Here is a 230,686-nt window from a genome sequence, read left to right on the forward strand (position 1 = left end):
CCCATGATGCCCTGGGGAAAATGGCACCGATAGAATTTTCAGAATTTACCTCTGTTGGCGGTACCGCCAACAGAGGTAAAACTGTAACTTCTGACAAATAAACAGTTCTAATTAGGGGAAGCCTACACTAGGTCCTGCCCAAAACCTACACACAATCAACAGTTTCAACCATGTCAGTAGTGTTTTGGATTAAATATTATAAATTCATAGAACAAACCTATCATTTATGTTTGGATGGCTTTCTTATGGCTTTTCATAGCCGCATTTGTTGTGGGTAGTTTTGTTATTCCTTTTTAAGTTTGTCTATAGCATTTTCAAGTGATTTGTCACTTTCAAAGTATTCTGTTTTCAAAGAGTTATATTCTTTGTCATTGTTCAATGTTTGTTCTAATGTTGAAGTTAAGAAATTATAGTTTGTAAATTTAGTTGGTGTAGTCAATAATGTGTTTAACCATTCCCACATTTTCTTTTCACCTATTTCTTTTTCGATTGCCAAAAATATTATTGGCGCATAATTGTAAACATATAACTGTCTGTTATTGTATTCAGAGTAGGATTTTATTTTAGCAAAGGGTATAGCATTGAAATTTTCTAAATTTTTAATTTTTTCGTTTATCTTTTCCTCGTAAACTCCTTCTCCAATTATTTTTTTTGTCAACTGCAATGATAAAAATTCTGCAAAGCCTTCGCTCATCATATCTCCAAGCTCGGAATTGAATACTTTGAAAGTTCCAAAATAAAAATGTCCCAGTTCGTGGGCGATGAATGGTCGGTAAAAATTTTGATATTTTGGTTCTACAATACTTTTTAATCCATTTCTCCAACCAATGCTCATAATTGTTGGGTATGATACAAACATCCATCCATCTTTTTTCGATGTTGGTGTTGTTTGAATAAAACTAACCGGTTGGTCAAACGGTATTTTTAAATTTTGAGTATAAAACTTCTTGTACGAATTTATAAGTTCTCCAAATTCTTTTATTTGCTCATTATCAAGCCCTGAATTTAAAAAGAAAGTATTGTTTAATTCAGAAAACTCGTAATTCCCACAAAAAAGTGTTAGTTCTTGTGGGCTTTCACTTTTAAAATTAGAGGATTTCGCGTTGATTGGTTTATTTCCATTAATGTATAAGGTATTACAGTCAGAACAAGTTAACTCAATATCGTATTTTACTTTATCAAATGCTTTATCGTTTGCTACATCGTACAAGACTGGATACCAAGCAGACTGAAAACCGTCTGAACGAACTGAATTTTTATTAAATGCTATGTTACCTTTCCAATCTTTCCGGCTATAATTTTCAATCGTATCTTTTACGACAGGGAACTTTCCTACGTATTTAAATTGAATGGATTCTGGAAGAAATTTCCCTGTTCCATTATTATCTTTAAAATAATAGGCATTACTCTCTCCAGTCGATAAGCTGTCATTTAGAGATTTACTGAAGAAGATTAAAAAATCATTAGGTTTTTTACTTCTCATATGAAGAATATTCATTCCGGAATTTAGTCGGATGAAATAGTCTTTGATTTGAGGAATCTCACTTAATGTTAAATCACACTCAAAAGTTCCTTCGGTAATAGAAATTTCAACTTTTCCAGTTAAAGTCGGTATTTTTCCTTGTGCTGAAATATTGATTAAAGGAATAATAAGTAAAAGTATTATTAAAAAAAATTGTTTCATATTGTCATTTTTCCTGTCAAACTCTGGCTAACGTAAATTTAAACAATTGGTAATAAGCCATTTGTAAATCCAATATCTTCATTAGTCAGACCGAATTTATCCATTTCTTTTTTAATTCGCTTGACCAATCCGAGTTTTCTTTTCTGGTCCAGGAATAGATATCCTTCCGGGTTGACATAAGGAATACCCTTGACCACCATATTCCAAATAATGACTGCCAACTTTCCAGCTGTTGCACTAATGGCAGATACCCTTTCCCTTCGAAAATTGATTCTATGAAAAAAATCTCTTAATGGAATGGATTCTTTTAGATTCCCAATGATATTTTTAGCAGAGAATATGAGGTACAAGTGGGACACTTGCACCATGTATAATGAGATTTGTTGTGAAAACGCCAAACAAAGGGCTGGCAGGCTCCTGATTTATTATCATCTTATTCTTCTATTTTTTAAACTCACCCCTGATTTGTCTAAAGATAAATCTTTCCCCTCTCTTCCAGGAAGAGAAGGGTGGGTCTCTGAAAGAGAGTCGGGATGAGTTAATGCATAGTACGGCTACCTACACCATTTCCAATATGCTTGGAAAAAGAAAAACCACTTTCTTTCGGTTGCCCGATTGAAAGCGGCTTTCATTTTAAACCTAAGCCTGGTAATAGTGATAAGTGAGGTAGGCCGATCAGTCGGCACAGTCAGAATAAATTAAGCCTTCCTGTTTCCCCATGACACTTAATGAGATCACGGATAATTTTCTTTTACCAAAAAAATGTAGTGCCTAGGCTAATAACTCACATGATAAGTGATTTACGAGATACCGGATAAATTAAGACTTTTAAAAGGTAAGTCTTAATTTTCCGGCATGACGGTTCTCATTATATTTATAGCCTGAATTAGGCTTTTCTACCTTATTTCTTTACCACACGTTTGGTGATTTGCTTTTCTTCCGTTTGGATTTTGATCAGGTACACCCCACTTTCCAACCCTGCTAGTTCCAGGTAGTCTCCAGAGCTAAACTCAGGGATATCAGCCATTAACTGACCTGTTGTATTGAGGATGGTAATATGCGCTTTCTCTCCTGCAAACTGACAATACAATTTATCCGTCACCGGGTTAGGATATAATGCCAGTGAACCATTTAAACTCGCAGCAGTTTCTGAAGCCTGAAGATCTACCTCTGGACTGGTAGCTGGTTGCGCTGCAGCTCCCTGGTAGGTAATTCTGATCCAGTTGATGTTCCAGCCACCTGCCTGTGCGTAGATTCCAAAAGGATAAGTTCCGGCATTCACGTTAACAGTATGGGAAACTGTTTGCCAGTTTTGCCATCCACCAGTGTTAGGGATAGCGACTTCACCTAATATGGTTGTTCCACCGTTAATATCTGCCGATAAACGGCCTCCTCCAACTTCACTGGCTACTCTGTACTCTATTAAATAGCTTCCTGATGAAGGAAAGTTGATTCCATTATAGGCCATCCAGTCGGCAGTTTCAATGTATCCGACATTCTGACCTCCTTCGGAGCAGTTTTCCAGTTGCACGCCATTCATTGCGCTATAGCTTTCAGCTTCAATCAAATTGGCAGAATTAGCAGGCGCTATCACGATAGAGGTAACTTTATCATTAAATGCATCATCCACCAAACAATTATCATCTCCTGTTTTTACAATGGTACTTCCTGAAAAGTTAACATCCCAATACAATGTGGCCTTGTAGCCTGACTGCACGCGGATAGAGGAAATGTCATCATTTGCTATTCCCCTGGCTTGTAAATCTGACAGGTTATAGTTTCCTACCCCCAGACCTACTGCATAACCTCCATAATTACAATTCTGGTAGACGGTTACTACCGAATTTCCTCCGCCACCACCGGCAGGAACTGTTCCGGAAATCCAAAAGCTACCCAATGAACCATAGTCAGAATATCCATTAGTGGCAGGATTTCCGGCTCCGGTGCCTTCTACTCCAAGGTAGTAAGTACCGGCATCAAGGTAGGCTTCCAGGCGTGTATTCAATCCTCCTCCGTTAAAAACTCCAATCAAATTTCCAGTTGATCCTTCATAGAGATTGACCAGAACATCTAAATTACCGTGGCGAGAAACTGTATTAATATCTAATGTTACATTGCCTGTTCCGCTGGTAAACTCAAACATATCCATATCTCCATTGGTCTCTATCACACCATATTGCATGTTAATATTTCCTGATCCGTCTTTGTTGATAAAAGTGGATCCTCCGAAATTATTACCATGATCATCTGCACGGAAACCCACATAACTGGCCATAATGCTTAAATCGTTTTGGGTATTATTGGCAAAATTATATTCTCCACGACTCCATTGCGTAATAGGCTCATAATAACCTACACCCATAATAGGTGCCCAATCACCATGTCCTCTGAAATAACCTTCTTCCGGATTGGTTCTACCATCATGCCCCAGGCCAAGTGTATGGCCAATTTCATGAGAAGCTGCTTCACCACCTGACTTTCCTGAAAGAATGAATACCCAGCAGGGCCAATCCTGATAGCCGAAACCTGTTACAAAGGCTACACCACCTGCACCCGGAGCTGCATTGTTAGTAGGTGTAAAAACGCATCTTTGCCTTCTGTTTTGCGGATAAGAATTGTAAACTGCCTGACTTGTAGTGATGTTGATATTGAAGGGACGAAAATCTTCACTGATTAAATCCCAGGCTTCCTGAATGGCCGCATCAGACATTCCTGAAGGCGCTGCATTGAGAGAGTTACCATTGATCCAGCCAGTTCCGGCAGGCAAAAAGTATCCGTCAAAATCCAGCAATACCACGCCATAGGCTCCCGGTAAACTCTGTAGGTCATACACATTTTCAGCTACTTCAAAATCAGCTGCCTTTGCTTCTGTTTGAGGAACTTTAGCCTGATTTATCTGCTCAGGATATTCTATACAAATTACCTGATCTATTGGTTTTTCGCGTAAAAAAGCATTACCCAATTTATCACTGTAAAATTCATAGGCCAGTTTCTCTGACTTTAATACAATATTGCCGCGCAGTTCATCCCCTTCAGTTCTGATAAAGAAACTGTTTTCTTCTTCTCCATTTACATCCCCCACAAGGGTAAGGCTGTTTTTCACCTCTTCCTCAAAGCGAATATTCAGCTTTACTTCTTCATTATTGGGAGTTGCCATCGTAATGCCTGAAGTGAGCCCAGGCTGTTGCACGGTGCGCTGTTGAACTAACTTACTTTTAAGCGTAGCTTTAAAAGAGCTTGTGCTACCTAGTGCTTTTTGCTCCTTTGTCTGCTGGGCAAAGCCCGTCTGGAAACTCATGAGTAAGAGTATACCCATGAGTACTTTCATGTTAATGTACTTCATATTTATTTGGTTTTTGGTTACTATTCAATAGAGGAGAAAATTGAGAAACATCATTGTCTATCTTGCGCAATTAACCTTAAGTCCGATTAATTAAGAAGGGCGTCCCGGCTAAAACCAAGACAGCCCAAACTTAAAATAGAACTAAGCTTACTTTTTGATAAATCGCTGTGAAACAACTTCTTCTCCTTTCACTGCTTGTAAAGTATACAAGCCCTGTGGTAATTTGCTGATGTTCAGCTGTCCGGAGCTAAGCTTTCCTTTGAGCATTACTTTACCCGCGCTGTTAATTACCTTTACAGATGTGGCATCACCGCTAAAACCTTCGGGTAGCTTCACATTTAATATATCCTCCGCAGGATTAGGATAAACATTTATTACCATAGCCTGTGTAAGCTCAGCAGAACTAGATGAAGAATTGAGGGTTTCGGAAGAAGCTATGGTTGCAGCGTTACTTTGGCGGGTAATCTGCCACCAGTTAATGTTCCAGCCTCCTGTTTGGGCAAAAATCCCAAAATTATAGGTTCCCGCATTAATATAAACTGTATGCGAAACGGTAGTCCAGTTTTGCCAGCCCCCTGTAGCAGGAATGGAAACATTCCCAAGTACTGTTGATCCGCTGTTTACATCAAGAGAAAGCTGGCCTCCATTCACACTGGCCACTCTGTAATTCACTGTATAATAGCCTGAAGAAGGAATTGTTATACCATTGTAAGCCATCCAGTCTCCTGAATCAATGTAGCCAACATTTTGGCCTCCTCCGGCATCTGAAGTAGCTTCTATCTGCACGCCATTCATGTTGCTGTAGTTCTCTGCCTGAGTAACTAAATTGAAAGAGGGGTTAGGATTGCTGCCGCCACCCTGATATACGCGTACATAGTCTACCAGCATTTGTGCAGGCAAGGCGCCATTATCTATTGAGAAGCCAGGCCAGTTACCTCCTACGGCTAAGTTCAGCAATATAAAGAAATTGTTTTGGAACTCGCTGGTGCCGTTTACTCCATTGCTGATGTCCACTACATGGTACTGCTGTCCGTCAATAAACCAGCGGATAGCATTTTGATTCCATTCTACAGAATATACATGGTATGCGCCAACATTAGTATTAGTATAGCCTCCATAGTTGGCATAATCACCGTTATGATCTCTCCAGTGGATGGTTCCATGTACCTCAGGCGCTGTATTCACATGCTCCATGATATCAATTTCCCCACAAGCAGGCCAGCCGACAGAAGTAATATTGCTGCCTAACATCCAGAAGGCAGGCCACAATCCCTGCCCTGATGGCAATGCCATTCTGGCTTCTATTCTACCATATTTAAAGCTTTTTCTACCCTGCGTTTTCATTCTTGCCGAAGTGTAGTTTGAGCCTCCAAAGTTTTCCTGCTTTGCAGTAATTACTAAATTACCATTTTGCACTGTAGCATTCTGGCTTCTGTAATACTGAAGCTCATTATTACCCCAGCCACCATTACCTGTCTCAAATACCCAGTCAGGGCCTATTCCGTTGGTAAATTCATCCTGCCACACAAGCTGCCAGTTTTGTGCCTTCAAATTCATTTGCATTAGCAGAAGTATTCCGCTGAATGTCATCCATCGTAAAATTTTCATAATATTATATTGTTTTAGTTGAACATGGCCCTCTGCATTGCCATGAAGTTTAGCTTGAGCATAGCAGAGGGCATAAGATTATTCTTTGATAAAGCGCTTTACTGTTACTTTACCGTCAATTTCCACCTGTAAAAAGTATAGTCCTTTTTTGAGGTGCGAGATACTCAGCAAAGAGCCTGAGGAAACATTGGAGGTGGACTCCATTAACCTGCCATGCGCATTTAATAAAGTGAGGTTGGCATGCTCTGCGGTGAAGTCAATTTGCAACTGGCTTTTAGCTGGGTTGGGCGATAAGCCAATCTCAGTGATTTCCAACATTGAATTCTCAGAATTGAAAGCTGTGGCTGCAGATTGCGCACTTGCTCCGGAAGCTGAAGAAATTGTCCATGAGTCCAGATTCCAGCCTCCTGTTTGTGCGAAGATGCCAAAATTATAGGTTCCCGCTTCAATGTAAACAGTATGGGAAACGGTAGTCCAGTTGTACCATCCGCCTGTGCCTGGCACTGTACGGTAACCAAGTACATTAGCTCCTCCATTTACATCAAGGGATAATTCTCCACCACTTCCTTCACTCGCTACCCTATAGGAAACCGTGTAATTACCTGAGTTCGGAATGTTAATTGAATTGAAAGCCATCCAATCATTGGTATCAATATAGCCTACGTTCTGGCCGGCTTCCGCCCCTGCCCCATTTTCCAATTGCACACCAGACATGCTGCTATAATTTTCTGCCTGAATTGTCTGGCTAAAACCTGAACTGCTTCCTTCTCCGAACAATTCTATCTCTGCTAATTGCAGAATACTGCCACTATTGTTTGTTAGATTAAACCTAAAATAAGTAAAGGCACTATTAGCCGCCACCTGAAAAGTTTGCTTTTGTTGCCTGGAAGGGAAATCAACTCCTGAACGCACATCCAGTGCTGTCCAGTTGACACCGTCATTAGAACCCTGCAAATTCCAGTTGAGTGGATCTCTTTGAGGGGCATCATTAGCAGAAGTAATACTATAGCTACTCAAGGAATAATCATTATTAGCCTGAAATTGTACCCATGCAGAGCTGTTAAAAGTGAGGTATTTGGTTGCAGCATCATTGTCAATCAGGTTGGCAAACCCTTCTCCGGCTGGAGAATCTGTAAACTGAACTGAAAGATTTCCGCCCATGCCGGTAATGTCTTCATCGTTGTCATTTCCACCGCCATCTGTGTACGGCCCGAAACTAACTACCACTCTGTTAGGGTTGGGGGTATGCACGGAGGAAGAATATTCGAATACATCATCATAAGCAAAACCATAGGCAAGCTGATCTACGCTGATGCCTTGCTGATGCCAGAATTTTGCATAGTGGTTGCAGGGTGACTGCTGGTAATATTCAGCTGAATTCGACCAATCCTGCAAACCCACATTTGGCGTGGTAACATCTATTACATGGCGGTTCAAAGCTGCACAAATTTGTGCCTGCACTAATAGGTCAGTTGTTTTATCCTGAACAATGTTATCCAGCACGCCTTTTCCTTCAAATACTTCCTGAGTGGTGGGCCTTCGGACAATAATTGCCTGTCTGCCTTCAAAAGCAGTGGAAGTACTTGTCATAACAAGCTGTTCACCTTGAACTCTACCCCTCCAAATGCCGGCATCGCCAGCATCAAAAACTAAATCTTCATTGGCATATTTATTCCAAACTGCATCCACGTAGGGTTTCATATAATTTACATAAGGTCCTGGATTGGGCATGGTTCCAATACTGCCATCTGCAAAAGCCTCTGTTTTGGCAGGTGCTGTAATTTCTCCCGTAGCAGGATCGTAGCATCCCTGAAACTCTAGCGGCACACTGGCCTGGAATGCTGAGGTTATTTCAGCAGGCGTGGCAATCTCTCCTACTTTCTTGTAGTAACCATCATTCCCAAACAACTCCATACCGATGGAATACTGATAAGAATCTACCCTGGTAGTATTACCAAAAAAGCCTATTTCATCATTGGTTAGCTCAATAATCTCGTACAAAATTCCGTTGTTAGGATCAGTAGGATTGGTATAGCTTGGCGAAGTATAACCCTTTTGTGCTCCTGAAGAGCCAAAGAAATAAAAGTATAATTGCTCACCATAGGAGATAAAAACACGGCAACCCTGAATAGGAGGAAGTGTAAATGTATTATTAGGAATATCGCTTAAACGTGTAAAACAATCTGCATACAGTCCGTTTTGTCCCGGCCCGGTATTACCCCCAATTACAGGACCTTGCACCGTATTGTAAGAAGGTGACATAGGCAATATATTGCCATTTGCGGCATCTACCCAGATATGGTTAGCCTGAGGCGTTAGATCCTCACCCACAATAGCTACAAATAATTCACTATCTGGATAAGGGGAATTATTTTCGATAATAAAAGGAATGGAAGTTTGTGCACTAAGGCCCAAGCTGATGAAGCTCAGAGAAACTACCATAAAATACTTAACATAGGTTTTTAGGTACATCATGATTGAAATGTTTAAAAAATGAAACAAAATAGTTCAGCTCAAAAAGGTTGATAGAAGTACTTTAGTAAACCTGCCGTAGAAATGGCAAAGAAAGAAATCCGAAGATTTGATAATTCAGATGAATAAGAAATGAGAAAGGAAAGAAAAACAGGTTTTCTCTTTTATAATTTTTCAGGTAATGCATTGTTTTAGGTTTTGTTGAGCCTGCAAGTTCGCATTCTGACATATGTAGTAAAATAACTTACTACTACAAATCCACATCACACGGAAAAATACAATTCATCAAAACTACATCAGATTGAATAATTTTGTGTATTTAAATTAAAATAACGCTATTTTATTCACTTATAAATTTTCATTTCTTATGAAATGCAAACGTTTTCAATTTACAAATAAAAATAAGGATAATATTAAGATTATAGCTTGCTAAAATATTTTAGCAAGTTAAAAAAGGTAGACTTGAAGGGTGGGAATTAATGAAGGTTAAAATAAAGAAAATAATGATGCGCTTACTCATTGTCCGAATTAGGATTTTTAAGATTTAAGGATTAGAGGATTAACTACTGATTCGGTTTTATTTATATTAATTACATTTTTCTTCTCATTGACTTTGTCTTAATAAAGTCTTTATTATCATTATGATTTACATTGTATACCCTCTTAAATTCTAGACTTTTTGCTCCGAAATTGAGAAGTAAACCTATTGGCAAATTATAAGCCTGACAATAATTCATGGCCTGAGCTAAATGAGCTTCATCCAGCCTTATCAGCGCTTTCAGTTCAACCATAATACTATCTTGCACGAAGAAATCTACTCTCCTAATTCCAATTTCAACGCCTTCATAAAAGATAGTCATCTCCATTTCTCGTTTGAAGGTTAAGCCTTGCTTTTCCATCTCAATAGCTAAGGCTCGCTGATAAATCACTTCTTGAAAGCCATTTCCTAAAGTGCTGTGAACCTTCATTGCACAGCCAATTATTTTATGAGTTATTTCTTCAAACTCCATAATATGCCTGGACTAGGATTTTAAATATTTGATTGCTTTGGTTTATTTTAGCGGAGTTTTTTAGAAAAATAAAGATATGTATTTATCTTTTAACCTTCCAAATCTCTAAAACCAAAATCCTATCATCTTCTAATCTTTTAATCCTAATCCAGACAATTAATTTATACTGCTACTTCTTCAGCTACAGCCATTCTATCCCAGTTTCTATGTTGGGCAATGGCATTTCTGAATTCATCGGCAGAGTCATTGATAAAGACTGCTTTGTCATCTTTAAAAGCTTTTATTACTGTTTTATCAATCAGCTCTTCTCCTTCATTATTAGCAGCAATGGCTTTACAGTGTTTAAAAGCTTCATTCAAAAACTTAGTGAATTTAGCGGTCTTCACCAGCATTTCTACTGATTTTTTACCCCCTGGTACATACACTGCATCAAAAAGCACACTTTCAGTAGTATTGATAGCTGCATCTACAGGATGATCATGACCCTTATCACACTTAACATTTCCACCATGAGGAGCAACCAGCATTAACATAGCACCCTCCTTTTCAAGAGAATTGATTACCTTTTCATAATCTTTACTGCTAAAACCGTCTGCCACTAAAACAGCCACTTTACGCGTAGCAATGCTGTCAAACTTGGTATTAGCCTGGCTTAAAGCAGGTGATTTATCTAAGTAGTTCTTCTTCTTGCCTGGTTGATGCTTCTTAACATCCGCATCGGCACCTATTGCCTGATTAATCGGTTGTTCAATTTTAGCAGGCACTTCCATCCCCAACCCTTCGGCTACTTTCTGCGCTAACTTTTCATCAATTTGATTGATTACCCATAACATTCTTGATTTCACTGAATCGTAGGTACATTTACCCAATTCAAAAGTGTAAGCAGCTGCTACATGGGCTTGCTCCCATTCTGCCAAACTTCTATAAAACAATGCCGGTTGTGAAAAATGATCACTGAAACTCTCACTTCGGGTTCTTACTTTTTTAGCATCAATCCTTTCTTCGTAAGAATCGAAAGCGCCTTCCGCTATTTTGCTTAAATGCGGACAACCGCCACCTATTGAGTTGGGAAAATAGGCGGTTTTACCTTTAGGAATTTCCATTTGCATGTGCCCGTCCCTCTGATTATTATGTGTTTCAGCAACAGATTTATTAATCGGGATTTGCTGAAAATTAATAGACCCTAATCGGGAAAGTTGTGTATCTCTGTAGGAGAAGAGCCTTCCCTGCAATAATGGATCGTTGGTAAAATCCAGACCAGGCACAATATGGCCCGGCAGAAAAGCTACCTGCTCTGTTTCTGCAAAAAAGTTATCAGGATTTCTGTTGAGGGTCATTTTACCCACGGTTTGTACAGGAACCATTTCTTCAGGGATAAGCTTGGTAGGATCCAGCAAATCGAAATCGAATTTATGTTCATCTGCTTCAGGAATCAATTGTAAGCCTAGCTCCCACTCCGGATACTGGCCGGCTTCTATGGCATCCCATAAATCTCTTCTATGGAAATCAGGATCTGCCCCATTTATCTTCAGTGCCTCGTCCCAGGTTACAGAATGAATCCCTAACAATGGTTTCCAATGGAATTTTACAAAATGCGCTTCTCCCTTGTCGTTGATCATTCGGAAGCTATGAATCCCAAAGCCCTCCATCATCCTCAAACTACGTGGAATGGCTCTATCACTCATTACCCATATATGGTTATGCAATGTTTCCGTGGTATGAGAGACAAAATCATAAAAAGTATCGTGAGCTGAAGCTGCCTGTGGTATTTCTCTGTGCGGCTCTGGCTTTACAGAGTGTATAAGGTCAGGAAATTTCATGGCATCCTGAATAAAAAAGATAGGCATGTTATTCCCTACCAAATCCCATGTACCTTCATCTGTGTAGAATTTAGTAGCAAAACCACGTACATCCCTTGCAAGGTCCGGTGACCCCTTTGAGCCTGCTACAGTTGAAAATCTTACAAAAACAGGTGTTTTTCGGCTGGTATCATTGAAAATTCCGGCTTTGGTATATTCAGGGATAGGTTTATAAAGCTCAAATACACCGTGTGCCCCGCTTCCCCTGGCATGTACAATGCGTTCCGGAATGCGCTCATGGTCAAAACTGGAGATTTTTTCACGAAGCAAAAAGTCCTCTAAAAGTGTAGCGCCACGCTCCCCACTTTTTAGAGAATTGTTGGTATCATTTACCTTAAGCCCCTGCTTGGTAGTGAGTGGCTTATTGGTAGGATCTTTCTTATACTGCGATAATTGTTCTTGCTTTTTAGAAGTTCCTTCTCCGGAATCCTTCTTTTTTGGTTGTTCCATAGTTTTTTAAAATTTGTAAATTGGTTCTTGTAAAAAGAATCGCAATAAATGTGGCAAAGTTGTAAAAACATGCATTTTTATTATTTGTACTGAAGCCTAAAACTCAGAGAGAACTTTTACCCCCTCACTTCCAACCTTTTACACTGTATTAGTGTCTTTTCTCCACAACTTTCAAAACCCTTGTTTATGAAACCTTTAAAATCATTTGTAGTATCAATAATGCTTATCACCGGATTTGTAGCCTGCGAATCTGAGTCGGCCCATATTTCGAAAGATTGTATCTATACCGCTACTGTTGAAGATTTATCAGGACTGGATGGCTGCGGCTTCCTTTTTAAGTTAGACAATGGAGACTACCTTGAGCCTGTATGGCGATGGGGCTTTTGTGGTACTCCTCCCTTACCGGAAGGCGCAACAGAAGATCCTTTATGGGATTTCAATTACGTAGACGGGCAACGCGTGCGACTTGGCTTTGAACCTGCTAATGATGTAGGCAGCATTTGCATGAAGGGAAAACCGGTAATTATTACCTGCCTGGAAGTGATTGATGAAGCTCCTGTGGAGTGAAGGATCTGAACGGATGCTTATACAATTAAACCATCTTTTCAATATTATCAAGCAGATTTATACCACTTTTTCTCATTAGTTCGCTGGCATTGAAGTCTGTACATATTCCCTCATCTAAATGGTAGGTGAAAAGTAATTCATCTTTGGCAATTTTACTGTTAAAACTATAATTAGTGACTATCATATGATTACCTGCTAATTTAGCCATCTCCAAATCGTGCGTAGAAATGATACCAAAAGCATTAAGCTCACTCAGCTGTTTAATCAGGGACACTCCCCCTCTGTACCTATCCTCCGAATTAGTGCCTTTAAACATTTCATCCAACATGAAAAATATAGGTTCTCCGCTTTTGATCAGTTGAAGCAATTCCTCCACTTTTTTCAATTCCGCATAAAATGACGAAACACCTTCGTCCAGGTTATCCTGCGTGCGCATACTGGTAAACAATATCAGTTGTGAAACTTCTGCTGATTGTGCACAGCAAGGTGCCCCCATATGTGCTAAGATCAGATTTACTCCAATGGTTCTTAAGAAGGTGCTTTTGCCCGCCATATTAGAGCCTGTAACCATGGCTATTTGACCTTTTCCCTCCAATGCAAAATCATTGCAAACCCTGGTTTCAGCTTTAAGTAAAGGGTGGCCCAACTTTTTAAAACTTAGTTTATAAGGTGTGGCTGCAATTTTAGGAAAAACAAAACCCTGATTAGAGTAGGCAAAGCCAGCCAAACTATTTAATACCTCAAACTCGCTGATGGCATCTATCCACTGGCTCACATGCTTCCTGTTTTTATGCTTCCATTTCTCAGTTTGAATAATGTAATGAATATCCAGTAGCCAAAAACTGTTAAAAAGAAGATAAAACTTATTACTATCGCTCTTTTTGGTACCTCTCAATTGAAAGGCTTCTAAAAGCTTCCTTATCTTGTTAATTTCATTAGTAGCGGAAGCATTCTTTTTATACTTTAGATCTGACTGCAGTTTCAACAGTTTTCCAGATTGGAAAGTTGACGATATAATCAATTGAGCCAACTCCTCATACCCACCTAACACACGCACATTATCGTAGGTATCGTCAATAATTTCCTCTGCAATAGGTGATACTTTTCTTAGTATAAAAACATTGATAAATGCTACAGTAAGAAAAGGGAATAAGTAGAAGTTGAAGCCTTCAGAAAAGGAGTTTATAACACATAAAATAGCAAAAATGGTGAATGATATTCTCAAAAATATGCTTCCTATTATGTAATTTCTTTGTTTCGGTAATAAGTGCTCTTTTTTCTCAATCCACTTCAAAAGCTTTTGATGCTCAGTCTCAGTATTCATAAATGGCAGACCGGCAGCCTGAAATTCCTGCCTCCATTCCAACTTAGGCAGCAATTCCTTAATGGCTTGCTGCCTTTCCAAAATTGTATCTTTAGAGGCCGCTTTTGAGAGCCAACTGGCGAGCAAGAGGCTTCCTGATTCTGTAGTAGTTCTGTTGAGTAACTGAAACAAGGAGTGAACACCGAACACATCTAAGTCGGCCAGATAAGGATGCTCATATGTGAAATAATTATGACCTTCAGAAAATTCTGATAGTTTATTTTCTAACCTGAGCAATTCCTGCTCATTAATTTGAATTAAAAAATTAAGTTTCTTTTTCCGCTTGTTTAATTTGTTGTAGCTCATCAACAGTAATGCAAATCCAATAATCCCGATGGGAGTTACTACCCACAATGCCATTATCATTCTTTCATTGGCCAGATAAGCTATTGCTATAAGAGAGAGAACAAAAACCACTGCCCGGGAAATTGAAAGCATTTTTAGTTTCCTTTCTAACTGTGGAATTTTCGTTTGGTATTCTTCGATATTGGTATGGTAGACCTTCAAATTGAGACAGCATTAGTGGTAGATGGATTAATGATGAAGATAGGGAAAATTTAAGACTTGAAATTTCCATCAATGCTTATGTTAGAGTTCAAATGTTCCTAAGGGATTGCTAAAAAGAACTCTTTTTAAAGTTTTTTGGAGAAGAGAATTTATCATGTATTTTAATAAGCACCTCGAATCTTTTCTAATCCGATCCACTCATGTGCAATATTTTTCATTAATAGTGCATTATCAAACTTCACCGAACCTTCAGGAAATATATCACGATCTTCAAAAAAGCTTGACTCTACCTTTTCTACTTCTAAAAGCGATACTTTCCAGGAGGATGTTTTGAGTTCAAGGGCATCAAAATTATTTTTGTTAGGAGAAAAGCCTACTGAACTTTTTTCGAAAAACTCAGAAACAGATTTTAGGTTTTCAAATATGCTTTCTTTATTCCACTGAGTGGTTTCCTTTGCTTTAATAGAAAGAGAAGTTTTATCATCACTTACAAAAGCTACTTCATAGCTTCCATCAGATTCTTTTACTGTAAAATCAGCCAGGTGATGAACACCTGGAAAGATTCTACCTCCTGCCAATGCATTTAATTTGGAAGATGTATCTCTTCTGGGAATATATACGCCTTCTTTTAATTTTCCTTTTTCGTACCATTCTACAGCAATTCTGTGAGCTCCATTTTCAGAAGATATGCCTAATTGGCTGGGAAAGCCTTTAGGCCTGATTTCCTTCAGCCTAATTAAACAAATACCGGCAATGCCTTTTCCATTGACCAACTTTGGCTTAAATGGTTTGGGTAAATAATTTTCAAGCACTTCTTTGTCAATTTGGTAATTGATAAGAATTCTTCGGTCAATAATTCCTTTGATGGTGGGTATTTTCATTTTTCATTAAGTATAGAATACTTCGTTCAAATATTCTCAGGACTTAAGTGAGTTTATTCAATGGGCCGGACTTTGTACATATAGCAGTAGCCTTTTTATATTTCTCCATCTTTTTAGTTTGGTTGGTCCCTATGATATTAGAAAAAACATAGGGGCATAATTTCTTTTTCATACATCAATTCTTATTCGAAAATTATAAGAAGATTGCTAAAATCTTGCAAGATGTACTTAATACATCTCTTAATAGAGAATATTTACCCAACCTTTATATACTGATCCACAAGGACCATTAATAATCCAATAATAAATATCACTTGGTAAGTTACTTCCATTCCATTTATTATAATAATTACCTGATTCATAAACCTTTTTTCCTGTTCTCTGAAATACGCGCAAGGATGAACCCAATAACCGAGAATCTATAATAAAATATTCATTTTTATCATCCCCATTTGGTGTAAATACATTTGGGATTATAATATCTTCATATTCAGGAAATGTAATATTTACCTTATCAATAACTATTCCACAGGAATTTTCAACCTCTACCCAATAAGTTCCTGATTTCCTCACCTCAAATATTGGGTTTTCAGATCCGTCTTGCCACTTGTATGTTCCACCTGGTACAGTCGCATCTAAGCGAAGATAATCAAGATCACAAACAGTCCTATCTTCACCTAGATCAAAGTCAGGAAGTTTATTAAACTCGACTTTAATACTATCTCTGGTTATTCCACAATTATTTTCAATTTCCAACCAATAAATTCCAGATTCATTAACTTGAAGGGAAGAGCTTGATGAACCATCGGACCATCTATAAGTAGCATTTGGAAATCCTGCTTCCAGAACTATTTCGTTATCTTCGCATGTACTTACATCTTCCCCCAAGTTAAGAATTGGCATATTATTAAATTCAATGAATATACTATCTGAGGAAGATCCACAATCATTAGTAACAGTAACCCAATAAAGCCCTGATGAAGTTATCTCTATAGTAGGATTAGTTGATCCATCTTGCCACTTATATTTCCCTTCAGGCACTGTTGCATTCAGCTGAAAAGAATTAATATTGCACAGTGAACGATCTTCCCCCAAATTTACAACAGGCTTAGCACAAGGATTAATTAGACAGGTTCTCTCTTCAGCAGTAAGAACTTTGTTATAAATTCGCACATCATCAATAACACCATCAAAATAGGTAGTTCCAACAACATCATTTCCTAATTTATCTATCGATCCAAAAACTAAAGGAATATTTGTATTAACATTAATATTAGATGGAATAAAAGTAGTCCCAACCAATTCATTATCAACATAAAGGCTTATACTGTCCTTGGCCTTAATACCAATTAGAGAATACCAAACATTCTCTTTAAATCCAGCACTATTTACATTGTATAAATTATTACTCTCACCACCAACGAAAAAAAAGAAAGCGTTCTCTCCATTTATTCTTTGAGCATCTAAAGCATATCCAGCTCTTATAGGAGTACCAAATATAGTAACGCCTTTATTTACTATCCATCCCCCCCTGCTACTTGTACCAGGAATTAGATCTTTGAACTTTAAAACCTTGACCCAACAGGAAATTGTAAAATTGGAGGTTCCTAAATCAAAATGATCACCTACTTTAATATAATCGTTGACTCCGTCAAAAAGATAAGCTGAATTTGCATTACCATCTTTGTCACTAGTTTGAAGAGCTCCATTAATTGTCCCATTAAAGCCACTCCCTGTTTTCTCTATAGCATTTGTATTTAGAGGAAAATGAGCAATCAAACCTTCTTCAAGATCAACCTCAGAGCAAATCCCTTGCCCATAGCCATAATGTATTGTGAGTAAAAGAAAAAGTAAATTATATATAGATTTCATAAACACTTATATATACTTTTTGACATAGAAGAAATCATTTTCAATATAGGCTTTTGTAAATTTGCCAGCCAAATATTCTTTATTTATACTTAAGTCCATTAACATAACTCGCTCCCTCTGTATATCCTAATTATTCATCAAAAAGCAATGCAAAAAACTTACGAGTAGTGGTATTTGGAAGAAAGATGGTTTGGGAGGTCTTTGACTATTATAAAGTTTAGTATAAATATTAGTTTCACCTTTCCATTGTTTCTGTTCGACCTGGAAGCCATTTTAGCATTTCTTCAATCCTTTTTTTGGATTGATCAGAATTGTCCCACCCTCCGTTCTCCAACATTTTTCTTTTGAGAAATGGGGTATGTACACGTTGAATTCTCCAATTGGTAATAAGTTTAGCACTCAGCACTACAGTAATAAATCTTTTAGATTTTCTGGATTTACCTATTACCATTATTTTCTCATATCCATCTCCCCATTGTGGGGGAAAACAATATACTTTTGCTCCGGGACGGAAACGCTTAGTTCCTCTTCTAATTTCTTTTTCCTCTCCGTAATAATGTTCATTTATAATATTTCCCACGAGACACCAAATTGACTCAATCTTCTCAGTATCCTTGTGTGGGAAATAGTGATTATGAAGTTCTTCTATCCTCTGAGACAGATTCTTAATCTCTACTAATTCCTCATGATATTTCCCATTCCCAATTTCAAGTTTGAGATTGATAAATTTCTTAGAATTAAATAACACCTTTAGGAGTTTCATTTCTTTTGCTTAAGCATTCCGTATTATATAGTCAACTTACTTTCAATCTCCTTCCACCAAAAAGCTAATCAGCCACCTGTCTTCTATTTTGGTAACTCCTAACCTATAATTCACGGGAGACCAGATATATTTCCAATATACATAACCATTTAACTTGCCATCCAGGCTTTCTATATAATACCAAAGCTTTTCTCCAATATAGTTTACATTTTTGATTCGCGGTGAATCGAAAGAAGGATATGATTTTTCATAATTCACCTTAACAATATCATAGGTCAATTGTCCTAAAACCTGTGAATTTGCCAAACCAGGCTTATTTCTAACATTAACATTTGACCCTGTTATAGCACTATGCTCAAAGGGATCATATGTCTCAGGCCATTCTGAAAAAACATAAGGAATGAAATAAACATCTTCCTGTTTTAATTTCCCTCTGTCCAATTGCAGGATATGCTTCATGAGATTCCAAAATTCCGTAGAATCTGAATCCCAATTCCAATACTCTTTAAATTCATTTATTCCACCATCACCACCAAAGCTGTTCATCATATTAGCACTCATATGGTTGATGATAAATTTTTTATCCTTTTGATCCACAGCATTTTCCAGGTTTACTATAAATTCTTCCAAACCTGCTGGAAGTGATACGTTATCATAAGGTGTTAATTTTCCTTGAGCTAAAGTAGTTCCTGTCACAAAAAGGATTAGGAGGAAAAGTATGAACTTTTTCATATCACACATTTTTTAGAAGGTTTTACAGTATGAATAGTATTCCAATATTTAACTTAGAAGCCACCATCAAATTTCCATGATGAACATAATTCCTTATCAAATCAAATCCTAATTATTCATCCTTAAGAAATGAGAAATACCTAGAAGTAGGTAGTGGCCTTAAAAAGAATGGAATCTATAAAGACATTTATAAAACCTGCTCTTCAAAAAGCCTCTCTAATGTTTCCTTAGCATCATCGGTGTAACCCGGATGTACTTTGGAGTGTTGAATGATGGTGCTTCTGGTTGCCGTAAGCCATCGAAAACGAGAGGCTTTGTCCAACTCTGCAATAGCACCACCCGCTTTCGATCCCTTACAGATTTGCTCCATTGCCTGTAAATTATTGCTTATCTCTTCCACATCTAATTCAGGAAATAGAGCTAATAAACGTGATACTTCCAAAGTGTACTTCATTTCTAGAAATTGCTCTGCTTTGCAATATACAATTACCCCCACATTCAGGAATTCTTCACGCTCTACCCTCGGCACCACACGAATCACAGCATAATCAAATAAGTTCTTTCCTTGCATTTTGTGCTTCTTTTATGAAAATATTAGAATGTTCCATACGGGTGAGCAAAAATGTGGAATAAGCATTTCGTTGCTCTTCTTTGTTTTCAAAAAAGCCTTCCTCTTTGAGCCAATCCTCAGGAATTAAAGCGACAATTCTTTCTACTACATCTTTGGTAAGAAGGTGCTTACAAATTTTATCTGCTTCCTCTATTTGTGTCGCTTGCTTCAGTAAAACATGGTTTTTCACCAATGCAAAGGGTGTTTTAATGTGTGCCTCCCAGTTGCTCCAGTTATGATGAAAATACAGTGACGCACCAGAATCGATCAGCCAGAGCTCCTTTTTCCAGATGAGCATATTGGTATTGCGGTGGGTACGATCAATATTGGTGAGAAGGCAGTCCAGCCATAGTATTTTAGAAGCTACCAAAGGATCAAGTGTGGTGACTGTCGGGTCAAAAGTAATGGCTCCTGACAAGTAATGTACGCCTAAATTTAACCCTACGCTAAATTTCAGAAGGTCTTGAATTTCTTCATCTCCTTCACTCCTGCCAAATCCTTCTGCCAGATTCATAAAAACCAGTTCCGGCACTTGCATGCCAATGGCACGAGCGAGTTCACCTCCTATTAAATCGGCAATTAATGCATTTGTACCTTGCCCGGCTCCACGGAATTTAATCACGTACAAAAAGCCATCGTCCGCCTCCACAATGGCAGGCATAGAGCCACCTTCCCGCAATGGGGTAACATAGCGCGTTACATTAACTGTTCTTAGTTCTGTTTGCCGAGTACTCATTATTATCTCTTATGATCTTAAGCAGGATCGAAATTTAAGTATTTTTTACTTCAATGCCATTTTCCAATTATAGGTGTTATGCATTCTTAAGGTTGATTTTGATATTAATGATGCATTTTATTCTTAAAACCATTAAAATTGTATTTCATTTAAACAAATGCATATGCCGGATGGAAGGAATAGAAACGATGTAAAAATAGGCCTGGAGGTGGAAATTGTTCAAAAGCAAGATCAGAGGACAGGAGATTTAACCAATGGATTCGTAAAGAAAATACTGACCAAATCATCTTTTCATCCGCACGGCATTAAAGTAATGCTGGAGACTGGTGAAGTAGGCAGAGTAAAAGAGATCTTGGAGGAGTAAGGAATCCCTCTGTGTCTCCCTTTGAGAAAGGGAGAGGGTGTAAGGACGTTTCATATTTGTCTTCCTATTTAATATTCTAGCTATAAGTAAAATTTTCTCTATAAATAAAATTATACATGTGATCTATCCCCCTTTCTTTCAAAGGCGGGCGGGGGGATTGATTTACTATCGCTAATCCAACAAGAAATCCCTCTGTATCTCCCTTTAGGAAAGGGAGAGGGTGTAAGGACGCTTCGTATTTATCTTCCAATTTAATATTCCAGCTATAAGTAAAATCTTCTCTATAAATAAAATTATACACGTGATCTCTCCCCCTTTCCTTCAAAGGGGGTAAGGGGGGATTAAAATTCAATCAATCATAGATTCAGGTAAATAGGATTCCAATGTTCTGATAACATTATTCATATCATTATGTATTTCAAACTCAGAAAATCTAATCACTGTAAATCCTAGCTCAGCTAAATGCTTATCTCTCTTTTCATCTTTATCTTGCTTATATTCATGGGACTTACCATCTAACTCAATTATGATTTTTAATTTTCGGCAGATAAAATCAACAATATAGTTTTCTATAGGAAATTGTCTGTTGAACTGAAGTCCATAGAATTGCTTTCTGCTAAGTAAATTCTTCCATAGGACTGCCTCACCTGGGGTTCCATCCGTTCTAAGTTTTCTTGCAAGGGGTTTTAGCTTTTTATTATAGTTGGAATAGGGCTTTTTCAATTTACACAAAATTTAGTTGAAAGAAATTATGCATTTTCAATGAATTAAAAAAATTCCTCTACATCTCTTATTAAATCCCTCTGTATCTCCCTTTAGGAAAGGGAGAGCGTATAAGTTTAGCTTTAATGTTCGGACTGCTAATAGCATCCTTCAGCAAAAATAAACTTGATTTAAATATACGAATTCAATTGTAGGATCTCTCGCCCTTTCTTTCAAAGGGGGTAAGGGGGATTACTATTTAATATAATTCTGAGTACTCACAGACCAGTAATTTTCGGCACAATCATAAAAAGATCCTCTCGTATCAGGATCATCGCCTTTGTTTATGGGCTTTTCTATTGCTTCACAACCATTTTTAATTGCCAGATCAAAGGTCTTGAAAACATCAGGTACATACATATGCAACATAGTTTTATTGGCTGGGTAAGACTTTGTACTATTGCTTATCATGATGATAGAATCATCCAATATTAATTCAATATGTGCAATTGATCCGTCAGGATGATCAAATCTCCTCTTTTCCTTTGCATCAAAAATAGTTTTTAATAAATCCACTAATTTTTGCGCATCGTCTACTATTAGGTAAGGGGATAGTGAATTGTATTGGGTGGGCTTATAGTCTTTCATTTTTAGGTTCAGTTTTTACCTGATAATTTACGCGTATTCTATGAATAAAAAAATCCCTCTGCGTCTCCCTTTAGGAAGGGAGAGGGTGTAAGGGCTCTTCGTATTTATCTTCCTATTTGATATTCCAGCTATAAGTAAAATCTTCTCCAATAAATAAAATTATACACGTGATCTCTCCCCCTTTCCTTCAAAGGGTGTAAGGGAGATTGATTTACTATTGCTATATCCAACAAGAAATCCCTCTGTGTCTCCCTTTAAGAAAGGGAGAGCGTGTAAGGACGTTTCATATTTGTTTTCTAATTTGATATTCCAGCTATAAGTTAAATCTTCTCCAATAAATTAAATTACCTACGTAATCTCACCCACTTTCCTTCAAAGGGGGTAAGGGGGGATTGATTTACTATCGCTAATCCAACAAGAATCCCTCTGTGTCTCCCTTTAGGAAGGGAGAGCGTGTAAGGACGCTTCGTATTTGTCTTCCTATTTAATATTCTAGCTATAAGTAAAATTTTCTCTATAAATAAAATTATACATGTGATCTATCCCCCTTTCTTTCAAAGGGGGTAAGGGGGATTGATTTACTATTGCTATATCCAACAAGAAATCCCTCTGTGTCTCACTTTAGGAAAGGAGAGTGTGTAAGGACGTTTCATATTTGTATTCCAATTTGATATTCCAGCTGTAAGTAAAATTTTCTCTATAAATAAATTATACACGTGATCTCTCCCCCTTTCCTTCAAAGGGGGTAAGGGGGATTCATTTACTACTGCTAATCCAACAAGAATCCCTCTGTAGCTCACTTTAGGAAAGGGAGAGGGGATTAATTGATTCTACTTAAAATTTTATCCATTACCCAACTGGTATGAAGACCATTGCCCCCGGATGAAGGATGAATAAAGCCTTTATTAACGAGGTGCTTCTTCATATTTTCTACATGATGAAGTTGCACTGATTTAGGATGTTCAATAAAAAGCTCCTCCTGCTTATTTTCTCCATCCAGAATAACCGGAACCTCCTCAAAAACAGCAAACTGTATTTTACCTTTACTACCATAAATCTCAACTCTATCTTCAGTACGGTCGCAACCAAAATTCCAGCTACCGGCTCCTGTTGCACCTCCTTCATGAATCCAACAAGCTGCAAAGGCATCTTTAGCTCCATAAAGTTGTTGTTGGTTTATGCTGATTCCATTTACCTGCTTCATTTCACCTAATAAATAAGCAAACAAATCCAGACCATGACTGGCCAAATCATCAAAATAACCACCGGGAGCTACAACCGGATCAGTTCTCCAATTCGGTTTTTTAGCTAAATCGGTGGGTGAAGGTGCTTTGGAAAGATGCCAGTTGATATGTCGTATTTCCCCTATTTCGTCATTTTTAAGCCATGTATACACTTGTTGAAAGCGTGGTAGGGAACGTCTGTAATAAGATGTGAATAAAGGAATATTCTTATTCTCAAAAGCACTATAAATCGCCAGGCTTTCTTCATAAGATGGCGAAAGCGGCTTTTCCACACAACAAGGTTTTCCAGCTTCAGCCACCTTTAACGCATATAATTTATGAGTATCTGGTGGGGTGGCAATATAAACTGCATCAACTTCAGGATCATTGATCAACTGATCAGCATCTGTGGTATACTTCCTGATCCCATGTCTTAGCGCATAATCCTTCAACTTCTCTTCATTGCGTCTCATTACAGATATCACTTCAAAGCCTTCCGTTTGCTGATAGGCAGGTCCGCTTTTTACTTCTGTAACATCTCCGCAACCTATTATTCCCCACCGAATTGTTTTCGGTTTATTTACTTTATCTGACATAGTTAATGTATACTTAATTGCTTAGGAAATGACATTCCTAAAATGTATTAGCTTTTGTTTTGATACAAAAGAAACAAAAAATCAAGACAAAAATGCCCCCTACTCACAAAGCCTCCTCTGCCCGGATTTTTACCAGGCCATGCGCTTTCATCCTGCTGGCCGTACGAGTTAGAATAGATGGTACCTATATCTAGCTTAACCTGCCTTTAATAATATTGTGAGGCTTTAAGGCAAAGCTACAAAACAATTAATTTTACTTTTGTAGCACTTAATCACTAAAATTATACAATTCTCTTCTTGTAAATAAATACATTTACTACAAATCAAAAAGAGATGGAAGCCACAAGGAAAGCTCAGGGAATAACGTAACCAATAATAGCACCACCAGCATCATCAGGAAGAAGGGCAGTAAAGGCCTTACTACTTTCTGAATACTGATTTCAGCCACTCCACAGCCCACAAACAACACCGATCCTACAGGTGGTGTACATAAGCCAATGCATAAATTCATGATCATGATAATACCAAAATGCACAGGATCCATCCCTAAATTAGTAACAACCGGCAAAAAGATTGGAGTAAAAATCAATACAGCAGGTGTCATATCCATAAATACCCCCACAAAAAGCAAAATAAGGTTAATGATGATGAGTATTACAATCGGGTTATCGCTGATAGAAAGCAATGAATCGCTGATATCCTGAGGGATATTTTCAAAGCTCATTACCCAGGACATTCCAATGGAAGTAGCAATTAACAAGAGTACAATTGAGGTAGTTTTAACTGTTTCCAACAAGATACCAGGCACTTCTTTCCAGCTTATTTCTTTATAAACAAAAGCTAATATCAAAGTATAAACTACCGCGATGGCCGAAGCTTCTGTTGCGGTGAAAATGCCGGCTATAATCCCTCCTATTACAATGACCAGAAGAAATAAACTTGGAAATGCACTTAAGAATTTTCTAAAAAACTGACTGATATGAACCGTTTTATCCACCGGATATTTTTTGATAATCGAATACACCGCAGCTACTAACATGAGTGCTAATCCCATCAATATACCTGGAATATAGCCCGCAATAAATAGCGCTGCTATGGAAACGCCCCCACTGGCTAAAGAATAAATAATAAGAATATTGCTGGGAGGGATAATCAGCCCTGTAGTGGCACTGGTGATATTCACCGCAGCACCGAAAGATTTGTCATACCCCTCTTTTTCCATGCGCTCATTCATAAAACCACCAATGGCTGAAGCTGCAGCAACTGCTGAACCTGAAATGGCTCCAAATAGCATACAGGCAATAATATTAACAAAAGCCAACCCTCCGGGAAAGCGACCTACCATTACTTTAGCAAAATCTACTAATCTGAGTGCTATCCCTCCTTTATTCATCAGCTGTCCGGATAAAATGAAAAAAGGAACGGCCAGTAAAGAAAAACTATCCAGCGAAGTAACCATCCTCTGGGATAAGGTTGTGGCAGAATCTGATAAACCGATGCTTATGGCCAAAGTAAATAATGCGGAAAGGCCAATGCTGTAAGCGACAGGCACGCCCAGGCTTAAAAACAAAAGGAAGCTGAGCAGAAGAATGAGTAATTCAATATAATGCATTATGAAATCTTTTTAGAGAAAATAAGGTAGATATTATGCATGCTGTAGTAGCAAATGAGTAGCCCACTTATGGGAACGATTGCATAAATGACTCCAAGTTGAACACCAAGAGAAGATGAGACCTGGCCCAATGAGTAAGTGACATATGTTAATTTGACGCCTCCTACAATCATAACGATTGCAGAGAAAAGAAAAATCATGGTATTAATAAATCCATCCAGTAATTCCTTTTTTTTGCCATGCAGGCTATTGGGTACTATATCTATTGCTAAATGAAGTCCTTTTCCTGTAGCATAGGCACCTCCCATTATTCCCAGCCAGATTAATCCGTAGCGGGAAAGCTCATCAGTAGCTGTACTTGGCACCCCAACGACATAGCGGGAAACTACCTGCCAAACTACGTTCATTAGCATAATACCCAGAATGCTGATGAGCATTACTTCTACAATTTTATCAACTTTTTGTCTCATTGTATTTGTTCAATTTCATTGATTAGCTGCTGAATTTTCGGATTGTCCACATTATTTTTCATAGACTTCAGTTCTTCCATAAAGCTTTGTTTGGATGGCCTTATGATTTCTACTCCCTCCTTTTTTACTGCAGCAAGGGATTCTTCTTCAGATTTTTGCCATAAAACCCTTTCCTTTTTGCTGGACCTGTCTGCGGCTTCTTTGAGCCAGCTTTTTTCTTCATCATTCAGCTCATTCCATATCTCCCTCCCAATCATTAATACATCGGGCACCATTACATGCTCATTCAAACTGTAAAATTTGCAGACTTCATAATGTCTTGACAGATAAAAACTTGGGGGGTTATTTTCAGCACCATCTACAACTCCCTGTTGAAGCGCAGTATACAATTCACCCCAGGAAATAGGCGTTGGTGCACCACCCAGCTTTCTTACCATTTCAATGGCGGTTTTGCTTTCCTGCACACGAATTTTCAGGCCTTCTACATCCCTGGCATTTTTTATAGGTCTTTCTTTAGTGTAAAAACTTCTGCTTCCCGCATCGTAAAAACAAAGCCCTATTAAACGGAAATCTTCACCGGAACGTAAAATCTTCTCTCCCACTGCTCCATCAAACATATTATAAAAATGCTCTTTGTCTCTAAAAAGGTAAGGAATACTAAGCACCTGGTATTCTTCCACAAAGTTTTCCATTACCGCAGCTGAAACTTTTGTTATATCCAGGCTTCCCATCTGCAATAACTCAAGGCATTCCCGCTCAGCCCCCAATTGCCCTCCTGAATAAATTTTCAATTCCATTTTACCACCGGAGATTTCTTTAAGCTCCTCCCCCATATACTCCATTGCTTTATGGACGGGGTGACTCGTGTCAAGGGTATGGGCCAATCTAATTACGCGGTGGTCTTCTTTGGCTTTACAGCCTAAAAAGAGTATAACAGGAAAAAGAAAAATAAGGGAGATCCTAGGATGCATACTGTTAAGCAGATTTAAATTTTTTAACTATTTCAGATGCCTTTTTCATATCTGAAGTAATTCCTTCAAAGTCTTTATTCTTTAGGGCTGTTTTGGAGATTAGCTGGCTTCCCATTCCTACACAATGTACACCGCTTTGCAGCCACTCTTCTAAATTATCAAGGCTTACACCTCCTGTTGGCATTACACTGGTCCATGGGCAAGGAGCCTTAATAGCTTTTACAAAAGCAGGGCCTCCCACACTTTCCCCGGGGAATAATTTTACTACTTCGGCACCTAATTCCTCCGCTTGAGAGATTTCCGTTAAAGTGCCACAACCTGCTGACCACAACACTTTCCTTCTGTTACATAAAAGGGCAATATCCTTTTGCAACATCGGGGATACAATAAAATCGGCACCGGCTTGAAGATAGATTGCTGCTGTGGGCGCATCTACGATGGAACCAATCCCTAAAATCATTTCAGGAAATTCCTTTTCAACATACTTTACAAGCTCCTGGAAAACAGTGTAAGCAGCTTTACCACGGTTGGTAAATTCGCAAACATATAGGCCTGCTGCATGGGCGCATTTGATAATTTCTTTTGCAGTTGCAACATCTTCCTGAAAGAATACAGGAATCACTCCTACTTCCTTCATTTTTAATGCAATCTCTATTCTTGAATAATTTGCCATTGTTATCTGTTAATTTTTCCCGGAACTGTTTGCGTAATTACTTCTTCAACATCAGCTAATTTCCCTACAAATACATCTCCTAAAATGGTGTGTTTGATGGCGGAGATAGCGGTGGCGAAGTTGATTGCTTCGTTAAGGTTATTCCCGGATTCAAGGCCATATAGCAATCCAGCCATAAAAGCATCCCCTCCTCCTATTCTTTCAATGATGGGATTTACCTCTATCTTTTTAGAAAGTACAAAGTCATTCTCTGAAAGGATTAAGCCTGTTAAAGAATTATGATTGGCATGGTGGATTTTTCTTACCAGCATACCAAAGTGCTTTACATTAGGGAAACTGCTTTGTATATTTTTATAAATGGATTCAAAATCTTCCGGTTGAGCCTCTCTTGCCAATTGATCGGTACCGAATGACATACCAGTCAGCTGTTGCCAGGTAAAAGGATCACCATTAATGGTATCTGAAGATTTGATTAAAGGCAGCATGATTTGAGTAACATCTTCTGTAAACTGCCACAGGTTTTTTCGGAAATGCAAATCGGCAGAAATATGACACTTCTTGTCTTTCGCTTTTTGTACTGCATAAGCGCAGAGTTCAGCAGTATTGGCAGACAATGCCGGAGTGATAGCTGACCAGTGAAAATGAGTGACTCCTTCAAAAGCAGCATCCCAATCTACATCATGGATAGTAAGTTCATTAATAGCTGCATGAGCCCTATCATAAATAATTTTACTTCCACGCATAGCAGCTCCCTGCTCCATAAAATAGGTAGCCATTCTGCTGCCTAATCGGTAAATATGGTTTGTGTTTAGAGAGAAACCCCTGTAATAATTAATTGCCTGATCTGCCAGATCATGTTCCGGAAGAGCTGATAAAACACCGGCAGACCAATTCAACTGTGCCAAAGCTACCGCCACATTTGCCTCTGAGCCCCCCACATGTACTTTAAACGTAGGACTTTGTAAAAATTTCAGATAATCCTCAGCCTGAAAGCGAAGCAATATTTCTCCTAAACAAAGTATTTTAGTCATGGATAGCTACATTAAAATAGTTTTTGGCATTATTAAAGCAGATGTCCTGAACGATGCTTCCCAATAATGGAATATCATTAGGTAACTCACCATTTTCCACATCTTTAGCAATTAAATTACATAAAATACGTCTGAAGTATTCATGCCTTGGAAAGGATAGGAAACTACGGCTATCCGTCAGCATGCCCACAAAGCAACTAAGTAATCCCATGTTGGAAAGCGCATTTAATTGTCTTTCCATTCCATCTTTTTGATCCAGAAACCACCAGCCAGACCCGAATTGAACCTTAGCTTTCATGCTTCCGTCATTAAAATTACCTACCATTGTAGCAAACAATTCATTATCAGCAGGGTTTAGATTATAAAGTACTGTTCTTGCCAACTGATTCTCTTCGTCCAAAGTGCTTAAAAAAGCAGACAAGTTTCTGGCTTGAGAGAAATCACCCATACTATCAAAACCTGTGTCAGGTCCTAACTCTCTGTAAAACCGCTTGTTATTATTTCTGAGGGCTCCCAGGTGAAATTGCTGCGTCCAGCCCATTTGATGGTACTTCTTACAAAGCTCCACTAAAATCACATAAGCCAAATGCTCTTGCTCCTGAGCAGATAAACTTCTTTTCTGAATCACTCTATCAAAGAGATCATCTGCGTTTCCTTCAATTCTCTGTGCTCCCGGCAAATATTCCAAACCATGGTCTGCCAGTCGTGCCCCGTTTTCGTGGAAGTATTCAATCCTTTTGAACAATACTTCCAATAAATCACTAAGGTTCTTAATAGATTGCCCGCCCGCTTTCTCCAGTTTCTCCAGATAGGTGTGGTAGCCATTTACATCCGTAAAATTATAAGCTTTGTCAGGCCGGAAGGTAGGTGCTACTACCACTTTAAGATTTTGCTTTTTAATAGATTGATGATGAGCCAGGTCATCAGCCGGGTCATCAGTGGTTCCCACCATTTTCACATTCATTTTCTGTAAAATGCCCTGAGTGCTAAGTTCTGGTTGTGAAAGCTTTTCCCGGGTGGACTGGTAAATTTTTTCTGCAGTATCAGGCGATAGCAAATCATGTATGCCAAAATATCTTTGCAGCTCAAGGTGGGTCCAGTGATATAATGGGTTTCGGATTGTAAAAGGCACCACCTTCGCCCATTCTTTAAATTTGCTCTCAGGCGACTTACTGCCAGTGATGAAAGACTCATCTATGCCGAAAGTTCTCATAGCGCGCCATTTATAGTGGTCACCTTCCAACCATGCATCAGTAATATGATTAAATTGTCTGTTTTCAGCTATATCCTTTGGTGAAAGGTGGCAATGATAATCCATGATAGGCATTGATGATGCAAAACCATGATAAAGCTGCTCTGCAGTAGTATTCTCCAGTAAAAAATCTTCTCCTAAAAAGTTTTTCATTTGTTTTGTTCCTCCATAAATTTAGAAATTCCTAATTCCAGTCCTCTTAATTCTGCCAGACCTCTCAACCTGCCAATTGCAGAGTAGCCTGGATTCGTTTTTTTAACAAGATCGTCCAACATCTGATGACCATGATCAGGTCTCATCGGCATCTTAAATTGTGGCTTATTCTGTTGTACCTTTATTAATTCTTTCATTACTGAATACATATCCACATCCCCTGTTAAGTGGTCTGCTTCATAAAAATCACCTTCTTCATTTCTCGTGGTACTGCGCAAATGGATGAAATTGATTTTCGTTCCAAATGCTTTTACCATTTCCGGCAAGTTGTTATCGGCACGAACACCAAATGAGCCGGTACAGAAGCAAATTCCGTTATTTTCGCAATCATTGACTGCTAATAGTTGTTTCACGTCTGAAGCAGTACTCACTACCCTGGGCAAACCCAAAATCGGGTAAGGCGGATCGTCCGGATGAATAGCCAACCTGGCCCCCACTTCTTTTGCTACTGGCACTATTTCCGAAAGAAAAGCATATAAATTTTCTCTCAACTGCTTATCATCAATATTTTTATAGGTATCCAGTGCTTTCTGAAACATTTCAAGGGTGTAACCTTCTTCAGAACCTGGCAGCCCAGCAATAATGTTATTGATCAATAAAGTTTTTTCCTCCCTGGTTAATTTATCAAGATAAGCTTTTGCATTAGTCTTTACCTCATCAGAATAATCACCTGTAGCTCCGGGTCTTTCCAGCAGGTAAAGGTCAAACGCAGCAAAAGCAGTAGCGTCGAAACGTAAAGCCTTAGAGCCATCAGGCATTTCATAGGCCAAATCTGTCCTTGTCCAGTCCAGGATCGGCATAAAATTATAGCAAATTGTGGTGATACCGCATGTAGCCAAATTACGAATAGATTGCTTATAATTCTCAATGAAAGCTTTATAATTGCCCGTTCTGGTTTTTATCTGCTCATGCACAGGTATACTTTCCACTACCGACCATCTTAAGCCGGCTTTTTCGATAAGCGCTTTTCTCTCTTCTATTTCATGTAAAGGCCATACCTCTCCATTAGGAATATGGTGCAGTGCATTGACCACTCCAGTAGCACCTGCCTGCCTAACATCTGCAAGAGATACCGGATCTTTAGGCCCATACCATCTCCATGTTTGCTCTAAACTTATATTCTTCATATTAAACACCGCTAAATGCACTAAAACCTCCGTCAATAGGAACCACAACACCTGTTACAAAAGAGGATCCTTTACTACATAACCACAGCAAAGTTCCACTTAAGTCTGCAGGCTCTCCAAACCTTCCCATTGGTGTATGGTCAATAATTGTATTCCCCCGGTCAGTCAGTTTATTTTCAGTAGTTGTCAATAGCGACCTGTTCTGATCAGTTAAAAAGAAACCTGGTGCCAAAGCATTTACCCTGATCCCCACTTTAGAAAAATGCACTGCCAACCATTGAGTGAAGTTACTCACCGCAGCCTTTGCTCCACTATAAGCAGGAATTTTTGTTAGCGGACTAAAAGCATTCATTGAAGATATGTTAATTACTGAACAACCTTCCCTACCAACCATATCTCTGCTGAAAACTTGTGTAGGTAATAATGTGCCAATAAAATTTAAATTAAATACAAATTGAATTCCTTCGGGATCGAGGTCAAAAAAAGTGGTAAGCTCCTCTTTCGCCTGAAGGTCCTCCGTAAAAAGATGAGTTTTAGAAGTAGTACCTTTAGGATGGTTTCCACCGGCCCCATTTACTAAAATATCACAAGGACCTAATTTGCTATTAACTTCCTTATGGGCTGACTTAAGACTTTCCACCTCCAGAACATTTGTTTTTATACCTATTGCTTCTCCCCCACTATTGATTATCTGCTGTGCTACTTCCTGCGCCTTTTCCAGATTCAAGTCCAAAATAGCAACTTTTGCGCCTTGGGCAGCAAGTGTTTCGGCCATCGTACTACAGAGAATCCCTCCTCCCCCGGTTACTACTACTACTTTGCCTTCTAATTCTTTAAACTTTGGATGCATACTTTCTTTATTTTCTTATCAATTAACGGCCCATCCAGCCGCCATCTACTGTTACAATTGAGCCATTCATATAATCCGAAGCCTTACTGGAAAGAAATATGGCAGGCCCTTTAAAATCTTCCGGGTGCCCCCATCTTCCTTGCGGAATTCTGCTTAAGATGGATTGACTTCGATCTTCATCTTTACGGAGCGCATCAGTATTATCTGTTGCTATATAACCTGGTGCAATTGCATTTACATTAATACCCTGAGATGCCCATTCATTTGATAGTGCCATGGTTAACTGACCAATAGCACCTTTACTGGCAGCATAGCCTGGCACTGTAATTCCACCCTGAAAAGTTAGCAAAGAAGCAATGAAAATGATCTTTCCGGACTTTTGCCTGAGCATTGCTTTGCCGATTTCACGTGATATGATAAACTGTGCATTTAAATTGACTTCTATTACTTCATCCCAATATTCATCAGGATGTTCCGCAGCAGGTTTACGCATAATTGTACCTGCATTATTCACTAAAATATCAATGATGGGATGTTCCCTTTTCACCTGCTCCAGAAATGTGTACACTGCTTTGCGATCTGAGAAATCTGCCTGATAACCAGTAAATTTACGGCCAATCTTTTCCACTGATTTTTCTACTTCGCTTCCTTTTAACTCCAAAGAGGCAGATACACCAATAATATCAGCCCCTGCTTCTGCCAGTCCTTCAGCTATGGCTTTGCCAATTCCTCTTTTACAACCGGTAATCAAAGCTGTTTTTCCTTTGAGGTCAAAATAATCCTGTGTCATTATCTTAATTGATTAAGTGCCTGTCCGTCCATATCAGTAAACGCTTTGTTTTCTCCAGCCATAGACCATATAAAAGAGTAATTAGAAGTGCCTGCACCTGCATGAATAGACCATTCAGGTGAAATAACAGCCTGCTTATTTGAAATGCTTAAATGACGGGTCTGTTGTGGCTCCCCCATAAAATGCATAACTATCTGATCTTCCGGAAGCTCAAAATAGAAGTACACTTCCATTCTTCTTAAGTGAGTGTGAGGCGGAAAAGTATTCCAGATACTTCCTTTGCTCAGAGTGGTAAAGCCCATCACCAACTGGCAACTTTGAATTCCCCCTTCATGAATAAACTGATAAATCACCCGCTCATTACAATTGTCAGGCGAACCTAATTCCACTTTATTGGCATCAGACAATGTTGCCTTTACCGTTGGATATTCTTTATGAGCAGGGCATGAGTTGATATAGAATTCTGCAGGATTGTCAGCAGAGTCACTGCTGAAAGCCACCTTCTTTTTCCCTTTTCCTACATAAAGGCACTCCTTATTTTCTAATGTAAAAGTTTCGCCATCCACAGTTACACTTCCTTTAGCACCCACGTTAAGAATACCCAGTTCTCTTCTTTCCAGAAAGAAATCAGCTTTAGTCATCTCCTCAAAAACCGGTAATTGCAATGCTTTATTAGTAGGAACCACACCCATGGCAATCATTCTGTCATGTAAAGAATAAACAGCGGTTACTTCTCCTTTCTTCATTACTTCAGGAATTAGGTATTGTTCCCTAATTTGCTTTGTATCAAAAGTTTTGAATTCGTTAGGACTTGTAGCAAATCTTGTCTGTATCATGTTATATTTTAAGTGTTATTCAATTTCATTAGGTAAACGTTTGCACAATGCTGCCATAACAGTTTACATTAATTCTTAAATATAAAAACTTTCTATGTATTTTGTACACAGAAAATAGAAAAATATTTTGTGATGAAACATATTTCTTCAGGAAATTATGCCTTCAAGAGTATTTTATCTTTAAGTAAGAAGAGAAAGGAATAGTAAAATCAGAAGTATACCTAGTGATTTAAGATTCTACTTTTTGATTTTATACAGTTCCGGACCTCCTTTTACTCCCTTTTTGATTTCACCCGTAGCTTCCAACATATTCATCTGTAAAATTCTTTTTCTGAAGTTTCTTCTATCAACCGGCTCTTCCATAATTCCTTCATGCAAATCCTGCAACTCTTTAAGCGTAAACTTTTCAGGCAAGAGTTCTCCGAATATCAGGTTTTGCTTTAGGTTTTCTTTCAAAGTGGCTAAAGCATCTGCTACCAGCTGATCGTGGTCAAATGCTAGCTTAGGAATAGTATTGATAGGAAACCATCTTACTTCTGATACATAATTTTTTGCTATTACGGGATGGTTTTCTGGTTTGATCAAAGCATAAAAGCAAAGAGTTACTACCCGCTTTACAGGGTGCCTATTGACAGCACTGTAACATTTCACCTGTTCCTGATGCACCCCATTGATACCAGTGAGGCCGAAAAGCACCTTATTAACTGATTCTTCTAATGTTAAACCTTCGCTCATAATCCCTCCCGGCAATAACCAGTTGTCTTTAAATGGCTCGATAGATCTTTTTACAAGCAATAGTTTTAACTCATTCTCCTGAAAACCAAATATGGCACAGTCCACAGTGATGGTGCACTCATAGGAAGAAGAAGAAACTGTAGAAGTAAACATTATTTATGCATTTAAAATTTTGGGAGAGGCTAAAGTTACATTATTTAATATAATACTGAAAGAGTGGTTATAAAAGTAAAGAATGCAACCTATACATATTTTATTAAACAACAGAGAAGGATCACAGGAGATTCTACTTACACTTCATAAAATTAGATCACTTAACGTAGTAAACATTTCTCATTAACAATTAGCTATTTTTACTAAGTCAATCTCATGAATATCGATAGATAACCCATCAAAATTGCTATTAATGGCCAGGTGAGATTTATAACCTGTCTTTAGATAAACTTCCTTAGTAAAATAGTGGCAAGCTTCAATTTCTGCCTTATTGTTAATTACTTCAAATGAGGGCAAATCAACTAAAAGCCCTTTGCCATGTGCTTTCAACACTGCCTCTTTTTTAGTCCAATAATTAAAAAATGCTTCCTCTTTATTTTTAGATGTGGCAATTATTGCAATTTCATTATTCGTCATTTGAGATTTTAATTCTTCCCAATTAATATATCTTATTTTTTCGACATCAACACCTATATTACCATGTTTGGTGAGGGCACAAACAACTAATTCTCCTGAATGCGAAATATTGAACTTCACATCATTACTTTTAAGTATCGGCTTTTTAAAATTGTTGTAAAAAACCTCATGCTGATTGAAGGTTCTGCCAATTCTATTCATTCCCTCCTGAAGTAAAAGCCTGCCCAGAACAGACTTCTGTGCATCAGCCCAATTAGCATAATTGCGAATCTCGTTCTGAAAATCAAGTGGAAACAAAGCGATCTTTTCTTCAATAATGCGATGAAGACTTTCTTTAACAGTAGTATATAAGATAACAATATTCAATGTTGCTTTTTCTATTCAATATACAATGTAATAAACATACAGATTAACGGTGCAAATTGTAGGATAAATATTACCTATTCTGCCGAATCTAAAATCAATTTAGATGAATATCTTCCATGAAAAGAATAATTAAAGCTTCATGAACATATAGTTTGAATGTAATTTTTTCGCCTTCCGCGTCATTTTCTGAATAAATTGTTTTTAATCAAACTACCTTATTTGCAATTCCGATTAAAAAATTATTTATATCTACCAGGCTAAAATAAAAAATAGTCCTTTTATAAAAAATAAGAGGATTTGCCCGCAGATATTCTTATTCAAAATACCATTTTTGCAATAATTGACCAATTTTCATACGTTGTAACATTTATTCCCTTATACTAATTAAAATAAAACAATATACTTCATAGATTTGCCTCTACAAATACATAATAACCATATATGATTTGGTTATTTTCATATTTGTACAAATAAATTACCTGTTGATTAGCAAAAGTGTAGTAATTACGGTTATTTTTGAATCAGAATTAAAGTTATTCTAAATATTTCAACCATGAAAGAAACCTCACAACGTTCAGTGAACGAGCCTATTGCTATAGTTGGTATGTCATGCCGATTTCCCAATGCAGATAATCTAAGTTCATTCTGGAAATTATTAGTTGAAGGAAAAGATACCATTACTGAAATTCCGAGCGAAAGATGGGAGAATAAGAATTACTATGATCCAGACCCTTTAGCCGACAGGAAATCCATTCAGAAACATGCCTCTATGTTGAAGAACATTCATGACATAGATTCTTTTTTCTTTAACATTTCTCCTGCTGAGGCAATAGAAATGAGCCCTTCTCAAAAGCTTATGCTGGAATTAGTGTGGGAAGCGATGGAGGATTCAGGCATACCGGTTGACCAAATTCAGGGGAAAAATGTGGGTGTTTACATAGGAAACATCTGGAACGACTTTGAGCACCTTAGAAAACATAAAAATGCCTCGGTAACAAGCCATTCCGCTGTTGGTCAGTCAACTAACGTAATTGCTAACAGGGTTTCTTTTTTTAATGGTTTTACCGGCCCCAGCCTTGTATTAGACACGGGATGTTCCTCTTCTCTTGTTGCTTTACATCTAGCTTGTCAAAGTCTATTGGACGGTTCTTCCAGTACCGCAATAGTAGGAGGAATTAACCATATTCTTGATCCTGACCAGAACGTTTTGCTTTCCAAATTTGGAGGTCTATCTAAAAAAGGAAAGTGTAGCACCTTCGATGCCGATGCCGATGGTTTTGTGCGCGGAGAAGGAGCAGGCGTATTAATGTTGAAAAAATTATCAGATGCTGAGAGGGATGGTGACAAGATACACGCTCTAATAAGAGGTACTTCTGTGAATAATAATGGCTTTAACGTTAACTTGCCTGCTACAAGCATTTCAGGTCAACTACAATCATTAGCTGAAGCCTTTGAGAATTCAGGAATTGCTCCTAATGAAGTTCACTATGTGGAAGCTCATGGCACCGGTACAAAATTAGGAGACCCAACAGAGACAAAAGCGCTTGGGAAATTTTTTAGCCAGGGCAGAAACAAAAAGTTAAGAATTGGCTCCGTTAAAACAAATATTGGCCATTTAGAAGCTGCAGCAGGAATAGCAGGATTGTTCAAGGTAGTGCTAAGCATGCAAAACAAAAAACTTCCTCCAAGCCTAAATTTTAAAACTCCAAACCCTGATATTCCATTTGAGGAATTAAAATTAGAAGTTCAGCACACTGTGGGAGAATGGCCTTCAGAAGCTGGAGAAACATTAAAAGCAGGCGTTAACTCCTTTGGTTGGGGAGGTACAAATGCGCATACAATCATTGAAGAATATAAAGGAAAAGCTGAGATTGAAGAAGAGACAATCCCCATCATTAAAAAATACTGCCTTCCTGTTTCGGCAAAATCTCCTGAGGCACTGCAAAAATACGCCTCTTCTTACAAAGAGCTTTTGGAAACTGCCGATGAAGATAATTTCAGGAAAATCTGTACTGCAGCAGCCCTTGTAAAACCAAATTTTGAGTATCGTGTAGTTTTTTCAGGCGATAGCAAAAAAGACATACTTCTTAATATCGATGATTTTCTTCAAAACCAGGAATCTTCTGAGGGGCTAAAAAAGAAAATCACTGAGAAAGATAAAATAGTATTTGTGTTCCCGGGTCAAGGCTCTCAATGGTTAGGCATGGGAAAAGAGTTAATGGAAAAAGAGCCTGTTTTCCGGGAGTGGATTGAAAAGTTTGATGAAGCTTACAGTGCGCATTGTGACTGGAAATTGATAGATGAACTTTTTGCGGATGCTAACAGCAGTCGCATGAACGAAATCAATGTAATACAACCTGCCTTATGCGCCATTCAGGTAGCCTTGGCCAAGTTATGGATGTCATGGGGCATTAACCCAAACGCTGTTACGGGTCATAGCATGGGAGAAGTAGCTGCTGCCTTTATTGCAGGATCTTTAAATATTAATGAAGCAGCTTCCATTATCTGTACAAGAAGTAAGCTTATGAAAAGTGTGAGTGGAAAAGGTGGAGCTATGATGGTCACCGAACTCACTAAGGCACAGGCTGAGGAAGTTGTAAGCCGATATCCAAATCTATCGCTTGCAGTAAATAATAGTCCGAAATCAACGGTTCTATCAGGTGATAGCCAGTCCATTGATTTAGTATTTAAAGAATTAGAGGAAAAAGATTTATTCTGCAGATTGGTGAAAGTAGATGTTGCTTCTCACAGTCAGCAAATGGATCCACTTAAAAAAGACCTGAAAGAAGCTTTAAGCCAATTAAAACCCACTGCATCTTCTATTGACCTATACTCCACTGTGAAAAGCAGGTTGGTTGAAGGATTAGAGTTAGATGCGGATTATTGGGTGAATAACTTGAGAGGTACTGTTGAGTTCGCTCAGGTTACGGAACAACTCATTTCTGAAGGGCATACTATCTTTGTTGAAGTAAGTCCTCATCCTGTACTATTAAATGCCATTAATGAATGTGCCGACTATCTGAAGGAAGATATACATGCAATCCCTTCTATTTTCAGGGAAAAAGATGAACAAAAAGCTATTTACAATAACCTCTCAGAATTATTTATCCGAGGTTTCCAATTAAACTGGTCACAACTATATGGGACACCTAAAGCCCCAAAAGTTAATCTGCCATCCTATCCTTTTCAAAGGGAAAGATATGAGTTGGAGGATCTTTCTAATGAATTGACAGCCCAAAGTAATACCTCTTCTAAATTCCCTCTTTTAGGAGAACAAATTAAATTAGCAGGTATTAACGGATTATACTTTTGGGAAACCAGAATCAGTTTATCCGCCTTTCCATTCCTGAGGGACCACCAGGTAAATGACACACCAGTGTTTCCAGGAGCTGCCTATGCAGAACTTATTTTTGAGGCGGCTTCTCAGATTTATGGCAGTGGCTTTCCTATGGTTAAAAATTTAACTTTCATCAATTCATTAAGCTTTGCTGAAAATGAAGTAAAGAAAGTGCAGCTTAGGGTAAAAGAGCAAGACAAAAGAAGTGCTTCTTTCGAGTTTTTCACTGCTGATAATATTGATAGTAATGAACAGTGGCTGAAGCTTGCAGAGGGAGAGCTACAGATTTATTCAGGAATTTCCCAGAACGACAAGTATGAAAGCCTTTCCCAATTTGAAGGTTTTAAAGGGGTAGATTTCTACCAAAAAATCAGCGCTACGCTAGGAATTAATTATCAAATGTATTTCCAGGGAATACAGGAACTTCATTATAAAAAAGGAACTCGTTTTAATAAAGTAGATTTTACACTCAGACCAGACTACCGAATTGCAGAAAGTGCAGAGAAGTACAAAATCCATCCCGCATTATTGGATGCCTGTTTTCAGACAATATTCTATGATGTAGTGGGAGGTACTGAAGCTAATAGAACTACCTTCTTAACCGGAATAGACGATATCCAACTGCTGGGTAAAATTGACTTTTCCGCTGAACTAAAAGGTAATGCACGATTACATGCTCCTGTTATTGATGCAAATAGAGGGACTATTACCCTTGCGGCAGATATTCTGATTACAAATGAAGATGGAAGTGAGGTACTGAAGGTTACGGGACTAAAAGCAAAAGTAATTGACTCTCAGCTCATAAGCTCCGAACAAGACAAACTGAAAAATTGGATATATGCTGTAAACTGGAAGAGAAAGCAGATATCTGACAAAATTACTCCTCATACAAATCAAACCTGGATTTTAATGGGGGACCTGTATGGATTGAGTACCATATTATTGGATAAAATAAATGAATCCGGAATTCATTTTATACATGTTACGCCAGGGCAGTCATTCCAGAAAAAATCCGGCTCTGACTACACCTTAAACTATAGCAAACCTGAAGAGTATAGTAGATTCTTAAAACTGGTTTATAATGATTACTCTTCTATAGCAGGTGTACTTCATATGGGAGCTGTATACTACCCATCAAGTGAGGTAATGCTTACTGCTGAGGAAATAGAAAAAGAACAAACTTATGGTAGCCTCAGTATTATCAACCTTTTCCAGCAACTGGAAAGTTTGAAGTTAATGGAAGTACCACATGTGGCTATTGTAACGAACGGTATAGAAACAGTTGGGGAGGATTCGCATCCTGCAGAAGTAGTGCATGCTCCTGTTTGTGGAATAGCCCGGGTAGCAGCAAATGAATTATCACAATATAAAGTAAAAAGGATTGACCTGAGCTTGCACCCTATGATGGACGAAATTGATCAGTTGCTGGCCAATTTATCCAACTATACAACCGATGATAGGGAAATAGCACTCAGAGGTCGCGAATGCTACGCACCTGAATTGTCACTACCTCAAGTAACCGAAACCACCTTACATGAGCCGGCAAGTTTTTCTGATGAAGGCACTTATTTGGTGACAGGCTACAGAGGGTTAGCGTTTTCCTATATTGAATGGATGATTGCCAAAGGCGCCAGAAATTTTGCTTTACTCAGTAGAAGTGGAAAAGCAAGCGAAACAGTAGCTGCCAAAATGCGCAGCTATGAAAAAAATGGTTGCAGATTCAATATTATCAAAGCAGATATAGCAGATTACAATGCAGTTAAAAATGCTCTTGATACTATTGATGCATCAATGCCAAAGTTGCGTGGAATTATACATGCAGCAGGAGTAATAGAAGCAGGCAGCATCAATGATATAACCGAGCAAGACTATCTCGGTACTTTAAGCCCTAAAATGAAAGGTGCCTGGAATCTTCATTTGCTTACAAAAGACATCCCGTTAGATTGCTTTGTCTTATTCTCTTCTGCATCTTCCTTAATAGGACTTAGCGGGCAGGCAGGTTATGTGGCTGCAAACAGCTTTCTTGATAGCCTGGCCCATACCAGAAAGCAAAGCGGGCTTACCGCTTTAAGCATCAATTGGGGTGTAATTAAGGATGTTGGAATGGTTGCTGACAATGATCATTTAGAAAAATATGCTGATGCGGAAGGTTTCGAGTCAGTTGTTTCTAAAGATGCAATGGAAGTTCTGGATTCTGTTTACAATAGTGGAAAAGCCCAGCTGGGAGTACTTAAACTTAATGCTGGTAAAATGGCTATTTACTACTCCGCTTTAGCCAGCACCAATTATTTTAAAGGCCTTCTGGAAAGTGATCAGATGAGCGATTCTGAAAAGAAAGAAAGTTTTCTGAATGCCTATACAAAACTAGTTACTACAGATGAGAAAGAAGAAGCATTAATTACACTTGTTACTCAAATAGTAGCTAAAATTGTGAAATCTCCTGCTTCTAAAATTAAAAGTTCAATGACTTTTAAAGGTTTAGGAATTGATTCTCTCATGGCCATTCAAGTGAGAAACTTACTTGAGAAAAACCTGGAAACAAAGCTATCTGTCGCATTGTTCTGGAGCCATCCCAGCATTAAAGAATATTCCAGCTTTTTAGTTAATAAACTAGAGGAAGAGTTGGAGCAAAGCAATTCTGCTGAAGGTGTAGAATCCGAAGGAGATGTGATGATAGATTTATTTCACATTCCTTATCCAAAACCAGATGCTTCTCAAAGAATTATCTGTTTTCATGACGCAGGAGGAAGCGCTTCCTTATATGATAAGTGGGCAGACTACCTTGACGATAGCTTAGAATTGGTGGTAGTAGAACTTCCGGGAAGAGGAAAGAATTTTGAGGCCAGCGCTTATAAAAATATAAATAGGCTCATAGAAGATCTGCAGGATCAGGTACAACTATATTTTGATAAGCCATTTGCCTTTTTTGGACATAGCATGGGTGGTTTGCTAGCTTTTGAGTTAACCAAAAAACTTCTTGTTGAAAACCAACCTATACCGAGCAATCTTTTTGTTTCTTCTACACCGCAACTTTCCAGCTATGATAAAGAACAAATTAGTCCTAAATCCTCAGATGAGCGCTTGATGGACCTGTTTCCATATCTTAAAACTAACAATGGAGAAGCAGGCAGTATGGAAGGAGCCAAAATAATGATGGGTATTCTTAAGGCGGATCTGGAATTATTAAGTAATTATCAATATCAAAAAGCAGCCCCTATCCCGATTTCTATTACTGCAATTCATGGCATAGATGATCCAAGGGTGAAACATGAGCAGATGGAAATGTGGAAAGAGGAAACTGTCAATTCTTTTGACCTTTACACTAGACCGGGAGGCCATAGATACATTGAAAATGAAAATTTATTCGTTACCTCGTTGATCAAAAACAAATTGTGCAACTTGGTTTATATAGAAAAATAGTAAAATGAAAATGAAATCAATCAAGGAGCAAATTATAGGTACCTGGAAATTTGTGTCATGGGTATATACAAATGAAAAAAATGAAACAGTACATTATTTTGAAGAAGGTTCGGAAGGAGTGCTAATGTATGATGAAGCCGGTAATATGAATGCCCAGATTATGAGACCGGGAAGAAGTACATTTAAATCAGGTGCTATTGCAGGAGGAACAAAAGAAGAAACTAAAGAAGCTTTTGATAGCTACCTGGCCTATTTTGGTAAATACTATGAGACTGAGCCTGGAAAAATAATACATAAGGTAGAAGGAGCCCTGTTTCCTAACTGGTTAGGCAATGAACAAATCAGATATGGTGAAATAGTAGATGATAAGTTAATTATTAAAACACAACCTATTTCAGCTCCTTACGGTGAAATTGTTTTTACCGTAACATGGAAAAGAAAATAATAAAAGTTCAACTATTTACAATTAAAAAATAATTATGGAAAAATTACACAAAGCAAAAAACATTGAAATTTACTATGATAAAGAAAATGGCTACATGTACTGCGATTGGATAGGCTTTCAAAACAAAGCATCCATTATGGAGTCAGGAAAAGTTATTTTAGATTTTGTTAAAAAGAATAAATATACCAAAATTTTGAATGACAACACCAAGGTAACGGGCCCCTGGCAGGATGCCGCTGAATGGACTTCCACTGTTTGGTTTCCTGAAATGATTAAAGCAGGATTACAAAATTTTGCATGGGTATTCTCATCAAACATTTTTGCTGAACTTTCAGCTAAAAAAGCAATGCCTGCATCTGATGTAATTAAATCTTTTCTATCTGTAAATGATGCGAAAGGTTGGTTAATAGAGCAAAACTAAGATTACTTTCCGTATACTAGTTTCAATATAAGAAAGGTTGGCGCTTATTATTAATAGGCGCCATTTTTTTTAAATAGAATTATATTTTTGACAGCTTATATGTCACATTATCCCGCTTTTTCATTACAATGAGACTATGGCCAAAAAAAAGAGACCACTTATTAAAGCAGTCTCTCAGGTATTTTATTTCATATTAAAAAAGGATAAGAACGGGAGATTTAATCAGAAATAACTATTCCGGTCTTTCGAATTGAAACATCCAATCATAAAGACTCATATCAAAAGGATCATATTTGGAATCTACAGTACCCATACCCTCTCCATTATAGGTTCTAGTCCATACATCATGGCCTACATTGTTATATACAGAGATTTTCGCCCTATGAACCGGCACCGGCTGTTGCTCGTTATAAAGCCTTACAAATTCTTTAGAGGTACTCACATTTGCCCCGTCCTTATCTCCAACAAATACCCAAACAGGTGTATTTCGTGATTTTTCAACACCCTTTTTAGCTCCATATGCAGCAACAGGCGCGGCTGCGGCAATATAATTAACAGAATCTTCTACATTGGTCAAATAATCATATACACCATTTCCACCATGACTTAAGCCGGTAAGGTAAATTCTCCTTTTATTAATTCTATAGCTGCTTAAGAGATGTTCTATAAATTCTTTTAAATTATCTGCATCTCCAGCACCCCAGTTATTTGCATTTCCAGTAGTCCCATGATACTGAGGGGAAACAACGATCATAGGATATGTAGTACTCCACTCACCTTTTTCAATCATCTTCGGAGGGCCATTTCTAAGCACTTTATCCAATATTTCAGGATTATCAGTACCATCTCCTCTTTCTGATTTACCATGGAGAAATACCATTACCGGGTAATTTGCCTTACTTTCATTATAACCTCCCGGTAGATAAATATAATAACCAAAAGCAGCACTCGTAGAGCCTAAAACTTTTGCTATATGTACTCCACCAGTATCTTCAGGTAAACTTGCCAACGAATCATCAACAGAAGAAACCGATGGTTCATTTGTTTCATCATCACTACAACTTAGTAAAATGCTTAAAAACAGAGCAGGAACTAAGAACTTTAATCTTCGACTTAAGTAGTTCATCTTCAAGATATTTAATTTATTTATTGATTAAACTTTGGTAAAACTATAAAATGTATTTTACAATTTTTTAATAGAATTAATCACATTATTACATAGGTAAATGACCCCGTTCATTAACTTCTTTAAAGAGATCAACATCCTGAAATAATAGACAAACCCCTATAGAGTAAGATAAATGATTAAAAATGTATGATTGACGGTACTTAACGTACATGAAAAGATTTAAAAATTTAAATAACTGATAATGAAAAAGTTACTCCGATTAATACTCCTGAACAAGATTTTTATACTTATGCCTGTTGTCTAAATCCCGCTCTAATCATAGTTTTATAAAAGAAGGAATACTTGTGAAATCAATTTCATAGTAAATTAGAAAGCGAATGTACTTGAAGTAAAATAAGATTGTGAATTGTTTTAATTTCTGCTCTCAAAGAAATTATCCTAAATCAAAAAAGCCCGGAGTGATCACTCAGGGCTTTTTTGGACTAGTCACTACAGTTGGGTAAGCTATTTTCTTATTTGCCCATCCCCAAGCACATAATACTTATTAGTTACTAATTGCTTTAAGCCTAATGGCCCTCTATGGTGTAATTTGTCAGTACTGATGGCCAGTTCTGCTCCAACTCCCATCTGTCCGCCATCTGTAAAGCGCGTAGAAGCATTATGATAGACCGCTGCGCTATCAATTTGTTCCATAAATTTTTCTGCATCTTCTCTATTCTCTGTGAGAATAATATTGGAATGTCCTCCTGAGTAAGTGTTGATGAAGTCAATTGCATTATCAAGCCCATCTACTGAAGAAATAGCAGCTTTCATTGCTAAAAATTCTTCATACCAAATCTCATCATCTACTATTTTATCATCAGTTTTCAGCACATCAATTACCGAGCTATCGGCTACAACATACACTCCTTTTTCACTAAGAACGCTCTCAATTTTTTGCAAAGTTTGCTCAAATTGAGGGTGATTTTTGTCTACCAGGATTTTATCCAATGCATTGCAACCTGAAATTTTATCTGTTTTAGCATTTACAATTACAGGAATAACTTTTTCCATATCAGCATCAGGCGCTACATAAGCGAAGTTATTACCTCTTCCACTTACCAATACTGCACATTTAGCATGCTGCTTTACAAAGTCGATCAATCTTTCGCCTCCTCTCGGCACAATTAAGTCCAGCGGCTGATCAGGGTTTCTCAGGAATTCCTGAGTGGTGGCCCTGTCCATTTTAAGATACTGAATCCAATCCTCGCCTAATCCATTATCTTTCAGAGATTTATGCCAGCACTCTACTAATGCTTCATTACTATTATGCGCTTCTTTACCTCCTTTAAGTAAAATTTTGTTATTTGCTTTAAATGCCAAAACCGCTGCTTCTATTGTTACATCCGGCCTCGATTCATAAATAATCATAATTGTACCGAAGGGCGCAGTTTTATTGGTGATGCTCAATCCGTTTTCTAATGTATCAGCACTTATAGTTGTCCCTACAGGGTCATCCTGAGCCTTCACCTCTTTTACCGCTCTGATCATATCATCTACTTTCGCATCATTCACAACCAAGCGATCATAGAGTGCCTGATCATCACGATCAAAAGCTTCCAAATCTTTTTTGTTAGCTGCAATAATTGCTTGCCTGTCGCTATCCAGGTAATTGATCATTGATTGCAGCACTGCATTTTTTATATCGGTGTTTAATAATTTCATATTTTACTGTTTTAATGGTCATCACCATCCCCAATTCCCGGAGATGGAATTCTCAATAATTTTCTATTCCTTCCGAAGGAAAAATCAGTCTCCTTCATGATATATACGGGTTCCCACATTTTTACCGTGTGCGATATCAACTATTACGTTTTCACGCTTTCCATTCGCTATGTATGTAGGAATATCTTTTGCAGCTGTTTTTTTCGCCACATTTATTTTAGACTCCATTCCACCTCGACCTTCACCTTCTTTCTTGTTAGAAGACTGAACAAACTGCTCTACAGCCTGATCAGTGGTTACATTTCTTATCAGATTGGAATCCTCATCATCAGGGTGCCCATCAAAAACCCCATCAGTATCTGTTAATAATATCAATGCATCTGCATTAATAAGCTCTGCTACAAGACTGGCCAGTTCATCATTATCTGTAAACATGGACATAGAAAGGGAAACGGCATCATCTTCATTAGCTATTGGAACAATGCCCTGGTTAAGCAGGCCTTCATAGCAATTGATCATATTATCACGGTGTTTTCCCAGGTCAAAATCACGCTTTGTAGCAAGCACCTGAGCGCAGCGCATTCCATAATCATGGAAAAGGCTGTAATAATGGCGCATCATTCGCGGTTGGCCTACAGCTGAATATACTTGTCTACGCGCTGTAGGGTCAATGAGGGTATTGCCATCCAATACTTCTTTGCCGGCTATTACAGAACCGGAAGATATAAGTACGCAAATTATATCATCTTCGTAAAGCCTGGCTATTTGATCTACTAACTTTCTCAGGATTGGCACCACTATCCTGTTATCCTTATTAGTCATTACATTGGTACCTACTTTTATTACTATTCTCTTTTGGTATTGCTTTTCAACTTCCATTTTCAATTTATGATAATTCAATATTGTTTAATTAAGCTTTCAGTAAAACTTATACTTTTTTGTTTCTTGACTATTTGCCTAATTCAACCGCTCTGTCGAATGCAGCATAAGCCGCTTCTTCAATCAGTTGCTTTACATTATTATCCTCCATTGAGTCCAATGCAGCACGCGTAGTACCACCTTTGGAAGCTACTCTGTTCATCCAGGATTGTGGTGAAAGATCAGATTTATTAAATAATTCCACTGCTCCTTCAAAGGTTTGGCTAACCAACACCTTGGAATCATGCTCAGAAAAGCCCATCTTTTTAGCGGCATCCATCATAGATTGCATAAAATAAAATACGTATGCAGGGCCACTTCCTGATATACCGGTAGAAGCATCAATATCATTTTCAGTGTCCAGTCTTACAGATTTACCAGTAGTGTTCAATAGGTTTTCAACAGTGGAAAGCTCCAAACGGGAAACCTCATCAGAAGCTGTAAATGAGGTGAGACCTTTTCCTACCTGAGCTGGAAGGTTAGGCATTGCCCTCACCACTTTAGTAATTCCTAGTCCGTCCTTCATACTCTGAATAGTAACCCCGGCCATAATGGAAATAACCAGCTGATCTTTTGTCATCAAATGCTTAATTTCTTTAAACAAATCTTCAGAATGATAAGGTTTCACTGCAATAAAGATGATGTCTGCTACCGGCAGGCAATCTTCCAGATTTGTAAATACATCAAAGCGACTTACTTTTTTGAGTTCCTCTGTTTTTTGAGCATCCGTATCTGAGATCATTAAATTATGGCTTGATAAAAACTCTGATTTAACAAGCGCTTTGGCATATGCCAAACCCATATTTCCGGCTCCAATTACTAGTACTTTCATTTTCGTTATTGTTGTTTTGTTTAATTCTTATCTGAAAAATCAGGTAAGGGAGTGCAAGCTTTATGCATTTGTGGCCAAAATCTGAATTAAATTGAGGTTAGAAAAAAAATATAATTAAAAGGTTGATGCTTATCTGGCTTCAGACGTACATTTTACAATTAATTAAAAAAATATTACGAAATGTGTCAAAAATGGAACTAAACCGACAATTAGGCGTAATCCCGCAATTATGTCAGTAAAAGCAACAGAAGTAACTACTTTGTAGAGAAAACAAAATTGAGGTCAGTAAACTCTAATATTTATATTTTTCTTTGTACCATTGAATAACGATGAAAATAATTTTAAGCACTGAGAGGTTACTTCTTAAGCCAATTATAAAACAAGATGCTGCCTTTATATTAAAATTGGTGAATTCACCATTATATATCCAATTTATTGGTGACAGAAAGTTAAAAACTGTAAAAGAAGCTGAAGATTTTATCAAAAATGGTCCTCAAAAAAGCTATAATGAAAATGGGTATGGCTTATACTGTGTAAGAGCAAAAGAAGACCACCTACCTATTGGTGTTTGTGGCTTGTTGAAAAGAGATTTTCTCCCCCATCCGGATATTGGCTTTGCATTTTTACCTGAAGCCATGGGAAGAGGATATGCATATGAAATAGCTGCAGCTACATTAGAATATGCTCATCACGCATTAAAATTAAACACAGTTCTTGCTTTTGCGGATCCTGCAAATGAAAGGTCTGTGAAGTTGCTCGAAAAGACCGGTATGCAATTTCAAAAGCACTTTAAACATCCAGATGAAGGGAAGGAAGTGGTTCTGTATTTCAAAAAATTCAGTGATTGACAATTCTGTAAACAGGTTATTACAAGTTAAGAAATATTAATATAACAGAAATACTTAAATGATAATCAGGTATATTTTGGAAGTGATATTCCATTTTTCAAATGAATGAAAACAAACCCTAAAGAAATTTACAGTTGGAGAATTTTAAATTTTCCTGTAGAAATGGTATATGAGTCCTTTTCAAATCCAGCACATTTAGCAAAATGGTGGGGGCCTGAAGGTTTTACCAATACTATTCATGAGTTTGATTTAAAGCCCGGAGGTAAATGGATACTGACCATGCATGGTCCTGAAAAAGGAAATTATGAAAATGCAGCAATATTCAAAAAAGTTGATCCATTCAAATTAATAAGCTGGACGAGGACATCAAAACCCTTGTTTGATATGGAAGTAAGTTTTGAAGAATTAAGTGACTCACAATCTAGAATTACTTTCAAAATGATTTTTAACACAATGGAAGAATGTGAAAAAATCAGAAGTTTTGCTGAACCTAAAAATGAGGAAAACTTCGACAAATTAGAAAGATTGCTTAGTAAAATGAGTCACAATAAAAGGTAGGCAATTACTATCATGGTAGTTGCCCTTCCTCTAACTTCCTGATTTTTTCACGCCATGTTTTCACGTCCTGGTTGATTCTAAGAACTGTGGTAAGTAAAATGAAAAACAATAACACGATTAATAATGAGTAGGTTATACCAAAGTAATTACCGAAAAGGATATTTAATACTATTATTACCAGGGAAACACCTACAATGAGCAAACTGGAATATTTATGTGGAATCCCTAAAAGTAAAACCAGGTGATGCAAGTGAGATTTGTCCGCTTTAAAAGGACTATAACCCGTTTTAATTCTTCTTCTGTATACGCGAAGTGAATCGATAACCGGCAAAGCTAATACTCCTATCACAATCGACAGGGTGAGTGGTAATTGTTGAGTAGTTTGCTCAGCCATTTGTATCATAAAAATCCCTGATACCACCAAAATAAATCCTATAAACAGAGAGCCTGCGTCCCCCATAAACACCTTTTGCTTTTTGCTAAGGTTAAATCTTAGAAAGCCCACTAAACTACCTATCAGACTCAAATACATTAAAAGCAGAAAGCTATTACCCAATTTGAATGCTAAATATGCGAAAAGACCTAGAGCAACTATTGCCAGACCTGCAGCAAGCCCATCTATTCCATCCATTAAATTAAAAGCATTAATACAGCCTGTTATCACTATTAAGGTGAGAGAGTACTGTAGGAAAATTGGTAACTCATAGATTCCTAAAATTCCGTAAAATGAGGTAATACCCACTCCATTTACAAACACATAATGCGCTAAAAGTAACTGAATAAGTAATTTAAAACTCGCTCTGATGTTCATTTTGTCATCAATTACACCCACAACGAGTAACACTAATGCGCCCAGCATCAGCATTTTCAAAAAATTAAGATCTGACCAATTGCTATTCGCAATAAAGCTCACAGTAACTGTAGCAATAAAGATAACAATCCCTCCTACCAATGGAACTGCATTCTGATGTACCTTACGTTGATTAGGTTTATCTACCAATTGTACAGCAATTGCCATTTTCCTTAATATTGGCGTTAACACTAAAGTAATAACAAGTGCAAAGAGTAAAGTGATTATATTTTCCATAGTTTTAGTTTTTATCTTTTAGTAAAGAAAGATTCCTGATTTTTTAAATGTCCCATATTCATCTCTAGTAGTTGGTCGTAACGCAACTCTGCAGTACTATAAGCCACATTTTGTTTTGATTTGACATTAAGTGCTTCTACAATTAAAGCTTTGTATTTCTCAACTATGAGCTTCCAGGTATAGCGTCTTTCTGCAATAGCTTCCATTTTTTTTCCAAGTGCTTTAAGCTCATCTACCTTAACACTCATCACTATATTTTTCAAATCCTCAGCTGTATTAAAGTAAAGTGCCTGATTTTCAGTAGTTACTTTATTATATGAAACACCGTAGGTTATAATAGGTAAACCTAAATACATGGCCTCCACTAATGATGGGTTTGTTCCACCGGCCGAATGACCATGAATGTAAACCAAAGCATTGCCCCTTAGTACATCTAATTTCTCCTGATTATAAATAGGATCTAATAATATAATATTAGAAAATTGCTCATACCTGGCTCTTACATCTAATCCATAATCGCTATTCTTCCAGTTTCCGACCATTACCAGCGTGTAATTAGGCAGTTCAGAAAAAGCCTGAAGCACATTATGCACATTGTTTTCCGGTTCTATGCGGCAAACTTTAAAAGCATAAGGCTTATGTAAAAATGGATACTCTTCAAGGTCTGCCTTTTTAGGGTTTACTTTCAGAGTATGATCTGCCCCATATTCAATAATCCTACTCAGTGAGCCATAGCGCATTGCAGTATAGTCTTGTATAGCCTCATTATCAGAGATATCTATATGAGAATATTTCACAGCTAAACCTTCTGCCCAGAAAAGATACCACTTAGCCAGAATATTCCATTTATCACGTTTCCACTCTATTCCATCAATAGAAATAATGATTTTACGGTTGGTGAAGAATTTCACAAAAGGAAGAATCCATGCTCCTGCCACTCCAAGTATGAGAAGCACTTCACTAAAAAACACAGCATGTAAAATGGAAAGTGTATCATAAAAGATACTTTGGATTCCATTGGCTTCCAAAGGCAAATACCTGAGTCTGGCATTTTTGTAAAATTGTTTTTGCTCTTCTTTGGGATAACGTTTACCAGAGCAATACACAGTAATATCATATTCATCACTCATGTTTTCCACAATGTGTTCAGTAAGCGTTTCAAACCCTCCATAATTTGCAGGCAGGCCTACAGTTCCGATAATAGCAACTCGCTTTTTCATAATGAATCTATTTTATATTGTATTGAGCGTTTATAAACTAATTGTTTCTGCCACTTCCATGCATGTAATAAAGCATCGGCCACAGTGTATTCACTCTTCCAGGCAAGCTCCTTATTTACTTTTTGTGTATTGGCGTATATTTTTACTATATCTCCCTCTCTTCGTGGGCCTACGTTGTAGAGGAGTGTTTCTCCAGTAACCATTTCAAAAGTATTGATAAGCTCCAAAACCGAGGTTCCCTTACCTGTACCTACATTGTATATACTAATGCTGGCCTCAGAAGAAAACTGTTTTTCAAGAGCTGCTATATGTGCATTCGCTAAATCTACAACATGTATAAAATCACGCACACAGGTACCATCAGGTGTATCATAATCATTTCCAAACACGGTGAGTGGGCCTATTAAACCGATAGCACTTTGGCAAATATAGGGCACCAAATTATTGGGTACTCCATTTGGCAACTCTCCTATTAACCCGGAAGGATGCGCTCCTATGGGGTTAAAATATCTCAACAAGGTAGATTTAACTATATTCTGCGAGGACTTGGAAAGAAAATCCAGATATTGCTCCCCTACTTGTTTTGTATATCCATAAGGTGAAGATGCTGGTTTGTGCTCTTGGTCTTCAGAAACTTCAACACTATCAGGCTGACCATACACGGTGCAGGAAGAAGAAAAAACTAAATTCGATATTCCGAATTCGTTCATAAGTTTTGTTACCACAGTTAATGATTGAATATTATTGTGGAAATACAAGTCTGGTTTGTCAATTGATTCTCCTACAGCTTTGTAAGCTGCAAAGTGAATTACACCATCTATTTTATAATATTTGAAGATAAACCTCATTAACTTTTCATCTGTACAATCTATCTCAAAATAAAGAGGCTTTATTTTACACAAGATGTTCAATCCCTCCATTACAGATTTGTCGCTATTGCGAAAATCATCTACAATAATAGATTTGTAGCCTTTCTCTGAAAGAGCCTCTACGGTATGAGAACCAATGTAGCCTGCCCCTCCAGTTACCAAAATATTTTTTATGCCGTTCTTCATATGTCTCTGGTTTTTTATAATATCAATATGAAAAACATACCACATTCATAAGTATATGAATAACAGTAACTTATGAATATTTATTGATCGAAAATTTCCACTATCTGGAATTGCTTTCCGACATTTGAAATGATGCGGCAGATGGAATTGCTAAAATTTGAAGGCTTTTTTTGATAAATGCTCCCTCTCTGAACTGTTCAAACTTTTTCTCAGCCTGTAGAGAAAGTAAATTATAAATAGATGGGTTTTCCAGTAATAATTCCAGTTTTTCTTTTAAGTCTTTCAAATTAGTACTGTTCACCCTATAGCCATTTATACCATCACTCACTAGTTCAGTAATGCCTCCAACTGGTGGTATAATAGCTGGAAGCTGGTAAGCCATAGCTTCAATGATAGTCAGTCCAAATGTTTCTACCCATCCATCAGGTTTTGACAAATTCAAAACCACATGAGCCTGATTATAAAAAGGATGTAGATTTGTTTGTGTATCGAATAAACGAAGATTTCTCGGTAAGTCAGTGGATTTAAAATAAGTATCAATTTCATTTTGAGAAGAGTTCATCACCAAAGAAAATACGTAATCGGGGCAGCTTCTCGCCAGTTCTATATATTCATTTACTCCTTTGTATGCTTTTAAACTGCACACCATCAGCACATGCTTTTCCTGATTATGGTGTTTTTCTTTTTGCTTTTTTTCCTGATACCAATCTTCCTCAATGGCATTATGAAGTACTACCGATTTTACAGAAGAAACAAGACCCTCATTAGCCAGATAATTAGATACATATACTACCTGATCAGCTGTTCTGTCTACAATTCCAAATAATATTTTTTTTAGAATAGCGGGTTTGATACTGGTTTCGTGTATATGATAAATTACCCGGATACCACGTAGTTTTCCTGCTATGGCTGCTCCGAAAGGTAAAACAGTATTCACATAAATGATATCATCTTTCTGAGCTTTTGCTAAAACCTTCAGCATTAGAAGCAATTGACTAACCAATAAGAATACAAGTCTTAAATAAGGATTTTTGGTAAACGCATACCAAAAATTATGATACTTTACACCCGCCAAATTTGATAAAAAACCTTCCCTTCCCCCACAGGTAAAAAGATGGACTTCTAAATTATTCTTTACCCACCCTTTAAGCAATTGCTTGAGTACCTTTGGGCTACCACTATAGTCATTAAGTAAATGACAAGCTAATACACGCATGATTAATAAAATTAAAGATTTTGATAGATTTTGTTCAAGGCCTCGCCTCTGGCATTCCAGTGGAAATTAGATTCAAAATGCTTTCTGGCAGCAATTGACATACTTTCTAAAGTGTTAGGATTACAGTACAATTTGAAAATTGCTTCACTTAAGGATTTTATGGTTTGCTTGTAAGATCCGTGCGGTACGCCAATACCACATTCTCTTGTTATAAACTCACCCGGACCTTCATTATCCAGACAGATTACAGGCAAGCCAAAACTCATGGCCTCAGCCACTACCATACCTGCTCCTTCATGTGATGGGAATACAAAAGCACTTGATTCCCGGTACAATGCTAAAAGATCTTTACGTTCTATCCAGTCAATAAAACGCACGTATGGTTGAATGTTAAAGTTTAAGATCATTTCCTGATAGCTACCTAATTCAGGACCACTGCCCACTATCACCAATTCACATTTAATTTTCTCTTCCACCGGTAAACTTTGTATAAAGGCGGCAAAAGATTTTATAGTCAGATCAAAACCTTTCAGAGGCACCAACCTTCCCGCAGAAATTAAACGGAATTTATGATTTGGTTTATTCTTATTCCAACCAAAGTCTTCTGTAGCAACAGAGGGCATTATAGAAAATCGTCCGCTCTTTAACGGTAAATATTGCTGTACTGAAGAGTTCATACATAACACATGATCTGCCTTTTTTACTGTTCTTTTTAAAGAAAAAGAGAAGTTCCAAAATAACTTTTTAACCAACCATGTCATTCTATCCTTTAACCAAAATGAGCTACTTCTACCATGCAGATATTGTTCAGGGATTAATGGATGATGCCCGACAGGCCCCCAAACAAAAGGTTTATTAAGCTTCCAGAGAAAACTGGGGGTCCAATCGTTATGAAAATTCACATTGTGCGCTATATCAAACTTTAGATTCAGCTTTTTAATAAAGTGAACAATTCCAAATTGCCACATCCAAAAATAGAGCATTGCACCTCTGCCCCCCTTCTTCCAGAATCGCATCCAATAAGGTAAGTCAAAATAATAAAACTGTATGTTATTATAGACCTCATCAGGGGTTTGCTCCATATACTTCTCAATATGAGGCCTATTATTTTCTCTTGTGATGGCTATCACCTTCTGAAAGCGTGCAATCTGATAAATAAAATTCCATCCCATTCCGTCCTCTGATCCTTTAAAGGGGTTTACAGCATAGGCGGTAGCCAGAATTGTTTTGTTTGCCATCATTTTCTGGTTTTTATAAGTTTGGCTGGTACACCCCCTATTATGCTGTAAGCCGGAAAAGATTTTGTTACCACGGCTCCCGCTGCAATCACAGACCCTTCTCCTACTTCCACTCCATCAAGTATCGTCACTTTGCTGCCAATCCAGCAATTGGCTCCAATTTTAATCCCTTTTCGTGATACGCCCTGCATGCGAATAAGCTTTTCATGATCTTCATAATTATGATTTTCAGGGTGGCAGCTGAAGTACTGACCTACTATACAATCATTTCCAATCTCTAATCCACCAGCTCCCCCTAAATAGGCAAATTCACCTATCCCCACATTATCTCCGATGCATATGCCTTCTCCGGGATTATCCAATGTAGTAGCTACAACAACTCTACTGAAAGAACCTAAACTCACATTACTCCCCATCTTTATTCCTTTCTTTCCTAATGCGCTGATGTAAACAAAGTCTCCAAGTTTCATGAAGCGGCCATAGGTAAATTTATGGCTATTTACTATTCTAACACCTCTACCCAAAAGAGCCATTTTATTCTTCTTGCCTTTAAAGATCATTTTCATGCCTCTTAACAAGCTTCTGACTTGCGTATAAGTGAATTGGATTAAGTCCTGACTGCTCACACTTTCATGTAACCTAAAAGCCGGATTTCTCAGTTGTACAATATTTTGAACAAGGGTTTTCATAGTAAGTATTTTTTATAATGAGCATTGTAAAATGAACGATCTATTTAAATTACTATTAGGCTATTTTTGGCCATGCCTGCTGCATAATTGTCTTCAAAGTCTCGTCCATAGCTATATTTTCCACCGGTATGTAAGCTCCTTTTTTCGCTTTATTTAAATTTCCGAATAGATTCAGATAGCTAATTGTTAAGGAATTAATGGTATCATGATCAAGCTCCTTTTTTCGCTCAAGTATCACTTCAGGCTTAGCGTATAAAAAGAAGTTAAGATCAGGTGAAAAAAGAAATTTATATCCCAGCATTAAAAGTTTATTGGGTAAGTGAATGTTGCTTCGCTTGCTATCATTTATAAAATCAAAGTAATAGCGATCATACAACACCACATATCCTCTGGAAACATACTTCAGTTTCACATAAAACTGACCAAAGAAATAATCGACAAAATAATAGCCAAAGCGGAAAAGAGAGCTAATAAAGCTTTTATTACTTCCCTGACGTGGTAAGGTATTGGCAGCATCTTGTTCTGCCTTTTCTTTGCCTTTAGTCCAGGCGCTAAGGATAGGTAACACTGACGGACGGTGACGTAAAACCACTACACGCTTACGCAACTTCTTCTCCAGTTCGTATTTTGTTTTCTCAATTATTGTGGATTTTCCTGCGCCATCTACCCCACTAAATGTAATGATCAAACCTCGTTTAAATAGCAGTTCTCTAGTAACATCCATTGCATAGGCCATGTGATTGTATAGTTTCCTGATCCCTATGTTGGGGCTATAATTCAAGAGCTCAGCTTTCAATTGTTCAGTCGGGGTTTCACTACTTTCAAGTCCTTTGTAAATAATTTTTTCAATAGATGTATCAGCATCTCGTAGCGCTAAAATGTAAGGCTGATAAAACTGAGGTATTTCATGCGCATTAAGCCCATAAAAAAGGCCTAAATACTCTGCCAAATGTTTTAAACTCATATTTTTCACACCATACGTGTTAGGCACTGCATTTCTTAAAACTTCACCGGCATCCATCATTACTAATGCTTTCCTTTTGAATTTCCAGATCAAATCAAGACATACAATGCTATTATCATGAAGAAAAACTTTTACAGAAGCCATAAAAGACTTCCTTTCCATTATAGTATGCTTAACAGCAGAGTGATTTTCAATGTACTGACATATTGATTTGTAGTCATTCTTATAAATACATAAATCAATATCTGAATTAGGTGATAATAGCGAGGGATGGATATTTGGAAATTTAATAGCTGCGTATTGCTTCGATTGCAAATAGTCAAATATATTAGAAATAAATTCACCCCTGTTAGCATGTTCTGCTTTTGTTAAATCTGTAATAGCATCATCCCATACAGCTAATAACCAGCTAATTTGGGCATGCCATTTTTCCTGCTGACTATATAAGTACAAATAGCGGGTTGCGTTTACCAGTAAATATAATTTGAGGTAATCATCCCTTTTTAAATCCGATTGCTTTGTCCACCTATTCATTAATTCCTCAGGGATGTATAAGTCTATTTCTTCTTTAATTTTTCTCCAGGATTTACCCTCCTGCATTACTCCTTTCTGCACGATGAAATGAAAAGCATCGAATCCTATAGGTAAATAGTCTGCCAGCTCCCAGTCATAAATATTTAATCCGGTTACGCTACTATACATATTCCATGGAGTAAAATCACCATGATTAAAACTCATTTTGAAAGGTAATGCTTCACAGAATTGGGAAAGTTCCTGCAGCTTTTCTATCAAACTCACAGGAATTCGCTGATCTTGGGTAAGACTATCCGAATGGAGCTTATCTGATACTTCTGACAATAACTGACTTCTTAAAGCATCAGAGTTGACAGTTGTTTTCATGCTCAATTCAAATATGGTACTTTTATGCTCCTCCGAAAAATGCTTTAGTCGCTCCCCTCCATATGAAATATCAGTTAGCCTAAGTATATTTTCTGCATCTCTAATGGCCTTAGGGTGTGAAAATGTTATAGGTTTTAAATTTTTTAAAATATTTATAGTATCAAATTCTTTTTCAAGTAATTCATTTGCTGAATTAGAAGGTGCTATTTTAATAAATTCGCTTTCCTCCTTCCCCTGGTGAAAAATCACCATTTTATTGTTAGGGCCAGTGGTTCCGGTAAATAATGCCCATTGGCTGCTTTCAAATAAATTGAGAATTGGATGTGAAGGATCACAATGAGTAAGTCTTACTTTCTTTGATGAAAATATGGCTCTTTGAATTCTTAAGAAAAAAACAATCCGGCAAAAAGTAGCGAAAGCAAATGGTTTAAGTCCTGATACATTGTAAAACTTTAGGAAATAAGGTTTCCGCGCCTGAGCATGCCAGATCCATCTTGCAGAACCATCAGGATTTTTGATCATCATTATTGGCAATTCCTTTGCTTCTGAAGCTTCATTGTCTACATTATATCCTATGTGTTTGAATATATTTTGCATAGCATCCTTTATTTTTTTTTAGAGACTATACCAAAAGATTGCCAATTATATAAGAAACTGAAAAACAGTTAATTACAAATTAACACTTCCATGTTTTTTCCAGTTTATGGAATTTTTTCTACTTACTGAATAAGTATGAAAATAGTGAGAACAGTTGAAAATTCTAGTCTATTCAAGATACTCATTAAGAGATAAGAAGGTCAGGCCTTCTTTTCTTAAGGTGAATTTTATTAAGTGGGGTAAGTATGGTATTTTGTTTAAAGGAGATATAGATTATAACCAATTGATAAAATAAAATTCCATAATTAGATTCTCCGAAAATACCGAACTCGGTAAAGGAATTGATAAATAGTGGTATTAGTAAGCTCCTCAGCATAAGTTTCTTTTCTTCATTTTCTCCTGCTATTCCTTTGAAGGTGAATAACATTTGAAAAATGACTATTGTGATCCCGACAAATCCCAGATTCATCAGTACCTGCATAAAAGTATTATGCGTCATTTTTCCGGGATAAGTATGTGCACTTTGGAAATACTCTTTATAATCAATCCGCATGAAACCAAAACCGAGCATAGGTTCTCTTGGCAATCCTTCATTAATCAGGGCTGTCCAGAAAGGCAAGCGCCCAGTCATACTCATTACTTCTTCCAGCCTGCTGGTATCACCATCTTTCAAAATCACTTTCCAAACAGCTACCGGGGTAACAAGGAGCATTCCTGCAATAATAACAATTTTCAGTTTCTGGTTGCTGGATTGCTTTACATGATAACCTATTATAAGCAAGGCACCAATAAGAGAAGATCTTGAGCCTGTGGCATACAACCCGTAAAACAGAACAATTAATTTGAGGATAGTCCACCATTTTGCATGATTACGTTTAAGGTCAAAAAGTAAGCCTGCCACACCTAATCCCGCAAGCATTCCAAGCTCATTCGGATTCATCATATATCCTCCTAATCTGGCTTCTTCACCCCCATGGGTCATGCGGAAGAATGTGTCAGGATCCACCCACATCCCTACTACGAAAATCAGGATAAGAACATAGCAGGTATTTCCTAAGAGGTTATAAAGCCTGATTTGATGATCTTCAAAATACTCATCCAGTAAATACAGGCTTTTTATGAAAAAAAAGCAAAACACCAGTGTTTGACTGGTCATAAACCACTGTAATGCACTATAACCCACATTAGTACTCCACATAAAAGAAGCAAAGCCTAAGAGTAAATAGGCTACATATAGCAGCATAGAAAGCAGGTTGTTCCATTTTAAGGAATCTACTGCCCCATATTGAATAATCTTGCGGTACACCAAATAAGAGGAGAACAGCACTCCCATACGCCCCACCACCTTGATGGCACGTGTAATGAGTACATTTTCACTCCAGGTAAAAAAACAGGCCACCATTAAAAAGAGAATAATAAGTAAATAAATATTAATCTTCTTCAGAAATGGCCTGTGATTGATATGTACTGCTGTGGTTTGCATTATTTATTACCTGTATAGTTGATCAAACTCTTCAACAATAGAATCCCAATGGAAGCACTCTTCCACCATTTTATTAGCATTTATACCAATTTCACATAGGCTATTTTGCTGATGAATTGTATATAGGTGATGAAAAGACTCCAGTAAAGCATCCTCATCTTCAGAGGGAACAGTAATACCCGCGTTATAATCATTTACATAACGCCCAACATTTGTAGCATCACTTACTACACAGGGTACGCCCATATTAGCAGCTTCTAATACCGCTGTTGGTAAACCTTCATTACGTGAAGGGTGTGCAAATACATGCATTTTCTGCATCAGTTTGTCCTTCTCTTCTCCGTATTTGCTACCCCAAAGCACCACATTCTCTATAGCATTCTTTGCAATTTGTTGTTCCAGTGTTATGCGTTCATTGCTATCTCCTACAATCCATAATGTGGCCTGAGGTACGTCATTTTGAAAGCGCTTAAAAGCTGCAATAAGCAAATCTATTCCTTTAGTATAAATATCTAAACGACCTACAAAACCAATTATAAATTTGTCAGAAACTTCTGATTGCTCATTAACCAGTCCTTGAGTATACTCAAAGCCATATGGCAACAAGAACGACTTGTTATTTGCATAAATACCATGCAAACCTGCCACTTCGCTTTCTCCTATGGCATGTACCCGCTGGGCACGGTTTAATAAAGCTTTCTCAAATAACTGAAAATAGGCTTTCTTAGTCCAGCGGCTGCGTTGCATAGCCACTGTATTATATGCCCCGTGTGGTGTCAGCACAAAAGGAATATGGTGTTGTGCCATAAATCTTGAAATACTATAGTAAGTGGGTATCCAACCACCATGCAAGTGAAAAACAGCTTTTCCCTGCTTTTCCAATATAGCTGTCTTTAGTTCCTCATCAAGAAAAAAAGCGCTGGCTTTTGCCTTAAAAAGTACGGTAGTAAAATTACGCGGTCCATAGTTATGGGTAGTGTCTCTGGTGATTCCCCAAACAGCTACCTTACGGCCTGATTTGGCCTGCCTTGTGGCCAGCTGGTAAACTACTTTATTTACGCCATTCATTCTTTCAGGATTGGCTTTACCTAATATTAAATGTATTATCTCCATAACAAAAATTTATTTTTAACTAGAATGAATTGCCAAAAGCTTATTAAAATAAGCTGAGAAGCTATTAATCCAATAAGTGCACCAACCAGTTGAAAGTGCGTTAACATAAAGCGAAAACTAATCAGACTAAAAACGAGTGATAAAATGTAGCCCACAAAAAAGTGCTTATTAAGCACAAGGGCTCGGATAGCCAAGCGAACAGGATATCCAATAAAAATTATCAGATACAATACAGACATCCCTTTCACCAGGAAACCATACGTTGCGTATTGATCACCTCCTGCCCAAACAATTATGTAATCAGACAACAAAAAAACTGTAACCAATACCGAGGCAAACAAAGTAAGTGACTGAACACTTAGCCTTTTCAAATACTGTTGAGCGGTTATGCGAGACTGTGTCATTAAGCGTGCTGTTTGAGGTAAAGCATAATTTTCGAACGTCTGGAAAAGAACGTTTAATACACCAAACAATGACTGTACCAACCGAAAAGCACCCAGTGCTGCTACACCTAAATACATGCCGGAAGCTACCACAAATAGGTTCCCAGACCACCATTGAACCATTGCAGAAAGAAATAACCACTTGCCTTGTTGGTAATGTAACTGTATATATTTTTTCCAATTGATGGAAAATTTCCAGGATTTGAACGATGTAGCCAAAGCAAAAACAAGTGCGGGAATATAAGATAATGCCAACAACTGCAATAAAACGATGAATGACCAGGAGGTGAAACTGGCTATCAGTAACATACCGCTTTGCATAAGAGCTAAAAGTATATCAAGTATTACTATTTGGCTAATTTGCTTTTGTGCCAACAAACTTTTTCTAAAGAAGTCATGCAACATGAATCCAAATGCATAGAGCAATAAAGCTTCTTTGTATTGAGTATAATCGTGCAGAAATGGAGTTAATTTGAATATACCTTGAGTTACCAGTAAAAGTACTAACACACAGCTCAGCTGCAACACAGTTACGAAAAACTGATATTTTCTTTGCTCGTCAACTTTACTCAGCATTACCTGGTAGGGCTGAATTACCAGGGAACTTACCAGGCTAACAGCCAGGTAAATGCCCAGAACCCATCCGGCAAACAATCCAAATAATTCCGGGGCTACCAGCCTTGCCAGTAGAATAGTTACCAAAAAGCTATTGCCGCTAAATATTGCCTGATCGGCTAATGCCTTGAATTTAGTCGATTTATAAATTTTCTTTATAGTTGCCATGATAATTCTTTTGTTGCTTTAGTACGTTTAAATAGTCGCATAAAAATCAATTTTATCTCTCTGAAAATGCTTGGTGTATAAGCATACCTGTTCAGCAAAAAATGCATGTTGGGAAGCTTGTATTCTTCCTTTAGCAGGTCTACTTCCAAAACTTTTTTGGCAGGTGTTAAGCGGGCATCAAGCACCACCATATTCACATCCGCCAGTGACATCATTAATAATGACATCTGGCTGCCGATGTTACCATTAAGCGCCAAAGTAACCTGAAAATCACTTGAGACACGCCTTAGCATATCACTCAACCTCTCTTTAGAGTAGCATTTGTACCGGTTATCATTCAAAGAAAGGTAGCTAATCAAATCTCCAAATTCATGTACTTCACCCGGAGTGCATTCAGCAATTCCCAAAGTATTATCTACATCTATCAGCAATACTTTCCTGCCTTGCCTGGCTAGTGCTTTTGTTAACTGTAAAGTATTAAAAGGAGCTCCGTCCTGTGCCTTGAAAGAACTTAGTGTCATGAAGTACTTATCACCCATAAGACCTTTTATTTCCAGCTGAGCTGTTAATTTTTGAAAATGCTCAAATATGCTATCACTTGTCTTGAGTTTTGGTGAAAGTGCAGACAAAGGGATCATTGAGCGACTTTCTATAGTGCGTTTATCGTTTACTTTCGCTTTTAATGCATGTACTACAAAAATGAGTGCTAAGGCACCAAACATTCCCAGCATAGCCGAAACAATCTTAATTATAGGCTTATTTGGTGAAACAGGCACTTTAGGTACATTGCCTGGTGTAATTACTCTGTGGAAAGCTATTTTGGCTGCCTGCGCTATTTCAGCTTCAATTTTTTTCTCATTTAAATAATTGTAGGATTGCTGATAGATCTGAAACTCACGGTTTAATATGGTAAGCATTTTCTCGTTTTCGGGCACTACTTTAAAAACTAATTCTGCCTCCTCAATATCAGCTGTTAAATTATCATACTTAATTTGAAGGTTGTTACGTGTATTAGAGATACTCTCAATAAGATAATTCTTAAGGTCTTCTATTTTGTCGTCAATAATCTTAACACGTTCATCTTCTGTAGTATAAACCAGCAAAAGATCCATTTTCTCTGCTTGTAATTTCTTAATATTTTTAACTATTTCAGTTGAAAGCAGATCAGTAAATGCCTCAAAATTAGGTGCCAGTTCCAGAAACCTATCAGCACCTTCTTTTACATATTTTTCCAATTCCTGGATGGCATCGAGCCCCATCTTTAAATTGGTTTGTTGTATTTTTAGTTGAGATATTTTACGCAGGTTGGTTTCATTTTCCTGAAAAATGTTAGTGATGCCCTTCTGGTTTCGGAAATCCTGAATTTTGTCTTCAGCATCTGTAAGTCTTTCATTAACAGCACCTATTTGATTTTCAAGGAAGTTTACTGTTACATTCGCTACCTTATATTTGGAATCTATATAGTCATGAATATAAATTTCAGCAATTTTATTCACCAGTAATGAAGCTTTTTGAGGTACAGCTGATTTAGTTGTGATTTTAATCACCGCAACATCTTTATCAACCGCCATAATATCCAGGTCTTTCTTAATCATGCCCATGAGTTTGTTTCGACTAATTAATTCAAACTCATAATGGTCGGCTACTTGCAGGTAAGGGTTTCCCGCAAGCAGTACTTCATTTCTCCTTATCAGTATTTGCCCCTTCTCTAGTTGAAGGGTGTCTCCTATTTTTCCTTTCCTTAAACCTTCGTGGGGTACATTTACTGCATAGCTTCCGTCCTGGGCTACTTTAACATCAAATTTTTTATCAAAGTACTGCTCTCCCACATTAAATTTCTCCACCAAAAAAGGTGATTGATCATATAGTTCTACCGAGCGAATTTTACCTACTCTATAAATTTCTACATCAAAATTAAGCTCATCAAGTACTTTGTTTAATAAAACCTGAGACTTAAGCACCTCAATTTCACCGGCTATTTTGTTAGATGTAGCAAATACATCAAAGTCCTTAAACAGGTTACTATTATTAACTCCTTCAGAAATATCAGCCAGTTTAAGAGTAGTAGTACTCTCATACATAGGAGTCACATAGTTGAGGTACTTGGAGGCCACTACAAATCCTATCATTGTAGCCAAAATGATAAGCGGTAATCCTCGAAAATACGGTCTTAATATACCTAGATGCTCTTGCATGATTTTTTAATTTAGAGTGCGCCCATAAATATGGCTGATGCTGTTAAAGCAGTGGTTAAAGGAATAATATTGGAAATTCTTTTATCAAACTCTTTATAGTGTTTTGAAGGAACCACCACCACATCTCCCGGAAGAATCTGGATATTCCTGCTCAGGTAATCATCCGGTTTGGAAAGATCTATATTGGCTACATGCACATTTGGCCCTACCTGTCGCAATACTTTTACATGTTTGAAGTTAGCATAAAACTCAAAGCCTCCACATTTAGCCACTAAATCCAATAAGGTGCTGTGGTCACGATCTACCGTAATTACTTTAGGATCACGCACCTCACCTAAAACCGTAATTTCTTTATTAAGCACTTTCACATCTACTATAGGCTTCACTATCCACTTGGAAAAAAGTGTTCTGAGTGTATCCTTTAACTGAATAGTAGTACTACCTTCTACAGCCAGAGTTCCTAAACGAGGGGCTTCAATATTGCCTTCTGCATCAACCATTAACCACTTTCCATACACTTCATTAGAGTTATAGATGCCATATAATGAGCCTACGCCTAACTCATCCTGTCCCCATACACTGATGCTGATTTTATCACCTTCTCTCACCTGGTATTGATAGTCAGGATTATAGTAAAAGATACTATCCAAAGCCTCCACTCTGTTGTCTCCTTCTTTTTTGGACTGGCGAAACAAATTAGGCGTGCAGGAAGCAAGGCTTATAATTAAAAAGAAACTGCTGATAAGATAGCGCATGGTAATCTGTTAAAAGAATTGAAATATTTTTTTTAAGATGGTAGGCTTGGAACGATCTAAAAGATCCCTCACTTCTGAAATTTTCAGCAATACCTGCTTTACTTTCAGCTGATCATCTTCACCTTTTTGGATGTAATCAAATGCACCGTGCTTTAGCGCATCTACAGCAGGTTTAATTTCCTCCTGAGCTGACACCATTACTACATAAATATCAGGATTGAAGCGTTTAATTTTTTTAAGCACCTCATATCCGGTGAGGTTATCCATGTTATAGTCCAGAAAAATCACATCTGGCTTTTCATTTAATTGTTGCAGGCAATCAAAGCCACTGTTGAAAAGGTTAATGTCATTGTAACCTAAATTTTCCAAATGTTGGTGGAAAACATTCTGATAAAAGAAATCATCATCTACAACAAAAATCTTATACTGTTCTACTGGTTTCATAATAGTGAATTTTATATTTTCACTACACCACCCGAAAACAATACCACTATGTTAAAATATTGATTATCAATTATTTAATTATTAATAAAAATATAAAAATTCCATTTTAAAAAACACTTTTCCAAATTCTGGAATTACAAAAAAACGTCTAAAACCGAATGAAAAGAGGATGTTTCGGGTAAAAAAATCACTCTTTCCACTACAGCAAACTAATTGAACTTATTATCTTGCGGCCTCTAAAATATAACCTAAATGTTAGACAGACTTTTTTTAAATAAATTAACAAAGACAGGAAGACGTAACTATTGGTTCATACAAATAGGGCTGGATATAGTTTTTATTGCCTCTCTTTTTCTGTTTTTTGAGTATGACATGGATTATTTTGCTAATGAAGGGTATTTACCTGTACTTGCCGGAGTTATAGCTTCTTGTGTTGTTTCAGGAGTCATCTGCCTAAGTTTTTGGAAAAAGACAGATGGAGAGGATGTTTCCAAATTATAAAGATTGAATGCTACACCAGCAGCACTTTATCCTCCATAAACCCTACGGTTATTTATCGCAGTTTGTGAATAACCAGAATAGAAGGAAAAATAAAAAGCTATTAGGTGAATTATATAATTTCCCGGAAAACACTATGGCAATTGGCAGGTTGGATGAGGATTCTGAAGGGTTGTTATTACTTACCACTGATGGTAAAGTAAGTGAGCAGGTACGGAGTAAGAAGGTGGAGAAGGAATACTACGTTCAGGTGGATGGCATAATAACAGAGCAAGCTGTGGAAGCACTAAAAGGTGGGGTTGAAATTGCAATAAGAGGGAAAAAGTATACCACACTACCTTGTAAAGCTAGCCGTTTAAATCCTGCTCCGGTATTTGAAGCACGACCCAAAAAAGTAAGGGATGAGCGACACGGACCCACCAGTTGGATTAGCATTACTATAATAGAAGGAAAATTTAGACAAGTGCGCAAGATGACAGCCGCTATAGGTTTCCCTACGCTTCGCTTGATTCGTATGCGAATCGGAGACATCAAAATCCATAAATTTGAAGCTGGAAAAGTAATTGAAGTAAGTGAATTTACCAGTTTTTAAACAGCTTGCCCAATCTTTCAGATAATACACTTCATTTTCAAATTATCTGATTAAAATCCTTTCTACCACCTTAATTATTGCCTCCCTATTCCTTTATAATCGGCAAAAAATCATTATAATTAATGAGAGTAGTACCCAAATGCAGCTACATCTGCAAGACATTAATAACCTCTTAGACATTCCGATAAAGGAGAAGCCGCAGCAAGTAGACGTGCCCTACAATAAAACCAATCAACTATTACCAATTATTTTACTATTAATTTTCCTTGATTCTTTACCTAACCCATCTAAAGCCAGTTCCTGCTGGTTTCCATTATTATAATACAATCTGTTTTCTCTCCAACATGAGTTAAAAGAAAAACATCCAGTGCACCATCCTAATATAATCGACCTAGGCAACACCTAAGCTTTTCCCATATGACGCTTATAAAAATCTCCTTCATTAATATATAACTGATTTGCTTGTTGATCATCTGCTACAAATAAATCTGTATCATTTTCCGGATCAACCCAGATAGTACATATAGCTTTACCATTTTTCAGAAAATCAGGAGTGATGTCATATATAAAACTCCCATTCTGTTTTTTAAAATAGCTGCTTTTAGTCTGCTGATAGTTATCAGAAATAATCAAATCTTCAAAGCCATCATCCGTAATAACGAAAGTTGTGCTATCATGAATTGGGGTTAAAGCTACATTTCGCTGAACAGTATCATTATTATGCGGAACGTATATATTGAAATATGTAGAAGACTCTCCTCCTGCCCAAGCTTTCATTACAACAGCCAGGTTGATCATTAATATTAGGATTAATCGTTTCATAAGCATATCCTTTTTTATTTACATTACTGGGTATGCCAAAACTATTCCTATATATATAAGATACTGATTTACAGTTTTTTTAACACTCATTTATTTGATAAAGATTCCGAATACTAAACTAGCATTCCATTAAATGGAATAAAAAACCTAATCCATGTTAATTTTTTCAATACGTAGCTGTTCAACTACTTGCAATAAATGATCACACACCATTTTTACTGACTGCCGAAGCGAGATATCGGTATTATGAGTTAAAGAAAATTTTTCCAGTTCTCTGATAGGAAGCTTAAGGCTGCTTATGCCCATATTGTCAATGCTAGGTTTCATTCTATGTGCTATCTTATTGATGCGGTCAATATTTTCATTTTGCAAAGCCTCTTCAAAATCTTTAACAGCCTCACTGGCACTATCAGTAAAAACATTTAACATCCGCTTCACGAACTCCACATTACCTCTACTTAAAACATGTAGTTGGCTCAAGTCATAAAGCTTCTGTGACTTTTCTTTTTCTTCAAAATTTTCTACCGGAATTTGCTTTATTTTCACCTCATCTTTGATGTACTTCAGAATCGTCTGTACAAAATCCTTTTCATCAAAAGGTTTAGTAATATAATCATTCATGCCAATGGCTTTGCTGTGTTCAATTTCTGACTTAAATGCATTGGCGGATAAAGCAATAATAGGAACATTACTTTTTAATTGATTTCTAATAACCTTTGTTGCTTCAATTCCATCCATCTCAGGCATCTGGATATCCATTAATATCAGATCGAACGTTTCTTTTTTTAACTTATCAATTGCAACTTTACCGTTTTCTGCCTCTGTAATATCCACATTGAGGAGAGATAGTGTGTTGGAGGCTACTAATCGGTTCATTTCATTATCTTCCACCAGCAATATCTTTACTTTTTTAAGAGATACGTGCTCTTTAATTGCAGTTTTTTCAGCTACATATCGCTGATCTCCCTTAGGTAATGCTATCCTTATCTCTATTTGTGTGCCTTGCGCCTTCTTACTTTCAACCTTGATTTCTCCTTCCATCAAATCAACCAACTCCTTTGTAATTACCATTCCTAAGCCTGTGCCACCAAATTTGCGGGTAATGCTGGCATCTTCCTGTTGAAACTTATGAAATAATTTATGCATATATGAGGCTTCCATTCCTATACCTGTATCAGATACAGTAAATATTAACTCCTGCTCAAAGTCAGATTTTATTCCTCCTTTCACTGTGATAGAAACTTTTCCTTCTTCCGTGAATTTTATAGAATTCCCTGCCAGATTAATAAGTATCTGTTTTAAACGAATTTCATCCCCCGTAAAGTAGCTATACAGATTAGGATCTGTATTAATCTCAAATTGAATTCCTTTTTCATTGGCAGGTACTTGCAGTATGGATTTAACATCCATGAGTAATTCATTAAGAGAGAAATGACGGGTTTCTAATTGCAGCTCACCAGCTTCTATTTTAGCAAGGTCAAGTATATTGTTAATAATTTGAAGTAGGTGCTGTGAGGCTCTGCCTGCTCGAGAAACGTTTAACTTTTGTTCTTCAGATATATTGGTTTCTTTACCAAGCTCACGGATCATCCCGATAATTCCATTTAAAGGAGTCCGAATTTCATGGCTCATATTGGTGAGAAAAGCTTCTTTAGCTTTACTGGCCTCTTCCGCCAGTTCCTTTGCCAACTCTAAACTCTGAATGAATTGATTCCTCTCAAATGTGGTATTTACCCAACGTGAAAGCAACAATACAAATTCTTTCTCACTTTCATAAAAAGAACGCTCTTTAGGTACTGAAGATGAAAAATTTATGGTACCGAATGTTTTACCATCTACAATGAGTGGTACCCCAATATAACTCTCCAGTTTAAAGTTAGTGTAGCATGGGTGCCCTTTATACTCAGAATCCGCCATATGGTCTATAGCTACCAATGAGTAATTTGAAAGAGTAATATCGCAATAAGTATTTCCCAGTTCAAAAACCATATCATCTTCTAAAACTCCGCTTGAAGTATGTTGCACCATCACCTTGTAAGTATTATTTGAGGCGTCAATTTCACTGATAATGGCTACTTCCAATCCCAGGTATTCCAAACCCAATTGGAGTGCCTCCCTAAGCTGTTCCTTTACAGTTTTGTTGGACAGTGCATTGATTTCGTTTAAAGCTTTCAATGCTTTTTGCTGACTTACGAGTTGTTCTTCAGCCTCTTTGATCACAGTCATGTCCTGAATCATAGAAAGAATAAGTTTCCTTCCATTGCTGTCTTTATAGGTTACTCCATTTAAAAGTATCGGGTAACGTGTACCATCCTTTCGGATATATTCTTTCTCGAATGGACCATAACGCCCGTTTTTTTCTAACAATGTAAGTTGAACTACCTCTTCATCTTTATACTCTATTGGAGTAATATCCCAATAAGACAAGGCCTTTAGTTCATCTTTAGTATAGCCCATTGGGTAAAGTAAGGCATCATTTACATCAATAAACTCTCCGGACTCATAATCATTAAGCGCTATTCCTACAGGACTTAAGTCATAAATACTCTGAAATTTATATACGTTTGATTTAAGCTCATTCTCCAGGTTTTTAAAGTTAGATATATCATTATGCGTACCATACATCCACTGTGCTTCTCCCTTGGGTGTCCAGGAAAGCACCTTTCCCCTATCCATCACCCAAATCCAATGGCCTTCTTTATGTTTCATTCGGTACTCACATTGGTAAAACTCAGTTTTTCCATCAAAATGATTATTCATTGCAATTTTACAACGGCTAACATCTGAAGGATGCGTAAGCTTTTCCCATATGTTAAAATCATGTGGTTTTAGTTCATCCAATGAATAACCTGCAATTTGAGCCCATTTTTCATTAAGAAGTATTTCACCGGTTCTTACATTCCACTCCCAGGTGCCTAGATCAGTTCCTTTAATAATATAGTCAAGCCTTTGACGCTCCCTTTGTAAATACTGGGCTACTTTCTTTTCTTCAGTGATATCAAGGTGAATTCCGATAGATCCGACTATATCTCCTTTGTCATTATAATTGGGAGCTCCACTAATAAGCCACCATTTAGCATGACCGCTTTTATTACGTACCATAATCTCGTAACTATCTGAAACCTCTCCCAGTCGCTCTGAATTTTTTTGACTCATAAATTCCCTGTTAGTCTGTGGGAGAAAAATATCAGAAGCCTTCCTTCCCTGCAGATCCTCAAGCGAAAAGCCTGACATTTCCTCAAAGCTCTTATTGCAAAACTGAATAATATCTTCTTTATCAACCTCCAGCAGCCCCAAATTCATATTGGATATAATATTACGGTACTTAGCCTCCTGGATCTTCACTTGAAACTCCTTTACTTTTCTTTCACTTATATCTCTTGAGTTAGCAATAACAAAACCCTCATCTCTAATTTTCAAGTATTTAACAGTCACTTCCACGGGAAAGCTTTTTCCGGTGGTCTGATTAACATTTTCGCCTTCAATAGTAATAAAATCCACCTTTTTAAGCTCGTTAACATGATGTTCCCAGGCTCCTTCGGGTTTAAATATATTTTCTATTTCTCTTACGTTGTAGTTTTCTATATCCTCAGGCGGAATTCCTAATCGTTCACTTGCTACCTCATTTATGTAAAACAATCTGCCGCTTTCATAGGCTACCTGTACTGCATCGGATGAGCTTTTTAATAAACTCCTGAACAATAATAGTTGATCATTAAACTTACGAACTTCTATTTCCGCTTCCTTTTGCGGAGTGATATTGGAGAGATAAACATTGATATGTTTTCTTGTTTCTGAAAGCGCAATATTAACCTGATAATATATATCATGATGGATTAGTTCTATTGTTTTGCTGACATTTACATCATCTATTTGTTCAGCTAAATGCTTAAATATCTCCTCCACCAGGATGGGCCTACCCTCATAAATAAATTGTTCTATTGGCTCCGCAGGTTTGTTTTTTAATAAAATTTTTCCCTCACGATCAATCCTGAAGATGGGGTCAGGAGTTTCCAAAGCAAACAAAGCCATTTCACTCAACTCATGCGTATAATGTGATCGCTCCAAAGCACTATTGATGTTGTTGGCAAAACTTATAAGCAATAAAAGTTCTTCTTGTGGCCATTTTCTCTCGCGGGTACAGTCATCATACCCTACAAAGCCCCAGAATTTGCCTTTGAAATAAATTGGTAACAGTAAAACAGAAAGAATGCCTTGCTCAACCAATAGTGCTTTCATAGCAAGTTTGTCATCTAAATCTGATACTATGGCTTCAAAGGGCCTTTTAGCCAGTAAATCGGGTAAAAAATCTTCAAAAATCTCTAGAGGTACATTCTGTAAATCAGGATTATCAATCTGAGGGGCTACATTATCCCTGGACCACTCGAAACGTTGGGAGGTAAGTGCTTTTCCATCAACATTACTGTTCTCAAATAAATAGGTACGGTCTACATCAACTGCTCTCCCCATTAATGCCAAAGAATTCTGAATTGCTTCATTCAAATCAGTATTGTTCAGAAGTTCTTCTGTAGCCAAGGCAATGCCTTTTAGCATCTGTTGAGCCCTAAGCAAACCCTCTGCATTCTCTTTTCTTTGAGAAATATCCCGGAAATCCAGGATTAACAATTCAACTCCCTCTTTATATTTTAAATTGATAGCATTGAATTCCAGATATTTGTAATTCTTTGTTTGTGTTAAGAAAGACAGCTCTATTCCTGCGGTATAGGCTTCGTTAGTGCATATCTGAAAAGAAGATTGCACACTTTTATAATGCTTGGGATGGACGTAGTCAAAAAAGTTTTTACCTTCCAAAGATTTGGCGGGGAAACCTAGCGTATCCGTAACCGCCTCATTATGAAAGCAAATTTCACCATCATAATTTACTACCATTATAATATCTGAACCATCTTCTACTACCGAGCGGTAGAAGCCACCCTCTTTCAGGAATTGATTAATTGACTTCATCCTTTTTAATGATAAACTATTATTTATTTGTACCTACTTCACCAGATTTTATCATATTGTAAATAGTAGACTTTCCTACATCCAGCTTTTTAGCTACTTCTATTACATTATTATTATATTTATTCAGGAAGAAACTAATGATATCTGAATTGTACTCCCGTAATGTTTTTTCAGTAGCTGTAAATAGCTCATCTGCTTTAACAGTATGAAAAGTGATATCATCATCCGTCAAAGTGACACCATCACTCATTACACAAGCCAAATCAATAATGGCCTTTAGCTCCCGCACATTTCCGGGAAAATTGTATTTCATGAGCTTGTCCTTTGCCTCATTACTTATTATAGGAGCCTTTTTAAGTTTATTCTCTTTTGCATATTCATCAATAAAATACTTTGCCAATATCAACACATCCTTATCACGATTTCTTAATGGAGGAAGCTCAATGGGCAAGCCCACAATTCTATAATATAAGTCTTCCCTGAAGTTGCCCGCTTTCACCTCATCTGCAAGGTTTTTGTGCGTGGCTGTGATAATACGCGCATCAAATTTTATTACTTTATTACTACCAATCCTTACTACTTCTCTCTCCTGCAAAACACGCAACAATTTACTCTGATGGTTGAGATCAAGTTCACCTATTTCATCAAGAAATAAGGTACCTCCATTTGCTGCTTCAAATTTGCCTTGCTTTTGGCTTATGGCCCCTGTAAATGCCCCTTTTTCATGCCCAAACAACTCGCTCTCCACCAATTCCTTAGGAATAGCGGCCATATTTACAGCTATAAAAGGTTTCTTTCTTCGCTCACTATTAAAATGTACAGCGCGTGCTACCAATTCCTTTCCGGTACCTGTTTCACCCGTAATTGAAATGTTAATATTAGAGTTGGCCGCTTTTTCAATTTGCCTAAAAGTCTTTTTCAAGGCATCACTTTGGCCTACTATACTGTTTTCGAAGGTATACTTCTGTTCCAGTTGTTCTTTCAGATGCTCTACCTCCTTTTTAAGATTGCTATTCTCCCGAATCTTAATGATACTGCGCCAAAGTAAGTCTTTTGCATGCTCATCTTTAATAATATAGTCAGTAGCTCCAGCCTTTAACAAACTAACAGCTACGGCAATTTCCTCCTGGCCACTGATAACAATTACCGGCAAATCTGGTAAACGGTTAAGAATTTCCTTCAATAATTTATTACCATCCATATCCGGAAGACCATAGTCAATACAGACAACGTCTGGCTTTTTATGTATTTGAGAAAGGCATTGCTGAGCCTCTGTAAAAAGAGACACTTCATAATCCGGATTCAGGGTAAGGTGATGTTTTAATAGCTCACCGTACCAGGGGTCGTCTTCCACTAAGTAAATCTGAAACATATTTATGGTTGAATATAATACAGAGTAATATTTTTAATAATTAAATTTGTAATTGTAACACTTGTAGAGTTTTTTTCTCTTTAATTATTTGTAGATAAGCCACCTTATAAGAAAATATAGCTGCTCATTACCGGAAAGAAGCTCTTAATAAGTATATTTTATAAGATAACTATAAATTATTTACTTCCAAAGCATTACATTATATACTGACGTAATGAAACAACCATTTGATTAAGTATTTACACAGATTTTGTGTATCTCTTACTATTCCTTTTTCGGCTTTAAACTGACAACATGAGCCAAATGGTGATTACAATGCCATGCATAAAGTGCAATGTTTTCTTCCAAAGAAATTTCTGTTCCATGTTCAGGGTGCACAAAAACTTTTTTTAATTGTTCAGCCGTAAGGCTTTTCAAGAGTGTAGTCCAACGTGCGTGAAGCCCTTCCAGTATTTGTAATGCTGGTTCTATTTCCATCTTACTATCCGGAAGTTCTGCCCACCTGTCCTCAAAATAAGGTTTAATAACAGGTTGATCCTCTGTAAGCGCTAATTTAAAACGCATTAGACTGTTCATATGGCTATCTGCACAGTGGTGAACAAGCTGCCGGATTGTCCAGCCTCCCGGACGATAAGGTATATTAAGTTGTTCGCTGTTTAAATGCTGCACTTCATTTCTCAGCCTTACCGGAAAGCTGGAAATATCAGTAATGAATTCATCAAGCATTTCATTGGTATAACTACTTTGCTTTTGGAATGTACCAATGGGGTATTGGAGGGAGGTTGACATTTTAAAATACAATTATATTTACATATAAAATAAAGAGGCTTTCCTCAATAGATTAACCTTTGGACTAATTTTTATATATCAAATTCATTAAAGAAGAAACGGTAATAAAACTCAACCCCACCACAAAACGATATTCCGTAAATGGACTATTGGATACTATATCGATTATTGCTATCACAAGCAAGACGAACTATGATAATAAAAGATAACACAATCTTTCTTATATATAGCCATACTTAAAACATCATAGCTCCCAATACTCCGAATATAAACATCAATGCATATAAACCCAGAATGATAATGGTGAAAATACCCCAGAATTTATAAAGTGATTTTTGATTTTTGAAAGCTTCTGTTAACGCCTCGCTATCTTGTCTTTGGATAGCCCCTTTTGATTTCTCTGAAAACTTATAAAGGTATAAGGAAGGAAAAAAATATAGCACACCGATTGTAATATAGATGAACGCAAAAACGAAAGAAAAGGCAGATGGCATCATTCCTACTTCGAATTGCTGCTGATAAATGAGAGGCATAATACTACTGCTGAAAAAGCCAAACACAACGGTAAGTGCTGCCACAATAAAGCCCATTATAGCAAGAAATTTTGTCCATTTACTGGTTTCTTTCAAATAAACCAGTGCTACATCTGACACAGAAAGTTGAGGTCTGCCTGAGTTATAATTTTCGGTAGTAGAAAAATTTTCATCCATTTTTAGGGAGTTTAGAAGGTTAGTATAAGGTTAAATATGTATGATTTAGGCAGACAAGATACAATAAAATTTAAATAAACCTACAGGGAGTCTTTAAGCCCATTTATCACATTCTAAATTCTGCTAATTTATATGAAATCTAAAATTAGATTACACCACGGGCAATCATTTCTTCTTGAATTTCATACACATACCACTGATTCACGTGTAATTGCCTAATAGGCTCTATTTAATCAAAAATTGCTACAGCCCTCACTGGTGAACCTGTTCCTCCCCGTATTTTTAAAGGCAACCCTATAAATCGAAAACGGCCTCTTCCTACCAATTGATTAAGGTTAATAAGGTTTTCGTAATGTGTAAAGCCGAGTTCTCCACATATTAAATGTACTTCTTTATTACTCACACCAGAAACTCCCGGAGCCATAGTTTCCACTCCAAAAGCAGCAATTTCCTTTTCTCCTAAGTATCGACAAGCAGCTGCACTAATTCCCGGCCCCTTTATCCAATTTTCTGTACCAAAAGCCTTACGGTAATGATCGGTATAAATTAATACGGTATCTCCTTTCCGGATAACAAGCTTAGCTTTTATGCAAGCTTCTTCTATTTCCTCCGGTTCAATCAACTCCCTTATGCTTTTATGAGAAAAATCAAGGCAAATGCCTTCTGTATAAAACATACTTAGAGGCATTTTCTCAATCGATTGGCCAAAATTCAGCCTGCTCATATGGTTCAATGCATCTACGTGAGTACCTGTATGCTCACCCATTTCCAGTTTATTAACTGCCGGGGAAACAGTTTTAGCATTTAACAAGCCTTCCCACTGTTCATGGGAGGCATGCACCTGAATATGAACAGGGGGAAGTCCTTTATAAACAGGCATTCCGTCAAAAATTTCCTGGCTTAAATCGATAATCTCAGGCATATCAATTGTTAGTGATGGTATTCGATTACTGTTAACTCTTCAATATAAAGAAAATTTGTTCTCTTAATTCACTGAACAATTTCTAAATAGTATAAATTACAGTAGAGGGTCTTCCTTTTGACTATTGTTTTTAACAGCACTTTGACAACTTTAATTGTATATTTAAGTTATTACGGCTGCTATTACGATAAAAACTATCATTTATTAAACCTTAATTTATTTTGCCACTATTCACTATTGAAAAAAATTCCTTAAAGCTTATTTTCTGTTTTCTAGTTGGCCTGTGTTTTTATCTACTATCCCCTCCGGCTAATAGTCAGGGGATTTTCAAAAAATATTGGAACAACTTTGCTAACGATACCACAAGTGCTGCCGACTCCAAGTTCTTAGTTTATCCTGTTGTGGGCTATGCTCCTGAAACGAGTTGGGAAATAGGGCTCAGCTCTCTTTTTGTGTACTATTCAAAGAAGGACACGCTTAACAGGCTAAGCGAAATAAATGCTTTTACATTTTTTACCCTGGAAAATCAATACGGACTTTACCTGGACCATGCCATTTACAGTGATAAGGACAAATGGTTCTTCTTAGGTAATTTACGCTTTCAAAGTTTCCCACTTTTCTATCATGGTATTGGTATAGATACCCCGAAAGACTATATTGCCAGAGTAGATGCAAATCAGATTATTCTTAAAGAAAGAGTGCTAAGAAAGATTTACAAAGATCTTTTTCTGGGGTTGGAAATAGATTATCAACGATTAAGCAATGTTAATTTTATTACTGAAGGTAATGCTACCATTGATCTACCAAGAGGAAGTGAAGGCACTAACAACCTGGGCTTTGGGCTCGGCATTGTTAGAGACAACCGACATAATGTGCTTAATGTGAGAAAAGGGTTTTTCTCGGAACTGGCTTTTTTACATTACAACACCAGTTGGGGCAGCTCTTATGACTTCACTTCTGTTGTGTCTGATACTCGTATTTTCAGGCCGATGGGTAAAAACAATGTGCTGGCCGCTCAGTTTTTAGGGCAATTTAATTTTGGAGATGTTCCTTTTAATCAGCTTGCCCTGATGGGAGGAGAAAACATGATGCGCGGGTACTACAGAGGTAGGTATCGTGATAATCATCAAATTGCAGCTCAAGTGGAATACAGGTTTTTACCAATTCCTTTTAGTTTTACTGACCGCATTGGAGCAGCAGTTTTTGCAGGGGCAGGCTCCGTATTTGATAAACTTCCCAGCTTCGATATTTCTAATATTGTCCTTTCCGGTGGGGCAGGATTACGCTTTCTTTTATTTCCTAATAAAGATGTTTACACACGGGTTGATATTGCTTTTACCAGAGAAGGGCCTGGCTTCTACATATTTGTTGGTGAAGCTTTTTAATACTTCAAAAAAGTAAGGAAGAGTTTATGAAAATCCTCCTTCCCTTTAGTTAGAATTAAGGTTTAACAACATTGAAGGCAGATTCAAGAACTTTCGCTTCAGCTAATTCCCTGAGTTTTTCATTCATTTGCTGAAAGCCTTTTAATGTATTATTGTCCAACATATTGCTAAAAAGCGGCACTAAAATCCCTTTGAATTTTTCGCTTTGCACCAAAGTAGTGGAACCATCTTTATGCGCTGTTAAAAAGAAAGCATGTTCGCCATCAAACAACCCTTTTACCCACAGATTGCCTAACCACTTAAATTCTTTCTGAGGCTTAAAAGCCAATACTTTAGGTTTAAAAGTCATGCCCTTTGCGCCAGGAGGTTCAATACGCACCTCTATATTGTTCCCTTCTTTCACTTCTCCTTTAACGGATTTAATAAAAGGATTCCACTGAGGGTACTTCTCAAAATCTGTTAATATATCCCACACCGTTTCAGATGAGGCTTTTATCCGGATACTTGTTTCAATTTGCTTTGTCATTATCTCATCATTTTGTTGAGTCAAAATTGAAACAATAAGTGCAAAATGCGCTTGACAAATATCAAGAAATGAGCATTATTGGAAAGAAAAAATAAGAACGAATATTAATCTTGCGAATTCCACGTGTCAAAATAAATAACCTTACACACGTGAAAGTTGTTTTTTCCTGATTCTGCTGAAAGTTTCAGGAGTCATACCAAGCAGTGAAGCTATGTATTGAAGCGGGACCTGATTAAAGAGTTCCCTGTTATTTTCATAGAAGAACTGATAGCGGTCTTCAGCCGTCATAGAAAGATGGCTAAAGATCCTGTCTTCCATAACGGCAAAACATTTGGCAATAAACATCTTCTCCAGCTTATGCCAGTCCCTCACCTTTTCTTCTAATTGCTGATAATCACTTTTGTAGATTGTGAAAAAGGTAACATCCGTTAGAGCTTGCATAGTCCAGCGGGAAGGTTTGCCAAAAACCCAGCTGGAAAGATCAGTGATGAAGGAGCTTTTATCGGAAATCCACTGGGTAACTTCTTTATTTTCTGACTGGCTATAAATGCGTACTAATCCGGATTTTACAAAACTGAGCTTATTGCATTGCAGCCCTGATTTTAGGTAGAAGTCACCCTTTTTCAGGTGTTCAGCTTTAAATAATGAAGAAATAACAGACAGTTCCTCATGTTTTACAACCCCGAAATATGCTTGTATGGACTTTTCCAGTTCATTCATACTTTAAAGTTAATGATTTTAACTTTTGATTCCTTAATCTTTTTTCTTGACAAAAAAGATAGAAAAAGTCAAGACAAAAAGATGCTTCTACCCTACAAACTTCCCACGCCCGCCTTTTTGTCGGCCCACGCGCTTTCATCCGCTTGGGCGGATGAGTTGTTATACATCATGCTGGTATATAAAGCATTTTGTCCTGCAATATTTGCATTGGTTTTACATAAATACATTATCAAAATAATAAATTAGTCTTTACTATTTAATAGGCATGAGTCCGATTTTGAAATTAACCTGAAGCTGTAAGAGAACGTCATCTCGGAAATTTTCTTTTTACATTTTAAAAAAAAGAAAATTATCCGTGATCTCATTAATATTTAGCATGAAATATGCCATTGGTCGGCACAAGCAGGATAATTAAGATTTTTGAAAAGGTAAGCCTTAATTTTTCCAGCCTCAGCGGGAACGGTTTCAATAACAATCGAACTCATTTTATAGCTTATTAATTAGCTTCCATATTTATAATTCCAACAGTTACTTATAACATTTTTAGCTAGTTTTACCTCTTACTAAAGCAATTTATCAAACGAGATATATAATCGATATTAAACTCTCAAACTTAAGTAATAGATTGAAAAATGTTCTTGGACAAAACTATAAGATTAATAAGCAAATACTGCCTATTATAGTATTAGCTCAGTTTTGCTGTACCTCTGTTTGGTTTGCAGGCAATGCTATTATTAGTGATTTGATTGTTAATTTTGATTTAGTTTCCACCGCATTAGGTCACCTCACATCCTCCATACAATTGGGCTTTATTTTTGGGACTTTAATTTTTGCTTTATTAGCCATTGCTGATAAATTTTCCCCTTCAAAGGTATTTCTCTTTTCAGCCACAATAGCCGCTGCATTAAATTGTTCAGTCACTTTTCCTGGTAACTCCTACCTAAGTCTAGTAGGTTTACGCTTTTTAACAGGTATTTGTCTCGCAGGAATTTACCCGGTGGGAATGAAAATAGCTGCTGATTATTTTGATAAAGGCTTAGGCAAATCCTTAGGATTTTTAGTGGGTGCTTTGGTGTTAGGTACAGCATTTCCTCACTTGCTGAATAGTTTAGGATCAGACTTTAACTGGCAGTATATCATTTATGCCACCTCGGCCTTAGCTTTTTTAGGTGGCTTGTTAATTTTTGCTTTCGTACCTGATGGGCCTTATCGAAAGTCAGGTCAGGGGCTTAAAATCGGTGCGCTTATTACAGTTTTTAAACCTAAAGCATTTCGTGCGGCAGCTTTTGGCTATTTTGGCCACATGTGGGAACTGTATACTTTCTGGGCTTTTGTGCCACTCCTGTTACTCTCACATAGCGAATACAATGGCTATGAGCCTAAGAATATTTCACTTTTCTCTTTTGTTATTATTGCTATTGGAGCGCTTGGCTGTGTATTGGCTGGTTATTTGGCTGAAAAATTAACTGCCAGAAAAGTAGCCTTTTCAGCTTTATCCCTTTCAGGAATTTGCTGCATATTAATTCCTGTGGTATTTCTTTATGCCGGTTCTACTACATTAACCGGCTTTTTGGTGATTTGGGGAATTGCTGTTACAGCCGACTCTCCCTTATTTTCGACTATGGTGGCGCAAAATGCCATTGCCGAGTTCAAAGGAAGTGCCCTTACCATTGTAAACTGTATCGGTTTTGCCATTACAATAGTAAGCCTTCAACTGGTCAACTTCCTGAACATATACTTTGAGCTATATTATATTTTGCCAGTTTTGGCTTTGGGGCCATTCTTAGGGTTGTTTTACAAGAAAGTTGGAGAAAAATGATTCTTAATTACATTAGTACAAAAACAATACTACCTATCTAATTTGACTCTAAATAATGACTCATTCATAAATATTTTGGGAATTAAATTTTCTTAACGATATTATTTAAAGAATTTAATGTAATGTTTCTTGCATTTATTAAAATTTTTCTTGATTTTAAATTATCAACGCGGTTAAAGACTTTTTGAATAAAGTAGCACCGACCAAAAAAAGAGATTCAGTTTTCTTGCTTTGGCAAACCTACAAAGTGAAATTAATTTGGCTTTTTCCTTTTCATGACAGTATCCTGCTCAATTCTTTTCACACATTTAAGGAGAGTTTTTAATTGTTTTGAAAGAACCCGGTAATAAACCTTAAAATACTTGTTAATGAAAAGGCTCTCCATTTACTGTAGTTTTTTGCTCCTCCTGCTCTTTTCCTGTAATCAGGAAGAAGTAATTCAGATGGAAGAAGTAAAAGACATTACCATTGAAGAAGTAAAAGCAGCTTTCAATGCCCGCAAAACCCAGAATATTAATTCCCGAACCAGCACAGACAATTCAGTTGATATTGTATGGGATTTGGCCATTTATAAGGAATTGGAAGTGGGTGATGTGCTATTCTTTCCTACTAAGAGTAATATAGGAGAGGAAGGTAAAAGATATGTAAGTTCAGGAGAAGGTACCAAACGCTTTCCTGTTGATTATACCTCGTTTGGAAGAGCCTATAAAGATGAAGCCGGTGAAGTTGTATTGGAATATGTAATGCCGGTACCTACAGAAAACACAGCGGAGTTCACGGGTTATTTTTTAGTAAGTGATTGGGGAGATGAAGCTAAGCGCATGCTTATTTATGAAAATGGTATTTTGATTGAAGAGAGTAAAGTAACTCAGCAACCTAATCATAATGAGGAAAATAATAGATCAATGTCGGGCTGTGTCCAATATGATTATTGGTTTTGTGTGGATGTCCATATTGATGGAGAATTGAGGTCTTCCAAATGCACTCATGATTATACTGAAATAGTTTGTACAGACCCACTACCAATCGCAGGACAAGATCCAGGTACGGGTTCTGAAACAGGTGGAACGGGAGGAGGAGGGCCGTCAGATCCGGACAACCCTAACAGTTTATGCCGACACCCCTTCATTGAAGGTATGTGGGTGGATTGTGATGCAGTAATTTGCAGTGAGAACTATTTAGCGGATGAGAATGGGGAGTGTGTACCTGATTGCGAGCCTGGTATGGTACCAGATGGTAATGGGAACTGTATCATAGATTGCGGACCTAATTTGGTGCCTGACGGTGATGGCGATTGTGTGGCAGACTTAGCCAATGCATTAACAGCAGTTGGACGAGGAAATGTGAACAATCCTTATAATGGAATGAAAGCAACAGATAACAATGGTTTGGTTTATACTTACAATTCTGAATTAGGTGCATGGCTTTTACCTGAACTACAGACTTTAAAGGAAAATGGATTTGAAATACAACTTTATGATGATACAAACTATGAAGAAGGTGGAGTATTAGCAACTATGACAGCTGTAGCACTTGTTGAACCGACACCGATTGGTGAGATAATCGTATTGGGTTATGTAGTATATATATATTGGTCTTCTGTTCATGAATTTGCCGAAGCGGATGATCTTGAATTTCCTAATGAAGCTTGTTTAGATTTTTTTGAAGAATGCACCTTTCAAAATGATGTAAATAATACTCAATTTAATTGTGCATCTTGTTTGCGCGATTGTTATGAAACGAAAATTGGTCAGTGGCCATTTGCAAAATGTGCCATCGGATATTGAATAAATGGTAATAGATAACATGAAAATAACATTCAAAAGTAACGAAGTTCACTCGGAAAAATGTATTGGATTAGCGACTAAAGGTGTAATAAGCAATTTATTAGACATTGAGGTTAAAGAAGCTGAAATATCAACAATTCATTTTAGTGTATCTGCTGTAGATTCCGATAATGAGATTGTATGGATAGATGAAAATATTAATGAGCCTTTTGAAATTTTGATTAATAATCATAGTCCAATAAATGATCTATCGGAGCCCTTAAAAATAAGCTCTAGAAAAGAGGAAACTGAGATTCAAAAAAAGCTTGAACTCTATGAAAAACTACGAGAAGAACTTTCAATAAAAAATCTCATTTAGATTTTAAAAGGTTATTATGAAAAACATACAATTAAAATTAAACTCAAAGGGGTTACATAAAACTAAAGTAGTCAGTTTACCTTCAAGTGGGCATCTTTATATTTCAATGATAACATATAGTAAAGAAGATGGAGTAATTGATTATAGTGAACTCCTTGTCAGTAGTTATACTAAAGGAAAAAAAGTCACATGGTTCAGGGAAGTTTTAAAAGACGAATTTAGTTTTAAAATTACTCCTTCCAATGTAGGAAATGTTGATGAACCCATCAGAATAGTTGAAAAGAGAAGAATTATTTTAAGTGATGAACAAAAATTAAAAATGTTTAGAGACCTCAAATATGAGTTAGAATCAACCGGAATAATTTAATCATGAAACCCTTAAATAATTATGTTGTAGTAAATTAGTTAATCATGAGCGCTATAAATTTAAGTAGTAAGAGGAAAAAGTATTTTTACAGGAAAGAGTACTATCACGGCAAAAAGAAAATAAGGATTGTTTTTTGGCCAATTATGCTATGTGCTTTTCTTTACTTATGGATCTTTATAGATACCAGGAACACTATTTTAGAGGATCCGATCACTGTTTTATTTATAGTTAGTGCTTCGATCTATTTTACATTTCATCCATTTTTCTGGTTTCTCATAAAAAAACAGCAGTTTGTTAAAGATGATATTTATGATCTTGTTATAGCCGAGGGAAGCCTAAGCATGCTTGACAATGAAGGTAACAGTTCTACTATACAATTTAACAGTTTAAAAGAAATAGCAGAACGAAGCGAATATTTTTGTTTGCGCTTTCCTAATTATTCCTCTATCTATTTACCGAAAGAGCAGTTAAATCAATCCGAGATTGAGGAATTGAGAAGATATGGAAATTAATATGAATATGTACCAGCATATAATTAGCGGATTTTTACTTTTATTAATTTCTTCATGCAACGAAAGAAAAGAAATTTCTGCATTCAAAATTGATCCTTACATTTCGGAGAAAGAAGCAAAAGTAATTTTAGATGAACAGGGATATGATAAAATCCCGGAAGAAGTAGGCACTTTAGGCAACATTACTAAATTAACTATCAGCGAAGACGCTAACCTATGGTCTGTTTTTCCTCCTTTAGAAGATTGGGATAGGATGATAGATAATGCTCCAAAAAATAAGTTAACACCTGCCATTGCTAAATTAAAATCTCTTGAATATTTAGGTTTAGGTGTCTTAAACCTTACTGAACTTCCGGACGAATTTGTAGAACTAAAGCAATTAGACAGTCTGAACCTAACTTTAAATTTTTTAATTATCGCTAATGAGATAGATAAATTGAAAAAGCTTAAAAACTTAAGCTATATTAATATTACCGGCAACCGAATTGATACGACACAGATTCTACAATGGCAAAAAGAAAATCCTAATCTTGAAATCATCTATAAATTTAATTACGCTGAATAGATGCTAATAAAAAAGCCTCAAAATGAGGCTTTAGTTAATTAATTTCTATCTCTCATACTTAAGTAATCCTTTTTCAATTCTTTCTCTATGAGGTTCCTGCCAGTCTGGTAATTTCAAAGAACTTCCTAATTCCTCTTTAGTTTCATCAATGGTAAAGCCTGGGCCTTCAGTGGCTATTTCAAAAAGCACTCCTCCGGGAATTCGGAAATAGATAGACTCAAAGTATTTTCGATCTTTTACTTCTGTGGCTTTTACACCAAACTCTTTCACTACATAATCTCTTATTTTGATAGAGTCTTCAACCTTTTCCACTCTATGAGCCACATGATGCACTGTACCTAAGCCATTTTTCCCCTTTGGCAAATCTTTGGCATCCATTACTGCAAGGCTATTACCTGCGCCTCCTAATTCACTCTCAAATAAAGTAAAATCTCCGTCTGCTTTTGTTTGTGAATATCCAAAGATTTCTAAAAATCGGCTCGTTTCTTCTACATTTTCAATGGCTAATACTACGTGATGAATACCAATAATATTCTTTTCCACTGATATGTCATCAGTTTTCCAAACTGGCTGACGCTCATCGCTTGCATCCTCAATAATAGCTAATTTCAATCCCGAAGGATCCTGAAATTGCAGTTTATCATTTCCAAAATAAGCAACCTTTGAAAATTTAACTCCTTTATTTTTGAGTCTTTCCTCCCAGAAACTTAAACTACCTGAAGAAACAGAAAATACTGTTTCAAAGACCTGTCCTGATCCTATAACACCATCTCTCACTCCTTGTCCTTTATAAGGAAAAGTAGTGAAAATAGTAGAGGGTGACCCTACTTCATTACCATAATAGAAATGGTAAACATTTTCATTGTCAAAATTGACTGTTTCCTTAATCAGGCGCTGACCCAATATTTTAGTATAAAAATCATAATCTTCCTGCGCATCGTTTACTGTGGCAGTAATATGATGCAAACCTTTTATAACTCCTTTAAAATTCATCTTACAAATGCTTTTAAGCGTTTATCATCTGTTTAACTTTTTTGATCTCATCTTCATTAATGATGTGATCCATCCCAGGGTAAATTCTCTTATCTACTTTTGCTCCCATTGCACTTACCACCTCATCAGACTCATGCAATCGGCTTTCCGGAATATGATGGTCAATATCACTGCAACCTATAAAAATTTCAGTTCCTTCAAAGTCTCCTTTATAATTGCTTTTTTCAATATACGGGCCTATCACTCCGCCACTTAAAATCATTATTCCTGCATATTTCTGTGCATTTCTGGCAGCATATTCCAAACTGAGACAGGCTCCTTGAGAAAAACCTAATAAAAATATTTTCTCTCTGGAAATTCCTTTCCTATCCAGTTCACTAATAATTTGATCAAGATTTTCTAAAGCTGAATCCAACCATGGCTGATTTTCGCTCCAGTTCTCCATAAAGCCTTTAGGGTACCAGGTATTATTAGTGGCAACAGGGTAAACAATAGCAACATCATCAGGCAATTCCAATTGCTGAGCTAGTTGTTTCATTTTGGAAGAATCATCTCCTCTGCCATGTGTCATAATAATAGCTCTTTTTGCCTTTTCTAATGAGGCTCCGGCAAAAATGGTATTTTCAAAAAGGTGAAGTTTCTCAGACATCCTTTTAATATTTAAAAAAATAAAAATATATGTACATACAACTAATTATATAAAAAAAGGTTTTTGTGCTGAAACTAAAAAATCAATAAGAATTGTTATTATAAACCCAAGTTTAAATCATTAAAATACAAATGATTTACCCATCCAGGCTACCTTCATAGGCGTGATTTAACATATCCACTAATTTTGCTTTTTCAAGTGGGGCTACATTTTCATAAGGTTTAGCCAGCACAGTTTCCACAGCTTTATCAATATCTTCCTGTTTAAAACCAATGCTTTTTAAATCAGTTGGCCCTCCTGCCTTAGCAGAAAGCTCCTGTAACTTATTGGCTGGTTGATGCCCTAAAACCTGTACAAAATCACTTTTAATTTCATCAGATAAATAGGGCCATTGATAATTCAACACAAATGGCTGAATAACTGTATGAACATAGGAATGTTCTAATTTGAATGAGCCTCCTAAAACGTGAGCCATTTTATGGTGTAATGACATACTCACCTCACATAAGCATTTACCAGCTAAATAAGCCCCAAACTGAATATCAATATTAGCTTTTTCTGTTAAGCGCTGCTCCCTGGCAACCTCTTCCAAACCTCTCTTAATTTTTTCCACTCCTAATAAGGCATGGTGGCGGGTAACAGGGTTTCCATTAGGGGCATAAATAGCTTCCATTAAATGCGCCATTGCATTCATACCACTGGTTACAGCCAGGCTTAAAGGTAAAGTCGCTGTTAAATTAGCATCATATATTACCACTTTAGGCATAACATCCATTGATTTGCCCGTTGTTTTGCCTTCTTCAGAGCTAATTCCCCAAATATAGGTTTGTTCGGAACCTGAATAAGTGGTGGGTACTGCAATAATAGGTAATTTGGTTTCCAGAGCTAAAGCCTTCGCAAGCCCTACAGAAGAACCTCCTCCAAAAGCTAATAACACATCCGGCTTTTCTTCCTTCAACTTAACCATTGCTTTTTCTACTAAATGCTGAGGCACATGCTGAATAATCTCTGGAAAATAATACAGCTTATTATCTCCTAAAGCTTTACTCACTTTCTCAATATGAGAAGACCAACGCTCCTCTCCCATTGCCATTACTTTTTTGTAAGGCTTTAAAATTGAAGGTAATTCTTCTGTTTTCCCTTTTCCAAATAATACCTGATTAGGATACGATGTATATGTAAAGTTCATGTGTAGTATGTTTATAATTTATGTATTGCATTTTCTATTTGAACCACTGTACTTTTTAAGTGAGGAAGAAATTTCTCTAACATTTCATCTTTGCTCACTCTACTGGCATGTCCGCTGATGTTCAATGCGGAAATAGTCAGACCATTTTTATCCTTTACAGGGCACGCAATTGATCTTACACCAATTTCCAATTCCTGATCGGCCAAAGCCCACCCTCTTTCTCTTACAAGCTGAATTCTCTTAATTAATTGATCAATATCAATAATTGTGTTAGGTGTTAGTTGCTGTGGCTTCATTTCCTTCAACAGCTTTTGCACTTCCTCATCAGGTAAACCAGCTAATAATACCCTTCCCATAGAGGTAGCGTAAACAGGCAATCTAGTTCCAACTCCCAAAGAAATAGTCATAATTCTGTTAGTTTGAACTCTTGCTACATATACAATATCATTAGCGTCCAAAACTGACATAGAACAAGACTCATTCACCTCTTCAGCTAATGCTTTTAGATAGGGTTTGGCTAACTCCTGAAAAGGTAGTGCTGATAAATACGAGTATCCTAGTGACAACACCTTAGGACTCAAACTAAATTGCTTTCCATCTTCAGTCTGTACAAATCCTAAATATTGCAGCGTAAGAAGTATTCTGCGTGCATTAGCTCTGGTCAAATCCACCCTTTTTGCCACTTCCGTCAAAGTCATTTTAGGATTATCTGAATCAAAAGTAGAAATTACCTTTAAACCCTTTTCCAGCGACTGTACAAAATCTGATTTTTTAATAGTTGAATCCATTTAATAAATATCTAACTTATTTTTCATTATTTTGTTCTCATAATAAACTTATGTTCAAAATATGAGTTGTATTAAAGATTTGAAATTAGCAATTACTTATGAAAAACACACCTATAATTACTGTAAAAGAGGCTGCTGACAAAGTCAAAAATAATGACATTCTATTATGTGGGGGGTTTGGAATGACAGGCGCACCGGTTCAATTATTGCATGCATTGGCTGAAACCAATATTAAAGATCTAACCTATATTGGTAATAATGTAGGGGAGCCTGGCTTAGGTGGCGACAGATTATTAACAAATGGTCAGTTAAAGAGAATGATTGGCTCTTATTTTACCAGCAACCCCAATGCAGTAAAATGGGCGCAAGAGGGAAAAGTGGAATACACTTTATTACCGCAAGGAACTTTAGGGGAAGCCATTAGAGCGGGTGGAATGGGGATAGGTGGTTTTTACACGCCTACTTCGGTCGGGACTGTTTTGGCTGAAAAGATGGAGACCAAAGTTATTAATAATGTTGAGCAGGTTTTTGTAGAAGGAATTAGAGGCAATGTAGCTTTTATTCGGGCATGGAAAGCGGACACAGCAGGCAACCTTACCTACCGTATGACCGAACAGAACTTTAACACAGCCATGGCTACTGCCGCTGATTTAGTAATAGCTGAAGTGGAAGAAATAGTGCCAATTGGTGAATTAGATCCTAATCAAATTCACTCCCAGGCTTGTTATGTGGACTTTTTAGTAGAAGCCAAATTACAGAAAGAGCATCTTGGTTCTTCAGCTTCGGTAGGAAGTAAAAAAGCAGGAGAAGATAGGTTAATTATTGCCAGACGTGCTCTAAAAGAATTGCAAAAAGGAGATATAGTCAACTTAGGAATCGGAATTCCTACACTAGTGGCTGATTTGATTAAAGAGGAAGATGGTATCATTCTTCACACTGAAAACGGCATGTTGGGAGTAGGCCCTGAACCTTCTGATGGAAGTGGAGCCATGACCAATCCTGTAAATGCAGGTAAAGTACCGGTTACGGCAATTAAAGGAGCTAGTTATTTCGATACTTCAACTTCTTTTGGCATGATTAGAGGTAAACATGTTGATGTAGCCATTATGGGTGGTTTGGAGGTAGATGAAAAAGGAAATTTAGCCAACTGGGCAGTACCGGGTAAGCCATTATTAGGAGTAGGTGGTGCTATGGATTTAGCTTCAGGTGCTAAAAAACTTATCATTACAATGAACCACACCAATAAAGACGGAAGTCCTAAATTGGTAAAATCATGTAAATTGCCTATTACTGCTATGAATGCAGTAGATATTGTAATCACTGATAAAGCTGTTTTTAAAATCGGTGATTCAGGTTTCGAATTAGTAGAATTGATACCGGGAGTTAGTTTGGATGAAATTAAAGAGCAAACCGGAACAAGTTTTATCAACAAATTGAAATAGTATTAACCGAGTTCGATTATAAAACTACCGCCCCCGCTAAGGCAGGGCAGGCTATACCGCAAAATGAAGACTTCCTTTTTAAAAAATCTTAATTTATGCGGTATCTCCTTTAAAAATATAATGAGAGGTAAATCAAGTTTAAAGTTGAACTTAGGGTATTAGATAAGAAAGGAAGTTATTTATCTGATTGAAGAAGTAAGCTCAATCGAAAGTATGCAGTTGTAGAAGCTCCAGGTAATGAAATCTTCATTCTGATAGGAATAAAATAAAATGGCATATTCCAAATCTGATTCAGAAGGAATATGCCACCAGCAAATTTCTATTGAAACAACAGTTTTTAAGTGCTTTGTAAATAATGAGGCACTGTGATTTTCTCTAAAGGTGCTACTATCTCGTTTCTTCTATGCTCAAAAAACGGAGGCAATAATAATTCATGTCCTAATAAATCCTTAGGCTCATCTACTGCAAATCCTATGTCAGAAGTTGCAAACTCAAACAGTTGGCCACCTGGCGTTCTAGTATAGATGGAATGGAAGTAATTTCGGTCTTTAATTTCTGTTACGTCTGTATAACCTGTTCCTTCTATATATGCCTTCAATTCAGCACTTTGTTCATCATTAGCAGTAGCAAAAGCCATGTGGTGAGGAATTCCTACTCCGAAAGTCCAACTACCTTGAGGCAAATCCGGTTCATGATGTAATTCAATTACTTTACGAGCTCCACCATCTCTGATATGGTAGCGATGATATTGACCTTCCTGTCCTACTTTGTTAAAACCAAGCACCTCAGTTAAGTATTTATCCATCATTTCCACTTCCCTTACAGAAAGCACTGCTCCATGAATACCTCTAATCCCATTATCTTTTGAAACCTCATCAGTCTGCCAGGCATTTCTGGAATCGTTTGCATCACCAAAAACACCAATTCCAACACCTGAAGGATCTTCGAATTGAATCATTTTTTGGCCGAAACGCTCTGTTATTCCAGTATTTTTTACTTTGTGCTTGTTCAGATGTTGTTTCCAAAATGGTAAAGCATCCGGATGTACTGAGAAACCTGAAACCTCAATTTGACCGGAGCCTTTCTTTCCATAAACTCCTGCCTTTTTAAAAGGAAAAGTAGTCCAAACAGAGCCTACTTCAGCATCTGCATTAGCATAATAGAGATGGTAAACACTAGCAGTTCCATCAAATAAAACAGTTTGCTTTATCATTCTCATCCCCATCACCTGCGTGACAAAATCAATGTCTTCCTGAGCGCTACCTACACTAACAGTTAAGTGGTGGAGCCCTGTAATATATTCGTTTGGATTCATAGTAGTAAATTTTTAATTTATAATTATGAAATTAACCAAAGAATATAAAGCTTGTTTTATTAAACAAACAAATGTTTACTATCTGAACAAAAATCTTAACCCATATTAAGATTTAGCAATCTGCTTTTTGAGTTTGCTTAAAAATTCGGGTGTAATACCCATGTAAGAGGCGATATATTTTTGGGGAACAATTAACTCTAGCCTTGGGTGAAGCCGTATAAACTCGAGATACTTTTCTTCAGCTGTAAAGGAAATATTTCTGATAATTCGGTTTTGATGGCTAATTAAGGCATTTTGAAAGAGTTGTCTGAAATAGCGCTCAAATAAAGTACTACTGTTGTTAATTAATTCAAATATTTCCCTCTTAAAGAGATAAACCTCAACATCCGTTAATGCTTTAATCCCATATTTAGAAGGTTTACCATTGAAGAAAGCATCCAAATCACCTGTCCACCACATTTCCTGACCAAACTGAATTGCATGAATATGATCATTTAGGTCTTTAAAATAGGTCATCAGACATCCACTTTTGATGAGCATAAATGGGGGATTCAGGTCACCAGGTTTGGTTAAATATGCATTTTTAGCGTATGATTGATGTTCAATTTTATCAAAGAAAATATCAATTTCCTCCTTTGTGAAATCTATTTTTCTTCGTAAAGCTTCAATTATCTCTTTTTGAGTCATGCTCAATTGTGCTGGTATTTCCCTCACAATTTAGTTGAAAGCTAGTATGCAAACAAGTTATAAAATTTAAAGAAGCTTTGTCGTGCTCCTTTTCAACTTCTGATTAAGACTTAATTAAAATATATTCTTCGCTATCCTATAAATAGGGTCAGACTTACCCATGGAATAATAATGCAGGCATGGCGTTCCAAAATTGATCAACTCCTTGGACTGCTGAATACACCATTCTATCCCTATTTCTTTCACCTCCTCATTAGTTTTGCACTTCTCCAGCTGATCTACCAATTCATCTGGTAAGTCCAGGTAAAAGGTACGGGGCAGGGCTGTCATTTGCTTTAATGAGGTAATGGGTTTTAGGCCTGGAATGATAGGTACATTGATCCCTTCTTTACGGCACGTTTCTACAAAGTCAAAAAACTTCTGATTATCGAAAAACATCTGTGTTACTACATAGTCAGCCCCGGCCTCCACTTTCTTTTTCAAAATCTTAATATCCGATTTCATACTGGGGGCCTCAAAATGCTTTTCCGGATAACCCGCTACCCCCATGCAAAAATTAGTAGGCGTGGCATCTTTCAATTCTTCATCTACATACCTCCCTTTATTCATTTGCACCACTTGCTCTAGCAAATCAATGGCATAGGCATGGCCATTAGGGTCAGGAATAAATTTAGCTTCTGATTTAATAGGATCTCCACGTAAAATCAACACTGAATCAATTCCAAGAAAATCAAGATCGATGAGTGCATTTTCAGTTTCTTCCTTAGAAAAGCCGCCACAGATAATGTGCGGAACAGTATCTACATCAAATCGGTTTTTAATGGCGGCACAAATGCCTACCGTACCGGGCCGCTTTCTGGTGGTGCGCTTCTCTAACAATCCGTTCCCCTTATCGCGGTAAACGTATTCTTCTCTATGGTATGTGACATCAATAAAAGGGGGCTTAAACTCCATTAAAGGTTCAATGTTAGAGAACAAAGTCTTAATATTCTGCCCCTTTAAGGGTGGTAAAATTTCGAAAGAAAAAACTGTTTTCTTCGCGTTGGCTATATGTTCGGTTACTTTCATATTCTAGATTTTAGATTCAAGATTCTAGAATCTAGACAAGATCTGAAATCTAGTGTCTAGGCTCTGGGTTCTTATTAATAATTCAAATTCGGGCTGAGCCACCTCTCTAATTCTTCGAAAGGTTGATTTTTACGTTTGGCTATATCAGTTACCTGGTCCTTTCCTATTTTCCCCAATCCAAAATATCTACTGTCCGGATGCGCAAAATAAAATCCGCTCACAGCTGCTGTTGGATACATGGCAAGGTTCTCTGTTAAAGTAATACCTACATGCTTTTCAACCTCCAATAAGTTAAATAATGTGATCTTTTCTGTATGATCCGGACATCCGGGATAACCGGGAGCCGGCCTCACTCCATGATATTTTTCCTGAATCAGGTCATCATTTGTTAATGCTTCATCTGCTCCATAGCCCCAATATTCCCTTCTCACTTTCAAGTGCAAAAGTTCCGCAAAAGCTTCAGCCAACCTATCTGCCAGTGCTTTGGCCATAATGGAATTGTAATCATCATTGTCTTTTTCGTACTTTTCAACAATGGCTTCAAGGCCAATTCCAGTGGTAACAGCAAAGGCTCCCATATAATCGGTATAGCCGGCTTCTTTAGGTGCCAGAAAGTCTGAAAAGGCGTAATAAGGTAAGCCTTCTTTTCGCTTGCTTTGCTGACGAAGTGTGTGGAATTCGGTTAATTTTTTAGTCTTTGCGACATCTTCAAAAACCTCAATGGAATCGTCACAAAAGGTATGAGCCGGAAACAACCCGAATATACCATTAGCCTGAAGTAATTTATTATCTAAAATATCATTAAGCATAGTCTGCGCATCCGCAAAAAGTTTTCTGGCCTCCACACCTTTTTCAGGATCATCCAGTATTTTAGGATATCGACCTCTCATTTCCCAGGTTTGAAAAAAAGGAGTCCAATCAATGTATTCAGCTATTTCTCTGAGATCATAATTTTTCAGCACCTCAACACCAATTTTCTTTGGAGTTACTGGCTGATAATTAGCCCAATCTGCTTTATATTTCTGTGCGCGTGCCTCCTCAATAGTAACATAAGATTTATCCTGACCTCTCCTACTATGTCCATCGCGCATGGACTGGTATTCATCTACAATCTCTTTGAAGTAAGCTTCTTTGTTTTCTCCCAATAATTTTCCGGCCACAGTTACACTTCTGGAAGCATCATTTACGTGCACTACAGCACCTGAGTAATTAGGTTTAATTTTCACTGCTGTATGAATTTTTGATGTAGTAGCTCCTCCAATCATCACAGGAGTTTTCAGGCCCCTCTCCTCCATCTCTTTCACAACATAAATCATTTCGTCAAGCGAGGGTGTAATTAATCCGCTTAATCCGATAATACTTACCTGATGTTTTTCGGCCTCTTCCAAAATCTTTTGAAGAGGTACCATCACACCTAAATCAATAATTTCATAGTTATTACATGCTAAAACTACAGAAACAATGTTTTTACCGATATCATGAACATCACCTTTTACAGTAGCCATTAAAATACGTCCATTCGTCTCACGGCCCCCAGCCCCCAAAGGGGGAGCTGTGAGTGCTTCTAGAATATTTTCCAACACAACATCCAGGTGATTAATCACTTCGGAATTTGTAAAACGAATTACTTTAAACCCTTGAGTATTTAACCATTTTGTTCGCTCTTCATCACTGGCTTTATTTTCTGGCAATTGATGTATAAGGCCATCAACCTCAATAATCAATCCTCTTCTTAAACATATAAAATCAGCAATATACCCACCAATTATGTGCTGTCTCCTAAATTTATGCCCCTCAAGCTGTTTACCTTTTAAAGCATTCCATAAGATTTCTTCAGCTTGAGTTGGTTGATGTCTCATTTCCTTGGCATACTTCTTTATTAATCCATACAACATGGGATCTGCAGTCTGCCAGTACTGTTCCCCCTTTGGGGGTAAGGGAGCTTTATTTTTCTCCTCCTCTATGTATGGAAGTAAATAAGCTACAGCCTTCTTCATTACTCGGGCACTTTTTACCACCTGTGGTAAAAACATTTTTCCAGCTCCAAATAAATCTCCCACTACGTTCATCCCATCCATCAAAGGTCCTTCAATCACATCCAGTGGGCGGACAGCCTGCAAACGAGCTTCCTCTACATCCAGATCAATATATTCTGTGATTCCCTTTATCAGTGCATGTTCGAGCCTTTTATTCACTGGTTCAGAACGCCAGGCCTGTTGAGCTTTTTCAGTCTTCTCTCCTGGTTTTAAATTTTCAGCATAAGCCATCAATCGCTCTGTAGCATCATCTCGCTTGTTAAAAAGCATGTCCTCTACATAGGCTAACAATTCCTTATCTACCTCCTCATAAATCTCAATCATTCCCGCATTCACAATACCCATATCAAGCCCGGCTTTAATGGCGTGGTATAGAAAAGAAGAGTGTATAGCTTCACGCACTACATTATTACCCCTAAACGAAAAGGATACATTACTGACTCCGCCACTTGTTTTGGCGTAAGGCAGGTTTTCTTTGATCCATTTGACAGCATTAATAAAGTCAACCGCATAGTTATTATGCTCCTCCATGCCTGTTCCCACTGTCAGGATATTAGCATCGAAAATAATATCTTCCGCAGGAAAGCCTACCTCATTTACCAATATGTCATAGGATCTTTTACAAACCTCTATTTTCCGTTCGAAAGTATCTGCCTGCCCCACTTCATCGAAAGCCATTACCACAACTGCCGCACCATAATTCATGATTTTGTGCGCTGTTTCTTTAAAAGATTCTTCCCCTTCCTTTAAGCTGATAGAATTGACAATTCCTTTTCCCTGCATACATTTTAAGCCAGCTTCTATCACTTCCCATTTTGAAGAATCTATCATGAATGGCAATCGGGCTATATCAGGTTCGGCAGCAATCAGGTTGACAAATGCAGGTAATACAGTTACTGCATCCAGCATACCATCATCCATGTTGATATCGATGATTTGTGCTCCACCATCAACCTGCTCTCTGGCTATATCTACAGCTTCTTCAAATTTCTCTTCACGAATGAGTCGTGCAAATTTCTTAGAGCCTGCTACGTTGGTTCTTTCACCTACATTGACAAAATTGAGTTCCGAAGTCAAGCTTAAGGGCTCCAATCCACTCAATCGCATGATTTTCTCAGAGGCTGCTGGTTGTCGTGGTGATGCATTTTTAGCATAATCTGCAATGGCTTTGATATGTTCTGGCTGGGTTCCACAGCAACCTCCAATAATGTTGATTAACCCTTCATCAAAATAGCTTTTTATAATCCTACTCATCTGGCCAGGGCTTTCATCGTACTCACCAAATTCATTAGGTAGCCCTGCATTAGGGTGGCAAGAAACGGGCACATTGGCTATCCTGGAAAGCTGCTTTAAATATTCTTTCAGCTGTTTAGCTCCTAAAGCACAGTTGAAACCGACACTTAATAATGGAAAGTGACAAATGGAATTCCAAAATGCTTCAACCGTTTGGCCGGATAAGGTTCTTCCACTAGCGTCCGTAATAGTACCAGAAACCATTACCGGAATGTCAATCCCCTGCTCTTCTTTTAGCTCCTGAATAGCCATTAAAGCCGCTTTACAGTTTAGTGTATCAAAAACAGTTTCTACTAGAAAAATGTCTACTCCGCCTTTGGCTAATGCCTCAGCTTGTTCTCTGTAAGCGATTTTTAATTCATCAAAAGTAACTGCTCTGAATCCGGGCCTGTTAACATCGGGAGATAAAGAGGCTGTTCTGTTTGTAGGACCAATAGAGCCTGCTACATATCGTGGGAAATCAGTGAACTCAGCTGCTACTTCTTTGGCTATTTTGGCAGATTGATAATTGAGTTCGTACACCAGGGATTCCATGTTGTAATCAGCCATGGCAATAGAAGTGCCACTAAAGGTATTTGTCTCAACAATATCTGCACCTGCCTGAAAATACTTTCTGTGAATTTCCTTAATCACTTCCGGCTGCGTGAGGGAGAGCAAATCGTTATTACCCTTCAGGTCGCTAGGATAGTCTTTAAATCTCTCCCCTCTGTAGTCTGCCTCAGAAAATTGATATTGCTGAATCATAGTACCCATGGCACCATCCAGCACAAAAATTTTATCTTTTAATAATTTCTTATTGAAATTGCTCATTCTGCTTTGTATTAATTGGCCAGAAAGAGCTAAGGAAAGCTTTCTTATCTTTACTTGCTCTGGAAAAACAGTAGCAAGATGGGAGTTAGCACCTTTTCCACTATTTAAATAAACATTGGAAGGGTTGCTAAGACGTCAAAGGGCCCAATCCCTCAGTCTTTCTGGATAAGTATAACAAATTAAGCAAGAATTTGTGGAACAGAAAAGTTTAGGGGTGTAAATATTTATTATGTAAAAGAAGTTAATTCTCCATAGCTATTCCCAATGCAGCTTCCAAAATAGGGTCAGTTTCCTTCTTAGAATATCCAACTTCCTTCTTTATAAAAACATCAGGAACAATCCCTTCACCTTGAATATGAGAGTTATCAGGATATCTGAAATCCAAATTTGTAAATTGGAATTTATAATTTCCTGGTAAATCAACTTCTAAAACATTCCCATTGGCTCCTGCAGTATTTCTTCCTACGAAAGTAAGATTTGGGACATAAGCCTGAAGAATCATACCTATAGTTTCAGAGTAGGAGATGGCATTTTCGTCAATCAAAACTATTATTTCTCCTTCATAATCAAAAATACGCATAGGAAACAAACCTGTATTAATCCCTCTAAAAATTAAATTAACAAAAGCTCTGAAGAAACCTGTTTCAAAGTATGTTACCTCAGAACCTTGAATATAATTACCAGGATTATTACTTGAGTTATGATAAAATTGTGCTACTGTCTTAGGGTCTTTTGAGAACAATTTTGGAATCTCAAAACCATTTATCTGCGGGTATCCCCGTAAATCGAGTATAATAGCCTTAGTGTCTTTATACTTTCGTATTTTCTTTTGTAGTTTGATCCTTTTAGTAATGTTTAAATAACCGATTTCTCTGCTAAAAAGTGTGTCCTCAGGCAAGTAGCTGCTTTTAGTGGGGCTGACTGTTTGAAATGATGCACTAACTCTGGCAAAATGTGCCTCTGTTCCATTTTCAAACTTTAATTTAATGATGCTATCTCCCAGAGCAGGGTGATTTATAGCTTGATTTAGCGAACTCTCAATCAAATAACACAATCCGTTCTCATTAGATGCAGAAACCATGGTAGCAAGACTATCTATTATGTCGGTGGCTTTCATATTATTATAATATGTCACTTTTTTGCCCTGATATTTTCCCAATGAGTCAATTTCAAGTTGGTTGCTAAAGTATATTTGATTACCAATCAGCTCAAGATAGAATGGAAACTTTTTAAAAATACCATCACCATAATACCATTTCTGATAATCTAAATCTAAAAGCACTACATGAGAATCATTCATTTGCGCAACCATCCGTTGAATAATAAAATCAATATCCACATGATTGTTGAGAGCAGTTATTGCCTCCTCTAAAGATTGAGACCAGTCAGCATCCATATTCCACTTATGTGGATAAAAATACTCTACTATATTCCATAATTTAAAGATTAAAAGGCATTTTTCATTATAGCTATCTAAAGAAGTATTAGTAAAAAAAACATCTTGGGGCAAATCAGATACATATTTATCAACTCCCTTTTGAGCTTTAGTTTTGTAACTAGTATACTGCTTTAATCTATTTTCAAAATCATTACCAAACCTGGAATTTTTCATCCATGAAGGATCATACACAATTTTGTGATGAGCTGTGTCAGCATATTGCTTAGGCTGCCTCTCTTCCATCTGCCGCAGAAATGCTTCATCTATTAAGTTATCCGTTAAAGAGGTAGTGAAGTCTGCAGGTGAATTAATATTCTCTATAACATATTTGTCAAAATACTCAAAGGAATTTTGAAAACTGCTATGGTATTTTAGATATCCCCATGTTTTACAAAAAAAGGCCATCTCAGAAAATTGTGGATCATATATTGAGGCATCCGGGCTAATAAGTTTTACAGGGTAGGTATTTATCTCTTTATACGGGGAAACGCTCATAGATATGGCGCTGGAGATGGGTATTATAAATAAAAATATAAAGTATATAAAATCTGCTTTTTTGTTCATCATAAAGGCATGAATTCTAGACTGTGAAGCTAAATCAGTTTTAATAGCTTCTAAAAGTAATAAACTATTTTGGTTTATTCATAAAATACGCTAAGCTTACAGGTAAATCATCTTCGGAATGAACATCAATAGAAGCGGCATTATTGTGCTATTATCATTATTTACTTCTCTTTCACTTTTCGCTCAAAAGAGAAGTAGCAAACCCTCCAAAATTCATCTATCCATTTTTCCCGGCTTTAGTAATGTGGGAGTAAAGGAAATTGAACAAGACTATAACCTCTCATTAAATCTCACTTCTGGCCTAACAGGTAGTGTACATGGGATTGAAATTGGTGTTATTTCTAATTATAATTTTGAAAAATTTCAAGGTATTCAACTAGCTGGTTTTGCTAATATTTCAGGAGCTAATAATATAATTAACCCCAAAGAAAAGCTGGAACAGACCTTCAAAGGCTTGCAGTTTGGCCTTGGGCTATCAGATAAACGGAAGGGAAGGCGAAACTTCTTTGCTTAATACAGGAAAGCTTATGCCAGGATTTATTGTCGGAATTAGGTAAAAGTGCGATTAATTATTCTCCTAAAGTAAGAGCTAATAACAATAAAGAAATTAACTTACTACCTATTCGCTTTCATTATAAAATTACAGAAATTAAAAATTATCATGTTAATTTGTTCTATTAACTAAGACAATGATACTCATTATGGATTACCTGGGCTGGATAGGTGCCGTGTTTTATATTGTTTCATACTTGCTGTTAAGTTTCCAAATCGTTACTTCACAACAGGTAATTTATCATTTTCTTAACATAGTAGGGGCAGTTTGTTTGATATTGAATGCTTTGCAAATCAATGATCTTCCTAATGTGGTGGTAAACATAGTTTGGGCAGTGATAGGTTTATTAGCCATATACTACGTAAAAAGAAAAAGCGCTTAAGCGAGACCTAATATTTGCTTAGTATGGTTCAAAAACAAAGCAATTTTCTGATTGTATAAATCTTCAGATTCTTCAAACATTCCTAAATAATAATAAGCCCCATCTACTAAAGCGAAGATTATTTCTGTTGTTTCTGCTATATTTTTAATATTGATTACTTTATGTTGTTGGGCTTCTGAAAGTATAAGAAACAGAGCTCTGTGAAGCTCCTCTAAATACGCTTTAAAACTTATCTTAAAAGTCCTGTTTCGGTAAACCATTGCATAACAGCTGTAAAACACACCATCATCAAAGTAGCTATTCCACTTTCTGGAGAATAATTGCTCAAGATAATTGTTTAACTGATCTTCAGATGTAATTACAGTTCGTGAATGAGGCGACATCACACGTAAATGCTGTTCCAGAATATATTCATTTAACCCTATCAACAACTCTTCTCTATTCTTAAAATAATGCAAAACTAAACCTTTGCTCACACTCATCTGAGCAGCTACTTTGTCAATAGAAGTATTTTCAAGTCCAATACCTTTAGCAACCTCATAAAACGCTATTATAATTTCCTTTCTACGTTGAATACTAAGGTCTCTCCTACCCATTTTTTTTACTTATAAATAACATAACAATGAAAATAAACCCATAATAAGAAACAATTCCTAAACATAAACATAATCATTATTTAATTGACCAATTGGTCAATCTATTTCCTTGCTAATTAGATTTGTGAAAAAAATGCATCACACAAAAGTAATTTTAGCAATCATATTTTTGGGCGTTTCGATTCAATTATATGCACAAAAATCATCTTCAGTAAATTCTACTATTGAACCAGAAAAAAAAGTGGTTTTCATCATAGTAGACGGAATTGCTCCAGACATGTTGAAGAAAGCAAACACTCCCTTTCTGGATCAGATAGCCCAGGAAGGCAGCTATTCGGAAGCAACTGTAGGTGGTAACACTGGTACTTATTCAGAAACTCCTACTATTTCCGCAGTTGGCTATAATAGCTTGCTAACTGGCGTATGGGTTAATAAGCACAATGTTTTTGGTAACAGCATCAAAAACCCTAATTACAATTATCCTACAATATTTAATCTGTTAAGTAAGTCTAAGCCAGAATTAAAAACAGCAATATTTTCCACCTGGCTCGATAACCGCACCAAGCTTGTTGGCGAAAATCTTCTTCAAACTGATTCCCTCCAAATAGATTATGCATTTGACGGTTTTGAATTGGATGAAGAAAGATTCCCTCATGATAAAGAAAGAGTTTTTATTAAAAATATTGACGAATTAGTAGCCAATGAAGCTACCAGGTATATAAAGGAAGAATCACCGGATCTCTCCTGGGTATATTTGGAATTCTCGGATGACATAGGCCATAAGTTTGGGGATAGCCACCAATTGGATGAGGCAATTGCATTTGAAGATAAATTAATTGGCCAAATAGCCGAAGCTGTAAAATATAGAGAATCAATATTTCATGAAGATTGGCTCCTTTTAATTACTACTGATCATGGCAGAACAGCATTTGATGGGAAGCACCATGGCGGACAATCAGATCGGGAACGCAGCACATGGATTATAACTAACCATCAGAATACAAACAGTTACTTCCGATCTGAAACTCCTTCTATTGTAGACTTACTCCCCACTATGGTTTCTTTCTTAGAAATAGATGTAGCTGAAAAAGTAAAGTTCGAATGGGATGGAGTCTCTCTCACTGACCCCGTAGAAGCAATTAATTTAACAGCAGACGTAATGGATCAAACCATTAAACTCACATGGAAGGCATTAGATCTGAATAATAATAGTACTGCTCAAATCTATGGAAGTACTACTAACAATTTTAAAAATGGAGGGGAAGATAATTATGAATTCATATCAGAAATTCCCCTCAACAAAGAGTACACAGAAATTCCTCTCAGCCAAGAATGGAAGAAAATCATTTTAAAAACTAAGCATCACACATTGAATACATGGATAATCTATAATAACTAAACCTAAATACAATTCTTATGAAACAAATTTTAACAAGCTTATTAATGTTGGTAAGCATGGTTTCCTTTAGTCAGGGGGTGATTAAAGGAAAAGTCAAGGATTCAAGCACCGGAGAACCTTTGATAGGTGTAAATGTCCTCATCAAAAGTACTGGCAATGGCACCGTCTCTAATATTGCGGGGGATTTTGCCCTGGAAGCAAGCAAAGGAGACACACTTATATTTTCTTATATTGGTTTCGAAAAAATGCTCCTTCCTGTTGAGAATGAAACAATAATAGAAGTCGCATTAAAGCAAGATGTACAACAATTAAGCGAAGTTGTTGTAACAGCACTTGGTATTAAAAAGCAGGTAAAGGCCCTTGGGTATGCTGTACAGGAAGTAGAAGGGGAAAGCCTCGAAAAAGCTAAAGAACCTAATATTATAAACTCTCTTTCAGGCAGAGTTGCAGGTTTAACCATCCAGAATTCTACTGATTTATTTCAAAATCCGGGTATTAGCCTTAGAGGGGAAACTCCTTTATTAGTAATTGATGGTATACCTGACCGAACACTTGATATATGGAAAATTAATTCAGACGATATTGAAAGTGTGAGTGTTTTAAAAGGGGCCACAGCATCTGCCCTATACGGTTCTGTAGGAAGAAGCGGAGCCATAATGATTACCACAAAAAAGGCTAAAAAAGGTAAAATCAATGTGAGCATCAATAACTCCACTATGTTTCAACCCTCTTTTATCAAAGTTCCTAAAGTTCAAACACAATATGGAAATGGCAACCAGGGTGTTTATGCTTATGTAGATGGCAGCGGTGCCGGTACAGAAGGTGGCGGCTGGATTTGGGGCCCTAAACTGGATCAGAGAGACCCTTCAACTACCAGTGGATTTGTTGAAACAACTCAGTACAACAGTCCCCGAAATCCTGAAACCGGAGAACTTATTCCCATCCCCTATATTTCAAGAGGAAAGGATAATATTGACAACTTCTTTCGGAATGGTTTAATCCAATCCAATAATATAAGTGTTGGTTGGGGAAATGATGTGGCAAGCATAAGAACTTCTATCTCTAATGTATACCAAAAGGGAATAGTACCTAATACAGATTTAGAAAACTTCTCATTTAACCTGGCTTCCTCACTTAAGCCAATAGAAAAACTTACAGTAACTTCTAACATCACTTTCAATAAGCAGTATACAGAAAACTTTCCTGAAACAGGTTACGGCCCCACTAATTATCTTTACAATCTGGTTTTATGGACAGGTACTGATGTTGATGTAAGAGATTTAAGAGCCTATTGGGTAGAAGGCCAGGAAGGCTTTCAACAAAAACATTTTAACATCTCCTACTATAATAACCCTTATTTTCAGGCTTATGAATATTTAAGAGCTTATAATAAAAATAGTGTTTTTGGGAATACTTCATTTGTATTCAATATTACTGATGAGCTATCAGTAAGAGGCAGAACAGGAGTAAATATATATAGCCTGGAAAGAACGTACATAGAACCTAAAAGCTATATAGGTTATGGTGCAAAATCACTTGGTAACTTCACAATTCAAAATGAAAACTATTTTGATGTCAACTCAGATATTGGCTTAAAATATGAAAAGACTTTTAACAGAAATTTCACTTTAAATGCTGAAGCTGCTTATGTAAATTATTTCAGAGGAAGTAATAGCAACAGACTGGCAACTGACGGACTCAATATTCCTGGATTCAATAACGTAAGTAATAATGCCGGGACCAGCTTATTCGGTTCTAACCGTGAAGAAAATGAAGCCATCAATAGTTTTTATGCTTTTGCAGATTTGGAGTTTTTCAATTCTTTCTATGTTTCATTAACCGGCAGAACAGATAAAGTATCCACCTTACCAAAAGAAAGCAACACCTTCTTTTACCCATCCGCATCCGGCTCTTTGGTTATTTCAAATCTAATTGATTTTCCTAAGTGGTTTACCTTTGCGAAAGCACGTGGATCCTGGGCAAGAGTATCGGAAGGTAAAATTGGTGATGACCCTTACAGCTTCATCATGGCTTACAACAAAGGAACTACCTGGAATGGTGTACCATCTGCTTCTTTTGGTAACAGTCTTTTGTCATCAGACCTTCAGCCAGAAACTTCTGATACATGGGAGGTTGGAACACTTATGCGTTTCTTCAATAACCGTTTAAATGTGGATGTGGCTTATTATGAGGCAAGGGATTACAATAATTTAATTTATAGCCCAATATCAGAAACAACAGGATATCAAAGTATACTTTTGAATGGAGATGAATATAGAAGGAAAGGAATAGAAGCAACTATAGGCATTACTTCCATTGCAACCAATCACTTTGAATGGAATACCTCAGTAAACCTTAGCAGAAATAGGCGTTACCAGGAAGCTATTTTTGGTGATAGGGAACAAACAGCTGATTTAATCAAAAAAGGTGAAAGAACTGACAGGATATTTGCAGAAGTATACCAGACCAACAGCCAGGGACAAGTGATTTTTGAAAATGGTTTCCCTTTAAGAGATCCCTATAGAAGATATGTAGGAAACGATAACCCAGACCTGACCTACGGAATCACAAATACTTTTAGATATAAAAACTTCCAATTATCATTTTTATTTGATGGCCGAATAGGAGGATTGATGTACTCTACTACTAATCAAAAAATGTGGTGGGGTGGTACTGAGCCTGGAACTGTTAATCAGTTTAGAGATGACGCTAACAATGGTGAAAGCACTTACATAGGCAATGGTGTTGAAGTAACTGGTGGAGAAATTACTTATGATATAAATGGAAATATTACCAGTGATACTCGCACTTTCGCACCTAACGAAACCAGAGTGAATTATATTTCTTTTATGCAGTCTACCAGCAATAATCATAACAGTAATTATCACTATTACGAGGAAACTTTTATCAAATTAAGAGAGCTTACTTTAACCTATAATTTTTCGGAAAAACTTCTCAATAAGACACCATTCAATGGCTTAAGCGCTTCATTTGTAGGCAGAAACCTCTGGTTAGCTTCCAAAATTCCAAATGTAGATCCTGACTCAGGAGTGGATAATTTACAAGCTCCCTCTACAAGAAATATAGGTTTTAACATAAATGCTAAATTTTAAATGTTGGCAATGAGCACACATTTAAGCATCCTGCATACGACAACTAAAAACAAAATTATACAAATGAAAAAAACACTTATACTCTTCACATGCTTCACAATCTGCTTTGGTTGTACCAAAGTGGATGATTTGCTGGAAGACCCGAATAGAGCAACTTCAGTTACACCTGATCTGATATTAACCAACCTGGAAATACAGGCGTTTAATAATGTTAGCCTCTCAGCTGCACTAGCAAGTCGCTATTTAACTTTTACAGATAACATAGACCAATATCAGTACTATGGTTGGCAAAGAAGCAACTTCTCCGATTATGATAACCTGAAGCAATCGCAAAAAATGATTGAGGAAGCCAAGAGAACAAATATTGAAGTGTACCAGATTCTCGGGGATTTTTTCAAAGCATACTTCACAATTGAGCTTACACAAGTATTTGGCGATATCCCCTTTACTCAGGCACTGAGTGTTGAAGATGGTATTTTAACACCTGAATACGACCAGCAGAAAGAAATTTATCTAAAAGTTTTGGATATGCTTAAAAACGCTTCAATAGCGCTAAGTAGCAACACTGAGCCTATTAATGGTGACATCATTTATTTTGGAGATAAATTAAAGTGGAGAAAGCTTATAAATAGCTACAGCTTAAGGGTTCTTATGAGTTTATCCAACAAAACTGATGAAGGTTCTCTGGACATCATCAATCGCTTCAATGAGATCGTGAGCAATCTTACTGAATTTCCGGTTTTCACCTCCAATGAGGATAATGCTGATCTTGAATTTGTTAACGTTCAGGGTAACAGATATCCACTATTCAATAGCAATAGCTTACAAACTGCATATTATCTGGAAAAATCTTTTGTAGAGCGTTTGCAAACACTACAAGATCCAAGGTTATTTGTATTTGCTGATAAAAAGCCAAGCGCAGCTGATGCTACGAATGGCGATTTTACTGCTTACGGGGGATTATATGGTAGTGCAGAATTAAGCGTAAATGCTGCAGAAGCTGTATCCGGAGAAGCTTCACGTATTAATTCACGTTACTACTCCAACCCTGTTAATGAACCTTCTATTTTGATGAGCTATGCTGAATTGTCATTTATCTTAGCTGAGTCGGCTGTTAGAAATTGGACAACGGTAAATGTAAATGATGCCTATGAAGCTGGTATTACTGCTTCAATGGAATTTTACGGCATATCCATTAATTCAGATTACTTGGGTCAGGATGGAGTTAAGTTAAATGAAGAAAATGAGATTGCAAGCATACTCACTCAAAAGCACATAGCAATGTTTTTAAACACTGGATGGCAAATATTCTATGAACAAAGAAGAACTGGCTTTCCGGAGTTCAACATAGACGGGGGTGGAATTCTTAATGCAGGCAAAATACCTAAAAGATGGATGTATCCTGAGAGTGAATTGGTCAATAACAATAAAAATCTTCAAACAGCTATTCAAAGACAGTTTTCAGGTGGCGACAATATTAATGGAAACATGTGGCTGCTCCAATAATAAGAAGATAAATTTAAGGAGGCTGTCTCAAAAGGATAGCCTCTTATCTTTTGCCTAAATTATTTTATATCTAATGAAAAGGAGGCTCAAAACCTCGTAGAGGTGAAACTATGGTAATATATGAACTTACCATACTTTAAAGTCCTGTAAGGACGACATTATACTGACACTTCTACCTTCCAACTTCAAATGTCATCCCGATGGGATTTTGAAATCCTGTTAAATTAATTGCTACCATAGTTTCGTCTCGCTGGGACTGATACCTTTGATACATACAATAAGATCAACTTTTATGATAACATATTCAAGTAAACTAGGAATATGAAATGTTTCGTGAGACACGAAACATGGCTAAGATAGAATATGGAGGCTCACAACCTCTTTTTAGCTGAAAAAAAAGCCAATTCAAATGGCTATAAAAACAGGTTCAAGATTATCAAGTGGCACTCAATAAAAAAGCTCCTTTATTTTAATAATGAAGGAGCTTTTTTAGGGCTAGTCAGATAGCTCTATTGTTTAGGAGCGCTTTTGCTGTTGGCATTATTAGCCTCCACCAAATCTCCATCTTCCAATGTTTTAGAAACAGCCAAAAATGGTCCTTTCACTACTTTAGTTCCTGCTTCTAATCCTTCTTTAATATAAATATATTCAAAATCACTGATTCCTGTCTTCACGGTAGTCATTTTAACAGTATTATCCGGCTGAATCACAAAAACCACTTCCTTATCCCCAGACTTCCCCTTTACTTCAGCTACTTCTTGTTTCTTAGCTGCTGTATCTTTTTCCACTTTAGGAGTTCTTATTGTTACTGCTGAAAGCGGCACTGTTAAAACATCTTTCATAGTTTCAGTCATAATCTCTACACTGGCGGTCATACCAGGTCGGAAAGGAGAGTCATTTTCTCCTTCCAATAAATCTTCATAAGATTCATTGAGAATTTTAACCTTCACTTCAAATTCAGTTACCGCATCGTTTGATGCCTTTTCTTTTGCAGTATTAGCGATAGCAGTAACCACGCCTTTAAACTCTTTCTCCATATATGTGTAAGAATCCACCTCAATAATGGCAGTATCACCAATATTAATTCTGATGATATCATTCTCATTTACATCTACTCTTACTTCCATGTTGTTAAGGTTGGCAATCCTCATTAACTCAGTTCCCGCCATCTGTTGAGTACCTACTACTCGCTCACCCAATTCCACACTTAGTTTTGACACCGTGCCATCAACAGGTGAATAAATAGTAGTTCTCCTTAAATTTTCCTGAGATTCATCCACAGAAGCCTGGCTACTTTGTACAGTAAATCGTGCTGCAAGCATACTTTTCTCTGCTGCCACTCTATCGTTTTGGGACACTGTATAGTTTGCCTGGGCTGTTTCAAAATCTGATTGAGAAATCACTTTCTGATCGTACAACTTCTTCTGCCTTTCGAAATCCTGCTTAGCTCTTACTTCCTGTGCCTTGGCCCTTTCTAAAGCTGCTTCGGCTTGAGCCAAATTAGCTCTTTGTTGGTTTAAATTAGCCTTAGCTCTTTCCATAGCACTTATGAAATTATCAGGACGGATTTTAAGTAGTAAATCGCCTTTCTTTACCGGATCACCTTCCTCAACATTTAATTCAATAATTTCACCTGCAACATCAGGGCTTAACTTCACTTCCACCACAGGTTGAACAGTTCCACTGGCATTCACTTTTTCGATGATAGTTCTTTTTTGTGCCTCTTCTACCTCCACTTTAGTACTGGGAGGCTGGCCTATCACTCCGGACTTTTTACCTATGATAGCGGCAATAATTAATACAACAACAACTCCCAGAAGGATATAAAGTGTTTTTTTTGAAGACTTCTTCTTAGCCATGTTTAAAAATTTAAAGGTTTACCCTGATAAAAATCCAATACTTTTAGTTTAAAAATATAATCATATTTCGCGCGAATCAAATCCGACTTCACCCCTTCAAAATCATTCTTGATCTGTGTATATTCTACCGCATTGGTAGCGCCCAGCTGTAATCTCTGCTCGGCATTTTCAAAAGAAAGTTGGGCTGCTTCCAGGCTGTTTTCTAATGCTGAATATGCTTTCGCTGCAGATTTAACATCCAAATAGGCTTGCTCGATAGTTTGCTGAAGCTGATTTTTAGTATCTGTAAGCTGGTAATTAGTCCTCTTTTTTAAAATTATTGCCTGCTGTACATTATTTCTTACCTGAAAGCGATTAAAAATAGGGATATTCAATTGCAGCCCTATATATTGTCGCTGATTAAAATCCAACTGATCAAAATAAGAAAATTCCGGACCTAGTTGCTCAGCTGCTACACTGGAATAGGAAGTGGAGAGACCTCCCACTATATTTAAAGAAGGATAATAATTACTTTTAGCAACACCCACAGCATAATTTGCGCTTTCTGTTCTTGCCATAGCTGCTTTAATGACCGGCTGATTTTGTAAAGCATACATGTAAATTTGAGTTGAGTTTTCAACTAATGCATTAGTCTCAGGATCAGGTAATTCAGGGGTTTCAATAGAAAATTTAACATCCGCAGGAATTTGAAGTGCCTGCTTTAGTTGCAATAGAGAAAGTTCAAGATTATTTTCAGCTCTGATTACTTCTAATTCATCATTAGCCAATTGTTGCCTGATCTGCAATAGATTGGCAATGGGCAGAGCGCCTAATTCCACTTGTCTGTCAGTTTGGTTTTCCTGACTTTGGGTGGTCTCCAGCCTTAAACGAGCCGTCTCTAAAAGCTCTTTATTAAATAATATATTGGTATAAAAGGTGACTACGTTCAAAATTACATCATTTTTGGTTGCCTGTAAATCATAGTTGCTCGCCACTACACTTTGCTCATCTCTTTTAATTGAGTATCTAATCTGGAAACCATTGAAAACAGGAATACTGGTATTGACCCCTCCATTCTGAGACTGAATTTCCTGATCAACTATGGTGTTGGTAAAGGGATCGACTGACCTACCTTTTGAGGCTGTATAACTGGCATTGGCATTCAAATCAGGTAAACTGCGCATTTTTGAACCAAATAAATCAACATCCGCACTTTCTAAATCAAGCTCAGATTGTTTAATCTGAATATTGTTATCCATTGCATAATCTATACATTGCTGCAAAGACCACGTATCCTGGCTAAATACCTGTGCTGACCATAAACACAAAGCCATTAAAAAAATATTCTTCACCATTTTAAAACTCTCTTTTAACTTAAATTTCCAATTTCGCTCTTAAGCTATATAAATAATTGTTTATTTACAATTACATATCAATATCCGGTATATAAATAACCTCTTTTACCCATTCCAAACTCTTTAAATATTCTAATGAAATTGGTTTTAACCCGGAATCCATCTCTATCACCAAACATGCTACATCATTTTTTCCTTTTCGGGATACACTCATTGTAGCAATATTGATTTTATCGTTTGTTAATATGTTGGAAATGAAAGCTATACTTCCCTGAGTATCTTTAGCAGTAATAATTAATGTATGCAAAGCAGCCGAAAAGTTAGCTGTAAATCCATTTACTTTAGCAATGTTAATTACTCCACCTCCCCTGCTTTCTCCAATTACTTCTACCTGTTTTTCGCCTTTTGTTAAATTAAGTTTAATAGTATTAGGATGAAAAGTGGCAGCATTACCAATGGACTTAAAAGTAAATTCCAATCCATTTTCTTCTGCATAGTCGAAGGAATTCTTGATGCGCTTGTCATCAGTTTTGTAATTGAGTAAACCGGCAATAATAGCCCTGTCGCTTCCGTGACCTTCATAAGTTCGTGCAAAAGAGTTATAAAAAGTAATTACTGCCTGATCAGGAATGCTACCCAAAACTTTAATAGCAGCACGTGCAATCCTCACCACTCCGGCTGTGTGCGAACTGGAAGGACCTATCATTACAGGGCCTATCATATCAAAAACACTGCTTCTTTCTGCCATAATTCAAATTAAAATCCAATATTAGACAAATATTTTGACCGAGGAAAGTGAAATTGATGAAAGGAAGTAAGAAGTTTTAAAAGTGTTTATATGATGATTAACTACAATGGTAAATTTTTAAACTACAACTCAAACACAATAAAGTTTAATAATAGAGGATTAAATTATGGAGATGGAATTTTTGAGACGATTATTTATCATAATGAAAGTCTTTCATTATATCCTCTTCATTGGCAAAGACTTAAAGAAAGCACAGCGGCATTAAAAATGAAGCTACCATTTACCAGGGATGGTTTAAAAGAACTACTGCTGGAACTAATTGCTAAAAATGAGTTAGTTAAAAAAAGAGCAAGATTAAAAGTACTAGTTTACAGACAAGAAGGTGGTTTATACTCTCCGGAAAGTACTCAGTCAGATTTTCTTATCTCAGCAATTCCTCAGCCAAAGCATCAATTTAAACAATTTAATAAAGTATATACCTCAAAGTCAGTACAATTACAATCTTCACCACTAAGTCCTCTCAAAACTATATCAGCGCTACCCTATGTATTAGCCGGAATAGAAAAAAAAGAAAGAGAGGCAGAGGAATTGGTTTTAACGGATACTTCAGGAAATATTGCAGAGGCATCCGCTGCCAATATTATTATTTATTCTGCTCCTGATAATAAGTTTAGCACGCCTTCACTAGACTGTGGTGGTATAAATGGTGTAAGCAGAAGGTTTTTATTGCAGGAAATGGAGAAATTCAATTTAAATTGCGAGGAAGTGAAGTTTAATGTGAATAAGCTGAATAAGGATATTGCTTTATTCACCACCAATGTTGCGGGAGTTAACCAAATAATGTCTGTTAATGGCATTGAACTCAATGGAGGCGAACAGGCTTTCTACTTACTTAACAATCTTTTTCCTTTTAACCATTAATAGCTTCCTGGTAATCTGGTATGGACTCTTCAAATGAAAGAGCTTTTGCCTTAGGCCTAAAGCAAAAATGATCTACTCCATTAGTCAACACCATATATTTAGCTTTTACCTGGCTAAAATAGGAGGCAATTTGAGAAAATGTTTTTTGAGTGATTTTTACTTCAGGAGCTTTACACTCTACTAAAAGCAATGGCAACATGTCAGGCCCATAGGCTACAAGGTCTGTTCTTTTTTGTCTTTCATTGTATTTTAGTCCAGATTCCATGCTTATTAAAGAAGCAGGGTAATTTTTATGATGTATCAGAAAGTTTAGGAAGTATTGACGGACCCATTCTTCCGGGCTTAAAACCAGATATTTCTTCCTGATGGGATCAAAAATATGTATCTTTCCGTCCATTTTTCGGAGATTAGGCTCAAAAGCGGGAAGATTAAGTTTTTGCATTCCGTTTACTAATTGTGGGAAAGAACAAAATAACAATCAATATTTGAATATCGAATCATTAAAGCTTAAAAAACTAATAAATGAAGACAAAAAAGGAAATAGTAGATAACTGGCTACCGCGCTACACAGGCACAGGTTTAGATGAATTTGGAGATTATATTTTGCTAACTAACTTCATTACTTACGTGGAATTATTTGCCCAGCAATATGGAGTAGAAATAAAAGGCAAAGACAAACCTATGCAAACTGCTACAGCAGAGGGAATTACTATAATTAATTTTGGAATGGGTAGCTCTGTGGCTGCCACTGTGATGGATCTTTTATCTTCCATCATGCCAAAAGCAGTACTATTTTTAGGAAAATGTGGTGGCATCAAGAAAAAATCTAAAATTGGAGATTTGATTTTACCACTTGCCGGCATCAGAGGTGAAGGTACCAGCAACGATTATATTCCGCCTGAAGTACCTGCACTTCCTTCATTCCGTTTACAAAGAGCAGTTTCTTCTATGATCCAAAAACATGGATTGGATTATTATACTGGTACAGTTTTCACCACCAACAGAAGGGTTTGGGAGCATGATGATGAGTTTAAGGAATATCTGAAAAGAATAAGAGCAATGGCAGTGGATATGGAAACCGCTACTATTTTTTCTGTAGGCTTTGTAAACAGCATTCCAAGAGGAGCCTTGCTATTGGTTTCAGATAACCCAATGACGCCTGAAGGGGTAAAAACTGCTGAAAGTGACTTAAAAGTAACAGGCAATTTTGTAAACTATCATCTTCAAATTGGAATAGATTCTTTAATTGAATTGAAAAATTCCGGTGCCTCTGTAAAACACCTGCGCTTTACAGAAACTTTATTTGATAATGAGTAGGCTTTTATGAGAAATAATATTCTATTAGTATTTATAGCTACCCTTCTGTTTTCCTGTAGCGAAAAAGAGCAGGCAGATTTTATTTTCATTAATGGCCAGGTGTACCAGGTAAATGAGGGCTTTGAAAAAGCCGAAGCTTTTGCCATTAGAAACAATAAGTTTATTGCTGTCGGTTCTGAAAAGGACATTTTGAATAATTTCAAATCAGACAGCACTATCGATTTAGCGGGAGCCGCTGTGTACCCCGGATTTATAGATGGACATGCCCACTTCTACCGTTACAGTTTAGGATTGCAGGATGTTGATTTAACAGGCACGCAATCATTCAATGAAGTAGTGCAAAGGCTTCAAAAGCATGCTGAAAAGTACCCTGAAGATAATTGGCTTTTTGGCAGAGGTTGGGATCAGAATGATTGGGAGAATAAAGAGTTTCCTGATAAAGACACCCTTGACATCCTTTTTCCTAATAAAGTAATTATGCTCCACAGGGTAGATGCACACGCTGTATTAACCAATTCAAAAGGTTTACAAACAGCGGGTATCAATGCTAATACCAAAATTGCAGGAGGAGAAGTTGTAATGAAAAATGGTGAAGCAAGTGGTGTATTAATTGACAATGCCATTGATGCCTTAAGTGAAAAAATACCTGAAGCCTCTCTGGAAAAAAAGCAGGAATTGCTACAGCAGGGGCAGAAAAATTGTTTTTCTGTTGGAATTACTTCTCTTGCAGATGCGGGGCTGGATCGCAAACAGGTAGAATTAATGGATGGCATGCAGAAGAATGGCTCGCTAAAAATGCGAACCTACGCTATGATTAGCCCTACTGAAGCCAATATGAACTATTACTTTGGCAAGGGTCACTACAAAACAGACTTTATGCATGTACGCTCCTTTAAAATTTATGGTGATGGTGCCCTGGGATCCAGAGGAGCGAGCTTACTTCACCCCTATTCTGACATGCCCGAAACTAAAGGTTTTTTATTAAGCGAAGTAAACACTTTCGACAGCCTGGCCAAGATAATAATGGCTAAAAATTTTCAGATGAATACCCATTGCATAGGGGATTCAAGCAATAGGGTAATAACAGATATTTATGCTAAATACTTAAAAGGGAAAAATGACAAAAGGTGGAGAATAGAACATGCTCAGGTTGTTACCAGCGCTGATATAAACAAGTTTGGCTCTTACAATATTCTGCCTTCGGTACAGCCCACTCATGCTACTTCTGATATGTATTGGGCTGAAGACAGGTTAGGAGAGCAAAGAATAAAAACTGCTTATGCTTACCAGGATCTGCTAAAGCAAAACGGAATGCTGATTTTAGGCTCAGATTTCCCTGTTGAAGACATCAATCCTTTGTATGGTTTTCATGCTGCTATTGCCCGACAAGATGAGGAAAACTATCCTGAAGGAGGTTTTCAACCGGAAAATGCGCTTACCAGGGAGCAGGCCTTAAAAGGAATGACTATCTGGGCTGCCTTCGGACAATTTGAAGAGAATGAGAAAGGTAGTATTGAAAAAGACAAGTTAGCTGATTTTGTTATTCTTGATCAGGACATTATGGAAATACCTTATGAGAAAATAAGAGCTACTAAAGTAATGGAAACATGGGTAGGTGGGAAAAAAGTGTATGAAAACAAATAGAATGTCAGATCAATCAAAAGAAATTACTTTAAATGAAGCACAGCAAAAGGTGGATGAATGGATTAAAACCATTGGTGTGCGCTATTTTAATGAACTTACGAACATGGCTATTCTTACCGAAGAAGTGGGTGAAGTAGCTCGATTGATAGCTCGCAAATACGGTGAGCAGTCTTTTAAAGAAAGTGATAAAAACAAAGACTTAGGAGACGAAATGGCTGATGTACTTTGGGTACTAATTTGTTTGGCCAATCAGACAGGTATTAACCTTACAGAAGCACTTGAAAGAAATTTCGAAAAGAAAACAGGGAGAGATAAGGAGCGACATAAAAAAAATGAGAAGCTGAAATAATCAGCTTCTCATTTTTTAGGTCAATTGATTAATATACTAAAGCTCGTAAACTACTTTACCTCCAAAAATTGTTTTAACCACTTTTGTTTTCAAGATTTCTTCCTCAGGAATAGTAAGAATATCTTTATCAAAGATGGTGAAATCTGCCAGTTTACCTACTTCAATTGACCCCTTGATATCTTCTTCAAAAGCGCCATAAGCGGCATCTAAAGTATAAGATCGAAGTGCTTGTTCTCTGGTCATTTTTTGTGCAGGTTCATAACCTCCTTCAGGTTTCCCTTCTAAAGTTTTACGTGTTACACTGGCATAGTAGCTTGCTAAAGGATTAATTGGTTCTACTGGTACGTCTGTTCCATTTACAATAGGAACACCTGACTGTAATAATGCCTGCCACATATAAGCTCCTTCTTCAATTCGCTTTTGGCCTAATCTGTCAATTGCCCATGGTCTGTCAGATGACATATGCACTGCCTGCATTGCCGGAATTACTCCAAGTTCAGCAAACCTTGGAATATCCTCCGGATGTAAATGCTGAGCATGCTCAATTCTGAAACGGTGATCCTCTGCTATTTCACCATTTTCTTTTAAAGCTAATTCATACCTATCAAGAATCTCCCGATTAGCTCTGTCACCTATAGCGTGAGCGCACACCTGAAAGCCATGTTCCAAACCTTTTTTTGCTGTTTCTTTTACAAATTCCATAGGAAGAGTTTCATGGCCAAAATGGCCGGGTCTATCGGTATATTCTTCTAACAGCCAGGCTCCACGAGAACCCAGGGCCCCATCACAATTCAATTTAACAGAACGGATAGTGAGCAAATGAGCAGTATCGATTTCAGGTCCTTTGGTATACCACTCTTCCAGTAATTCTCTGTCCCAACCGGTAAGCATAGCGTACATTCTAATCCCAAGCTTTCCTTCTTCCTTCATTTTTTGATACAGCGCAATATTTTCTCTGCCAATTCCAGCATCATGAAAACTGGTAATACCATTCCGATGGCAGGCCTCCACTGCCAGTTCAAATGCCTGTATATCCTTTTCTTCTGTACTTTCAGGAATATGTTGTGTAATGAGAGACATAGCTCTTTCATTAAAAATGCCAGTAGGATTACCGTTTTCATCTCTGAAAATCTCCCCTCCTTCTACTTCCTGATTATTATTTAAGCTTTCCTTTGAGAGAGGCATAACACCTGCTATTTGCATAGCTTTTGCATTCGCAAACCCAGCATGTCCACTTGCGTGACGTAAGTAAACAGGATTATCAGGAGAAATTTCGCTTAACATATGGTGAGTTTGAAAGCCATTAACCATTTCATCGGGCATCTCAGTCCATTTACTTTGATGCCAGCCTCTTCCTGTTATCCACTGGCCTGGTTCTGCCTTTTCCACAGCGATTTTTATTTTGTCAATGATTTCCTGATAACTTTTAGTATCAAGTAAGTCGACATTCAATTCATTGTAGCCTAAACCCATAAAATGTCCATGTCCTTCAATCAAACCCGGAGTCATCGTCTTTCCCTCCAAATTAATAAGTTGAGTGGATTCTCCCTGGAAATCAACTACACCCTTTTCTGAGCCAGCAAAAATAATTTTACCTTCTCTAACAGCCACCGCTTCAACAGTAGCTTCTTGCTCATTAACAGTATAAATAGTACCTCCCTTTATTATTAAATCGGCCTTTTGTTGCTGTGAGGGACTGCAGGCAATAGCTAAGCAGGTTGCCAGAAGAATTAAAATTTTAGAGGTGAGTTGCTTCATGAATTGATTATCTTTTTTATCAATCCAATTTAGTAGCACAAATGTTTTAAAGCAATAAGATTTTTTTGAATGGTACCGATACGTAAACTCTAATAACGAAAGTCTCTTACAAATGAGAGCAAGAGTTATACTTATTCTTCATTCTCGTAAATCCATGTTTCATCAAAGCCTTCTGTTTGCCGCATTACCATTCTCATAGATCGAGCTTCATCTATGTCTTTTGTCCTAAGGATATAAACATAGGTAAGCCTGCTCTTGGCATTGTAAATTTGATTCACATTTTTAAACCCTCTGTCTTCCATTTCTTTTACATACTCTAACGCATTCTCCAGATCGTTAAATGCTCCTATAATAACATAGTAAGTATAATCTTTAGGCTCGGGTTCAGGTTGTGGCTCAACTTTAGGTTCAGCCTTTTGAGGTACCGGATCGGACTTAATCCTTGGGCTTGGCTTCTCAACCTTTATTGTATCTGCCGGAGGAATTTCTTTTACTACTTCAGGCTCCTCAACTTTTTCTTTCGGTGGCGCAGGCTTTTCTACTTTCTTAGGTAATGGTTTAGGCTCAGGTGGTTCCTTTACGGCATACGACTTTTTCTTGCCAATCCTGAATCCCAGTAACACTTCGTGGCTACCTTGCCCCAATTGTTCCACTTGCTCTCCAGCCATTTCATAAGCATATCCAAACCGGATAGGTCCGGCATTAAATCCAAACAAGATAGTAGGCCCATAATCTGGCCTGAAAGCCCCCCCTACATAAATCGCCTCTGAAAAATTGAGAATACCACTAAACTCCATATAATCTTCCACACCCTCTTCCATTTTGTAGACAGCTGAAGGCTCAAAAGCCAAACCATTAGCAGAGCCCAATTTTAGGCCCGCTGTGAAATTAAGGTGCTGGTAAAATGTTTCTTCAGGTTTCTCGGCAATCTCAGGGTTCAAAATTGAATTTCCAAGCAGGCTGGGTAAGGAGACTCCTACATGAAATTTGGGAGTATGGTAAACTAGTCCAAAACTGAGAATAGGATTATAGGCTCCATCAAAATTAGCAATTGCAGGATCATCAGGATTAGCTGAGTTGCCAAGGTCATATTCTGTATTGAAAGCTCCTCCCGATAGGCCGATACTGAGTCTTTTAACAGGGCTAAAAGGAATTACATAATTAGCAGAAAGCATTCCTGACATCGACTTAATCAAACCGTTCTGGTCATAAAAAAAATTACCTCCTACATTAAATTTCCGACTCACGGGAAACTGCATTCCTACATTTGAAAGAGCTGGAGCACCTTCAATGCCCAACCACTGCTGTTTGTGGATTAGCTGAATATAGGTATAGCCCTCCAGGCCAGCATAGGCCGGATTAATAGTATAGGGCGAGGTGAAATATTGAGAAGGAACAGGAAAAAGCTGAGCTTTAGCCATAACAAAAGTAACACAAAGTAAAAGTGTGAAAAATACTCTTTTCATTTCATTCTTCTTCATATCACCTGTCCGATACTATTCATCTTTTCAAATATTAATTAATCAGGGTCAAAACTCTTTAATTTCTTTGCAATATAAAAGTATTTATAATTTTTACTTTCCAAATCTGTATGTTGTAACAGATTTTAAGCTTATAATGCATTTTCCTACCTTAACAAATTTATACTTCCTGTCTTTACAGTTTTGCCTCCTGCATCCTTCACAACATAAAAGTAGGTAGTGGGAGCTAATTGCTCTCCGTTTTTAGAAGTGCCGTTCCAATCATTATTATAAGGTTGAGCACTATATACTTCCTGCCCTAACCTGTCAAACACTTCCACTGAATTATCCGGAAGCTCTTCTATTTTTTCAATTTTCCAAACATCGTCAATTCCATCTCCATTAGGAGAAAATTGGTTTCTTGGCTTCACTTCTATAGGGATAGGTTCGATTTTAATACTTATGACAGCACTTTTTTCAATAGCACCTGAACTTGCAAATAGCTGAATTTCAAAATTCCCAAGAGAAGTTGTTGGCTCGGAACTGATTTTAAGCGAACTCTGACCAGCTCCATTTTCTAAAAGTGGTGGATCTACACTAATGGTAAAATCAGACCTGGAAGTAGAAACCTCCAGCGCAACAGGCTCGCTAAATCCATCAATTGATTCCACTACAATATTTATTTGTGTACTTTCACCCTGTATAAGAGATATACTTTGCCTTGCCACATTCAGTTCAAAATCAGGAAAACCATCTTGAGTTATTGTTAAATCAATAGTAGTACTGGCAGTTAATCCAGCCGGGCCATTTCCAGTAACCACTATTGAGTAAGAGCCTAAAGAGGTATTATCCGCCACAAAAAAGTCGATAGTAGCTGTACTTTCAGTAGTATTTGAGCTAATGGTTTCCCGACTCATTTCTGCAGTAACTCCGGCAGGCAAACCACTGAGGCTTAAGGTAGCACTACCTGAAAAATTGTTCACCGGAGTAAGTGATACAATACTGAATGTGCTCTCTCCCCGAAAAACAGAAAGTGAGTAAGGATTTGCTTTTAATGTAAATGATACTGGTGGCGCCTCCTCAACAGTAATTATAATTTTCTTTGCTGTGCCTTCTACCGTATTGTTTATTTGTACTGCCTCCAACTCAAAAACACCGGGAGTAACTGTCCAGCCACCGGAAGGGTAAAGCGTGTAGGGGGAAGACTCATCGGTAAAAGATTGAATAGTAGAACCACTCCCCTGTTCTTTAAAATTCCATTTTACAGCAGTTGCGGCTCCATTTATACTTGCCCGAAAATTAATAATTTCAGGCAGATCCTCCTGACCGACTGTGATGTTACTATTTATCGCGCTATAGCCGGATATGGCTTCATCATTTTCTAAAAATGTAAAGCTACCTACCGTACCCGGAGCCTCCACCTCTTTTATAATTAAGGTAATTTCAGCAAGACGATACCTTGTTATGCCTTCATAGTTAGCAGTACCTGCAATTTTCAATGGATAGGAACCAGTACTGGCAGACTCAGTAACCTGAAGAGTAAGAACAGATGAATTTGCAGTACCTGGTACGGAAGCAGGCGCATAATTAGCAGAAACGTTTGCCGGCAAGCCGGGAAGCGGATGGATACTGAGGCTCACGGCATCGGTAAATTCGGCTGCTCTATTAATCGTAATATTGACAGTACCTGAAAATCCTTTTTGGACTTCAACCGTGGTAGTACCCGGCAAAATCTCAAAAACATCTATGTTCTGATGTGCTGATGAAGAATTAAAATGCGTAGAATGAGACGGATTTATGGCATGGCCCTGAGATAAAAAAAAAGTAAACAATATTAAATACACTAGTATCTTAATTCCTGAAAACCTTATAAAACCCTGACAAACCTCCATAATTCTGAAATTAATAAAATATAAAGCGCTGATTATTAAATAGATAAAAAACATACGCTAGTATTTATTTTAAAGTATAATAATACTCTCTTTTGAATAATTTTGCTAGTTAATGTAATATATTTGAGCATTACGTGGCAATATACGATGAAGTTTAGATATCAGGCTTTCCTATTAATTATTTTTGTCATGGGTGTTTTACTCAGAAGGGAGAGTTAATAGTGCCTGATAAGGGTTACCATCCAGACCTAAAAGCTTTGCAAAAGCAGGTTCTGTTTTATAGCCTTCTTTCTTTAATTTCTTTACAGCATTTTTAAAATCCTTTCCTTTATTCTTTAGAATTTGAAATTCATTAATCAGATGAAGATAAGCTGATTGTTGAAGAATAGGCCTGTTTTGACCAAATATTTCAATGGTAAAGTCAGATGTTGAAAAAGTGGCAATGGTAGAAGGTAAATACTGAAATTCTTTAGAATAAATTGTAAAGGCAGGTTCATTGCCATACAGATTTATCACTTTATTGAAAAACACTTTCTGGTTTCTGCAAAAGCAAATTATATCCAAATCACTCTCTGGCAAATCAATTTCTAAAGGAATGGTGCCAACAAGCGTAGGTTGAAACTCTCGCAGACTCTCCATTATTGTATATTTCCGCAGTGTAAGATATGCCTGCTTTTGCCTTTGATTTCCTGTTTTCAGATACTCAATACTCCTAAATTGATCCATCATTCGCAAAAATACTGCTTCTGATTCATTTTTAAAATACTTCAAAAGACTAAGCAGTATTCTGAAAGAATTTGAGTAAAATAAATTATATTTTTAGATAAGGTTCTATCTGATAATTCTATCTTTAAACACTCTAAAATTTCAAATTTTTAGCATTTTTCCCATTATTTTCATATTCTGAAAATGAAGGTGAATTTATTCTATCACAACAAATTTTTTAGTCATCACCTTCTTCTCTGAATAAACCTTTACCACATAAAGCGACTGCTTTTTAAGTTTGACAGGTAAATTTGCTGTAGGAGATTGATTTGAAGGACGGTTGTACTCCATTATTTGGCGGCCAGAGGCATCAAAAATTGCAATCTTAATAGTTCCTGTCAATCCATGATTTACTGTAAGTTCATGCTGCTGGTAGCTTGTACTAATTTGCGGTAAGGCTCTTGCTGAAGAATTACTGCCCCAAATAGCAGCAACGTATTCCGGGTGATCTACAAAAGGATTTCTGTTTCCCTGATGAACAAATGCAGCCTCATTTCTGGCAATTTCCTTTGCACTTACGGGATCATTATTATGCCATGAAATTAGAAGAGCCAGCGCCCAACCTTCAAATACTTTTGCTGATGAGCCATCTAAAACTGCATCGCTATAGGAACTATTATTCTCCCATCCTGCAATAACATTTTCGTATCTGGTAGCCATGTAAAACGCTGCCCGGGCAATGTCTCCTTTAAACTCATCAATTGGTTCAAAAACAGTTCCGCTATAGCCAAGTCCTGAGGCAGCATTTCCTAATTTACTTCCATTGGATGAAACATAGCTGGCTGAACCTACTTCCCCGTACGGAAAGCTACTTCTCTTACTATTTACAAAGCCATCGGTAGCAAAAATATGGTGCACATCAGAGTTCATGGGTTCCACATCTCCACCAAACCAACTCCTGGGAAAAGAATGTTCTCTGTTATAGCAATTGCCTTCACCTGAGTAACTACCACACTGATCCGAGGATTTAGCATAAGAATAAGCGTCCGTTCCTGCTGGCTTTTCAGAATAAATATCTAAAATTGAACCATCATTCTCATAATACATATCCAATTCATTAGCCGCATAAAAGCTCCATAGAGCACTGTATCCCTGAGAATCATGCCCTTTTATGATATTGTACAGAGCAGTTTTTAACGGGTAGCCTGTAAGCCCGGATGCACTACTGTAATATCCACTTCCACCATTTCCGGGATCTGAGGCGCCAATGGTGAAGTTAACAGTTTCAGAAGAACCAAAAGAACCGCCTCCACCTAAATTGGTGCCCCCGCTGTTGAGTGCGAATGAGCCATTTCCAAATGAACAGCAGATTCCGTCACCATAGCTGTCAGAAATTGTAAAGCTATAATTTCCGTTCTCAAGGCAGAATGTCTCCGTGTAGGTGGTGTTATTAGACAAGTTGCTTTCTGAATATAATGTAACTCCTGCAGCATCTTTTATGGCCCAGCTGGTTTCTGAAGCATAATTATCAGTAGTAAGTGAGAGTGCTACATCTGTGCAATTTCCAGTGTCTCCCCCATTACCTCCCCCTGCGGTTGAAGGACTAAAATCATCAACATACACTACCTCAGAGCCATCAAAGCCTGAAACATCGTAAAAGCGAAGCCCCACAACAATACTTGAAGAAGTTGGCGTATAGTTGAAATTAATCTGTTGCCACTGGTTAGTTCGATTTGGATTGGAGTAACCCTGGTAGCCATCAACATACAACCTTGCTCTCACACCACCTTCTGTATGATATACCCAAGTGGAGAAATTGTAGCTTTGCCCCGGGTTTACGCTAATTGACTGTAAAAAGTCTGTATTGCTTTGAGTTGATGTATTTACTGTTATTTTCGCTGAACTATTACCCTCTTTAACAATAGAAGTATTTTGGGTTACCGCAATGCCTGCATCAATTGTGGTCCAACTGCCTGGTTCGCCACCAGCCCAATTTTCAAAGTCTCCATTTTGAACTTGCGATGTTGCATTGAAACTTAATAAGCTCAACAGGAAAATGAGCAATGGTGCACTTATACGGTAAAAATTTTTCATTCTTATCAGGTTTAAAGGTTTAGTGAAATCATTACTAAGGTATGAAAATTTTCGGCTATTATACATCAATAAGTTATTTCCAAAATGTAAAGAGATCATTAAATCGATAGGTACTCATTTAATGATGCCTTACATTCTACGAGCTGACTAACATACTTATCATTTTATTATTAAAATGCCTTTATACTTACACATGACTTAAAAACCGTAAACAGTAATGTTATCACCAGTTTAAAGCCGTACCTTGAAGCCTAACATATTTTTATGCAGCATACATCAGTTAAATTTAACACTACAGACAACCTGGAATTCATTTCAGAACTTCGAAAAAAAGTCAACCAACATTTCAAAACCAACAAAATTTCAAAATATGCCAACAACAGCATGAGGCTTAAAACTACCTTCATGTTATTGTTGTATTTTGTGCCTTTAATTTTCTTAATCAGTGGTGCTGTAACAACTCTTTCAGCCGCTTTAATCAATTTCATCATTATGGGATTTGGAATGGCTGGAATAGGACTTTGCGTAATGCATGATGCCAACCACGGAGTGTATTCTAAAGAACAGTGGGTCAATAAGGTATTAGGTTTTACTGCTAACTTTCTTGGGGCTTACCATATCAACTGGAAGATTCAGCACAACGTATTGCACCATTCCTTTACAAATGTTGATGAGCATGATGAAGATATTGACAAAAAAGGAGTTATCAGGTTTTCCCCTCATCAAAAAAGAAAAAGTGCCTTTAGGTTTCAAGCCTACTATGCGCCTTTTCTTTATGGTTTTATGACATTTTATTGGCTGGTAGCCAAGGATATAGATCAGTTAATAAGATATAATAAAAGAAATTTACTGAAATGTCAGGGGCTCACTTTCGCTAAGGGAATTTCACTTATGCTATTCAATAAAGCCTGGTATATCGGTTTAACGCTTATATTACCTATTTTAATTTCCGGAATTATTTGGTGGCAGGTTTTATTATGCTTTTTGCTGATGCAGTTTATCAGTGGCCTGGTGCTGGCACTGGTTTTTCAGCCCGCACATGTTATTGAAGCCACAGATTTTTATAAAACAGATGAAAATGGAAGTTTGGAAAATAACTGGGCCATCCATCAATTAAGGACTACTTCAAACTTCGCCAATTCATCACCGTGGTTTTCCTGGCTGATTGGAGGCTTGAATTATCAAATTGAACATCACTTGTTCCCGAACATTTGTCATATTCATTATCATAAAATTGCTCCAATAGTAAAGGAAACTGCCCTGAAATATGATATCCCTTATCACCATCAACGCTCTTTTGGGAGTGCCATTGTCAGTCATTTTTCCCTGCTAAACCAACTAGGCACAGGTTCTTATGATAAAGCTAAGGTAAAAGAAACAGCTTTTGCGTAATAATTTATTTTCTTCATTACTCTCACTGTAAATCAGGCGTTTATATTTAATAGTGCCTGGTTTACAGTAAAAATACTCTCCTCTCTGAATAAATTCCCATCCGGTTTAAAACTTTTTTAAAGCTGGCTGCATCCTCAATTCAAATAAGTGATATATTGAATTAGAGAAAATGTACGCTGTGCAACAGGAAATATCATCAAATTTAGTAGAAATGGCCCAAAGTGGGGATGGCCATGCACAAGGTAAGCTGGTACAGCAATGGTATCCAAGAATCTATAATTATGCTTATAAATACTTTGGGGATGGTGATTTAGCCAAAGAGGCTGCTCAGCAAACATTTATTGCCATGCATGCCAATATACTTAAGCTAAAGGACCGCGAAAAGTTTAAGCCATGGCTTTACACAATTGCCTCCAACATGTGCAGGCAAGAAAGTAGAAGAGGCAAACGCCAACGTTGGCTTAGTTTCGATCAGTTACTGCCTAAGAAAGAAGAGGATGGCAGCCCGAACTGGGAAATTTCAAGCCCACACTTTTCTAATCCCGAAAAAACTTATTTGCAGAATGAGTTGGGTGCTATAGTAAAAAAATGCATTCAAAAGCTAAGTACTGATCAGAGAGAAGTACTTATAATGAAAGAGTATGAAGGCTTAAAATTTAGAGAAATAGCCGAAATTTTGAAAATATCGGAAAACACGGTGAAGTCGAGACTTTACTATGCATTTTCTCACATGAAAAAATTATTAGACAAAGAAAATATTAATAAAAGTACTGTAGAATATGAAGACTGAAGATTGGAAAGAAAAACTGATGGATTATCTCTACGATGAGATGGATGAGCAGGAAAAAATTGCTTTTGAGTTGGAGTTAGCAAAAAATGCTACGCTAAGAGAGGAATTACAAAACCTGCAGGGTACAAGAAATATTGCCGGACGTTGGGAAGATGAAACAATTAGTGCCCCACCATTTTTTCAGGTGCACAAAAATGAAAGTAACAAAACCCAACCAGGTGGATTGAAGTGGTTTATGGCTATTGCCGCTTCCATATTGCTATTAATAGTAGCCGCAAAATTCAGTGAACTACAAATCAGCAATTCGGGTGGGGCTTTCAAAATAGCTTTTGGTAAAGAGATATCAAATGATAAAACGTTAGCGGCATCAGAAGTAGATTCTCTTATCTCCTCTGCCCTGGCAGGCTATGAAGAAAAGCTACAGAAGCAGCGGAAAGAAGATTTTCAAAGCTACTTAGCAGCCAGTAAAAATGATAATAGAAAAATTATTACAGATTATTTAACAGCACTTGAAACCAGTAATGCGGCTATGATGCAGGCTTACTGGAAAGAAAGCACACAACAACAGGAAGTTTATCTTAAAACTTTGCTTTCGGATTTTGCAGCTTACATGGAGCAACAAAGGGAAAATGACATGGATTATCTGATAGCCAAAATGGAGCTTATGGAATCCGACAAAGATCTTTTTAAGCTTGAGACAGGACAAATAATAAATTCTTTAGCGAATAACAATACTCAGGAAACAGCTTATTAAAAATGCCTGCCAGGTAATTTTGAGAGCTCGCAACAATTATCTGGTAAACCGCATCAGGATGAGATGCTATATGCAAAAGCCAAATTTTAAATTTTTAAATAAAACAAAAATGAAAAAATATATCGTTATTATATGTTTCTTAGTAGCTAGCTATAGCACTAAGGCGCAAGAGGTTAACTCTGAAAAAATGGAGAAAGACCTGAAAGTTGCCCAAACAGTTTTGAAAAGCTTAGTCAATAACAACCAGACCAATCATTGGAATAGTGGTAAAAGCAATAATGAAGCCCGTTATGTTGAAGGCTTTGGGGTAATTATCCCTCTACCTGCCAATAGCTCTTATGTTTACAATTTTTCTCCTGAGCTTCCTTCTATGCCTGATATTTCCGGGGTAGTGATACGCAGTTTGGAGGCAGTTGAAAACCTTGAGCTATTTATAGATGGGGATGATGATAAAAGAGAGGAAAACGCTTCAAAAAAAGCTATGAGTGAAGCTGAAAGAGCTGAAAGAGTCGTTGAACGTGCGGAAAGAGCCGTTGAACGTGCTGAAAGAGCTGCTGAAATGGAAGTGAGAAGAGCAGAAATACAGGCGCGCCAGAAAGAGCTGGAGGCAAGAGCACAAACCATAGTGGGACGTGCTAATTTCCAGGTTTTAAGGATGGATAGTCTGAATGAAGTAAATAATGAGTCCAAAATTGAAAATATTAAAAGCTTCCTGCTTGAATACGGCCATCTAATCAGCCAACTGAAAGATGATGAAAAAATTCTGGTAATGGAAAAAGCAGACAGAGCAAGGTTTTATTATGGTACAAATGGCATGGAAGACTTGAAAAGAGGCAAGCTTTCAGCAGAAATTACCATGAAAGATATCAGAGCATTTCAAAACGGCAAAATATCTCGTGAAGAAGCTGAAAGCCGCATCAAAATAAATAAGGGTGATGAAATAAAGCCACTTGCGAAAGACCTTGTACTGATGCAAAGTATCTTTAACAGACTTTATCAATCAGACTTATCTGAAACATATTACCTGGAATCAAAGATGCCGTATGAGCAAATTGATGGCTTAGGTGTAATCTTTTATATGGACGTGGTGTCGTCAATAGGTACAGGAAAAGATTTATGGAAAGTACCTACGCAGAAAAAAGAGAACTTAAGCCAGGCTGATCGTGACGCATTAATAAAAGATATGTATCCGAAATTTGAAGCAGGCTTAAAAGAAAACATTCTGGAATATGGACAAACCGTTTCAAGCCTGGCAAACGATGAGCAGTTGATCTTTAAAGTTTCCATTACAAAATGTACTGATTGTGGAATCCCGAAAACATTGGAGGTACAGGTAAGCGGGAAAACTCTGAAAGCTTTAAAGGCAGGTTCAATCACTGAAAAAGATGCATTAAATCAATTAACTGTCAAAAAAGGAGAGCTGCAGTAAGTGTATAAAAAATATCACACTAGCCAAAAGAGTGTGACTACAAATTTTGGAGGTAGGGATTAAGACTCGTTTCATCTGACCCTATCTCCAATTAAAACTAAGTAAGCTGTTATTCTTACCTAATTTCTGATAGTATTGTCCATTGATTTTCCCAGGGTAATCAAACAAAGTTATAAGTTCACCCTTGTTTGTAAGCTGCTTTAAAAGCGCTTCACTTAGTAAGGCTGCTTTTTAATTTTGCATCTGTATATTCTTGAAATTTTTAATACTACTTCATTTCCATTTCAAATTCTCCTTGCTGATTCGCTGGTTCGGCATCAAATGAATTATACCAATTACCTGAATAAGTTGCACTTGAACCTGTTATTGTAAGTGTTCCTCTAGTGGAATATTTATCTGAAGCTTCTTCATACTCATAATTAGCAATAATAGTATTATCATCTAAAGTCCAGGTACCATTGGCCACATCAGGACTGGATTCACTATTGGCTCTTACAACCAGGGAGCCCTCTTCATTAAACTGGAATTCAAAAAAGCCTGAATTATCATACGTTCCTGTGAAAACTCCTTGAAATTGATTGTTAAGTGTCATATTTATAACTGTCTGGCCAGCTGAATTAGTAGCCAGTACCTGAACATCATAAGTTCCTGGCATAAGTGTTTTTGCCCAACTTAAAACTCCTGTAGTAGTATTAATATCTAACCCCTCAATAGCGTTAGCCAATGAAAATGATCCCTGGTCCCCATTCCAATCAAAATTCGGTGCACCTGAATTGCCCTCTGTGAAAAATGAAATAGTAATGGTAGTGTCATCATAAGTTACCGTTGGCTTCTGAACCAAAGGCCCCTGATCCGAATCATCTTCTAAGCAGCTTGTGAGCATAACAGATAAAAGAATAAAAAAAGATAATTTAAGCGTTTTCATATATTTTTATTTATGGTTTATGGTTATTTAAAGTTTTTGAAGTTATTCCTCGTTTACAATAAAACTGAAGCTCTTATTGTTAGGGCCATCTACAGATTCAATTTCCATTATGTAATTACCTGAAGAAGGTAGTGTGATTACATCGCTGTTAAAGGTTCTTTTCCTGTAAAGCTCCTCTCCTTCTAAAGAATAAACTGCTATATATATTCTGGGAGGAAAGGTTTCAGGAACGTCATATGTAAAACTTACACTGATTTGGTTACTGGCAGGACTCGTTATAAGGTATGGATGAATCTGGTTAAAGGCATCTAAATCACGGGAAAGGGTACCTGTAACGATGGTGTTTAAATCAATAGGGATTTCCTCTCTCTTTGCAAGATAAAGCTCGTAAGCTCCTAAAGAAGTGCTTTCATGTGCCAAAGAAGCTTCTACCTCAAAAATAAGTTCACCTGAAAATGGCATAGCATAAGGGTAGGTTATTGATCTTGCTCCTCCATCGCCTAATGAAACATTTTTGAATGATGTCCTCTTATAGAACTCTCTCGATTCATCATACCTTAATAATTTTAGAGCGCTTCTTAAAGTATCAGAATTTGATAAGCCCACATTGTATCTTTCAAGACTATCTACATTAATGGAATAATACTTATGACGCCCCAGCACATCGATACTTCCCTCTAAAGTAGAAAAAGGTGGAGTAAAACTAATTGGCTGAGGAGCATCAATTGTAGTAAGACCTAGTGTAAATTCACCCTGGGACCTTTCTCTGTCTACACCATTTATTTCAATGACGTATGGCCCATCAGCCGGAAGTTCTACATAGCCTAGCTCTGGGTTATCCCTGGTGCTTTTAAGTCCGGTCATTTCACTATCAAAAACTGTTATTGTATTCCTTCCAGAAAATTCAGTGATTCGAGCCACATTAATCACCTGTCCCTGACTACCCGTAAATGTATAGTGCCTGAATTCATTTACTGCATCAAAAAATGTTGTCAGCTCGTCCTTAATTTGTGAGTTGATATCTATTGATTGTTTTACCGGTGTAAAAATGAATGCTTCGTAATTTCCTGTAAGGGACTCCAATTCGTTAGTTAACAAAACATAGGTTTCTATTTCAATTATATATTCGCCAGTTTCAGGAAGCGTTAGCGTGTAACTTAAGTCGGCCCATTCGCCACGGTATGTTTCAGATATGGCATTACGTTTATAAAATGGTTGTTCCCCTGGTCTTCGAATTCTTAATCTTCCAGTTAAGCCATCAATAGAATGAATGGCAAAGTTTTTCCTCTCCAGTTGATTACCCGTAAATTTATAATACTGCTTCTCGCCTATAATATTGAGAGTACCCTCTGTTAAAGTGTAAGGCACTTCAGGTGTTAATAGTTGTGGTTCTTCTATGCCGGAAAGCCCAATGGTAAATTCTCCATTAGAATCGGAATCTACTCCCTCAACCTGAATCAGGTAAACCCCTGAATGCTCAGCTACAATAACCCCTGAACTAATATAGCGTTCTCCCCTTTGCCTGTAAATACGTTTAGAGGAAGGATCAAATAGATTGAGGTATAATCTACCTGAAATATCAGTGGTAGCAAGTGCTAAATTAAACAGTTGGCCGCTATCTAAATTTACCGCCATTTGTTGAACCCCTCTTGCTACTGCCAAATTACTTTTGGCATTAGAGTTTAATTCTATTATTTGAGTTTTAGATAACGAAACTACATAAGCACCCGGTTCATTTGCTGTTCCGTCTACAATAATTTGGTAGTCCCCTGTTTTTTCAACCTCTAAAATTAACACAGCACTTAGCCCTGAGCCAAAGGTTCTCTTTTCGATTGGCAAATTATCAGGATCACGAATTTCTACAGTTCCTTCCAGGGTGGATCCGTTGGCTTGCCCTACTGAAAGCAACATTTTTTCTCCTACTTCCTGATTTACTGTAAAAGCATCAATTGAATTAGCTTCTTCAATGGCCGTTGTAAAAGTCGTGTCCGGAGCTATCTCCCCCGCTGGTTCCCCATAGCCAGCAACACGGTTCATTGTAATTATTACGGTAGTGGTAGTACCAGCGGCTCCACTTGCGGTTACACTCCCTTTAAAAATTCCATTTCCACCCGAGCCTGCAAATATTATAGGAACATCAGGAGGACAAGCTAGTGGTTGGCAACAGTTAGGTGTACTTGGATTTCCACGAGGACCCGTAGGCCCTTCAAGCTTTCCATTTATGAAACATGCTCCTCCATTAGGAATGTCCAAAGTAGGCAAACCTTCTTTATCTTCAATTTTGCATTCCGGAATGGCATACCAAGGTTCAGGAGCAATATCATGATTCCACCAACTGAAATGACTCACCTCTCCTCGTAGAACGAATCCTGTTGGAGATTCTCCACTTACAGTAACAGTACCTGTTCCATCCTGCACCCAGTTACCGGAGCTTTCATCATAAAACCACATAGGAAATTGCTCTCCGGCAGTCAGTGCCGTTCCATCTACATCATTCTCTACATAAATGGGTATATCAATGGTAGCCGTTTTACCAGCAGCTACCTGTAACTCTTCTCCATTTTGCATGAAAGTAAACTCTACAGTGCCGAATGTCATAATCAGCGGGGCTTCACCTTCAAAAGTAATTCCTGAGAATGTTCCCGGAAACGCTTCTAAAACTCCATCATCAGAAACATCCAGTGCTGTCATGTATATTTCAACATCACCTGTTACAATTGACCCATCAGAATGAACCAGGCCTTCTACTGGTAACTTTACCTGAACTCCCTCTGAACCAGTTGCAGTTGCGCCATACTCAACTGATTGAACGATAATTTCAGGTGCTCTTTCAATTAAACTGAGTTCAAAATATCCTTGCCTTGCAGTATTTAGAATTTGCAAATTATAGTACTCACTTATAAAACCTGTTTTTGAAATTTCCAACATCTGGGACTTACCGGATATGAAACCATCAAAAGCAACTTCTCCGATTTCGTTGGTTACAAAGGACGAATCCATATGAGGAACAAATACTCTTACATCCTGAAGAGGTTCTCCTTTTGTATCGGTAATAATTCCTCTTATGGCCACCGTGCCTGTGTTACTCTCCTCAGGTTTTATGATTAATTCTTTTGAAAGTGTTTCCCGTGCTCCATAGGCTCCGGTTACCGTTAGTGAAACCGAATATGTTCCTGCTTTGCTATAAATATGAGGAATTTGCATTTGCCCTCCTCTGGTACTATCACCAAAACTCCAGCTAAAGATTAACTCTTCATTATTAGCTCCTGATGAGGCTGAAGCATCAAACTTTACAATCTCACCTTCCTGCTCTTCATCTGGCATAATAATTTCAAAGCTTGCTGTAGGTTTAGGAGCTAAACTAAGTTCATATATTTTTGAAATATTAGCCTCTACGTCTGTATTTATTAATTCACTTAAAGTAATAAACTGACTTTTTTCTATCTCTACCCTGACAGTTCCGCTGATTGTATCTGACTGGGCATACCTCATGCCGGAGGCTTCCAGGTTAGCAGCTTTGCTTTCATCAAATGCTGAAGAATAATTGCTTCCAATATCAACAACTTCATATTGAAGTTTCATGGCTTGAGAAACCGAAAGTAAACCACCAAATTGAGGCGTTCCTGACTTGTTAAATTTAGCTTTGTACAGATAAGTTCCTGCTTCTATAAGTGTTCCTTCTCTTATTTCCTTTCCAGATAAGTTATAAAATTTTATGGCAGGGATGCTTTGATTTTGAGATCGATACTTAAAATAAACAGGGGGATTATTGATAGGATTAGGGTAGACACATGAAAGATAATAATCATTTTCAATAGCTCTGTCGGTAGCAGTGACGGAGCCCTCCTTTATGACCAGGTCTGTAACAAATTCTCCATTTTCACCTGTAAACCCGCTGTAAAGTAAATCCTCATTCTCACTAAAAATTTTCACTTTAGAAAGAGGCACTGCTTCTCCTTTTTCATCCAAAACAGTACCTTCCAGCAATTGCTGACTGTAGCTGTATAAAGCTGAAAATAGAAATATTATAAATAAAAAAGGCTTTAAGAGGTTCTTTATTGTTTTCATTTTTAAGGTCTTTTAGTTCTCTACCTCACTACACACCAAAAGCCATAAAAAAGGCTCAAAAAAATTATTTTATTTTAAAATAATCCTTCTGAGCCTTTTCAACTATAAAAATTACTAACTAATAAAGATGGTACTCCTATTCCAAACTCACCACCAAATCATCCTGAGCCACCATTTCTCCGGCACTAAGGTGCACTGCTTTTATAGTTCCTGCCCTTGGAGGAGTAATAGTTGATTCCATTTTCATGGCTTCAATTACGAAAAGTGGTGTGTTTTCTGTTACTTCATCACCTGGCTTTACTTTAATTTCAGCAATTCTACCTTGAAGAGGAGCCCCCACTTCATTTTCAGCACTTACCTTTTGATGAACTGCCTTATCAACTTTAGCAGAGTTATCTTTGATTTGGATCCTTCTTGTTTGTCCATTCAATTCAAAGGAAACCGTTCTCATTCCTTCATCATTTGGTGCAGAAATAAATAGCAAGCGAATTATAATGGTTTTTCCTTCGCCTATTTCTACCAGGAGCTCTTGCCCGTTTTTCATTCCGTAGAAAAATGCCAGCGTAGGAATGTACCAAACATCACCGTACTCCTGCATATGCTGGTAATACTCTTCATACACTTTTGGGTACAGCAAGTAAGACAAGAGGTCTAATTCGGTTCTATTCTTATCAAATTTCTTTTTAAAATCCTGAAACTCTTTCTCAAAATCAATAGGCTCAAGATGCGCATTGGGCTTATTAGTAAATGGTTTTTCTCCCTTTAATATAATTTCACTCAGCGCTTTAGGGAAACCTCCTACTGGTTGGCCTAATTCTCCTCTGAACAAGCTTACTACAGATTCAGGAAAGGAGAGAGATTTCCCTTTAGTAAGAATGTCTTCCGGTGTCAAATTATTGGAAGTCATATAAAGTGCCATGTCTCCTACTACTTTGGATGATGGTGTAACTTTCACCAAATCACCAAAAAGCTTATTCACAAGCGCATAATTCTTTTTGACTTCTTCAAACTTATGCCCCAAACCTAAAGCATTGGCTTGTGGTCTCAGGTTGGAGTATTGTCCTCCGGGGATTTCATGATCATAAACCTCTGCGGTACCAGCTTTTAAGCCAGACTCAAACGGATAATAAAATTCCCTTACATCTTCCCAGTAGTTGCTGTAGCTGTTTAAAGAATCAATATCCAGCTGTAGTTCACGCTCTTGTCCTTTCATGTAAGAAGCCACAGAGTTAAAATTAGGCTGAGAAGTTAAACCCGACATGCTCCCTAAAGCAACATCTACCACATCAACACCAGCTTCTATGGCCTGCATATAAGTGGCAGATTGAATGGATGAAGTATCGTGAGTGTGCAAATGAATAGGTAACTTAACTGAGGCCTTTAGGGCTGCCACCAGCTCTTTTGCTGCATAAGGTTTTAGCAAACCAGCCATATCCTTGATAGCAATGATGTGCGCTCCTTCACTTTCTAATTGTTTAGCAAAATCCACATAGTAATCCAACGTGTACTTCTTTTGGTTAGGATCAAGAATATCTCCTGTATAACAGATTGAAGCTTCTGCCAGGGAATTTGTCTTCTCTCGCACCGTTTTAATGCTCACTTTCATGGCCTCCAACCAATTCAATGAGTCAAAAATTCTGAAAACATCAATTCCTGTATCTGCCGCTTTTATAATGAACTCTTCAATTAAATTATCTGGATATGCTTTGTATCCCACAGCATTGGAACCTCTCAAAAGCATCTGCAAAAGAATATTAGGAATGGCCCTTCTGAATTTCGCCAGCCTGTCCCATGGGTCCTCTCGTAAAAAGCGCATACAAACATCAAAAGTGGCCCCACCCCATACTTCCATGGAAAAAATCTGAGGGTTGTTTTTCGCATAGCCTTCAGCCACTTTTAACATATCAATCGTTCGCATACGGGTGGCTAATAAAGACTGATGGGCGTCTCTGAAAGTAGTATCAGTATATTGGATAGCTTTCTCATCCTTCAGCCACTGAGAAAAACCTTCCGGTCCTAATTCCACTAATTTATTTTTGGTGCCTTTCGGATAAGGCTCGTACTTGTCGTAATCAGGTATTTTTGGCGCTCTGAAAACTTTAGCTTCATCTTTGGATTTTGCATCCGGATGCCCATTTACAGTCACATCCGCAAGGAATCGTAAAGTTTTGGTACCTCGATCAAATTTTTTGGTGATCTCAAAAAGATCTGGGTTTTCATCGATGAATTTAACCGTGCACTCACCACTGTAAAAGGTAGGATGTGAAATTACATTCTCCAGGAAACCAATATTAGTCTTCACCCCTCTAATTCTGAATTCCCTTAAAGCACGGTGCAATCTTTGTGCTGTTCCTTTTAAAGTTCTCCCTGATGCTGAGATTTTTACCAGCATAGAATCAAAGAAGGGAGAAATCGTCACTCCCGGGTAAGAGCTGCCTTCATCAATTCGGATTCCGAAGCCTCCTGCATTTCTATAGGCGATAATTGTCCCATAATCAGGCTTGAAGCCCTTTTCAGGATCTTCCGTGGTGATACGGCATTGGATGGCAAAACCATTACACTGAATATCAGCCTGATCTTTAATGAAAATGCGTGGATCATGTAATGGATGACCTTTGGCTATTAAAATTTGTGAACGCACAATATCAATGCCCGTTATTTCCTCCGTAATTGTATGCTCTACCTGAATTCTTGGATTTACCTCAATAAAGAAAACATTTTCCTGCTTGTCCACCAGAAACTCTACCGTTCCTACATTATTATAATTCACCTCACGGGTTATGGCTAATGCATAAGCATAAATTTTGTCTTTCGTTTCCTGTGAAAGTGTAACGCAGGGAGCAATTTCCACCACCTTCTGAAACCTACGCTGTACAGAGCAATCCCTTTCATATAAGTGGACAATATTACCGTAATTATCGCCCATGATCTGCACTTCAATATGCTTAGGCTCTTCTATATATTTTTCCAGAAAGATGGTATCATCGCCAAAAGCATTCCCCGCTTCATTTTTCGCTTCCGAGAATGACTTCTTCAGGTCCTCATCATTCCTTACCACCCGCATGCCTCTTCCACCACCACCTGCAGCAGCTTTTACCATAATCGGATAGCCGATTCTGTTGGCTTCTGAAAGTGCTGCTTCAGTATCAACTAAGTCTGTTTGGCTATCCTGTATAATGGGTACATTGGCCTTAATAGCAATATTTTTAGCCCTTACCTTATCTCCTAAAGATTGCATCACTTCAGGTTCAGGACCAATAAAAATGATTCCTTCTTCTTTACACCTTTTCGCCAAATTCACATTTTCAGACAAAAACCCATAACCGGGATGAATGGCATCTACCCCTTTATGTTTAGCTAGACTGATAATTTCTTCTATGTCCAGATAAGGCTTCAGTGGGTCATCATCCTTTCCTATTTGATAAGCCTCATCAGCCTTATAACGGTGGAGAGAATACCTGTCTTCAAAAGTATAAACCGCCACAGTTCTAATTCTTAACTCAGAAGCAGCACGCAAAATACGGATGGCTATTTCTCCTCTGTTGGCAACTAAAATTTTATCTATCTCAAATAGTTCGGTTTGCATAGTTTGTTAATGGTAAGTAAAAAATGTTTTAAACGGGTTGTTTTAAAATCAGCATTAATATAGAAAGGACTTGTTGAAATGAGAAAAGTTTAGCGTTATAATATGAAAAATCATTATTCAAGGCATTTTTATCTTCCTATATTTGCGACAAATATTGAAACATGACTTTAAAGAATTCCAGATATACCATTACGGCAGCTTTACCTTACGCTAATGGTCCTTTACATATTGGCCATATTGCAGGTGCTTATTTGCCTGCTGATATTTTTGTACGTTACCTTCGTTTAAGAGGAAAAGATGTGGCTTTTATGTGCGGAAGCGATGAGCATGGTGCTGCTATTACCATCAGAGCTAAAAAGGAAGGCATTACTCCTCAGGAAATTATTGATAAGTACCACGAACTTAACAAGACTACTTTTGAAAAATTTGGTATTGGTTTCGATATGTACCATAGGACTTCTGCTCCTATTCACCACGAATTGTCTCAAGAGTTTTTTACTGATTTGTACAATAAAGGTGAGTTTGTAGAGCAGGAAAGTGAGCAATATTATGATGAAGAATTTAACCAGTTTCTGGCTGACAGATATATCACTGGTACCTGCCCTAAATGTGGCCATGATGGCGCCTATGGAGATCAGTGTGAAAAATGTGGAAGTTCGTTAAATGCAACAGACCTTATTAATCCAATCTCCACCTTAAGTGGAAAAAAACCTGTTTTACGCACTACAAAACACTGGTTTTTACCTTTGGACAAATACCAGGAATGGCTGGAAAAATGGTTAGTAGAAGGCAAAAAAGGTCAATGGAAACCTAATGTCTATGGCCAGTGCAGTTCCTGGTTAAAAGCAGGATTGCAGCCACGGGCCATGACGAGGGATTTGGACTGGGGCGTAGATGTTCCTTTAAAAGAAGCGGAAGGCAAAAAACTGTATGTATGGTTGGATGCCCCAATCGGCTATATTTCAGCCACCAAGCAGTGGGCACTGGATACAGGCAAAAACTGGGAAGACTATTGGAAAAAACAAGACAACCCTGAAGATGATTCTACCTTAATTCACTTTATAGGAAAAGATAATATCGTTTTTCATTGTATTATTTTCCCTGCCATTTTACATGCGCATGGTGGATATATTCTTCCTGACAATGTGCCAGCCAATGAATTCTTAAACCTTGAAGGTGATAAGCTTTCTACCAGCAGAAATTGGGCGGTATGGTTACATGAGTATTTGCAGGATTTTCCAGGCAAAGAAGATGTTTTACGCTATGCTTTGGCTGCAACTTTACCTGAAACTAAAGACAGTGAATTTACCTGGAAAGATTTTCAGGCCAGAAATAACAGCGAGTTGGTGGCTATTTTTGGTAATTTCATTAATCGGGCTCTTGTTTTAACTCATAAATACTATGAAGGTGAAGTTCCGCAAAGGGGTGAGTTATTTGATTATGACGAAGAGGTTATAAAACAACTTGGCACTTATCCTGATTTAATTGAGGAGAAAATTGCCAGCTATAAGTTTAGGGAAGCCTTGGCACATATGATGGAATTTGCCCGTTTGGGTAATAAGTATTTGGCAGATACTGAGCCATGGAAATTACAAAAAGAAAATCCGGAGAGGGTAAAAACCATCATGAACCTGGCATTACAGATTGCCGCAAACCTAAGTATAGTTTGTGAGCCTTTCCTTCCTTTTACAGCCGATAAGTTGAGAGGAATGCTAAACATTAAAGCTTACGAATGGGATAAAGCAGGAAGTATAGATCTTTTGGAAGCCGGACATCAACTTAATAAAGCAGAATTATTATTTGAAAAAATAGAAGACGAAACAGTGGAGGAACAAATAAAAAAACTAGAGGATGCTAAAAAATCAAATGCATCAGAAAAGCCTAAAGTAGCACCTAAAAAAGAAGAAATCCAATTCGATGATTTCATGAAAATGGACATGAGAATCGGAACAGTTGTAGAAGCTGAAAAGGTGAAGAAATCTAATAAATTGTTAAAATTGACAATAGATACAGGATTGGATAAACGTACCATTTTAAGTGGAATAGCCAAGCATTTTAGCGCAGAAGAAATGGTGGGTAAGCAAGTTACAGTACTTGTGAATTTGGCTCCAAGACCTATGATGGGTGAAGTATCTGAAGGCATGGTATTAATGGCTGAGGATTCAGAAGGAAATTTACAATTGCTACAGCCGGGAAATAAAGTAAACCCTGGAAGTACAGTTTCGTAAATGGATGGAATTATATTAAGATATGAGTAGTGCGTAATGAGATTACTTCTCAATGCTAAATCGATATGACATTTCAAGAACTCGAAAATAAAATCAATCACTATCAGAAAGAGGGAATCAAATATTTCACTACCTCCTCTTTTCAATCACACAGCCTGGTGCTTTTGCATATGCTAAGCAGGGTTGATAAAAACATTCCTGTATATTTTATCAATACTGGCTATCATTTTCCGGAAACCGTGGCTTTTAGGGATCAGATAATGGCTGAGTTTGGTTTGACTAACCTTGTGGATTTAAAGCCTATCACTCCTAAAAACATGCAACGTGGTGCTGATGGCAAAATGTACTTCACTTCGGATCCGGATTATTGCTGTTATCTTAACAAAACCCAGCCCATGGATACAGTTTTAATGAAGCATGATGTCTGGATCAATGGAGTGCGAGCCGATCAAAGTAAAACACGCTCTGCCATGAAGGTAGAACAAGCTGCTCCTCATGGCACTACGCGCCTCCACCCTATGCTGGACTGGAATTCCAAAATGGTGCATGATTACCGAAAGGAATATCAGCTTCCTGACCATCCTCTGGAGGCAAAAGGTTATTTCAGTATTGGCTGTGAGCCCTGCACGCGTAAATTTGACCTGGATATGCAGGAAAGAGAATCGCGTTGGTACGGCATGAATAAGACCGAGTGCGGATTACATACCGATTTGGTGAAATAAGTATAACCACTAATACTTTATATTAACAACTCCTACGGAAACTAAAATTAACTCAAAAGCTTTATACATGCATATATTGACTTTTTTATTAAAATTATAAATGGAATAGAATTCATATGGCCATAATTGATTCATACTATTTCAAAGCGTAAATATGTAAAACTTCATAATTTCTTTCAGATGAAAGAAAAGGATTAGGCCGGAAATATAAGTTATTATTTTCGTCAACTTTAACAAAATCGCCCATCTCCGTTACATCCTGTTGAAATTGTAATATTCCACTATGATCCATTACCACTAAATACTTTTTATTATTATTTACCAAAAACTCTTCAAACCCATTTTGACGTGACTGGTTATTTGGAAACTCAGCCTTTAATTCATCCTCTGATACACCTAAACTATAAACTAAATATATAAAACCCTGATTAACAGATAAAGCTTCGATAACACTATTTTCATATAAATAATCATAACTTTTTGGTTTTTGATTATAATCTGTACCTAATGGAGGTTTTCTTTCTAAATATGATAAATCAATATAGTCTATTTCAGTTGGTGTTTTTAGACTTAGCTTGAAAATTTTGCTATCTAATTCATAGGTAAAGTATAAGGTATCTTCGTAAAAATCAGAAAAGGTAGTAAACTGAAAATCAAAATACTCCTCATCATTTAAATAGATACTTTCAGTTGGAAAACCAATTAAAGGCAATGTAACACCTTCCTTAAGATTAATTTTAAAGTAATGATAGTGATTTTCGTAATAAGCTTTTTGGGTTCTTTCTCCCTCCAAATAACTAAGGTTCGCTATTATAGTTCCCTCTTCAATAATATGAAGATTATTATTATCAACTTTAGAAACAAATAAAAACTGTATAGAATCCAATTTGTGAGAGTTAAGCATTTCACCCTTAAAATCATAAGAATTTAAAACGCCAACACCTAATGCATAAATTACAGAATCGAAAATAGATGCATTGATTAAGATTTCTCCAAAACTTTTAGGCCCCTCTACAGGTAAATGAAATGAGACCTGTCTATTACCTTTGAAATCATATACCTTAAATTTTCTTTCACTATAATCCCAATACAGTAAAAGTTCATCAGTACTATTTGCAAAATGAAAATTTGAAATTTCCTTTATTTGAATAGAATCTACTAAATATAATTTTCTTACATTTTTGTCATTTATTTTATTTCCCTTTTTGGAAGTGCAAGAGTAAAATAAAATAAAAAATATAATAAAACTCTTAATATTAACTTTAATTTTAAATAATACAATCATTCCTATACCTAAAATTATACCGTTCAATAAAATATGCTGCTCAATAGATAAAAACTCAAATACCCCTGCACAAGAGCATGGTCTAGATTGACTTAATCTTAGTAATAAGATTAAATATATTGTGTAATTTAACATTAAAAATACTGAAAGGATAACGCCTGTATCTCTATACTTTGGAATTAATATAAGAAGAAGTATAATTATTAATGCGATTGGATTAATTAGACTAATTTCCTCAATATAGGATTGAGAAAGTATTGATGATTGATATAATGAGTTGATAAATTCATCCTTCCTGAGCATTTGTTTAAATATCGCTACTAGAAAAAGAAAAGAAATCAACAAAGTATACACATTCTTAACTGTAGCTGCCCTCTTCATTTACTTAGATTTACCTATTACTATGTTTTTATTAAATGTGATATAAAATAAGCTATCATTTTCCATGGCAAAAAAAGTAGCCATATAGCCAAGAGTATCTCTTTTTACTTTTAAACTATATAAATATTTTCCATTATTTTTGAGATCATAAACATCAAATGCCTTGTGATTTACATCATCCCTTATATTTGATAAGACAACAAGTTTATCTTGATATATTGAAGCAGATGAATTTATAACCATGGAACTTGCAGCACGCCTTCTGTACCTACTAGATACAATTACCTTGGGTACACCTGAATTATCGATGGTATTGAATCTAAATTTAAAATCGCCTTTCATATCAAATATAAAAACTAGACTTCCAAACATAGAAATGTAAGCAAAGTAATCTTCAGAAGCACAATAAAAACCTTCTAGCGCATAATCCGAATTCTGAATAATAGTATCCGTTTTTTTATTCAATAATCTATTATTCTTATCCAAGAAATAAAAGCTTTCATTTGCTAAATCATCATAAGGAGCTCCTCGTAAATGAAAAGTATTATTTAAAAAAATAATTGAACTGATATTCATATTTAGAGAAGTATCCGGAACTTTAATTAGTAAGCTTCTATTTAAATCGAACTCATTTAGTTCTGTTAATTTTGATTTATTTAAAAATTGAATTGAATCATTCACTTTTAGCTCTATTAAGTTACTTTCTTTATTAAAAAGAACTTTTTGGATAATAGATTTATATTTATTTGAATTATTTTCATCATAAACTATATCAGATATAAATACACGTTTAAGATTTGGGTTAACCTGATTATTATTATTTTGACTCCCCTCAAGGACGAAAGTGAAAACTGCAACAATCGTTAATATAACTAATGAAGCTACAATAGTATTCTTTGAAAATTTCATATCAAAAATCTAAAAAAAGGCGCAGATTAACTACGCCTTTAATATTACTAACTCATTCAGTAATTTCAATCGATCTGGTCATATAGTAGGTAGAGCCTTCTTTAGTACAGCATTTGGTTTCCCCTCCACCACATTCAGTAACACCACAAGCTAAAGCAACTGAGTAGCTACCTAATGCTAAAACACTACCAATTAAGAAAATTTTAATTTTTTTCATGATTTTACATTTTTAAAGTTAAAACATATTAAGTGTGATCACATCAGTAAATTTAGTATGAGAAGTTCTGAAATCTCTCACCCCTTGGGGGGAGATTGGGGGGAGTTTCCATATATACGGATTGACTCTTCGGCTAGTAAAGTCATAATGAATTTCCTAAACTCCAATTTCCCTTTCAACCCTAGCTTATTAATAATATTTTTGCGATGTGTTTTCACTGTCTCTATACCAATAAAAAGTTTATCACTAATTTCCTGGCAACTTCTTCCCTTTTTCACTTCTTTTAATATTTCCAGTTCTCTAAAAGTCAGTTGGCTTAAAACATAATTATTTTTCGAGGAGGATTCAGGGGACATAATTATAAGGTTTTGATTAACAGTTAACTAACATATTAATTTTTATCGATATATCAAAACTGTTCATAATTTTTCCGAAGAGAATAAAACTAAACTCTTAGCATCTTTCATTACAGTTTTGCTTAACTTACTTTTGCTGAATAATAGAATTAGCGGAAACTTTAGGAATGAAAAATATATTAATTACAGGTGGTGCAGGCTATATTGGTTCAGCATTGGTTTCAAGCCTTTTGCCAATAGAAGAAGTAAGTAAAATTGTTATTTACGATAACCTCAGCAGAGATAACTACCACTTCTTTTTAGGCCATAAACTTCCCAATGCAGAAAAAATAAAATTTGTGAATGGTGAATTGCTCGATACAAGAAAGTTGGGGAAAGCTTTAAAAGGTATTGATACAGTGATTCATTTGGCAGCCAAAGTGACTACACCGTTTGCCGATGCAGACCCTCATTACTTTGAACAGGTAAACCATTGGGGAACAGCAGAATTGGTTTATGCAGTAGAAGAATCTGATGTTAAAAAATTTATTTATTCCAGTAGCGTATCTGTATATGGCGCTTCTACTCAATTGATTGAAGAAGGACAGCCAGTTAATCCACGGACTATTTATGGCATCTCTAAAATGCGAGGGGAAGAACACGTGGCCAGGCTTTTGGAGAAAATGAATACACAAATTTTGCGTTTAGGAAATGTGTATGGCTACGCTCATGCTGTTCGATTCGATGCTGTAATCAATAGATTCATGTTCGATGCCAACTATAATGGTAGAATTGCCATTAATGGAGATGGAAAACAGCACAGACCTTTTATTTCTATAGATAGGCTAAGCAATATTTTGCAACAAGTAACCCTCTCTGAAAAAGTACCTTCCGGCTATTATAATGTGGTAGATAATAACTTACAAGTATTGGATGTGGTAGATGTTTTGAAAGAATTGTATCCTGAAATGGAATTTACTTTCATCAATCAGCATTTGAAGCTTAGGGAATTGCTGGTAGATAGAAAAACAGCGTTAATGGATTATATTAACTATCCAAATGGAGAAAATTCTTTAAAAGCAGATTTAGCCAAGTTCAAAGAACATTTGAGGTTTTAGATCCACAACTTTAGTAAGGTATGAAAAAATATTTCCTGATTGGCGTCTTTCTTATCATAGCACTCATGATTTATAGCATGTTCTCAGAAAAGAACATCCATGATTTAGAAGGTGGTTTTAAAGAGGTAGCCTATACCAGAAATGAGAATAATACTGGTCCGGTGGTAAGGATTTACGCATTTACTGTCGAAGACACACTTTGGAATAACATTTCACAACATGCCGAACTACTTCCACACACTAAATATGGTACAACAGAAGCTTACTATTTTTTAGCAAAGGGTAAATATCCCAGCGAAATTAGCTTGAATGAAAAAAGGTTTGATCCTCAATTTAAAAAGTATTGTATCGCAAAATCGGTTACAGACGGACAGGGAAGAACTACGTTAAACCGCTTCCCGTTCCGTGAATAATCTAGAGTGAAGCTAACAAAACCTTCCAGGCTTTCTCCACTTTACCTTCTTCCAGCAGTTCGTGTGCATATACATGAAGAAGTTCTTCAATTTTACCCGGCTGTCCTGAATTTTGTGTAATTAACTTTTGCACAACAGGGTCTTTAACCATTTTTTCAACCTCCTCATGCTCTGGAAGTTTTTCCACATTACCCAGTTTCCCTAAATCGTTACCAGTAAGTACATGACTAAGTCTGATGCTATCAGGAATTGCATCAACACCTACTCCCAACTTGCTCAGGGGTTTTTCTACTTCGAACAAGCCTTGCTTGGAGCGAGAGTACCAATTACCCCCCATTCTTCCGATAGGATCAAGCTTTACAGGATCAATTTTCCCATTATCATCTAGTATATTTTCATCCAGATGGATATAAACCACCTCGCAGATAATGAGGTTCCCGGCCCCTCCTTCTGTTCCAGTTTCAATAATTTGCTTTACCCTACACTCAAATGCTACGGGAGATTCAGCCACACGAGGCGGTTTCACTTTCTCTGATTTAGCTTCAGTGAAACCCGCTTTTATAAATTCATTCACCCCTTTCTGATACTCCGTAGAAGCTAATGACATCTGTTCTACCATCGGGTAATTAGCAATATTGACCACCACTTCATCCACTTCTTTCAGGTTTTCATAGCTATGTTTTGTAGTATTATCTCTGCCTCTTCTGGCAGGAGAAAAAATAAGGATAGGGGGATTGGCCCCAAAAACATTAAAAAAACTAAAAGGACTTAGGTTTACATTTCCTGCTTTATCGGTAGTGCTGGCAAAAGCAATAGGCCGCGGGGTAACTGCCCCTAATAAGATGCCGTGTAATTCCGGTGTTTTTAAAGATTGTGGATCTATCTTTTTAAATGTCATATAATAAGCTTTTCTTAAGAATACGAAATTATCAATTTAGCTGTTGGATAAAAATTTATCCTTTCACTTCTATTATGTGGAATCTAAAATTAGATTCCACAATAGGTAATCATCTGTTTCTGAGTTCCCAGCACATAGCATTGATTCTCATTTAATTGCCTAATGGGCTCCATTTAACTTCAGATTACAAAGAGGAATTCTCAACTAACCATAATTCTAAAATTAATAAGCTGTACAGAAGATAGGCGACATTAAGCTCCTGGTATTTTTGTCCGACTATTAATTTTTCAACTTCCGCTGGCTTCAAATAATGATATATTTTAGCCTGTGGATTGAGTAATAAGTCTTTGATTAAAATCTGAAAATATTTGCTGATCCATTCATAAACAGGAGCTTCAAAGGAAACCTTTTTACCATTCACTACTTCATCAGGGAGTTTATCTCGATAGATATTTTTGAGCAACATTTTCCTTTTGAAACCTTTTACTTTAAAATGATCAGGCAAGCGGGAGGTAAATTCAAACAGCTCATGATCCAGAAAAGGCGACCTGGCTTCCACTGAAAAAGCCATACTAGCTCTGTCCATCTTTACTAAAATTCCTGAAAGCAGATTGAAATTTCTGTCCCAATGCATTAACTGATCCAGTTTAGAGAGACTGGGAAGTTTTTTTTCAGCTATTAAGGCTGATGTCTTATTTTCTATAAGTTTTTTATCTTTCCAGATAGGTTCCATTAAACTATCCCTCCACATATCTACCGTAAAACCCAGGTATTGCTCTTCAGCAGGCAGGCGATATATCCCTGCCATTCTTTTGGCAAAAGCTAATTTTGTTCTTCTTTCAGATGGAGGTAAAATGGGATACAAGTACTTTGTAAGGCTGAACTTTGAAAAATGATTTGCCAGGAAGTATCTTCGATAACCACCAAACTGCTCATCACCTCCATCTCCGTTTAACATCACCTTCACTTCATTGCTAACAGCTTTTGCAATAGCTAAATTTGGGATAGCGCTTGAGTCGGCAAAAGGCTGGTCAAAAGTTTTTACTACTTCCTGCAGCATTTTTAGCGGCTCAAGTGTCAGCGGAATAATTTCATGAGACAAGCCCAAAGCAGCTGCTGTCTTTTTAGCTATTCCGGCTTCATTCTGACTTGTTTCAAAAGGATACTCTACTGTAAAAGTTTTTATATCTGAACGTAACTTCGCTGCTTCATAAGCTATCACTGAGCTGTCCCAGCCACCTGAGAGGAATAAGCCAACAGGCACATCAGCTCGTAACCGCAGTTGAGTCGCATTGCTGATCAATTCCTTTGTGGTCTCAAATACTTCCTTGTCTTTTAGGTGCCATTTTGGCTCGTACCGGAACTGCCAATAAGGAATTTCAGAAAATTCACATGAATGAAATATAAGATAATGCGCAGGTTTTAAAGCATATACATGTTTGTAAATTGTTTCCGGTTCTGGAATATTGGATAGACAGAGGTAGTGGTAAATCGCTTCTTCATTAAGCTCAGGCTCAACACTGGCAGCTCTCATTAACCGGGCAAGGCTTTTCAGTTCTGAAGCAAAAAGGAAAAGCCCATCACCCTTAAAATAATAAAGAGGTTTCTGGCCTATCCTGTCACGCGCCAACAGAAGCCTGTCTTGCTTCTTATTATAAAAAGCAAAAGCAAACATCCCCCTTAAGTGGTTTATTACCCGTTCCTGCTGTTGTATTAAACTTTGAAAAAGAACTTCTGTGTCAGATTTTGTAGACCAATTTTCCTGTTTGGCTAGTTCAGGATAGTTGTAAACTGCTCCATTAAACACCAATGCATTACCATCTCCATCACTTACAGGCTGTTCGCCTTCTTCAGGGCTAATGATTTTCAGCCTTTGGGTACCCATCATCATGTTACCGATTTTTAAGATACCGGCACTATCAGGACCTCTATGCTTCAGCAGAGATAAAGCTTCTTTAAATTTTTCCTCAGAAATTACTGTTGACTTCTGCCATACACCTGCAATACCGCACATGAATTGAATTTTGTTAATTTAACCCGCTCATTCAAATGTAATTAAATTCATGGCAAAAGAGTAGCATCCTGCTAAAACAAAAACCACTGATCTTTGGCAAAATCTTCTTTGTAAATGGCCTCATCAAATTTAAAATACTGGGCAGGTTTGTGGGAAACTCCTGATTGCTTTTCCTCAAGAGCCACCAAAAACTTATTCCTCAGCATTCTTTTCCTGAAATTTCTTTTATCCAGTGAACTTCCTACTATTGCTTCATATAATGTTTGCAGTTGCCTTAGCGTAAATTTTTCAGGAAGGAGTGAGAAAGCTATCAATGGTTCCCGCTTTATCTTTTCACGCAACATCGCCCAACCTGTATTGGCAATATCGTTGTGGTCGAAAGCCAGTTTCTGAGGCTTATCTATCGGATGCCATAAAACTTCTTCGGCAAATGAGGCCGGGGCAAATTCCACATCTTCCACCTTCACCAAAGAGTTGTATGCAATAGTAATTACACGTACTTCAGGATGTTCCCTAATACTATTAACCCACTCAATATCAAGCGGATCATTTATTCTATCAGGAGACCCAAAAGTTTTAAATTGTTCCAGGTAAAGATTTTGCAGGTTGGTAAGTTCAAATAAAACCCTGGTAGCTGCGTGATCCAGATCTTCCCCTTTGCGAACCAAATCACCAGGAAGTGCATAAATATTTTTACCTTCTTGCTTTCTTTTTATGAGGAGTATATTAATCCTTTCATCATCGAAGCCAAATATCACACAGTCAACCGATATATGAGGATTATAATGGAAGTTTGCCATCTAATTGAGAAATGTATTAAGCAAAGATAAGAAAATACTATTGGGTAAGTGTATTCATTACACTATCTTTGGCGGGCTGATCAAAAAAATATGACACAAATGAAGCGTATTGGCGTTTTTACCTCAGGAGGAGATGCACCCGGCATGAATGCTGCCATTAGAGCAGTTGTAAGGGCTGGTATTTTTTACAACAAAGAAATAATAGGAATTTACCGTGGTTACGAAGGTATGATTGAAGGCGATTTCGTGCCTATGGAAGTACGTTCCGTATCCAATATACTGCAAAGAGGCGGTACTATTCTTAAATCTGCAAGATCGAAAGAATTCTTAACTGCAGAAGGCAGGACAAAGGCTTATGAGCAGTTAAAAAAACATAACATTGATGGCTTAATATGTATCGGTGGAGATGGTTCTTTCACAGGTCTTCATAATTTATACAAAGAGCATAATATTCCGTGTGTATGCATCCCCGGTACCATCGACAACGATATACCTGGCACTGACTATACCATTGGATACGATACTGCCACTAATACCGCTGTAAACGCCATTGATAAAATAAGGGATACCGCACTCTCTCATAATCGTTTATTTTTTATTGAAGTAATGGGCAGAGATTCAGGTTATATTGCTATAAATAGTGGCATAGCCGGAGGAGCTGTAGCGGTAATTATCCCGGAAGAGGAAACTTCTATCGATGAATTAATTGAGAAACTGAATGCTACAGGAACCCAGAACAAGACATCCAGTCTGGTAATTGTTGCCGAAGGTGGAAAGTCTGGTTCAGCTATGGAAATAGCCCAGAGGGTGAAAGAAAAGTTCTCGTATTTTGACACAAAAGTTACTATATTAGGCCATTTACAGCGCGGTGGAACCCCTACCTATTTCGATAGGGTTTTGGCAAGTAAAATGGGGGTAGCAGCCATTGAAGGTCTGGATGCGGGACAAACTGATGTAATGGTTGGTATTGTACACCAGCAGGTAATCTTTAATAAGTTTGAAGAAATTATGTCTCAGCCTAAAGATATAAGAAAAGATGACTTACGCATAGCAAAAATTTTATCGATATAGCAAATGATACTCATAGGTACTAGCGGTTCAACAAAGTGCGACTGGCAACTGGTGAAAGACCAAAAGCCAGCCATCAGAAAAAGCACAAAAGGTATAAATCCATTTTTTATGGATGATATAGCCATAGCTGACACCGTTTCTACATTAGGAGATGAAATTTTGCAATTTAAAGATGAGATAGAGGTTGTCTATTACTTCGGGGCTGGTTGTTCAGGCAGGCACTTTGCTGCCATGGTGGAAAGAGGAATTTCCATTGTATTCAAGAAATCTCACCTGTATGTAAAGGAAGATATTGTAGCGGCTGCTTTTGCTACTTTTGAAGGCGAACCTTCCATAACGGCATTAATGGGAACAGGATCAAACGCATGTCTTTTTGACGGTGATATTGTACGCCAGGAAGTAAACGGAATGGATTTTATATTGGGTGATGAAGGTAGCAGGAGTCATTTTGGCAAGAACCTATTAGGGAAATACCTTAAAAGGCAATTACCGGCTGATATTCAAAGGGATTTAGAACAGGAATTTCAGTTGACTAAAGATGATATTTTATTAAATGTTTACATTAAGCCCTATGCGAACGTATACTTATCCAGCTTTAGCCAGTTTATAAAAGAAAGAATTGCACATCCTTTTCTTCATGATATGGTAAAAAGTAGCATCGAAGAATTTGTGGAGATTTACATTTGCTCTGTAAAGAATTACGAGAACTATAAGGTGCATTTTGTAGGTTCAGTGCCTTATTATTTTCATAATATAATTAAGGAAGTGGTAAAAGAAAAGAACATAAAAGAAGGTACTTATATAGAGGAACCTATCGATTTATTAGTAACCTATTTAATTAAGAAACATTATAACGTATAATTACAAAAGTACGTTTTAACACATAACTGTAACTAATTGAAAATAACAGTTTTCTGTGTTGTTTCATAGAAAACGAATTTATATATCTATGTAAAATTATTATAAAATGAAATGAGCATGATTAAGAAGCTCCAAACCACGAGCCAGTATTAATCTTGCGAATTCTCCCAGAGGGATACCTTTGGGGTATACCGCTAAGGCGGTACAAGTTGTGACCATTAAAAATCTATACACACACATGAAAGTTAGCATTGGGATTGATATTGGAGGAACCGGGACAAAATTCGGCATAGTTAGTCTTGAAGGAAAAGTACTTTACCAGGGAGCTATTCCCACGCAAAGTGAAGCTAAGTTTGAGGACTTCATTAAGCTTTTGGCAAAGGAAATTAAAAAAGGACTTGACCCAAAAAAATATGAATTAATTGGAATTGGTGTAGGTGCACCAAATGCTAACTATTACAAAGGAACCATTGAGCACGCGCCTAATCTTCGCTGGAAAGGGATATTACCTCTTGCTAATAACCTGGAGGATGAATTTGGTGTGCCAGTTGTAATTACCAATGATGCCAATGCAGCGGCAGTGGGAGAAATGATATTTGGTGGTGCAAAGGATATGAAAGATTTTATTGTGATTACTCTTGGTACAGGTTTAGGAGCCGGCATTGTGAGCAATGGCAAAATAGTAAATGGTGCCCACGGATTTGCAGGAGAACTTGGCCACACTACCGTAAACTATGTAGGCGGACGTTTTTGTGGTTGTGGGAAACGCGGCTGCCTGGAAACTTATGTTTCTGCAACCGGTATTAAGAGAACTGTATATAAATTACTAGCAGATCATAACGAAGAAAGTGAGCTCAGATCAGTAAGTTTTGATGAACTAAGTGCTGAAATGATCACCAAGTATGCTTTGAAGGGTGATTTTATTGCCATTAAAGCCTTTGAATACACGGGACGTATTCTTGGAACAAAATTAGCCGACACAGTTGTACATTCCGATCCGGAAGCCATTTTCATTTTTGGAGGCTTATCCCTTGCTGGTGATCTGATTTTCGATCCTACTAAAGAGCATATGGAAAAACACTTAATGCCTATCTTTAAAGGAAAAATCAAAATTATTTCTTCTCAGTTACAAAATCAATCAGCTCCAATTATAGGGGCAAGTAGTTTGGTTATAGACAAACTGAAAAAGGATCAGGAGGAATTATTAAACAGTTAACCAACTGTTTAATAATTCTTTTTTAAGCTTTTAAGACATCTATAGTTCCTTGTTTCAGCCTCCGGCAGGAACCCTTTCAGTACTTGTACCCGGAGTAAATAAATCTTCCGTTTCTTCTACAAATTTAATATTAGTAATTGTAGCTTCTCCCAGTTGCTCAGCTAATCCTTTTTCTTGGCTCCAATTGTAAAATTTCCATTTACCAGCAACAATGGCGCCTTGCACAGTTTGGTAATCGCTGTAAGTTATAGCATGAGGGTTCTTCTCTGCTTCTTCTCTTGGCGTATTTCCGAAAGTAACAATATAAGCCATCGCTTCCAGCAATCCTGTTTCAGGATTTACATATACCTGATACCAATCGTCCGGGGCATCGCCAACGCCATTTTCAAAGCTTAATTTAATAGCTTGTTGTAAACTGTCAGGCTCTTTTAAAGGCATTTTGGTGGGTTCTCCCCACTTTGTACCCTCATCTGCAAATTTGAATGGTGCAAGTGCAAAGTAAGACCAGGTAAGTGCATCAAACCTGGCGCCCTTATACTGTGCACTATCCGGAGTGATAAATACATCTTTTCCATCAAACAAAAGTACCGTTCCGTCTGCCTTTTCAACTTTCACTTTGCTGGAGTTTGTTCTGGAATAAATCGTACCATTTAGCCTTTCGCTGCCATTAAAAAACAATTCTATGTCAAATGAGATAATTTCTTTATCATAAAACTCCCTGATATTATGCTTTGCTACCAGGCTTTGAATAGCTGGTGGTAAATCAGAGGGGATTTCATAATTATTTTCATTAACAACCTCTGTCTCTTTAATTTCATTTTGTTCATCTTTAACAGGCTTACTGCATGCAAAAAGGCACAGTAATAAAAAAGGAAAAATTATTTGCTTCAAAATATTCATATCAGTCAATTATTGGTTTAGAATTCAAATAAAAGGAAGTTTAGCTTCACATATGCAACTATTGAGAATAATAGCATGAGATTGTCGGCTTAAAAACAAATTGTTTTACTTATTGAGAGAGCCATACAACTACCACGAAGCTTAAAGAAGGAATTGGCCTATCACTCTAATGCTCTATCGTTCATCAATTTCATTTCTACTCTTAGCAATAACGATTGTTCCACAAAATCGTTAAATCCGGCAAGGTGGCACTCATTTATTTCTCCAAAATAGCTATTTTCGCAGCATATATGGAAGAACAATCAAAACAAGCTCCTCCTATTGAGCGCGCCATTGACCATCTGGCAGAGAAAGGATATTTTATTTGGGATGATTTTATCTCATTAAGCAGTGTGCAGGAACTGAGGAACCTTGCTGAGACCAACCGTGAAGAAGGCAATTTCAAAAAGGCAGGTATAGGCAAACAGGTGCTGTTTCAGGTAGACAAATCTATTAGAGGTGATTATATTCAATGGATAGATAAAGTGCCGGAAAATCCTGTGTTAAAAAGTTTCATTCAGGAAATAACAGATTTAAAAGAGTACTTAAACCAGACCTGTTATCTGGGGTTAAAAGATTTTGAAACGCATTTTGCCATTTATCCTGAAAATACTTTTTATAAAAAACATGTGGATAGGTTTCAACAAAATGCCCATCGCGTGCTATCTTTTGTGCTATACCTGAATACCCAATGGCAAAATGGCGATGGTGGTGAGCTTGCCTTATATCTTGAAGACGAGCAAAAGATTATAGAGCCATTAGCCGGCAGATTATTGCTTTTTAGAAGTGAGATGGAGCATGAAGTACTGCTTGCGCATAAACCGCGCTATAGCGTCACTGGCTGGATGCTTGACAAAGATATGAGCCTTACATTCCTTCCTTAGAATAACTAAGTTAAGTGAAGACTAAATTCTCTTTCTAAAAAGGAGCAGTACTATATAACACATAAACTATCTATTACTTCTGGGAATGGCATATATGGCTTCCTGCCTCCCGTCAATATAATAGATTCTTTCTCCATCAAAGAAAGCTTCCTCTTCCAGCATAATCCTGATCTCCTTTTTCCATTTCTCAATATAGACAGCCGCATTTAACTCAATTGAGTAGGCTGTATTCGGATAAAGCGGGTAATCTCCACTACCGGGCACTCCTCCCTGCTGATCCCAAAGGCCAATTGTAGGTCCGGCAGCATGCCCATGGAAGCCGATCGGATGTGTATAAATAGTAGGCTTCAGACCTGCTTCTTTTGCCTCTTTTAGAGCCGCTGCAAGCATTTCGTTTCCTGTATTACCTGTTTTGAATTGAGCAGTTAAGTGATCCTGCACTTTTCTTCCTTTCTCAAAAGCATCCATAAGATAATCCGGAATTGCTTTTTCATCAGGCTTTAAAACATAGGCATGTTGCTGGGTATCAGTATTTAACCCTAAATAGCTAATTCCAAAATCAACATGAAGTAAATCCCCAGGCAAAATTGTCTGCTTATCAGGTCTTTTGCTGAAGCTTCGCAGGTGATCAAAACTCTCGGGATCGGCTCTTTGTATGTCTACAGTAGGATGGAACCACGTATCCAATCCTAAATTATTGATCTCCTGTCTGTACCACCAAACTAAATCATCAGTTGTGGTAAATCCAGGAGTGATGGCCTCTGTAGAAAACCCTTTGGCAATAATCTGATGAGCTAATTTACAAAGCTGCTCATATAAAACCTGTTCTGTAGCTGACCGGGTTTCCAGCCATGCAACTCCTAATTTTTCTGCAGAAACAACATTCTTCTTATATTTTGAAGGCAGATGTTTCATAAATAATTCATACTCTGTTTTATTGATTCCATCGGCTAAAGCGAAAGTTTCTGAAAAGTTAAGTCCAATTTTAGTTGGTTGCTTTTCATCAATAAGCTCCATCAAACGCTTCCATTGGTTTGGTTGCTTTTCAGGATCCCAGCTTTTCCTAAAAAGCTCCCCTACATTATATCTGGCTACTGCAAAATTTTGTAAAGGCGAACCGGGCTTTTCCTGATAGATGACCAGCATTGTTCTTCTTCTTGCATTAAGCCATGTGGAAGGCAACATTGTTTTTATGATAGGATCCTCATTAAATTCTCTGGAAATAATAACCCACATGTCTATTCCTGTCCTCTCCATTAAAGAAGGTAAAACCGTGTTCATCCTTTCTTTCAGAATAGAATCCTGCAGTGCTGCTCTTTCTCTCAGGGGAAGTACCTGAGCATATTGCGCTGAGGATAAGGAAATGGTGAAAAAGATCAGTAAAATTGATAACTGTACTTTATAGCTTCTCATATGAATTATCTAATAATGAAATATGAATAACAGAATTTAATTCCGCATTTTCAATTAATAATTTACAATCGGCACAATTCAAATATTATATATAATGATCAACAAGCCGTTGAAGCTCTAAAAACAGTTATTGAATCTCCTCTCTTTTATGATTTACAAAAGTTAGCCATCTGTTTTTTGTTTTTAGAGATACAAAACTGTAATAGAGATAGCCCCCTAATGCATAAAAAAGAATGTCAATTATATCTGCTGTATAGTTAAGAGGAAACATGAAAGGATATAAAATTTCAAATACTAAACTAAAAAAAACTATACTAATAATGATGTGATTATGAGAGAGGTAGTAAAATCGTCTTGCTGGATGAATCCATTGTAAAAATTGTGTGGTTAAGCCAAGAACTATGGGCAGACATAACAAATCGTCCAAATAGGAATGCACATAGGGTATAAATATTCCCCACATCCTCTCTAGCATTTGATTTACTATAAAAAGGAGCAAAGAAACCCAAACTAATGGTTTCTTCAATATGTTGAAATGAGCACATCTCATGCGGGTAAAATGGCTAATAACCAGGCAAAAAAAGCTAGTATACTAATAAAAACGTAATATCCGGCATTCCCAACTTTCTTTGCAAAACGCATAAATTTGCTGTCACCTTCGTCAATGGTAAACATCCACTTATCCATTTGCTCTTGCCTGAAATCCTCTAATTTCTTCTCACGCTCCTTTTTCTCATCTATTAAAGTATTTCCACAGTTTTTACATTTTTCTATTCCTGTGCTCTCTATTTCATTCCAGGTATCACAATTGGGGCATTTAATATTTCTTTTCATTAATAGTTAAACTTTGGTAGTAAAACTATTAACGGTTGTTGCCGGAATGGTTTTTAAATAGTGCTCCTAATAATTGATATAATTACTCTAAATATTCAGTTAAGACAGTATAACTGGTTAAATTTCCTTTTTTATCATAAGATTCTGAACGAATAGCACCAACGTCTTCTGCAATCCACTCCACACTCTTAAACTGCCTTGTGCTGCCCATCATATCTATCTGAAGAACTGAACTGATTTTAAAAGCATTGTAAGTTCCTGCAGGTACCTTTACATCCTCCCGCGCCTCTACTTTCCTATCTGTCATGCGAAATTTAAATGCCATCCTAATTGGACTTGTAATAGTCATATTTACGGCACCTTCTTCTAAATTTTGCCCTACTTTAAGTTCTTTGGGTATTTGAATGTGTTCATATTCAATTTCCATCTGCATACTTTTCATGCTTTCCAATACATCTTCAGGTAAATACTGAGACATATCTAACTGCATTACCCCATCCTCACAGATAAATTCGACTTCCTTCTCAAAAACTTCCTCATCCTTCTTATCATAAGAGGTCAATTTTACATTAGCTGTAAGTTTACCCTCTGCTTCGGATAGTGAGAGTATTTCAAAGGATTGTTTTCCCTGATACTTGTCTTTAGCATTGTAATTAGCAGTAGTCCATTTCTTTCCTTCTTTAAACATGAAATAAGGATTACAATCGGACTGTGCCTTGATTGCCAGTGGAGACACTAGTAAAGTAATAAAGAAAGTGATGGAATAGAGTATTTTCATCTTAGTTAATAGTTTAGTTCCTTACTAATGTACGATAAAAATTAACAATACAAATAATAAATATTAATATTTCATTTTAAAAATCATCTTACCTGCTATTATTTTCTTTTCTGTAGTCAACAATCTGACTTTCCATTTGTGTAAAAACAGTGGTTTTGAGGGTGAGAATATCCTTATTATTTAATCCATTAGCACTTACAGGTGGTAAAATTTTCACTTTAATTTTACCGGGGCTCATTAGGAAGCTTCCCGGCTTCATACATTTTGCCGCACCTAAAACCACGATAGGAATAATCTTAGCCTGTGCATCAATAGCAATACGGAAAGCACCATCATAAAAGCGCTGTAAAGGTTCCTGGGTACGGTTCATTGTGCCTTCAGGAAATACTAAGATAGATCCTAATGAATGTAAAACTTCATTTAATCTATCTTTACTTTTTTGCCTGCTCTGCGGACTTGATCGGTCTACTACTTCAGTTAATGCTTTAATAACAAAACCAAATAAAGGAATTTTGGTAAGCTCTTTTTTAGCTAAAGCTTTAAAAGCTCCAACAGCCTGGGGCATGGCTACAGTATCTAGAAAAGAAGTGTGGTTAACCACAAAAATATAGTTTTCCTTCTTTTCGATATACTCTTTACCTTGAATATCAAAAGTGATCCTGTTAAAAAAACTGAAGAGCAATGACCACAGCTTAATGGCTTTAAAACTCAGGTGATGACCTTTTTTATGAATTAACGGGGGTATAATAAAAAGCGGGAAAAGTATTATCATGAAAACATGAAAAATGGTAAGAGCCCAAATAGTATATAAAACTTGTAAAATTTTCTTCATTCAGCTAAGAATTTTCTTTTTTAGGATTCTAAAGTAGACTGCATAATAACCAGTTGCCTTAGCCTGACTATCAGGTTATTATAATATTTTGAGTTTAATTGCCTCATTGGACTTATTAATCTAAACAAAATATTGAATTACAAATATGCTGAAACTTTTTTAAACATTAGGATTGTGCATTTACATTCCTATCTAAGAGACACTATTTCTAAAATTATTTGTATCCTGTAATAAATGCTGGAGAAGTAAGTACTAATGGGGTAAACAATAAAAAATGACTGAAAAAGAAAGGGAATCAATTTTTAAAGAATGGATAGCGCAGTATAAAGCACTATTATTTAAGGTAGTGAGAGCATACGCTTTTACTGCTGAGGACCAGGATGATCTTTTTCAGGAAATTTCAATACAGGTCTGGAAATCAATCGCATCATTTAAAGGAGAGGCAAAAGTTTCCACCTGGTTATATAAGGTATCGTTGAATACAGCTCTGAGATGGGTAAAGAAAACCAAATCCTATCAGAATAATTTACAAAAAATTGAAGGTGAACTACTTATTATCGATAAAGCAGAGCCTACAGACGAACGCCTTGATTGGATTTATGATAAAATTGCCCAAATGGATAAAATAGACCGCTCTCTTACTTTACTGCTACTCGATGGCTTTGGTTATAAAGAGATGTCGGAAATAGTAGGAATTAAAGCATCAAATGTAGGCGTTAAAATTCATAGAATTAAAAATCAACTCATTAAAGAATCTAAAAATTATGCAAGCCATGGAATTTGAAGAAATGACAAAAATATGGGATCAACAAACCAAAAAGACGATGTTCGTTATAAATGAAAAAGCGCTAAATAACCGAATAAAAGCTAAATTAAGAGGGTCAGAAAGGATGAACAATATTAATGACTTTGGACTAATTGCAATTTCAATCTGTACAGCTGCTATGGTATTAATTATAAAGACAATAAGCACATGGAACCTTGTAACAGCAGTTATTTTACTATTAATTTCTTTTTACATTATTGCTAACAGATTGAGAAGGGAAAAGCGCAGCAGGCAATTCGACCTCTCTCTTTTGGGGGGTGTAAACCATGCTATTGAGAATATAAATTTTGAGATAAGACGATCAAAAACTTTTATCCTTTGGTTTCTCCTTCCACTTTCCGTTCCTTCTTTCATGAACTTAGCTCAAAAGGAAGCTTCAATATGGATCTGGCTATTAGTAATAGGTGGATTTTTTCTCGCCTACTTCGTCACCCGTTTAGGACTTCAGAGAAGCCTCATCCCTAAGAAGAGAAACTTAGAGATATTAAAAGAAAAATTATTAGAAGCCCCTCAGGATATTTAAATTATGAAAAACTATAAAACCATCATGAAAACAATTTATCTAACATTTATTACATCTTTTATTTGTAGCCTTTCCTTTGCGCAAAATGTAACAGGAAAATGGAATGGTATCTTGAATGTGCAAGGCATGCAAATCCCGCTAATTTTCAACATCGAAAAAGGTGACAAGGGCTATAATGGTACTTTTGACAGTCCAAAGCAAGGAGCCAAAGACCTGCCTTTTACTTCAGTTACTATAGAGGACAAAACTTTAAGGCTGGACGCCACGAATATTGGAGCCTTTTACAAAGGCGAGTTAATGGGCGATTCTATAGTAGGCACGTGGAATCAGGGAGGTGCCTCACTCCCCTTGAACCTCTCAAGAAACGAAGTGAAAGAAAGCAAAGTAAACCGACCTCAGGAGCCTCAGGGAGTATTACCCTATAAAGCGGAAGAAGTAAAATTCACTAATAAAAAGGATGGAATCACTCTCGCAGGAACCCTTACAATTCCGAAAGATGGTAAAAAACAACATCCAGCGGTAATCCTTATCTCAGGAAGTGGACCGCAAAATAGAGATGAAGAAGTATTTGGCCATAAAACTTTCCTGGTTCTGGCAGACCACCTCACCAAAAATGGAATAGCTGTATTGAGGTACGATGACCGAGGCACAGCTAAATCGGAAGGAAATTTTACTTCTGCTACCACTGCAAATTTTGCTACGGATGTACTAAGTGCCGTAGAATACTTAAAAAGCAGAGAGGAAGTTAACCAGGAAAAAATAGGCTTAATTGGCCATAGTGAAGGTGGAATCATTGCTCCAATGGTTGCCAATCGAACAAAGGATGTCTCCTATCTTGTAATATTAGCAGGAACAGGCGTGCCGGGGAAAGATATTTCTCTCTTTCAGTCAAAAAACTTATCTACTCTGGAAGGGGAAAATAAGGAAGCCTTTTATGCCTATAATAAAGAATTGATTGAAATTGCTTCCTCTAATCTAAGCATAGAAGAAAAGCGAAAAAAAATGCTTACTCTTTCAGAAAATTCTCGTGAGATTCTTAAAAAAGTGGTGCCCGAAGGAACCAACATAGACAATTTTATTACACAGCAGATTGCCTCTACTTTATCACCTTGGACTCAATATTTTTTAACCTATGACCCTGCCAAAGAGTTTGAAAAGGTAAAAATACCTGTGCTCTCTTTAAATGGAAGCAAAGATGTTCAGGTAGATGCTACCATTAACCAAAATGCTATCAGAAAGGCACTCAAAAAATCAGGCAATAAACAGTATACTGTTAAAGAGTTGGAAGGACTTAATCATATGTTCCAGGAAGCTGAAACAGGCTCGATAATGGAATATGGTAAAATAGAACAAACATTTTCCCCTGTAGCTTTAAATGAAGTTTCTGAATGGATTTTGAAGATTAAATAAAATTAAATTGAACTTTAATCCTTATTTTACATATTGCTAAGGATATAAAGTGGATTCTTGATTTAAAAGCTTCAGCAATTTAAAAACCTATGGGCAACAACCACTTAAAATTATAAATTGCTGTATATTTAAAAGTTTTGCAAATACTAAATAGCATTTAGCCAATCTTTAAAAGCAACCAGAAAGATTAAGTACCCATGAAAAAATTAAGGTTTCCAAGAATAGTTTCTGATTATCAGAATAAAGAGAAAATTATTCTAAGAGATTTTCTTGCATTAGAGAGAACTACGTTAGCAAATGAGCGAACACTTTTTGCTTATATCAGAACAAGCTTATACCTTATTTTAGGCGGTATAGGCCTAATTCAGCTGAAGGATTTTGAGAACATTAAATGGATTGGCTATTTCGCACTTGCCCTCAGCTTTTTCCTCATTGTTTTCGGTCTTTTCAGATTTTATAAACTAAGAAAGAAATTACGGAAATTTTATAACGAAAAAGACCTGGATCGTATAGAAGAGATGGGGGAAAACATAAAGAATGAATCCGATGTTAGCAAGTTGAAGAAAAATTAAAGACTACCTTTCATATTTTTAGATAGTAAAAATGTGGGTTTCTATTTATAAGCAATACGACTTTTTGTTATTTGCAGAATAACCAATATTAAATTAAAAAATACAGCATTTTCCTTGTTTAGTAATAAAAATCAAGCTTTGTGTTTGTACCTTTGTAGCATTAAATGATATAGTACCATTATGTATCCAATCAAAAAAGTTTTAATTGGTTTAGACTTAACTGACCTTGACCGTACCATGATAGAGTTTGCTGAATTTATCTCCAACACCTCAGATGTGGAAGATATCTATTTCGTAAACATTATCAAAAACCTCCAAATCCCCAAAGAAGTACTGAAGGAGTTTCCTAACATGATTACTGATGTAATAGCCGAAAGGAAAACTAAAATGGATGAAACATTTAAGAGCATCGTGAAAAATGAATTACGGGCTAATATCCATTTTGAGGTGCTTACTGGAAAAATTGCTGATAATATTCTTTCTTTTTCTAAACATCAGGATATTGATTTAATTGCTATGGGAAGAAGAGAAAAGGCAGAACAAAGTGGTGCGCTTTCACAAAGATTAGCCAGAAGAGCTGCCTGCAGCCTTTTAATTATTCCGGAAGGCACTAAACCTACTATGGATAGAATGCTGGTTCCCAGTGACTTCTCAGATTACTCAGTTTTAGCCCTTGAAGAGGCAGTGGAAATTGCTGTTAGGAATGACCGGAAAACTGAAATTGTAATCCAAAATGTTTTTACCGTGCCTACCGGCTACCATTATACTGGTAAAACCTACGAGGAATTTGCCAATGTAATGAAGAAAAATGCAGAAAAAGATTACAAAAGATTTATTAAAAAAATAGACACCAAAGGGGTTAAAATGAAAGTGGTGTACTCGCAAGACACTAATGATGATGTAACCACTGACATGCTGGATAAGGCAAAAGAAATTAACGCCAACGCAATTGTTATTGGTGCTAAAGGAAGAACTGCCACTACTGCTTTCTTTCTGGGCAGCATCACAGAGCGCTTAATACAGTTGGATGCCGACATTCCGCTAATGGTTGTAAGACCTAAAGGTAAAAACGCAGGTTTCCTGGAATTTATTAAAGAATTATAATGCGAAACCTAATTGAGAAATTTTACGATAGCCTCTTTGGTGAAAAGGACAATCCGGAAGAAGTACCATACGCTAATAAAAGGTTCATGTTTTGGTTCTCATTAGCTAGTTTTGCTATCGTACTGTTTTTTATCATTAAAGATGTTATCAAAAACATTCAAAGTATTTAATTTTCTCAATGCAGCATATTTCTCTTGCAGATCTTAATTTATTAATAAAAGACACTCTCCAGGTACAATTAGAGCCTTCCTATTGGATAGTTGCGGAAATTGGTGAGCTCCGTTTAAATCAAAATGGGCATTGTTACTTAGAGTTTATTGAGAAAGAAGAAAATAGCAACCGCTTACTTGCTAAAATTAAAGGTACTATCTGGTCCTACAGCTACAGAAACATTAGTGCCTGGTTTCAATCCATTACCGGAGAGCAACTGAGAGCAGGATTAACAGTTTTAGCCAACGTTCAGGTACAATTCCATGAAGTATACGGGCTCAGTCTGAATGTAAAGGATATAGACCCAAATTTCACCTTGGGCGAACGCGCCAGAAAACGACAGGAAATTATTGCTGAATTACAGGCAGACGGAGTTTTTGAAATGAATAAAGCCCTGAAGCTACCACTTGTTCCGCAAAAAATTGCTGTTATCAGTGCCGAATCAGCCGCAGGCTACGGAGATTTTATGAACCAGATAGCTCATAATGATTTTGGCTACCATATTGATACCCGTATTTTCACTGCTACCATGCAGGGCGAAAAAGCTGCTGAAAGTATCATTGATGCGCTATTGAGAATTCATCAGATAGCGGTTCAGTTTGATGCTGTTATCATCATCAGAGGTGGTGGAGCCCAGGTAGACCTTGATTGCTTTGACGATTATGAGTTGGCCTCTCACGTAGCGCAATTTCCATTACCGGTTTTTACAGGTATTGGCCACGAGCGCGATGAAACAATCTGTGATTTAGTAGCGCACACCGCTTTAAAAACGCCAACTGCTGTAGCGGAATTTTTGATTAGAGGAATGAGGGTTTACGAAGAAAAAGTTAAACTAACTACTCAGAATATTCTTGCTTTCGTAAACGACAGCCTTGAAAAAAATAAATATCACCTGAAGGAGCAACAGCACAGATTGCGCTATTGCATGAACAAGCATTTTAATAAAGCAGAAAACCATTTGAACAGAATATGGCAAAAATGGGAACATGGCCTAAAGAGTCAACTGCGTAATGAGGTGAACCGATTGGAAATGTTAGAAAAAACTTTGCAATTGATAAATCCTGAAAATATTTTCAAAAAAGGCTATTCTTATACCAGTATAAATGGCAAAAACATTAACCAGGTGGTGGTAAAAGCTGGAGATGAATTAAAGACTATTAGTGCTAAACAGATAGTTACAAGTAAAGTAAGCCAGGTTAAAAGTAAAAACTAATTTCAACCTGGCTTTAGTAAATTGCGCTATGATGCAATTTTTCATTTGTTACGAAGAATGAATGAAAATTTAGAAATAACATATGAGTTTAAAACTCTCATTATCTACTATTAGCCTTCCGCTGGCTCAGCATCATCATCGTCAAATATAAAAGTTCCAGTGTAGGAAAACCTCATTCTTTTCTCTGTGTTAGGTATTATTTCAGCTTTACTCAAATCCTCTTCTTCAGGGTCAAAAACTATTTCAGCCATTATAAGATCGTAAACAAAAGTATAATTGTTATCTCCGTTATCTTGTACCTCTATCGTGCCATCCTGTGTAAAATAAAGCACATCACTTTCGATATCTTCCTCAGTCTCGAAAACTGTCCCATTATTATTTCCATCAAAAGCAATAGCTGATTCATAAAAGAATTTCTTACCTGCAATATCTTCTAAAGTACTGGTAGACTTATTAACATATTCAAAAGTACCAAATTCGAAGCTTTCAGTTCCCGGAGAAAATAATTCAGCGAGTAGAAGCAATTCAACATTTTGGAAACTGTAGCCATATTCATCCTCTATTATATCTCCTATACCCATATTAAAACTATATGCATAGTGAGACTCAATAGTATCATCCTGACCATCATCAAATATTATTCCTTCATCAGAAAGTGCGTAAACACCTTTGCCTTTAAGGATAATGATTCCCTCCTCATCAATATCTTTTACATCAATAGTAATTGTAGCTTCTTGTGTAACAATAGCGTCTGATGCGCTAATCCGTAATGAATAGGTATCCTTATCTTCAAAATCAAATGGAAATACTGAAGCTACCGAGAGTTCCCCAGCTGAAGAAAGAGTAAATAAATTTTCTTCATTTCCTGAGATAAAGGTGAAAGCAACATTTGCTAAATCTACATTTGACACTGTTATTTCTCCAATAACTTCTCCATCCGTGGCATCCTCTGCAACTGTAAACTGCTGATCACTTATCTCCATACCAGGTTTTTCTTCATCTTCCATGTCACTGCCTGGGTCATCATCCTTATCACAACTTGTGAGAAATGTAAGACAGGAAAAAACAAACAACACAAATAAATTAAAATTTTTCATAAAAATACTATTTTAATTAAATCATAATAAACCTAAGAATAATAAAATATGGATCAAATTTTTATTATTTCTTATGTGATTTGACGTGACTTTTCATATCATTTTAAATTTAAAATCAATTATTTTCTATTTTATCATTAAGAGATTATTCCATTATATTTTCCATATATTTATCCCCATATTTTAATCGTAATGGAAAATAGCACTCTTTGCATTAACTGCGAAAAAAGCACAGTAGGTAAATTCTGCCATCATTGTGGCCAAAAACAAGGTGTTTCAAGACTCACCTGGTATTCTATATTTGGGGAATTACAGAAAAGGATTTTTGGCTTTGATAATAATTACCTGCGAACAGTGAAAGATTTAACAATCAGACCTCAGGCAGTAATAAATTCTATTATTGAGGGTAACAGAGTGAAGTATGTAGGTCCGGTGGGTTATTACTTTGTGATGTTAACCATTTACATATTAGTGATGTCCATATTAGATATTGACATGGCAGAAATGATGGGGTACGTTCATTCTTCTATTAATGAAGATGAGTCTCAACGCGCAATGCAAATGCAACTTAATCAATACATTGGTGATAATTTTAGGCTGACGGCTTTTCTTATGATGCCATTTTTTATTCTCGGTGTTTGGATTATTTTTAAAAATAAAGGATATAATTTTCTCGAAACCTCGGTAATCAACTTCTATGGACAGGCACATCCGCTATGGGCATCCATTGTTTTCATGTTTGTTTATAAAATAACAGGTGATAGCACTTCCTTTTTTGTAATGTCATTTATCACTTACTTTTATTTAGTGATAATTATTACTGCTTTTTATAAAGGTAATAAGTTATGGAACTTCATTAAAGCAATTATCTCCTTGGTTTTAGGGTTAGTCCTTTTAATGATTTTAGCCATGCTAATAGGTTTCATAGCTGCAATTATCAACCCTGAAATGATGAAAGGGTTTGCTGGTTAGGAGGAAGAATTTTTTTCACCAAACATTGAGCCTTTATATTTCTCTTAAATATCAAAAATCAGCTCCATATTTAGTTAATTTTATCCTTAAGAATGACTTTTAATCCAGCATCTAAATACTCATCTTCTATGTGTAACACTTCAATTTGAGGAAGTTTCAGGTGCTGAAAGGTCTTGGAGATTCTTTCATTTTGTCCATCTTCCATAACAAAAATCAAGACTGCTCTTTAATTTGTCGTTCACTTTCAGGACTAGACCGTGCAGTATTTATCATGAACTCCCTAAAATAACTTTCATTCATCCTGCTGCTTTTTCAACGCCACATCGGTGATATCTTCTTGCAGGATCCATCCTTTGGAAGCAGCATGGTGCGCAGCTTCCATGGTATTGGTAACCAGCATCAATTCAACTCCCAGCTTGGCTATCTCTTCTGCAGTTTTTAACACCTTTTGATGTTTGGCAGGAGCTACATCACGGATATAAATCATTTTTACCCTGCCAGGAAAATCTCTGATTATCTGCAAATAAATTTCCGCATCATGCTGCCCGGAATCACCAATTAAAATAAAGGGAATATCATGAATCATACTAAAAATTCTCTCAATCTGAACCAGTTTATGCTCAAAGTGACTTCCTGAAATAAAATGCTCACGGGTTAACCCTATATCTCTTAACATTAATGGGCCTTTAGGGAGATGATGAACTTCCATTAGTTCTTGCAAAAAATCATATAAATTCCAGGGCGAACTGGAAACATAAAAAAAAGGATTGTTTTCCCTTCCCACTAAACCTTTGGAAAGCGCCTGATAAAAAGCGGATACTCCGGGGAAAGGCACTCTAGTCTGGGCATTGCCTAAAAAAGTAGTTTTTATCATTTCCCATAGCCGCGTGGCTCCCGTAGGCACAATAGTGTCATCTATATCTGATATCACCCCGAACTCCACGTACTCTGAAGGAACAAATACCTCGTTGCAAACTACCACCTCCCCTTGATTTTTGAGCACCTTACTTACTAGTTCCAGGCGAATTTGCTGCCATGGGTTTTGCTTTCCGATTGCTTCCTGAAACCTTATCTTAAACTCAAAGTATCCTTCTTCATCGGTTGTAGCCACCTGCGTAACCCCGTTAAAAGATGCCTGCACCTCCGCGTTGGGGATTTCCCAGGTCATAAAGCGCTTATACATTTTCTTGAAATTAAGCCATCTGCTATCTTCCAATTTTGAAATTCCTATTCCTCTGTCTCGTAGTACTCTCCCCAGAAAGAACACCTCTTTATCATTTCCAAAGCCCTGGTAAGGCATAATCATGACTGAATGAATAAGTCCAAGCTTTTTACCAAGCCCCAGCTTCATTGCTGAAAGCTTATATTTTATGTGATATAAAAGTGAAAGTAGTTTTATTTTAAGCATAATAATGTTCTTAAAAAGAACAGTGAGGGCTTGCACTGAAACCTATAATAAAAGAGAGTGGTACAGCCGCATCAGGTGCCAAAAGTATGTATAAAAATAAAGTTTTTACAATCCGAAAGGGTTTTAATCTTAATTGTATGCCAGCACTTTAATCAGGAACAGAAGCTTAACAGAGATATTTAAATTATTAATAAAAGCAATTCAAATTCACTCCAGTACCACAATCAATAGCTCAGAAAACTACTTTTTTAGCCAAATCTCATCATACATAATTCTTCTTAAAGTGGAGTTATCGATAATTTTAAAACCTTCAGCATCTTCATTCATTGCTTCATTTTCAAAAATAATAGCAATAAAGTCATCTTGACCCTGGTATTGTACTTGATAAATAATATCTCCACCTAATAGCAGATCGGCCTTATTGTCCTTTTTAAACATAATCCAGGCCACACATGATTCTTCAGGATTGGTAGAAGAATTGCAATCAGGATATGTATACTCATAGTATGTTTCCTCAAAGTCTGATAGGCTCTCTTCTTCTTCATTTTTGCATGCTGAAAGTGCAAAAACAATCCAAAATACATAAGGAATTTTTTTCATAGTACATCTTATTTTTACTCAAAGACACAATTCTAAAACCTAAAGTTGTAATGAGAGAACTAGCAATCCTTTTAAGCATTTTCTTTAATCCGAGAGATCTGATTCACCATTTCAGAGGTCACAATTTCAATATCTTGTTTTGTTGTTCTCCAATTAACGAACGATGCTCTAATTCCATTTTTGCCATTATATACAGTAGGTATCATAAATACCTTACCTGTATCATTCAAATTCTTTAGAAAAACTACTACTTTGCTTTGATTTTCTTCCCCACCTAAAGTAAAACACACATTATTGAGGCGAACAGGTGCCAACAGTTCAAAAGCTTCACTACTTTCAACAAACTTTCCCAAATGATTAGCCATTTCAATTGAATTTTCAACGATATCCTGAATACCCTCTCGACCATAAGCTATCAATGCAAACCAGACCGGCAATGCTTTTAATCGTCTCGAATTTTCCGGCAAAAAATTGAGATAGTTAAAATTCTCCATAGGATTCCCCAAATAGGGGGCATTGGAATTCTGGAATGTTTCTACCTGCAGTACTTTATACTTCTCCCTTATAAAAAAAACAGCGCTCTCATATGGTACATTTAACCATTTATGACAATCAACTGTAATACTATCAGCTTGTTCCCAGCCATTTAGTAGATATTTGTGTTTAGGAGAACATTTAGCAAAGGCTCCGAAAGCAGCATCTATGTGCCACCAAAAATTGTACTTTTCTTTCAGGTTTGACACAGCTTGCATATCGTCAAAATCAACAGTATTTACTGTTCCCGCACTCGTGATGAGAATAAACGGCTGACCATGGAGCTCTTTGATCTTCGTCTCCAGATCATTGATATCTATGCTTTCCCTGTTACCCTCTTCTACTTTTACTCTTCTAAAATTATTGCTCCCTAACCCCAACATTGCCAACGATTTGATAATGGAAGAATGAGGTAGAGCTGAAAGAATATTTATCTTTTCGCTCACTCCGTCCTTAGCAAAATCTTTTCCTGTTTGTTTACCAATCCATTGCCTGGCTACAGCAAGAGAAGTAAAGTTTGACATAGTAGCCCCAGTTACAAAACCTCCAATATAATCCCCTGGAAGTTCGAATAGGTTCAAAAGTAATTTTATTGTCTCAATTTCAATTGCAGCCGAAATATCACCCTGGCCCTTCACGGACTGAGTATTTTGATCATAAATAGTACTCAACCAGTCACCCATAATTGCTGCAGGGGTGGAACCACCTGTTACAAATCCCCAATATCTTGGACCTGTTGAAGCAATAATTAGCTCTTCGAATTTTTCATTAAATAGTTTTAATGTTTCAAACGCACCGAGACCTGCTATTTTCAATGTTTCAGGTTCTTGATGCAATGCTTTCGTTGAGGTATTTCTCGCTGAAAGAGTGGCTAGAAAATCCAGCCCTTGCAATTTTACAGCTTCCAGCAAGCTTTCAAAATTTGTTAAATCCTTTTGTAATTTTTCATTCATAGTGATATAATTCTCATTTAACCCCTCTCCTCTCTATTTCTACCGCTCTTTTATAAAAGTCCTTGAATTTTTCTTTATTGTATTTCTCTCGCATAGCAGATAGCACATCATACAAACCCAAACTAGTCCACTCCCACAATATGGTATCAAAATTGTATTTGTACATCTGCTTCCCGACTTCATTGCGTAGCTCATTCACTTCAGCTTTTTCTATTCCATTTTCCTGAAGTCTTAGAAGAAGTTGCTCAAAGTGCTCATTATCAAATTCCGTGTCCAAATAAGGCTCTAATATCCAGTCCCAGTTCCAGCTATGTGGCACCAGCTCTATTTTATTGCGCTCAGCAAATGTTTTTAACTCCCCTTTCTTTTCTGCGGATACAAATACAATATCTCCTTCTACGTAAATTTTACAAACACCAAAATCTACATTAATGGCATCAATTTCTTTGGCTGATATTATCCTTTGAGGATAGACAACCGAGGGTTCAAAAGGGTAATCAGTAATAATTAATTTGTCATTACGAATTTCAGATTCCCCAATTCCGCAAAGTAGTTTTTTAATTTCAAGGCTGGTAGCACGAAAGAAAGGTATTCCCGAAGATTCCTTTTTAATGGATTTGAATATGTTTTTAATGAAGTTCACTGTGCAAAATACTGATAACGTGTTGAGAGCATAAAAGATAGCTTCAAAATAGAATTTACTTTAACGCGCATATCCTTCCACCACGCCCAATCCAAATAAAGCAAAATCATATTTCACCGGATCATGGGGATCCATTTCTCTTAAAGCAGCTGTCAGTTCTTCAGCAGTTTGCCAGTCTGTTTGCTTTCTCTGCATCAATCCTAATTTTCTGGCTACCCTGTCCACATGCACATCACAAGGGCAAATGAGTTGACTTGAATGAATATTTGTCCAAATTCCGAAATCTACTCCTTTATCATCCTGCCTTACCATCCATCGAAGAAACATATTCAAACGCTTACATGCTGATTTTCTTGCAGGAGTAGCTATATGTTTCCTAGTTCTCTCAGGAGCCAAATCTGACTGAAAAAACAAATTATGAAATGAGATTAAACTTTCCCTAATAAAATGATCTGAAGATGAAGCAGGCAAAAGAAAGGCCTCCTCAAGACTTTCATGTTGCGCATAAAACTCTTTAAAGAATTGGATAAAATAAAGTGTATCAGTGGAATTAAAAGTTCGATGCTTAAAATTCAGGAAAGGCTTTAAATCACTTTCAGAATGGTTGAGCATAAAATCATGAGGTGCATTATCCATCATTTCAAACAGCAATTTGCATTTGTTAATGATGGTGATCCTTTGACCCCAGGCAAGCACTGCTGCCCAAAAACCTGCAATTTCTATATCCTGCTTTTTGCTAAATAAATGAGGAATACTTACCGGGTCATCTTCAATGAAGCCCGGCTGATTATATTCCAAATATTTCTGATCTAAAAATTCTTTGAGTGTGTCTGTAACAGGCATTAATCTTTAAGCGGTAAATAGCTTATTTCTACAGGGAATTTATAATCCACACCTCCCAGCTTTTCAAAAGCTTTTTTAGAAATCCTGATGATCACTTTATCATCTACGCCCGTATTGGGCAACTTGCCTAAAACGCGAACAAAAACAATCTGATCATTCAGATCATTCCTAACCTGCATAATGGTTCCTATTTTCGCAGTTCTGTGCAGGGCAAGGTACTTTTCTGTTCCTTCCGAACCGGCTATTACCTCTGCAACTCCTTTTTCCTTCACCTTTTCAATCTTAGGAATATCATCTTCCTCTACCGTAAAATAAGCCTTAGTATCTTGCTTTTGCGGATTTTCAGCAGTTGGAGTAATTGGTGTACTTTGCTTATTGTCAGTATTTTCCTTTTCTTTCCCGGAAGGCTCGGCTTCCATATCGCTCTCATTATCCTGATTAGATTCCGCCATAGCAGACAAAGAATCAGGATTTTTAATATACAATCTTTGCCCCACACTTAATTGGTAATTATCCATTCCATTCCACTTTCTTAAGTCTTCCATTTCCACCCCATATTTATCAGAAAGACTATAAATGGTTTCTCCTGAGGCTACTACATGTATATTTTTACTATTCTCAACTGATCTGGTTGGCTTTACTTCTGAAGTAACATTGTCTTTTTCGTTTGATACTGCCGGGGCTACAATTTTAATTACTTCTCCTCCTTTAAAAGGTGCTTTAAAATCATTCCATTTTTTCAGGTCGGAAGCCTTCAAATTATACATTTCAGCTACTGACTGATAGTTTTCCCCTTTTTTAGCATTATGAAAAGTTTGCACAGTATTAGCATATTGAGGAGCATTATCTTTCTTTTTCGCAACTGGTTGAGCGCTTTTGATAATTAATTTTTGCCCTACTGCAATTTCTGTATTAGTCAATCTGTTCCACGTCATAATATCTTCCTGTGAAACTTCATACTGCCTGGAAATACTGTAAATAGTTTCACCAAAATCGACAATATGTTCGGTGCTTTTTGCATCTGAGCTATGCTGAACCTCGTTTGTTTGTTTAGCTACGGAAGTGGAACCAGAAGGCTGGGACACCCAGATCTCTTCTCCTATTGAAAGGGTATTACTTTCCATATTATTCCACTCTTTCAATTGCCCGGTACTCACATTATATTTTTTAGAGAGGGAATACAGCGTTTCTCCGGCTGCAATAGTATGCTTTTTACCAGTAGTACCACTACCTTTTTCAGAAGGCGTTACGGCAGGCGCTTTCTTAAACTCATTTGCCTTATAAGGAATCATTAATACCCGGCCAATCTGATCAATCTTAAAGCCATCTTTTTCAGCTTCATTTACTTCAGTAATATCTGCCACACTAACATGGTATCTGCGCGCGATAGAATACAAAGTTTCTTTGGCATCAACTTTATGTAGAATAAATTTTTGGCCTTCAATTACTTTTATACCTAAAGAGTCTAGACTGGCTTCAGCTTGTAAAGAAGCTACTAAAAAGAAAATGAAAAGTAAATATTTAAAGTTTTGGATCATATCAAAAGTCTGTAATTGGAATAGCATTACAAAAATGCGTATTTACTTATTATAAGTGAAATCAAATAGGAAAAGATTTAGTAATCCTTTTATAAATCTTCAAAAAACATGCCTTTATCTCAATTATGTACATTAGTTAAGTATTAAAAAGAGCACAACAATTTCTTACTTATTTCAACCATTTAGGTATACCAGATTCACCCATCTGAATTATTAATTTACCATTAGCCAATCAACGCAAATTTTACTATTTCCATTATACAAAACCTGTCTAAAATTTACTGTTTAGCAAAAAAATTCACAATTAGACCAATTCTATTGTTGCTTAAAGCTTTATCTGCTAAATTGTCCATCATTTACAATCTATGAAAAAACTACTCCTTTTACTGATTCCCCTGTTTCTTGCATTACAAAGCTACTCACAGTCGCAAACTGATGAAGAAGCTCCGGAAGGTGGTGTTTTCATTATGGAAATAAAAGACCAGATTGATGCGCGTACCAAACGCTATGTCGATTTGGCTTTAGAAGAAGCTAAGGCTAGAAAAAGCAGCCACATTATTATAGAAATGAACACTTATGGCGGGGCACTATATGATGCTGACGAAATTCGCTCTGCTATTTTAGATCTAGAAATTCCCATTTATGTTTATATCAACAATAATGCAGCCTCTGCGGGTGCCCTGATTTCCATTGCCTGTGATAGTATTTATATGGCTCCGGGAGGCAGTATTGGGGCTGCAACAGTAGTTAATCAAACCGGAGAAGCTGCTCCTGATAAATACCAGTCCTACATGCGTTCAATTATGCGTTCTACCGCTGAGGCAACAGGAAGAGACCCTGGAATTGCTGAGGCAATGGTAGATGAAAAGCTTGAGGTAGATAGTATTTCTGATACAGGAGAAGTGATTACTTTTTCTACTACAGAAGCCATTAAATACGGCTATTGCGAAGGAAGTTTTATAACACTGGATGCCTTATTGCAACACCTCAAGCTTGCTGATGAAAAAATCCACTGGTATGAAACAAGTACAGTAGAAAATATCATCGCATTTTTCATAAATCCTTTCATAAGCGGCATACTCATTCTAATTATAATAGGAGGTATTTATTTTGAATTACAAACCCCGGGAGTAGGTTTCCCTATTATCGCCTCTATAATTGCACTAGTACTTTATTTAGTACCTTACTACTTAAACGGACTGGCTGCCAACTGGGAAATTCTGGCTTTTATTATAGGGTTAATACTGATTGCGCTGGAAGTATTCGTAATTCCTGGTTTTGGTGTTTTTGGCATTAGCGGCTTAATTTTAACTTTGGGTTCTCTGATTTTTATTATGCTGAACAACAATTTCTTCGATTTTGAATTTGTGCCAGCTGAAAACATTACCAGAGCACTTATGACTACTCTAACCGGCTTATTCGGAAGCATTATTTTGATGTTTATAGGAGGCATTCGATTAACCAATACTAAATTCTTCAAGAAAATTGCTTTACAAGGAGTACAAAGTAAAGAGTCTGGCTATTCCTCTCGTTTTATAGCAGATGGATTTCTGTCAAAAACCGGAACAGTTTATTCTGTTCTTCGGCCTAGCGGTAAAGTAGAAATTGATGGAGAATTATATGACGCCTATACCCGTGGTGAATATTTAGAACAAGGCACCCAGGTGATTGTGATAGATGAAAGCGGAACAAGTTTAAGAGTAAAAAAAATTGATTAAAAGCAAATGGATATAATTGGGATTATCCCCGCCAGATACGGATCCAGCAGGTTTCCTGGCAAACCTTTAGCAGATATTGCCGGAAAAACGATGATTCAGCGGGTAGTGGAGCAATGCAAAGCTTCCGGCATTCTTAAGAAGGTGATTGTAGCTACAGACGATCAGCGAATTTATGATCATGTTGAGGGCCTTGGGCATCAGGTGTATATGACCTCTCCGGAACATGCAAGTGGAACGGAAAGATGCCATGAAGCATTAAAGCTGGATGGAGGTAATTATGACTTTGTAATAAACATACAAGGAGATGAACCCTTTATTGATCCTAAACAAATACAATTACTTTCTTCCATATTCGACAGAAAAACAGAAATTGCCACACTGATTAAGGGCATTCATAGCCTGGAAGATTTGCAGAACCCCAATGTGGTAAAAGCTTTGAAGACCGATTCAGGATTGGCGCTGTACTTTTCCAGGTCTCCTATTCCTCACATGAGGAATATCCCCAGTGAAGACTGGATGCGAAGCCATCAACACTTCAAGCATATAGGAATTTACGGCTACAGAGTAGATGTATTGGCAAAAATAGTAACGCTTCCTCCTTCACCCCTTGAAATCGCTGAATCTTTAGAGCAACTACGCTGGATAGAGAATGGCTTTCGCATCAAAACGGCCATTACAGACATTGAAACAATAGGAATTGATACTCCTGAAGATCTCCGGAAAGCACTTAAAGAAATGAAGCTATAATGGAAAAAGTAATTAACGGATATCCCTATATTAAGCTAACGCACACCCCTCTTCCACAACAGGATCTGCTGAAGGAAAGCAGTTTGTTTTATTCAGAAATGGATAAAAGAAGATCGGTAAGAGAGTTTTCTGATAAAGATATACCGAAAGAAGTAATCGAAAACATTATTAAAACTGCTTCGACAGCCCCATCCGGTGCTCATAAACAGCCCTGGACGTTTTGTGTTGTTTCTAATAAAGAACTAAAGAAAAAGATCAGGAAAGCTGCAGAAAAAGAAGAAAAGGAAAGCTATGAAAGTAGAATGAGTGGACAATGGCTTAAAGACCTTGAGCCACTGGGGACAGATTGGCAAAAGCCTTTTCTTGAAGTAGCACCTTACCTTATTATAATTTTTAAAAAAGTGTATGATGATGAAAAAGGAGAGAAAAAAACAAATTATTATGTTAATGAATCAGTGGGAATTGCCTGTGGCTTTCTGATTTCAGCAATTCACAAAGCTGGATTAGTTACATTAACACATACCCCCAGCCCAATGAATTTTCTCACTGAATTATTAGCGAGACCAAAAAATGAGAGACCTTTCCTCCTACTTCCTGTGGGCTTCCCTGCCGCAGAAACATTTGTGCCGAAGATTGAAAGAAAAAAACTGGATGAGGTAGCAGTTTTTTATGAATAAAAGCTTGTGGTTGGGTCTGCTATTCATCATTAATTTTGAATTAAACCAAAACAAGAATGAAAAAAGCATTACTATTTCTACTATTAATCACTATAGGTTATTCAGCTTTTGCCACACAGGATAGCCTTCAAATACAATCACCTATTAAAATTGGAATCAAAGTAACACCTCCTTTTGTGACAAAACAAAATGGTGGATATGATGGGTTAAGCATAAGATCATGGGAAATGATCAACGAAAAACTGGATCTGGACTATGAATATGTAACTTTTGAAACGCTGGAAGAACTACTTAGTGCGGTAGAAAGTGGGTCAGTAGATATGAGTATAAATCCTATTACTGTAACCACTCAGAGGATGGAAAGAATGGATTTTTCCCAACCATATTTTATCTCTGAAACTGTAGCCGCTAAGAAAAATGACTCCAATTTCCTGTATTTTATCAATAATATTTTAAGTTGGAATTTCTTTAAAGCCCTCTTTTTGCTTGTTGCAGTAATCTTTCTCTTTGGTTTTCTGGTATGGATTTTTGAGAGGAAAAATAATAAGGAAGAATTTGGAGGAAAGTGGAAAGGGCTGGCTCAGGGCTTCTGGTGGAGTGCGGTAACGATGACCACAGTAGGTTATGGAGATAAGTCTCCCAGAACACTTGGAGGAAGAATAGTAGGTTTTGTCTGGATGTTTGCTGCGATAATTATGATTTCAAGCCTCACAGCCGGAATTGCTTCTTCCCTCACTTATCAATCTTTGCAAGGAACTATAAGGAATCTAAATGATCTGGAAAAAATGAAGGTGGTCACTATCAAAGGCTCAAGTGCTGACGAACTATTAAGCCAGTACAATATCAGAAGTAAAAAAGTAGATTTCCTATCAGATGCCATTCAGCAAATATCAGAAGACAAATCAGGTGTAATAGTATATGATAGACCGATATTAAAATATGCTATTGAAGAGTCAGATAACAAGGAAGATATTCTGATTTCAGACATCTCATTTAAGAAAGATTACTACAGCTATAGTTTCCCTAAAAACTCTCCTCTATATTATACAATCAACACCAACCTGATAGCTATTTTGAAAACCACCCAGTGGAATAGTCTGGTTGGGGATTATTAAAGAACAGATAAAAGGAGAAACTTTATTACTCATGAAAAGGGAATAATAGGAGATACCGTATAAATTCAGACTTTTAAAAAAGTAAGTCTTATTTTTACTGTATAGGCTACTCATGGAAAATGAAATTGAACTCAAAAACTAAATATACTGACCTTAATAAGTGTTTCTTAAACTTTAAAACTAAGTATAAAACCTCAAAAAAGAGAAATTTCAATAAAAATCGAGGTCTTAATTACACTTTAAGCTATTTTTAACAAAATTTTATTCTTTATCTTTTTGCTACTATATAACAAGATTCTATTTTCTCAACTGATGCCATTTCTATGTTGCTCCAAAACACCCCTGTAGTCCCCTCTAGGGGACAGCCTTACAGATGTAAGTAAGCAGAAAACTAATCAGCTTTAGCTCTATTTTCTAATATAGCAAAAGTCCTGTTATCTCATTTGAAGTTCAGTTCCAATAACTGCGATGACTTGATCAAAAAGATGCAAAAAATCAAGATCCGTCAGCTGACGTACTACCACGCTACAATTCAACGCACTCCCCGCCTTTTTGTCGACCAGCCCGCTCGGTTTTAACAAACATTATTTGGCTATTGAACAGTGTAGTATTTATCATGAGCACCCTGTATAGCCTTCCCCGCTTTAGTGGGGGTGTCATTTTTATTTATCTAACTCAGGTAAACAGGTAATTATTGAGAGATAACTACCTTTTCATCACCTTCCATTAACACCACGTGACAACAATCCTTACCGATTTTTAGCTGATGTTTTACCACTTTCTTTCCATTCTTTATTCCGATAAAGGTAGCTTTATCTCCCTCAAAACTTAGTTGATTCATTTGCCCATCTGTGGCCACCGGATATACACCTTCATTATTTTCAAAAAGATTGGCCTCAATCTTTATTTCTGAACCATTCAACGAAGTATAAAAACTATCTAATACTACGGCCTGACTATCTTCGTCCATTACTTTAAGGTTAATCACCCTAAAATCCATTGTACACATGATGTCAGGATCACATGGATTAGTAGCAGTTTGAGTATTAGTTTGCTTCTGGCAGGTAGCAGCCATTGATATAAAGCTTAAAAATATAAGTAACTTTTTCATTCTAAATTGAGTATTAGTTCAGTTTCACCTTGAGTTAAAGATATGTGACAGCAATCTTTTTTAATTACCATCGTATTTTCAATAATATTTACCCCTTCCAGCACCCCCACAAAGACAACAGTGGTACCTTCAAAGTCGATCTTATCAATATCGTTATCAGTAGCAACAGGGTAAATTCCTTTATCTATTTGTTGCAGAGATGAGTCTGGTTCAATCCTTGTTCTGGAATCAATAAAAGTATAGTAATCCTCTAAAGCAACAGGATTCCCCTCTTGATCTAAAACAGAAACTGTGATGCTCTTTAATTCAGTCGTACAAATTTGATTCCCAATACAAGGGTCATCATTTCCCTGATCACTATCGCAAGAGACAAAAAATATTAATGCTGTTAAAAAAAGTAAATGGATTTTCATAAATACGCTCAGTAGAGCTCACTTCTTTTAAGTTATGGTATTGTAAACGAAAGTAATCAGCAAAAGTAGGGTATTAAGCGTATTACTGGTGTCTGCCTTCCAGAATTTTTACTACATCCTGCAATTTATATCCCTTTGCCTGCAAAAGTATTAAATAATGAAATAACAAATCTGCTGATTCATTTAAAAACAACTCTTCATTATCATCCTTTGCCTCTATAACTACTTCAACTGCTTCCTCTCCCACCTTCTGAGCAATTTTATTGATTCCTTTATCAAATAAACTCTTCACATAAGATTTCTCACTGTCGCCATTCTTCCTTCCTTCAATCACTTTTTCTAACTCAGCTATAAATCCTATGCTTTCATTTTTCTCATTCCAACAAGTATCAGCACCAGTATGGCAGGTTGGGCCATCAGGTTTAGCTTTAATAAGTATAGCATCCTGATCGCAATCAAGTTTAATATCTATCAGGTTCAGATAGTTCTCAGAAGTCTCGCCCTTCGTCCATAACCTGTTTTTACTTCTGCTAAAAAAGGTGACTTTACCTGTATCATGGGTTTTGTCTAACGCTGCCTGATCCATGTAGCCTAACATGAGTACTTTTCCGGTTACATGATCCTGCACAATAGCAGGTAACAAACCATTTTCACCTTTTGAAAAATTGGGTACTTCCATTATATAATAATATTCTAATTCAATTGTTAAACTTGGACTAAACTTTCTTAGATCCTGATTTCCAAACCCTTACTTTTTAAATAAGTTTTCAATTCAGGAACACCTATTTCTTTAAAGTGAAAAATGCTTGCAGCCAAAGCAGCATCTGATTTTCCGTTCGTAAAGGTATTAAAAAAATGATCCATATTACCGGCTCCTCCCGAGGCAATAACAGGCACATTTACTAACGAAGAAACTTTAGCTAATAATTCATCTGCAAATCCCGATTTGGTACCATCATGGTCCATAGAAGTGAGCAGTATTTCACCCGCACCTAATTCTACCACTTGCTTTACCCAATCTTCGGTTTCAATAGTTGTGGGTTTTGATCCGCCATGCGTATGCACAATATTTTTACCCTCCACATTTCTGCTATCTATAGCTACTACAATGCATTGCGAACCAAATTCTTCAGCCATTTCCCGGATGATTTGCGGATTTCTCACCGCTGCAGAGTTAATGGAGACTTTGTCAGCTCCTGCATTGAGCAAGACAGAAACGTCCTCCACTGTGCTGATACCACCTCCTACTGTAAAAGGAATATTTATCGCTTCAGCTACCTGGCTCACCAGTTCCGCTAAAGTTTTGCGTTTCTCATTAGTAGCAGTTATATCCAGAAATACCAATTCATCTGCTCCCTGTTCAGCATACAGTTTGGCTAATTCTACAGGGTCACCAGCATCCCTTAATTCAAGAAAATTGACGCCTTTCACAGTGCGTCCGTTTTTAATATCCAGACAAGGAATTATTCTTTTAGTTAACATATTATTTTCAAGTTTTTATCGGGTAATCGCCTCAAAAGAGTTTAAGCAAATTGCTTTAAATCCTGCAATGCTACACGCTTTTCATAAATAGCTTTACCTACAATAGCTCCATACATTTTCATGGACTCCAGGATTTCTAAATCTTGTAGATTGCTTACACCACCGCTGGCAATCAGTTTTATTTCCGGAAATTTTTCCTGAATCTCTTGATACAACTCATTAGAAGTACCCTGCAAAGCACCATCTTTCGACACATCTGTACAAATAACATATTGAATCCCTTTTGTGAGGTAATGTTCCAGAAAATCAAATATATGCCAGTCGGCACTTTCCTGCCAGCCATGAATAGCTATACTTCTATCTTTTACATCCGCCCCCAAAATAATCTTTTCGCCTCCAAATTCCTGAATCCACTCAGTAAAAAGACCTTCATTTTTAACAGCTATGCTTCCTCCTGTTAGCTGTTTTGCTCCGGCTTTAAAAACTGCTGAAAGATCTTCAGTACTTTGTACTCCTCCACCAAAATCAACCTCCAAACCGGTATTTTCCACTATATTTTGCAACACCGGTAAGTTGATCACCTTTTTCGCTTTAGCTCCATCTAAATCAACCAGGTGAAGCTTTTTTAAACCTGCAGCTTCAAATTCCTGAGCCACAGCTAATGGGTTACTGTTGTATTCCGTTTTCTGTTTGTAGTCACCCTTTAAAAGGCGAACACATTTTCCATCGATAAGGTCAATAGCAGGTATTATATGCATATTTAATCAGTTTTCAGGCTTGAAAGTATTTTTACTTCTTGTCTGATTGGTTTAAATTTCAAATAAAAAATTGTTCAAAAATTGTTCACCCTCTTCAGCACTTTTCTCAGGGTGTGGTTGAATGGCATAGAAATTATCTTTCTTCAACACTGTACTAAAGGGCAGCATATAGTCAGTCTGAGAAAGAGTCTGTTCCGATACAGTAGCATAATAACTATGAACAAAATAGAAATAAGCAGGAAACTGAATTTCTTTAAAAATTGGATCTGCAGATTTACTTAAAGTATTCCAGCCCATATGTGGCACCTTCAATTGATCAGGAAATTTTTTCACATCGCTGTCAAAGATTCCCAAACACTCAGTATCACCTTCTTCAGAATGCTTACACAATAACTGCAAGCCGAGACATATCCCTAAAAAAGGATTTTTGATTGAACGGATTACTTCATCCAATCCGCGCTCCTTTAAGTAACGCATGGCAGATTTGGCCTCACCCTGACCCGGAAAAATAACCTTATCTGCTGCTAGAATCTCCTGAGGATCATCAGTCAAGAACCCCTCTATACCTAAACGTTTCAATGCCAGCAATACCGATTTAATATTACCAGCATTATATTTTATAATTGCGATTTTCATTCACTTATCGATAATTCGTAATTAAAAGCTTCCACTTAATTTTCAATGACCTGTAGTGGAAGCCAAATTTAAAGTTACTATTTTCCTGAATATTAAATAGAGCCTATTAGGCAATTACATGATAATCAATGATATATACCTGAAAGTCAGCAACAAATGATTTCCCATTGTGTCATCTAACTGTAGATTACACATAATTCTCCGGAGCCATTTTCAATCTATCTTCAATGACTTTTTCTATTACAGGTAAAGAAGAGTATAACTTTTCATAGTCTTCAATAATAAAGTATTTGGTTTGAAAAGTATCCTTTCTGTAGCTGCTATCAATAATAGCTTCTACATCATAAGCTAAATGCTCCGGCTTGTTGCTTAAAGAAAATTCCGTTTCTCCCGGAGAAGAGATGATACCAGCACCATAAATTTTCAACTCTCCCTTTTCACGGATCAAACCAAACTCTATAGTGAACCAGTAAATTCTACTCAGCAAATGAATGGCCCATGGATTATCTAGGTATTTCAGACCTATTCTTGCCAGGCCCTGCAGAAAATCTACAAAAGGCTGGTTGGCTAACAAGGGAATATGACCAAACACATCATGAAACATATCTGGTTCTTCCAGGTAATCCAGTTGCTCTCTTTTACGCAACCATGTGGTAGCCGGAAAAATCCTGTTGCTCAATAATTCAAAGAATTTATCGTCATCCACAATGCCGGGAACCGCGGTTACTTTCCACCCGGTAAGCTCCTGCAGGTATTTGTTAGTTTCGTCAAAGTTAGGGATGGCATCAGGAGTGAACTTGATTAACTCCGCTCCCTTTGAAAATTCTTCCGTTGCTGAATGATGAATATTCTTAAACTGTCTGTTAAAGAGTATCCCCCAAACTTCCTGGTCTTCCTGTGTGTAATTCTCGTAGATCTGGTTCATCTTTTCTAAAGTGTTTTATAAAATTATTGTTTGAAAAAAGGCATAAAAAAAGCCCGGTTCTTTTGGAACCGGGCCGTGGTATATTAAATTTCTTTAATTGCTTTAGTTAATTGGACATAACCATACCATTACCGATTCCTGCGTGGAATAGATGATAGTAATAGTAATATTGGTTATGCGTCTTGCTCATTGAATGCAAATATAGTTTCTTTTTTTGGATAACAAAGAAATTTTGTTTTTAAACGTAGTTGTTCAAAAGTTATCTCTAAAAGTAATTAATATGATTTATACAAAAGAATAGCTACAAATAGGTGTAGCAAACCAAGAAGAAGAAGAAGAAGAAGAAGATCAAATCAATTTAATCTAAATTTTACCGAATCCAATATTCCTATGAGCTCTAATAATGAACCTGGTCTTTTTTCTACATCTTTTTGAAGACAAAGCTCAACTATATCGTTAAAAGGTGGTGGAATTTTCTCAATATCATCAATAGCTTTTTCCCTGGCATTTTCGAGAATGCATTCTATTTCAACGCCCTCCAGTCTGGAACCAAATGGATACTTCCCTAAAAAAAGCTCATAAAACATTACTCCTATAGCCCATATTTCAGATTTCACAGTGTAATCTGAATATAGTACCACTTCAGGAGCCATATATTCCGGGGTTGTTCTAGACGATAAAGTATCTGCACCCTCCCAAAATTCAATATCTCCTACTTTTACAATGGGCTCATCTTCAACCAGATGTACAAAAAAATTAGTTAATTTAATATCTCTGTGCAAGATACCTCTCTCATGTAAAAAATTTAACCCAATAAATGATTGCTTAAAGACATCAATCACTCTACTGAAACTTATATTGCTTTTCAAGTATTCTATTAAGGTTCCGAAATTCAAATACTCTACTATTTCAGCCACATTAAACTCAAAATGGCTAGGATCTAGAGATGCAATATCTTTATGATATAAAAGATTTCGATGCGAGAGCCCCTTAAGTTTTTCGAAATTTTGCAAATATTTTTCACGAATTGAATGATCAACCCTGGTGAGTTTAACAAGAAAATCAGTGTTATTTTTCCTTATTCTAATAAACCTCATATTAACATCTTCCAATTCGGATACATTTTTCAATTCATAGCCCTCTAAAAAAGATTTTAATGTAACATTCATCTATTCCCTAATTTTGAGTGGAAATTTTTTCAAAAACATCTTGTACATTACTTCCATTAATTTCTACTTTTTCACTGAAATAACCATTCTTCTTACTAAAGTAAACCGGAAATAGTTGTACGAAGTCGTAGTCCATAAAAAGTAGTTGATCATCTATAAGGAAATTGGAGTTTTTAAACAATTCTGAAGAAAATAAATGCCCCCATTCTCTTTTATTTTTAGCAACTACTATAAACAAGACTTCCGTATTCATCTTATTATTTTCGATAAAGTTTATAGTTCGTTCTATACATGGGGAGCAACCTTGCACAGGAAGTACGACAATTGTACTGAAATTATTTAAACTTAGGTCATCATTTAACTTACCTATAACCTCAACCAATTTTTCATGAGTTTCTGGTAATCTGGAAGTACAAGAAACACCTAATAATATCAGAATTATATAAGAATTGTAAAACTTAAACATCTAAGAATATTAAATTTCTTCTAATTTAAAACACGTGAACCCTGCTTTATCTTCTTTAACATCAGGGTTATTGGGGTTACTGTTTGAAATATAAAGTCCATCTTTACTTAAAAAATACATAAAGGATTGATATGTATTATTTTTTAATTTTGTCTCTCCTATCTTATTAAATTTTCTATCCAATATAATAACCGAAATAGGTTTCCTATGGAAATCGTAAAAATTAGGAGATTCATCTTCTTGTAAAGACAATGGATGCCGAACAAACCTATAGTAAACCTCCCTATATTTGTCGTAAATAATACCATCATAATAAGTAGCTTGTAAGGCATATCTTAGATCATATTGGTTACTGGGTTTTCTCATAGGTTCTTGTGGGGCTGTTAAGCTAGAAGTTTTTGATAAGTAACCTTTTATTTTTTTATTATCAACATCAAAAACATATATGCTATCTGAAATGGAAAAAGAGTAAACAAATTGATTCTTATGTTTTACGAACGCACTAGAAAAGTTAACAGCTGCTACTCCCCAAACGCCATCATTAAATTCTTTGGGGTAAGAATTAAAATATTCAAAATCACCATTATTTAAATTTAGAACTAAATTGACATTTCCATTGTAATAACTCTTGTCATAAACATCTCTATCAGGAGCAACATTAAAATACATTTTCTTATCAATTACAACAGGTGGAGAAATAGTAAAAGGTCTAAGCATACCTGTATTTACATTTGGCTTATCATCTCCAAGTAGTCTATAAGTTCTAATAGCCTCACCTAATCCATTTATTAAAGTCACCCTATAATAAGAGGAAGAAATTACATAAATAGAGTCCATCGATTGAATAAATAACCCTGTAGGGGTACCTACTGCATTCGGACCTTCTTTATGTAGTAAAATCTGATTTAGTAACTTTTGATTATTAATATCATAAAAATAAATAGCTGGCTTTTGTTCATTAAGATAAACTAATATTGAAGAATCTTTTTCTTTCTCTAAAATAGTTATGAAAGATGTTTTTAATGAGGTTTCTTTATCTAGTTCAAAGAAAACATCATGAGACTCAACTAATTTCACACTATCATTAGCTGATTCAGATAACGTCTCCTTTTTTTCTTCATGTTTGGTAATACAAGATGATAAACTGATAAATAAAAGTACAATTGGAAGAAGTTTTACTTTTCTCATCTTAAAGGATTGATAATAAAAAAGCAGCCAATATTCAGCTGCTTTTTTTTACTTCTAAATTAATTTAATTTTTTTTGGGAGTTACTACCACTGTATCTAAACAGTTACCACCTGACCCTACACAATTCCATGTATAATCAAGTACTCTTAATGAACTTGCATCCTTAGCTGCTTGAGCTTTATTAGTCTGCATTGCAGAATTTAAACTAAACATAGCTACAGCATAAACAACAAATGCTCCTATTACTTTTTTCATAATACAATTATTTAGAATTAAACATTTATTAAATGTTTAAAACCATATCTCTAGAACTCCAAGAAACAAAATAAGATTAGCTAGCATTTTCATTTGTCAACGGGGATTCTTGTAGGTTTTGGTTTTAAACTCTATATGCAATTAACTCAATAATAACGACTTATCAAAATTAACCACAGATAAATCCGCATACTAAACAAAAAACCTCCACAATTTACATTATGGAGGTTTTCAATATCTTGTTTGTGTTCTTAGTTTAAACGTAGTTGTTCAACATCACAGGCATTACCAGTAAAAGGATGTCTTCATTCTCATCCATATCAGATGGAAAGAGTAAACCAGCTTTGTTAGGTGCCGACATATCGATGCTGATTTCTTTGCTGTGTAAATTGTTAAGCATCTCTACCAAGAACTTGGCATTAAAGCCGATTTCAATGTCTTCTCCCTGATGGTCACAAGCTAAAATCTCATTTGCTTCGTTTGAGAAATCTAAATCTTCTGCAAAAATCTGTAATTCACTACCTGCAATTTTCAACCTTACCTGGTGAGTAGTTTTATTGGCATAAATGCTGATCCTCTTTAAAGAGGACATGAATTCCTGCCTGTTAATCGTCATTTTAATGTTGCTTTCAGCAGGAATTACGTTTTCATAATCCGGGAAACGCTCGTCCACCAGGCGACAGATCATTTTAATATTATTGAACTTGAAATAAGCATTGGACATATTAAATTCCACTGACACATTCACGTTTTCAGCCGGAAGACAGTTCTTTAATAAGGACAAAGCTTTTCTTGGTATGATAATTCCAGTTCCGGCATCTGAGGCAATGTCTACTCTTCTGTAGCGAATTAAACGGTTACCGTCTGTAGCTACAAAAGTGGTATTGGTTTCATCAAATTTAACATACACACCACCCATTGCAGGACGTAACTCATCGTTACTTGTAGCATAAATGGTATGGTTAATGGCTGTTGAAAGTATATCCGCTGAAATATCTACAGTATCAGGGTTGTCAACCTCCTGTACTTTTGGGAAATCAGTAGCGTTTTCACCTGCTAATTTATATCGTCCGTTGTCGGAACTGATTTCAATGCTGTAAGTTTCTAAATCAATAGAAATGGTGATTGGTTGCTCCGGAAGGTTCTTTAAAGTATCCATTAAGATTCGGGCCGGAACTGCAATATTTCCATTTTCAGAAGCTTCCACATCAATCTCTGTGATCATGGAAGTCTGTAAATCAGAAGCAGTAATAGTCAGAAGACCATCCTGTATTTCAAATAAAAAATTCTCCAAAATGGGCACCACCGGGTTAGTGGTAATCACCCCATTAATGGCTGAAATTTGCTTAAGCAGTGCGGATGAGGAAACTATAAATTTCATTTCTTATTGGTTTATCTGTTGGGTCTGTGATAAAGTCCACAGTGCTACCCCTTCGGTATCGGTTTATTTCTTCTAACAAAGTTAGAAATTAATTTGCAAATCTATACTTTATCCAACATTTAGCAAATAATAAATAAACTCACTCCTGATTTATCTGCTACAAATCTTACCTTCTCTCGCCCGATTAGTCAGGACAGGCTAAGAATAAAGGCGAGAGATCTACTTCAAATTAACTCTTTTCAAATTAACTCTTTTATTTAAATTACTATTTTTATCTACTATCAATATTTTGAATGATTGCCTTCAATATTCCCTTCTCTTTTGTAAAGAGAAGGGTGGTTCCTCGCCAGCTGGCGAGGAACCGGGATGAGTTACAGATTATCAAAAGTTAGAATCTTTATATTGAATGAAAACAGTAATCGGTAGTTGTTTTTACTGCACTCTATTAATCATGCTTAGTAATTTCTATAAAACTTTAAAGCTTAAAAAGACACCCCTATAATCCCCTTAAGGGGATAGTTTGCACTGATTTACAACAGCGGAAAGTCTTAAACCTGTGCTAAAAATCCCCCCTTACCCCCTTTGAAATAAAAGGGGGAGAGATCTGCTGAGTGAATTTTAATTTTTCTACTAACAGCAACTAAATGTCAGACATTGTATGATTTAATTTTCCAGCAGTGTTCTACTTCATTAAACTCTCCTTTTCAGGAAAAAATTTATTCCCTCTTGCAATAGGAATAGCTCCCCACTGATTTTCAAACTGTACTAAAAAAGATAGCTTATAATTCCCTTGAAGCAATAGTTTCCTACGGTATACAATAGTGGGAAGTCCTGAGCCTGTGCTACAATCCCCCTACCCCCTTTGAAGTAAAGGGGGAGAGATCTGCTGAGTGAACTTTAACTTCTCTACTAACAGCAACTAAATGTCAGACATTGTATGATTTAATTTTCCAGCAGCGTTCTACTTCATTAAACTTTCCTTTTCAGGGAAGAATTTATTCGCTCTTGCAATAGGAATAGCTCCCCACTGATTTTCAAACTGTACTAAAAAAGATAGCTTATAATTCCCTTGAAGCAATAGTTTCCTACGGTATACAATAGTGGGAAGTCCTGAGCCTGTGCTACAATCCCCCTACCCCCTTTGAAGTAAAGGGGGAGAGATCTGCTGAGTGAACTTTAACTTCTCTACTAACAGCAACTAAATGTCAGACATTGTATGATTTAATTTTCCAGCAGCGTTCTACTTCATTAAACTTTCCTTTTCAGGGAAGAATTTATTCGCTCTTGCAATAGGAATAGCTCCCCACTGATTTTCAAACTGTACTAAAATAGCATTAAAGTCTGGGACTGTGTAGAATGTCATTTCAAGATTTTTGGATGCATCCAAGGCTTTTATTTTGATGATTCCCTTTTTTGAAAAACTATCACGATAATTAAACACCTCATTCTCTTCTGTAAGATATTGGTCTACATAGAAATAGTTGAATTGCTCTACAAAGTCCATCACTTTCACACTATCTGCTTGCGGATGATTCCACTTTAGCAGGCCTTCATCGTAAGAGAATTTTATTGAATCACCTTCTTCTTCTTCTTCTTCGGCAATGGTAAGGCTCACCACATTCTGCCATGTTCCGCTAAATACAGTTCTGTCGCGCCAATCATTGGCTTTTACTTCGAAAATACCTGCCACGTAACTCTGGTAGCCCGGTAATTGCATCAAATAAACTTCTCCATCTTTTACAAAATAGGAACTTATAGTGCTTATATCTCCACCGGCAGTAAACTCATTTACCAGACTCTGCTCGCCATACAACTGCACCTGAATTCCTGAATCCAGCACCTGTTGTTTAATTCGCTCGCTTTCTTCTCCTGTAACCACTCTCTGCACAGAAATTCTCTCCATAAGTGCCATTAGGACTTCTTTCATAGAAGGATCAAGCGCAAAAGTATCGTTCACCTGCCAGTTCTCCCCTTCTTTTTCCAGCACATTATTCACTTTTGCAGATTGCATACTGATTTTTGTAAGCGATTCCCGAGGGTTGGTAACAGCAAAGAGCTCTTTATCAAAAGTAGTGGACTTCTGTTGGTAAGGATTATACTGAAAAGCCCAGATACTGGCTACTATTAAAACAGCTAACACTGCCAGTAAAGCAATATTTTTTTTCTTCTGCGACTTATCCATTGAACTTAGCATATTTACGTTTGCGCCAGAAATACCTTAGCACTCCAAAAATAATGATCATAAAAATTGGCAGTGCTACATTCAGCAATTGAATAGCCAACTTATTATCAGCTATTTTCACTTTATCCAGCGGACGAATTTTAAATTCTTTATTTCTTGTGATAATGAGCCCGTCATCCTCCAACAGGTAATTCACCATATTCAGGATCAGCTGATCGTTGGCAAAGGGTGCAGGATGGCGTGCATAAGGATCGACCCCTAAAGGAAATGGTGTGGCTTTTTCTTTGTCCATTTCACTTAGCAAAAGATCTCCGTCAGAGGCTACAATAATCGCATTGGCTGTACTATTGCTTAATAACTCTGTATTTTCCCTATCCTCAGGTTTTAATCTGTTTTTGTAGGCTGATGAAAACTCTCCTTCCAACAGATAGGCAACAGGCACATTTTTAAGGTTGAAATTCTCTGGTACTATATCAGTTTTCAAATCCTCAAAGTTGATGTGGACAGGTCCTTTTAACCTTCTGGTATAATCTGAAGTGCTAATCAAAGGAGTCTTTTTGATGTCTGATGCTGTAACAGTATCAATAGAACTTACAAACTTACCATACACCGCATTTAAATTTCTTACGATGGGGTGTGGTGCATAATTATTAAGGATGATGTAATAAGGCCACGGCAACAGTTGAATCTGAGGTTTATCGCCCATATTTCCGGTAACAATCGGGAAATTGCCACTGTTGACATCCTGAAGTACATCTTTATTGACCCTTACTCCATATTTAAATAAAATCTCGTCCAGGTTGGTTTCAATAGGTAATGCCATGGCGCCATACTCTCTGATGCTATCTACTGAAATAGATAATCCATCCAGGAAAAAGAGAGGTTTTCCTCCTCGCATGATGTATTGATCAATATCATACAGTTCCGAATTACTGAAGGTCTGAGTGGGCTTAATGAAAAGTGCTGCATCAAATTGTGAAAGTTTAGACAGATCACTCAAGGGAAAGAGGTCAAATTTATCTTCCAGCGTAGTTCTTAAACCGCTGAGTTGCTGGCCAGCAGGCTCACCGTGTCCCTGAACAATGGCGATTTTCTTTCTCTCTGAATTGGTGAGGTTTTTAATAGCTTGCGCCAATTCATATTCCAGGTTTTCAATGGATTGATTTATGGCTTCCCTGGCTCCTGCTGCATTATTTCCGGAAAGTAATATCACAGGCTCACTGCGCCCTTTGTAGGTTATTTCGGCTCCGGGAAATATCAATTTTTGCGATTTTCTACCTTCTTCCGTGTCAAATACATTGGTCGGCTGAATGCCTTTATCAATTAATACCTGGTAAAACTGATTTCTGGCTTTTGCCGATTCTGCCTGGTCAGGATTGACAAAGCTGTACTGAATATTTCCGTAGGCATACTCTTTAAACTGATCTAAAGTCTGCTTGATGGCTGTTTGTAAGCGGGAAAATTCTGCGTTGATATCTCCGGCAAGGTACACTTCCACATAGAGCGGCTCCTCCAGGTTTTGAAGCAAAGATTGTGTAGCTTCACTCATGGTGTAGCGGTTTTCTTCCGTTAAATCCCAGCGGATAACTGTAAACCTCACCAAAAAATTGATCAGCAAAAGCAAAAACAATGCGATGAGAAACTTTAGGGTATATTCTGTTGATTTTCGCTTTAAGAATTCCATTTCTTCATTTTTAAAATCCAAAAAGTAGCACCCAAAAACACAGCTGTAACTGAAAGGAAATAGATAACATCCCGCAGGTCAATCACTCCTTTTCCTAAAGCATCATAATGGGCCAGCATGCCTAATTTTTGTATTTGCACACCCCAATCATTCATAAATTGCAAATCAGCAACGGAAGAAAAGCCCATGAAAAATATAAAGCTCACGAATACTGCAATGATAAACGAAACGATCTGGTTTTCAGAAAGTGATGAAGCAAATATGCCAATGGCTGTATAAGCTGAAGCCAGAAATATGAGCCCAACATAAGCACCCATTATTCCTGCTGTGTCCACATTTCCTGCCGGGTTGCTGATATAGGAAAGGGAAAAATAATACACCAGAGTTGGGATTAGGGTTACTATTACGAGGACAATTCCTGCAAAATATTTTCCTAACAAAAGCCTCATTTCATCAATAGGCTTAGTGAGCAGCAGTTCCAGCGTTCCGGTTTTGGATTCTTCTGCGAAAGCACGCATGGTAATGGCGGGAATGAGAAACATAAAAACGTAAGGCGCCAAATTGAAGAAAATGCCCAGATCGGCATAACCATATTCAAAAATGGAAGTATCAGGAAAAACCCAAACCAGCAAGCCCATGGTGACTAAAAAGACAGCCATTACCAAATAGGCAATAAGGGAATTGAGAAATGAATTGACTTCTTTTTTAAAAATACTCCACATACCTTAATTCCTGGTTAGCTTTTGAAACACTTCTTCCATATTTCCTTTTTCCAGTGCTATACCAATAAGCTCCACCCCATTCTGGCTGGCCCATTGAAAAATCTCTTTTCTGATATCTGTTTTTGCTTCCAATAAATATTGCGTAGGGGTTACCTCTTTCAAGTCGTTTATTTCACTGTGCTGTTTCCAGTAAGCGAAATCTGCAGGAGCTGCCAGTTCTATCCTGATCGTGAATTTCTCCTGCTCTCCTGTTAGTTCATTTACCGGCTGATCGGCAACCACAGTCCCTTCTTTAATAATGATGGCGCGGTGGCAAAGTGCCTGCACTTCCTGCATAATATGGGTGCTCAATAATACGGTTTTATCTTTACTGATAGATTGAATCAGGTGCCTGATCTCCACAATTTGGTTAGGATCTAACCCGGTGGTGGGCTCATCTAAAATGAGTACGGTTGGGTCGTGCACTAAAGCCTGCGCCAGCCCTACCCTTTGTCGGTAGCCTTTTGAAAGGGCTCCAATCAGTTTATTTTGCTCTTTTTGGAGTCCGCACAACTGCACTAGTTCTTTTACTCTTTCACTTAATTTCTTGCCGGAAAGGCCATAAATGCCTCCACAAAAGCGAAGGAACTCATGCACGTACATATCCAGGTAAAGCGGATTATGCTCTGGCAGGTAACCAATACATTTTTTTACTTCGTGCAGATTCTGCGTTACATCCCATCCATCTACTTCCACAGTGCCATTTGTAGCAGGCAATGTGCCGGTAATAATTTTCATGGTAGTGGATTTACCTGCGCCATTAGGCCCCAAGAAACCTACAATATTGCCTCTTCCAATATCAAAGGAGATATTGTTGACTGCAAGCTGTTGACCATAACTTTTAACTAAAGATTGAACACGGATGGACATGTATTGCTCTGCTCAGTGATTTTTTAATGAACGCAAAAATAGTAAAAGTATTGGACTTAGAATTTAGGATGTACTTTTTTCGGGAATTGTTTTTGGGTGGGGGGGGGGGAATAATGTACGGCAGAAGGTGAGGATTGGTAATCTGATGGATTTTAAGAATTTTAGGTAGTTTTTATTTTACTTTTCAGTTTATGGACTGCTGGGTGAGTTGAATAAAACAGGAAAAACTCTGTATATCCAATAAAAATTATTCGCTTTCCAAATTCGGATTTTTCTTTAAAAACTATAAAAATGAATCTTGGATACATTATTAATTGTGATACGCTTTTAATATTTGAAACCGGTATTTTAGCTATTTTGAAAAAGTTGTCTACATAAAGATAGTTATCGTCCATATAAACATTTTTAGCCCGTACAAAGAAGAGGTAGAGAACTGCTATGAGAATAAACATAGCGACAAATGCAGATATTAAAACTAACTCTTTTTCAGCTAATCCTTTAATTATAAGGGTCAAGAATCCACCAATAAAAATTACAGGAAATATGAATTTCCAAAAGAAAGTTAACGAGGTAGAAAGTCGTATCTTTTGCATGTTATTATACCTGGCGATCCTATAAAACATGTTTTCTATACTTGTCTATGAAATACTGAAAGTAGCAATTTATGTGATCTTGGCAAACTGAATTACAGGCTATTTAGCAGTCAATTTGCTACAAAGTATAAGCAAATGTGTTTTATATATTGATTAAGTGAATTTATCGTAATTCGAAACTACCAGTTTTCTCGCCTAAATTGTTATACATTGAAACAGGTTCGACTGGCATACCATTATTATACCTTGTCTCCCATTTTATAATACCATTAGGCCAAAAAACTTTGAATGAGCCATCTTTATGTCCTTCTGTCCAATTTATCACATAATATAAAATGTCGTTTTTAAATATTGAGTCAGAGCCATACCTTTTCCCCGATTTAAAGTAGCTTTTGCGTGCTAATTCTGTCAATTGATTATCGTAATATTCGAGCCAAACACCCTCTCGCTTTCCTTTAATAATATCTCCCTTCATTCTTTCGTTTTCCAAAGGATTAATTATTTGAAGTTTAACAGTATCTGCACTAACTTTTTTAGTGTCATTTGAATAGATAGCCAGTTGACCGATATAATTATAACTAATAATTGAATCAGTAAAGTTTTCCGTGACAGAGTCAGGCACCATTAGGTCTGCCATATGCATAAAGTAGATGCTATCATTGTCAAAAGTCAAACCTTTGAGGATTTCTTCATCATCTATAGTTATTTTAAAGTTTATTGAATCAATTTTACCTGACTCAAGAGATTCACCAAGTCCTTTTGCCTTGTAGACACAATAAACATCTTGATAGTTATATAGCACTACTTTCTGTGGATTTGCAGTCAGAACTATATCTTTTTCATCGGTTATACAACTAAATGCTAGTAATATTATAATTAGAATTTTCTTCATGCTATTATTCACTTTAACGCTAAATGTATGAATCGTAGCTTAGGTATGCGCATTTGCCTTGTGCGGCTATGATTTCATACATAATGTTAGCACCTTTATATTTCATCTAATTCCTTTCTTATTTGCTCAATGATTTCTTCCTTCGTTTTTAGTAGCTGAGCCGACACTTCTTTAATCTCCGATTCTACTATTTGGACCCCAGAAAAATCATTGGTCATGATTGCTGGACTTAACTCTTTAATCAGTTTTGATGTAAGTTCGAAGGAATCATCATAAAGCCTATCCATATGATTAAGTAAATCAAGTGATTTTGGATTGGCAATCATTTTAACACCATTAGTTTCACTTCGTAGTCTAATTAAGTTTTCATTTGCTTTGTACATTAATTTATTAATCCCTTCAGAAAATTTGGTTATTGCTTGCGTCTCTTTTTCTTTATCACCATTTGCTTCTAAAAATTCTTCATTGTAAGTGTTAATAATGGGCAAAAATTCAGTCTTTATATCTTCATTGGATTGAATTGCAAAATTATCTATTAGATTAAAGTATTTGGTAAATTGTTCTCTCTTACTTTCGTACTTATACTTTCGCTTTTCAATATCTAGTTGATGCTCTTTCCTAACTAATTGCTTCTCCTCTTCTAATCTTTTTATATCAGCCAAAAGCGCTTTATTTTTGATTCTTTGTTTCAAATAAGAAGTGAAGAAACCAAATCCAAAAGCCATAACTCCAAGTATCAAATTAGGCCAATACTGTGTAATCAAGTCATTTATCTCATCCATTTTTATCTTTTTGATTTGAAAAAGTCAAAGGCTGCCTTAATCCTTTCAAACAGTCCTTTGTCCGCAAACAGAACTCTACCAATAATTATCATTGTTCCATCCTTTTTCAGAAAGAATTCTTTCTTATCATCTGTAATCTCCCTACCATTCAAATAAAAGCTATACATGAAACCATCTATTAACATATTTAAAATAGGGCTATTCTCATTTTTGGTCAGAAAAGGATCAAGAATAAAACCACCCGCAATTTGACCTTTCTTATATTTTATAATTTGAAGAAGGCAACCGAAATCATCAGAATCAAGAGGATTTTCATTGTATACAGCAATTCTAAGTTGTTCAATAATTTCTTCTTTAATTTCGGGAGTGTTAAATGACTTTGATATTATAATGCGCCAAAGAAGAGAAAGCAAAAAAATCTTATACTCAGAATATGAGAATCCCGCATATTCGTAAGTGAAAAATTGTTGGTCAGGGGTTTCGTTTGCTTTCTTTATATATGCTTTGTTGTTTGAATTCTTGGCGTAAATAGTTTCTGCAGCATAATTCTCGTATTTACTTAATTTGACTTCACAATCTCCGCACAACAAATATTCTCTAATTCCTTTTTGCTCAATTCTTTTTTTGGAGTTTTCTGTATTAGTGAGGTCAACACTTAGCGAATAAAATCGCCTTGGTGCATCATCATACAAATTCTGGTACATAAATTCCGGTAGAATATGTGACTTTCTCAACTCTTTTTCCTTTTCACATAGCTTACATTTACCAGTCATAGTGTCTTATTAAGAATTGGTGCTAACGACCAGCTATCGGGTGTATGTCCGCAGCTAGTGAATAGCACTAAAGTAGTGAAATCTGCCGAAGCTCACAACGGTTCCAAATGGCACTGCGTTCTGAAAGTCTTAAAATCCTGCGAGCAAAAGGTGGTAGAAAGCACCAACCTTTCTCAGCGGCAGATATCACGGTCGAGTTGCACTGAAACCAGCCAGAATGCACTAAGACATATGCCCGATCAGCGCCTGTTATATGCATCCATTTATCGCTCAGCTCGTTGTTCTTCAGGTATGTTCACAACCCCACATCCGTCAACAAGAGTTCTGTCGTTCTGGTTAGTTAGCTTAATGTTCAGGACAAAGGAAGTCCACTGTTTACCAGTTACAGTTGCAATATTCAAAGTTGAGTCATAGTTCGAGAGCAAAAAGCCTTCCTCTGGGTAATCTTGAGCATCGAGAATTGGATCAAACCCCAACCCATAATCTGGTTCACGTTCAAATGCTTCATTTATCATGTTAACCAGTTCAGTCTTGAAGTTGTCTGTTACCAGTTCCGAAGAGTTCACCCACTCTCGAATTTCAACCGCCTCTCTCATTTTGTTGGCATTCTCGACATATGAATTTATGAAGCCCACCGCTATTTCAGGATTCAGTTCGGTCGGTGACTCAATTCGTTCAGGTTGTTCCGGTTCTGTTGAAGTTGTGTCAGTTAATTCAGAAGTTTCTACAGCGTTGGAGTTCGGTCGTGGAGAAGAATTACAGGCAAAGAGTGTCGAAATTATGACTGTTAGGATAATGTGTCTCATGGCATAGGTTGCATATAACAATTCGCTAAATACACCTAAAGGTGCATTTAGCTGCTTTATATTTTTTACTAACCGACAACAAACGCTTGTAAACGCTTACAAACATTTACAAATGCTTAATATCGGCTCTAGATTAATAAGGATAATAATAAACTATTCCTTACTGAAATCCTACATTTTCACCGAAAAGGAATGAAAAATACCTAAAATGTAAGTAATGTTTTAGACACATAATCAAACTGATAATCATATATGTATATAAACAATGCAATAACTGCCTGATTCAATTTATTGGAGAAAAAACCACCAATTGGGAAGGGTGCATATGTTAATGCTTCAAAATAATTAATACATATCCGTACCCTCTTCTAATTGCAAACTATCTGAATAGTTAGAGAATATTTCTACTTTATAATATTGATTCTGTTCATTTCTTCTCTTTACCAACACAGACCAGTAATTTGCATGTACAACGAAAAATGGCGATAGATCGATCTCTTTTTGATTAGCGTTGTCTTTTAGTATATCTTCATACATAAATACTTTACTTCCATTATATTCAAATACTTTGTCAATCAATTCATTTTCAGAGGTCAATTGACCATGTTGTACTATTTGAATCTCAAAAGTACTGTCGTTAAAGAATTCTGTATACAGAATATGAAAATTCAATTCTTGATTCTTCTCTGGTTCTATGAGAGACAAGACTGCCTCTATATCATTTGCTGTCAATTTATATTTAGTACTCAAAACTTCTCCTTTGTTTAAACTACATGAACTTTGGAAGCTTGAAAAGCAAATAATAAAAATTAATGAAACTAATAAGTTAATTACTTTTTCCATGATCTAGATCTTAATGTCCAAGGTATACCGCCATCTGCTTGCGGTCTATATTGCGATGTATTTGATGTAACCCCTTCATAATTCATTTGCTTTTTACCATAAATAAAATATGGAACAATCACATTATTATATTTTTTATTATTCAATCCAATTATTAAATCTTCACCAGAAGGCCTAGGAGTGCCAAGATAAGTAGCTGATGCAGCTGCATTAGGGTGGCCTGGATGTGTATGAAATGCTGCTATTGGCCTACCAGTAAAGCTTCCATCATTTGAAGTAAACGAACTTTTAAGCTCCAATTTAAACGCAGCATGCATTGCAGTAACCTTTCCATTACTGTTAGTTTCTAATCTTTGTCCTTCATATGGTAGTACGTTTAACATCCTGCCCCCTTCAGAGTTTTCATAAATGGCTCCTCCTACTTCTTCAGATGTATGCATGGAAATTCCAAGTGCCAATTTCATCCCCCCCATTACATTAGATGTTTGCATCCCATCAGTTTTAATATTCTGACCATCAGATAACAATCCTTTATCAACTTCATCAACTATAGTTTCACCTGTTTGATTATCAACCAATTGATCTGTAGCATCAGCCGTCTCTTTAATTAAGTTTATATTTCCCGATTCTTTATCAAGAGCATATATATCCAACATTCCCGTAGGGTCCACCCCCGTAATCGGATTATTCTGCACAAAGTTATAAGGTGTGAACCAGTTACGTGCATCTGCCATAGGGTCTACCTGCCAAAAGCGACCTAGCGCAGGGTCATAAATTCTTGTATGTAAGTTGAACGCCCTCACTCCTAAACCTAGCATTTCTTTTTTGCTAGTTAAACCTTTGTCTTTTCGTATAATTCATCTAGTAGCTCACAGAAAGAATAAGGTAGATAGCAAATCAATCCTGCTTTATAAAAGAATAATCTCTAGGTGGGTGCGAGACTTCTTCCCATACACCCTTTTTCAGCGTATAGGTTCTGACAAAAAATATCTTGTCATTTTCTACTACCATTTTAGAATGCTTTGGCATATTAGAACTTGCATCAGAGTACAATCTTATTAAATTGATGGTATCACTCTTAACAAAATAAATCCCTGAATAAGTTAACATCGATTCCGAACTATAAAACTCATATTTTTCATCATCAATAAAATATATATAATCAGTCATGTGATTATCATCTTTAAATTCCCATCTAGTTTTAGATAAGTCATTTAATTGGGCTGAGCAATTCTGAAGAAAAATAAATGTGAAAGTGCCGATAAGTAGATATTTCATAGTATTCAATTTTTGAAACTTCAGTATGTCATTCAACATTAATAGGCATTAATTCAGAATTTCTAATTCTATATTCACATCTGATGGGCAAAAACTTCCATTCGATAACATCTTCATTATCTCTTTGCGACAAATCTAATACATTAAGCCCATCCTTTTTTAATTCATAATCTAAAATATTTGCAAGCTTACCATTGGAGGTATCATAAACCACTACAGGATGACTCATGTAATTGAAATAACCTTGTAATTCATTATTATTCACGGAATCACTATCATTAATAAATTTTACTAAACCAATGAGAGAAGATTGAAACTAAAGTATCCGATTTTTCAATGGAAAATATAATAAACAATTTAGTAGGCTCTTTCCAAGGATTCTTAATAGTCCCATATTTTTTTGTATATTTTTGTAACTCACCTACAACAGCTTCTCCTAATGCATTAATAGTATCTCTTTTATTGTTTTGGTATGATTGATTTTCCGTTTTTACCGGCTGATTATTTGAGCTATTACTACAAGCTGCAAAAAATAATGATAGAAGAATTACTACTACTTTTTTCATCATCTAATTGCAATGAATTTTATAGGATTCAAGTAAATTCAATTGGCCCTCTTTTATTTCATATACCCACAGCGAGTAATCGCTAGGATAAGCTTCAAAATCTTTATTATAGGTAAACTTTTTTTTGCGCCCTGTCTTAATATAAAGATTTTTTAAGCTGTCACTTACTACTAGAACTGTATGTCCATCAGCTTCAAAAAATCCTTTTATGTTCTTTTGTGAGCTACTAGTTAAAAAGTCCAGTCCTTCTATCATTGTAATTCGTACTCTGAGGCTATCAGCTTCAGAAATATCTTTAATAAGAAACATTAGCTTTGAATTATAATACTTGCAATCTTTTTGGGATTTAGAAAGTGCTTCAATAGTTGTGGACAAATTAGTGGATGGCTCAATTTCATCTAACTGCAGCGAATCCTCACACTCGGAAAAATTCAGTATGTTTAGGAATAATATATATATATACACTTTCATAATATTAATTTTTATTAGGTTTAACAGTAATCTCATCCATCATAGTGGAAGGATAAGTAATATATTTTTTTGTTTTAGGTATAAAGATTTGGAATATTGAATTGGCTTGAGACCACTTTGCCCAGGCCTTCATGTCACCTTCTGATTCATATGGCGTATTAGATGGATGATTATGAACATGTCTCCGTAAAGGTGTGTTTAATCCCTGTATCTTTTTTATTGCTGTGATAGAACCTGGTTCACTTGCTAGTTTATTACCAGTCGATAAAATATTTATTCCTCTAACTCCAGCTTCACCAGCTTGTGTTAAGCCCCATTCTACGTTCGAGTTGGTAGCAACAAATTCAAAAATTGATTGACCCTTTGAATCCCCAAGCATTGTATAAGTGGTTGTTTCTGTAGTACCTGTTGGTGTTTCCACATCATCCTTTGATGGATTATTCAGAATATCTTTTTCTACTTGAATAGAATTACTTTCATCAACACCACCCTCACTATTCTCAGCATACAATACATCAAAATCATCTTCTGTTTCTCGTAAAAAGCTAATTTCTCCTGTTTCTCTATCTAAGAAATAATCGTCCAGCATCCCAGTAGGATCAACCCTAGTAATAGGATTGTTCTGCACAAAATTATAAGGGGTTAACCAGTTTCTTGCATCTGCCATAGGGTCTACCTGCCAAAAACGGCCTAGGGCAGGGTCATACATTCTGCTTATCACCTCATCGGGCATTTCTTCTGATAAGTCGTATTCAACGAATTTAACAATCTTTCCCGACATCCTGCTAATCTCCACTGTGCCTATTTTAGCAATAGTGTCCTGATCGTAAAATTCGTAGTTCTGCCCATCACCGGCTGTTGCAATATAAACATCATATCCGTATTCCTCAAATGGCTGGGGTGTTTCGAATTGGTGGGGCTTTCTGGTAGTGTCATTATTCACTCTGAACAACCAATTAAGGTACATTTCCTTCGGCATTTTTCTATAACCCAGATGATGAATAGCCATGTAGGACTGCTCCAGTTCTTGAAAAGATTGGAGCATTTCCTGATCCTCAAGCTTGCTGAAATCTTTTACTCCTTCGTTGATCATTTCCTGCTCAAGCTTTTTCTTTTGGAGCTCGGCTTTTAGTATGAGCGCATTCACATAGTTGGGATAATATTCAAGAGCGGTTTCCAGCCATGCTAATGGGGTATCAAGATGATTGATCCCAAATTTCTTCACATATCCTTGTGCCAGGTCTGTAATCACATATGAAATGGTTTGTTTGTTGGATAGGGTATCCATATATATGCCTTTGGCAACAGATTCAGTTTTGATATAACTGTTCCATTTTATGTCCTTATCATGTGGAAATCTGCCAGTGGTAAGCTCTGTATTATACCAGCCATGTTTTTTATTACTTTGCTTAATATATGTATGGTTAGGTGCAATTGATAAATAAGCAGGAACACCTACTTCTTCTGCTAAGATCTTATAAAGTAACGGCAAACTATGGCAATTTCCGGAATTGCTCACCAAAAGTTTAGTCACAAACATCTTAGTCCAGTCATCTTCTCCAAGAAAGTCGTCCATGTCATAAGTATAAGGATGCTTTTTAAAGGTCCTTGCACTTGAATCTTTGGATTTAGCAGGTAAAGTGAAAGTTAGGCTGTCCTTAAGCACTCTGTAAATTGATGAGGATTTTAATACCTGTTCCCTGTCCGGTTTATTATAGATCAGACCACCTTCATCAACTAATGAATTGGTTAGCAAGGTAAGAAAAGCTATATGGTTGGTAAAATCCTCATATTGCAGATTCCCCTCTAAGAAAGCATTTTCGGTAATAAATACTGCTCTTTTGATAGATAATGGAACTTCGCCCTTGAGCATCATTTGAAGTTCTTGAAAGGCTTCATGATAATGCCTGGTGGTATCTTTGCTGTTTTTGGCTGATGTACCCAAGCAGATGAACCCCAGTATGATTGATAGTATTACTCTTTTCATCTCTTTATTTGTTGTTCCAGTTGTCTCCTTTTAACTAAATGCTGCTGAACTTTGGCGGCCTCCTTTACACCGGAGAGCCAGGCTTCATAATGCCAATCGGGAATTTTGGCATATCCTAAATCTTTAAAAATATAATCTACTGCTCCGTTTCTTAAACTATTAATTAACTGGGCATCTTTATCGTTATCAAGTGCTTGTTGGGTGAGGTTATAGGTGCTGTATTGCCTTAGCACATTGTTGAATAAATCCTTGTAATATCCAGCAATAATCAAATTGGCAGTTAGGCTGTTGGGAAAATAGTCTTTTGCCGTCATTGCCATTTCAAAAGACCGTTCGTCCTGCCCGAAAGATTTAATGTAAGTGAGGGTAAGTGTGCTTAAGAGATATGCTATGGTCTCTTTCTCTGTAAGAGGTTTTAAGTAGATTCCGCTCTTTACCTGGTTGGCTTTGACAAACCCACTTTGCCATTGGAAGTCATCTGTGGTAAACACTCTTCCTGTCAATTCTATATTATTCCAGTTGCCCACTTTATCTTTAAACATGATAAAGCTATGTTCTGGTGCCAAAGCTATGTGCACATCTTTTGCACCGAGGGATTGCGCTAGCATATAATAAAGCATAGGCAGGCTCATACATTGGCCTGTTCCTGTTCTTAATAGTTTGCTCACGAATATTTTTGTTGCATCTTTTTTACCTGCAAAATCTTCATAATCGTATAGCATGGGTTTTGTAATTACAGGCTTTTCAAGTTCACTGAAATACACTTCAGTGGTATCGGCCATATATTTAAAAATAGACATGACCTTAGCCATATTATCTGTTGGGTCCAGTCCATCCTGCTCAATTAAACGCTCAATAGTCATTTTGGAGGTATTAAACATTTCACTGAACTCTTTCCAGTTTAAGCTTTTATCATAAGCACTTTCAACCAGAAATACGGCCTTTGTAAAATCAATTTCCTGTTGGTCCATTAACATGCTATGCAACTGGGAGTAAGCCTCTTCAAAACGTTCCACCGCTGCGCCATTATGAAGCCCAAGATTGTATTTAATTTTAGGTATAAAACTTGTCGATATCGCTTCATCAATAATTTGCATGGCTCTTTCCTTTCGTGCCTGATAAGCAGCCATATCGGCTTCAACCATTGCCATCTGGTTTTGATATTTTGATGGAGCGGAATTATTACTCGCAGAAAAGGGGATTACTGGTGTGGCTTCAACCACCGGACTTTTTGAGTAGTCTGTAAAAGCATTGGCAGGATCTACGCCTGGAACATTCAATGGATTAATAGTATTGATAATCTTGTATTTATATAGTTCTTCACTTGTTTTTGGCGTACCTTTCCTAATTACAGAGATAAATTCTTCACGTTTTTGATTTTCGGTTAAATAAGGGCGATAAGCATCAGTGGAAAGTAAATTAGGAATAACTTGAGCATGCGCCAGAAATGTGGGGAGAAGTAATATATATATGGCAATAATGAATCTCAGCATTTGACAAACAGCTAAATTCTAAGGCAAAAGGTTTTTGGTATTAAAACATATGTATCTAAATAAATTAATTTATTTTATATTTCCTAAGCAAGGTTCCATTTTTCATCAAAAGCAATGAAAAATACCTATAAGTAGGTAGTGGTTTTTGGTAAAAAGTGGGGAAATAAATAAAATGAATGCTAAAAGATGAAAGCAGGAAATAACTGGCTGTCTCAATAAATAGGATTAAGCTTCGAAAATTTGTTGGTAAAAACACCAACAAAGGAGCAGGTTTTCTTGTTTAGAAATGCTATGATCCAAAATAATAACATAAAGCTATAAAAAGAATAGCTATTAAGCCATAAATCAAACATCCCTTAAAATCTACGTTTTTGGGAGCATTGTTGAACCTTGAAGATGTACGTCTATATTTATAGTCTGAAAGCATAATTTTTGTTGCTAACGCTATGCCTATACACCCGTCCACCATAAGCTATGTGACTGCTGTTTTTTTCTTTTTCAAGGATAATAGTCGTTCCAAATTTCTCCATTTCTTATTTTGTCTTGTTCCCCAATTTACCATTTCTGTTTGTTTAGTTCGTAATTCTTAGGATAATACTTCATTTTCTTTTCCGCCTGTTTCCAATAGGTTCCACTTTCGATGTTAAATAAAGTGCTTTCTATAAGTCTGGCAAATTGATAGGGGCTTGAATTTTCAGAACTTTGAATACCATTTGGCAAATGGAAGTTTGTCACTGAATTATTGTAAACCACCTCTCCTGAATTGTTAGGAGTCCTTTCTTCTGATAAACCACTATTTTGTTTTAATGGTTGGTTAAAGCTAAAGCAATTTGCAAGAGGAGATGATATTAAAGCGTAGCGAGACGCTACGCTTAGAGGTATAATCAGGCGTAGTTTGTAACTACGCTCAGGTGGGGATATACGGCATTGCCCTTAGAACAAATCTTTTGTATTGTTAAACTAATACGTGCAAGACATAGATGTACCGAACATTAAATGTCTGGAACTATTCTCCTAATTGAAAACGATCTGTTTTTAAATGAATGACATGGGAAGCTTTTCTATTCCAAACCGGCCATTCCAACCCATTCACCGTTCCTGGTTTTCCTGTTCGAATGAAATTTTTGAGATACGTATGGTACTGGTCAACCTGTTTTTCAAAAAGAGGTTGGTCTTCGGGTTCAAGAAAAGTGAAAAAATGGGGAGCATTAAAACTGCTTTTGTTAAAAAGATAGGTGAGATCGGAGGCATGTGTTGCCATAAAGACTTCTTTCCATGGTGATTTCCCAGGAGTAGCTTCAAACTGAAGACGGTAAATTTCGGAATTGTTTCTTTCGAATTTTTTAAGGTATAACCCCACTAATATGTGCAATAAGCGACTTTTCTTAATGACTTTTTTGCGGTATTTATCATACTTTTTGCTTGATACAAATTTTTCAATGGATTGAATATATTCATTTGTATTGATAACTTTCCACAATTCTTCACTCGTTAAACCTAGTGCTTCTTCAACGCCAAAATAGCTTGCTTCTTCACCGGTCATACCAACAATGATCGGCATTTTTGCAACATTATCTTTCTTCATACTCGAAAAGCCACTTTCTTTTAAGGTATAACCGTCTGCCACAAAATGATGCGAAAAGCCTTTTGTAGCTAACAATACTTCTGATGTACTTAAGCCATATAAAAACGAGGTCAAACTGTCAGTCGGTAAGTTTTTGAGTAATTTCGCTGCTACTTTTTCATCTTCTGCTTTTCCCTGGCTGACTAATAATTTCTGAATTATTTTTTCGTCATATTTAGCTGCTTTTCTAGTGGATTTAATAAGGGGAAAACCGGAAAGACAGACAGCTTTATGAAAAAGACCTTTTGACAAAGGAGAGCAGAGTAAAGACCAAATATTGATACAGCCAGCAGATTCTCCCACCAATGTTACATTCGTTGGGTCTCCTCCAAAATTTTCGACATTCGCCTGAATCCATTTCAATGCAGCTAATAAATCTAGAAGTGTGTAATTACCAGATGCACTTAAGGTATCATTTTTATGTAGCTCAGGGTGATAAAAGGAACCAAAAATACCTAATCGATAATTTACCTTTACAACCACCGCATCTGTATTCCGGGCAAGGCTATGCGCTTCGTAAACTTCATCTGATTTTGTTCCGGCAATGTTAGACCCACCATGAATCCAAACGATAACCGGACGTAAGGTAGAGCGATTTTTATGGGTTAAAATATCGAGGTACAAACAATCCTCACTTCCTACAACGGTCCCAAACGGAGCTGTTCCACCAATTACCTTTGTTCGAATTTGGGCACTCATATCGGAATGATTTTTCCCATCCCAAATCGCTTCATGCTGCGCTGGTTGTTTTGGCTCTTTCCACCTTAAATCCTCTGTCGGTGGAGCGGCATAAGGAATAGAATAAACTTGCAGTAATCCTTCTTCAAGATATGCTTTTACAGGCCCTTCCGTAGTCATAAAGATGTTTTGGGATAAAAGCCCGGTCGTAAATAACTGAAAGCAGATAAAGCAAATAATTCTCATATCGTTTTATTTAAATGTGCTGAAGATAATATAACTTCTCTTTTTTAGACAGATCAAGTTCAGGGTCACAAAGACTAATTTTCAAATTTCTATATACTGTAATTTCTTATTTCGCGAACACTGCTTTCCTATATCTCATCCCCCAATCACTCATAGCGTCTACCACATTGCCGAGACTTTTTCCATAAGAGGTTAGTTCATACTCAACAGCAATAGGCATGGTGTCTACTACTTTGCGTTTGATAAGATTGTTAGCTTCAAGATCCTTAAGCTCCTGAGAAAGCATTTTTGGTGAGATGCCTTCAATATGTCGAACGAGCTCCATGAATCTGAATTTTCCAGTATTATATAAAGCTGCAATGATCACAGTTTTCCATTTTCCGCTCATCAAATCCTGAGTATCCTTCACTCCCTGGACGTACTTTTTACAATGTTCCGGGATTTTAGATTTATCATTTTTCATGGCAACAAATTTAAAAAAACTAATCACTATAATGAAAACTAGTTACGCATTGGTAAGTAGTTACCAAAAGGTAAGAGTAGCATTTTAGGTAACCAATGTTTTTAACTTTGCGATTGAAATATTAAAATTAAATATCATGAAAAAAGTAGTTGTCATTGGTGCTACAGGTTTTGTGGGTAGCCATATTGTTAATGAATTAGTAGAAAGAGGTTTTAAAGTAACTGGTATTTCAAGAAGTGAAAAGGAATCAGACAATAGTAACCTGTCTTACGTTGCTTTGAATATTAAAGAAGTAGAAAAATTAGCAGACGTAATAAAAGGAGAAGATGTGATTGTTAGTGCATTTAGTCCTGCTGCTAACAAACCAGAGTTAATTGAAGATTTTCTCGAAGGCTCAAAAGCCATACAGCAAGCCGTAAAAAAGGCTGCAGTAAATAGATTTATAATTATTGGTGGTGCAGGTAGTTTGCTTAATGATGAAGGCAGGCAAATTGTCGATACCTTACCGCAGGACTTGCCTTTCATTCCTAAATCTAAAGCAGCCAGGGATTATTTTGAAATTATTAAAAAGGAGGAGGAACTTGACTGGGCTTATTTTAGTCCGGCATTAGAAATGAACCCGGAAATTTCAATTGGCAGAACAGGAAATTATCGCTTGGGCACAAACCGTCCGGTTGTAGACGATTCAGGAAAAAACAGAATGTCAGTGGAAGATGTAGCAGTGGTCATAGCTGATGAAATAGAAAAACCTAAACATCATCAGCAACAGTTTACCGCGGGATATTAAGCTATAAATTAAGCATGTTATGGAAAATGAAAAATTGAATCTCTTATACATATGGGATGGCTATTGTGGTTGGTGTTATGGCTTTTCTAAAGAATTAACCAAATTTCATAATAATCACCCTGAGCTTCCCATCACGGTTTTACCTGGTGGCTTATTTACCGGAGATAAGAGTCTGCCCATTTCCAATTACCCCCATATTCCAGAGGCTAATCAGCGTATAAATCAACTTACGGGAGCAGTATTTGGAGACTCCTATAACAACCTTTTGAAGAAAGGTAATTTTCTATTGAACTCAGAAGATGCAGGAAAAGGTTTTGTTGCCTTAAAACATTTTGCTCCATCAAAACAGTATGAAATAGCTAATGCGATGATGAAGCTATTTTATCTGGAAGGGAAAAGTTTAAGTGATCCTGAAACTTACGGGGAGATTGCTCAAAATTTAGAAATAGATCCTGAAAAAGTAATGACCTGTTTTCATACTGAAAATGCTCTAATAGAGACCCAACAACTTTTTATGAAAGTAAAGGAAACCGGTGTTAATAGCTATCCTACATTATTATTGCAAAAAGGAGAGGAAATGATAAAAATTGGCGGAGGGGTAGCAAACGTGGAAAAACTTGAAGAAAACCTTAAAAATGCTGTAGAATTGTTTTCTACTAAAAGAAGCAAATAGGTGCTAAAATAATAACCTATAAAAGAATGGAGAGCTTAAAAAAGCTTTCAATTTTTATGATTCATATCTACTGTTTAAAATTAGTAATTATTTTTATACTTTTAAACAGTTCGGTTTTAAGGGTAGCTTACATATTGTCTGTGGTATCCAGTTATTCTTCACTAATATAATCATCTATCGATTTTTTATTACTTAAATCAATAGCCTCTGTCAAGTCCCAGTCGTTTAGTATTAGTTTCCATTTTGCACCAATTTGGAATAAGCAATTGATCAATTCTTCCTTATTTGCAGAGTCTTTACTAAACCGGAAACCATCAATCCAAATATTCTCTATCAAGTTATTTTTAAAATCGCAAAAGACTGCTGATGAGTCTAATTTAAAACCCCAAGTGCTTAAACATATTTCTTTATAAGAACCATAACCAGAGTAAACTTTATCTACTTTTTGAAATCCGTATGTTTGCAATAATGCTTCGAACTCATTTATAGGGATTTCTCTTTCTGAGGTCTTGACTTTTTGTCCTTCTCTGATGTAAACATCAGTGAACCCCAAACCATCACTATGTTCTTTTGCAAACTCATCAATTTTTTCGTTTTCCTCTTTTAAATCAAGAAAATTTTCAATTGGAATCAACTCTACTTGACAATAGAAATCTTCGTGTAAGTATAAACCACTCCCTCCTGAATTTTTCAACCACTTTAAAAAACTCATTATTCAAATTTGATATATTTTATGTCAACATTTTCAGTTAACCACACGCTGTTTTCAGAAAGATAGAATTTAATGCCATCTGATGACATTTTTCCAGCTTCTATTATCAAGACAACGGGTTTTCCATATCTCATTCCAACTTTCTTTGCCGTCTCTCTATCACTTGATAAATGAACATGGTGCCTACTTTGTTTTAAAAGGCCACCCTGCTTAATTGAATCGATATTCTTGGTGGCAGTTCCATGAAATAATATTTCTGGCGGTAACTTTTGTTCCAATTTTAAGTCAACATTTATTGAATGACCTTGATTAGCCCTAATTTTTGAAAAATCATCGTTAAACTTAAATCTTTGCTTATCGCTTGAACTTACAATATCTTTTAAAACCTTAATATCAATAGAGTAATTAGCTTTAAGCATTCCTTGAATTAGAAAATCCGTATCAGCCCATCCATTTTCGTCAAGTTCTAAAGAAATTGTTTCAGGTTTATGCCTTAAAACCAAGCTCAAAAACTTACTTATTTTAATCTTATCAGTAATCATCTTATATATTGATACCATAGTTGGATAGAACGCCACTGTATAAATTCGTGGCTGATTAAAAATATAAAAATTTAAGTTAACTACCGGATCAATCCGCAGGATTGGCTATTAAATTAATTTTTCATAAATAAGGCAAGTCTGCGGATTGTCGGGCTTTCTATGAAGAGCCAAAGGAACAATTACCTACAACCAGCCATGATTTATGACAGAATATTGGGAATAGTTTCTATTGTACTTGAAATGTTATTTCTTTTTCTAATATGAAATCATCAGAAAGGTCAAGTCCTTTTTTATCATACATCTTCACTTTGATTTTATGCTTCCCTTTCTTTTTTGGACTTATTTTCACCTTTCCTTTCCCATTATTTATATCAATAGTATCTCTATCATTTAATACTATAGTCATGAACTCTTCACTTTTTGATGAAAAAGCGGCAAAAATAACCTCTGCTTCGAAGTATTCATCAATGGATATTATTTCTTTTTTTGGTACTAACATAAGTTCAAGCTGATCGAACCAGTAGGTAGCTCCAATTTCCATAGATATATTTTCCATTATTGCGGTTTTCGCTTTCGTTAATGCAATAGTACCAGCTAATTTCTCATAACTGTTAGCAGCCTCGATTAAAGTAAGTTGCCAGTCGGAATACTCGTACTTAGAAAGATTTGAAGATGACTTTTGAAATTTATCAAATACCATTCTTAATTCTTCCCCTTTATTAACATCTTCAATAGCCTCTTCGTACAATGAATTAAGCGTTTCTAATTTGCTTTTTACTTGCAGTTCTTTATTCGAACTTTCTGATATTAGATTAGAAATGGCAGTCGCTTTTCTTTCATTTCTTTTCAATTCGAATTCTTGCTGTGAGGCTAAATATTTTTCTAATGAAGGGTCTTTTGTACAAGATACTATTGCTAAAGACAATATTATTATAATTGTATGTTTCATCTGGTTGTTATTGTTGATAACGGGCGCGCGTAAAAAGCCGTGCGCCACTATTTATTGAATTGATGAAGTTAGCAATTTTTATTTTTCCATCCATGTCTTGCTTGCCTCACCTACTGATATTTGAATTTAAACATCTATACTGACTGCCAAAAATTGCGGGAAATACCACCTTTGCTAGCCAGGAACTGCTCAAGCGCATGGTTTTTACATTGTGTTGGGCATAGTTATTAGGTCTAAGGAAAGCATTATAGTAAAATAGATAACAAAGAGTATAAAGTCCACCAATGTAACTTTTCTGTTATCCCAGATGTCTGTACGACTTTTTGCTGGAGCCACAAGTTCTCGATTTTGAATTTTTATACTAAGGAATCTTAGAACTTGAAATAGAATTAACAAAAGCCACGTAAATTGAAGTCCATGTGCAGCTGGACCTCTGAACATCTGCAATGACGAAATATCTACATATTCTCGATATAAATAAATATGAATTAAACTGAAAATAATCCAAATTAACCATATATTTAGTCTTCGGAGCGATTTGTAGTTGAAAAAGTATAGAAACAAATGAGTACCAAATGAATAACCAAATAGCCAGTCCACTTTCGATGGAATGTTAGTTAAATAAATAAATGCTGTCAGAGCAATATAGAGTAGAATAGTTACTAAATCCCATTTACTTGGTTTTTCGAAGTAGAAGATTGTTTTGTTCATATGCTAGAGAAAAACAAAGTCAATTAGCATCCAATTATGCCCAACAATTCGCTAAATACACCTAAAGGTGCACATACTAACCTTATAAATTTACTAACCGACAACAAACACTTGTAAACGCTTACAAACATTTACAAATACTTATTGAGCTGTTATTTTATTCAAAGCTTTGAAAATAACTCCTTACCCAATCAAATCCTATCTAATTCATCGAAAAGGAATGAAAATACCTGGAAGTAGGTAGTAGGTTAAATAAGAGATGGGATTTTCAGGGATTGTTCAAGAGAATAAGTAGGTAGATTGAGGAAGGAGTTGCCTAGCTAAAATGAGATGATTAACACTATAATTTTAAAGAGACGATTTCGCATATTCATTTTGTGAGTATTAGATTTTTTTTTATTTACTCACAATCATAATTGAGGGGCTCTTTTATCTTCTTTGAAATCTTCAAAGTAGACTGTTTTGTTTGTTTTAGAATTACTAAGCTCAACGAAACCCATTGAACCACTTCCTGTAAAATTGATGTTGAGCCCAATGACTTCACCAATTGATTGTTCGGTGTGAATAGAATAAACCTCCTGACCATTCAACAAAATTTTGTATTCCCCATTTATTAAAGTGATTTCAACTAAGTTCCAATTATAAACACTCGCACCAAATGAAGATAAGTCGGTATGCTTACCTTTGAAAAGCTTGTCAGCAATTTTTAAGTTCACACTTCCAATACAGCCTGGAAAGGTAAGTGGTATCATATGCATGTCCTCTGTACCTAATATCATTATTGATATTTTTGGACATGCCAAACTCATAACACTATCACTCTTAACCCGTACTTTTAGTCGGAAATTATCTTTATCAAGTCCTTTAAAACTATTTACATAGTAATAACATAATAGCAGATTTGGATCTAAACTTAAATTGTATTTTTGAAGCTGCTTTTCAGTAACAGTGAATATACCCTCCGGTTTGTGGCTTTCAACATCGATGTAGGTGGGGTTTTCGTCCGACATATCTGCTCTGGCAAGTGCTATCCATTCATCAGTTTTAATGAGAACCTTTGCTTGAGCAATTACTTTATCGTTTGCGATCAGTGAGGCCTGATGTGCACCAGGATAATAATAGGTGCTGGTAAGAATAGTATCACTTTTGCTTACCCTTTCTCTTCTGAACTTGTTCCACGACTGTTGTATAAAAAAACTGTCAGCCTGAATTCCGTTTAGATTATAGTTAAATATCACTGTATTCGGGACATTAATAGGTGAAGCATATTTCACGGATAAAGAAGCATTTGAAGAAGATTGATTAGATGTAGTAGCAACTGCGTTAATTCCTAAAATAATGCAAATAACCGATGCGATTGAAATTGTAGCATAAGTGATAACCTTCCAATTCTTTCTTTGCAACTTATTAGAAGAACTCACTTTGATGCCTGCCTTTTGGTGCTTTTCAGTAAATTCCAGCCATCCTTCATATTCAAGAAATTTAGCTAATGCATCAAGTGTTCCGGGTTGAGGTGTTCCGGCATAATCAGGCTTCCATATTCTTCTAATGGTCGTCAGACTAATTGTTATTTGAGACCTTTTTTCGATTAGCAAAATAAGGTTTAAAAAATCTCTTTGCCTCCAATATTTACTATCTGGCCAATTTAACTTCTCTTCTATCTGGCATTTGCATTCTTGGACGAGAGCAAGCTCCTGTTTTAGCATTTAAATGGCTTTTGAACTTTAAATGAATGGTATTTGACTTTCTTTCGAATAGATTGAAAGGCTACTTGCATTAAATTTAAAACAAAATGAAAACAATTCAAAAGCTAGTTGTAATAGTGCTTGTATTACTCTTTTACTTCAAAGAGGGACGCGCCCAGGAATTTTATGTAGATGCTATCAATGGGCTGGACTCAAATGACGGATCCCCGGACAATCCATTCAAGTCCATTCCGCAATCCGTTAAGGTAGCGAATGAGTTAACAGGTTCAGGTGATATTTTGATAAGGGTTATGCCGGGATATTATGTATTAGAAGATAAAACATCCATTAATCCGGTGCGCATCTTTAATGATACTTCACGGTTTATTATTGAAGCATTTTATAACCCTGATGAAGAAGGTTGGAGTCCTCAGCAAATGCCGGTCATTCAATCCATCTCTGCGAATAATTCTACTACTTTTTTTAATCATGCAGTTGGCATTTTAGTGGCTTCTGAACATGTAAGTTTAAGAGGGTTGAAATTTTTGGGCAATGCTAATCCCTTGGTTAAGTATTACTATCCTATAACTAAAGAAGATAAAGACCTGAGAGATCTTGAGGTGAGCCAGTGCATGTTTATTGGTGACAAGGAGGCCTCCAGAATTCAAGGCGGTGTTTGGGCACATGGTATGAATAATGAAGTAAAGAATTGCGTGTTTTACGAATGTAGAAACGCCATTCTTTTCTTTGATAATGTTGCTGGATTTAAGATCAGCAAGTCTATAATTATGGAAAGTTATGAAAGCGCTTTTTGGTTTGGCCCTGATGATGTTGATTTTGAATTCTCAAACAACATTGTAGCGAATAATAATAACGTAATTGTGGGTAGGTCAGCGAACTTAAAGTATTCATCATTCTTTAAAGAGAGCGTTATAGTGAATAACAATTCTATCGTAGGATATTGGTCTGGAGAAAAAGGAGAAATTGTCAATATTGAAAATCCTGATATTCAATTTAAGAATGTTATAGATAAAGGATTTATTGAGGTTTATAAGAATGAGGAAGATAATTTCAAAGCCAATCATCTTCATTTAATCCAGAATTCCCTGGGTTCAGTTTATAAGGCTGGCTTATTCAAAAAATAGCAATTAGTAATAAGTTTGAAAATGAGATCAACCGAGCTAGCATAACTGCCCGTTAAGCATTAAAATTTACTATTTTCCGACTAAGCATTGAGGCTATCACTTTTAATCGGGATCAAACCCCGATTGAAAGTGTATTTTCAAATTTCCATATACTGTAATTTCTTATTTCGCGAACACTGCTTTCCTATATCTCATCCCCCAATCACTCATAGCGTCTACCACATTACCGAGACTTTTTTCCTAAGAGGTTAGTTCATACTCAACAGCAATAAGCATGGTGTCTACTACTTTGCGTATGATAAAGAAGTTCTTTTAAATCTACAAAAGGTTCTGTGATTCAATTGCTGCCTATTGCTTCAAAATTCAGATAAATCTTAAATTGAAACCAATTAAGTATAAAAGAATAGGTTACCAGAATCAAAGATCCTTACTATTTGTAGATCATGGAAAAATATTGACTTCTTATTTTTTGATTAATCGAAATGTTTGTGTTGCTCCGTTTTCAGTAGATAGTTTTACTAAATAAGTTCCTTCAGTAAGGGAGCTGATTTCTATCTTTTCACCTGCAGAAACACAGCTTTTATTTACCAGTTCACCGTATAAATCGTAAATATCGGCTCTTACGCAGGTACCTCCTAATCCGGAAATCTTAAAATAGGTGTTGGCCGGATTGGGAAACAATGCTAAATCTCCATTAATGACGCCTTCTTCACTAACAACCTCCTGAACTCTGCTGGTGCTGGCTCCGGATGCAACAGTCGTCCAGTTGAAAGTTTCCCATTCTCCAATGTCCGGGCGGTTGCACATGACACCCGACAGACCGTTCTCCGAGCTCACATAGTTACCATTGCTACCTTTAATAGCAAACGCATTCCCTCCAAGTTCAACCCAGTTGAATTTTTCCCAATCGTCTGGTGTATTGCGATCGCACATCATGGGCGAATTACCATTCTCAGAACTTACATATTTACCATTGCTCCCCCTTAATGAGAAGGTTCCGTCCGGATTATCAATAACATCAAATTTTTCCCAATCGTCAGCCTCATCACGGTCACACATCATGGCAGAAAGGCCGTCTTCGGAACTTAAATATTTACCATTGCTTCCCTGTATGGTAATGCGCCAGGTGCTGGGGTTATCTCCAGCATTAAGGTCTAGTTCAGCCCATATAGGACGGTGATCTGATCCTACCGGACTTTCAATTACTTCACTTGCCAGAGTTTGAATGTTGGATGATGCCGGTACATAAATGTAATCGTATTTAACACTTCCAAAAGTATTACCTCCACTTGAAGGATGGACATCGCGGTAAGTATCTCGTAATTTTACCGGATTGTCACTTCCCGTTTTAAAGAAACTGGTTATCGGATCGCTTTCAATAGAATTAAAATCTCCAGTTAAAATGACCGGATCCTTAATTGTGCGTTCATTTACTCGATTAACTAATAATTTCGCACTTTTACTTCGTGCTTCTACCCGGTTGGATGTAGCAAAGTGGCTGTTAAAGATATAGAATCCTTTACCGGATGACTTCTCGATTAACCGAACGTAAGTGCAAATACGGTTATAATCAGGATCCCATCCCCGCCCACATTCAGACGAGTTATCTTTAAACCAGAAACTTCCTGAATTGCTGTAGTCAATATCGTATTTAGCAGACTTGTAAAAAATAAAGGATCCTTCTCCGCCTTCGTCACAATCGCGTCCTCTACCGTAAACTGTATATTCAGTACCTTTGATATAACCAGCCATGTACGCAAGTGCTTCCTGCGAACCGATAACATCCGGCTGATTGGAATTGATAATACTGGCAACACTGCCTTTTCTGCCTTCCCAATTAGTCCCGTTTGGTTGCTGAACATTATAAGACATTACTTTTACAGTTTGTGCATTCAGATTGATGCATAAGAAGGAGAGAATTATAATTAGGTTAATTTTGGTTGTCATTTCTTTTGGGTTAGGTTTTATATAATGTCAATGAATATCTAATTGTCCGAAATAAAAAATTGATAATTATCAATGAAATTACCTGAGATCAGATATAGGTTTAGGCTGTTTTTTTTATCAACTTAGATAAATTTAGCCAATATAATGTTCTTATCAAAGTTTCCAACGACAGTGCGCCCTACGGATAAAGAATTCTGCCAAGCTGATCCCAGATAGTTATTGTGAGCACCTCTCTTTCATGGGGATAAAAATGAATACTGGGATGGTATCAGAGGAGACTAACTAAAGACGTGAAAATTGTGTTCTGCTACAAGATGCTGTATCACCATCTTTCCCTCAGTATTTTGATACCCTTTTACAATTCCAGAATCTAAGAACCTGAGTTCGTTGCTTAATTTATTTCAAAGTCTGTCAGAGCGTTCCCGATTTGGCGGTGCAGGGGTGATATTTTATTAATCGAACTCAGGTAATCTCCTGCAATTAAATAGTCACTGCCAGAAACGAAGCAATCTTATCTATTAGTAGACAGCCAACCTCTCAATAGCATTTCATAGCACGCAGATTCCTTCATTCAAATGCTCAACAAGTTGCGCATATAGAACTCGGAATGACCAGATAGTGAGTGAGTAATGATAGTATCTGCCACCCTCTTTCGAAAATAAATCCTGATAGAAAGAAAATTTCAATCAACTGGTTATTGCGAGGAACGAAGCAATCTTATCTAGAGCAAAAACATTAAACCCGACCCTGCAATTCTCTTCAGGTTCGTTCATTGCGAAGGAGGTACGACTGAAGCAATCTTAAGAGGCTTAGATCATTGCGAGGTACGAAGCAATCTTAGTAATATAAGTATCACCTAAAATCAAATGGTTATTGCGAGCGCAGCGCGGCAATCTTTTTGTCTTTGGTCTGTGAGCCTCAGACCTTGGTTTTTCTGTTCATTTGTGTAATAAGATAGTTTTTTTACTCAAATTACAATTAGCTCCGTCATTCCCTTGCAGAAGGGAGTCCGTTCATTTCAACAGTATGTTGAAATAAAGTTTTTTTATAGAATTGGCTTTGCTATAAAACTACAATTAAACAGTTATTGCCTGGCGCAAAGCAATCTTTTCTATTATTCTATAATAATTACGGTAATGAAATTTCATTTCATTGAAAAGATCCCTGATAATTTTTTCCGTTGCTCTCCAAAAATTTCGGGGATGACGATAATTGCCGGCTTTTGTGGTGATGATAAGCATTTAGTGCTTGCTTATTTAGGTCCTTTTTTCCAAAGGTCTGCGGCTTACAGTCCAGCAAAAAGAGGAAGGTCTGTGAGCCACAGACCTTGGTTTTTCTATTCATTTGTGCAATAAGATAGTTTTTTTTCTCAAATTACAATTAGCACGTCATTCCCTTGCAGAAGGGAGTCCGTTCATTTCAACAACATGTTGGAATAACGTCTTTTTTATAGAATTGCCTTTGCTATAAACCTGAGTTAAATGCTTAATTTATTTCAAAGTCTGTCAGAGCGTTTCCGATTTGGCGAGGCAGGGACGCCATTCTATTAATCGAACTCAGGTCAAGAAATAAATCGGCTTGTTTAAAGCTTTTGGATTAGCTGATTTCCGAATCAAATCTTATCTAATTTATCAAAAAGGGATGAAAAACACCTCGAAAGAGGTAGTGGTTTGGGTGAAAAAGTTAGGGAAAAAGGAAGTTGAAGATTGAAATACTTAGTTGCTGCAATATCTGCCTGTCTGAATAAATAAGATTAAGTTTCGTAAGGATTTATTGGTAAAAATACCAACAAATGGGAGTTTAGAGAGAGAGACGGACAGAATGTGTGTGTGTGTGTGTGTGTGTGTGATATTTTCAAGATATCCACACCATATTCTTACCTATCACTTTCCAGCCATTGGTTGTAAGCTCAGCAAAAACCACGTAGCCATATCCGCAGAGTATTCCACAAAATTCCTGATAATAGTATGCTGCCTTTGTTCTTTCCTCATTAATAGCTACTCTTGAAAGCACTAAAGTTGCCACCACCCTTTCCTCATCAGTGGGTTGATAATTTTCAACTCTGATTTGATATCCTCCAAGTGATGAAAAGTTCTGAAAATTGATCGGAATCGGACTGATAGTTGAGTCTTGTAATTGTGTTAAAAGCTCCGCAAATTCACCTTTCAGTTCAACTTCAAAAACCTCTTTAAAACCTAAGTTTGAAACACGTTTAATACGTTTTTTCTGATTGGTTATCAGTGAATCAAAAATTTTAAGTATAACTCTCTTTTTAGGCCTGGGAAAATCTAATGAGTTAGCCCATTCAATGGAATCTTTTTGATATTGCTCCCAATCAAATGTTTTATATGCTAAGGTTGTACTATCAAACCACTTCTTCCTCTCCAGAACTCTTTTGAGATTATCTTCTTCAGTTAAGCTGTCTGAACTTACCCACTGATCATCAACAAAAACTCCCAAATCCGGTTCCACTCGTAGTTCAGATGAATCTGGTAAGAATGCTTTTCTCGGAGGGGCAGGGGGCGGCTCCATGTAATGGCGCGGACCAACTACCTCAGGGAGCGTTGATTTAATAATAGTCAATTCAATATTTTCGTGACCTGTTTGGCAGCTAAAGCCTAACACTATCAATAAAAACAACAGAAAATATTTCATTGCACTAAAGTCCACAAGTCTAGCTATTTGATAAAGTTACAGATATTTTTTTAACAAAATTTATGTTAGCTATAGATATGACACTTAATATATGTAGAAATGAAAGCGACAAGCCCTTATGTTTAATCTAAACTTGAATTTTAATTCACAAAAGTTTGATTAGGTCGCTTACCTTTATTCAGGTACAGACCTGCTAAAATTGCTACTATTCCTGTTTTAAGTAAACCACTTTCAATATAGTTGGTATCCTGACCAGTCAAACCCATATAATAATCCAAAAAATAAACCCTTAGAACTTCCATTAATATGAAATAACCTAGTACTCCTAAGAAAACAGCTGGGAAATTATGTTTCTTTTTAAAAAACACAATGAGACACCATACCAAAAGCACTAGCCCAACTATGTTTGAAATAATTAAATAGCCATAAATATTGACTCTCACTTTAAGCAATTCATCTGTAGCTTGAAAGTATTGACTCCAATCATCTGAAAATAATTCCGATGTAGTTGTTACGATACCTATTATCATTGAAAGAGCACTGGCTATCATCATCAACATTATAACCCAAAGCCAACCTCCAATAGGCTTCGCTAAACGTTTTGGAACTGTGCTATTTTCTATATTGTGCATGTTGTCTCGTTCTGTAAATATTGATATAAAAGTATAATTTTTACTTATATTATTTTTACAGATTGTCACATTAGTACAATATATAATATAATTGATTTATAGAAATGAAAAAATGATATCTTCAGCGCTAGGTTTTTTAGTAATACCCCACCACTACAGAAACACGAAAACACTTTTTTTCACTCAAATTCGCTACAACTTTCAGAAGGTGTGTAAACGCCTGCCGCCTGCTGATAAACCAACGTTGCACCTAAATGGCCGGTATACATTAAAAAGCCGGAACCAGTAAGTGAGAGAATGAGGATACAAAGATGGGCTATCTTTCTAAACTGATTGAGCCAGCCAAGATACTCAAGAATAATAAGAACAGCTACTGCAGAAAAAAGCCAGGCTACAACATAAGCGTTGGTTTCGTGGGTGGCCAGCACCGTGGGGTCACAAATTTGTCTTGAAACTACAGGATCAGCAAGGTTACCCGTATAAATGGCTAACCATGCCCCTGCAGTACCTATGAGCAATAATACTTTGCTCATATTTTCCCAAAAGCCCTTTTTAGAGAAATAACCAATCAGGAAAAATAAGGTAGCCATTAATAAAATGGCAAGTGGTAAATGAACAGAGAGCGGATGCCAAATCTCCGCTCTCCAAAATTCCGGCACTTTATTCACTTTACTCTAGAATTTTAACCGATATTGGATCTAATCTTTTACCTTGTTTTTCTACTTCTACCTCTACTTTTTGGCCTTCAGAAAGCGCAGAAAAATCTACAGCACTTCCATTTCTGGTTAAAGTAGTTTGTTCAGTGAAATAAAGTTCAAGCGTTTTATTGTCATCAGTGGTGACATAAATTTCCGTTTTAGCAGGTTCAACTTCTTTTATCGTACCTGTGTAGGTTCCTGAATCAACAGCATCCGTATTTCCACCACATGAAGCAAAAATAAATGCTGATAAAAGCATGACCATTAAGAATTTCGTTTTCATAGTTAAAAAATTTTAGGTTGTTAATCTCTTAGCATACGCAAAGCAACTTTTGTAGTTGATGTATTCACTCAAATCCTTGCAATTGCCTCCTATTGATGAAATAAACAAACTATATCCACTAAACTACCCGAGTTTTAGTGTAACTCAATTTCTTAACTAATCACAAACGGATTGGGGCTGAAACTTATCACGAAAATCAATAGTGCAATCCAGCCTAAAATTTTCCTACCTAAGCTCAGTGGAGTATTATTTGCTGCTCTGGGATGTTCCACTCCTATCACTCTACCTAATAAAAAGATAAAAAGAAAATAGCCTCCGAAGCCGCTCAAATCTGTTACCACAAGGCTGGTTAAGTATTGTAATGCAAAAACTGATACTGCCAGCAAAAGCGTATTGGTTTGTGAAAGCTTTAAACCTCTGAAGCAGATAAAAAGGAATCCCACATACAAAATACTCATCCATATCATGGATTCAAGAGGCGTTTGAATGGTGATGAGCCCTAAACCTGCGGTGTAGGCCAGCAATAAAAATAAAACAGTGGCAATCCGTTTGTGCTTTTTAGTGCCGAAAATTCCATAGATGATATGTCCGCCATCCAGCTGACCAATCGGCAACAAGTTAAGGGCAGTAAAAAAGAGCGAGAGAAAACCAGCCAGCAATAATGGGTAATGAATTATCTCCCGGTGGTCAGGCAGCCTTTCAGGGTCTGCCAGGTATTCTTCAAAAAGCCAAAAAAGTATGGTGTTTCCCATGGCAAAGCTCTGCTGCTCGGGATCATTGTATACATAATCAGCGTAATCAGCTCCATATTGCTCATATTCAGGATGTATTTCATAAATGTACTCCTGCGGGGGCAAAGTACTAAACCCGTACCACAACACGCCTAATGCTACCACAAAACCAGCCAGCGGCCCGGCAATTCCTATATCAAAATACTGTTTTCTCGATCTGATAGGGCCAACTATACGAATGAGTGCACCAAAGGTACCAAAGGAAGGCATTCCCAAAAAGCCCAGCCAGCCGGGAAGGAAGTTGGGCAAGGTAACCTCTACCTTGTAGTATTTAGCTGTAAAATAGTGTCCGAATTCATGAACTCCTAAAATAAATAGAAAAGGAATTGAATAAGAAAAACCTGCGGTAAAATCAGCCCAGGAATAATCAGGTGAGTAAAAAATAATTTTATTAGTTACCCATTCCGATCCTGCTAAAGTGGTGCTTACAAAGGTAAGGACAAACAGTAGAATCTTTTTCAGGTAATACCTTGCGTTTTTTTCAATCATGGATGCCTATTTTATCTGATAATAATGAATAAAAACCTGAATTTCTTGGAATGTGTACTGTTTGAATACCCAGATGAGCCGCCTCTAAAAGGTTCAGCTCTCCATCATCCATAAATAAACATTGCTCAGGCGATAGTTGATGATGGCTCAGCAGCTTCTCATAAATCTCTACATCAGGCTTTCTCATATTCCACTTATGGGAAAAATGAACCTGGTGAAACAGTTGATCAAGATGATTATAGGAAGAAGTTTCATTTAAAATTATGTGAAAAGCTTTTTCATGAATTGCGTTGGTATTACTCAGCACTACACAAGTATATTTCCGGCAAAGCTTTTCTATTTGCTCCACTCTTTCTTCAGGAATGGTTCCCAACATGGCGCTCCAGGCTTCGTCAATTTGCTCATCCGATGCGTCTAATTCAAAATCTTCCCGAATACAATTTCTGAAATCAACATCTGATATTAATCCTTTTTCATATGCCTTGAAATAGGCTGCCTGTTCGTAAGAGGTATACACTTCCTCTTCTGTTTTACCTGAGAGGTCTGCGAAAGCTGCAATAGTTCGTTCAACATGTAAATTGATGACTACTCCGCCTAAATCGAAAATTATAAGTTTTATGTTATTTTCAGCCAAGTTTGTATGCGTTGATAAAATACAAATATGAGGGAATGTGAGGCTAAAACAAAGGTTTTAAGGAAGGAAAAGAGGTTGTTCAAAATCTATTTTTAAATCAGTCTACTCTTGACTTAACATGCTTTATTTTTAATTTTAATATTTTGCCTTGATGCAAAAGATAGAAAAAATTAAGACAAAAAGATTCTCCCACACTTCAATTCAATCCTCACCCCGCCTTTTGTCCACCCCACCCTCTCCCTCCGAGTTATATTCTCCAGTTTGCCAGCAATGAGTCAATCATAAAGAGTTTATAAAAAAATATCAGTTTGGAAATGATTTAACCTCAATCAAACTTTTAATCAAAAAAGAGAAATCTAGGTCTATGAAAAAGTTAAGATGTCACCTTTTGGATTAAGATGAATTAAAATAAAAAAACACCAAAGGATGTGCTTTGGTGTTTTAATCTCTAATTAATTAGTAAATTATGCTCTGGCGAACTGATTGCATCCAAAATTAGCTCCTGTGATAAATTCCACTGTCTTGGCATTTTTATCAATTGCTTTGCCTTCATTTAAAACAGGAATGATATAATCCGGATCGCTTTTGGATTCTATATGACTCAGCTTATTGCATTCACCATAATTTTCTTTCTTAGCTACTACGGGAGCCTGGGGTGCCCAATGATTACAATTATTACAAGTATTTTCCATGATCTTTTTCGTTTAGTTAATAATAATATAAGCGAATTCACTCAAATAATGTTGAGTTAAACCGCTCAAAATCATTAGTTTATAATTAAACTAAATAGAAACAGATCGCGATTCAAAATATTTTAAGCCTAAAAGAGATCTACTTAAACCAACTATAATCCAAAAGGTGGCTCCAAATTAAACTCCATCTTTTTTTGTGTAACAGGATGCACAAATCGGAGGTAAGCTGCATGAAGCTTCAGTCTATCAGCCTCTTTGCCATACAGTTTATCTCCTACAATAGGAGTATTTAAGCCATCGGGATGGGCTGCATGTACGCGCAGTTGATGTGTACGGCCTGTGATAGGTGTAAACTGTATCAGGGTTTTATGGGCATTACTTTCTATTACTTTCCATAACGTTTTTGCCGTTCTTCCCTTCTCATAGCATACTTTTTGCATCGGCCGGTTATTTTCGTCTACGGCAAGCGGCAAATGAATTTCACCATTTTTACCTTGCACCAGGCCATCAAGCAAGGCCACGTATCTTTTGCTAATTGTTCTGGCCATAAACTGATCCTGAATATCTACATACACACTCTTTGATTTTGCAATAATCATCAAGCCCGAAGTCAGCTTATCCAGTCGGTGAGCTACTAATGGTCCATCAGCATCCGGGTATTTGGTCTGCATTCTGCTGTATACAGAATCCTTAATCAGGCGGGAGGGTGCCGTAAGCAACCCGGAAGGCTTATGGATTACGAGCAGGTGCTCATCTTCATACAGTTGCTCTATTTCTTTATCATCTGCTTTATAATTCAGCAGCGGATCATCATCTAAGTCCATTCCATGGAGCATATGTGCAAGGATAGGCTTACATTTACCACTGCATGCGGGGTAAAACCTCCCCTCCTTCCGTAGCTCAGCTTTGGGTGTTTTTCCCCACCAAAATTCAGCCATGCAAATTGGCTTAAAATTATTTCTAAAAGCATACTGCAATAATTTTGGTGCTGCACAATCTCCGGCTCCGGCTGGTGGCGTGCCATAATCCTCAAAAATTTGAGTTACATTCTTCTTTTCTCCATACTTATTGAGAAAGTGGTATTGGTTAAAAAGCTGCTGCTGAAGGTCTGCAGACTTTACTTTTCTCTGCCATTTCAATTGGTTTATTTCATCCGAGTATTGATCCACCTGTTCCTGGATGAGGGCAATTCTTTCACGCCAATCAGTCAGTAAATCTCGGTATTCATAATGATGTGCAATGCTTTCCTGCTCTAGTTTCTTCTGAAGAAGGTTTATTTCATCACCTGTTAAAGTAGCCTGAGCATTTTCACGCTGCCGCTTTCGGTCCATTTTTGCTTTATGTTTTAGCCTCTGCCTATGTTCCAAATCAGTATCGGCCTTTGCTTTTTCTTCATTCAGCTGCTTTTTCAATTCCAGAAAATGGGGATCGATTTCCAGTTCAGCAGCTCTTTTATTCATTGCAAGCAACTCTTCTTCTCCTTTCCTGAAAAAACCTTCCGCTTCTAACCTATTGAACAAAGGCGGAACAAAAGGAATAGCATGTGCATCTGTTTCTTCCTGGCCTGAAAAAGCGACCAGGTAGCCGAGTTCATTTTGCTCATTCTGTACAATCAGCACACCATACATTTTACCACTAATCTCCTTCCCCGAGTAAGACTTTTTCAATTCCTGCTGTACTTCATCGGCTGCCAGCTCGGCCAAAGGATGAGGCTGGTAAGAAAATGGAAAAGTAAACTTTTCCTGCAGTGCAACACCTTCAATGGATGATTTGAAATGGATAAAATGAGAATCTGACATAGAAAAACCACTCCTTTTACGAGGAACAGGAAGTTTTTTAATTTTTAATGAACTGCAAAATTAAGGATTTTATTACAGAATGTTTTGCAGGAATATCAGTTTAAGGATTGCCATACCATCATTTTCAGCATATACATCACTATGTAGAATAACTAAGTTAAAGCAATTTTTATTGAAATGATTTTCTAAATTCCTGAGGAGAGAAGGTTGTTTTAGATTTGAAAAACTTGCTAAATGATTGAGGATAATCAAAACCTAATTCGTAGGCAATTTCACTTACGGACAACTCAGAAGTGCTTAAACGCTCTTTGGCATAATAAATCAGTTTATTTTGTATATGTTGTTGAGTATTTTGCTTGGTATGGATTCTTAATAAAGTACCCAGGTAATTGGGGGAAATATTCATTTCATCTGCAATAGCCGTTACGGAAGGGATGCCATTTTCTAAAAGTCTGTTATTTTCAAAATATTTCTGAAGCACTTCTTCGAAACGATCTAATAATTGATGATTTGATTTCTGGCGGGTTATAAATTGACGCTCATAAAATCTCTCTGAATAAATCAGCAGCATTTCAAGTTGTGTCACTATGAGCTCACGGCTAAACTTATCAATATTTGACTGGTATTCCTTTTCAATATTTTGAAGGATTTCCACAATAACTTTTTCTTCTCTATCTGAAAGAAACAAAGCTTCATGTACAGCATACTGAAAAAAATCATATGATTTTATTTTTCGTGCCAAAGAGGTTTTCCACAGAAAATCGGGATGTATCAGCAATAGATAACCTGTTGGTTCAACTATAGCTTCCTGATTGATCTCAACTTTTAAAAACTGAAGGGGCGAAATAAAGCTCAGCACACCTGAGTCAAAATCATATTGCTGCTGTCCATAATTAAATTTAGCATTAACATTTCGCTTTAACCCTACTGAATAAAAGTTCTGTAACCATTTCAGTTCATTGGTATCCACGGGATAGGTAACTTTACTGTAGTCAATCAGGCTTATCAAAGGATGCTCCGGCTGGGGTAGGCTACAGAAATTGTGAAATTCAGCAATTGAATTAAAGCGAAATGTTCCCATATTACTAATCTACGTTGTTATTCTCTTTGTACAAAATCATCCCTGCATGATAAAGTATACCTTCTTTAAACTCACCATCTGCAGTGAAGCCGGTATCATCTTTATAATCAATATGATTTCCCGACACTTTGTAGCTGCCCTTGTAAGCGCTTTGATGGGTACCACGTGCCTCATCATATCGGTTGTCGGGAAATAATTCATGCCGGATGTAACCATCTTCTGTAACCCACATCCCTATGTATTCCTTGGTTTCTTCTATTGTTTTTTCCATTGGTAGTTGCGCTCTGTTTCTATTAGTTAAACTATATTTTATTTGCTGCGCATTCAATTGCTAACTTGTTAACACTAAACTAATAACTAAAATGCGGTGGATAACGTGTAATTTTTCCATTGTTCTGCCTCTTTAGTTATCATATCAACTTTGACTTTTAGCATATCGTAAGCATCATTTCCCAATAACAAATGTATCGGTGGTTGATCTTCCTGGCTGATTGCAATAAGCACATCTGCAGCTTTTTCAGGATCATTTGGTTGTTTACCGTTAACATTATTCAAATGTGTTTTCTCAGATTCCCGCACTTCGGTATAATCACTAATTGCATGATTCGGAGTCATTACTGAGTTATTGGAAAGGAAGTCGGTGCGGAAATAGCCTGGATAAACAACCGTTGCTGTTACTCCAAATTCTTTAATTTCCTCTACCAGGCTTTCAGTAAAACCTGCCATTGCAAATTTAGAAGCACAATAGATCCCCCAACCTGCAAAGCCTCCGTAATAGCCACCCGCTGAGGAGATATTATAAATATGTCCTGATCGCTGTATTCTTAAATAAGGCATTACATTTCTGATAACATTGAGCGAACCAAATACATTTACATCAAAATTTCTTCTGGCTTCCTCATCTGTTAGCTCTTCTAACGCACCAATTTGTCCATAGCCCGCATTGTTTACCACCACATCTACCTTACCAAAGTGGGCAATGCACCTTTCAATGGCATTTTTAGTACTTGAATTGTCGGTTAATTGTACCTCAAGTGGCAAAAAAGATTTTGAAGCTTTACTTACTTCATCAGTTAAAGACTTTATAGTGCGACTAGTTGCTGCTACTTGATAGCCTTGATTCAGTAATTTTTTAACTAATACAAGCCCTAAACCTTTAGAAGCACCTGTAATGAACCATACTTTTTTATTTTCCATCATTCTTTTATTTTGTTGATGGAACAAAGTTGATTAATCAGAAAATGTAAAAGATAACCACATCAATGAATAACCTAGTCAAATCGTGAATTGATAGTAAAATATTAACATATAATCTGCCTTTACAAAATGATTTGACAGGATTGCTAAAGAATTTCTTCTCCGCAAGGTTAGTGGTATGTGAGAAGGATTATTGAGATCAATAATTATTAAGGTTCTTGTTTTATGGAACTTATACTATTCACAATCAACTTGAATGTAGTCATCCTGCTCTTCATTGTACTCAGTACATCTTTTCTCTACCAGTACCATTTCATTGTTTTCCACTTTATAAGTAGCATTCATATGGCTGGTGCCTGCGCAGCATTGATTATGTTCATAAATCCTTTTTGCTTTTTCATCAAAATCCAATGAAGTGCCTTCAAAACTACTTCTAAAAAAATTGCCTGTTTGGGGATTGAAAAGAAAATAAATACTTGATGTATTGGGTCCGGCATAACTCTGTTCAAATACAGAAAAATCAGGAATACCATCAAAGTTATAATCACCAACGCTAATGTTGTTGATACCCCACAATTGGCAATCTAAATCTATTTGCTGTAAAAACTTATCAGTCCTCTTCTCAAAAATCTTCAATCCTTCCACTCGTGCATAAAAGCTGCCTTTCTCTTTACTAATCAATAGCTTAAAATACTTATTTTCCATGGTAGCCGGCTGTAACAACTCTTTGCTTTGCCACTCTAAGTCGTCACCATAATCTATATTAAAAGATTTGGTTAAAGTAATCTGTAATGACTTATTAGAAGCGAGATCCGTCCAGGTACCGTTTAAGTTCGTTTTGTTTGCATCAAAATCTTTAAAAACCAAACCAGCACTTTCCTTACCTAAGCTGTCTTTTTCTGTTAAACTCAGCAATCCGTTTTTTAGTGTTCCGTCTATTATTATTGGCTCATCAAACTTCGTGTAAACATAAAAAGCTCTGGCTACTCCGTCTGAAAAGATATAAGTAACCAATTCAACAGGATATTTACCTACGTGACCTGTGTAAGTTGTTTGACTAAACAAATTGTTTGTTAACAGGAATAAAGTTAGTAAGATGAATGTCTTTTTCATTTAGTATATTAGGGTATTAAATAACAAAAATATGGAGTTTATTAAATTACTTATTCGCTATCGAAGATATATTTAAAATAAAATAATCATTTCTTCCTCCTCTTTCTGTAAATTCTGACTCCTATAAACAAACCTAGTAGTATGATAATAAACGGCCAGATATTAATCATCAATACAAAAAACCAAACCAGGTTATCCCAGCCATTTTTAAAGCCATTTTCGAATTTCTGTCCAAACTCTGTTTGCTCCGGTAGGCTCTGGTAAAAAGTCATGGTGAGTGTAGAAAAAGCCACTCTATTTTCCAGGTATTTAAGCCTGCCTTCTACTGACTCAATCTCTGACCTTAATTGCGCAATTTGCTTTTCAATCTCCACTATCTCAGTTACTGTATTGGCCTTTTTCAAAAGCTCCAAAAATCTATTTTCAAGCTCCTTTTTGGTTTTAAGCCTGGCAGATATATCCAGAAACTCTTCGGTCACATCATTTACATTGATCTCCCTGCTTTCAAACCTCTCTACACCTTCTGTAGCATCTTTCAATAAATTGTCAAAATTATCGGCAGGAACCCGTATAACTAAAGTATTACTTTTGCGGCCCGGATATTTATATTCCTGGTCTGATGAAACGTAGGCTTTGTATTTGCTTACTACGGTAAAAATATTTTTTCTTGCATTAGTTAAATCCTGTGTTTCAAAGGTGATATGTCCTTCTTTAATTAATTTCCGCTCTACTACATCTTCGTCTGCATCCTGTTCAGGTATTGGAGAATATTCTGCATCTTCTGCCATTTCCATGATAGCGCTCTCATTATTTGGATGACAACCTAGGGTGATTAATACAATGAGTAGTGTAAAATAACTGGTGATATATTTGATCATGGATGTTATAGTTACTTGAGTATCGAGTTTGTAGTAAAAGTAATGAGAAGAAGCCAGCCATCAAATGGCTTTAACTGTATATTTTTTGGCCATCATTTTAGCAAGTTTTGTGCATGCTTCAGGTTAATATGGTTGGAGCAGCATCAATTCGCTTCAGTTTTTATCTTTTAAAAAAAATGTAGTCGGTAACCAAAGGCTCCAGTCCGCCCTGTTTAAATTCACTGGCTATTTGCCCCCTGTGGTAGGTGGAGTGATTAATAATGTGAAAGAGTATATCTTGCACACTATTACTGAAGGCTTTACTCTTGCTATTTATGTAATTCAAAGATTCATCTAATTCAAATTGATCAAGAATTTGCAATGATTGTTCATAGTTTTTCTGGTCAATACTCTTCAAATCCTTAAGCTCGTGGATTTCCCAAACTCCAAAAAGCTTTTCTGTGGAATTTATTCTATTGTTCCAAATTTGGTGTGCATTGAGCACATGGTTAAACAGTTTGACTGCTTTGTCAGAAGTTTTATTGGGTTCGGCATTAAAAATATCCGCAAGCTTTTGGTTACATTGGTGACTGTATTGAAATAAGTTTTTAAAGAATTGCTTCATTTTTTTTGATGCCAAGAGTAATGTTTAACGGTTTGGAGCTTGGCGCATGGCAGATTTCGGAGTATAAAACTGTACACCACAAAGAAAACGTGATAAGTGATAGAATGTTCAATTAACCACTTCGCCCACCATTGAGCCGAAGGCCTGTTAGTGGCTGGGGTTCTACTTATGGTATCACTATTTGTAAATGCAGTACATAGGCTACTCATGGAAAAGAAACTGAACTCAAAAACTAGATATACTGATCTTAATAAGTGTTTCTTAAACTTTAAAACTAAGTATAAAACCTCAAAAAAGAGAAGTTTTACTAAATACTGAGGTCTCAATTACACTTTAAGGTATTTTAAACAAAATTTTATACTTTATCTTTTTGCTTGATCAAAAAGATGCAAAAAATCAAGACAAAAAGATGCTCCTACGCTACAATTCAACGCGCTCCCCGCCTTTTTGTCGACCAGCCCGCTCGGTTTTAACAAACATTATTTGGTTATCGAACAGTGTAGTATTTATCATGAGCATCCTACATAGTCTTTCAGACAATTGCTTGTAATGTCGTTATATCATCTCTATCTTTTTGTGTAATAAAGTCAATATCTACTTCGCGCGCAACTTTATGTCTTTGCCAAAATATATTGGATAACTCTTTCTTTATATCTTCTTCCTTTGGTGAAAGTTTTGTCCAAATTTGTTTTGGGTCTTGATAAGACTTTTGATAATTAATTTTACATATATAATTTCCTAAAATTATATATGTATCTTGTTCACCTATAGCTTTATTTGTTTGAATTAAGGTCGGAATATCAATTTGAAAATTATTGAAATGCTTTAATAATTCTATTTCAATAGTTCTTTTTCCTTCAAAAGTGTTAATCAAGTCATCGCAGTCCTTTGAACTGAACCTCAAAAGAGATAACAAAACTTTTCTTACGATAGAAAATAGTGTTGATGCTTTTGGTTTTCTGCTGATCTAAAGCCGTGTGGCTGTCTCGCCAGCTGGCGAGGACTACAGGGGTGTTTTACGAGAAGAATAGCTTTCTATTGAAGGAAATCAAGTCTTGTTATATAGTAGTCAAACAAGAAAATATCACTTACAGATAAAACTATTTCAGCTCTTAATAATTCAGATAAGTCGATAGTTCTAATGTTGTTTTGAATCATGGCTTTGTTGGCTCAATAAGTTTCACAACAAATTATCCATAATACTTAGCATTGAAATATCTAATTCTTTCTGCATCTCCAGAGGTAATAGACTGATAAATAAGAAATGGAATAGTAAGTAAACTTATTAAACCTGTAATTACATAAATGTTACCTGTCTGAAAAAAGTACGGCCAGATAAATATAAATAGACCAATCGTGCCAAAAATAAATAACAGTAGAGCGAGTATAGCCATTAATTTACTTTCAATAGCTTTAACATCATTCAAATTATATACTTTATCGGCATTACAAGTATTACATTTTAAATTCAATTTATCCCCCCTTTTTCTAGCTAATTCAAATCTATCGGAAACTGGGGCTCTAAAATATATAAAGGAATTACAGTTTTTACATTTCGCCTGAAGATTCATTGAATTTTTAACTTAAATAAAATGATAATATTTATACTTTATTTTAACATGATAACTTTCGCTTCTACTGAAAAATCTCTCCTATCACTAGTGATTTTAACAATATAAAAATCCTCTCCAGTTTCAATGATCTGAAAAGTAAGAATATCATTTTCCATTATCCCTTCATTATCTTTTACTACTTTTTTAGTGATTAACTGATACGTACATTCATCTAACCAATTTATTTTGTCTTTTATTTTAACATTATTATTCTCTTCAATTTGGTAGTTTCTATTTCGGATAATTATAGTATTTTCATCTCCCTCTACTTTAAATTTTCCAGTATGAAATTTTTTACATTTTAGATCATCCTGTGCATTTGCTTTAAATGCAAAAGTAAAGAGCAGAAACATTATTACAAGTTTATTCATATAGTCTGAGGCTTTTTCACATACATTATTTTACTCTATTCCATGAAAATATTCAATCCCAAATGCCATTGCACCCAGTCAATATAACAGGGGCATTGTCTGTAATCAGGATAGTCTGCTCATGCTGCGTAGCATAGCCTCCTCTGTTGCCGACTAGCGTCCAGCCATCATTGAGCTCTACTGCATAAGAGGAAGTGGTGGAAATAAATGTTTCTATGGCCACGGTAGTGTTTTTCTGAAATCGCTCTCGGTTACCTTTTACCCTGTAATTCAGGATATTTTCAGGTTTTTCATGTAAACTTCTGCCCACTCCATGTCCAGCCAAATTTTTCAACACTTTAAATCCTGATTTCCTAGCTTCAGTTTCTATTAAATGACCAATTTCGGCAATTTTAACGCCTCCTTTAATACTTTGAATCGCTTTCTGCAGAATATTTTTTGAGGCCTCCACCAGAGGTTGATGATTGTGAATGTCTTTCCCTAAAACAAAAGAGCCTCCATTGTCGGACCAAAAACCATTAAGCTCAGCCGAAACATCAATATTGATTAAATCGCCTTCCATCAGGATTTTTTTCTCTGATGGAATTCCATGCGCTGCTTCTTTATTCACACTAATGCAGGAATATCCGGGAAAGCCGTAAGTGGCATAAGGTGCAGATTGCGCACCATAGCTTTTCAGAATGCTGCCACCATACTCATCCAGTTCTTTGGTGGACATGCCTACTTTTGCATATTCCCTCATAAGTTTAAGGGTGGTACCTACCACTTCACTGATTTTCTGCATTCCCACCAATTCAGATTCCTTTGTGATTGACATATTTTTACTGTTTGCAGTTTAGTATTGAATTCAAAAAAACTTATAAATGCTAAAATATAAGGAAGATTAGACATTTTTAGTGATTTGTCTTTCTTACTATAAGGATATATTGCTATACATGATCTGGAAAATATTCCTTCATAATATCTTTAAGTAATTCCGCATCTAAAGGTTTTGTTTCAAAGCCATTGATACTGGCCTCTCTTTCAGCTCTTACTCTATCTTCAGGATTAAGAGAAGTGGTTAACATAAACAGCACTATTTTACCTTTTGCTTCTGCAGGAAGCTCATTGTATTCTTTTATAAATTCCCAGCCGCTCATCACCGGCATATTAATATCTAAAAATATTAAATCGGGCTTTTCGTACTTACCTTCCACTGCAGCAGATAGGAAATCAATGGCTTCTTTTCCATTTTGCTTGGTAACTGTTTTTTCTGCTATTTGTGCTTCTTCCACATAATGCTGATGTAAAAAGTTTACTGCTTCATCATCATCGATGAATAAAATACAATTAAGTTTCTTTTTCATAAATTAAAAAATAGGGATGGTGAAAAAGAAAGAACTTCCTTTTCCAATTTCTGACTCAGCCCAAATGGTTCCACCATGTAAGTGAACTATTTTTTCACAGTGGGCAAGTCCAATACCTGTTCCTTCATATACTCGCTTATCATGCAATCTCTTAAAAAGGCCAAAAACATTCGTCAGTTGATCTTCTGAAATTCCTATACCATTGTCTTTAACACAAAATTTGTAAGAATGTTGCTCTTTCTCAGCAGAGATAATAATTTCAGGAGCTCTTTCAGCTGCTTTAAATTTAATAGCATTTTGAATAAGGTTCTGAAATAGAAGGCGTAACTCTGTAGGGTAAACGTTTAGTTCTGGCAAATCTGAGTAATCTACACTTGCGTTATTAGATACTATCAGTTCTGTAATATCATTTTTCACATCTTCTAGTATCATAGAAATGTGTACTCTCTCCAACTCCTTATTTATACCAATAATAGAGTATTCCAAGAGTCCTTTTACTAAATCACTCATTCTGTGGGCAGCCTTAAAAATAAATTGCAGCATTTTTCCCCCGTTTCCTTCAAGCTTATCTGCGTATTCCTTCTGCAGCAGGTCGCTCATACTTTTTAAAGTTTTTAAAGGCTCCTGTAAATCATGAGAAGCGATAAAAGTAAACTGTTCTATCTCCTTATTTTTAAGTTTAAGGTTTTCATACTGGTTAGAAAGGATGGTTTTTTGTGTAATATCTTGTTTAATACTTAAAAACTGTTCTATCTTCCCTTCTTTATCCCGAAGAGGAACTATAACAACATGAACCCAATAAAAGTCTCCTGATTTTGTCTTGTTTTTTATACCTCCTATCCAAACAGTACCTTTTTCGATAGTTTGCCACAACTCAGTAAAAAATGCTTCAGAATGATGACCTGAATTTACTAACCTATGTGTTTGTCCAATAGCCTCTTCCTCGCTATATCCGGAAATCTCAACAAATTTTTTGTTTACGTAATTGATAATTCCATTTACATCAGTTTTTATAACAATAGAACTCTGATCTAAAGCTAATTTGTACTGACTCAGCTCTTCATTTGTTACTCTTAAATTTTCTTCAAGCTGAAATCGTTTCTGATCGGACTTGTTCAGTTTGGTAAAAATTACGGAGAAATAAATAATACTAATTACAGCATATGCGATAGTATACAAGGCTACACCATAAGCAGTATTGAGAAAACCTGAATTCATCACATACAATAAAGCAGCACTTAATATAATTGGTAAGCCTACGACAAACGGTAATAAACTACGTGCTTGTTTACTACCTATGTATTTTCCCGTAAGGAAACCTATATAACTATGGTCAGGATGCTTCAATGAAATAGTAAGGGACGCCAGGAAAAACAAAACAGAAGTGTGAATAGCCATCGAATTAAAAACCAATACATAATTATCTGTAATGAGCCTTAAAAGGTAAGTTGAGATGGCCAATAAGGAAATAATAGCCACCAGCGAAACAAAATAGTGGGTTAATTTTAAAGCTTTGTTTGTGTTAACCCCTCTAAGAATTTTTGTGGCTGATAGCAACATAAAACAAAAAGCAGTAGCTCCGGACATTCTTCCCGGGTTATTTTGGGTAAGACTATCCGCTAAAAAGAAGTTATCAACACCAATATTAATTGCTAAAATATATTGCGCTAATGTGAGAGTACTGATAAGAAAAGTGACAACAGCAAATACTATAGCTAACCCATCTAAAACTTTGTTTTTATTCCCTTTCATTATAATTGAGAAGGATATGAGAATAAATAATAGCGCAGTATTGAATTTCATGGTGGGAGCACCTGGAATGAGACTAAGTAGAAATCCAATATCTGTTAACCATCCTACTATTACCAGAAAGCTTAAAACTATAATTGCGATGGGGATAAGTATTTGAAACTGTTTTTTTTCCATGGTTTTGCTTTAAGGAAAATGCTTTATTTTGGATGAAATATTTAATTCGTTAGCATTAAGATTTAATCGTATTGGATTTTATCCTTTACAATATATAACCATTTGATAAAAGAAAACAGCAAGTCATCTTAAATTATTTATAAAATTTCATCTTTTTATTATTTAGTAACATCTTTTCTTAAATACTGATGTAGATTTGGTAATAGAGAT

Annotated in this window: 206 protein-coding genes and 1 riboswitch; of the genes, 54 read left to right on the forward strand and 152 right to left on the reverse strand. The window is 36.6% G+C overall.

Annotation, left to right across the window (positions count from 1 at the left end; translation table 11 throughout):
• Window positions 1–283: 283 nt before the first annotated feature.
• The 7 genes from IEV85_RS18495 to IEV85_RS18540 form a co-directional block, all read right to left on the reverse strand.
• Window positions 284–1,684 carry a gluzincin family metallopeptidase gene (locus IEV85_RS18495; RefSeq protein WP_188466262.1) on the reverse strand — a complete coding sequence of 467 codons (1,401 nt, stop codon included), beginning with the start codon at window positions 1,682–1,684 and terminating at the stop codon, window positions 284–286.
• Between the two features lie 38 nt (window positions 1,685–1,722).
• Window positions 1,723–2,052: a hypothetical protein gene (locus tag IEV85_RS18500; RefSeq protein ID WP_188466264.1), complete on the reverse strand. Its 330-nt coding sequence runs from the start codon at window positions 2,050–2,052 to the stop codon at window positions 1,723–1,725.
• A gap of 533 nt (window positions 2,053–2,585) precedes the next feature.
• Complete coding sequence (locus IEV85_RS24930; RefSeq protein WP_229712648.1) at window positions 2,586–5,027, reverse strand: carbohydrate-binding protein; 2,442 nt, start codon at window positions 5,025–5,027, stop codon at window positions 2,586–2,588.
• A 147-nt stretch (window positions 5,028–5,174) separates the two neighbouring features.
• Window positions 5,175–6,635: a carbohydrate-binding protein gene (locus IEV85_RS18510; RefSeq protein ID WP_188466266.1), complete on the reverse strand. Its 1,461-nt coding sequence runs from the start codon at window positions 6,633–6,635 to the stop codon at window positions 5,175–5,177.
• 78 nt (window positions 6,636–6,713) lie between these two features.
• The gene (locus tag IEV85_RS24935) at window positions 6,714–9,110 is read right to left on the reverse strand and encodes a beta-1,3-glucanase family protein (protein WP_229712649.1); all 2,397 of its coding nucleotides are present in this window, start codon (window positions 9,108–9,110) and stop codon (window positions 6,714–6,716) included.
• 587 nt (window positions 9,111–9,697) lie between these two features.
• Window positions 9,698–10,117 carry a GxxExxY protein gene (locus IEV85_RS18535; RefSeq protein WP_188466268.1) on the reverse strand — a complete coding sequence of 140 codons (420 nt, stop codon included), beginning with the start codon at window positions 10,115–10,117 and terminating at the stop codon, window positions 9,698–9,700.
• A 161-nt stretch (window positions 10,118–10,278) separates the two neighbouring features.
• The gene (locus IEV85_RS18540; protein ID WP_188466270.1) at window positions 10,279–12,426 is read right to left on the reverse strand and encodes a catalase; all 2,148 of its coding nucleotides are present in this window, start codon (window positions 12,424–12,426) and stop codon (window positions 10,279–10,281) included.
• Window positions 12,427–12,612: 186 nt separating this feature from the next.
• On the opposite strand from IEV85_RS18540, the gene IEV85_RS18545 reads away from it, so the two are divergent.
• Complete coding sequence (locus IEV85_RS18545) at window positions 12,613–12,993, forward strand: hypothetical protein (protein ID WP_188466272.1); 381 nt, start codon at window positions 12,613–12,615, stop codon at window positions 12,991–12,993.
• Window positions 12,994–13,018: 25 nt separating this feature from the next.
• On the opposite strand, the gene IEV85_RS18550 is transcribed toward IEV85_RS18545, so the two are convergent.
• The 7 genes from IEV85_RS18550 to IEV85_RS18580 form a co-directional block, all read right to left on the reverse strand.
• A complete protein-coding gene (locus IEV85_RS18550) occupies window positions 13,019–14,794 on the reverse strand; it encodes a MutS-related protein (protein ID WP_229712650.1) in 1,776 nt (591 codons plus the stop codon).
• 230 nt (window positions 14,795–15,024) lie between these two features.
• A complete protein-coding gene (locus IEV85_RS18555) occupies window positions 15,025–15,744 on the reverse strand; it encodes a DUF2071 domain-containing protein (protein ID WP_188466276.1) in 720 nt (239 codons plus the stop codon).
• A gap of 240 nt (window positions 15,745–15,984) precedes the next feature.
• Complete coding sequence (locus IEV85_RS18560) at window positions 15,985–17,616, reverse strand: LamG-like jellyroll fold domain-containing protein (RefSeq protein WP_188466278.1); 1,632 nt, start codon at window positions 17,614–17,616, stop codon at window positions 15,985–15,987.
• A 235-nt stretch (window positions 17,617–17,851) separates the two neighbouring features.
• Window positions 17,852–18,379, reverse strand: coding sequence for a hypothetical protein (locus IEV85_RS18565; protein ID WP_188466280.1), 528 nt, complete (start codon window positions 18,377–18,379; stop codon window positions 17,852–17,854).
• A 42-nt stretch (window positions 18,380–18,421) separates the two neighbouring features.
• Window positions 18,422–19,111: an SH3 domain-containing protein gene (locus IEV85_RS18570; protein WP_188466282.1), complete on the reverse strand. Its 690-nt coding sequence runs from the start codon at window positions 19,109–19,111 to the stop codon at window positions 18,422–18,424.
• Between the two features lie 187 nt (window positions 19,112–19,298).
• On the reverse strand, window positions 19,299–19,682 hold the full coding sequence (locus tag IEV85_RS18575) for a DUF3037 domain-containing protein (protein WP_188466284.1): 384 nt from the start codon (window positions 19,680–19,682) through the stop codon (window positions 19,299–19,301).
• A complete protein-coding gene (locus IEV85_RS18580) occupies window positions 19,660–20,457 on the reverse strand; it encodes a HipA family kinase (RefSeq protein ID WP_188466286.1) in 798 nt (265 codons plus the stop codon). Before IEV85_RS18580 ends, IEV85_RS18575 begins: the two co-directional genes overlap by 23 nt.
• 163 nt (window positions 20,458–20,620) lie before the next feature.
• Between IEV85_RS18580 and IEV85_RS18585 the strand changes: the two genes are divergently transcribed.
• The gene (locus IEV85_RS18585; RefSeq protein WP_188466288.1) at window positions 20,621–20,821 is read left to right on the forward strand and encodes a YwbE family protein; all 201 of its coding nucleotides are present in this window, start codon (window positions 20,621–20,623) and stop codon (window positions 20,819–20,821) included.
• A gap of 348 nt (window positions 20,822–21,169) precedes the next feature.
• Here the strand turns inward: IEV85_RS18585 and IEV85_RS18590 are convergent, their stop codons facing one another.
• The 15 genes from IEV85_RS18590 to IEV85_RS18660 form a co-directional block, all read right to left on the reverse strand.
• Window positions 21,170–21,544, reverse strand: a complete 375-nt coding sequence (locus IEV85_RS18590; protein WP_188466290.1) for an endonuclease domain-containing protein — start codon at window positions 21,542–21,544, stop codon at window positions 21,170–21,172.
• 234 nt (window positions 21,545–21,778) lie between these two features.
• On the reverse strand, window positions 21,779–22,171 hold the full coding sequence (locus IEV85_RS18595) for a VOC family protein (RefSeq protein ID WP_188466292.1): 393 nt from the start codon (window positions 22,169–22,171) through the stop codon (window positions 21,779–21,781).
• 820 nt (window positions 22,172–22,991) lie between these two features.
• Window positions 22,992–23,990 (reverse strand): Gfo/Idh/MocA family protein, encoded by a 999-nt coding sequence (locus IEV85_RS18600; RefSeq protein ID WP_188466294.1) that lies wholly within the window; start codon window positions 23,988–23,990, stop codon window positions 22,992–22,994.
• Window positions 23,991–24,306: 316 nt separating this feature from the next.
• Complete coding sequence (locus IEV85_RS18605; RefSeq protein ID WP_188466296.1) at window positions 24,307–25,602, reverse strand: TRAP transporter large permease; 1,296 nt, start codon at window positions 25,600–25,602, stop codon at window positions 24,307–24,309.
• Window positions 25,602–26,072 (reverse strand): TRAP transporter small permease, encoded by a 471-nt coding sequence (locus IEV85_RS18610; protein ID WP_188466298.1) that lies wholly within the window; start codon window positions 26,070–26,072, stop codon window positions 25,602–25,604. The genes IEV85_RS18605 and IEV85_RS18610 overlap by 1 nt, the downstream gene beginning before the upstream one ends.
• The gene (locus tag IEV85_RS18615) at window positions 26,069–27,043 is read right to left on the reverse strand and encodes a TRAP transporter substrate-binding protein (protein WP_188466301.1); all 975 of its coding nucleotides are present in this window, start codon (window positions 27,041–27,043) and stop codon (window positions 26,069–26,071) included. The genes IEV85_RS18610 and IEV85_RS18615 overlap by 4 nt, the downstream gene beginning before the upstream one ends.
• Window positions 27,044–27,047: 4 nt before the next feature.
• On the reverse strand, window positions 27,048–27,716 hold the full coding sequence (locus tag IEV85_RS18620) for a bifunctional 4-hydroxy-2-oxoglutarate aldolase/2-dehydro-3-deoxy-phosphogluconate aldolase (RefSeq protein WP_188466303.1): 669 nt from the start codon (window positions 27,714–27,716) through the stop codon (window positions 27,048–27,050).
• Window positions 27,717–27,718: 2 nt separating this feature from the next.
• Window positions 27,719–28,747, reverse strand: a complete 1,029-nt coding sequence (locus IEV85_RS18625; protein ID WP_188466305.1) for a sugar kinase — start codon at window positions 28,745–28,747, stop codon at window positions 27,719–27,721.
• Complete coding sequence (gene uxaC, locus IEV85_RS18630; protein ID WP_188466307.1) at window positions 28,740–30,152, reverse strand: glucuronate isomerase; 1,413 nt, start codon at window positions 30,150–30,152, stop codon at window positions 28,740–28,742. Before uxaC ends, IEV85_RS18625 begins: the two co-directional genes overlap by 8 nt.
• The gene (gene uxuA / locus IEV85_RS18635; protein ID WP_229712660.1) at window positions 30,149–31,330 is read right to left on the reverse strand and encodes a mannonate dehydratase; all 1,182 of its coding nucleotides are present in this window, start codon (window positions 31,328–31,330) and stop codon (window positions 30,149–30,151) included. The genes uxaC and uxuA overlap by 4 nt, the downstream gene beginning before the upstream one ends.
• Window positions 31,331–31,340: 10 nt before the next feature.
• Window positions 31,341–32,189, reverse strand: coding sequence for an SDR family oxidoreductase (locus IEV85_RS18640; protein WP_188466311.1), 849 nt, complete (start codon window positions 32,187–32,189; stop codon window positions 31,341–31,343).
• 22 nt (window positions 32,190–32,211) lie between these two features.
• Window positions 32,212–32,979: an SDR family NAD(P)-dependent oxidoreductase gene (locus tag IEV85_RS18645; RefSeq protein ID WP_188466313.1), complete on the reverse strand. Its 768-nt coding sequence runs from the start codon at window positions 32,977–32,979 to the stop codon at window positions 32,212–32,214.
• Entirely contained in the window at window positions 32,979–33,815 is an 837-nt protein-coding gene (gene kduI, locus IEV85_RS18650; RefSeq protein ID WP_188466315.1) for a 5-dehydro-4-deoxy-D-glucuronate isomerase, read from the reverse strand. The genes IEV85_RS18645 and kduI overlap by 1 nt, the downstream gene beginning before the upstream one ends.
• Window positions 33,816–34,052: 237 nt before the next feature.
• The gene (locus tag IEV85_RS18655; RefSeq protein ID WP_188466317.1) at window positions 34,053–34,703 is read right to left on the reverse strand and encodes an NUDIX hydrolase; all 651 of its coding nucleotides are present in this window, start codon (window positions 34,701–34,703) and stop codon (window positions 34,053–34,055) included.
• Window positions 34,704–34,886: 183 nt separating this feature from the next.
• Window positions 34,887–35,546, reverse strand: a complete 660-nt coding sequence (locus IEV85_RS18660; RefSeq protein WP_188466319.1) for a 4'-phosphopantetheinyl transferase family protein — start codon at window positions 35,544–35,546, stop codon at window positions 34,887–34,889.
• 553 nt (window positions 35,547–36,099) lie between these two features.
• On the opposite strand from IEV85_RS18660, the gene IEV85_RS18665 reads away from it, so the two are divergent.
• Genes IEV85_RS18665 through IEV85_RS18675 form a run of 3 tightly spaced genes read left to right on the forward strand, consistent with a single transcriptional unit; the run spans window position 36,100 to window position 43,169 of the window.
• The gene (locus tag IEV85_RS18665) at window positions 36,100–42,303 is read left to right on the forward strand and encodes a type I polyketide synthase (protein ID WP_188466321.1); all 6,204 of its coding nucleotides are present in this window, start codon (window positions 36,100–36,102) and stop codon (window positions 42,301–42,303) included.
• Window positions 42,304–42,313: 10 nt separating this feature from the next.
• A complete protein-coding gene (locus tag IEV85_RS18670) occupies window positions 42,314–42,748 on the forward strand; it encodes a lipocalin-like domain-containing protein (protein ID WP_188466323.1) in 435 nt (144 codons plus the stop codon).
• Window positions 42,749–42,782: 34 nt separating this feature from the next.
• The gene (locus IEV85_RS18675; protein WP_188466326.1) at window positions 42,783–43,169 is read left to right on the forward strand and encodes a hypothetical protein; all 387 of its coding nucleotides are present in this window, start codon (window positions 42,783–42,785) and stop codon (window positions 43,167–43,169) included.
• A gap of 232 nt (window positions 43,170–43,401) precedes the next feature.
• On the opposite strand, the gene IEV85_RS18680 is transcribed toward IEV85_RS18675, so the two are convergent.
• The 4 genes from IEV85_RS18680 to proC form a co-directional block, all read right to left on the reverse strand.
• Window positions 43,402–44,295 carry a carboxylesterase family protein gene (locus tag IEV85_RS18680; protein WP_188466328.1) on the reverse strand — a complete coding sequence of 298 codons (894 nt, stop codon included), beginning with the start codon at window positions 44,293–44,295 and terminating at the stop codon, window positions 43,402–43,404.
• Between the two features lie 507 nt (window positions 44,296–44,802).
• Entirely contained in the window at window positions 44,803–46,002 is a 1,200-nt protein-coding gene (locus tag IEV85_RS18685; RefSeq protein ID WP_188466330.1) for a glutamate-5-semialdehyde dehydrogenase, read from the reverse strand.
• Window positions 46,003–46,086: 84 nt separating this feature from the next.
• Complete coding sequence (proB, locus tag IEV85_RS18690; protein ID WP_229712651.1) at window positions 46,087–46,902, reverse strand: glutamate 5-kinase; 816 nt, start codon at window positions 46,900–46,902, stop codon at window positions 46,087–46,089.
• Window positions 46,903–46,951: 49 nt separating this feature from the next.
• Window positions 46,952–47,752 (reverse strand): pyrroline-5-carboxylate reductase, encoded by an 801-nt coding sequence (proC, locus tag IEV85_RS18695; protein WP_188466333.1) that lies wholly within the window; start codon window positions 47,750–47,752, stop codon window positions 46,952–46,954.
• 329 nt (window positions 47,753–48,081) lie between these two features.
• Between proC and IEV85_RS18700 the strand changes: the two genes are divergently transcribed.
• Window positions 48,082–48,600: a GNAT family N-acetyltransferase gene (locus tag IEV85_RS18700; protein ID WP_188466335.1), complete on the forward strand. Its 519-nt coding sequence runs from the start codon at window positions 48,082–48,084 to the stop codon at window positions 48,598–48,600.
• A 105-nt stretch (window positions 48,601–48,705) separates the two neighbouring features.
• On the forward strand, window positions 48,706–49,158 hold the full coding sequence (locus tag IEV85_RS18705; protein ID WP_188466337.1) for an SRPBCC domain-containing protein: 453 nt from the start codon (window positions 48,706–48,708) through the stop codon (window positions 49,156–49,158).
• A gap of 10 nt (window positions 49,159–49,168) precedes the next feature.
• Here IEV85_RS18705 and IEV85_RS18710 read toward each other — a convergent pair whose 3' ends face one another.
• The 13 genes from IEV85_RS18710 to IEV85_RS18770 form a co-directional block, all read right to left on the reverse strand.
• The gene (locus IEV85_RS18710) at window positions 49,169–50,245 is read right to left on the reverse strand and encodes a glycosyltransferase family 4 protein (protein ID WP_188466339.1); all 1,077 of its coding nucleotides are present in this window, start codon (window positions 50,243–50,245) and stop codon (window positions 49,169–49,171) included.
• Window positions 50,246–50,256: 11 nt separating this feature from the next.
• Complete coding sequence (locus IEV85_RS18715) at window positions 50,257–51,465, reverse strand: DUF1972 domain-containing protein (protein WP_188466341.1); 1,209 nt, start codon at window positions 51,463–51,465, stop codon at window positions 50,257–50,259.
• Window positions 51,462–52,520 carry a UDP-glucose 4-epimerase GalE gene (gene galE / locus IEV85_RS18720; protein ID WP_188466343.1) on the reverse strand — a complete coding sequence of 353 codons (1,059 nt, stop codon included), beginning with the start codon at window positions 52,518–52,520 and terminating at the stop codon, window positions 51,462–51,464. Before galE ends, IEV85_RS18715 begins: the two co-directional genes overlap by 4 nt.
• Before the next feature lie 100 nt (window positions 52,521–52,620).
• The gene (locus tag IEV85_RS18725; RefSeq protein WP_188466345.1) at window positions 52,621–53,736 is read right to left on the reverse strand and encodes a glycosyltransferase family 4 protein; all 1,116 of its coding nucleotides are present in this window, start codon (window positions 53,734–53,736) and stop codon (window positions 52,621–52,623) included.
• Between the two features lie 11 nt (window positions 53,737–53,747).
• Window positions 53,748–54,977, reverse strand: coding sequence for a glycosyltransferase family 4 protein (locus IEV85_RS18730; RefSeq protein ID WP_188466348.1), 1,230 nt, complete (start codon window positions 54,975–54,977; stop codon window positions 53,748–53,750).
• Window positions 54,974–55,663, reverse strand: a complete 690-nt coding sequence (locus tag IEV85_RS18735) for an acyltransferase (RefSeq protein WP_188466350.1) — start codon at window positions 55,661–55,663, stop codon at window positions 54,974–54,976. Before IEV85_RS18735 ends, IEV85_RS18730 begins: the two co-directional genes overlap by 4 nt.
• 55 nt (window positions 55,664–55,718) lie before the next feature.
• Complete coding sequence (locus tag IEV85_RS18740) at window positions 55,719–58,124, reverse strand: phosphotransferase (protein WP_188466352.1); 2,406 nt, start codon at window positions 58,122–58,124, stop codon at window positions 55,719–55,721.
• A 184-nt stretch (window positions 58,125–58,308) separates the two neighbouring features.
• A complete protein-coding gene (locus IEV85_RS18745; protein WP_188466354.1) occupies window positions 58,309–59,607 on the reverse strand; it encodes an O-antigen ligase family protein in 1,299 nt (432 codons plus the stop codon).
• A gap of 6 nt (window positions 59,608–59,613) precedes the next feature.
• A complete protein-coding gene (locus IEV85_RS18750) occupies window positions 59,614–60,720 on the reverse strand; it encodes a glycosyltransferase family 4 protein (RefSeq protein WP_188466356.1) in 1,107 nt (368 codons plus the stop codon).
• A complete protein-coding gene (locus IEV85_RS18755; protein ID WP_188466358.1) occupies window positions 60,711–61,946 on the reverse strand; it encodes an MATE family efflux transporter in 1,236 nt (411 codons plus the stop codon). Before IEV85_RS18755 ends, IEV85_RS18750 begins: the two co-directional genes overlap by 10 nt.
• Complete coding sequence (locus IEV85_RS18760) at window positions 61,934–64,141, reverse strand: GumC family protein (RefSeq protein WP_188466361.1); 2,208 nt, start codon at window positions 64,139–64,141, stop codon at window positions 61,934–61,936. The genes IEV85_RS18755 and IEV85_RS18760 overlap by 13 nt, the downstream gene beginning before the upstream one ends.
• A gap of 11 nt (window positions 64,142–64,152) precedes the next feature.
• Window positions 64,153–64,896 carry a polysaccharide biosynthesis/export family protein gene (locus IEV85_RS18765; protein ID WP_188466363.1) on the reverse strand — a complete coding sequence of 248 codons (744 nt, stop codon included), beginning with the start codon at window positions 64,894–64,896 and terminating at the stop codon, window positions 64,153–64,155.
• Between the two features lie 9 nt (window positions 64,897–64,905).
• Window positions 64,906–65,340: a response regulator gene (locus IEV85_RS18770; RefSeq protein WP_188466366.1), complete on the reverse strand. Its 435-nt coding sequence runs from the start codon at window positions 65,338–65,340 to the stop codon at window positions 64,906–64,908.
• 252 nt (window positions 65,341–65,592) lie between these two features.
• On the opposite strand from IEV85_RS18770, the gene IEV85_RS18775 reads away from it, so the two are divergent.
• Both IEV85_RS18775 and IEV85_RS18780 read left to right on the forward strand, forming a co-directional pair.
• On the forward strand, window positions 65,593–65,841 hold the full coding sequence (locus IEV85_RS18775) for a hypothetical protein (protein ID WP_188466368.1): 249 nt from the start codon (window positions 65,593–65,595) through the stop codon (window positions 65,839–65,841).
• Window positions 65,842–65,848: 7 nt separating this feature from the next.
• Window positions 65,849–66,430 carry a pseudouridine synthase gene (locus IEV85_RS18780; RefSeq protein ID WP_188466371.1) on the forward strand — a complete coding sequence of 194 codons (582 nt, stop codon included), beginning with the start codon at window positions 65,849–65,851 and terminating at the stop codon, window positions 66,428–66,430.
• Window positions 66,431–66,832: 402 nt separating this feature from the next.
• On the opposite strand, the gene IEV85_RS18785 is transcribed toward IEV85_RS18780, so the two are convergent.
• The 6 genes from IEV85_RS18785 to IEV85_RS18810 all read right to left on the reverse strand — a co-directional run bounded on the left by IEV85_RS18785 (window position 66,833) and on the right by IEV85_RS18810 (window position 76,010).
• Window positions 66,833–67,252: a hypothetical protein gene (locus IEV85_RS18785; protein ID WP_188466373.1), complete on the reverse strand. Its 420-nt coding sequence runs from the start codon at window positions 67,250–67,252 to the stop codon at window positions 66,833–66,835.
• 147 nt (window positions 67,253–67,399) lie between these two features.
• Window positions 67,400–72,217, reverse strand: coding sequence for a PAS domain S-box protein (locus IEV85_RS18790; protein WP_188466375.1), 4,818 nt, complete (start codon window positions 72,215–72,217; stop codon window positions 67,400–67,402).
• A gap of 19 nt (window positions 72,218–72,236) precedes the next feature.
• Window positions 72,237–73,589 carry a sigma-54-dependent transcriptional regulator gene (locus tag IEV85_RS18795; RefSeq protein WP_188466377.1) on the reverse strand — a complete coding sequence of 451 codons (1,353 nt, stop codon included), beginning with the start codon at window positions 73,587–73,589 and terminating at the stop codon, window positions 72,237–72,239.
• A gap of 264 nt (window positions 73,590–73,853) precedes the next feature.
• Window positions 73,854–74,378 carry a YfiT family bacillithiol transferase gene (locus IEV85_RS18800; RefSeq protein ID WP_188466379.1) on the reverse strand — a complete coding sequence of 175 codons (525 nt, stop codon included), beginning with the start codon at window positions 74,376–74,378 and terminating at the stop codon, window positions 73,854–73,856.
• 236 nt (window positions 74,379–74,614) lie between these two features.
• Window positions 74,615–75,088, reverse strand: coding sequence for a DUF5362 family protein (locus tag IEV85_RS18805; RefSeq protein ID WP_188466380.1), 474 nt, complete (start codon window positions 75,086–75,088; stop codon window positions 74,615–74,617).
• A gap of 229 nt (window positions 75,089–75,317) precedes the next feature.
• Window positions 75,318–76,010: a cyclase family protein gene (locus tag IEV85_RS18810; protein ID WP_188466382.1), complete on the reverse strand. Its 693-nt coding sequence runs from the start codon at window positions 76,008–76,010 to the stop codon at window positions 75,318–75,320.
• Window positions 76,011–76,231: 221 nt separating this feature from the next.
• Between IEV85_RS18810 and IEV85_RS18815 the strand changes: the two genes are divergently transcribed.
• Window positions 76,232–77,395, forward strand: a complete 1,164-nt coding sequence (locus tag IEV85_RS18815; RefSeq protein ID WP_229712652.1) for a BamA/TamA family outer membrane protein — start codon at window positions 76,232–76,234, stop codon at window positions 77,393–77,395.
• Window positions 77,396–77,450: 55 nt separating this feature from the next.
• Here IEV85_RS18815 and IEV85_RS18820 read toward each other — a convergent pair whose 3' ends face one another.
• Together IEV85_RS18820 and IEV85_RS18825 are read right to left on the reverse strand one after the other, a co-directional pair.
• Entirely contained in the window at window positions 77,451–77,921 is a 471-nt protein-coding gene (locus tag IEV85_RS18820; protein WP_188466384.1) for an SRPBCC domain-containing protein, read from the reverse strand.
• 141 nt (window positions 77,922–78,062) lie between these two features.
• The gene (locus IEV85_RS18825; protein ID WP_188466386.1) at window positions 78,063–78,641 is read right to left on the reverse strand and encodes a Crp/Fnr family transcriptional regulator; all 579 of its coding nucleotides are present in this window, start codon (window positions 78,639–78,641) and stop codon (window positions 78,063–78,065) included.
• A gap of 625 nt (window positions 78,642–79,266) precedes the next feature.
• Here IEV85_RS18825 and IEV85_RS18830 point away from each other — a divergent pair.
• From IEV85_RS18830 to IEV85_RS18855, 6 genes are all read left to right on the forward strand, one after another.
• Window positions 79,267–80,460, forward strand: coding sequence for an MFS transporter (locus IEV85_RS18830; protein ID WP_229712653.1), 1,194 nt, complete (start codon window positions 79,267–79,269; stop codon window positions 80,458–80,460).
• Window positions 80,461–80,828: 368 nt separating this feature from the next.
• Window positions 80,829–82,247: a hypothetical protein gene (locus tag IEV85_RS18835; RefSeq protein ID WP_188466388.1), complete on the forward strand. Its 1,419-nt coding sequence runs from the start codon at window positions 80,829–80,831 to the stop codon at window positions 82,245–82,247.
• A 19-nt stretch (window positions 82,248–82,266) separates the two neighbouring features.
• Window positions 82,267–82,605 (forward strand): hypothetical protein, encoded by a 339-nt coding sequence (locus IEV85_RS18840; RefSeq protein ID WP_188466390.1) that lies wholly within the window; start codon window positions 82,267–82,269, stop codon window positions 82,603–82,605.
• A 16-nt stretch (window positions 82,606–82,621) separates the two neighbouring features.
• On the forward strand, window positions 82,622–82,972 hold the full coding sequence (locus IEV85_RS18845) for a hypothetical protein (protein ID WP_188466392.1): 351 nt from the start codon (window positions 82,622–82,624) through the stop codon (window positions 82,970–82,972).
• 44 nt (window positions 82,973–83,016) lie between these two features.
• Window positions 83,017–83,484 carry a YcxB family protein gene (locus tag IEV85_RS18850; protein WP_188466394.1) on the forward strand — a complete coding sequence of 156 codons (468 nt, stop codon included), beginning with the start codon at window positions 83,017–83,019 and terminating at the stop codon, window positions 83,482–83,484.
• Between the two features lie 7 nt (window positions 83,485–83,491).
• On the forward strand, window positions 83,492–84,049 hold the full coding sequence (locus IEV85_RS18855) for a leucine-rich repeat domain-containing protein (RefSeq protein WP_188466396.1): 558 nt from the start codon (window positions 83,492–83,494) through the stop codon (window positions 84,047–84,049).
• 45 nt (window positions 84,050–84,094) lie between these two features.
• Here IEV85_RS18855 and IEV85_RS18860 read toward each other — a convergent pair whose 3' ends face one another.
• From IEV85_RS18860 to IEV85_RS18875, 4 genes are all read right to left on the reverse strand, one after another.
• A complete protein-coding gene (locus tag IEV85_RS18860; protein ID WP_188466398.1) occupies window positions 84,095–85,042 on the reverse strand; it encodes a VOC family protein in 948 nt (315 codons plus the stop codon).
• A 13-nt stretch (window positions 85,043–85,055) separates the two neighbouring features.
• The gene (locus IEV85_RS18865; protein ID WP_188466400.1) at window positions 85,056–85,691 is read right to left on the reverse strand and encodes an alpha/beta hydrolase; all 636 of its coding nucleotides are present in this window, start codon (window positions 85,689–85,691) and stop codon (window positions 85,056–85,058) included.
• A 136-nt stretch (window positions 85,692–85,827) separates the two neighbouring features.
• Window positions 85,828–86,880, reverse strand: a complete 1,053-nt coding sequence (locus IEV85_RS18870; RefSeq protein ID WP_188466403.1) for a maleylacetate reductase — start codon at window positions 86,878–86,880, stop codon at window positions 85,828–85,830.
• An 11-nt stretch (window positions 86,881–86,891) separates the two neighbouring features.
• Window positions 86,892–87,668, reverse strand: a complete 777-nt coding sequence (locus tag IEV85_RS18875) for an IclR family transcriptional regulator domain-containing protein (RefSeq protein WP_188466405.1) — start codon at window positions 87,666–87,668, stop codon at window positions 86,892–86,894.
• A gap of 98 nt (window positions 87,669–87,766) precedes the next feature.
• On the opposite strand from IEV85_RS18875, the gene IEV85_RS18880 reads away from it, so the two are divergent.
• On the forward strand, window positions 87,767–89,110 hold the full coding sequence (locus IEV85_RS18880; protein ID WP_188466407.1) for a 3-oxoacid CoA-transferase: 1,344 nt from the start codon (window positions 87,767–87,769) through the stop codon (window positions 89,108–89,110).
• Window positions 89,111–89,447: 337 nt separating this feature from the next.
• Here the strand turns inward: IEV85_RS18880 and IEV85_RS18885 are convergent, their stop codons facing one another.
• The 5 genes from IEV85_RS18885 to IEV85_RS18905 all read right to left on the reverse strand — a co-directional run bounded on the left by IEV85_RS18885 (window position 89,448) and on the right by IEV85_RS18905 (window position 98,324).
• Window positions 89,448–90,425 (reverse strand): VOC family protein, encoded by a 978-nt coding sequence (locus tag IEV85_RS18885; protein WP_188466409.1) that lies wholly within the window; start codon window positions 90,423–90,425, stop codon window positions 89,448–89,450.
• A gap of 105 nt (window positions 90,426–90,530) precedes the next feature.
• Window positions 90,531–91,139 (reverse strand): cyclic nucleotide-binding domain-containing protein, encoded by a 609-nt coding sequence (locus tag IEV85_RS18890; protein ID WP_188466411.1) that lies wholly within the window; start codon window positions 91,137–91,139, stop codon window positions 90,531–90,533.
• 87 nt (window positions 91,140–91,226) lie between these two features.
• Window positions 91,227–92,180: a methylenetetrahydrofolate reductase [NAD(P)H] gene (metF, locus tag IEV85_RS18895; RefSeq protein WP_188466413.1), complete on the reverse strand. Its 954-nt coding sequence runs from the start codon at window positions 92,178–92,180 to the stop codon at window positions 91,227–91,229.
• 74 nt (window positions 92,181–92,254) lie between these two features.
• Complete coding sequence (gene metH, locus IEV85_RS18900) at window positions 92,255–96,319, reverse strand: methionine synthase (RefSeq protein WP_188466416.1); 4,065 nt, start codon at window positions 96,317–96,319, stop codon at window positions 92,255–92,257.
• 41 nt (window positions 96,320–96,360) lie between these two features.
• Window positions 96,361–96,491: riboswitch (SAM riboswitch) on the reverse strand.
• 69 nt (window positions 96,492–96,560) lie between these two features.
• Window positions 96,561–98,324, reverse strand: coding sequence for a S41 family peptidase (locus IEV85_RS18905; protein ID WP_188466418.1), 1,764 nt, complete (start codon window positions 98,322–98,324; stop codon window positions 96,561–96,563).
• Window positions 98,325–98,439: 115 nt separating this feature from the next.
• Between IEV85_RS18905 and IEV85_RS18910 the strand changes: the two genes are divergently transcribed.
• Both IEV85_RS18910 and IEV85_RS18915 read left to right on the forward strand, forming a co-directional pair.
• On the forward strand, window positions 98,440–98,835 hold the full coding sequence (locus IEV85_RS18910; protein WP_188466421.1) for a hypothetical protein: 396 nt from the start codon (window positions 98,440–98,442) through the stop codon (window positions 98,833–98,835).
• A 175-nt stretch (window positions 98,836–99,010) separates the two neighbouring features.
• Complete coding sequence (locus IEV85_RS18915) at window positions 99,011–99,256, forward strand: CBU_0592 family membrane protein (protein WP_229712654.1); 246 nt, start codon at window positions 99,011–99,013, stop codon at window positions 99,254–99,256.
• Here the strand turns inward: IEV85_RS18915 and IEV85_RS18920 are convergent.
• On the reverse strand, window positions 99,253–99,852 hold the full coding sequence (locus IEV85_RS18920) for a TetR family transcriptional regulator (protein WP_188466423.1): 600 nt from the start codon (window positions 99,850–99,852) through the stop codon (window positions 99,253–99,255). The genes IEV85_RS18915 and IEV85_RS18920 overlap by 4 nt on opposite strands.
• A 133-nt stretch (window positions 99,853–99,985) precedes the next feature.
• On the opposite strand from IEV85_RS18920, the gene IEV85_RS18925 reads away from it, so the two are divergent.
• From IEV85_RS18925 to IEV85_RS18935, 3 genes are all read left to right on the forward strand, one after another.
• A complete protein-coding gene (locus tag IEV85_RS18925; protein ID WP_188466425.1) occupies window positions 99,986–101,251 on the forward strand; it encodes an alkaline phosphatase family protein in 1,266 nt (421 codons plus the stop codon).
• A 17-nt stretch (window positions 101,252–101,268) separates the two neighbouring features.
• Window positions 101,269–104,364, forward strand: coding sequence for a SusC/RagA family TonB-linked outer membrane protein (locus IEV85_RS18930; RefSeq protein ID WP_188466427.1), 3,096 nt, complete (start codon window positions 101,269–101,271; stop codon window positions 104,362–104,364).
• Between the two features lie 63 nt (window positions 104,365–104,427).
• Entirely contained in the window at window positions 104,428–105,870 is a 1,443-nt protein-coding gene (locus IEV85_RS18935) for a SusD/RagB family nutrient-binding outer membrane lipoprotein (protein WP_188466429.1), read from the forward strand.
• A 509-nt stretch (window positions 105,871–106,379) separates the two neighbouring features.
• Here the strand turns inward: IEV85_RS18935 and IEV85_RS18940 are convergent.
• The 3 genes from IEV85_RS18940 to sdaAB form a co-directional block, all read right to left on the reverse strand.
• Window positions 106,380–107,729, reverse strand: a complete 1,350-nt coding sequence (locus tag IEV85_RS18940) for an efflux RND transporter periplasmic adaptor subunit (RefSeq protein WP_188466431.1) — start codon at window positions 107,727–107,729, stop codon at window positions 106,380–106,382.
• A 2-nt stretch (window positions 107,730–107,731) separates the two neighbouring features.
• Entirely contained in the window at window positions 107,732–109,063 is a 1,332-nt protein-coding gene (locus tag IEV85_RS18945; RefSeq protein WP_188466433.1) for a TolC family protein, read from the reverse strand.
• A gap of 70 nt (window positions 109,064–109,133) precedes the next feature.
• Window positions 109,134–109,811, reverse strand: coding sequence for an L-serine ammonia-lyase, iron-sulfur-dependent subunit beta (sdaAB, locus tag IEV85_RS18950; RefSeq protein ID WP_188466435.1), 678 nt, complete (start codon window positions 109,809–109,811; stop codon window positions 109,134–109,136).
• 90 nt (window positions 109,812–109,901) lie between these two features.
• Between sdaAB and IEV85_RS18955 the strand changes: the two genes are divergently transcribed.
• Complete coding sequence (locus IEV85_RS18955) at window positions 109,902–110,732, forward strand: aminotransferase class IV (RefSeq protein WP_188466437.1); 831 nt, start codon at window positions 109,902–109,904, stop codon at window positions 110,730–110,732.
• On the opposite strand, the gene IEV85_RS18960 is transcribed toward IEV85_RS18955, so the two are convergent.
• Window positions 110,722–111,174, reverse strand: coding sequence for a type I restriction enzyme HsdR N-terminal domain-containing protein (locus tag IEV85_RS18960; protein WP_188466439.1), 453 nt, complete (start codon window positions 111,172–111,174; stop codon window positions 110,722–110,724). The two genes, IEV85_RS18955 and IEV85_RS18960, sit on opposite strands and share 11 nt — an antisense overlap.
• Window positions 111,175–111,254: 80 nt before the next feature.
• On the opposite strand from IEV85_RS18960, the gene IEV85_RS18965 reads away from it, so the two are divergent.
• The 3 genes from IEV85_RS18965 to IEV85_RS18975 are packed head-to-tail and all read left to right on the forward strand — an operon-like array spanning window position 111,255 to window position 114,042.
• Window positions 111,255–112,049 carry an AMP nucleosidase gene (locus IEV85_RS18965; RefSeq protein WP_188466441.1) on the forward strand — a complete coding sequence of 265 codons (795 nt, stop codon included), beginning with the start codon at window positions 111,255–111,257 and terminating at the stop codon, window positions 112,047–112,049.
• Between the two features lie 6 nt (window positions 112,050–112,055).
• Complete coding sequence (locus IEV85_RS18970; protein ID WP_188466443.1) at window positions 112,056–113,693, forward strand: amidohydrolase; 1,638 nt, start codon at window positions 112,056–112,058, stop codon at window positions 113,691–113,693.
• Window positions 113,680–114,042 (forward strand): nucleotide pyrophosphohydrolase, encoded by a 363-nt coding sequence (locus tag IEV85_RS18975; protein ID WP_229712655.1) that lies wholly within the window; start codon window positions 113,680–113,682, stop codon window positions 114,040–114,042. The genes IEV85_RS18970 and IEV85_RS18975 overlap by 14 nt, the downstream gene beginning before the upstream one ends.
• 36 nt (window positions 114,043–114,078) lie before the next feature.
• Here the strand turns inward: IEV85_RS18975 and IEV85_RS18980 are convergent, their stop codons facing one another.
• The 5 genes from IEV85_RS18980 to IEV85_RS19000 all read right to left on the reverse strand — a co-directional run bounded on the left by IEV85_RS18980 (window position 114,079) and on the right by IEV85_RS19000 (window position 121,951).
• Window positions 114,079–115,800: an amidohydrolase gene (locus tag IEV85_RS18980; RefSeq protein WP_188466447.1), complete on the reverse strand. Its 1,722-nt coding sequence runs from the start codon at window positions 115,798–115,800 to the stop codon at window positions 114,079–114,081.
• A 131-nt stretch (window positions 115,801–115,931) separates the two neighbouring features.
• Window positions 115,932–117,266, reverse strand: a complete 1,335-nt coding sequence (locus IEV85_RS18985; RefSeq protein ID WP_188466449.1) for a PorP/SprF family type IX secretion system membrane protein — start codon at window positions 117,264–117,266, stop codon at window positions 115,932–115,934.
• A gap of 161 nt (window positions 117,267–117,427) precedes the next feature.
• Window positions 117,428–119,092, reverse strand: a complete 1,665-nt coding sequence (locus IEV85_RS18990) for a T9SS type B sorting domain-containing protein (protein WP_188466451.1) — start codon at window positions 119,090–119,092, stop codon at window positions 117,428–117,430.
• Window positions 119,093–119,350: 258 nt separating this feature from the next.
• Complete coding sequence (locus IEV85_RS18995; protein WP_188466453.1) at window positions 119,351–119,923, reverse strand: DUF4269 domain-containing protein; 573 nt, start codon at window positions 119,921–119,923, stop codon at window positions 119,351–119,353.
• 150 nt (window positions 119,924–120,073) lie between these two features.
• Complete coding sequence (locus IEV85_RS19000; RefSeq protein WP_188466455.1) at window positions 120,074–121,951, reverse strand: endonuclease; 1,878 nt, start codon at window positions 121,949–121,951, stop codon at window positions 120,074–120,076.
• Window positions 121,952–122,215: 264 nt separating this feature from the next.
• Here IEV85_RS19000 and IEV85_RS19005 point away from each other — a divergent pair, with 264 nt between their 5' ends.
• The 4 genes from IEV85_RS19005 to IEV85_RS19020 all read left to right on the forward strand — a co-directional run bounded on the left by IEV85_RS19005 (window position 122,216) and on the right by IEV85_RS19020 (window position 126,316).
• Entirely contained in the window at window positions 122,216–123,343 is a 1,128-nt protein-coding gene (locus tag IEV85_RS19005) for a fatty acid desaturase family protein (RefSeq protein WP_188466457.1), read from the forward strand.
• Window positions 123,344–123,512: 169 nt separating this feature from the next.
• Window positions 123,513–124,133 (forward strand): RNA polymerase sigma factor, encoded by a 621-nt coding sequence (locus IEV85_RS19010; RefSeq protein ID WP_188466459.1) that lies wholly within the window; start codon window positions 123,513–123,515, stop codon window positions 124,131–124,133.
• A complete protein-coding gene (locus IEV85_RS19015; RefSeq protein WP_188466461.1) occupies window positions 124,123–124,887 on the forward strand; it encodes an anti-sigma factor family protein in 765 nt (254 codons plus the stop codon). The genes IEV85_RS19010 and IEV85_RS19015 overlap by 11 nt, the downstream gene beginning before the upstream one ends.
• A 109-nt stretch (window positions 124,888–124,996) precedes the next feature.
• The gene (locus tag IEV85_RS19020; RefSeq protein ID WP_188466463.1) at window positions 124,997–126,316 is read left to right on the forward strand and encodes a hypothetical protein; all 1,320 of its coding nucleotides are present in this window, start codon (window positions 124,997–124,999) and stop codon (window positions 126,314–126,316) included.
• Between the two features lie 268 nt (window positions 126,317–126,584).
• On the opposite strand, the gene IEV85_RS19025 is transcribed toward IEV85_RS19020, so the two are convergent.
• The 3 genes from IEV85_RS19025 to IEV85_RS19035 form a co-directional block, all read right to left on the reverse strand.
• Entirely contained in the window at window positions 126,585–127,241 is a 657-nt protein-coding gene (locus IEV85_RS19025; RefSeq protein WP_188466465.1) for a hypothetical protein, read from the reverse strand.
• A 42-nt stretch (window positions 127,242–127,283) separates the two neighbouring features.
• Entirely contained in the window at window positions 127,284–131,309 is a 4,026-nt protein-coding gene (locus IEV85_RS19030; RefSeq protein ID WP_188466467.1) for a PKD domain-containing protein, read from the reverse strand.
• Between the two features lie 136 nt (window positions 131,310–131,445).
• Complete coding sequence (locus IEV85_RS19035) at window positions 131,446–134,895, reverse strand: pyruvate carboxylase (protein WP_188466469.1); 3,450 nt, start codon at window positions 134,893–134,895, stop codon at window positions 131,446–131,448.
• 161 nt (window positions 134,896–135,056) lie between these two features.
• On the opposite strand from IEV85_RS19035, the gene metG reads away from it, so the two are divergent.
• Both metG and IEV85_RS19045 read left to right on the forward strand, forming a co-directional pair.
• Window positions 135,057–137,123, forward strand: a complete 2,067-nt coding sequence (gene metG, locus IEV85_RS19040; RefSeq protein ID WP_188466476.1) for a methionine--tRNA ligase — start codon at window positions 135,057–135,059, stop codon at window positions 137,121–137,123.
• Between the two features lie 65 nt (window positions 137,124–137,188).
• On the forward strand, window positions 137,189–137,845 hold the full coding sequence (locus IEV85_RS19045; RefSeq protein ID WP_188466478.1) for a phosphoadenylyl-sulfate reductase: 657 nt from the start codon (window positions 137,189–137,191) through the stop codon (window positions 137,843–137,845).
• A gap of 136 nt (window positions 137,846–137,981) precedes the next feature.
• Here IEV85_RS19045 and IEV85_RS19050 read toward each other — a convergent pair whose 3' ends face one another.
• The 4 genes from IEV85_RS19050 to IEV85_RS19065 form a co-directional block, all read right to left on the reverse strand.
• Window positions 137,982–139,511: a MauE/DoxX family redox-associated membrane protein gene (locus IEV85_RS19050; protein ID WP_188466480.1), complete on the reverse strand. Its 1,530-nt coding sequence runs from the start codon at window positions 139,509–139,511 to the stop codon at window positions 137,982–137,984.
• Complete coding sequence (locus tag IEV85_RS19055; protein ID WP_188466482.1) at window positions 139,512–140,420, reverse strand: hypothetical protein; 909 nt, start codon at window positions 140,418–140,420, stop codon at window positions 139,512–139,514.
• 52 nt (window positions 140,421–140,472) lie between these two features.
• Complete coding sequence (locus IEV85_RS19060) at window positions 140,473–140,637, reverse strand: hypothetical protein (RefSeq protein ID WP_188466484.1); 165 nt, start codon at window positions 140,635–140,637, stop codon at window positions 140,473–140,475.
• A gap of 77 nt (window positions 140,638–140,714) precedes the next feature.
• Window positions 140,715–140,993: a response regulator transcription factor gene (locus IEV85_RS19065; RefSeq protein WP_188466486.1), complete on the reverse strand. Its 279-nt coding sequence runs from the start codon at window positions 140,991–140,993 to the stop codon at window positions 140,715–140,717.
• 167 nt (window positions 140,994–141,160) lie between these two features.
• Here IEV85_RS19065 and IEV85_RS19070 point away from each other — a divergent pair, with 167 nt between their 5' ends.
• Entirely contained in the window at window positions 141,161–142,090 is a 930-nt protein-coding gene (locus IEV85_RS19070; RefSeq protein WP_188466488.1) for an NAD-dependent epimerase/dehydratase family protein, read from the forward strand.
• 20 nt (window positions 142,091–142,110) lie between these two features.
• Window positions 142,111–142,503, forward strand: coding sequence for a hypothetical protein (locus IEV85_RS19075; protein WP_188466490.1), 393 nt, complete (start codon window positions 142,111–142,113; stop codon window positions 142,501–142,503).
• Between the two features lies 1 nt (window position 142,504).
• Here the strand turns inward: IEV85_RS19075 and IEV85_RS19080 are convergent, their stop codons facing one another.
• The 3 genes from IEV85_RS19080 to IEV85_RS19090 all read right to left on the reverse strand — a co-directional run bounded on the left by IEV85_RS19080 (window position 142,505) and on the right by IEV85_RS19090 (window position 146,215).
• Window positions 142,505–143,401, reverse strand: coding sequence for a flavin reductase family protein (locus tag IEV85_RS19080; RefSeq protein ID WP_188466492.1), 897 nt, complete (start codon window positions 143,399–143,401; stop codon window positions 142,505–142,507).
• A gap of 184 nt (window positions 143,402–143,585) precedes the next feature.
• Window positions 143,586–145,415: an asparagine synthase (glutamine-hydrolyzing) gene (gene asnB / locus IEV85_RS19085; protein WP_188466494.1), complete on the reverse strand. Its 1,830-nt coding sequence runs from the start codon at window positions 145,413–145,415 to the stop codon at window positions 143,586–143,588.
• Window positions 145,416–145,486: 71 nt separating this feature from the next.
• On the reverse strand, window positions 145,487–146,215 hold the full coding sequence (locus tag IEV85_RS19090; protein ID WP_188466497.1) for an NUDIX hydrolase: 729 nt from the start codon (window positions 146,213–146,215) through the stop codon (window positions 145,487–145,489).
• A gap of 90 nt (window positions 146,216–146,305) precedes the next feature.
• Between IEV85_RS19090 and pfkA the strand changes: the two genes are divergently transcribed.
• The 3 genes from pfkA (at window position 146,306) to IEV85_RS19105 (ending at window position 149,363) form a co-directional block, all read left to right on the forward strand.
• Window positions 146,306–147,286 (forward strand): 6-phosphofructokinase, encoded by a 981-nt coding sequence (pfkA, locus tag IEV85_RS19095; protein WP_188466499.1) that lies wholly within the window; start codon window positions 146,306–146,308, stop codon window positions 147,284–147,286.
• Between the two features lie 3 nt (window positions 147,287–147,289).
• Entirely contained in the window at window positions 147,290–148,147 is an 858-nt protein-coding gene (locus IEV85_RS19100; RefSeq protein WP_188466501.1) for a hypothetical protein, read from the forward strand.
• Window positions 148,148–148,385: 238 nt separating this feature from the next.
• Complete coding sequence (locus tag IEV85_RS19105; RefSeq protein WP_188466503.1) at window positions 148,386–149,363, forward strand: ROK family protein; 978 nt, start codon at window positions 148,386–148,388, stop codon at window positions 149,361–149,363.
• A 54-nt stretch (window positions 149,364–149,417) separates the two neighbouring features.
• Here the strand turns inward: IEV85_RS19105 and IEV85_RS19110 are convergent, their stop codons facing one another.
• The gene (locus IEV85_RS19110) at window positions 149,418–150,263 is read right to left on the reverse strand and encodes a hypothetical protein (RefSeq protein WP_229712656.1); all 846 of its coding nucleotides are present in this window, start codon (window positions 150,261–150,263) and stop codon (window positions 149,418–149,420) included.
• A gap of 245 nt (window positions 150,264–150,508) precedes the next feature.
• Here IEV85_RS19110 and IEV85_RS19115 point away from each other — a divergent pair, with 245 nt between their 5' ends.
• Entirely contained in the window at window positions 150,509–151,186 is a 678-nt protein-coding gene (locus tag IEV85_RS19115) for a 2OG-Fe(II) oxygenase (RefSeq protein WP_229712657.1), read from the forward strand.
• A 66-nt stretch (window positions 151,187–151,252) separates the two neighbouring features.
• Here the strand turns inward: IEV85_RS19115 and IEV85_RS19120 are convergent, their stop codons facing one another.
• The 4 genes from IEV85_RS19120 to IEV85_RS19135 all read right to left on the reverse strand — a co-directional run bounded on the left by IEV85_RS19120 (window position 151,253) and on the right by IEV85_RS19135 (window position 155,043).
• The gene (locus IEV85_RS19120) at window positions 151,253–152,599 is read right to left on the reverse strand and encodes a M24 family metallopeptidase (RefSeq protein WP_188466505.1); all 1,347 of its coding nucleotides are present in this window, start codon (window positions 152,597–152,599) and stop codon (window positions 151,253–151,255) included.
• 546 nt (window positions 152,600–153,145) lie between these two features.
• A complete protein-coding gene (locus tag IEV85_RS19125; RefSeq protein WP_188466508.1) occupies window positions 153,146–153,433 on the reverse strand; it encodes a hypothetical protein in 288 nt (95 codons plus the stop codon).
• Window positions 153,434–153,515: 82 nt separating this feature from the next.
• Window positions 153,516–154,211: a TapB family protein gene (locus IEV85_RS19130; protein ID WP_188466510.1), complete on the reverse strand. Its 696-nt coding sequence runs from the start codon at window positions 154,209–154,211 to the stop codon at window positions 153,516–153,518.
• Between the two features lie 88 nt (window positions 154,212–154,299).
• Window positions 154,300–155,043: a 1-acyl-sn-glycerol-3-phosphate acyltransferase gene (locus IEV85_RS19135; RefSeq protein WP_188466512.1), complete on the reverse strand. Its 744-nt coding sequence runs from the start codon at window positions 155,041–155,043 to the stop codon at window positions 154,300–154,302.
• 274 nt (window positions 155,044–155,317) lie between these two features.
• Between IEV85_RS19135 and IEV85_RS19140 the strand changes: the two genes are divergently transcribed.
• From IEV85_RS19140 to xseA, 7 genes are all read left to right on the forward strand, one after another.
• A complete protein-coding gene (locus IEV85_RS19140; protein WP_188466514.1) occupies window positions 155,318–155,827 on the forward strand; it encodes an RNA polymerase sigma factor in 510 nt (169 codons plus the stop codon).
• Window positions 155,817–156,392 carry a hypothetical protein gene (locus IEV85_RS19145; RefSeq protein WP_188466515.1) on the forward strand — a complete coding sequence of 192 codons (576 nt, stop codon included), beginning with the start codon at window positions 155,817–155,819 and terminating at the stop codon, window positions 156,390–156,392. Before IEV85_RS19140 ends, IEV85_RS19145 begins: the two co-directional genes overlap by 11 nt.
• Before the next feature lie 3 nt (window positions 156,393–156,395).
• On the forward strand, window positions 156,396–157,802 hold the full coding sequence (locus IEV85_RS19150) for an alpha/beta hydrolase family protein (protein WP_229712658.1): 1,407 nt from the start codon (window positions 156,396–156,398) through the stop codon (window positions 157,800–157,802).
• A 197-nt stretch (window positions 157,803–157,999) separates the two neighbouring features.
• On the forward strand, window positions 158,000–158,374 hold the full coding sequence (locus IEV85_RS19155) for a DUF202 domain-containing protein (RefSeq protein WP_188466517.1): 375 nt from the start codon (window positions 158,000–158,002) through the stop codon (window positions 158,372–158,374).
• Between the two features lie 180 nt (window positions 158,375–158,554).
• Window positions 158,555–159,478 carry a universal stress protein gene (locus IEV85_RS19160; protein WP_188466519.1) on the forward strand — a complete coding sequence of 308 codons (924 nt, stop codon included), beginning with the start codon at window positions 158,555–158,557 and terminating at the stop codon, window positions 159,476–159,478.
• On the forward strand, window positions 159,478–159,648 hold the full coding sequence (locus IEV85_RS19165; protein WP_188466521.1) for a hypothetical protein: 171 nt from the start codon (window positions 159,478–159,480) through the stop codon (window positions 159,646–159,648). Before IEV85_RS19160 ends, IEV85_RS19165 begins: the two co-directional genes overlap by 1 nt.
• Before the next feature lie 8 nt (window positions 159,649–159,656).
• On the forward strand, window positions 159,657–160,901 hold the full coding sequence (gene xseA, locus IEV85_RS19170) for an exodeoxyribonuclease VII large subunit (protein ID WP_188466523.1): 1,245 nt from the start codon (window positions 159,657–159,659) through the stop codon (window positions 160,899–160,901).
• Between the two features lie 110 nt (window positions 160,902–161,011).
• On the opposite strand, the gene IEV85_RS19175 is transcribed toward xseA, so the two are convergent.
• A complete protein-coding gene (locus IEV85_RS19175) occupies window positions 161,012–161,998 on the reverse strand; it encodes a cadherin repeat domain-containing protein (protein WP_188466525.1) in 987 nt (328 codons plus the stop codon).
• A 192-nt stretch (window positions 161,999–162,190) separates the two neighbouring features.
• Between IEV85_RS19175 and IEV85_RS19180 the strand changes: the two genes are divergently transcribed.
• Window positions 162,191–162,970, forward strand: a complete 780-nt coding sequence (locus IEV85_RS19180; RefSeq protein ID WP_188466527.1) for a DUF3667 domain-containing protein — start codon at window positions 162,191–162,193, stop codon at window positions 162,968–162,970.
• A 292-nt stretch (window positions 162,971–163,262) separates the two neighbouring features.
• On the opposite strand, the gene IEV85_RS19185 is transcribed toward IEV85_RS19180, so the two are convergent.
• From IEV85_RS19185 to IEV85_RS19210, 6 genes are all read right to left on the reverse strand, one after another.
• Window positions 163,263–164,378, reverse strand: coding sequence for a phosphatase domain-containing protein (locus tag IEV85_RS19185; protein WP_188466529.1), 1,116 nt, complete (start codon window positions 164,376–164,378; stop codon window positions 163,263–163,265).
• 240 nt (window positions 164,379–164,618) lie between these two features.
• The gene (locus IEV85_RS19190; protein ID WP_188466531.1) at window positions 164,619–164,978 is read right to left on the reverse strand and encodes a hypothetical protein; all 360 of its coding nucleotides are present in this window, start codon (window positions 164,976–164,978) and stop codon (window positions 164,619–164,621) included.
• 71 nt (window positions 164,979–165,049) lie between these two features.
• Window positions 165,050–166,465 (reverse strand): pyridoxal phosphate-dependent decarboxylase family protein, encoded by a 1,416-nt coding sequence (locus tag IEV85_RS19195; protein WP_188466534.1) that lies wholly within the window; start codon window positions 166,463–166,465, stop codon window positions 165,050–165,052.
• A gap of 13 nt (window positions 166,466–166,478) precedes the next feature.
• The gene (locus IEV85_RS19200; protein WP_188466536.1) at window positions 166,479–167,108 is read right to left on the reverse strand and encodes a hypothetical protein; all 630 of its coding nucleotides are present in this window, start codon (window positions 167,106–167,108) and stop codon (window positions 166,479–166,481) included.
• Between the two features lie 60 nt (window positions 167,109–167,168).
• Window positions 167,169–167,951 (reverse strand): TIGR02757 family protein, encoded by a 783-nt coding sequence (locus IEV85_RS19205; protein ID WP_188466538.1) that lies wholly within the window; start codon window positions 167,949–167,951, stop codon window positions 167,169–167,171.
• Window positions 167,951–169,516 (reverse strand): LysM peptidoglycan-binding domain-containing protein, encoded by a 1,566-nt coding sequence (locus IEV85_RS19210; RefSeq protein WP_188466540.1) that lies wholly within the window; start codon window positions 169,514–169,516, stop codon window positions 167,951–167,953. Before IEV85_RS19210 ends, IEV85_RS19205 begins: the two co-directional genes overlap by 1 nt.
• Before the next feature lie 338 nt (window positions 169,517–169,854).
• Here IEV85_RS19210 and IEV85_RS19215 point away from each other — a divergent pair, with 338 nt between their 5' ends.
• From IEV85_RS19215 to IEV85_RS19230, 4 genes are read left to right on the forward strand one after another with little or no spacing between them, the layout of a single operon-like run.
• Window positions 169,855–171,207 carry an NfeD family protein gene (locus IEV85_RS19215; protein WP_188466542.1) on the forward strand — a complete coding sequence of 451 codons (1,353 nt, stop codon included), beginning with the start codon at window positions 169,855–169,857 and terminating at the stop codon, window positions 171,205–171,207.
• 6 nt (window positions 171,208–171,213) lie between these two features.
• A complete protein-coding gene (gene kdsB, locus IEV85_RS19220; protein WP_188466544.1) occupies window positions 171,214–171,954 on the forward strand; it encodes a 3-deoxy-manno-octulosonate cytidylyltransferase in 741 nt (246 codons plus the stop codon).
• Window positions 171,954–172,631 (forward strand): nitroreductase family protein, encoded by a 678-nt coding sequence (locus IEV85_RS19225; protein WP_188466546.1) that lies wholly within the window; start codon window positions 171,954–171,956, stop codon window positions 172,629–172,631. Before kdsB ends, IEV85_RS19225 begins: the two co-directional genes overlap by 1 nt.
• A gap of 56 nt (window positions 172,632–172,687) precedes the next feature.
• Entirely contained in the window at window positions 172,688–173,746 is a 1,059-nt protein-coding gene (locus IEV85_RS19230) for a transporter substrate-binding domain-containing protein (protein ID WP_188466547.1), read from the forward strand.
• A 691-nt stretch (window positions 173,747–174,437) separates the two neighbouring features.
• On the opposite strand, the gene IEV85_RS19235 is transcribed toward IEV85_RS19230, so the two are convergent.
• From IEV85_RS19235 to IEV85_RS19390, 32 genes are all read right to left on the reverse strand, one after another.
• Window positions 174,438–174,857, reverse strand: coding sequence for a hypothetical protein (locus tag IEV85_RS19235; RefSeq protein ID WP_188466549.1), 420 nt, complete (start codon window positions 174,855–174,857; stop codon window positions 174,438–174,440).
• Window positions 174,854–175,270, reverse strand: coding sequence for a hypothetical protein (locus IEV85_RS19240; RefSeq protein ID WP_188466551.1), 417 nt, complete (start codon window positions 175,268–175,270; stop codon window positions 174,854–174,856). The genes IEV85_RS19235 and IEV85_RS19240 overlap by 4 nt, the downstream gene beginning before the upstream one ends.
• An 82-nt stretch (window positions 175,271–175,352) precedes the next feature.
• Window positions 175,353–175,949 (reverse strand): bifunctional phosphoribosyl-AMP cyclohydrolase/phosphoribosyl-ATP diphosphatase HisIE, encoded by a 597-nt coding sequence (gene hisIE, locus IEV85_RS19245; RefSeq protein ID WP_188466553.1) that lies wholly within the window; start codon window positions 175,947–175,949, stop codon window positions 175,353–175,355.
• Between the two features lie 47 nt (window positions 175,950–175,996).
• Window positions 175,997–176,752, reverse strand: coding sequence for an imidazole glycerol phosphate synthase subunit HisF (gene hisF, locus IEV85_RS19250; RefSeq protein ID WP_188466555.1), 756 nt, complete (start codon window positions 176,750–176,752; stop codon window positions 175,997–175,999).
• Between the two features lie 41 nt (window positions 176,753–176,793).
• Window positions 176,794–177,510, reverse strand: coding sequence for a 1-(5-phosphoribosyl)-5-[(5-phosphoribosylamino)methylideneamino]imidazole-4-carboxamide isomerase (hisA, locus tag IEV85_RS19255; RefSeq protein WP_188466557.1), 717 nt, complete (start codon window positions 177,508–177,510; stop codon window positions 176,794–176,796).
• A 51-nt stretch (window positions 177,511–177,561) separates the two neighbouring features.
• Complete coding sequence (gene hisH, locus IEV85_RS19260; protein ID WP_188466559.1) at window positions 177,562–178,146, reverse strand: imidazole glycerol phosphate synthase subunit HisH; 585 nt, start codon at window positions 178,144–178,146, stop codon at window positions 177,562–177,564.
• A 187-nt stretch (window positions 178,147–178,333) separates the two neighbouring features.
• Entirely contained in the window at window positions 178,334–179,071 is a 738-nt protein-coding gene (locus tag IEV85_RS19265; RefSeq protein ID WP_188466561.1) for a phenylalanine 4-monooxygenase, read from the reverse strand.
• Between the two features lie 353 nt (window positions 179,072–179,424).
• Window positions 179,425–180,240 carry a protein kinase domain-containing protein gene (locus tag IEV85_RS19270; protein WP_188466563.1) on the reverse strand — a complete coding sequence of 272 codons (816 nt, stop codon included), beginning with the start codon at window positions 180,238–180,240 and terminating at the stop codon, window positions 179,425–179,427.
• Between the two features lie 7 nt (window positions 180,241–180,247).
• Window positions 180,248–180,493, reverse strand: coding sequence for a hypothetical protein (locus tag IEV85_RS19275; protein ID WP_188466565.1), 246 nt, complete (start codon window positions 180,491–180,493; stop codon window positions 180,248–180,250).
• Window positions 180,494–180,715: 222 nt separating this feature from the next.
• On the reverse strand, window positions 180,716–181,894 hold the full coding sequence (locus IEV85_RS19280; RefSeq protein ID WP_188466567.1) for a DUF4221 family protein: 1,179 nt from the start codon (window positions 181,892–181,894) through the stop codon (window positions 180,716–180,718).
• 64 nt (window positions 181,895–181,958) lie between these two features.
• The gene (locus IEV85_RS19285) at window positions 181,959–182,150 is read right to left on the reverse strand and encodes a hypothetical protein (protein WP_188466569.1); all 192 of its coding nucleotides are present in this window, start codon (window positions 182,148–182,150) and stop codon (window positions 181,959–181,961) included.
• 256 nt (window positions 182,151–182,406) lie between these two features.
• Window positions 182,407–183,531 carry a DNA polymerase III subunit beta gene (gene dnaN, locus IEV85_RS19290; protein WP_188466572.1) on the reverse strand — a complete coding sequence of 375 codons (1,125 nt, stop codon included), beginning with the start codon at window positions 183,529–183,531 and terminating at the stop codon, window positions 182,407–182,409.
• Between the two features lie 1,240 nt (window positions 183,532–184,771).
• Entirely contained in the window at window positions 184,772–185,713 is a 942-nt protein-coding gene (locus tag IEV85_RS19295) for a hypothetical protein (protein ID WP_188466574.1), read from the reverse strand.
• The gene (gene gldG / locus IEV85_RS19300; protein ID WP_188466576.1) at window positions 185,706–187,397 is read right to left on the reverse strand and encodes a gliding motility-associated ABC transporter substrate-binding protein GldG; all 1,692 of its coding nucleotides are present in this window, start codon (window positions 187,395–187,397) and stop codon (window positions 185,706–185,708) included. The genes IEV85_RS19295 and gldG overlap by 8 nt, the downstream gene beginning before the upstream one ends.
• Window positions 187,385–188,119, reverse strand: coding sequence for a gliding motility-associated ABC transporter permease subunit GldF (gldF, locus tag IEV85_RS19305; protein ID WP_188466578.1), 735 nt, complete (start codon window positions 188,117–188,119; stop codon window positions 187,385–187,387). Before gldF ends, gldG begins: the two co-directional genes overlap by 13 nt.
• 3 nt (window positions 188,120–188,122) lie before the next feature.
• Complete coding sequence (gene gldA / locus IEV85_RS19310) at window positions 188,123–189,028, reverse strand: gliding motility-associated ABC transporter ATP-binding subunit GldA (protein WP_188466580.1); 906 nt, start codon at window positions 189,026–189,028, stop codon at window positions 188,123–188,125.
• Between the two features lie 161 nt (window positions 189,029–189,189).
• Window positions 189,190–189,621 (reverse strand): hypothetical protein, encoded by a 432-nt coding sequence (locus tag IEV85_RS19315; protein ID WP_188466582.1) that lies wholly within the window; start codon window positions 189,619–189,621, stop codon window positions 189,190–189,192.
• Window positions 189,622–189,784: 163 nt separating this feature from the next.
• A complete protein-coding gene (locus IEV85_RS19320; protein WP_188466585.1) occupies window positions 189,785–190,513 on the reverse strand; it encodes a toxin-antitoxin system YwqK family antitoxin in 729 nt (242 codons plus the stop codon).
• 95 nt (window positions 190,514–190,608) lie between these two features.
• A complete protein-coding gene (locus IEV85_RS19325) occupies window positions 190,609–191,295 on the reverse strand; it encodes a LapA family protein (protein WP_188466587.1) in 687 nt (228 codons plus the stop codon).
• Window positions 191,296–191,297: 2 nt separating this feature from the next.
• On the reverse strand, window positions 191,298–192,068 hold the full coding sequence (locus IEV85_RS19330; RefSeq protein WP_188466589.1) for a hypothetical protein: 771 nt from the start codon (window positions 192,066–192,068) through the stop codon (window positions 191,298–191,300).
• Window positions 192,069–192,331: 263 nt separating this feature from the next.
• Window positions 192,332–192,874 carry a hypothetical protein gene (locus IEV85_RS19335; protein ID WP_188466592.1) on the reverse strand — a complete coding sequence of 181 codons (543 nt, stop codon included), beginning with the start codon at window positions 192,872–192,874 and terminating at the stop codon, window positions 192,332–192,334.
• 345 nt (window positions 192,875–193,219) lie between these two features.
• Window positions 193,220–193,624, reverse strand: a complete 405-nt coding sequence (locus IEV85_RS19340) for a hypothetical protein (protein ID WP_188466594.1) — start codon at window positions 193,622–193,624, stop codon at window positions 193,220–193,222.
• A gap of 80 nt (window positions 193,625–193,704) precedes the next feature.
• A complete protein-coding gene (locus IEV85_RS19345) occupies window positions 193,705–194,535 on the reverse strand; it encodes an RHS repeat-associated core domain-containing protein (protein WP_188466596.1) in 831 nt (276 codons plus the stop codon).
• A 79-nt stretch (window positions 194,536–194,614) separates the two neighbouring features.
• Complete coding sequence (locus IEV85_RS19350; RefSeq protein ID WP_188466598.1) at window positions 194,615–194,995, reverse strand: hypothetical protein; 381 nt, start codon at window positions 194,993–194,995, stop codon at window positions 194,615–194,617.
• Window positions 194,996–195,023: 28 nt separating this feature from the next.
• Complete coding sequence (locus IEV85_RS19355; RefSeq protein ID WP_188466600.1) at window positions 195,024–195,224, reverse strand: hypothetical protein; 201 nt, start codon at window positions 195,222–195,224, stop codon at window positions 195,024–195,026.
• Window positions 195,225–195,273: 49 nt separating this feature from the next.
• Window positions 195,274–195,564, reverse strand: coding sequence for a hypothetical protein (locus IEV85_RS19360; protein WP_188466602.1), 291 nt, complete (start codon window positions 195,562–195,564; stop codon window positions 195,274–195,276).
• Entirely contained in the window at window positions 195,565–196,032 is a 468-nt protein-coding gene (locus tag IEV85_RS19365) for a hypothetical protein (protein ID WP_188466604.1), read from the reverse strand.
• Between the two features lie 4 nt (window positions 196,033–196,036).
• A complete protein-coding gene (locus tag IEV85_RS19370; RefSeq protein WP_188466606.1) occupies window positions 196,037–198,019 on the reverse strand; it encodes a JAB-like toxin 1 domain-containing protein in 1,983 nt (660 codons plus the stop codon).
• Window positions 198,016–199,512, reverse strand: coding sequence for a hypothetical protein (locus IEV85_RS19375; protein ID WP_188466608.1), 1,497 nt, complete (start codon window positions 199,510–199,512; stop codon window positions 198,016–198,018). Before IEV85_RS19375 ends, IEV85_RS19370 begins: the two co-directional genes overlap by 4 nt.
• Before the next feature lie 555 nt (window positions 199,513–200,067).
• Window positions 200,068–200,247: a hypothetical protein gene (locus IEV85_RS19380; RefSeq protein ID WP_188466610.1), complete on the reverse strand. Its 180-nt coding sequence runs from the start codon at window positions 200,245–200,247 to the stop codon at window positions 200,068–200,070.
• A gap of 271 nt (window positions 200,248–200,518) precedes the next feature.
• The gene (locus IEV85_RS19385) at window positions 200,519–201,994 is read right to left on the reverse strand and encodes a carboxylesterase family protein (protein ID WP_188466612.1); all 1,476 of its coding nucleotides are present in this window, start codon (window positions 201,992–201,994) and stop codon (window positions 200,519–200,521) included.
• A gap of 172 nt (window positions 201,995–202,166) precedes the next feature.
• A complete protein-coding gene (locus IEV85_RS19390) occupies window positions 202,167–202,523 on the reverse strand; it encodes a winged helix-turn-helix transcriptional regulator (protein WP_188466614.1) in 357 nt (118 codons plus the stop codon).
• 136 nt (window positions 202,524–202,659) lie between these two features.
• Here IEV85_RS19390 and IEV85_RS19395 point away from each other — a divergent pair, with 136 nt between their 5' ends.
• Together IEV85_RS19395 and IEV85_RS19400 are read left to right on the forward strand one after the other, a co-directional pair.
• On the forward strand, window positions 202,660–203,310 hold the full coding sequence (locus tag IEV85_RS19395; protein ID WP_188466616.1) for an NAD(P)-dependent oxidoreductase: 651 nt from the start codon (window positions 202,660–202,662) through the stop codon (window positions 203,308–203,310).
• Between the two features lie 19 nt (window positions 203,311–203,329).
• Window positions 203,330–203,983, forward strand: a complete 654-nt coding sequence (locus IEV85_RS19400; RefSeq protein ID WP_188466618.1) for a DsbA family protein — start codon at window positions 203,330–203,332, stop codon at window positions 203,981–203,983.
• 151 nt (window positions 203,984–204,134) lie between these two features.
• Here the strand turns inward: IEV85_RS19400 and IEV85_RS19405 are convergent, their stop codons facing one another.
• From IEV85_RS19405 to IEV85_RS19420, 4 genes are all read right to left on the reverse strand, one after another.
• Window positions 204,135–204,695 carry a hypothetical protein gene (locus IEV85_RS19405; RefSeq protein WP_188466620.1) on the reverse strand — a complete coding sequence of 187 codons (561 nt, stop codon included), beginning with the start codon at window positions 204,693–204,695 and terminating at the stop codon, window positions 204,135–204,137.
• Complete coding sequence (locus IEV85_RS19410; RefSeq protein WP_188466622.1) at window positions 204,695–205,237, reverse strand: RNA 2'-phosphotransferase; 543 nt, start codon at window positions 205,235–205,237, stop codon at window positions 204,695–204,697. The genes IEV85_RS19405 and IEV85_RS19410 overlap by 1 nt, the downstream gene beginning before the upstream one ends.
• A gap of 226 nt (window positions 205,238–205,463) precedes the next feature.
• Window positions 205,464–206,186, reverse strand: a complete 723-nt coding sequence (locus IEV85_RS19415; protein WP_188466624.1) for a hypothetical protein — start codon at window positions 206,184–206,186, stop codon at window positions 205,464–205,466.
• Between the two features lie 1,121 nt (window positions 206,187–207,307).
• Window positions 207,308–208,603 (reverse strand): hypothetical protein, encoded by a 1,296-nt coding sequence (locus IEV85_RS19420; protein ID WP_229712659.1) that lies wholly within the window; start codon window positions 208,601–208,603, stop codon window positions 207,308–207,310.
• 86 nt (window positions 208,604–208,689) lie between these two features.
• Between IEV85_RS19420 and IEV85_RS19425 the strand changes: the two genes are divergently transcribed.
• Window positions 208,690–209,727, forward strand: a complete 1,038-nt coding sequence (locus IEV85_RS19425) for a hypothetical protein (RefSeq protein WP_188466629.1) — start codon at window positions 208,690–208,692, stop codon at window positions 209,725–209,727.
• A 462-nt stretch (window positions 209,728–210,189) separates the two neighbouring features.
• On the opposite strand, the gene IEV85_RS19430 is transcribed toward IEV85_RS19425, so the two are convergent.
• The gene (locus IEV85_RS19430) at window positions 210,190–211,674 is read right to left on the reverse strand and encodes an endonuclease/exonuclease/phosphatase family protein (RefSeq protein WP_188466632.1); all 1,485 of its coding nucleotides are present in this window, start codon (window positions 211,672–211,674) and stop codon (window positions 210,190–210,192) included.
• Window positions 211,675–212,810: 1,136 nt separating this feature from the next.
• Here IEV85_RS19430 and IEV85_RS19435 point away from each other — a divergent pair.
• The gene (locus IEV85_RS19435; protein WP_188466634.1) at window positions 212,811–213,029 is read left to right on the forward strand and encodes a hypothetical protein; all 219 of its coding nucleotides are present in this window, start codon (window positions 212,811–212,813) and stop codon (window positions 213,027–213,029) included.
• A gap of 499 nt (window positions 213,030–213,528) precedes the next feature.
• Here IEV85_RS19435 and IEV85_RS19440 read toward each other — a convergent pair whose 3' ends face one another.
• The 20 genes from IEV85_RS19440 to IEV85_RS19535 form a co-directional block, all read right to left on the reverse strand.
• Window positions 213,529–214,344 carry a hypothetical protein gene (locus IEV85_RS19440; protein WP_188466636.1) on the reverse strand — a complete coding sequence of 272 codons (816 nt, stop codon included), beginning with the start codon at window positions 214,342–214,344 and terminating at the stop codon, window positions 213,529–213,531.
• Between the two features lie 125 nt (window positions 214,345–214,469).
• Entirely contained in the window at window positions 214,470–214,961 is a 492-nt protein-coding gene (locus IEV85_RS19445; protein WP_188466638.1) for a DUF2569 family protein, read from the reverse strand.
• Between the two features lie 179 nt (window positions 214,962–215,140).
• The gene (locus IEV85_RS19450) at window positions 215,141–215,629 is read right to left on the reverse strand and encodes a DUF2231 domain-containing protein (protein WP_188466640.1); all 489 of its coding nucleotides are present in this window, start codon (window positions 215,627–215,629) and stop codon (window positions 215,141–215,143) included.
• Window position 215,630: 1 nt separating this feature from the next.
• On the reverse strand, window positions 215,631–215,942 hold the full coding sequence (locus IEV85_RS19455) for a hypothetical protein (protein ID WP_188466642.1): 312 nt from the start codon (window positions 215,940–215,942) through the stop codon (window positions 215,631–215,633).
• A 152-nt stretch (window positions 215,943–216,094) separates the two neighbouring features.
• Window positions 216,095–217,222 (reverse strand): site-2 protease family protein, encoded by a 1,128-nt coding sequence (locus IEV85_RS19460; protein WP_188466644.1) that lies wholly within the window; start codon window positions 217,220–217,222, stop codon window positions 216,095–216,097.
• Window positions 217,215–217,856 carry an HAD family hydrolase gene (locus IEV85_RS19465; protein WP_188466646.1) on the reverse strand — a complete coding sequence of 214 codons (642 nt, stop codon included), beginning with the start codon at window positions 217,854–217,856 and terminating at the stop codon, window positions 217,215–217,217. The genes IEV85_RS19460 and IEV85_RS19465 overlap by 8 nt, the downstream gene beginning before the upstream one ends.
• A gap of 464 nt (window positions 217,857–218,320) precedes the next feature.
• Window positions 218,321–218,548, reverse strand: coding sequence for a hypothetical protein (locus tag IEV85_RS19470; protein WP_188466648.1), 228 nt, complete (start codon window positions 218,546–218,548; stop codon window positions 218,321–218,323).
• Window positions 218,549–218,700: 152 nt separating this feature from the next.
• The gene (locus IEV85_RS19475; protein ID WP_188466650.1) at window positions 218,701–220,347 is read right to left on the reverse strand and encodes an RluA family pseudouridine synthase; all 1,647 of its coding nucleotides are present in this window, start codon (window positions 220,345–220,347) and stop codon (window positions 218,701–218,703) included.
• A gap of 169 nt (window positions 220,348–220,516) precedes the next feature.
• Window positions 220,517–221,428: a helix-turn-helix domain-containing protein gene (locus IEV85_RS19480; RefSeq protein WP_188466652.1), complete on the reverse strand. Its 912-nt coding sequence runs from the start codon at window positions 221,426–221,428 to the stop codon at window positions 220,517–220,519.
• Window positions 221,429–221,432: 4 nt separating this feature from the next.
• On the reverse strand, window positions 221,433–221,699 hold the full coding sequence (locus IEV85_RS19485) for an Atu4866 domain-containing protein (protein WP_188466654.1): 267 nt from the start codon (window positions 221,697–221,699) through the stop codon (window positions 221,433–221,435).
• A gap of 86 nt (window positions 221,700–221,785) precedes the next feature.
• The gene (locus tag IEV85_RS19490) at window positions 221,786–222,628 is read right to left on the reverse strand and encodes an SDR family NAD(P)-dependent oxidoreductase (protein ID WP_345260127.1); all 843 of its coding nucleotides are present in this window, start codon (window positions 222,626–222,628) and stop codon (window positions 221,786–221,788) included.
• 234 nt (window positions 222,629–222,862) lie between these two features.
• The gene (locus IEV85_RS19495; protein ID WP_188466656.1) at window positions 222,863–223,738 is read right to left on the reverse strand and encodes an XAC2610-related protein; all 876 of its coding nucleotides are present in this window, start codon (window positions 223,736–223,738) and stop codon (window positions 222,863–222,865) included.
• 86 nt (window positions 223,739–223,824) lie between these two features.
• Entirely contained in the window at window positions 223,825–224,616 is a 792-nt protein-coding gene (locus IEV85_RS19500; protein ID WP_188466658.1) for a DUF4349 domain-containing protein, read from the reverse strand.
• 160 nt (window positions 224,617–224,776) lie between these two features.
• A complete protein-coding gene (locus IEV85_RS19505; RefSeq protein WP_188466660.1) occupies window positions 224,777–225,220 on the reverse strand; it encodes a DinB family protein in 444 nt (147 codons plus the stop codon).
• Between the two features lie 532 nt (window positions 225,221–225,752).
• The gene (locus tag IEV85_RS19510) at window positions 225,753–226,094 is read right to left on the reverse strand and encodes a hypothetical protein (RefSeq protein WP_188466662.1); all 342 of its coding nucleotides are present in this window, start codon (window positions 226,092–226,094) and stop codon (window positions 225,753–225,755) included.
• A 316-nt stretch (window positions 226,095–226,410) separates the two neighbouring features.
• Window positions 226,411–226,692 (reverse strand): hypothetical protein, encoded by a 282-nt coding sequence (locus IEV85_RS19515; protein WP_188466664.1) that lies wholly within the window; start codon window positions 226,690–226,692, stop codon window positions 226,411–226,413.
• 137 nt (window positions 226,693–226,829) lie between these two features.
• The gene (locus IEV85_RS19520; protein WP_188466666.1) at window positions 226,830–227,204 is read right to left on the reverse strand and encodes a hypothetical protein; all 375 of its coding nucleotides are present in this window, start codon (window positions 227,202–227,204) and stop codon (window positions 226,830–226,832) included.
• Between the two features lie 52 nt (window positions 227,205–227,256).
• The gene (map, locus tag IEV85_RS19525) at window positions 227,257–228,021 is read right to left on the reverse strand and encodes a type I methionyl aminopeptidase (protein ID WP_188466668.1); all 765 of its coding nucleotides are present in this window, start codon (window positions 228,019–228,021) and stop codon (window positions 227,257–227,259) included.
• A gap of 112 nt (window positions 228,022–228,133) precedes the next feature.
• Complete coding sequence (locus IEV85_RS19530; RefSeq protein WP_188466670.1) at window positions 228,134–228,550, reverse strand: response regulator; 417 nt, start codon at window positions 228,548–228,550, stop codon at window positions 228,134–228,136.
• A 3-nt stretch (window positions 228,551–228,553) separates the two neighbouring features.
• Window positions 228,554–230,476, reverse strand: a complete 1,923-nt coding sequence (locus IEV85_RS19535) for a sensor histidine kinase (RefSeq protein ID WP_188466672.1) — start codon at window positions 230,474–230,476, stop codon at window positions 228,554–228,556.
• Window positions 230,477–230,686: the final 210 nt, after the last annotated feature.

This window comes from Marivirga lumbricoides (assembly GCF_014636295.1).
GTDB classification, from domain to species: domain Bacteria; phylum Bacteroidota; class Bacteroidia; order Cytophagales; family Cyclobacteriaceae; genus Marivirga; species Marivirga lumbricoides.

Coding starts and splice junctions, on each gene's coding strand:
- proC (WP_188466333.1), bottom strand. CDS start 47,752: ATGAAAGTACTAGTAATTGGAGCCGGAAATATGGGTTTGGCATATGCC.
- IEV85_RS18575 (WP_188466284.1), bottom strand. CDS start 19,682: ATGCAAGGAAAGAACTTATTTGATTATGCTGTGATTCGTGTGGTGCCG.
- IEV85_RS18910 (WP_188466421.1), top strand. CDS start 98,440: ATGAACATCAATAGAAGCGGCATTATTGTGCTATTATCATTATTTACT.
- IEV85_RS19400 (WP_188466618.1), top strand. CDS start 203,330: ATGGAAAATGAAAAATTGAATCTCTTATACATATGGGATGGCTATTGT.
- IEV85_RS19180 (WP_188466527.1), top strand. CDS start 162,191: ATGGAAAATAGCACTCTTTGCATTAACTGCGAAAAAAGCACAGTAGGT.
- IEV85_RS18985 (WP_188466449.1), bottom strand. CDS start 117,266: ATGAAAAGAGTATTTTTCACACTTTTACTTTGTGTTACTTTTGTTATG.
- hisF (WP_188466555.1), bottom strand. CDS start 176,752: ATGTTAACTAAAAGAATAATTCCTTGTCTGGATATTAAAAACGGACGC.
- IEV85_RS18665 (WP_188466321.1), top strand. CDS start 36,100: ATGAAAGAAACCTCACAACGTTCAGTGAACGAGCCTATTGCTATAGTT.
- IEV85_RS19165 (WP_188466521.1), top strand. CDS start 159,478: ATGCGAAACCTAATTGAGAAATTTTACGATAGCCTCTTTGGTGAAAAG.
- IEV85_RS19375 (WP_188466608.1), bottom strand. CDS start 199,512: ATGCTGAGATTCATTATTGCCATATATATATTACTTCTCCCCACATTT.
- hisIE (WP_188466553.1), bottom strand. CDS start 175,949: ATGGAAGTACCCAATTTTTCAAAAGGTGAAAATGGTTTGTTACCTGCT.
- IEV85_RS19425 (WP_188466629.1), top strand. CDS start 208,690: ATGAAAACAATTCAAAAGCTAGTTGTAATAGTGCTTGTATTACTCTTT.
- IEV85_RS18915 (WP_229712654.1), top strand. CDS start 99,011: ATGATACTCATTATGGATTACCTGGGCTGGATAGGTGCCGTGTTTTAT.
- IEV85_RS18750 (WP_188466356.1), bottom strand. CDS start 60,720: ATGGAGATAATACATTTAATATTAGGTAAAGCCAATCCTGAAAGAATG.
- IEV85_RS19355 (WP_188466600.1), bottom strand. CDS start 195,224: ATGAGTCATCCTGTAGTGGTTTATGATACCTCCAATGGTAAGCTTGCA.
- IEV85_RS19090 (WP_188466497.1), bottom strand. CDS start 146,215: ATGGCAAACTTCCATTATAATCCTCATATATCGGTTGACTGTGTGATA.
- IEV85_RS18685 (WP_188466330.1), bottom strand. CDS start 46,002: ATGAAATTATTAAACACCGATATAAAAAATGCAGTGCTGCAATCAATG.
- IEV85_RS18780 (WP_188466371.1), top strand. CDS start 65,849: ATGCTACACCAGCAGCACTTTATCCTCCATAAACCCTACGGTTATTTA.
- IEV85_RS19495 (WP_188466656.1), bottom strand. CDS start 223,738: ATGAAAAAGACATTCATCTTACTAACTTTATTCCTGTTAACAAACAAT.
- IEV85_RS18580 (WP_188466286.1), bottom strand. CDS start 20,457: ATGAGTACTCGGCAAACAGAACTAAGAACAGTTAATGTAACGCGCTAT.
- IEV85_RS19225 (WP_188466546.1), top strand. CDS start 171,954: ATGGAAAAAGTAATTAACGGATATCCCTATATTAAGCTAACGCACACC.
- kduI (WP_188466315.1), bottom strand. CDS start 33,815: ATGATACAGACAAGATTTGCTACAAGTCCTAACGAATTCAAAACTTTT.
- IEV85_RS19480 (WP_188466652.1), bottom strand. CDS start 221,428: ATGGGAACATTTCGCTTTAATTCAATTGCTGAATTTCACAATTTCTGT.
- IEV85_RS18495 (WP_188466262.1), bottom strand. CDS start 1,684: ATGAAACAATTTTTTTTAATAATACTTTTACTTATTATTCCTTTAATC.
- IEV85_RS18800 (WP_188466379.1), bottom strand. CDS start 74,378: ATGTCAACCTCCCTCCAATACCCCATTGGTACATTCCAAAAGCAAAGT.
- IEV85_RS19135 (WP_188466512.1), bottom strand. CDS start 155,043: ATGAAGAAAATTTTACAAGTTTTATATACTATTTGGGCTCTTACCATT.
- IEV85_RS18945 (WP_188466433.1), bottom strand. CDS start 109,063: ATGGTGAAGAATATTTTTTTAATGGCTTTGTGTTTATGGTCAGCACAG.
- IEV85_RS19265 (WP_188466561.1), bottom strand. CDS start 179,071: ATGAACCAGATCTACGAGAATTACACACAGGAAGACCAGGAAGTTTGG.
- IEV85_RS18855 (WP_188466396.1), top strand. CDS start 83,492: ATGTACCAGCATATAATTAGCGGATTTTTACTTTTATTAATTTCTTCA.
- IEV85_RS19435 (WP_188466634.1), top strand. CDS start 212,811: ATGAAATTTCATTTCATTGAAAAGATCCCTGATAATTTTTTCCGTTGC.
- IEV85_RS19385 (WP_188466612.1), bottom strand. CDS start 201,994: ATGACTACGGAAGGGCCTGTAAAAGCATATCTTGAAGAAGGATTACTG.
- IEV85_RS19030 (WP_188466467.1), bottom strand. CDS start 131,309: ATGAAAACAATAAAGAACCTCTTAAAGCCTTTTTTATTTATAATATTT.
- IEV85_RS19235 (WP_188466549.1), bottom strand. CDS start 174,857: ATGAAAAAGTTACTTATATTTTTAAGCTTTATATCAATGGCTGCTACC.
- IEV85_RS18570 (WP_188466282.1), bottom strand. CDS start 19,111: ATGAAAAAGTTCATACTTTTCCTCCTAATCCTTTTTGTGACAGGAACT.
- IEV85_RS19325 (WP_188466587.1), bottom strand. CDS start 191,295: ATGGATGAGATAAATGACTTGATTACACAGTATTGGCCTAATTTGATA.
- IEV85_RS18725 (WP_188466345.1), bottom strand. CDS start 53,736: ATGCGTGTATTAGCTTGTCATTTACTTAATGACTATAGTGGTAGCCCA.
- IEV85_RS19190 (WP_188466531.1), bottom strand. CDS start 164,978: ATGAAAAAAATTCCTTATGTATTTTGGATTGTTTTTGCACTTTCAGCA.
- IEV85_RS18825 (WP_188466386.1), bottom strand. CDS start 78,641: ATGAATGAACTGGAAAAGTCCATACAAGCATATTTCGGGGTTGTAAAA.
- IEV85_RS19150 (WP_229712658.1), top strand. CDS start 156,396: ATGAAAAACTATAAAACCATCATGAAAACAATTTATCTAACATTTATT.
- IEV85_RS19520 (WP_188466666.1), bottom strand. CDS start 227,204: ATGAATAAACTTGTAATAATGTTTCTGCTCTTTACTTTTGCATTTAAA.
- IEV85_RS19275 (WP_188466565.1), bottom strand. CDS start 180,493: ATGAATACGGAAGTCTTGTTTATAGTAGTTGCTAAAAATAAAAGAGAA.
- IEV85_RS18510 (WP_188466266.1), bottom strand. CDS start 6,635: ATGAAAATTTTACGATGGATGACATTCAGCGGAATACTTCTGCTAATG.
- IEV85_RS24930 (WP_229712648.1), bottom strand. CDS start 5,027: ATGAAGTACATTAACATGAAAGTACTCATGGGTATACTCTTACTCATG.
- IEV85_RS19205 (WP_188466538.1), bottom strand. CDS start 167,951: ATGCCTGTTACAGACACACTCAAAGAATTTTTAGATCAGAAATATTTG.
- IEV85_RS18920 (WP_188466423.1), bottom strand. CDS start 99,852: ATGGGTAGGAGAGACCTTAGTATTCAACGTAGAAAGGAAATTATAATA.
- IEV85_RS19140 (WP_188466514.1), top strand. CDS start 155,318: ATGACTGAAAAAGAAAGGGAATCAATTTTTAAAGAATGGATAGCGCAG.
- IEV85_RS19460 (WP_188466644.1), bottom strand. CDS start 217,222: ATGATTGAAAAAAACGCAAGGTATTACCTGAAAAAGATTCTACTGTTT.
- IEV85_RS19490 (WP_345260127.1), bottom strand. CDS start 222,628: ATGATGGAAAATAAAAAAGTATGGTTCATTACAGGTGCTTCTAAAGGT.
- IEV85_RS19395 (WP_188466616.1), top strand. CDS start 202,660: ATGAAAAAAGTAGTTGTCATTGGTGCTACAGGTTTTGTGGGTAGCCAT.
- IEV85_RS19055 (WP_188466482.1), bottom strand. CDS start 140,420: ATGAAATTTTCAAAGAATACTATTGTAGCTTCATTAGTTATATTAACG.
- IEV85_RS18760 (WP_188466361.1), bottom strand. CDS start 64,141: ATGCAAGAGCATCTAGGTATATTAAGACCGTATTTTCGAGGATTACCG.
- IEV85_RS19430 (WP_188466632.1), bottom strand. CDS start 211,674: ATGACAACCAAAATTAACCTAATTATAATTCTCTCCTTCTTATGCATC.
- IEV85_RS19050 (WP_188466480.1), bottom strand. CDS start 139,511: ATGAAGAGGGCAGCTACAGTTAAGAATGTGTATACTTTGTTGATTTCT.
- IEV85_RS18955 (WP_188466437.1), top strand. CDS start 109,902: ATGATGATTAACTACAATGGTAAATTTTTAAACTACAACTCAAACACA.
- IEV85_RS18785 (WP_188466373.1), bottom strand. CDS start 67,252: ATGAAACGATTAATCCTAATATTAATGATCAACCTGGCTGTTGTAATG.
- IEV85_RS18605 (WP_188466296.1), bottom strand. CDS start 25,602: ATGCATTATATTGAATTACTCATTCTTCTGCTCAGCTTCCTTTTGTTT.
- IEV85_RS18965 (WP_188466441.1), top strand. CDS start 111,255: ATGAAGACAAAAAAGGAAATAGTAGATAACTGGCTACCGCGCTACACA.
- IEV85_RS18550 (WP_229712650.1), bottom strand. CDS start 14,794: ATGCTTTCAATTTCCCGGGCAGTGGTTTTTGTTCTCTCTCTTATAGCA.
- IEV85_RS19485 (WP_188466654.1), bottom strand. CDS start 221,699: ATGGAAAAAACAATAGAAGAAACCAAGGAATACATAGGGATGTGGGTT.
- IEV85_RS18960 (WP_188466439.1), bottom strand. CDS start 111,174: ATGCAAAAACTTAATCTTCCCGCTTTTGAGCCTAATCTCCGAAAAATG.
- IEV85_RS18970 (WP_188466443.1), top strand. CDS start 112,056: ATGAGAAATAATATTCTATTAGTATTTATAGCTACCCTTCTGTTTTCC.
- IEV85_RS18680 (WP_188466328.1), bottom strand. CDS start 44,295: ATGAACTACTTAAGTCGAAGATTAAAGTTCTTAGTTCCTGCTCTGTTT.
- IEV85_RS19125 (WP_188466508.1), bottom strand. CDS start 153,433: ATGAAAAGAAATATTAAATGCCCCAATTGTGATACCTGGAATGAAATA.
- IEV85_RS18885 (WP_188466409.1), bottom strand. CDS start 90,425: ATGAATCCAAACGAATATATTACAGGGCTCCACCACTTAACTGTTAGT.
- IEV85_RS18620 (WP_188466303.1), bottom strand. CDS start 27,716: ATGGCAAATTATTCAAGAATAGAGATTGCATTAAAAATGAAGGAAGTA.
- IEV85_RS18610 (WP_188466298.1), bottom strand. CDS start 26,072: ATGAGACAAAAAGTTGATAAAATTGTAGAAGTAATGCTCATCAGCATT.
- IEV85_RS19075 (WP_188466490.1), top strand. CDS start 142,111: ATGAAAAAATATTTCCTGATTGGCGTCTTTCTTATCATAGCACTCATG.
- pfkA (WP_188466499.1), top strand. CDS start 146,306: ATGACACAAATGAAGCGTATTGGCGTTTTTACCTCAGGAGGAGATGCA.
- IEV85_RS19240 (WP_188466551.1), bottom strand. CDS start 175,270: ATGAAAATCCATTTACTTTTTTTAACAGCATTAATATTTTTTGTCTCT.
- IEV85_RS18905 (WP_188466418.1), bottom strand. CDS start 98,324: ATGATGAACAAAAAAGCAGATTTTATATACTTTATATTTTTATTTATA.
- IEV85_RS19020 (WP_188466463.1), top strand. CDS start 124,997: ATGAAAAAATATATCGTTATTATATGTTTCTTAGTAGCTAGCTATAGC.
- IEV85_RS19100 (WP_188466501.1), top strand. CDS start 147,290: ATGATACTCATAGGTACTAGCGGTTCAACAAAGTGCGACTGGCAACTG.
- IEV85_RS19070 (WP_188466488.1), top strand. CDS start 141,161: ATGAAAAATATATTAATTACAGGTGGTGCAGGCTATATTGGTTCAGCA.
- gldA (WP_188466580.1), bottom strand. CDS start 189,028: ATGTCCATCCGTGTTCAATCTTTAGTTAAAAGTTATGGTCAACAGCTT.
- IEV85_RS18940 (WP_188466431.1), bottom strand. CDS start 107,729: ATGGCTAAGAAGAAGTCTTCAAAAAAAACACTTTATATCCTTCTGGGA.
- IEV85_RS18980 (WP_188466447.1), bottom strand. CDS start 115,800: ATGAAGCAACTCACCTCTAAAATTTTAATTCTTCTGGCAACCTGCTTA.
- IEV85_RS19315 (WP_188466582.1), bottom strand. CDS start 189,621: ATGCAAAAGATACGACTTTCTACCTCGTTAACTTTCTTTTGGAAATTC.
- galE (WP_188466343.1), bottom strand. CDS start 52,520: ATGAAGAACGGCATAAAAAATATTTTGGTAACTGGAGGGGCAGGCTAC.
- IEV85_RS19105 (WP_188466503.1), top strand. CDS start 148,386: ATGAAAGTTAGCATTGGGATTGATATTGGAGGAACCGGGACAAAATTC.
- IEV85_RS18850 (WP_188466394.1), top strand. CDS start 83,017: ATGAGCGCTATAAATTTAAGTAGTAAGAGGAAAAAGTATTTTTACAGG.
- IEV85_RS19475 (WP_188466650.1), bottom strand. CDS start 220,347: ATGTCAGATTCTCATTTTATCCATTTCAAATCATCCATTGAAGGTGTT.
- IEV85_RS19470 (WP_188466648.1), bottom strand. CDS start 218,548: ATGGAAAATACTTGTAATAATTGTAATCATTGGGCACCCCAGGCTCCC.
- metH (WP_188466416.1), bottom strand. CDS start 96,319: ATGAGCAATTTCAATAAGAAATTATTAAAAGATAAAATTTTTGTGCTG.
- IEV85_RS18820 (WP_188466384.1), bottom strand. CDS start 77,921: ATGACAAAGCAAATTGAAACAAGTATCCGGATAAAAGCCTCATCTGAA.
- IEV85_RS19195 (WP_188466534.1), bottom strand. CDS start 166,465: ATGAATGAAAAATTACAAAAGGATTTAACAAATTTTGAAAGCTTGCTG.
- IEV85_RS19035 (WP_188466469.1), bottom strand. CDS start 134,895: ATGCAAACCGAACTATTTGAGATAGATAAAATTTTAGTTGCCAACAGA.
- IEV85_RS18615 (WP_188466301.1), bottom strand. CDS start 27,043: ATGCATCCTAGGATCTCCCTTATTTTTCTTTTTCCTGTTATACTCTTT.
- IEV85_RS18840 (WP_188466390.1), top strand. CDS start 82,267: ATGAAAATAACATTCAAAAGTAACGAAGTTCACTCGGAAAAATGTATT.
- IEV85_RS18770 (WP_188466366.1), bottom strand. CDS start 65,340: ATGAAACCAGTAGAACAGTATAAGATTTTTGTTGTAGATGATGATTTC.
- metF (WP_188466413.1), bottom strand. CDS start 92,180: ATGAAAGTAACCGAACATATAGCCAACGCGAAGAAAACAGTTTTTTCT.
- gldF (WP_188466578.1), bottom strand. CDS start 188,119: ATGTGGAGTATTTTTAAAAAAGAAGTCAATTCATTTCTCAATTCCCTT.
- IEV85_RS18765 (WP_188466363.1), bottom strand. CDS start 64,896: ATGCGCTATCTTATCAGCAGTTTCTTTTTAATTATAAGCCTTGCTTCC.
- IEV85_RS18870 (WP_188466403.1), bottom strand. CDS start 86,880: ATGAACTTTACATATACATCGTATCCTAATCAGGTATTATTTGGAAAA.
- IEV85_RS18865 (WP_188466400.1), bottom strand. CDS start 85,691: ATGTCTGAGAAACTTCACCTTTTTGAAAATACCATTTTTGCCGGAGCC.
- IEV85_RS19120 (WP_188466505.1), bottom strand. CDS start 152,599: ATGAGAAGCTATAAAGTACAGTTATCAATTTTACTGATCTTTTTCACC.
- IEV85_RS18735 (WP_188466350.1), bottom strand. CDS start 55,663: ATGAAAACCCTTGTTCAAAATATTGTACAACTGAGAAATCCGGCTTTT.
- IEV85_RS18810 (WP_188466382.1), bottom strand. CDS start 76,010: ATGCCTGAGATTATCGATTTAAGCCAGGAAATTTTTGACGGAATGCCT.
- kdsB (WP_188466544.1), top strand. CDS start 171,214: ATGGATATAATTGGGATTATCCCCGCCAGATACGGATCCAGCAGGTTT.
- IEV85_RS18745 (WP_188466354.1), bottom strand. CDS start 59,607: ATGCAAACCACAGCAGTACATATCAATCACAGGCCATTTCTGAAGAAG.
- IEV85_RS18655 (WP_188466317.1), bottom strand. CDS start 34,703: ATGTTTACTTCTACAGTTTCTTCTTCTTCCTATGAGTGCACCATCACT.
- IEV85_RS18835 (WP_188466388.1), top strand. CDS start 80,829: ATGAAAAGGCTCTCCATTTACTGTAGTTTTTTGCTCCTCCTGCTCTTT.
- IEV85_RS18880 (WP_188466407.1), top strand. CDS start 87,767: ATGAAAAACACACCTATAATTACTGTAAAAGAGGCTGCTGACAAAGTC.
- IEV85_RS19045 (WP_188466478.1), top strand. CDS start 137,189: ATGACATTTCAAGAACTCGAAAATAAAATCAATCACTATCAGAAAGAG.
- IEV85_RS19025 (WP_188466465.1), bottom strand. CDS start 127,241: ATGAAAACGCTTAAATTATCTTTTTTTATTCTTTTATCTGTTATGCTC.
- IEV85_RS19535 (WP_188466672.1), bottom strand. CDS start 230,476: ATGGAAAAAAAACAGTTTCAAATACTTATCCCCATCGCAATTATAGTT.
- IEV85_RS19065 (WP_188466486.1), bottom strand. CDS start 140,993: ATGTCCCCTGAATCCTCCTCGAAAAATAATTATGTTTTAAGCCAACTG.
- IEV85_RS18545 (WP_188466272.1), top strand. CDS start 12,613: ATGAAACCTTTAAAATCATTTGTAGTATCAATAATGCTTATCACCGGA.
- IEV85_RS18930 (WP_188466427.1), top strand. CDS start 101,269: ATGAAACAAATTTTAACAAGCTTATTAATGTTGGTAAGCATGGTTTCC.
- IEV85_RS18715 (WP_188466341.1), bottom strand. CDS start 51,465: ATGAAAAAGCGAGTTGCTATTATCGGAACTGTAGGCCTGCCTGCAAAT.
- IEV85_RS19185 (WP_188466529.1), bottom strand. CDS start 164,378: ATGCTTAAAATAAAACTACTTTCACTTTTATATCACATAAAATATAAG.
- IEV85_RS18645 (WP_188466313.1), bottom strand. CDS start 32,979: ATGACACAGGATTATTTTGACCTCAAAGGAAAAACAGCTTTGATTACC.
- IEV85_RS19160 (WP_188466519.1), top strand. CDS start 158,555: ATGTATCCAATCAAAAAAGTTTTAATTGGTTTAGACTTAACTGACCTT.
- IEV85_RS18625 (WP_188466305.1), bottom strand. CDS start 28,747: ATGACTAAAATACTTTGTTTAGGAGAAATATTGCTTCGCTTTCAGGCT.
- IEV85_RS18775 (WP_188466368.1), top strand. CDS start 65,593: ATGTTAGACAGACTTTTTTTAAATAAATTAACAAAGACAGGAAGACGT.
- IEV85_RS19215 (WP_188466542.1), top strand. CDS start 169,855: ATGAAAAAACTACTCCTTTTACTGATTCCCCTGTTTCTTGCATTACAA.
- IEV85_RS19360 (WP_188466602.1), bottom strand. CDS start 195,564: ATGATGAAAAAAGTAGTAGTAATTCTTCTATCATTATTTTTTGCAGCT.
- IEV85_RS18640 (WP_188466311.1), bottom strand. CDS start 32,189: ATGCATCCAAAGTTTAAAGAATTAGAAGGCAAAGTAGTAGTAGTAACC.
- IEV85_RS18700 (WP_188466335.1), top strand. CDS start 48,082: ATGAAAATAATTTTAAGCACTGAGAGGTTACTTCTTAAGCCAATTATA.
- IEV85_RS19130 (WP_188466510.1), bottom strand. CDS start 154,211: ATGAAAATACTCTATTCCATCACTTTCTTTATTACTTTACTAGTGTCT.
- IEV85_RS18740 (WP_188466352.1), bottom strand. CDS start 58,124: ATGCAAAATATATTCAAACACATAGGATATAATGTAGACAATGAAGCT.
- IEV85_RS18535 (WP_188466268.1), bottom strand. CDS start 10,117: ATGGAGTTTGAAGAAATAACTCATAAAATAATTGGCTGTGCAATGAAG.
- IEV85_RS19330 (WP_188466589.1), bottom strand. CDS start 192,068: ATGACTGGTAAATGTAAGCTATGTGAAAAGGAAAAAGAGTTGAGAAAG.
- IEV85_RS18500 (WP_188466264.1), bottom strand. CDS start 2,052: ATGGTGCAAGTGTCCCACTTGTACCTCATATTCTCTGCTAAAAATATC.
- hisA (WP_188466557.1), bottom strand. CDS start 177,510: ATGCATATAATACCTGCTATTGACCTTATCGATGGAAAATGTGTTCGC.
- IEV85_RS24935 (WP_229712649.1), bottom strand. CDS start 9,110: ATGATGTACCTAAAAACCTATGTTAAGTATTTTATGGTAGTTTCTCTG.
- IEV85_RS19010 (WP_188466459.1), top strand. CDS start 123,513: ATGTACGCTGTGCAACAGGAAATATCATCAAATTTAGTAGAAATGGCC.
- IEV85_RS18935 (WP_188466429.1), top strand. CDS start 104,428: ATGAAAAAAACACTTATACTCTTCACATGCTTCACAATCTGCTTTGGT.
- IEV85_RS18805 (WP_188466380.1), bottom strand. CDS start 75,088: ATGGATGAAAATTTTTCTACTACCGAAAATTATAACTCAGGCAGACCT.
- IEV85_RS18710 (WP_188466339.1), bottom strand. CDS start 50,245: ATGGAAAATATAATCACTTTACTCTTTGCACTTGTTATTACTTTAGTG.
- IEV85_RS19345 (WP_188466596.1), bottom strand. CDS start 194,535: ATGCTAGGTTTAGGAGTGAGGGCGTTCAACTTACATACAAGAATTTAT.
- IEV85_RS18565 (WP_188466280.1), bottom strand. CDS start 18,379: ATGAAACTCCTAAAGGTGTTATTTAATTCTAAGAAATTTATCAATCTC.
- uxaC (WP_188466307.1), bottom strand. CDS start 30,152: ATGAAAAACTTTTTAGGAGAAGATTTTTTACTGGAGAATACTACTGCA.
- IEV85_RS19390 (WP_188466614.1), bottom strand. CDS start 202,523: ATGAAAAATGATAAATCTAAAATCCCGGAACATTGTAAAAAGTACGTC.
- IEV85_RS18600 (WP_188466294.1), bottom strand. CDS start 23,990: ATGTCAGATAAAGTAAATAAACCGAAAACAATTCGGTGGGGAATAATA.
- sdaAB (WP_188466435.1), bottom strand. CDS start 109,811: ATGGCAGAAAGAAGCAGTGTTTTTGATATGATAGGCCCTGTAATGATA.
- gldG (WP_188466576.1), bottom strand. CDS start 187,397: ATGGAATTCTTAAAGCGAAAATCAACAGAATATACCCTAAAGTTTCTC.
- IEV85_RS18860 (WP_188466398.1), bottom strand. CDS start 85,042: ATGAATTTTAAAGGAGTTATAAAAGGTTTGCATCATATTACTGCCACA.
- IEV85_RS19015 (WP_188466461.1), top strand. CDS start 124,123: ATGAAGACTGAAGATTGGAAAGAAAAACTGATGGATTATCTCTACGAT.
- IEV85_RS19295 (WP_188466574.1), bottom strand. CDS start 185,713: ATGGATAAGTCGCAGAAGAAAAAAAATATTGCTTTACTGGCAGTGTTA.
- IEV85_RS19365 (WP_188466604.1), bottom strand. CDS start 196,032: ATGAAAGTGTATATATATATATTATTCCTAAACATACTGAATTTTTCC.
- IEV85_RS18755 (WP_188466358.1), bottom strand. CDS start 61,946: ATGGCAACTATAAAGAAAATTTATAAATCGACTAAATTCAAGGCATTA.
- IEV85_RS19530 (WP_188466670.1), bottom strand. CDS start 228,550: ATGAAAAAGAAACTTAATTGTATTTTATTCATCGATGATGATGAAGCA.
- IEV85_RS18670 (WP_188466323.1), top strand. CDS start 42,314: ATGAAATCAATCAAGGAGCAAATTATAGGTACCTGGAAATTTGTGTCA.
- IEV85_RS19080 (WP_188466492.1), bottom strand. CDS start 143,401: ATGACATTTAAAAAGATAGATCCACAATCTTTAAAAACACCGGAATTA.
- IEV85_RS19350 (WP_188466598.1), bottom strand. CDS start 194,995: ATGAAATATCTACTTATCGGCACTTTCACATTTATTTTTCTTCAGAAT.
- IEV85_RS19415 (WP_188466624.1), bottom strand. CDS start 206,186: ATGAAACATACAATTATAATAATATTGTCTTTAGCAATAGTATCTTGT.
- IEV85_RS18790 (WP_188466375.1), bottom strand. CDS start 72,217: ATGAAGTCAATTAATCAATTCCTGAAAGAGGGTGGCTTCTACCGCTCG.
- IEV85_RS19445 (WP_188466638.1), bottom strand. CDS start 214,961: ATGCACAATATAGAAAATAGCACAGTTCCAAAACGTTTAGCGAAGCCT.
- IEV85_RS19145 (WP_188466515.1), top strand. CDS start 155,817: ATGGAATTTGAAGAAATGACAAAAATATGGGATCAACAAACCAAAAAG.
- IEV85_RS19320 (WP_188466585.1), bottom strand. CDS start 190,513: ATGAAGAAAATTCTAATTATAATATTACTAGCATTTAGTTGTATAACC.
- dnaN (WP_188466572.1), bottom strand. CDS start 183,531: ATGAAATTTATAGTTTCCTCATCCGCACTGCTTAAGCAAATTTCAGCC.
- IEV85_RS19280 (WP_188466567.1), bottom strand. CDS start 181,894: ATGAGAAAAGTAAAACTTCTTCCAATTGTACTTTTATTTATCAGTTTA.
- IEV85_RS19155 (WP_188466517.1), top strand. CDS start 158,000: ATGAAAAAATTAAGGTTTCCAAGAATAGTTTCTGATTATCAGAATAAA.
- IEV85_RS18845 (WP_188466392.1), top strand. CDS start 82,622: ATGAAAAACATACAATTAAAATTAAACTCAAAGGGGTTACATAAAACT.
- IEV85_RS19000 (WP_188466455.1), bottom strand. CDS start 121,951: ATGAAAAATTTTTACCGTATAAGTGCACCATTGCTCATTTTCCTGTTG.
- IEV85_RS18585 (WP_188466288.1), top strand. CDS start 20,621: ATGCCGGATGGAAGGAATAGAAACGATGTAAAAATAGGCCTGGAGGTG.
- IEV85_RS19505 (WP_188466660.1), bottom strand. CDS start 225,220: ATGAAGCAATTCTTTAAAAACTTATTTCAATACAGTCACCAATGTAAC.
- IEV85_RS19060 (WP_188466484.1), bottom strand. CDS start 140,637: ATGAAAAAAATTAAAATTTTCTTAATTGGTAGTGTTTTAGCATTAGGT.
- xseA (WP_188466523.1), top strand. CDS start 159,657: ATGCAGCATATTTCTCTTGCAGATCTTAATTTATTAATAAAAGACACT.
- IEV85_RS18595 (WP_188466292.1), bottom strand. CDS start 22,171: ATGAAAGACTATAAGCCCACCCAATACAATTCACTATCCCCTTACCTA.
- IEV85_RS19285 (WP_188466569.1), bottom strand. CDS start 182,150: ATGAAAAAAGTAATAGGAGCATTTGTTGTTTATGCTGTAGCTATGTTT.
- map (WP_188466668.1), bottom strand. CDS start 228,021: ATGTCAATCACAAAGGAATCTGAATTGGTGGGAATGCAGAAAATCAGT.
- IEV85_RS19500 (WP_188466658.1), bottom strand. CDS start 224,616: ATGATCAAATATATCACCAGTTATTTTACACTACTCATTGTATTAATC.
- IEV85_RS18705 (WP_188466337.1), top strand. CDS start 48,706: ATGAAAACAAACCCTAAAGAAATTTACAGTTGGAGAATTTTAAATTTT.
- IEV85_RS19335 (WP_188466592.1), bottom strand. CDS start 192,874: ATGAGACACATTATCCTAACAGTCATAATTTCGACACTCTTTGCCTGT.
- hisH (WP_188466559.1), bottom strand. CDS start 178,146: ATGAAAATCGCAATTATAAAATATAATGCTGGTAATATTAAATCGGTA.
- IEV85_RS19405 (WP_188466620.1), bottom strand. CDS start 204,695: ATGAGTTTTTTAAAGTGGTTGAAAAATTCAGGAGGGAGTGGTTTATAC.
- IEV85_RS19230 (WP_188466547.1), top strand. CDS start 172,688: ATGAAAAAAGCATTACTATTTCTACTATTAATCACTATAGGTTATTCA.
- metG (WP_188466476.1), top strand. CDS start 135,057: ATGACTTTAAAGAATTCCAGATATACCATTACGGCAGCTTTACCTTAC.
- IEV85_RS18795 (WP_188466377.1), bottom strand. CDS start 73,589: ATGTTTCAGATTTACTTAGTGGAAGACGACCCCTGGTACGGTGAGCTA.
- IEV85_RS18730 (WP_188466348.1), bottom strand. CDS start 54,977: ATGATGGCAAACAAAACAATTCTGGCTACCGCCTATGCTGTAAACCCC.
- IEV85_RS19110 (WP_229712656.1), bottom strand. CDS start 150,263: ATGAATATTTTGAAGCAAATAATTTTTCCTTTTTTATTACTGTGCCTT.
- IEV85_RS18925 (WP_188466425.1), top strand. CDS start 99,986: ATGCATCACACAAAAGTAATTTTAGCAATCATATTTTTGGGCGTTTCG.
- IEV85_RS19270 (WP_188466563.1), bottom strand. CDS start 180,240: ATGAATGTTACATTAAAATCTTTTTTAGAGGGCTATGAATTGAAAAAT.
- IEV85_RS18675 (WP_188466326.1), top strand. CDS start 42,783: ATGGAAAAATTACACAAAGCAAAAAACATTGAAATTTACTATGATAAA.
- IEV85_RS18540 (WP_188466270.1), bottom strand. CDS start 12,426: ATGGAACAACCAAAAAAGAAGGATTCCGGAGAAGGAACTTCTAAAAAG.
- IEV85_RS19455 (WP_188466642.1), bottom strand. CDS start 215,942: ATGAAAACGAAATTCTTAATGGTCATGCTTTTATCAGCATTTATTTTT.
- IEV85_RS19420 (WP_229712659.1), bottom strand. CDS start 208,603: ATGCTAAAACAGGAGCTTGCTCTCGTCCAAGAATGCAAATGCCAGATA.
- IEV85_RS18560 (WP_188466278.1), bottom strand. CDS start 17,616: ATGAAATCTATATATAATTTACTTTTTCTTTTACTCACAATACATTAT.
- asnB (WP_188466494.1), bottom strand. CDS start 145,415: ATGTGCGGTATTGCAGGTGTATGGCAGAAGTCAACAGTAATTTCTGAG.
- IEV85_RS19410 (WP_188466622.1), bottom strand. CDS start 205,237: ATGATTACTGATAAGATTAAAATAAGTAAGTTTTTGAGCTTGGTTTTA.
- IEV85_RS18555 (WP_188466276.1), bottom strand. CDS start 15,744: ATGAAAATACCCACCATCAAAGGAATTATTGACCGAAGAATTCTTATC.
- IEV85_RS19175 (WP_188466525.1), bottom strand. CDS start 161,998: ATGAAAAATTTTAATTTATTTGTGTTGTTTGTTTTTTCCTGTCTTACA.
- IEV85_RS18975 (WP_229712655.1), top strand. CDS start 113,680: ATGAAAACAAATAGAATGTCAGATCAATCAAAAGAAATTACTTTAAAT.
- IEV85_RS19005 (WP_188466457.1), top strand. CDS start 122,216: ATGCAGCATACATCAGTTAAATTTAACACTACAGACAACCTGGAATTC.
- IEV85_RS19370 (WP_188466606.1), bottom strand. CDS start 198,019: ATGAAAAGAGTAATACTATCAATCATACTGGGGTTCATCTGCTTGGGT.
- IEV85_RS18875 (WP_188466405.1), bottom strand. CDS start 87,668: ATGGATTCAACTATTAAAAAATCAGATTTTGTACAGTCGCTGGAAAAG.
- IEV85_RS19210 (WP_188466540.1), bottom strand. CDS start 169,516: ATGCTATTCCAATTACAGACTTTTGATATGATCCAAAACTTTAAATAT.